Origin of the sequence: Streptosporangium album, assembly GCF_014203795.1 — a bacterium.
GTDB classification, from domain to species: Bacteria; Actinomycetota; Actinomycetes; order Streptosporangiales; family Streptosporangiaceae; genus Streptosporangium; species Streptosporangium album.
Window position 1 is genome coordinate 1,711,934 of sequence record NZ_JACHJU010000001.1, and the last position, 228,668, is coordinate 1,940,601.

A 228,668-nucleotide genomic window follows, 5' to 3' on the forward strand; every position below is an offset into this window, starting at 1 on the left:
CATCCCGGGCTACGACAGGGGCGACACCCCGTACGGGATCTACGTCGGCCACTCCCTCAACCTGCACGAGAGCTTCGTCGGCCGCGGCGACTACGACTACGACTACGCCTTCGTCAACGTGCACGACGGGTTCAAGTGGAAGCCGGGCAAGACCGTCGGCACCTACGAGATGGAGCCCGTGGGCAAGCTGGAGGACAACGTCGGCGGGCAGGGCCTGGCGGTCAACCGCGGCACCGACCAGTCCACCCTCGCCTTCGGCTACCCCGCCGCCCCCCAGATCGACGGCAGCAGGCCGTACGACGGCCAGAAGCTGAGGTCCTGCGTCGGACGCACCAAGAAGAGGACCGCCCCCACCTACCTGGTGGAGAAGGGCATCGCGCTCAGCTGCCAGTTCACCGGCGGGGCGAGCGGCGGCCCCTGGCTGGTCAACTACGACCCCGCCATCGGCCTGGGCTACCTCAACGGCGTCAACAGCTTCGCCTGGGACACCGACGTCGACCGGAAGTACGACCTGATCTCCTCGCCGTACTTCACCGCGTCCACCTACAACGTCTACAGGTGGGCGGACAGCCAGCACGCGCAATGACCTCGCGGAGACCACCCGGCCCCGGGACGAGGGGCCGTTCTTCCTTCTCTCACCCGTGGGACCCGGCAGCCGCCGGGTCCCACGCCTGTTTCCGGAGCCGTGACGGCGTGACAGCCCCTCTTGGGGACGTCGACCTCGTCCCGGAGCGCCCTGTGGGCTCCTGCCGTCCTCGGGTCCGAGGCCTTCACCCGGCCGTGCGGACCCGAATCTGGGTCCTTCCGGAGGCGCTCAGCCCCTGATTTCACGGCTTTCCTGGACTCCCGGCGCTCCGGCTCGGTCGCGTTAGACGTGACTTCGGCCGGATCGGTGCCATTGATCGCATGTGATCTGCGTCACATCGATGTCGTGACTGAACGTACCGGGGCACTCACGCCACATCGGTCACATTTACAACAGCCTTACGCCTATCTGCGGAAACACAGTGCTCCCCCCTCAACCACACCAAGGGTTCCGGCGCCACTTAAACATCACAGAACGATCACGGCCGGACGCATGGGGTCCTAATCCGCCAAAGCGGCTTCCGGTTCTCAAGATCCGCACTGTATGTTCTGGCTATCCCTTTACTGACGCATGGGACGCAAGAAGCGTTCCACATCAGACCAAGGAGTTACCTTGAAGCGCATCCTCCTCCCCGCCGGTGGTGCTGTCCTCGCCACCGGTCTGCTGGCCGCCGGTCTGGCCGGTACCGCTAGCGCCGCTCCCGACTGGGCGTCCGACACGATGGCCAAGGACGCTCCGTCCGCGGTCGAGGTCGCGAAGTTCTGGTTCGAGAACAACGGCAAGACCAACAACCTGGCCGCTGCCACGGCTTACAACATCGAGACCTCGGCTTCTTCCGGGCTGAAGGCTTCCGGCGGGTACACCCCCGACGGCAAGCCCGGCGTCGTCGCCCCCATCGGCGAGGAGAAGAAGACCACCTCCACGGTGAAGAACATCAACCTGCCGCGCACCATCGGCAAGGTGTTCTTCGAGGCTCCCGATGGCAGCCTGAAGTGGTGCTCCGCCACCTCGATCCAGTCGAAGTACCGCAACCTGGTCGCCACGGCCGGTCACTGCGTCTACGACGACAAGAAGAACGCCAGCGTCATGAACAAGTGGGTCTTCGTGCCCGCTTACTACCAGGCCAAGACGCCTTACGGCATCTACGTCGGCAAGACGGCCTACACCCACTATGACTACAGCGTCTTCAACGACCGCGACCGCGACTACGCGTTCGTGACCGTGTACAACGGCATCCAGCTTGGTGGCGGCAGCTCCAAGGAAGTCTCGAAGGCTGACTGGGACAAGTTCAGTGGCAAGAAGGGCCACAAGGACGTCGAGATCACCTTCGACGAGTACAAGAAGGGTCTGACCAACGACCCGACGGGTGCTTACTGGGCCGACGAGGCGACCGCGGACTCCGACCCCGCCCCGACCGGACCGGACTACCCCGGCGCCGTGATGGGCCGCAAGGAAGTCAGCCTGACCGACTACACCGCTGCGGGTATCGGCAAGGGCAACGGCAAGCGGCTGGGCGAGCCGGTCGTCACCCCGCTGACCAAGGCCGAGTATGACACGCTCAGCGCTGCCGAGGGTGACAAGAAGCCGAAGGGCACCCTGTCCAACACTGACGGCAACTACACCCTCACGCAGTACTACGTGCAGGAGTGGTACAAGCCGGGCACGAAGAAGAAGTACTACCACACCACGTACGTCGTCTTCGATGGCTTCATCAAGGACGTCGGCCGTCTCGGCGAGGCTGTCGGCGGCCAGGGCTTCACCTGGAACCAGAAGACCGGCCAGACCGTGTTCGTCTTCGGTTACCCGGCGGGCCCGCACCCCGACGGCAACAAGGCCTACACCGGCGTTACGCCGAAGTGGTGCTACGGCAAGACCTCCGGCAAGGTGTACGTCTCCGCGGCCGAGAAGGTCGAGGAGCACGTTGGCCTCAAGTGCTCGATGACCGAAGGCGCCGACGGCGCCCCGTGGCTCGTCAAGTACAACAACGGCAAGCGTCTCGGCTACGTCAACGGCGTCACCAGCCTGTTCGGCGACCAGGACAAGAACGGTCGCTACGACCTCAGCACCTCGGCCTACTTCGACGGCGAGACCGCTGCGGTTTACAACCAGGCTGCCGCTGTGTGGTCCGGCTCGATCGTCAAGTAGTCTTGATGATCAGCTGAGTCCGGGGGTCCAAACCTCGAACTCACCCTGCTTCACCCGAAGGGCCCGGCTCGCGCCGGGCCCTTCGGCCTTTGTCAGGGGCTTTCTCCCGTGTCTCCCGGAAGCGCCGGATCCCCCTGGGAAACGTCAGGCCCTCCCAGAGAACGCCAGGCCCTCCCGGAGCACCGGTCTTCCGCAGGAACCTCCCCCTGGAACGTCAGGCGATGCTGAGCTCCCGGCTCCGCGCCTTCAGCTCCACCACGGCCGGCTCACCCGCGAAGGGTTCCATCCGCCGCCGCAGGTCCGCCACGTACGACTGGGTGCGGACCGACTGCAGGCCCCCCGCCAGATCCAGCGCCTGGCCCGCCGCCACGCAGGCCCGCTCCAGCTCGCCGCATTCGAGCAGCCCCGCCGAGAGCAGCGACAGGTTGAACATCCGCCCCCGGACGTAGCGCCCGTCCATGTCCAGCGACCGCGTCGCATACCGTACGGTCCCCGGCCCGTCGCCCAGGTCGCGGAAGCAGTGCGCGAACTTGGCCGACAGGTAGGCCTCGTCGAAGTAGGCGATCCAGTCGGGCTCGTCACCGGTCCCGCGCCGGTCGAAGGCCAGCTCCGCCTCGTGCAGGGAGTCCGCGCAGGCGGCCCGGTCGTCCATCAGGGCGTGGGCGTGGGCTTCGAGCACGTGCGACTCGGACAACAGGGCGAAGACACCGGCCCGCCGGGCCGACAGCTGGGCGGCACGCGCCAGGTCGAGGGCGTGCGCGGGCTGCCCTATGTACAGGGCCTGGTGGCTCATCCCCGCGAGGATCTCCCCGCCGAACCCGTGGTCCCCCCCGCTCCTGGCCAGCCGGAGCGCCTGGATCAGGTAGCGCTGGGCCAGGCCGTGCTGCTCCAGGTCATAGGCCATCCAGCCGGCCAGCCGGGTCAGCTCGGCCGCGGCGGAGGCCAGCAGCCTGCCGGTGCTCCCGCTGTAGGAGCCGTCACTGAGCAGCGGCGCGACCGCCGAGTCCAGATATTTCACGACGGCCGAGCGGACCCTGCCGCCGCCGAACCGGTTGTCCAGCACGCCGAAGGACCGGGTCACCTCCCGAATGGCGGCGATGTCGGCCATGCCCACCCGACGGGACCCGCCCGCGACGGGACGCCCCTCCAGGGGAAGGGTCAGCCAGCGCAGGGCGCCGGTGGAACCCGCCCCGATCGCGAAGGTCGAGTCGATCAGGAACCTGCGCCTCTCAACGTCTCCCCGCCACAGTGCCGTCACGGTCGCGATCCCCTCCTGCCATGTGTGGGTGAACTCCTGTCCGAGGTCGAGAGATGTCGGGACGACCGGCAGGCCGAGGTCTTCCGAGCTGACCGGCCTGCCGAGCCGGAGTGCGAAAATCTCCGCGAGCAGCCCCGGGACCGGATCCCTCGGCCGTTGGCCGCCGATCCAGCGGAGAACGGAACTGTGGTCGTACTTCAGACCCGGGAGGCCCCGGGAGACACCGAGATCGTTGATCCTGCGGGACAGTCCCTTGTGGGTGAAACCCGCTTCGGCGATGAGTCGCTGAAGCAATCGGTTGGGCTCGCGTTTCATCGCTCTCCTCACCCGCTTTCGTCACGTGAGAACCGCCGGGGCTGCGGCAGTGAGCCGCGCCCCGTGCGACCGCATCCGCCCCTCGTTGCACACTCTTGCCCAGATAGGTGACGGAGCGCTTTGTTTATAGCACGATCCGTGACCGTTTTTTTGATTTTCCGAAACACAGAAAAGACGCCCCCCGCCCGGTCGGGCGAGGGGCGTCGTCACGGACGGACCCGGAGATCTTCGCGTGCGATCCCGGAAGCGGATACGGCGGGCCAGAGGTGGATACGGCGGGCTAGAGCCGGGCGACTCCGTCGGCGCGGGCCTGCGCGGCTACCGCGGCGACGACCGCCGGGGCGACGCGCTCGTCGAACGGGCTGGGGATCACGTAGTCGGCCGACAGGTCGTCGTCGCCGACCACGGCGGCCAGCGCATCTGCCGCGGCCACCTTCATGTTCTCGGTGATGGTGGTGGCGCGGACGTCGAGCGCCCCCCGGAAGACGCCGGGGAAGGCCAGCACGTTGTTGATCTGGTTGGGGAAGTCGGAGCGACCGGTCGCCACCACCCGGGCGTGCCTCCTGGCGATCTCCGGGTGCACCTCGGGGTCCGGGTTGGACAGCGCGAAGACGATGGAGCCGGGTGCCATCGAGGCGATGGCCCGCTCCGAGACCGTGGAGCCCGACAGGCCGACGAACACGTCGGCCCCGGCCAGCGCCTCCTCCGTGGACCCCCGCAGGCCGGCCCGGTTGGTGTCGCGCGCCAGGGCCTCCTTCACCGGGTTGAGCCCGTCGCGGCCCCGGTAGATCAGGCCCTTGGAGTCGGAGACCGCGATGTCGCCGATGCCGGCGTTGAGCAGGATGCGGCTGACCGCGACGCCGGACGCGCCCGCGCCCGCCACCACGGCCCGCAGATCGCCCAGCGTGCGGCCGGTCAGCCGGGCCGCGTTCCTGAGCGCCGCCAGCACGACGATCGCGGTGCCGTGCTGGTCGTCGTGGAAGACGGGGATGTCCAGGAGCTCGCGAAGCCGTTCCTCGACCTCGAAGCAGCGGGGCGCGCTGATGTCCTCCAGATTGATGCCGCCGAAGGAGGGCGCGAGCCGTACCACCGTCTCGACCAGCGCGTCCACGTCGGTGCAGTCGAGGCAGATCGGCACCGCGTCGACCCCGGCGAACTCCTTGAACAGCAGCGCCTTGCCCTCCATGACCGGCATGGCGGCGGCGGGCCCGATGTCGCCGAGCCCGAGCACGGCGGTGCCGTCGGAGACGACGGCGACCACGTTGGGCACCCAGGTGTAGTCGTTGACGAGCTCGGGCCGCTCGGCGATCGCGGTGCAGACCCGGGCCACCCCCGGGGTGTAGGCGAGCGCCAGGTCGGCGGCGTCGCGGACCGGGACGGTGGAGCGGACCTCCAGCTTGCCGCCGCGGTGCAGGGCGAAGGCCGGATCCAGATCGAGGACGTCGGGAGTGTCGGGAGAAACGGACGATGGCGTGACGGCCACAGCGACCCCTGTAGTTCAGTCAGACAGACGGACAGTTCCTTAGACGCCGTGGCGGGCGTGGCCCGGCTTCGGTAGCCGCTCGGGGCCCGCTCGCTGAGCACGGTCGTCTGGAGGGGGTACGGGGGTCACCCGTTGGTCGATTGTGCCACATGTTGAGACTCCGGCAGGTGGTGGAGCGATGACGGAGCGGCTTACTTTCGATGAGCGGCTCCTTCCAATGCGTGGTGGCGATCTCGCCACCCGTGTAATACTCAGGGCTTCATTCATCACTTACATCGACGGGTCGCCGTGGATCTGACCTCCTATGCCGAGCTGGCTGTGCTGCTCATCAACAGCCCCGACCGACTGACCGGCCTGGACGGGCTGCGCTCCCTCCTCGAGGAGGGTCGCCGCTACCGTCCCGGCTGCCGCATCACCCGGGGTGACCTCGACGCCCTGCGCGATCTGCGCGAGGAGCTCGTGACGGTGTTCGCGGCCGCGGCCGGCGGCGACGAGCAGGACGTGGTCGACCGGCTCAACTCGCTGCTGATCCAGCATCCGGTCCAGCCGCAGATCTCCGGTCACGACGGCGAGCGCTGGCACCTGCACCTCACCGAGGGCGGCCGGATGGCCGACCAGTACGCCGTGGGCGCGGTGATGGGCCTGGCCACGATCGTCACCGACCTCGGCGTGGACCGGCTCGGCCTCTGCCAGGCTCCGCCCTGCCGCCGGGCCTATCTCGACACCTCCTCCAACCGGTCCCGGCGCTACTGCTCGGAGCGGTGCGCCAGCCGTGCGAACGTGGCCGCCTACCGCGCCCGCAAGAAGGTCAACGGCCAGTAGCGCAGCACCACCCGGCCGACCAGGGCCGACGGCGGCAGAGCGCCGAAGTCCCAGCTGTCGCGGCGGCCGGGGGCCCGCTGGTTGTCGCTCTCCAGCCACCACTCGCCGTCCGCCTCCCATACGGCCCGTTTGACGATCAGCCGCGACGGGTCGGACGGGAGCCGGGCGACGACCAGATCCCCTGCTCGGATCGGTGCGCCGCGCCGTACCCAGAGCCAGTCCCCGGAGCGCAGCGCGGGCAGCATCGAGTTCCCCTCGACACGGACTCTCACAGGGCGCAGCCCCCTCCCACACGGGTTTTCGAAGACGGGTAAGGTCGATTACTGGACCAGCTGATCTCAGCATCAAGGAAGGATTTTCCGATGCTCGCACGACTTATGCGACCCAAGCACGTCGCGTCCGCGCACTGCGACCTGCCGTGTGGCGTGTACGACCCGGCCCAGGCTCGCATCGAGGCCGAGTCCGTGAAGGCCATCATGGAGAAGTACGCCGCGAACGAGGACCCGGTCTTCCGTTCTCGCGCGCTCACCATCAAGGAGGAGCGGTCGGAGCTGGTCAAGCACCACCTGTGGGTGCTGTGGACCGACTACTTCAAGCCTCCGCACCTGGAGACCTACCCGCAGCTGCACCAGCTCTTCTGGGACGCCACGAAGCTGGCCGGCGCCGCGGGCGGCAAGGGGACGGTCGACGTCGCCAAGGCCGACGAGCTCCTGGGCAAGATCGACGAGATTTCCAAGATTTTCTGGGCGACCAAGGCCGCCTGAGCGGGTTGTCGCCGAGGCACGCCGATGATCCCCGCTGAGAGGTGGAGGGACGCGGCGGGCGGACGGCAAGGCGGCGCGCGGAGGTGCGGTCGCCGTCACAGGCCCCGTGGGGAGTGCGACCACACGGGGCCTGACCTGTTGAGATGTCCCATTGAGGCGTCTTAGTGGGTTCTTGAGGTGTTCAAATCGTCCGGATCGCGAGTCCAATTGGGCCATCCACCCTCTCGGGGCTGTAGGTTGCAGTCAGCGACTCTGCGAGGAGGAACGTGACCGAACACACCGAGACGCCGGCGGTCGATATGGGCGGGATCCGCGACGTGGTGACCGTCCGGCTGCCGGCCGCGAGTGCCTATCTTTCCGTGCTGCGTACGGCGACCGCCGGACTGGCCGCACGGCTGGACTTCACGCTTGACGAGATCGAGGATCTGCGGATCGCGGTCGACGAGGCGTGCGCGATGCTGTTGACCCAAGCTGTTCCCGGGACCGACCTGTCGGCCGAGTTCGAGCTCACCGGTCAGCTGATGCAGGTCCGGGTCGAGGTCAGCACGGTGGGCAGCAGCGCGCCCAAACGCGACGACTTCGCGTGGATGGTGCTCACCGCCCTGGCCGACGATGTGGATGCCGTAACCGACTCCCCCGACCGCATGGCGATCGTGCTACGCAAGCGCCGAGGCGCGGCGAGGCCGGCGTGACGGAAAGGACTCGTGCCATGGCCGCCAGCGATCACGCGGTGCCCGACCGGGTGCGCGCGCGCCTGCTCTTCGCGGAACTGGCGGAGTTGACCCCCGACGACTCGCGGCGCCAGCGTATCCGTGACGAACTCGTCGAGCTCCATCTCCCCTTGGTGGAGTATCTCGCCCGACGGTTTCGCAACCGGGGCGAGTGGCTTGACGACCTCACCCAGGTCGCCACCATCGGCCTGATCAAATCGATCGACCGTTTCGATCTGGGGCGGGGGGTCGAGTTCTCCACCTACGCCACCCCGACGATCGTGGGCGAGATCAAGCGGCATTTCCGCGACAAGGGGTGGGCGGTCCGCGTGCCGCGCCGCCTGCAGGAGCTCAAGCTCTCGCTCACCAAGGCGATCAGCGAACTGTCGCAGCGCGAGGGGCGTGCGCCCACCGTCGGGGAGCTCGCCACGTTCCTCAAGATGACCGAGGAGGAGGTGCTCGAGGGGCTGGAGTCGGCCAACGCCTACTCGACGGTCTCCCTCGACGCGCCCGACTCCGGTGACGACGACGCGCCCGCGGTGGCCGACTCCCTGGGCATCGTGGACGACTCCCTGGAGGGCGTCGAATACCGCGAGTCGCTCAAGCCGCTGCTCGAACGGCTGCCGCCGCGCGAGAAGCGGATCCTGCTGCTGCGGTTCTTCGGCAACATGACCCAGTCGCAGATCGCCACCGAGCTGGGCATCTCGCAGATGCACGTCTCACGGCTGCTGGCCAGGACCCTCGCCCAGCTCCGTGAGGGGCTGACCGCGGAGGACTGACGCCCTTGCCGGGGTCTCAGTCTCGGTCGCCGTAGAGCTGGTCCCCGTAGAGGACATGGGTCGTCTGCGGGGACAGCAGCGCGACCACCCCGACCACCGCCGCGGCGATCAGCGGGATGCCGATGGCCTGCCGGCCGGACTGGATCAGCGTGATGGCGACCACGGCGGCGAAGATCTGCGCCAGCACGCCCGGACTCCGCGTCCACCGCTCGGTCCGCAGCATCCCCCAGGCCACCCAGAGCAGGCCCGCGCCGACGAGGATCCCGAATGCGGCGACGAAGAGCGAGCTCAGCACGTCGGAGGGCCGGCCGACCACCGTCTCGACGCCGACGTAGCCGCCGAGCAGCAGGCTGGTGACGCCTTCCAGCCCCAGGACGGCGGCGGCGACGGTGAGGGTCATCGGGCGATTCGACACATCCCAACTCTATCGCCGGGGCGCCTCGGTCGGATTTCCCCAGCCCGGACGGCCATATCGGCGGATACCCTGGCGTTATGCGCGCGATGCTCCTGGTGAACCCCAAGGCGACGACGACCAACCGGCGGACGCAGGACGTGCTCATCGGGGCTCTCAGCGCCACCATGAGTATCACGGTCGAGGAGACGGCCTATCGCGGGCACGCGGCTCTGCTCTCCCGTAAGGCCCACGCCTCGGGATACGACGTGGTGGCCGTGCTCGGTGGCGACGGCACGATCAACGAGGCCGCGAACGGCCTTCTCGACGCGGAGGACGGCCGGGACGGGGATGCGACGGACCGTCCGGCGTTGCTGGTGATCCCCGGCGGCAGCGCGAACGTCTTCGCCCGGGCGCTGGGGCTGCCGAACAGCACGGTCGAGGCGGTCGGCGCGGTGCTGGAGGCGATCCGTGACGGCCGGCGGCGCACCGTCGGGCTGGGACAGGCGCTCTGGAATGACGAAAGCCGATATTTCACGTTCTGTAGTGGCTTGGGGTATGACGCCGAAGTGATCCGGGCGGTGGAGGGCATGCGCGGCACCGGCCGCAAGGCCACCCCCACGCGCTATGTGAACACCGCGTTACACCACTATCTCTCGACCGACAAACGCCATGCCGCCATCACCATCGAGGGGCCGGACGTGCCCCGGGCCGGAAACGTCTTCATGGCGATCATCTCCAACACCTCGCCCTGGACCTACGTGGGCTCCCGGCCGATCTGCCCGACCCCGTGGGCGAGCTTCGAGACGGGTCTCGACCTGTTGGGACTCCAGCGCCTGGGCATGCCGTCGATGGTCCACCTCCTGCCCCAGATCACAGGTGCGCGCGACACCCTGCCCACCGGCCGCCACCTGGTGCAGCTCCATGACGAGAAGGAGTTCACGCTGACCGCCGAACGCCCGGTGGCCTTCCAGCTCGACGGCGACTACCTGGGCGAGGTCGAGCAGGTGACCTTCCGGTCCATCCCGAACGCGTTACAAGTCTTGGTCTAGCTCGTTACATGCGGTCATTGTGTGACGCATCCGACATGCATATCCGGCAAAACGTTCCCCCAAACCTCTTGCATGTACTGAGCGTGGCTGACAATCTCAACATTGACGTCGGAACGTAGGACCTTTGATCGACCACCTCGCTCCCAGGCCACCGACGATCAAGCGAACGTGTCCCGGACCGAACAAGGCTCGGGTAATCGTCCGCTCTGGTTAGTGAAAGTCTTCACAAAGTGAGCCGATGGAGCCGCAGCAAGGGCTCCTCTTACGAAGGAGTGGACGCATGGACTGGCGCCACCGCGCTGCCTGCCGTGACGTGGACCCCGAGCTGTTCTTCCCGATCGGCAACACCGGCCCTGCCCTGATGCAGATCGAAGAGGCCAAGCAGGTCTGCCGTACGTGCACCATAAGTGAAGCATGCCTCAAGTGGGCGCTGGAGTCCGGGCAGGACGCAGGCGTCTGGGGCGGCCTGAGCGAGGACGAGCGCCGCGCATACAAGCGCCGCACCGCCCGCGCCCGCACCCGCGCGAACGCCTGACCGGACTACGCCGGCCCCTCCCCGGCCGCGGCTCAGGCCGCGGGGAGGGGGATGCCGAGGGTGACCTCGGTGCCGCCGCCCTGCCGGGGCTCGATGGCCAGCCGGCCCGACAGCTCCCCGACGACCAGGGTACGCACGATCTGCAGCCCCAGGCTGGTGGACGACTCCAGGTCGAATCCCTCCGGCAGGCCGGTCCCGTCATCGGACACGATCACGTCGAGCCGGTCGGCCCCCCGCGAGACGATCACCTGAAGCCGGCCCGGCCGATGTGCCAGCCCGTGCTGGACGGCGTTCTGCAGAAGCTCGGTGAGGACCATCGCCAGCGGCGTCGCGATCTCCGAGCGCAGCACCCCGAACGACCCGATGCGACGCGGCACGACCTGCGCCTCCGGGGCGGCCACCTCACCCGTCATCGCGATCACACGGTCGGCGATGTCGTCGAAGTCCACCTGCTCGTCGGGAGTGTGCGACAGCGTCTCGTGCACGATCGCGATCGACCCGACCCTGCGCACCGCCTCCTCCAGCGCCTCGCGACCCTCCGGCTGCCTCAGTCGCCGGGCCTGCAGCCGGAGCAGCGCCGCCACCGTCTGCAGGTTGTTCTTCACCCGGTGGTGGATCTCCCTGATGGTCGCGTCCTTGGTCATCAGCTCCCGCTCGCGACGCCGCAGCTCGGTCACGTCCCGGATGAGCACCAGCGCGCCGATCCGCCCGCCCCCGACGACCAGCGGGATCGCCCGTAGCTGCACGACGGTGCCACCCGACTCGACCTCGGTCTCCCGGGGCTCCCTGCCGCTGGCCACGATCATCAGGTTCTCGTTGATGGGCTCGTCGGAGTAGCAGAGGGTGGCGGTCGTACGGCCCAGCTCGGCGCCGACCAGGTCCGCGTTGAGACCCAGCCGCCGGTAGGCCGACAGCGCGTTCGGCGAGGCATAGGTGACCCGGCCCGCACGGTCCAGCCGGAGCAGGCCGTCGCCCACCCGCGGCGAACGGACCAGGATCGGCTCCGCGCCGGAGAAGGGGAATCTCCCCTCGGCCACCATCTGGGCCAGGTCCGAGGCGCTCTGCAGATAGGTGAGCTCGAGCCGTGACGGGGTGCGCGCCGAGGAGAGGTTCGTCGAGCGCTGGATCACCCCCAGGAAGTGGTCGGCCCGCCGTACCGGAATGGTCTCCTCACGCACCGGGACCCCGCTCGACCAGTCGGGGTCGCCCTCCCGGCAGATCCGCCGCTCGTTCCAGGCGGTGTCGATGAGCACCCGCTCGCCCTTGGCCGCGGTCATCCCGACGATGTCGTCGTGATAGACGGTGGGCCCCGTGGTGGGCCGCATCTGCGCGACGGCGATCCATCCCGTGCCGTTCTTGAGCGGGACCCAGAGGACGAGATCGGCGAACGACAGGTCGGCCAGGAGCTGCCAGTCGGAGACCAGTGAGTGCGTCCATTCGAGGTCGGCGGCGTCGAGTGCGGTGTGGCGAATCGCCAGGTCACTTAGAGTCGGCACCCGTGCATCATGCGTTCTTTGCGGGCCCGAACGCGAATCGAGCGGGTCTGACTGGCAGGATGCCCGCTATGGAGCAGATTCCAGACCCGCTGGCCCGGTTCCGCGCGGCCACGGGCATGCGGGAGACCGCGGGGGTCAGGCGTGTCCTGCGCGCCCGGACACCGGACGACGACGGCCTGATCGACCTGGCCTCCAACGACTACCTCGGGCTGGCCAGAGACGGGAGGCTGGTCGCGGCGGCGACCGCGGCCACCCGGACCTGGGGCACCGGTTCCACCGGCTCCCGCCTGGTCACCGGCTCCACCGCGCTCCATGCCGAGCTGGAGGGGCGGCTGTGCGCCTTCACCGGGGCCCCCGGGGCTCTGGTGTTCTCCTCCGGGTACCTGGCCAACCTGGCTGCCGTGGCCACCCTGGGCAGGGGCGCGCTGGTGGTCTCCGACGCGGGCAACCACGCGTCCATCGTGGACGCCTGCCGGCTGTCCCGTTCCCGCGTGGTGGTCACCCCGCACAGGGACGTGACGGCGGTGGAGAAGGCGCTGGCCGGCCGGGACGAGGAGCACGCGGTCGTGGTCACCGACGCGGTCTTCTCCGTCGACGGGGACCTGGCGCCGCTGGAGGCCCTGCACGCGGCAGCCGTACGGCAGGGCGCGCTGCTGGTCGTGGACGAGGCCCACGCGATCGGCGTCGTCGGCCCCTCCGGGCAGGGCGCGGTGCACGCGGCGGGCCTGGCGGCCGAGCCGGACGTTGTGAGAACGATCACACTGTCCAAGTCCCTGGGCTCCCAGGGCGGGGCCGTGCTCGGGGCTCCGGAGGTGATCGAGACGCTGATAGACACGGGCCGGTCGTTCATCTTCGACACCGGCCTGGCTCCCGGCAGCGTGGCGGCGGCACTCGCTGCTGTGGATATCCTTCAAAACCAGCCCGAACTGCCCGGATACGTACGGACCAGAGCGAGGGAGCTGGCCTCGATGGCCCGTGAGCTCGGCCTGGAGACCAGCGATCCGGCGGGTGCGGTCGTCCCGATCGTGCTCGGCCCACCCGAGGCCGCACTACGGGCCGCCCTCATCTGTGCGGAACGCGGAGTGCGCGCCGGATGTTTCCGGCCGCCTTCGGTGCCGGAAGGCCGCTCTTGCCTGCGGTTGACCGCACGGGCCAATCTGAGTTCCGATGATCTAGCGGTGACCAGGGGTGCACTCACCGCCGTGGCCGAGATGAAGGTGACCAAGTGAGTGAGCGAAACGGGCGGGTCCAGAGGCGCGGCGCCTCCGGTCACGCCGTTCCCGAGCCGTCTGGCGAGGTGCCGACGTGACGGACGACTCTCCCAGGATTCCCAAGTACTACGACGTCAAACGGAGCCTGCTCGCGCTGACCAAGTCCCTGTCGGCGGGCAGCGCGCTGCCCCCCGAACGGGCGCTGGCGGTCCGTTTCGAGACCTCGCGCACCACCGTGCGCCAGGCCCTGTCGGAACTGGTGGTCGAGGGCCGCCTGGTGCGCATGCAGGGCAAGGGGACCTTCGTCGCGCAGCCCAAGGTCGCCCAGGTCCTCCAGCTGACGTCCTACACCGGCGATCTGCGGACCGTCGGCCTCGAACCCGACACCAAGATCCTCGATATCAGCTACATCACCGCCGACGAACCCCTGGCACGCAGGCTGGCGATCAACCCCGGCGGCCGGGTGCTCCGCATCCACCGGCTGCGTCTGGCCAACGGCGAGCCGATGTCGATCGACACCACCCACCTGTCGGCCCGGCGCTTCCCCCGGCTCCGGCGGGAGATGGAGGTGCACGCCTCGCTGTACGAGACGCTGCACAACGCCTACAACGTGCGGCTGACCGACGCCGAGGAGATCATCGAGACCGTGCTGGCGACGCCGTACGACGCGCAGGTGCTGAGCGTCGACGTCGGCCTGCCGATGCTGCTGCTCACCCGGCACGCCTTCGACGCCGACGGAAACCCGGTGGAGTGGGCCCAGTCCCTCTACCGCGGCGACCGGTACAAGTTCGTCACCCGGCTGCGCCGCCCCTGACGGTTCCCGAGATCACGAGAGCCCGCCGCCGCCTAAGGTGAGGTGGATGAGCATCCTCGTGGTCACCGGGACCGACACCGGCGTGGGCAAGACGGTCGTCACCGCGGCGGTGGCGTCACTCGCCAGGGAGCGGGGCGCCTCGGTCGCGGTGGTGAAGCCCGCCCAGACCGGGGTCGCCGAGACGGAGCCCGGAGACCTCGACGACGTCATCCGGCTCGCCGGGGTGACGTCCACGTTCGAGTTCGCCCGGTTCCCCGACCCGCTCTCCCCCGCGGCGGCGGCCCGCACCTCGGGCCTTCCTCCGCTCTCCCTCACCCGGGCGGCGGCCCGGATCGGGGAGCTGGCCGAGTCGCACCGGCTGGTGGTCGTCGAAGGGGCGGGCGGGCTGCTCGTCCGCTTCGACGAGGAGGGGGCGACCCTGTCCGACCTGGCCCGGATGCTCTCCGCGCCGGTGCTCCTGGTGACCCGCGCGGCGCTGGGCACGCTCAACCACACCGCGCTGACGCTGGAGGCGATGGCCCACCACGGGCTGGAACCGGCCGGCGTGGTGATCGGCTCCTGGCCGGCCGAGCCCGGCCTGGCCGAGCGGTGCAACGTGGCGGATCTGGAGATGCTGGCCGCCCGGCCGCTGGCGGGCGCGCTCCCCGCGGGGGCCGGGACTCTCGATCGGGAGTCCTTCGCCCGTACGGCCCGCGCCGGCCTGGCCCCCGTGCTGGGCGGTGCGTTCGACCCCGCCGCCTTCCGCGACAGCTTCCGGCTCTCGCCGTGACCGTCCCGGGCTTTCCCCGTGGGCAATCCCGGGCCGTCACCATAGATGTCCCCGGGTTTTTGTCGCGGACGACCCTGGGCTCGTGCCGGGGCCGACCCTAGGCTCTTGCTGTAGACGACGGCCGGAGAGCGGAGCAGCATGAGCGACATCCTGGAGATCGCCCGGACGCAGGTCCTGGAGGAGGGCCGGGGGCTCGACGCCGCGCAGGTCCTGCGCTGCCTGGAGCTACCCGATGACCGCCTCGCCGACCTGCTGGGGCTCGCCCACGAGGTGCGGATGAAGTGGTGCGGCCCCGAGGTGGAGGTCGAGGGGATCATCTCCCTCAAGACCGGCGGCTGCCCGGAGGACTGCCACTTCTGCTCCCAGTCGGGGCAGTTCTCCTCCCCGGTCCGCGCGGCCTGGCTGGACATCCCCTCCCTGGTCGAGGCGGCCAGGGAGACCGCGCAGACCGGGGCGACCGAGTTCTGCATCGTGGCCGCCGTGCGCGGGCCCGACCGGCGGCTGATGGACCAGGTCCGCGAGGGCGTCAAGGCGATCCGGGAGGCCGTGGACATCAACGTCGCCTGCTCGCTGGGCATGCTCACCCAGGCCCAGGTCGACGAACTGGCCGCCATCGGCGTGCACCGCTACAACCACAACCTGGAGACCGCCAGGTCGCACTTCGAATCCGTCGTCACCACCCACACGTGGCAGGAGCGCTGGGACACCTGCCTGATGGTGCGCGAGGCAGGGATGGAGCTCTGCTGCGGGGGCATCGTGGGCATGGGCGAGAGCCTCGCACAGCGGGCGGAGTTCGCCGGGCAGCTCGGCGAGCTGGAGCCCGACGAGGTCCCGCTGAACTTCCTCAACCCCCGTCCCGGCACGCCCTTCGAGTCGCTGCCGCTCCTTGAGGGCTCCGAGGCGCTCAAGACCATCGCCGCCTTCCGGCTCGCGCTGCCCCGCACGATCCTGCGCTACGCCGGGGGCCGCGAGCTGACCCTGGGCGACCTGGGCACCCGTGACGGCATGCTCGGCGGGATCAACGCGATCATCGTGGGCAACTACCTGACCACGCTGGGCCGTACCGCCGAACGGGACCTCGGCCTGCTGGTGGACCTGAAGATGCCGATCAAGGCGCTCTCCGAGACCCTCTGAGCCCCTGCCGTCACAGACCTGCGGTGACCTGGTGGGCGACCGCCATCCAGGCCGCGTGGACCATGAAGGGGATGACCGGCCGGGCGACGGCGCCGGCGTGGACACCGGGCCGCGTGAGACGTCGCCCGCGCCGATGACCTCCGTCGGCGGAGGAACCCGCCCACGGAGGTCATCGGCCATCGGGCGAGCACAATACGCGCCAAACGCGTTAGGCGGAACGAATCTGGGCAGGGTGAAGAACCCCTGTCCGGCTAAGTGACTGACTGGTAGGTTGCGCGATATGGAGTCCCCGAAGCACGCAGGTGACATCGCCGTCGCCGTCTCCAAGGCCTACGGCATCGAGACCATGTTCACCCTGTCCGGCGGGCACGTCTTCCCGCTCTACGACGGGGCGGTCCACGAGGGCATGCCCATCCTTGACGTGCGGCACGAGCAGAGCGCGGTCTTCGCCGCCGAGGCGACCGCCCGGCTGACCCGCAGACCCGGCCTGGCCGTGCTCACGGCCGGACCCGGCGTCACCAACGGGGTCAGCGGCGTGGCCACCGCGCACTTCAACGGCTCCCCGGTCGTGGTCCTGGGCGGCCGGGCGCCGCAGTCGCGCTGGGGCTCGGGCGCGCTGCAGGAGATCGACCACCCGCCGCTGTTCGCTCCCATCACCAAGCTGGCCTTCACCGGCTCCGGCCCCGACTCGGTCGCCGAGGACGTGGAGATGGCCTTCCGCACGGCCCTGGCCCCGCACCGCGGCCCGGTGTTCCTCGACTTCCACATGGACCACCTGTTCGCCGCCGCGCCCCCGCCCGACCACATCACCGAGACGCTGACCCCCTCACCGCTGGAGCCCGACTTCGACGCCCTCGCCGGGATCGCCCGCCTGCTCGCCGAGGCCGAGCGCCCGGTGCTGGTGCTGGGCTCGGACGTGTGGATGGACCGCGCCGAGGAGGTGGCGCGGGCCTTCGCCGAGGAGTTCCGCCTGCCGGTCATCCCCAACGGCCAGGGTCGCGGCATCCTGCCCGCCGGGCACGAGCTGCTGGTCACCCGGGCGCGCGGGCTCGCACTCACCCAGGCCGACCTGGTGATCGTCGCGGGCGCCCCGATGGACTTCCGCCTCGGCTACGGCTGGTTCGGCGGCAAGGACGGCGCCCCGCTCGCCAAGGTCGTCCACCTGGCCGACGCGCCGTCGCAGCTCACCACGCACATCGAGCCCTCCGGCGTCGCCGCCGGCGACCTGTCGCTGGTCTTCTGGGGGCTGGGTACGGCCTGCGAGCAGGCCGGCGTGTCGCCCGCGACCTACGCGCCGTGGCTGACGAAGCTGTCGGAGGCGGCGGCCTCGGCCATCGCCTCCGACGCCGAACTGCTAGCCTCCGACGCCGATCCGATCCACCCGATGCGGATCTACGGCGAGCTGGCCAAGATCCTCGCCGACGACGCCGTGGTGATCGGCGACGGCGGCGACTTCGTCTCCTACGCGGGCAAATACGTCGAGCCCCAGAAGCCCGGCAACTGGCTCGACCCGGGCCCGTACGGCTGCCTGGGCACCGGCCTGGGCTACGCCATCGCCGCCCGGGTGGCCCGGCCCTCCTCCCAGGTAGTGCTGCTGCTCGGCGACGGCGCGGCCGGCTTCTCGCTGATGGACGTGGACACGCTCGTACGGCACCGCCTGCCGGTGGTGATGATCTGCGGCAACAACGGCATGTGGGGGCTGGAGAAGCACCCCATGCAGATGCTCTACGGCTACGACGTGGCCGCCGAGCTCCAGCCGCAGTGCCGCTACGACCAGGTGGTGACCGCGCTCGGCGGCGGCGGCGAGCTCGTCACCGACCCGTCGCAGATCGGCCCGGCGCTGCGCCGCGCATTCGACTCCGGCGTGCCGTACATGGTCAACATCGCCACCGACCCGTCGATCGCCTACCCCCGCACCACCACCGGCGTCTAGCGGCCCCGGGCCGCTCCCGCGCCACCACCGCCGGCCAGGGGCCGCCGATGGTGGCGCGCCGCCGGGCTAGGAGCTGGGCGTCGGGGACGGGCTCGCGGTCGGGGGCGGCGAGGAGGGCACCGGGCACTTCTCGCTGCCGATGACGATCTCCACCGGCTTCCTGGGGTCCTGCATGGACCCGCCGACCGGGTGCTGCTCGACCACCTTCACGCACTGCGTGTAGTCGATGTCGGCGCTCTCGACGGTCTTCGCCTTCAGACCCGCCTTCTTGAGCTCGCTCTGGGCCGCATCCGGTGTCATGTCCATGACGTTCGGCACCCGCTTCTTCGGCACAGGCGTCGGGGTGGGAGTCGGCGTGGGCGTGGGCGTCGGGGTGGGGGTCGGCGTGGGCGTCGGAGTGGGGGTCGGTGTGCGGGTGACGCGCGACGGCCTGGCGGCCGTCGGGGTGACGATCGGCTTCGGCGTTCTCCGTGTCGCGGTCACGGTGGGCGTCGGCGACTCGCTCACGCTGGGAGAGGGGGAGGTCAACGGGGTTTCCTCCCCCGTGTTGGAGGCCGCCATCCCGTTGATCGCCACGGTGACGAGGCCGACGCACATCACCCCCACCACCGCGGCCGCCGCCAGCACCCCGCCCTTACGCCGCGGCTTCTTCGCGGCGCGACGGCCACGCCCCTGCGGGACCGCCTCGGTGGCCGGGCCGGGCGACGGAGACGTCGCGGGCGGCACGGCCCCCTGCCAACCGGTCTGCGACGGCACGGCCCCCTGCCAGCCGGTCTGCCCTGCGGCGTCGGCGGGCGAGGCGGGCGAGATCGGCGGCAGCGCCCTCGGACCGGTCTCCGGCCCGAGGTTCGCCGCCTGCCTCGCGGCGGTGCTCATCGCGGCGGCGCTGGGGAAACGGCGGGCCGGGTCCTTGGACAGGGCGCGCTCCACCAGCGCCCGGACCGCCGGCGGGATGCGCGGCGGCAGGGGCGGCGGTTCCTCGCGGATGTGCTTGAGCGCGATCGTGACCGGGGTGTCACCGTCGAAAGGCCGCTGCCCGGCCAGACACTCGTAGGCCACCACGCCCAGGGCGTAGATGTCCACGGCGAAGGTGACCGGCGCGCCCTCGGCCTGCTCGGGCGCGCAGTAGGCGGCGGTGCCGAGCACCATGCCCGCGTCGGTCAGTCTGCTGGCCGCGTCCGACCTGGCGATGCCGAAGTCGGTGAGCACGAGCGTGCCGTCGGCGCGCACCAGCAGGTTGCCGGGCTTGATGTCGCGGTGGACGATGCCCTGGTCATGCACCGCCTGCATGGCCGAGGCCGCCTGCGCGATGAGCTCCATCGCGGGACCGGGAGCGATGCTCCCCAGCCGTCCGAGCAGCCGGTCCAGCGGCTCCCCGTCGACGAACTTCATTACCAGGTATGCCGTCGCCCCCGCGCCGGGCACCTCGTGAATCCCGTAGTCGTAGACGTCGACGACCCCGGGATGGTTGATCGTGGCCATCGCCCGGGCCTCGCCCTGGAAGCGCACCAGGAAGCCCGGAGCGTCGGTACGGCCCGGAAGCAGCACCTTGACGGCGACGGTGCGGGCCAGGACGATGTCCTCACCTCGCCACACTTCGCCCATACCGCCGGCGCCGATGCGGGTATCCAAGCGATACCGCCCCGCCAGCGTCGTGCCTTGGGCCACCATGACTCCCCCGTAACCCTCTCCGTTCCCGCCCCAGGGCTCTCCAACAAAGCGGATTTGTATCGCATCGACGTCACGACGACGTAACGGACCCCTGCGAGCCGCATGCCCCACAAACAAGACGCGTGCCGTAGCATCGCACAAAACTCAGCACTTTTAGGTGCACTTGTATAGGTTGCATCCCTTTACGGCAGGGGCGTCGGTGATCACCGGTGATGTCGATTGGCGCCGGGCCACCACAACGGCGGCGACCACAGGTCCGCGACCAGACTCCGTCGTTCAAAGATCCCTAAAGGTAGGCATGCAAAGCCTAAATCTACTCACAGAAGAGCGGTGTTCCATCCGTCCGGGAGGGGCCGGCGGGCGAGGGCCTCAGCCGCTCACCGAACCGTGCTCCACGCAGCGCGCCGACCACCCGCCGGGGGTCACCTGGACCACCATCCGGCGGCGGCAGCGGGCGCAGTAGCGCGGCGGCTCCATCGTCCTCGCGGCGAGACAGCCCGCGTGGTCGCCCTCGGTGGCCGGACGGCCACAGTGATCGCAGTAGGAGGTCACGGGATCACCCTATGCTGACGGCCATGACGCTCACTCCCGGTCTGCGCGCCCAGCTCCTCATCATGGTCGAGAGGGGGGACACCGCGACGAAGATCGGCAGTGGAGACGTTCCCGTGCTGGCCACCCCTCGCGTGCTGGCCCTCGCCGAGCAGGCCACCGTCCAGGCGGTCACCGGTGCCCTGGACCCCGGCCAGACGTCCGTGGGCACCAAGGTCGCCCTGGAACACCTGGCGGCCAGCCCGGTGGGCACCCACGTCGAGGTCACCGCCGAGCTCACCGAGGTCGACGGCCGCCGCCTGGTCTTCGCCTTCACCGCCCGCGACCGGCACACCACCGTCGCGACCGGCACGATCGAGCGTGTGGTCGTCGACCGCGAACGCTTCCTCGCCAGGCTCTCCCGCTGACCGCCCAACCCGTCCACCGCCCTCATCCGTCCTCCCGGACACCGCCGGGCCGATCCGCGCACACGACGCTCTCCCGCCCCTTCCGGTATGGCGAGAGCCCGCGCGGCGGCACGGCGCCCGGCCGGACTACTCGATGACCGCGATGAGGTCGCCCTCCTGGATGACGTCACCCTCGGCGACCTTGAGCTCGGCGATCACACCGTCGTCCTCGGCGATGACAGGGATCTCCATCTTCATCGACTCAAGGATGACCAGGGTGTCGCCGTCCTCGACGGTGTCGCCCTGGGCGACCAGGACTTTCCAGACATTAGCCACCATCTCGGCGCGTACCTCAGCCACCGGACACTCCCATCAATCGCTGTGATCCAACTGTGCCAGACCGGCCTGCTCATGCCCTCATGCGAGCCACAAGTCCGGTGTCGTAGTTACCGCCGACGAACTCGGGGTGCTCCAGCAGCTCCACGCAGAACGGCAGGTTGCTCTTGGGGCCCGTGACCGTGAAGTCCGCCACGGCCCGCCGGGCGCGCTCCAGAGCCTCGGCCCGCGTCTCCCCGTACACGCACAGCTTGGCCATGAGCGGGTCGTAGAACGGCGTGACCGTGTTCCCGTCCGTGTAACCGGAATCCACCCGGACGCCCTCACCCGACGGCTCCACCCAGAAATCGATCTTCCCCGGTCCCGGGAAGAACCGCTTGGGGTCCTCGGCGTAGACCCGGAACTCGATCGCGTGACCGTGTGCGACCTGCGGGGGCACCGTCTCCTCGCCCGCGGCGATGCGCAGCTGCTGCTCGACGAGGTCCACGCCGGTGACCAGCTCGGTCACCGGATGCTCCACCTGGAGCCGGGTGTTCATCTCCAGGAACACGAAGTCCTGACGGTCGGCGTCCACCAGGCACTCCACGGTCCCGGCGCCGAGATACCCGACGGCCTCGCCCGCGCGCACGGCGGCGGCCAGCATGCGCTCCCGCAGCTCCGGGGTGATGCCGGGGGACGGCGTCTCCTCCACGATCTTCTGGTGGCGGCGCTGCACCGAGCAGTCACGCTCGCCCAGCGCGACCACCGTGCCGTCCGCGAGGCCGAGGATCTGCACCTCGACGTGACGAGCACGCTCGATATAGCGTTCCAGCAGGATCGCGGACGTCCCACCGAACCGCGAGGCGGCCCTGGACGCCTGCTCGAAGGCCTTGGCCAGCCCGGCCTCGTCACGGGCGACGCCCATCCCGATGCCGCCCCCGCCGCCCGCCGTCTTGACCATGACCGGATAGCCGATCCCGGCGGCGGCCACCACGGCCTCCTCCAGTCCGGTGACCGGCTCGCGGGTCCCGGCGGCCACGGGCACACCCGCCGCCTCCATCAGGTTCCGGGCGTTGATCTTGTCGCCCATCCGCTCGATCGCTTCGGGCGAGGGTCCGATCCAGGTCATGCCCGCGTCGATGACGGACCGGGCGAACCCGGCGTTCTCCGAGAAGAACCCGTAGCCCGGGTGAACGGCCTGAGCACCCGACTCGCGAGCGGCCTCAAGCACCTTGGCGGCGTCGAGGTAGCTCTGCGCCGGATTGGCCGGCCCCAGGAAGACCGCCTCGTCCGCCTCCCGGACGAACGGCAGGTCCGCGTCGGCCTCGGAATACACCGCGATGGCCCGTAGTCCCATGCGCTGGACCGTGCGGATGATTCGCCGTGCGATTTCGCCACGGTTCGCTATCAGAACAGACTCGAACACGTTGGTGGCCCCCTTTCGACCGCTCCACCTTATGACCGAGGTCCGGATCCAACCGTTCGCCCGAAACCACCGATCGCGGCGGGGCGATCTGTAGGAAACCCACAACTGTGCGCGATCGCCCCCTCCACGGGAGCCCAGCCGGAGCCGGAAGCCCTTCTCAGAGCCGGTAAGCCGGAGTCAGCCTGTCGATGACGCGGGTCATGGCCCCGACGACCGCCTGGTCATATTCCTCACCGGCGGAGAGGCAGAGCCGTTCGAGAGCGGCCCCCGCGCGGTCCCGGTCGGTAGAGCCGCCGATCAGGTCGTCGTAGGCGTTGGTCACCTTGATGATCCGGCTGGCCAGCGGCGGTGTCTCGGCACAGGAGTCGCACTGACGGCGGACGATCTCAGCCACCCGGTCCAGCACACCGGTCTGCCGGATGACCTCCGCGCCGAGCTCGGCGATACGGCGGGCCTGCTCGGGGTCGGTGAGCACCGTGGCACCGCCGGGGATCGGGTCGCGCAGCGAAAGCTGGCCGATGTCATGCATGAGCGCGGCGTACTCCAGCTCCAGCAGCTCGGGCTCGGCCAGGCCGAGCTCCCGCCCGACCGCGACCGCCAGACGGCTCACCCGGCGCGAGTGCCCCGGCTCGACGTAGCCGCCGACCTCCGTGACCCGGGACAGCGCCCGGACCGTCTGCAGGTAGGTCGCCCGGATCCCGGCGTACTTCCGGAACGCGACCTGGGTGACCAGCAGCGGCGCGGCGAAGACCAGCAGCGCCGCCATGCCCATGCTGTGCGAGGCGAGCGCGAGCAGGATGCCCGAGGCGGCGACGGCGGCCCAGAGCGGCGCCGCCATCCGCACCTCGTCGTGGATCGCCACGCCGAAGGCGGCGCGCACCTGCTCGGCCCGGAGCACGGCGGCCAGCACCACGTCCACCAGCGCCATGACCAGGATCAGCGCGGCCATCACACCGAGCGCGGGCCACCAGCTCCCCTCGGCCCCCTTCGTCAGGCCGGACAGCGGCCCCGCCAGCGGCCGGTAGGCCAGGGCCAGCAGCGCCCCGGTCAGCAGCCTGCGCGCCATCGCGTCCAGCCGGGGCGGGCGGCCCACCGCCAGGTGCGGCAGCGCACCGGCGGCCATGCCCACCGTCAACACCGCGACGACCTGGAACGCCGAATGCCGCACCGGCACGTCGCCCATGTCCAGCAGCAGGGTGTAGCCCAGCGCGGCGGCCGCGCCGATCGGCGCCACCTCCCGGTTGCCCGGCATCGTGAGCCTGGCCAGCTCCCCCGCCGCGATCAGCGCGCCGAAGCCGATGGCGATCTCCGGGTCGAGCAGTCCGACCGCGACGGTGTGGGCCACCCCCGCCACCGCCAGCAGCCCTGTCGCGCAGATCAGCAGGAGCTGTCCCGAGTCGAGCCGCTGGAACGCCCGCGTCGTGGCGACAGGACCGCTCACCGCTCCCTACCCATGGCCGTGCCCGCCTTCTCGCTCGCTCCGCCCGTCCGGCGGCTCACCGCTCCGACACCACCTGGATGGGCATGGTCGGGTCGTCGTGGTCCTTGGTGGCGGTCTCCGCCACGTCGGCCGGAGGGGTGACGACCTTGCGCGGGGGCTCCCATCCGTCGCGGTCGACGGCCTTGATGAACGCCATGACCATCACCGGGTCGAACTGGGTGCCGGCGCCCTTGCGGAGCTCGGCCATGGCCACCCCCACCGGGCGGGCGCCCCGGTAGGAACGGTCGGAGGTCATCGAGTCGAAGGCGTCGGCCACCGCGATGATCCGGGCGAACTCCGGCACCTCGTCCCCCGCCAGCCCCATCGGATAACCCTTGCCGTCCTGCCGCTCGTGATGATGCATGATCCCGGCGAACGCCTCGTCCAGGAAGTCGATGCCGCGCACGATCTCCAGCCCGCGCATCGGATGGAGCTGGATGGCGGCGAACTCCTCCTCGGTGAGCGGACCGTCCTTCTGCAACACCTTGGTCGGCACCCCCAGCTTGCCCACATCGTGCAACATCCCCGCGTAACGGATCGCCCGCAGCCGCTCGGGCCCCATGCCGATCTCCTGGGCGATCATGCCAGAGGCCATGGAGACGCGGGTGCAGTGGCCACGCGTGTAGTAGTCCTTGGTCTCCACAGCCTGGCAGAGCGCGGCGATGGTGGCGTCGTAGGAGCGCTGCTGGGCGAGATACTGACCGAAGGCCCAGCGGGCCACGAACAGCGGGAGCAGCACGAGCACCGCGGAGATCGAACTGACCGTCGCCCACAGCCCGGCGATCAGCAGCCCGAAGGTGGCGTAGCCCAGGTAGGAGACCATGAACTGGGCCAGCCCGCGCAACGGCACCTGATCGGCCTGACCGGTGAGCACGAGCACGATCGCGATCAGAAGGAAGTTGAGCGGGACGAAGAGCGCCGCCGCGCCCGCGAACGGCACGATCAGGTCGTCGAACCCGGCGATGGTCGGCAGACCGACCCTTCCCCCCAGCCATTCGTAGGCCTGCCCGGCGGCGTACCCGCAGATGGCGAACTGGGCGCCGTTGAACAGCCGCTTCACCGGCGGCAGGCCGGGTCGCACGCTGAAGACGGCCGTCATGCCGACCAGCGCCGCCCCCTCGGGGCCGACGAGCACCACCGCCGCGAGCACGGCTGAGAAGCTGACCGACACAGCGGCCTGCTTGACGTTGAGCAGAGTCGGCACCGACTCGCACACCAGGAACAGCAAGGCCAGTACGAGCAGGTTCGACCCGTCAAGCTGCCCAAGACGACCACTCACCACCACGCTGTGCCCGAGCAACGCGAACGCGGCCCCGATCACAGCGACAAGGTAGACCTTTGCAAACCACGGCAGTCCACGCAAAGCGGCCACCTTTGGGTCCTACGGGCGCGTGCTCAGGTCCAGGAGATCCCAGGACGTGCCGGGTTGACCGTTTCCATCAACATGCGCTGCCTCCATGTCCTCTTCGCGACTCAGGCTACAGAAACGAGGCCGCCCCCGAGGTAAGGACCGCGAATCGCAAGCAAAGCGTAACCAACCCATCACCACACGCCATCGCGGACCTGACGGTCAGCGGGCCGCCATCCGCGTCCTGGCCCAGTCGACGGTGGCCTTCAGCCCGGTGGCCAGATCCGTCTGGGGACGCCAGCCCAGTCCTTCGAACGCGGGGGCCGGGTCGACCGCCATCGCCGGGAGGTCCCCCGGACGCACCTCGGCGCCGTCCGGCTCGTCGGCCGCGCCGGCGGCCTCCGCCACCAGGGTGTGGAGCCCGCGGTCGGTGGTCTCCACCCCGGTCCCCAGGTTGAACCTGCGACCGCCGCCGGCGTCTCCGCAGGCGAGGGCGAAGCCGTCCACCACGTCGTCGACGAAGATGTAGTCGCGGGTCTGGGCGCCGTCGCCGTAGAGCACCGTGGGGGCGCCGTTGAGCAGGGCGTCGGTGAAGATGGCCACCACCCCCGCCTCGCCGTCGGGTGACTGGCGCGGGCCGTAGACGTTGGAGAGCACCAGCGTGGTGTAGTCGATGCCGTGGAGCGCCTTGAAGGCGGCCAGGTAGGTCTCCGCGCTGAGCTTGGAGGCCGCGTACGGCGAGCGCGGGTCGGCCGCCGCGTCACCGGGGACCGGGATGACCGCAGGCCTGCCGTACACGGCGACCGAGGAGGCGAAGACCACCTTGCGGGTGCCGCCGCTGTGGGCGGCGGTGAGGACGGAGGCGGTACCCTCGACGTTGAGCCGGGCGTCGTGGACGGGGTCGGCCACGCTTTTGCGCACGCTGATCTGCGCGGCGAGGTGACAGATGACCTCGGGCTTCCACTCGGCGACCAGGCCGATCAGCGCGGGCTCCCGGATGTCCATCTCGTGCAGCCTGAACCGCGGGCTCCGTGCCGCCGCGACGAGATTGTCGCGGTCTCCGCCGGACAGGTCGTCCACGGCCATGACCTCGTGACCGTCCGCCAGCAGCCGGTCGACCAGGTTGGATCCGATGAATCCCGCTCCACCGGTGACGAGTATGCGCATGCTGCCCCCCAGCTCGTATGGCCATGACCGTACGAGAGATCTTAGGAGGTCAGCCGGTCAGCTCGGAGCGGACCTGCTCGATCCGGCGGAGCACTTTGGCTCGCAGGTCGTCCGAGGCCCGGTCGCAGCCGCAGTGCTTGGCGACGAGCTGCTTGACGACCTGCTCCAGGCCGTACTCCTCCAGACATGGTCCGCACTCGTCCAGGTGCTCACGGATGTCGACGCAGTTGCTCGCGTCCAGCTCACCGTCAAGGTAGGTGTAAACCTTGTCCAAAACCTCGCGGCAGTCGGTGGAGTGAGGCTTTCCGCAGCTCATGCGGTCACCCCGTCTCGGGTCGCCGGGCCGGCCTGCCCGCGGTTGCCGTCGGCTCGCTCGCTCACTTCGCACCCTCCGCGGGAACCAGGCCACGCTCGCGGGCGTAGTCCTCAAGCTGCGTCCGCAACTGGCGGCGGCCACGGTGAAGCCGCGACATCACGGTCCCGATGGGGGTGCCCATGATGTCGGCGATCTCCTTGTACGGGAAACCCTCGACGTCAGCGAGGTAGACGGCGATGCGGAACTCCTCGGGGAGTGCGGCCAACGCCTGCTTCACGTCACTGTCGGGGAGGTGCTCAAGCGCCTCGATCTCCGCGGACTTCAGTCCGGCCGAGGTGTGCGACTCGGCCCTGGCGAGCTGCCAGTCCTCGATCTCCTCGGCACCCGACTGCTTGGGCTCCCGCTGCTTCTTGCGGTAGCTGTTGATGAAGGTGTTGGTCAGGATGCGGTACAGCCAGGCCTTGAGGTTCGTGCCCTCCTGGAACTGGTGGAAGGACGCGAAGGCCTTGGCGAAGGTCTCCTGAAGGAGGTCTTCCGCATCCGCGGGGTTCCGGGTCATCCGGAGCGCGGCGGAGTAAAGCTGGTCGAGATAGGGCATCACATCCCGCTCGAACCGCGTGCTCCGCTGCTCCAGAGTCTCCTCGTCTGTCGCAGGGACCGGACCCACCCCCTTAAGATCGCCGAAGCCCTGCTGTCGCGGGACTCCGTACTGAGCGGAGGATACCCGCTCATCAGGGAAGGTCCGATCACCGGGGCGGGTGATGGGTTCGATCAACGCGAGCATTGGCTTGCCAACCTCCGGAAAGGATCGTGCGTTGTCCGCTTGCAACACGCCCGGCCGACCGTCTGTTCCCACAAGATAGAAGGTGACGAAGGACCCGGTACGGGGAAAAACATACGTACCGGCAGGTAGCTGTAGACCACCGGATACCCCGATGCCAGGAGCCGCTTGTGCTGCCCATCCCGGCCGAAGAGCTGAACGGCGCAGGAACGCTCGGGCCGTACTGGACCTTTTACCGCGCGGTCGCGGCCGAGCAGCTGAGCCGATGGCTGCCGGAGAGCCCTTCCACCCTCCTCGACCTGTCCGGCGGCAGGGGCAGCTGGTCGGCCCAGGCCGCCGCAGCCGGGCACCGGGTGCTGGAGGTCGTCGACTTCCGCCGCACCGTGGAGGGACAGCCGCCGCTGCACGACGCCTCGAAGGTCTGTCAGGTCCGTGCCGACGATCTGCGTTTCCTCCCCGACCGCAGCGTGGACGCCGTGCTCGCCGAGGAACGCGCCATGTCGGTGGAGCTCATGGCCGAGTCCGCGATCGGCGACGTCGCCCGGGTGCTCCGTCCGGGCGGGCGGGCGCTGGTCTGCGTCGACTCCCTGGTGCTGGGAATGGCGATCCTCGCCGAGCAGAACTACTGGGCCCATCTGCGTCAGACCGGCGAGGTCATGCTCGTGCCCTGGCCGGACGGGAGCATCACCCGGTGTTACAGCAGCGGCCAGCTCCGCGACCTGCTCACCGAGGCCGGCCTGGAGGTCGAGTGGATACGGCCCCGCACGGTGCTGTCCCCCTCCACGGTCGACCACGTGCTGGCCTCCGACTCGCGCGCGCTCACCTGGCTGGTCAACACCGAGCTGGAGGCCCACCCGGACGACGACGACACCGTGGGCATCCACCTGGTCGCGAGCGCCCGCCGCCGGTGAGGCCGGCGGCGAGCCGTGGCGTCAGTGCCTGCGCTCGCGCTTCGACTGGCACTGCAGGCAGCGGGCGGCCTCGGGACGCGCTTCGAGCCTGTCCTCCGGCACGGAGCCGCCGCAGTCGGCGCAGAGGCCGTAGCGCCCGTCGTCCAGCCGCCTGAGCGCATCGAGCACGGAGCGGCGGTGCCGGGCGGCCGCCTCCAGCATGGCCCGGTTGCGATCCGCGTCCGTCAGGACCGATCCGGCGTCCGCCGGGGATCGGTCGTGCACGGCCGACGGATCTCCTCGCAGGACGCCGATGGACCGGTCGAGCTCGGCCAGCATGTTCTCCAGGCGCACACGCGCGGTCGTGAAGTTCACGGATCCGCACCTCCGCATGATGAGGGCGGCCTGTGAGGGGGTCCCCGGTTCTCCCGCCAGGCGCGAAGGGGATGAGTCTGTGAGGCGATCCCCATGCAGGGGTATCGCCTTTCTCAGCGGATGCCCATTTGGCGCTGGTTTTACACCGGTTACGGAGCTTTTCGGTTACGGAGCGCTCTCAGAAGAGGGCCCGTCCGTCACCTTCCTCCTCCTTCAAGGGCTCGACGAGCTCCGGGCCGTTGTTGCGCACCGAGTTCACCGCGGTGGAGACCGGATACGCCTTCAGCCCGGTGGCACCGGCGGGAATGAGGAAGTCGTGCGCGTCGGGCACCCCGGGGTCGAGCCACTCCGCCCAGCGGTCCCTCTCGATCAGCATCGGCATCCGGTCGTGGATCTTCCCGGCCTCGTCCAGGGCGGAGGTGGTGATGACCGCGCAGGTCACCAGCCACGCGAGCGGATCGTCGTCGGCCCGGCCGCGGTCGCGCCAGAATTCGTACAGCCCGGCCATGGCCATGACCCCGCCGTCGGCCGGCTGGATGAAGTAGGGCTGTTTCTTCGGCTTCTTGGCCGTCCCGGCCCCCTCCGACACGGCCCATTCGAAGTAGCCGTCCGCGGGCAGCAGGCACCTGCGCCCGGCGAACGCCTTACGGTAGGACGGCTTCTCGGCCACCGTCTCCACCCGCGCGTTGATCATTTTTGAGCCGATGGACGGATCCTTCGCCCAGGCGGGGACCAGGCCCCACCGGAGGATCTGGAGCTGCCGGACCGCCCGGCCTTCCGGATTGTTCTTCGGCACCCGGCTCATCACCGCGTAGACCGGTTTGGTGGGGGCGACGTTGTAGTCGGGCCCGAGCTCCTCCTCGGCGGCCCCGTCGACCTCGACCTCGAACTCCTCAAGCAACTCCTGCTTGTTCCGAGCAGACGCGTATCTCCCGCACATATCACCACCCTGCCATGTGTCCGGGGGCGCCGGGGCGCCACCCCGGTAGGCTTTTGCCCATGTCCGCTCCGCTGTGGCCCGCACCGACCGTGACCGAACCCGTCCGTGCGTCCGTTCACCTGCCCGGCTCGAAGTCCGTGACCAACCGCGCGCTGCTCCTCGCCGCGCTGGCCGACGGCCCGGGCGCCGTACGGCGGGCGCTGCGCAGCCGGGACGCCGACCTGATGGTGGAGGCGCTGCGGGCACTCGGCGCCACGATGACCCCCTCCAACGAGAGCGCCTCCGGCGTCGACTGGGCGATCACACCCGGCCCGGTCGCCGGCGGGGCGCGGATCGACGTGGGACTCGCGGGCACGGTGATGCGGTTCGTGCCGCCGATGGCGGCGCTGAGCGACGGCACGGTGTTCTTCGACGGCGACCCGCACGCGCGCAAGCGTCCGATGGGCACGATCCTGGGCGCGCTGCGCGACCTCGGCGCCGAGGTCGCGGGCGACGCGCTGCCGTTCACCGTCCGCGGCCCGCTGACCGGCGGGGAGGTCACGCTCGACGCGTCCGGGTCCTCCCAGTTCCTCTCCGGCCTGCTGCTGACCGCGGCCCGGTTCGAGAAGGGGCTGACGGTGCGGCACGTCGGCCCGCCGATCCCGTCGCAGCCGCACATCCGGATGACCGTCCAGATGCTGCGCGCGTTCGGCGTCCGGGTCGACGACACGGAGCCCGACGTCTGGCGGGTCGAGCCCGGCCCGATCAGCGCCGGGGACTTCACCGTGGAGCCCGACCTGTCCAACGCGGCGCCGTTCCTCTGCGCCGCGATGGTCGCCGGCGGCACGGTCACCATCCCCGGCTGGCCGGCGGAGACGACACAGCCGGGAGACCAGCTCCGGCACCTGCTGGCGGGCATGGGCGCCTCCGTCGAGAGCACGCCCGCCGGGCTGGCGCTCACCGGAACGGGACGCATCACCGGCATCGAGGCGGACCTGCGCGACGTCGCCGAGCTGACCCCGACGATCGCCGCCCTCGCCGCCCTGGCCGACTCCCCCAGCCGGATCGGCGGCGTCGCCCACATCCGCGGGCACGAGACCGACCGGCTGGCCGCGCTGGTCGCCGAGATCAACGGCCTCGGCGGCGACGCCAACGAGACCGAGGACGGCCTGGAGATCCGGCCGCGCCCGCTCACCGGCGGGGTGTTCCACACCTACGACGACCACCGGATGGCCACCGCCGGCGCGGTGATCGGCCTCGCCGTTCCCGGGGTCGAGGTGGAGAACATCGCCACCACGGGTAAGACTCTTCCCGAGTTCGCCTCCATGTGGGCGGACATGCTGGATGGCGCGCGGTGACGGGTTATCGGCCGGCGCACCTCGCGGACGCCCGATAGTGGCAGACGACCGTTCGGACAAGGGCAGATCGAGGCGGAGAAGCTGAGAAAGCGCGAATACGACGAGGACGACGTCAGGGTCAGGCCGGGGAAGGGTTCCCGGCCCCGGACCCGTATCCGTCCTGCGCACGAGAACGCGGTCCAGGGGTTCGTGGTGGCGGTCGACCGCGGCCGTTACACATGCCTGGTGGAGTCGACGGGCGAGAAGGGCCGCCGCCGTAAGAAGGACCAGCTGGAGGGTGCCGCGATGAGCGGCCGGGTCGTGGTGGCCATGAAGGCCCGCGAGCTCGGCCGCAAGGGGATCGTGGTGGGCGACCGGGTGGCCCTGGTGGGTGACGTGTCCGGCGCGTCCGACACGCTGGCCCGCGTCGTGCGTGTGGAACCCCGCACCTCGATGCTCCGCCGTTCCGCGGATGACACCGACAACACCGACGGCATCGAACGGCCCGTGGTCGCCAACGCCGACCAGCTCGTGATCGTGACGGCCCTGGCCGATCCGCCGCCCCGCCCCCGCATGATCGACCGGATGCTGGTGGCCGCCTTCGACGCCGACATCGAGCCGATGCTCTGCCTCACCAAGTCCGACCTCGCCTCACCCGAGGAACTGGTCTCCCTCTACCGGCCCCTCGGCGTGCCGTACGTCGTGCTCCAGAAGGGCGGCATCCTGGAGGAGGTCAGGGAGCGTCTGAGCGGCCGGATCAGCGTGCTGGTCGGTCACTCGGGCGTGGGCAAGTCCACCCTGGTCAACGCCCTGGTCCCGGACGCCAACCGGGCCGTCTCCCATGTCAACGCGGTGACCGGGCGGGGCCGTCACACCTCCACCTCGGCGGTGGCGCTGGAGCTCCCCGAGGGGGGCTGGATCATCGACACCCCGGGCGTGCGCAGTTTCGGCCTGGCCCACGTCTCGGTGGAGACCGTCCTGGCCGGCTTCCCCGACCTGATCGAGGGCACGGTCGGCTGCCCCAAGGGCTGCAGTCATCTCAGCGAGGAGTGCGCCCTGGACGCCTGGGTGGCGGCCGGCCACGCCGACCCCGTCAGGCTCGTCTCCCTGCGCCGCCTGCTCGCCAGCCGTGACGGCGCCCCCGAAGACAGCCGCGAGGGCGCTTCCGACGGCTGAGGCCGCGGGGCGGTCGGGCGGCGTTCACGCCGAGGCCGCCCCGGCCTCCGATCCAGGGCCGGGCAGCACGTCGACGTCGCCCGCGTGCATCGGCCGGTCGCACACCGAGCAGTGCAGCTCGACATGGCTGATCTCGCCGCAGGCATGGTGCCGGTAGAGCACCGGCGGGCCGGCCTCGCCCGCCGTCCAGCGGTCGCCCCAGCGCACCATCACCAGCAGCAGGTCGCACAGCTCCAGGCCCTTGGCGGTGAGCGTGTACTCGTGGCGCGGCGGCCGGCTCGAATACTCCCGTCGCTCCAGCACACCGTTCTCGACCAGCCACTTGAGCCGCTCGGTCAGCACTTTGCGCGAGATGCCCAGTCCCTGCTGGAGCTGTTCGAAGCGGGTGACGCCGACGTAGACGTTCCGCAGGATCAGTGGCGACCACGGCTCGCCGATGACATCCAGCGTGCGGGCGATCGAGCAGGCCATATCGCCGAACCGGGTTCGCTGCATGAGTCCAGCTTAGGGGAAAGGGTTCCTTGAGGAAACTGTCCCCTGTTACCGTCTCCCCAGTGAGTTTCTTAAGGGAACTATCGGGAGGGAGCACGCCATGAACCGCCCCCAGGTCGTCTCGGCGCAGGAGTGGCAGATCGCACGGGACGCGCTGCTGGTGAAGGAGAAGGAACACACCCGCGCGCTGGACGCGCTGGCCGCCGAGCGGCGCAGGTTGCCGATGGTCCGGCTGGACAAGGACTACCGGTTCACCGCACCGGACCGCACACCGGCCGGGCTCGCGGACCTGTTCCAGGGCCGCCGCCAGCTGGTCGTCTACCACTTCATGCTCGAACCGGGCCAGGACTGGCTCTGCGGCGGCTGCGCCTCGTTCACCGACAACATCGGCGACCAGTCGCATCTCAACGCCCGGGACACCACGCTGATCCTCATGGCCCGCGCGCCGCAGGAGGAGATCGACCAGGTCCGGCAGCGGATGGGCTGGACCGTGCCCTGGTACTCCTCCCACGGCAGCGACTTCAACGACGACCTCGGCCTGAGCGGCTTCGGACTGAGCGTGCTGCTGCGCGACGGCGACGAGTTCTTCCGCACCTACTTCACCGCCGGCCGCGGGGTGGACCGGCTCCGGCTGGACTTCAGCCTGCTGGACCTGACCCCGTACGGCCGGCAGGAGGAGTGGGAGGACTCACCGGAGGGCTGGCCGCAGGATCCGACGATGAGCTGGATCAAGGTGCGCGACCAGTACGGAACCTGATCGCGCCTCCACGGCGAGGCGGCGCGAGGTCCGGCCGGCACGCCCGGCGCCCTACCGGCGGTTGGGGCGCAGGGTCCAGGCGACGGTCATCTCGGATACCAGCGTGCCGTCGACGGTCCTGATGTCGACGGCGACCTCGAACTCGGGGCGCTCCCCGGCGTCCAGCTTGGCCACGACCTCCTCGCGGGAGCCCCGCAGACGGGCCTCGGCGACGACCTCGCCCATCGCGAGCTTCATGTAGCGGATCGCCGCGTTGGCGGCCAGCGGGGTCGCCCGGGACAGCTGGTCGCCGAAGGCGGACAGCATCGCGGCACCGGAGGCGGACTCGGCGAGGCTGAACAGGGCTCCCGCGTGCGGACCGCCCACATGGTTGTGCAGGTCGGCGCGGTCGGGCATGCGGGCCACCGCGAATCCCGGCTCCACCTTGTCGAAGGAGATGTCCAGCGTCCGCGCGAAGGGAACGCTCTGCAGCATGAAGGCACCCACGTCAAAGGTCATGCCCCGAATGCTACTCGCCGGTAACCCAATGTTTGCAGGGGATTTGCGCCCTATCCGATCGGCTGATGTGACGCGACACAATTCCCCGGCTTGTTCCCTGCTCTCCTGTAACCCACCTCTGAGGCGATAGCGTTACCTCCCGTGACGGGTTACAACGACGACCTGCGTCTCGCGCACATCATGGCCGACGCCGCCGACGATCTGACCATGCGCCGATTCAAGGCCGCAGACCTCCGGGTCGACACCAAACCGGACCTCACGCCGGTGAGCGACGCCGACCGGACGGTCGAGGAGGCGATCCGGGGCACCCTCAGCCGGGCCCGCCCCCGTGACGCGGTGATCGGGGAGGAGTTCGGCAAGACCGGCTACGGCGCGCGCTCGTGGGTGATCGACCCGATCGACGGCACCAAGAACTACGTGCGCGGCGTCCCCGTCTGGGCCACGCTCATCGCGCTGATGGACCAGGGCCGGGTCGTCGTCGGCCTGGTCTCGGCCCCGGCGCTCGGCCGCCGCTGGTGGGCCGCCCGCGGCACCGGCGCCTGGACCGGCAAGAGCCTGACCAAGGCCACCCGGTGCCAGGTCTCCTCCGTCAGCCGGCTGGAGGACGCCTCGTTCTCCTACTCCAGCTTCGGCGGGTGGGAGGAGGCCGGGAAGCTTGACGAGTTCCTCGACCTGAACCGGTCGGTCTGGCGCAGCCGCGCCTACGGCGACTTCTGGTCGCACATGATGGTCGCCGAGGGTTCGGTCGACCTGTCGGCCGAACCCGAACTCTCCCCCTGGGACATCGCGGCGTTGACCGTGATCGTCGAGGAGGCGGGCGGGATCTGGACCGACCTGTCCGGAGTGCCCGACCTCGACGGGGGCAGCCTGGTGTGCACCAACGGCTCCCTGCACGGCGAGGTCCTCAAGCGCCTCGGCGGCGGCCCCCTCACCCTTCCGGTGTAGAGCCTCCGCTCCCCGCCCCGTACGGACTCCCCGGCGGTGCGATCCGAAAAAGCTGATCAGTGTCGCACGGCCACCGGCGCGTGCTCGACGCGTTGCCGAGTCAGCCACTGGCCGGGAGTCATCCCCACCTCGTCACGGAATCGCCGGGAGAACGTACGGACACTCATCCGCGCGTGACCGGCCAGCTCGGACAGCGAGAGCGGCCGGTGGAGCTGCCCAAGCGCCCATGAGCAGGTCGCGGACGTACGAGGCCGTACAGATCGACATATCGGCAATCTGGCCACGTGTAGGACATCGGCCGAGGCGCATCCGGCGTCCAGAGCGCACGGGCTCGGCGCCCGGGGCAGGGTTCACGATCGTCGAACCCGGCCGCACCGGTCAGCTCATCACCGGGCCTCTCCTCGAGGGGCGGGTCCACCCACCCTCTGTCCTGCCCTCCCGAAGGAAGGAAGGAGTCCGGACCTAACGGGAGTTCCAAGTCTTGCCCAAGCGGACGCCACGATCGCGACCGAAGGCATTCATTTTCCGTTCACCTTCTCACCGATTTTGAGTCATCTCGTCTCCCTAATGTCGGGAACGTTGAAGGACTTAGTGGGAGGAACCCAACCGTGAAGTATGCAGGCCGGCTCGCCGCGGTCACCCTCGTCGGCGCGCTCTCGCTCGCTGCGTGCGGCACCGATAACAACAGCGCCACCACCGACGCCTCCTCGGCCTCGGCCGCGGCGCCTTCGGCCGGGTCGGACGCCGGCGTCAGCGGCACGATCAACGCCGCGGGCTCCTCGGCGCAGGCGAACGCCATCGACGAGTGGAAGAAGGGCTTCCAGCAGGCCAACTCAGGTGTGAGCGTCAATTACCAGCCCAGCGGTTCCGGTGCGGGTGTCCAGGCGTTCATCCAGGGCACGGTCGCCTTCGCGGGGTCCGACTCTGCGCTCAAGGACGACAAGGGCGAGCCCGCTCAGGCGGACGCCCGCTGCAAGACCGGCAAGGCCATCAACATCCCGATGGTGACCGGCCCCGTGGCCGTCGTCTACAACCTCCCCGGCGTCGAGGGGCTGCAGCTCTCCCCCAAGACCATCGGCGGCATCTTCGACAGCAAGATCACCAAGTGGGACGACGCGGCCATCAAGGCTGACAACCCCGACGCCAAGCTCCCCTCGACCCCGATCCAGGCGTTCCACCGCTCGGACGAGTCGGGCACCAGCGACAACTTCACCAAGTTCCTGTCCAAGACCGCCGACTGGGCGTACGAGCCCGCCAAGGCGTGGCCGGCCGAGGCCAAGGGGCAGGGCGCCAAGGGCTCGGACGGCATCGCGCAGTCCGTCAAGAGCATCCCCGGCGCGATCAGCTACGTCGAGCTCTCCTACGCCGAGAACTCCAGCCTGACCAAGGCCAAGGTCGCCAACGGCTCCGGCGAGTTCGTGGAGCTGACCCCGGAGAGCGCGGCCAAGACGGTCGAGGCCGCCGAGGTCGCAGGCCAGGGCAACGACCTCAAGCTGAACATCGACTACGCCACCAAGGCCGCCGGCGCCTACCCCATCGTCCTGGTGACCTACGAGATCACCTGCGAGAAGGGCCTGGCCCCCGCGGACGCCAAGCTGGTGAAGTCCTTCCTCACCTACACCGCCAGCGACGAGGGCCAGCAGGCGCTGACCGGTCTGGGCTACGCCCCGCTGCCGGCGACGGTGCTCGCCAAGGTCCGGACCGCCGTCGAAGCGATCTCCTGAATTCATGGTGACCCCAGTTCGTACCCGTGACGGCGGATCGGCTCTCAGCCGGTCCGCCTCTCGGCGCAGCCGAGGTGAAGTCCCCTTCCGCTACGCCTCCACAGCCGCTGGGATCTTCCTTCTGGCGATCATGGCGGCTATCGCCGTCTTCCTGGTCGTCGAAGCCATTCCGGCCCTGCAGGCCAACAAGGGGAGCTTCTTCACCACCCTCACGTGGGAGCCGAACGGCAGCCAGGCCTTCGGCATCGGGGCACTGGCATTCGGCACCGTGATCAGTGCACTCCTCGCGCTGATCATGGCAGTGCCGGTGGCCGTCGGCGTGGCGCTCTTCATCTCCCACTACGCGCCCCGGCGCCTGGCCGGAGTCCTGGGGTACGTCGTCGACCTGCTGGCCGCCGTCCCCAGCGTCGTCTACGGCCTCTGGGGCGTCGTCTTCCTCGTCCCGTTCATGCAGGGGCCTTCGGAGTTCCTCAACGAATACCTGGGCTTCATCCCCCTCTTCGGTGGGGACATCGTCACGGGCCGCTCGATGCTGACAGCCTCGATCGTGCTCGCGGTCATGATCCTGCCGATCGTCGCGGCGATCTCCCGCGAGGTGTTCCTCCAGGTGCCCAGGGCGCATGAGGAGGCGGCACTTGCCCTCGGCGCGACCCGCTGGGAAGTCATCAAGACGGCGGTCCTGCCGTTCGGCCGTCCCGGCGTCATCAGCGCGTCCATGCTCGGTCTCGGCCGGGCCATGGGAGAGACCATCGCCGTCGCGCTCATCTTCCCCGCGACGTTCGGCATCAGCTTCCAGATCCTCACCCCCCAGGGCAACAGCATCGCCGCCAACATCGCCAACGGATTCGGCGAGGCGACTCCCGTCGGGCGCGGCGCGCTGATCGCGTCGGGTCTCGTCCTGTTCATCATCACCTTGCTTGTGAACATGGGCGCCCGCCTCATCGTCGCCCGCCGCAAGGAGTTCTCCGGAGCCGCCGCATGACCGCGATCCAACGCATCTCGGCCGGCAGGCGGTTCAAGGACCGGCTCGTCCAGTCGCTCGTCTACCTGTCGTTCGCCATCGCCGTGGTGCCGCTGGTCGCGGTCCTCTGGATGGTGATCAAGAACGGTCTCGCGCGACTCGACCTGGAGTTCCTGACACACTCCATGCGCAACGTCGGCGCCAGGGACGCGGGCGGCGGCGCCTACCACGCCATCCTCGGCACCCTGGAACAGGTCCTGCTGGCCTCGCTCATCTCGATCCCCGTCGGCCTGCTCACCGCGATCTACCTCGTCGAGTACGGCCAGGGCAGCCGGCTGGGCAAGGCCATCAGCTTCTTCGTGGACGTCATGACCGGCATCCCCTCGGTCGTCGCCGGCCTGTTCGTCCTCGCCTTCTGGATCCTGGCGCTGGGCATGCCGTTCTCCGGCTTCGCCGGGGCCCTGGCCCTGTCGATCCTGATGATGCCGACGGTGGTCCGCTCCGCCGAGGAGATGCTCCGCCTGGTCCCCAACGACCTGAGGGAGGCCTCCTACGCGCTGGGCGTCCCGAAGTGGCGAACGATCACCAGGATCGTCCTGCCGACCTCCTTCACCGGTATCGCGACCGGCATCATGCTCGCCATCGCGCGTGTCGCCGGGGAGACCGCCCCGCTCCTGCTCACGGTCTTCTTCACCGACTCCATCAACAGCGACCCCTTCAACGGGCCGCAGATGGGGTTGCCGCTGTACGTCTTCGACCAGGCGGCCCGTCCGACCGGCACCGCCGTCGACCGCGCGTGGGCCGGCGCGCTCACGCTCATTCTGATCGTCATGCTGCTCAACCTGGCGGCCCGCCTCATCGGCTGGTGGCGCTCGCCTGCCAGGAACCGATAGGAGGAATGTCGAAATGAGCCAGCAGATCCAGGTCTCCGGCCTCGACGCGTACTACGGAAAACACAAGGCGATCGAGGACATCTCGATGACGATCGAGCCACAGTCGATCACCGCCTTCATCGGCCCCTCCGGATGCGGCAAGTCGACCTTCCTGCGGACCCTGAACCGCATGCACGAGGTCATCCCCGGCGCACGCGTGGAGGGAAAGGTCCTGCTCGATGGGGAGGACCTCTACGCCCCCGACGTCGAGCCGGTGTCGGTGCGCCGGATGATCGGCATGGTCTTCCAGCGCCCCAACCCGTTCCCCACGATGTCGATCTACGAGAACGTGGCGGCCGGCCTCCGCCTCAACGGCAGGCACTCCAAGTCCACGGTCGACGGCATCGTCGAGGAGTCGTTGAAGGGCTCCAACCTCTGGAACGAGGTCAAGGACCGCCTCAACAAGCCCGGCGCCGGCCTCTCCGGTGGTCAGCAGCAGCGCCTGTGCATCGCCCGGGCCATCGCGGTCAAGCCCGAGGTCCTCCTGATGGACGAGCCGTGCTCCGCCCTGGACCCGATCTCCACGCTGGCCATCGAAGACCTCATGGCCGAATTGAAAAACCGATTCACGATCATCATCGTGACGCACAACATGCAGCAGGCCGCGCGGGTGAGCGACCGCACCGCCTTCTTCAACCTGGCGGGGCAGGGCCAGCCGGGGCGCGTCATCGAGATGGACGACACCTCACGCATCTTCACCAACCCCAGCCAGCAGGCGACCGAGGACTACATCACCGGTCGTTTCGGATAAACCGATCGCATTGGAGGACCTGGGTGATCCAGCCGCTGTCAGCACCCGAGGTGAACGGGGACACCCGGACGGCGCCCCTGCTGCTGGTGGCCGATCCAGAATCGCCCCTGGTCCAGGGGCTGGCCGACGCCCTCGAACGCGAGGGGGTCATGGTCATGGGCGTCACCGACGGCGCCCAGGCCCTGTTGCAGGCCGGAGCGCTCCGGCCTGACGTCGTGCTCGTCAGCGCCTCGCTGCCGGTCATCGGCGCCGTCGAGTTCATCCGCGCCGTACGGCTCACACGGGCGGTCCCCGTCCTGCTCGGCGTGGGTGAGGACCACGCCGAGCAGGCCGTCCAGGCACTCGCCGCCGGGGCCACCGCATGTGTGGCCCGGCCGTACCGGGTGCCCGAACTCCTGCCGCTGGTACACGCCGCCTTCTCCGGCGAGACCGGAATCCACCGGACACTCGTGGTCGGCAAGGTCGAACTCGACCTGAACGCCTACCAGGTGAAGGTCGCGGGTCACACCGTCCACCTGCCGCTGCGCGAGTTCGAGCTGCTGCACTACCTGATGCGCAACGCCCACCGCACGGTCACCCGCGAGCAGATCATGCGGCATGTCTGGAACTCCACCGACACCACCTCCACCAACACGATCGCCGTGCACGTCAAGCGCCTGCGCGCCCGCCTCGGCGACAACGACGACCAACTGATCCAGACCGTACGCGGGGTGGGTTACCGGCTGGTCGACAAGTCGCCCTGATCCTCGCCGGCCACGCGTCCCGGCCTGCCCCGAGGGGCCGCAGGGCTCGCCCGGCCGGTCCCTTGTCTAGCGGGCGTCAGCGGTCAGCCGGGCGATGCTCTCATCGTCACAGGTCGCCCAGAACTCCCCGACCACGTCTTCCAGGTGCTCCAGCGATTCCGCCCTGAACAAGACATCCTGGTATTTCGTGATGTCGTAGTGGGTCGTTCCCATGGCGGTGAGGTCCAGTGGCCGGATGTCCATGTTCCGGAACTCCTCGACCTCCCCGTAGGAGGACAGAATGCCCGCGCCGTACGCCCGCAGCTCCTGCTGGTCGGTCATCACCCCGAACTCCAGCGTGAACCAGAAGACCTTCGAGACGAACTCCAGCGCACGGTCGCTCTCGACCCGCCGTGCCGCGCCTCCCGCCAGCCGGTAGAGCGCCGCGTACCGGTCGGAGGCCAGCGCGTTGGCGTGTCCGATCACCTCGTGGACCACGTCCGGTTCGGGCGTGTAGAGCGGCGTGGAGTGGTGACGGATGTACTGCGTGGAGTGGAAGAAGCCGTCCGCCAGCACACCGTAGAAGTCCCGGAGAGGCACCAGGCCCGCCGCCGGAAGATACTGGAACCCGGTCAGCGGCCGCAGCAGCTCACCGACCTCCTGAAGCTGGGGGATCCGGTCGTCCGGTAGCCCCAGCCGCTCAGTGGCGTCCAGATATTCCGCGGTCGCGTACTTACCGTGCTTGATCGCCAGTTCCCTGCTGATCAGCGCCCAGACCTCGTGTTCCTGGTCGGTGTACTCAGCTGTGGGGATCGGCGTGCCGGGCACGTGTCCCACCGCGAGCGTGGCGATGGCGTTGCGTCGACGCCGGTAGACCGGATCGGCGAAGCCGGGATGGCTCGTGGCCAACTCGACCTCCACCGTGCCGTCGTCATGGGTCGCCACTGGTGCGAAGTACTGTGCTTCCTCGAACATGTATGAAATGACAGCAATTCGTGGAATCGTTGACAAGAGCGAGCAGTTTGACTACGCGATCCGCGCATATCTGCACCGTCAGAGCTGCCAAAGACTGGTCATATCGCCTAATCTGATGAGATGCCCATCGACGACCTCGACAGCCGCCTCCTCGTGACCATGCGAGCTCACCCCCGCATCGGCCTCACCGAGCTCGCCCGGCTGCTCGGCGTGGCCCGCGGCACCGTGCAGGCACGCGTGGAGAAGCTCACCGCCCGCGGCGTCATCGCCGACTTCGGTCCCACGGTCACCCCCGAGGGCATCGGCTACCCGATCCTGGCTTTTGTGTCCCTGCAGATCGCTCAGGGCCGCCTGGCCGAAGCCGTACAGGCACTGCAGGCACTACCGGAGATCCTGGAGGTGTACGGCACCAGCGGCCAGGCCGATCTGCTCTGCCGTGTGGTCGCCCGCAGCACCCCGGATCTCCAGGAGATCATCGCCCGCATCCTGACCTCACCCGCGGTCCAGCGCACCGACACCACGGTCGCCCTGTCCGTCCAGGTCCCCTTCCGGATCGAACCTCTGCTGGGCGCTGCTCCAGACATCTGATCGACGTTGTTCTCGATCAGATGTCTGGAGCCGGCAGAAGGAAAGGTCCCGGGAAACAGAAAAGGCCACCCCGAAGGATGGCCTTTCCCAAAAGATTGTCCGGCGGCGACCTACTCTCCCACACCGTCCCCGGTGCAGTACCATCGGCGCTGAAGAGCTTAACTTCCGGGTTCGGAATGTAACCGGGTGTTTCCCCTTCGCCATAACCGCCGTAACACTATGAAACTATCAAACACACAACGGTGCCTGCTGTTTCAGAATTGCATAGTGGACGCGGGCAACAACCCTGGCTTCGCGCTGCTCCGGACCCGGCGAAGGGACAGAGCGCTGCAGAAACCAAGCTTATGCTTTGTGGTCAAGTCCTCGGCCTATTAGTACCGGTCAGCTCCACACGTTACCATGCTTCCACCTCCGGCCTATCAACCCAATCGTCTATTGGGAGCCTTACCCACTCTCATGGTGGGAGACCTCATCTCAAGGCGAGCTTCCCGCTTAGATGCTTTCAGCGGTTATCCCTTCCGAACGTAGCCAACCAGCCGTGCTCCTGGCGGAACAACTGGCACACCAGAGGTTCGTCCGTCCCGGTCCTCTCGTACTAGGGACAGCTCCTTTCAAGTCTCCTGCGCGCGCAGCGGATAGGGACCGAACTGTCTCGCGACGTTCTAAACCCAGCTCGCGTACCGCTTTAATGGGCGAACAGCCCAACCCTTGGGACCTACTCCAGCCCCAGGATGCGACGAGCCGACATCGAGGTGCCAAACCATCCCGTCGATATGGACTCTTGGGGAAGATCAGCCTGTTATCCCCGGGGTACCTTTTAGCCGTTGAGCGACGGCGCTTCCACAAGCCACCGCCGGATCACTAGTCCCAGCTTTCGCTCCTGCTCGACCCGTCGGTCTCACAGTCAAGCTCCCTTGTGCACTTACACTCGACACCTGATTGCCAACCAGGCTGAGGGAACCTTTGGGCGCCTCCGTTACTCTTTAGGAGGCAACCGCCCCAGTTAAACTACCCACCAGACACTGTCCCTGATCCGGATCACGGACCGAAGTTAGACGTTCAAAACGACCAGAGTGGTATTTCACCAATGACTCCACCACCACTAGCGTAGCGGCTTCACCGTCTCCCACCTATCCTACACAAGACGTTCCAAACGCCAATGTCAAGCTATAGTGAAGGTCCCGGGGTCTTTCCGTCCTGCTGCGCGTAACGAGCATCTTTACTCGTAGTGCAATTTCGCCGGGTCTGCGGTTGAGACAGCGGGGAAGTCGTTACGCCATTCGTGCAGGTCGGAACTTACCCGACAAGGAATTTCGCTACCTTAGGATGGTTATAGTTACCACCGCCGTTTACTGGCGCTTAAGTTCTCAGCTTCGCCACCCCGAAAGACAGCTAACCGGTCCCCTTAACGTTCCAGCACCGGGCAGGCGTCAGTCCGTATACATCGTCTTACGACTTCGCACGGACCTGTGTTTTTAGTAAACAGTCGCTTCCCCCTGGCCTCTGCGACCCCCACCAGCTCCGAGTGCAAGACTCATCACCAGCGAAGGCCCCCCTTCTCCCGAAGTTACGGGGGCAATTTGCCGAGTTCCTTAACCACAGTTCACCCGATCGCCTTGGTATTCTCTACCTGACCACCTGAGTCGGTTTCGGGTACGGGCCGCCACGACACTCACTAGAGGCTTTTCTCGGCAGCATAGGATCACCCACTTCGCCACAATCGGCTCGGCATCACATCTCAGGATACACAAGAGGCGGATTTACCTACCTCTCTCCCTACATGCTTACCCCAGGACTACCATCGCCTGGGCTGGGCTACCTTCCTGCGTCACCCCATCGCTTACCTACTACCAGATCAGGCCAGGCGTTCAGCCTCACCCACACCCCGAAGGGCGTCAGGGACTTAAGGACCCTTAGTATCACTGGATTCAGTATTGGCGCATCGCAGCGGGTACGGGAATATCAACCCGTTGTCCATCGACTACGCCTGTCGGCCTCGCCTTAGGTCCCGACTTACCCTGGGCGGATTAGCCTGGCCCAGGAACCCTTGGTCATCCGGCGCAGAAGTTTCTCACTTCTGATTCGCTACTCATGCCTGCATTCTCACTCGCACAGCCTCCACAACTAGATCACTCTGCTGCTTCGCCGGCTGCACGACGCTCCCCTACCCATCCACACACCTAGACAGACAAGCTGCCAAGCTAACATGTGAATGCCACGACTTCGGCGGTGTACTTGAGCCCCGCTACATTGTCGGCGCGGAATCACTTGACCAGTGAGCTATTACGCACTCTTTCAAGGATGGCTGCTTCTAAGCCAACCTCCTGGTTGTCACTGCGACTCCACATCCTTTCCCACTTAGCACACGCTTAGGGGCCTTAGTCGGTGGTCTGGGCTGTTTCCCTCTCGACTACGGAGCTTATCCCCCGCAGTCTCACTGCTGCGCTCTCACTTACCGGCATTCGGAGTTTGGCTGACGTCAGTAACCTTGTCGGGCCCATTAGCCATCCAGTGCTCTACCTCCGGCAAGAAACACGCAACGCTGCACCTAAATGCATTTCGGGGAGAACCAGCTATCACGGAGTTTGATTGGCCTTTCACCCCTAAACACAGGTCATCCCCCAGGTTTTCAACCCTGGTGGGTTCGGTCCTCCACGCGGTCTTACCCGCGCTTCAACCTGCCCATGCCTAGATCACTCCGCTTCGGGTCTACAGCATGCGACTCAAACGCCCTATTCAGACTCGCTTTCGCTACGGCTACCCCACACGGGTTAACCTCGCCACACACCATAACTCGCAGGCTCATTCTTCAAAAGGCACGCAGTCACATCACAGACGTCCGAAAACGTCTACGCTCCTACGGCTTGTAGGCACACGGTTTCAGGTACTATTTCACGACCCCTCACCGGGGCGCTTTTCACCTTTCCCTCACGGTACTTGTTCACTATCGGTCATCAGGGAGTATTTAGGCTTACCAGGTGGTCCTGGCAGATTCACACAGGATTTCTCGGGCCCCGTGCTACTTGGGATCCCCTCAAACAGTCGACAAGATTTCGCCTACCCGGCTCTCACGGTCTACGGCGCAACTTCCCAGAAGCTTCGACTATCCCATCGATTTCTCACTGTCTGGAGAAACGGCAGCTCCCCCCAGAGGGTCCCACAACCCCGCACACGCAACGCCTGCCGGCTATCACACGCATACGGTTTAGCCTGATCCGCTTTCGCTCACCACTACTCACGGAATCACTAAATTGTTTTCTCTTCCTACGGGTACTGAGATGTTTCACTTCCCCGCGTTACCACCAACCGCCCTATACATTCAGGCGGAGGCAACACCACATGACTGGTGCTAGGTTTCCCCATTCGGACATCCCCGGATCAAAGTCAGGTTGGCGACTCCCCGGGGCTTAACGCAGCCTCCCACGTCCTTCATCGGCTCCTGATGCCAAGGCATCCACCGTGTGCCCTAAAAAACTTGGCCACAAAGATGCTCGCGTCCACTATGCAAATCTCAAACAACAGACAGCAACCAAACCCACCCCACCACCAACACCCATCACCCGATGAGCTGGTCTGGCAGGAGGCCGGCCCCGCACGAGGTCAAACAGACAGCAAACCCGCCACAGCGGGCCCGCCTCAATGTCCGTTTCCTCAGGACCCAACAGTGTGTTCAACCAGCCCGAACCCCCGACACCCCGTTCCCACTCCCTCCACGAAGAGGGCGGTACTAGCGGCCCGGCGACCCGGTCCGGCTGACTAGCCAGTGCTCCACTAATGAGCGCGCCGAGCGTGGAACGTTCGCCCACGGACACGGCATGAACCACAGACCACCACGTGGCCTGCAGCCGATGCTCCTTAGAAAGGAGGTGATCCAGCCGCACCTTCCGGTACGGCTACCTTGTTACGACTTCGTCCCAATCGCCAGCCCCACCTTCGACCGCTCCCCCCAGCAAGCTGGTTGGGCCACGGGCTTCGGGTGTTGCCGACTTTCGTGACGTGACGGGCGGTGTGTACAAGGCCCGGGAACGTATTCACCGCAGCGTTGCTGATCTGCGATTACTAGCGACTCCGACTTCATGGGGTCGAGTTGCAGACCCCAATCCGAACTGAGACCGGCTTTTTGGGATTCGCTCCACCTCACGGTATCGCAACCCTCTGTACCGGCCATTGTAGCATGTTTGCAGCCCAAGACATAAGGGGCATGATGACTTGACGTCATCCCCACCTTCCTCCGAGTTGACCCCGGCAGTCTCCAATGAGTCCCCACCACCCCGAAGAGCGTGCTGGCAACATTGAACAAGGGTTGCGCTCGTTGCGGGACTTAACCCAACATCTCACGACACGAGCTGACGACAGCCATGCACCACCTGTCACCCGATCCGAAGAGGCACCCATCTCTGAGTGTTTCCGGGCGATGTCAAGCCTTGGTAAGGTTCTTCGCGTTGCGTCGAATTAAGCAACATGCTCCGCCGCTTGTGCGGGCCCCCGTCAATTCCTTTGAGTTTTAGCCTTGCGGCCGTACTCCCCAGGCGGGGCGCTTAATGCGTTAGCTACGGCGCGGAAACCGTGGAAGGTCCCCACACCTAGCGCCCAACGTTTACAGCGTGGACTACCAGGGTATCTAATCCTGTTCGCTCCCCACGCTTTCGCTCCTCAGCGTCAGGTAAGGCCCAGAGAACCGCCTTCGCCACCGGTGTTCCTCCTGATATCTGCGCATTTCACCGCTACACCAGGAATTCCGTTCTCCCCTACCTACCTCTAGCCAGCCCGTATCGAATGCAGACCTGGAGTTAAGCCCCAAGCTTTCACACCCGACGTGACAAGCCACCTACGAGCTCTTTACGCCCAATAATTCCGGACAACGCTTGCGCCCTACGTATTACCGCGGCTGCTGGCACGTAGTTAGCCGGCGCTTCTTCTGCAGGTACACGTCAACTTCGTCCCTGCTGAAAGAGGTTTACAACCCGAAGGCCGTCATCCCCCACGCGGCGTCGCTGCGTCAGGCTTTCGCCCATTGCGCAATATTCCCCACTGCTGCCTCCCGTAGGAGTCTGGGCCGTGTCTCAGTCCCAGTGTGGCCGGTCGCCCTCTCAGGCCGGCTACCCGTCGTCGCCTTGGTAGGCCGTTACCCCACCAACAAGCTGATAGGCCGCGAGTCCATCCCCAACCGAAAAAACTTTCCACCACCATCCCATGCGAGAAGTGGTCGTATCCGGTATTAGACCCAGTTTCCCGGGCTTATCCCAGAGTCAGGGGCAGGTTACTCACGTGTTACTCACCCGTTCGCCGCTCGAGTACCCCGAAGGGCCTTTCCGCTCGACTTGCATGTGTTAAGCACGCCGCCAGCGTTCGTCCTGAGCCAGGATCAAACTCTCCAAACAATGTTTGAGAAGTTTCTCCCGGCTGAAAGCACCCGCATCAACATGCGGATGTATCAACCAAAGGAATCCGTCCTCCCACCACAGGCGGGTCGGACGGGGTTGTGCTTCATGCACTGGCTTTTAACACACTGTTGAGTTCTCAAGAAACGGACGCGCTCTCCGTCACCGTTACCTTGCGGTCCCGGCTTCAGGGCGCTCCACTCCGTGTCTCCATCCTATCAGATCCGCCCGGTTCGTATCAACTTGTCGCTTTCGCTTGAGTTGATCCGAACCTGCCGGACCCGCGAGGATCTCGACCTGCCCCGTTTCCGGAGCAACCCTTCTAACTTACTCCAACATTCCGTTCGTGTCCAATCGTGCGGACATGCCCGAATTGCCGGGTTTAGGTAGAAGAGAGATGCTGAGCAGTTCGCCGACCTGGAGACCTTCTGGCTTCCGGGGCTCGTTGCCCTGCAGGAAGAACAGTATCAGGACTCTCGTGTCACAGAGACAACTTGCCAACCATTCCCGAGCCTCACGCGTCCCAAACCGGACGGCGCAAGCAGACATCAAGCCATCCGCAATCAGCTCTGGATACGAAGTAGGCACGAGGGTCAGGATCCTGACTCCACCGTGGAGGTGAGCAACCATGACCCGCTCGGAGTTCGACGACATCCGCGCGCACATCGACGCAGAGGCCGATCATCCCGGCGACCTGCTCAGGGTCGCCAGGTCTCTGTTGAGCGACCTTGAAGACGCACGGATGCGCGAGGCGACCCTCCGCTCCTACTATCTGCGCCTCCTTACCGCGGCCCGGGCGACGGTCGCCGCCGAGGCGGCCGGATACCCGGAGCCGCTTACCTTCCTCACTGACGAGCTCGCCAAGCGCGGCCAGCTCCCGGCGACCGAGGACGAGGTGAACCGGATCCTGGCCGACGCGCACACCGCGGCCGCGTTACTGGCCTGCCTGGAGCAGGCTCCGACCTCGCCCCCCGGAAACGGACCCCGCACCCGCAGGTGCGCAGGCACGAGTCGCAGCCTCCCCAGATAGGACACCCCATACCGAGTCCGAGGTCGCGACCTGACATCGCCGGTCCGGGGCCTGACCGTGGCAAACAGGTCAGGCCCCGGTCCGGAAGGAGCTCAGCTGGTCCGCGACCTGCTGGCATGGTGCACCGAGATCGAACTGGCTCAGGAGAAAGAGCGACTCACCGGTGTCGATCTCCAGAAGCCCGGTGCGCGAGGCGAAGCGGGTCCGCGTGTCCACCCGGATCCGCTCGACCTCGCGCCACGGCACCCGCTCGGAGCCGGCGAAGCCCTTCACCACGACCAGTCCTTCACCATCGGCGCTGAGCCGTACAGGGACGAGGAGGTCGCGCAGGGCCAATCCGGCCATCATCACCGTCGCCGCACCCGCCAGGATTGCCCCACGCAGGTCGCCGATGCTCACTAAGGTCGCCCCTGCGAAGACGAGCGCTGCCGCGATCTTCAGAACGAGGAGATCGCAGCGCACACGCCAGCGCAGGACGGGCCCGGACATGTCATCCACAGTGGCACGCTAACCGCTCAGCCCTTGGGTGTGTACGGCGGTGCCACGCCCCAGCCCCAGTGCGGCACGGGGCGCTGGTGACCGGATTCTCCATCGAACGTAATCATGTAATCGTCGGCCTGCGCAACGCTGGGCAGACAAACACAGAAGGCCCGGATCTCTTCGGAGAGATCCGGGCCTTCCATTTTGGTAGCGGGGACAGGATTTGAACCTGCGACCTCTGGGTTATGAGCCCAGCGAGCTACCGAACTGCTCCACCCCGCGTCGGTGTGTGTCTGAAGACTACCCGGCTTTGGCGGTGAAGAGCAAATTGATTGCGCGCCACAGAAAATCCGGGTCAACACAGAAGGCCCGGATCTCTTCGGAGAGATCCGGGCCTTCCATTTTGGTAGCGGGGACAGGATTTGAACCTGCGACCTCTGGGTTATGAGCCCAGCGAGCTACCGAACTGCTCCACCCCGCGTCGGTGTGTGTCTGAAGACTACCCGGCTTTGGCGGTGGACGCGAATCAAATGGCTCGCTGGGCCTGTGAGCTCCTTACGGAGTCGGTGACGAGCTCGGTGTCGCCGACGGGGTTGGGCTGCCCGAAGGGGCCGGAGTCGGCGACTCCGAAGGAGCTGGAGTGGCCGTGGTCGTCGGGACCGCGGCGCCCTTCAGCTTCTCCAACGCCTTCTGCAGCTCCTTCTGGGCTTCGCCGTACTCGGTCCAGTTGGGCGGGTTGGCGGTGAGTGCCTTCTGCGCCTTGTCGTAGGCCTGCTGCGCCTCGGTGATCGCCTGGTTCAGCGTGGTACTGGGCTGGGCGGGCGTGTTCGGCTTGGTGACATCCGGTTTCGCCTGCTGGGCGCCCTCCCCGAAGACCTGCTTCAGGGCGCCGTCCAGCGTGTCGGCGAAACCGACCTTGTCACCGTAGGAGACCAGGACCCGGCGGAGGATCGGATACGGCTCCTGACCGGAGGACGCGGCGGTCTCCACATAGACCGGCTCGATGTAGACCAGCCCGCCGGCGAACGGCAGGGTCAGCAGATTGCCGTAGCGGACCTTCGCCCCACCGATGCCGAGCAGGTTGAGCTCACCGGAGAACTTGTTCTGGAAGTTGTTCTGCACCTGGCCGGGGCCGGGGATGGTGGTGTTGGAGGGCATCCGCAGGATGCGCAGCTTTCCGTAGTCCGGCCCCGGGTTGGAGTCCACGGACATGAACGCGGCCAGGTTCGGACCCTGGCGCGGCACGAACGTGGTGGTCAGGGAGAACGTCGGCTCCGTCGTGTCGGGCATCTTGACCGACAGGTAGTACGGGGGCTGCTTGATGTCACGTCCGCCCGAGGACGGGTCGTTGGGGACGTTCCAGAAGTCCTGACCACTGTAGAAGGCGTTCGGGTCGTCGATGTGATAACGGGACAGCACGTCGCGCTGGACCTTGAACAACGCCTCCGGGTAGCGCAGGTGCTGCTTGAGACTGTCCGACATCGCGCTCTGCGGCTTGATGATGCCGGGGAAGGCCTTGCGCCAGGTCTGCAGGATCGGGTCCTTCTCATCCCAGGCGTACAGCGTGACCGTGCCGTCGTAGGCGTCCACCGTGGCCTTGACCGCGTTACGCATGTAGTTGATCTGGTCGCGCGGCTGCGGCACCACCAGGCGCGGATCGGTCACCAGGTCCCGCGTCATCGCCTCCAGGCTCCTGCTGTCGGAGTAGGGGTAGGCGTTGGAGGTGGTGTAGGCGTCGGCGATCCAGACCACCCTGCCGTCGACGATGGCGGGGTAGGGGTTGTCGTCCAGGCTCAGGAACGGCGCGACCTTGGCGATGCGCTGCTGTGGGTTGCGCTCATAGAGGATCTTGGACTTCTCGTTGATGTCGCTCGACAGCAGCAGGTTCTTCTCGCCGTACTTGGCGGCGTAGAGGACCCGGTTGATGAAGGAGCCGACGGGGACGCCACCCTTGCCGTCATAGGTGGTGTTCTGCTGGCCGGTGCCGCTGCTCAGCGGGTAGTCGAGCTCCTGCTTGCCGTCGCCGCCCACGACGACGTAATCGGTCGCGCCCGGGGACTCGCCGAAGTAGATCCGTGACTCCTTCAGCCCGGTCCGCTCGGCCAGTGGGCCGGTCACCGGCATGTCCTTGGCGTCGAAGTCGGGCAGGCCCTGCGAGTCGACCTCGTTGCCCGGAGCGGCCACGAAGCCGTAGCCGTGGGTGTAGACCAGGTGCTGGTTGATCCAGTTGTTCTGCTCGGCGGGCGGGCCGGTGAGCTCTCGCACCGCCACCACCGTGTCACGCATCTTGCCCGATTCGTCCGGGTAACGGTCGACGTCGAGCGGGTCGTGGAAGTCGTAGAACCCACGAATGCGCTGCTTCTGCTGGTAGGTCTTGGCCACCAGGTTGGGGTCGAGCAGTCGTACGCCGGAGATCGAACTGTCGGCCGTGACATTGACCTTGCTGGCGTCCCCCTGGGCCGCGTAGTCGATGACATCGGCCTTGTCGACGCCGTAGGCCTTTCTGGTGGCGTCGATGTTGCGCTTGATGTACGTCTGTTCCTTGTTCTGCTGGTTCGGCTTGACCTGGAACTGCTCGACCAGGGCCGGGTAGACCCCGCCGATCAGGATGGCCGAGAGCACCAGCAGGCCGAAGGAGACGCCCGGCAGCATGCCGCCGGGCCGTACGACCCCGGCGAAGAAGAGAGCGGCGCAGATCAGGGCGATGATCGCCAGGATGGTCTTGGCGGGCAGCACCGCGTTGACGTCGGTGTAGGACGCGCCGAACACGAATCCCCGGTCGGAGAAGACCAGGCCGTAACGGTCGATCCAGTAGGCGACCGCCTTGAGAAGCACGAACACGCCGAGCAACACCGACAGGTGGACGCGCGCTGCCCGGGAGGCGTGCACACCCGGTGACTGGAGGCGGAAACCGCCGTACAGGTAGTGCACGAGCGCCGCCATGATGGCCGACAGCACCACCGCGGTGAACAGGAAGTTCAGCACCATCCGGAGGAACGGGTAGGTGAACATGAAAAACGACACGTCCATGCCGAACAGCGCGTCGTTCTCCTTGAACGGCGTGGCGTTGACGAACTCCAGCCAGGTCTTCCACTGGCCGGAGAACGACGACCCCGCGAACAGCGCGAGCACGGCGACGCCGATCAGGAAGATCAGTTTGCGGTGCGGGTCGAGGGCCATCCGGTAGCGGTCGGCGCCGCTGGCTCCACTGAACATGCCCGGCCCGAACATCGGCCGTGTCCGGTAGGCGAGCAGCATGTTGCCGCCCACCAGGCCGACCATCAGCACGGCTCCCACGATGAAGAGCAGGACCTGTGTGACGATCACACCGGAGAAGACCGTCGTGTAGTCCACCGAGTCGTACCAGAGGTAGTCGGTGAAGATGCCGGCGAAGAGAAAGAACAGAACGACGATCGCGACGATGGCGATCGCGATGGGAAGTAGCAGTCGTGGCCGGCGGGGCAAGCGCATTGCCCTACCGGCTCCGGGGGTCCGGAAGCTCAAGGCCAACCCCTTGTCGTAAGAGCACGGTCCGTGTTTGGAAACCTACACCGGCGGAGGTTGGGGCGTGCTCAGCCACTTGGCCACGGTCCGGCCACAACCCCCACGGGTCTCGAATCCACCTCTGTCAACGCGCGAGACATCGGATCCGTGCCCGGCTCGCGATCCGGCCCCGGATCGCCGGTCGCCCGCCCCGTCAGCCGGCCGAACAGCTCGGCGCGGTGCCGGAACCGGTGCGGACCACGTCGACCGCCTGGGCGGCGTCGTGGAGGGTCTTCACCTTGATCAGCCTCAGACCGTCGGGGATCGCCCTGACCGCCTCGGCGCAGTTGTCGGCAGGGGTGAGGAAGACCGTGGCCCCGGACCTGCGGGCACCGACCATCTTCTGCTGGATGCCGCCGATCGGGCCGACCTCGCCCTCCGCCGTGATCGTCCCGGTCCCGGCGATCGCCTTGCCTCCGGTCATCGGACCCGGGGTGAGCTTGTCCATGATGCCGAGGGAGAACATCATCCCCGCGCTGGGCCCGCCGACGTCACCAACGTTGATCTTCACCTTGAACGGGAACCTGTATTTGATCTGCATGGTGATGCCCACGACGGGGGTGCCGTCGTCGGCCGCCACGGTCGGAACGGTCAGGGTGGTGCTCTGGCCGGCCCGTTTGACGACGAAGGTGACCTTCTGGCCGGCCTTGTGCTTGCGGACGGCGGTGGAGACGGTCTCGCGGTCGACCACACGCGTCCCGTCCACCGAGACGATCTCGTCGCCGGACGCGAACTTCCCGGCGGCCGGAAAGCCCTTCTGGACGGAGGCGACGCTCACGACGGCGGCGTAGGGGATCTTCAACTCGGAGAGCGCGGCCGCGGTCGCGTCATCCTGGGAGTTGGTCATCTCCTGGGTGTTCTGCTGCTCGACCTCCTCGGCCGTGCTCGTCGACGGGAAGATCGTCTCTTCCGGCACGACCGCGACGGTCGGGTCGACCCAGCCTCTGAGCGCGCTGAACAGATCGATCCTGTTGCCCGGCCCACCCTGATAGGCCACGGTGACGAGGCTGAGCTTGCCCGAGGTCGGATAGGTCTCATGCCCCTCGATGCTGATCACCGGCGTGCCCTTGACGTCTCCGATGGTGTTCTCGGTCGGTCCCGGGCTCAGGACGACGTAGGGCACGGGCAGCACGGCGCCGACAACGCCGAACAGGAGCGTGAGGAAGCCGGCCACCATCAGGGTCAGCGCTCGTCGGGACATGGAGGCAGCCTATGCCGTGTGGCCGGTCGAGGAGATGCACGTACACGGCGTCATATTCCGAATCGTACGGCTTGCACCTGATCTCACTCGCAGGCCCCAACCCATTCGACCGAACCATCCACGAAATGCTGGTTCTTCCAGATCGGTACCTCGCTCTTGAGGTCGTCGATCAGCCGGCGGGAGGCTGCGAACGCCTCACCTCGATGGGGACAGGCAACCGCCACGACGACCGCGATGTCGCCGAGTTCGAGGTCCCCGACCCGGTGCACCGCGGCCAGCGCCGTCACCGGGAAGTCGGCGGTGACCTTCTCGGCGACCCGGTGCAGCTCCTTCTCGGCGCTGGGGTGGGCAGAGTAGGACAGCCGGGTGACCGGCTTGCCGTGATCCTGGTCCCGCACGGTGCCAATGAAAATCGTCGTACCGCCCGCGGCGTGGTCGCCGACGGCGGAGAGCACCTCATCGACGGAGAGTGCGCTGTCGCGGATACCGAGCAACCGGATGACGTCCACGCCAGAAAGCGTACAGCCCCGGAAACCGGGCTTCCGGCCTCCCCGGGGGCCCTGTGCGGACCCCCCGGAATACGGGCCCCGGCCACGGCCGCGCCCGTCCCATCCGGTCCGTACTGCCTGCCCGGGAGAACGGCCCCCGGGGGCAGCGCGGTCCCGGAGTCTCACGCGCGCCGTTTCTTCCGGGCGACGCGGACGATCGCGGCGGTGCCGAGGACGGCCACGGTCGCGCCCGCCGCGGTGATCGTCGCCTCCTTGCTGGACAGGCGGCGGCCGACGACCGTGTGCCTGCCCGCGCGCAGCTCAAGGAGCTGCTTGAACGCGGCCTCGTTGCTCCACAGCGGCTTCCATCCGGCCTCGCGCAGCGCGGCGCAGTCGACCACCCACGGGTAGACGACGTAGTGCAGGTCGGTGGCCGGGGCCGGGGTGACGCCCAGCCGGTGCAGGCGCTGGGCGGTGCCGAAGGTCAGCCCGGCCGGCAGCTCGAACCGTCTCAGGCCGGAGAGCTCCTCCACCTGGTCCTGCTCCAGCCAGCCGTCGCCTCCGACGGCCACCACCCCGGAGACGGTGCCGAGCGCGGCCATCTCCAGCGCCGAGACCAGATCGTCCACATGGCAGAACTGCCAGCGGGGGCTGCATCCCTTGACGCTGAGCAGCCTGGGCGACTCGAAGTGGCGGGTGACCACGCTGTCCACGCCCGGACCGACCACGGCGGCGGGACGGACCACGGTCACCTCAAGGCCGGGATGGCTGCGCAGCGAGCGCCGGACCAGCGCCTCGATCTCGAGATGGTCACCGACCATGCCGGTGTCGGGTTCCGCGGCCACCGGAGAGTCCTCTGGCAGCGGAACGGCGTTGTCGGGCGCCGCGCCGTACACCATGGCACTGGTGACCAGCACGACACGGCGTACCCGGGCCGCGGCGCTGGCGGTGAGCACCGTCTGGGCCGCGCGCAGGTTGTAGGCGCGCCGCTCGGCGGGGTCGGCGTCGAGCGCGTAGTCACCCCCCAGGTGAACAAGAACATCGATGTCGGAGATCCGGTTCGCCAAGAGCGGATCTCGGACGTCGAGGACTCGCCAGGTGACGTCGGGCACATCGCCGCGCTGATCGTCGATGGCCACAACCCTGCGGAAAGCCGCAGACGAGGCGACTTTCACGAGGAATGCACGGCCGATACCCGAGGCCGCGCCGGTGACGGCGACGACCGGGGGCCGGAGGCGTTTCGAGGTAGGCACCATGTCCTCGCTTTGCACTGACCCGCCATGCGACGGATAACGTGGCGGATGTGGACTCCTCCATCCTGCACGAGGTAGAGCGGTGACTGACTTGCCAGGTCGGGAAAACGACCCCAACGAAAATCCGTTCGCCATGTTCGGCGACCCGGAGCAGATCGCAGCGGCGATGCGCCAGTTCGCCGACATGCTCTCCGCGCCACCGAGCTCCGGTCCCGTCAACTGGGACATGGCGAAGAACATCGCGCGGCACGTCGTGGCCGCAGAAGGCGATCCAAGTGTCATGGAAGGCGAGCGGCGTCAGATCGTGGACGCCCTCAATCTCGCCGATCTGTGGCTGAACGAGGCGACCTCGCTTCCGAGCGGGGTGGGCAGCCCGCAGGCGTGGAGCCGGTCGGAATGGATCGAGAAGACCATTCCCGTCTGGCAGAAGCTCTGCGACCCGATCGCGGCCCGCATGGTCGAGACCATGAGCGGCACCCTCGGCGCCGCCGGCCTGCCCGCCGAGGCCCAGGCCATGGCCGGGCCGCTGATGGGCATGATGAAGCAGATGGGCGGCATGATGGTCGGCCAGCAGATCGGCCAGGCCATCGGCTCGCTCGCCCGCGAGGTGATCGGCTCCTCCGACATCGGCCTTCCGCTGTCCGGCGACGCTGCCCTGCTGCCCGGCGGCATCGCCGCGTTCAGCCAGGGGCTGGAGACGCCCGCCGAGGAGATCCGGCTGTATCTCGCCCTCCGTGAGGCGGCTCACCACCGGCTGTTCCAGCACGTGCCGTGGCTGCGCGCGCATCTGCTCGGCGCCGTGGAGGAATACGCCCGGGGCATCACGGTGGACGTGTCCGCCCTGGAGGAGCAGCTACGCGGGCTGGACATCAACAATCCCGAGCAGCTCCAGCAGGCGCTGAGCGGCGGCAACCTGCTCAAGCCCGAGGAGACTGACCGGCAGAAGGCCGCCCTGAGCAGGCTGGAGACCATGCTCGCGCTGGTCGAGGGCTGGGTCGGCACGGTCGTGGACGGCGCCGCCGACGGCAAGCTGCCCTCGTCCACCGCGCTGGCGGAGACGGTACGGCGTCGCAGGGCGACCGGCGGTCCCGCCGAGCAGACCTTCGCCACGCTCGTCGGACTCGAACTGCGCCCCCGCCGCCTGCGTGAGGCAGCGGCTCTGTGGCAGGCGCTGGAGGCCGACCGCGGCGTCGACGGCCGGGACGCGGTCTGGGGTCACCCCGACCTGATGCCGACCGCCGACGACCTCGACAACCCCGACGGCTTCGTCCGGGGAGAGCCCCAGTTCGACCTGTCCGGTCTGGAGGCGTCCCTGCGGGAGGCCTCCGCCGAGGACGACGGCGGGGACAAGGACGGCGAGGACCGCGACGGCCAGGGAGGCAAGGGCGACAGGGGCGACTCCGCGTGAGCCTGCACGCGCACGCGCAGAGCGTGCTCGCCGCCTGGACCGCGCCGACGGCGCAGGAGGAGCTTCTGCGCGAGGAGTTCCTGAGACATGTGGAGGCTCACGAGGACGCGATGTGGCGCGCCTGTGTGCCGGGTCATCTGACGGCCACGACCGCGGTGCTCTCTCACGACGGCGAGCGGGTGCTGCTCACGCTGCACCCCAAGGCCGGGATGTGGCTGCCCATGGGGGGTCACTGCGAGCCCGGTGACGTCTCGCTCCAGGCCGTGGCACTGCGGGAGGCCACCGAGGAGTCCGGCATCTCCGGCCTGCGGCTGCTGCCCGGCCCACTCGCCCTTGACCGGCACCGGGTGTGGTGTCACCCGCCGCACAGCCATCATCTGGACGTGGAGTACGGCGCCGTCGCCCCGGCCGGTGTCGAGGCCGTGATCAGTGATGAGTCGCTCGACCTGAGGTGGTTCCCGGTGGAGGAGATTCCCGAGCTCTCCGACGAGGCGACCCGCCGTCTGGCGCGCCGCGCGCGAGACGTCATGCACTCTCTGTAACCGGGCTGTTTTATGCTCTTCTCATCTCCCTCTGGATATCGTCCCGATCACTGATGTACCGAGCGGAGCGGGGAAGCGTGGGCGTGGACATCACAGCCGACAGAGATGTGGGCGGTGCGATCGTGACACCGTCACGGCGGCTGCGGTTCCCCCGGCCCTCCGGGGCTCTCGTCTGGGCGGTGGTCACCCCGTTCGCCGCCTGGGCCGTGGCCAGGGTGGCCGGGCTGGAGCGGGGGTCGCTGGCCACCCAGCTCATGACCGGCACGCCGTACGTGGCGGCGGGCTCGCTCGTCCCCGTGCTCCTCGCCGCGCTGACCCGCAACCGCGCGGCCGCGGGGATCGCGCTGGTCACCACCGCGGCGCTCGGCTTCAGCGTCCTTCCGCGTGCCTTCGGCTCCGCGGAGGCCGCCTCCGGGACACCTCTGCGGGTGCTGACCCTCAACACGTTCTTCGGCAAGGCCGACCCCGAAGCGGTGATGGACCTGGTCAGGCGGCTGAAACCGGACGTCCTGAGCACCCAGGAGCTGACTCCGGGGCTGGTCGAGAAACTGGACGCGGCCGGGCTCCGGGAGCTGATGCCGCACCGGCTGCTGGCCGCGGAGTGGAGTGCGCGCGGCAGCGGCCTGTACGCCAAATATCCGCTGACCCCGCTGGAGAACCTGTTCCGGCCGGTCGGGCACAACATGCCCACCGCCCTGATCAACCTCCCCGGCGTCAAGCCCATCGAGTTCGTCGACGTGCATCCCTACCCCCCGCTGGGGGACCAGGTGCGCGAGTGGACGGCGGCGCTGGAGGCCTTTCCCCCTGCGGTGCCCGACAGGATCCGCATCCTCGCCGGTGACTACAACGCCAGCCTCGACCACGCCGCGATGCGCCGCTTCCTCAGCCGGGGATACGCCGACTCGGCTGATCTGGCCGGTCAGGGGCTCACGCCCACCTGGCCCGCCAACAAGCGCGTTCCACCGATCATCACCATCGATCACGTGGTGGTGGACCAGCGGGTGAAGGTCGCCGGGGTCAGCGTCCACACCGTCCCCGGCACCGACCACCGGGGACTCTTCGCCGACCTGCGTCTGCCCGGGGCCTGAGACTGCTCACCCCGATATCCGCCGACCGTGTCTGCCGGGGACGGGGACGGCTCACCCCGACAGCAGCGCCCGGGTGCCGTCCCAGCCTTCGAGGCCGGGATCCAGCCTGGCGATGTCGCCCGGCACGCGCAGGCGGTGCCAGCCCGGACCGGTGGCGACCGTGCGGGGAGCGGGAGCCGAGGCACGCAGTGCCCCAACCGGGTCGTGGTCGTCGAAACCCACCTCGGCCCAGTCGGGAAAGGGCAGATGGGCGGCTATCGCCACGGCTCCACCGTCGGCGGCCGGGCAGACGGCCAGCCGGGCCCTGCCGAGGGCGCGGAAGAGCTTGCCGATCAGCAGCGCAGGCAGGTCGGGCGCGTCGCCACTCAGCAGGACCGCCTGCTCGCCGTACGGCAGCGCCGCGAAGGCGGCCCGGACCAGGGCGGCTCCGGACAGGTCGGGGATCTCGACGACCGGGGTTCCCGGCCAGACGATCTCCTCCATCCCCGGCATGCTCGTCACCAGAACCGGCGTGACGGAGTCGAGGCCGGCGACGAGCTCGTAGGTGTCCTCGGCCATGGCGGCCAGGAACGCGTCGTCGTCGACTCCCGGTGGGGCCGCTCCCGCCATCGCGGACGTGACGACGACGGCCACCAGTCGTGCTTCCGTCAACATTCCTCCGCGTCGCCGTGGGCCGCCATGGAGAATCCCTCGAGGAACCCCCGCGCCCGCTCGGCCTTGGGATAGTGTTCCACCAGTGCCCAGAACCGGGGACCGTGGCTGGGCACCAGCAGGTGCACGAGCTCGTGCATGATCACATAGTCGACCACCCATGAGGGCATGCCGCGCAGCCTCGTGGAGATCCTGATGGTGCCGTGGTCAGGAGTGCACGAGCCCCAGCGGTGCTGCTGGTTGTCCACCCAGCGCACGCTGGACGGCGTGGCTCTGCCGCCGAGATAGCGCACCGACAGCTCGCTGGCCCGTTCCAGCAGGTCGTCGTCGGAGGGGCGTCTCCGTTGCTCCTTGGCCGCGAGCCGGTCGAGCATGCGCCGCACCCATTGCTCCTCATCGGTGCGGCTCAATCCTGCGGGGAGCAGCACGATCGTTTTCTCGCCGTCGCGGTACGCGGAAACCGTCCGCCGGCGACGAGAACTTCGACGGACCTCGACTGTCTCGGGGGGCACATATGAACGGTAGCCGAGAATGGCGAATTCACACCAGGGGCAGAACACGTTCTGGCTGGTCAATCCCCGTTCGCTGATTGTTCGGCAAGACCGATCCGCTATGGCTGCGGCATATCGAAATAACCTGGATATCTACCGTCTCAGGAGTTGCCGAATCGCGGGTCCCGCCGTTCTCTCTGCGCAGACAGTCCTTCGATCATGTCCTGTGAGGTCATGGTGACCGGCTGGGCCAGAGACTCCCAGCGCAAGGCGGCGTCGAGGTCCGCGTGCCCGCCACCGGCGAGGGCGACCTTGGTGAGCCGGGTGGCGATGGGCGCGTTGGCGGCGGTCCTGGAGGCGATCCCCAGCACCTCCGTCATCAGGGACTCGCCGGGAAACGCCCTGGTGACCAGCCCGGCCGTGGCCGCCTCGGCGCCCCGCATGGCCCGTCCGGTCAGCAGCATCTCCCGGGCCACCCCCACACCGGCGACCCGGGGCAGCAGATAGGTGGCGGCCATCCCGGGGTGCAGGCCGAGCGAGGTGAAGGGGACGAGGAGTTTGGCCTCCTCGGCGGCGTAGACCAGGTCGCAGGCGAGAGCGAGGCACAGGCCCGCTCCGACGGCGGCGCCGTTGACCGCGGCGATGGTCGGCACCTCCAGGTCCGCGATCGCCAGCCAGGTCCGGTAGAAGCCGAGCATCCGGTCACGTAGCTCGGGCACGCCCTCGGCCCCGCGTTCGGCGAGCCAGGACAGGTCCCCGCCGGAGCAGAACGCGCTCCCGGCCCCGGTGACCACCACGCACCGCACGTCACGGTCCCGGCGGAGACCGGCGATCGTCTGCCGCCATTGCTCGGTCATCCCGTCGGTCATCGAGTTGCGCCGGTCCGGGCGGTTCAGAGTGAGCACCACGACACCGTCGTCCCGCCGGTCAACCACGAGCTCGTTCATGCCGGGAGCGTAGTGCACGGAGGGTTGTCCACAGGGGACGCGAGGGTTGTCCACAGGCACAGGGAAACGCCCCCGGGGCCGTGCGGGGGCATGGCACGCTGGCACGCCTCCTCACAGTCACGCTGACGCCCCTTGCAGGAGAGGCGGCCGCGTTCTCTCCCCGCCCAAGGAGTCCCGATGAGACCACGTCTGAAGCCCGCGCTGCGCAGGGTCGCACGTGACGAGCGCACCCTGCAGTTCGGCCTGCACCCCCGGCACACGGTGGTGCTGGCCGATCTCGAACCCGAGGTCCGCCAATGGATCGAGGGGCTGGACGGCATGCGCCATCTTCCGGGAGTGCTGGCCGGCGCGGCCGACGCCGGGATCGGCGAAGAGCACGGCAAGGCCCTGCTCGACCTGCTGGTCAGCCGGGGTGTGGTGGACGACGCCGGGACATCGCCCGGCCCGCTGCGCGGGCTCACGATGGCCGAACAGGACCGTCTCCAACCGGATCTGGACGTGCTCTCCCTCTCCCCCGGCACGACAGACGGCGGCCTCGCGAAACTGGAGCGCAGGCGCGACGCCCAGGTGCGGGTGTATGGAGCGGGCCGGGTGGGCGCGCAGGTCGTCACGCTGCTCGCCGCCTCCGGGGTCGGCAGGCTCTGCGTCGTCGACCCCGGTGTGACCCGGCCCCGGGATGTCGTGCCCGGCGGGCTGAGCTGGGCGGACGTGGGGACGAGCAGGCAGGAGGGGGCGGTTGCGGCTGCCATGACCGTGGCACCTTCGGTCACCGCGTGGACCGGCGACCACGCCGCCCACCTCGCCGACGGCACCCGTAGGCCCGACCTGGCGATCCTCGCACCGGTGGAGCCGCTGGACGGCCTGCTGGTCGAGGAACTCATCGCCTGGAAGATCCCGCACCTGCTGGTGACCGCCTTCGAGGGATGCGGATCGGTCGGTCCGATGGTGCTGCCTGGGCGGAGCACCTGCCTGCAGTGTCTAGATTTGATTCGACGCGACCGCGACCCTGGCTGGCCGGTCGTCAGTGCCCGTCTTGGCGGCTTCCCTGCAGGCGAGATCGCCTGCGGGACGGTGATGTCATCGCTGGTGGCGGCGGCAGCGGCCGGTCATGCGCTTGCTCTGGTCGACGGATGCGCGACAAGTGTGACCAACGGCACAATAGATATTTTGCCTGACCTGAGATGGAGGAGACGATCTTGGAGTGTTCATCCTCAATGTCGTTGCTTCCGAAACGACACGGGTTCGCTAACAATGGTCGCGTCGGCTACCTGCCGCTGATAACCACCGCCCCGAAGGGAGGGAGCGGCGTCGCGCTGTACGGCGGGCACGCCGCAAACCAAAGGTGAGTGACCTTCCGCGCCGCGCCGTTGAGCGCTCCGCCAAACTGGCGGCCCTTCCGATCGGGTTCGCCGGCCGCACCGCCCTCGGGCTGGGGAAACGGATCGGAGGCAAGCCCGCAGAGATCGTCGCCCAGGAAATCCAGCAACGCACCGCCGAGCAGATCTTCAAGGTCCTGGGGGAGCTCAAGGGCGGGGCCATGAAGCTCGGCCAAGCCCTGTCCATCTTCGAGGCCGCCCTGCCCTCGGAGATCGCGGGCCCCTACCGCGCGACTCTGACCAAGCTGCAGGACGCCGCCCCACCGCTGCCGGCCACGACCGTGCACAAGGTCCTCGTCGAGCAGCTGGGAGGCGACTGGCGGGAAAACTTCCGGTCGTTCGAGGACAGACCGGCCGCCGCCGCGTCGATCGGTCAGGTGCACAAGGCCGTCTGGCACGACGGCCGGGCGGTCGCCGTCAAGATCCAGTATCCGGGCGCGGGCAAGGCGCTGCTGTCCGACTTCACCCAGCTGGCCAGGCTCGGCAAGCTCTTCTCGGTGCTGCTGCCCGGCCTCGACATCAAGGCCGTGCTGGGGGAGCTGCGCCAGCGCGTCTCCGAGGAGCTCGACTACCTCCGTGAGGCCGAGGCCCAGCACGCCTTCGCGCTGGAGTTCAAGGACGACCCCGACTTCCTGATCCCGGATGTCATCGCCGCCAACGAGCAGGTGCTCGTCTCCGAGTGGGTGGACGGCACCCCACTGTCGCGGATCATCAGCGACGGCACCAAGGAGGAGCGTGACCGCGCCGGACTGCTTTTCGTCCGGTTCCTGTTCTCCTCGCCCGCACGGGTGGGCATGCTCCACGCGGATCCCCACCCCGGAAATTTCCGGATCATGGAGGACGGACGGCTCTGCGTGCTCGACTTCGGCGCCGTCAACCGCCTGCCCGACGGCTACCCACCGGCCTTCGGACAGCTCACCCGCATCTTCAACAACGGCGACATGGCCAGTGTGGTCCAGGGCCTGCGCGACGAGGGTTTCATCCTCCCGCACATCGAGGTCGACATGGAGGCGCTGCGGGCCTTCCTCGCCCCCTACGTCGAGCCGACCTCGGTGGAGGAGTTCACCTTCAGCCGGGAGTGGCTGCAGCAGCAGGCGGCCCAGGTCACCGATCTGCGTCCCGGCAACGTGGTGCGCCAGCTCAACCTGCCGGCCTCCTATGTGCTCATCCACCGGGTGCACGCGGCGGGCATAGGGGTGCTCTGCCAACTCGGCGCCACCGCCCGCTTCCGTGAAGAGGTGGTCCGCTGGGTCCCCGGCTTCGCCGAAAAGGATCCCGAAGACAGCGAGGACAGCACGGAAATCGCGAGCTGAGCCCCGCCCCATCCCACCCCGTCTGTCTGCCCCGGACGATCGGGCAACCGCATACCGTCCCGCGAACACGGCCGGAACAGCCGGAAGGGGTGGCCCGTTCGGACGGGCCACCCCTCAATGAGCTGTTTCTCTATGCGCTGATCCTCACCGGACCCCCGCGCCGATCCTCACCGGATCAGACGAGGCGCAGGAGCGCATGGCGGAGACGCGAGGACGCGCGCTCCGCGTCCCGGCGAGCGCGACGCAGACGCAGGACGCCCGCGGCCATACGCTGCTCCTCCGCCTCGCGGTGGAGCGTCCGTATTCGGTCGCGTACCAATTCTTCTTGCATAGATGACATGTCCAGGCTCCGGGTGCCGAAGTGGGTCATGGGAAATGGTCCTTTCAAGAACGTTCAGGTTGTGATTGATCAGGCAGCGAGCGGAGTCTTGCGGGGACGTCCGCGCGGACGCTTCCGCGGTACGACGGCTCCCCGAAGGACGAGCTCTCCGCCCCAGACGCCCCAGGGCTCCTCGCGCTCGAGTGCGCGGGCCAGGCAGGCCTGCTGGATCGGGCAGCCTCCGCAGAGCGCCTTGGCGAACTCCACGTCCTCCGGAGACTCGGCGAACCAGAGGTCGGGGTCGGTACGACAGGGGATTGTGGCTTCGTCGATCAGGTCCATGACCGTCTGGGCCCCCATCTGCTTCACCTCTCTGTTAGGTATTGATCTTTGGTTACCTCTGGGTGGGGGTCAGGAATGACGCGGACAAACAAGAAGGCCGCGGATCCTGGTTGCGGATCCGCGGCCTGAAGGCTTTTTCTCTCGGTCAGGTTATGACCGGAGGTTGCCTCCAGGGATACGGACCACGCAGTCCACCGTTTAGGGCGTGCTTGGTCGGTGCGTAGCCTCCGGCATCCGGAGCCGGAACGGCCGGGGAGCCCATCGCCGCGAAAGCGGTGAGAGCGGCCACGCGGCCGACAGGAATCTGGATGCGGGCAGACTGCTCCTGCTGTAGCTGAGCGGCCGAGCCGACCGTGAGGAGGGCCTGACCGTCGCAGGACAGGAGGGTGTTACGGCGCGCGAAGACGAGCCCGGACTGGGCGGACATCAGGATGTTCTTCACAGCGGACTCACCTCCATCTTTGGATCGTCGGACAGGACCGTCCGACTTGCTTGACCATGACCCTAAACCCGGGCCGCAGGGACGGGCAACTTATTTTCTACCTGCAGTTTTACAACTAGCTCACACGGATCATGGCTTCCTGTACCACTGATACCGCCAGTTCGCCGGAACGGGTGAACATCTCGCCTCTGGCCAGCCCGCGCGCCGCACCCGACCAGGGCGACTCCTGGGCGTACAACATCCAGTCGTCCACCCGGAAGGGACGGTGGAACCACATCGCGTGGTCGAGTGAGGCCCCGGAGACGTTGGAGGCGCCCCAGGCGAGGCCGTGGGTCAGCAGCACGGTGTCCACCAGGGTGAAGTCCGAGGCGTAGGCGGCCAGCACCACGTGCAGCAGCGGATCGTCGGGCAACTCGGCGTCGTAGCGGAACCAGACGTTCGTCTTCGAGCCGCGCAGCGCCGGGTCGCGGTGGGCCTCCCATGTCAGGGGGGTCACATATCTGACGTCCACCGGACGCGGCCTGCTCAGCCACTCCCGCCAGGGTGAGTTCTCTCCCACGACCTCCAGGATCCGGTCCTGGAGCATGGGCAGACTCTCCGGCTCGACCACCTCCGGCATGACCGCGGCCTGGTGCCCGACACCCGTCTCCACGATGTGGAAGGAGGCTGACATGCTGAATATCACCTTGCCGTGCTGGATGGCCGAGATCCGCCGGGTGGCGAACGATCGGCCGTCGCGGACCCGCTCGACGTGGTAGACGATCGGGATCGCCGGGTCTCCTGGACGGATGAAATAGGCATGCAGCGAATGGACGTGACGTTCCGGCGGGACCGTACGGCCCGCCGCCACCAGTGCCTGGGCGGCCACCTGGCCGCCGAACACCCGCTGTATGCGCTCCTCGGGGCTGCGCCCCCGGAAAATGTCGAGCTCGATCTGCTCCAGGTCAAGCAGGTCCAGCAGCTCCTTGAGCGCCTCGTTCACGCGTCCTCCGTCTGATCTGCGGCAGCACGACAGAGGGCGAACACCGCCTCGCCGTACCGGTCCAGTTTGACGCGTCCTATTCCGGTAATCGCCAGCAGGTCCTGTTCGGAGACCGGGGCCCGCTCGGCGATCGCCTGCAGGGTGACGTCGGTGAAGATCACGTAGGTGGGGACCTTGGTCTCCTTGGCGACGCTCGTGCGCCATGCCTTCAGCCGCTCCAGCAGGGCTTCGTCGTAGTCGGCCGGGCAGCCGGCGCACCTGCCGAGCTTCTGCTCGGCGGCGGCGACGAGGGTCTTGGCGCAGATCCGGCAGCTCACCGGCACGGCGAACGTACGGCGGTCCTTGGGAGCGGGCGGCGCGGCCCTGCGCGGCGCGGCCAGACGGCCCGTGAGACCGTCGAGGAAGCGGGAGGGTCTCCTGGAGCGGCGCCCTCCCGGCGAGCGCGCCAGCGCCCACGACAGCGTCAGATGGGCGCGGGCCCGGGTGATGCCGACATAGAGGAGGCGGCGCTCCTCCTCGATCTGGTCGGGCGTCTCGGCATAGATGATCGGCAGCATGCCGTCCGTCACGCCGACCAGGAAGACCGCGTCCCATTCCAGGCCCTTGGCGGCGTGCAGTGAGGCCAATGTCACACCCTCGACCGGCGGCGCGTGTTGCTCGCTGGCCCGGCGCTCCAGCTCGGTCACGAAGGTGCGCAGGTCTCCGCCCTTGGCGGCGATGTCCTCGGCGAGGTCGGCCAGGGCCTTCAGTGACTCCCACTTCTCGCGGGCCTTACCGCCTCCGGGAGCCTGGGGGGTCAGGCCGATGCCGGCGAGGATGTGGTGGACGGTCGACGCCGGCTCGTCGTCGTCCGCGACGGAGCGGGCGGCGCCGCGCAGCAGCACGACGGCCTGACGGACCTCGGGACGCTCGAAGAACCGGTCCGCGCCGCGCAGCAGGTAGGGGATGCCCGCCTGGGCGAAGGCCTGCTCATAGGCCTCGGACTGGGCGTTGACCCGGAACAGCACGGCGATCTCGCGGGTCGGCACGCCGCCGTCGGCGAGCTTCCTCACCGCGCGTGCGACTCCCTCCGCCTCGGCGGACTCGTCGTCGTACTCGGCGAAGACGGGGTCGGGGCCGTCGGGACGCTGGGCGATCAGGGCGAGTTTGTGCGGTGTCCTCGCCGCGTCGAGCACCCGGTTGGCCAGGGAGACGACCTGGGGAGTGGACCGGTAGTCCCGGACCAGCTTGATCACGGCGGCGCCGGGATGCTCGACCGCGAAGCCGGTCAGGTAGCGGGGGGTGGCTCCGGTGAAGGAGTAGATCGTCTGATTCGGGTCGCCGACCACGCACAGGTCGTCGCGCCCGCCGAGCCAGGTGTCGAGCAGCAGCTTCTGCAGCGGGTTGACGTCCTGGTACTCGTCCACGACGAAGTAGCGGTACTGCTGGCGGATCTGGGCGGCCACCTCGCGGTGCTCGGTCATCACCGCGGCGGTGAGTTCGAGGATGGTCTCGAAGTCGACCAGGTGCCGGTCGCGGCGGAGCGTCTCGTAGGCGTCGTAGAGCCGGAAGACCTCTTCTGCGGGGACCGGCGGGGTCCGGCCGGCTTTCGCGGCGGCCTCGGCGTAGTCCTCGGGGCCGATCTGGGTGGCCTTGGCCCACTCGATCTCGGAGGCGATGTCGCGCAGCTCGGAGCGGTCCGCGTTCTTGCGGATGGCACGGCAGGCGTCGATCAGCAGGGGGAGCTTCGACTCGATCACCCTGGGCGGGTCACCGCCGATCACCCGCGGCCAGAAGTAGGTGAGCTGGCGCAGTGCGGCGGCGTGGAAGGTGCGTGCCTGCACTCCCGGCGTGCCGAGCTCCCGCAGCCGCTGCCGGAGCTCGCCCGCCGCGCGTGTGGTGAACGTCACGGCCAGCACGCTCTGGGCGTCGGCCACCCCGCTGCGCACGGCGTGCGCGATGCGATGGGTGATGGCCCGCGTCTTGCCGGTGCCGGCCCCCGCGAGCACGCAGACCGGACCGTGGAGGGCCTGTGTCACCTCGCGTTGTTCAGGATCCAGCCCCGCCAGGACGTCGTCGGGCTCCACGGAGACTCCTTACACGCTGTTCAACGATCATGCCTATCGGATCACCGGAAACGATGCGCCGAACAGGTGCGCAATGCCCGTGAGCGTCCATGAACGTCTTGGGTTGTCCTTCATCGTCGTCGCGCAGGTAGACGCATGGGATCACGTCTGCCGAACCCCTGTGGGCCCTGACCGGACGCTGCGCCCGGCAACCCATCATGCCAGGGCGCGTTCATGGTCGTACGACGCGTTCGGGCCTCGAAACCCGGCCTCGCCGAACACGACCTGACAGGAAGGTGGACGCTGAGCGCCCGGCCGGCTCCGCACCGCCGAGGCGGACCACGCGAGCCTGCCGCCAAGCCTGGGACAGAGACCCCCTAAACGCTGTTTAACGGGCCGTATGGAAACATACTCGCGCCAATCAGCCGAACATCGTCCGTTCTGCCGACATGCCGCCGTCAACCTATGTGGCCCATCGAGATGCGCAAACGTACTGGTTTACCCCACAATGGGGGCAAAATGTGGCTTGGGGGAAGGAAGATACTCGTGCGAACTGCGGTAACCGTGAGCGCGCTCGCCCTTGCGGCGCTGGTGATCGCCCCCACCGCGGTACACGCGTCCTCGGCGGCGAACGCGGCCTCCGCGTCATCTCAGGCCGGTGCCGGGGCAGCCGGGAAGTCCGCGTCAGCCACGGAGGCCTCCGGCAACGGGAAGAAGGGCGATCCGACGCCCACCCCCGCTCCCAGCCCGACGCCGACGGCGGCGACGGCGACCGACCCGCTGCTCCAGAGCGTCTCCGTCGACACCGTCGCGTACGGCCCGCACCTCCGGCAGCGGATGGACGTCTGGCACCAGACCGACGGCCTCGTGCGCCCGGGCGTGTTCCTGATCCACGGCGGCTGGTGGTCGTCCGGGGACAAGAAGCAGATGACCGCGGTCAGCCGGAGCTACGTCGAGCAGGGCTACACGGTCTTCACCATCAACTACCGTCTCTCCGGTGAGGCGGCCTGGCCCGCGCAGCGCACCGACACCCTCGACGCCATCGCGACGGCCCGCAAGCACGCCCTCCTGTGGGCCTTCGACCCGGACAACTACGTGGTCGTCGGCTTCTCCGCCGGAGGCCATCTGTCCACCGCCGTCGGCACCTACAAGGACGGCCTGCCCGGCCTGCGTGGCGTGGTCGGCATCTCTCCGGTGATCTCACCGATCACGGCCTACAACGAGGGCGCCGACACCCTCGACCTGAACAGCCGCAAGCTGCGCGAGTCGGCCATCCGTCTCGCCGGGGGCTGCGAGCCCGCCAAGTGCCCCAAAATCTGGAACAGCATGGAAGTGCCACTGCACGCGAGCCGCGGTGACGCGCCCGTCCTGACCTTCCACTCCGATGACGAGTTCGTGTCGGTGGAGCACAGCGCCCGGCTCCAGGAGCGCCTGGCCCGGGTCGGTGTGCACATGACGGTGCGGACCGAGCCGGGGACCGAGCACAGCTCGCCGATGTACCGGCTGCCCGGCGTGGCCGAGACGGTGCAAGCGTGGATAGCCGCCAAGCTCCGCTGACCGACGGGAAGATGAACGGCTCTCACTTTGTTGCCAATGAGCGCCGAACATCACATGAGGGGATTTCCACGAAATGGCGCTGACTGTTTACACCACCACCTGGTGCGGCCCCTGCAAGCGGCTGAAGTCCCAGCTCACCCGCGAGGGCATCTCCTACAAGGAGATCGACATCGAGCGGAACCCCGAGGCCGCGCAGTTCGTCATGAGCGTCAACAACGGCAACCAGACCGTCCCGACCGTGCTGTTCGAGGACGGCACGGCTGTCACCAACCCCTCGGTGATCGAGGTCAAGGCCCGCCTGCGGGTCTGATCACCAGTCTCCGGTCAGCGGCTCGCCGTACCAGGTCTCGATCAGCCTGCGAGCGATCGAGACCTCGGACGGCAGGCGCACCTCGCCGCTCTCCAGGGCGGCCAGCAGCTCGGCTCGGCTGAACCAGTGCGCCTCGGCGATCTCCTCGGGGTCGAGGACGAACTCCGTCGTGGTGGCCCGTGCGAAGAAGCCGAGCATCAGGCTGCGCGGAAACGGCCAGGGCTGGCTGCCCAGGTAACGGGGGTCGGCGATGTGCACGCCGACCTCCTCGGCCACCTCTCGGGCCACGGCGTGCTCCAGCGACTCACCCGGCTCGACGAACCCGGCGAGCACCGACAGCCGCCCCTCGGGCCACTGCGGGCCACGGGCCAGCAGGCACCGGTCCTCGTCGTCGTGGATCAGCATGATCACTGCAGGGTCGACCCGGGGGAAGTGCTGGCTGCCGTCCCTGGGGCAGACCCGCACGTGCCCGCCGGCCCGCACCTCGGTGAGGCTCCCGCAGCGCGGGCAGAACTCGTGGGTGGAGTGCCACGCCTCCAGCGCGACCGCGTAGACCAGGAGCCCGGCGTCCAGGTCTCCCAGCAGCGGGCCGACCTGGCGGAGCCCGGCGGCGACGGGCCGCCCCTCCCGCAGCTCCGAGGGGGCGAGCGGGGCGACGATCCGGTTGAGCGCGTCCTTGTGGGCGGCGCCCGCCAGCGACGCGGACACCGCGAAGTAGACGACGCCCTCGGTGTCGACGCCGAGCAGATAGCGCTCGCCCTCGGGCGCTTCGGCCGTGGACAGCAGGACCAGTGCGGCCTGCTCACCGTCCCGGTGGACCAGCGCCTGCCCGTCGTCGACGACCACGACCCTGCTCGTGCCGTCCGCCCATGCCCGCTTGAGCCACTCGGCGTCATTGCGGAGCAGCGCCGAACGGTCAATCGCGCTGCGTGCGAGCAGCAGCGGTCCCAGTAGTCCTTCTTGTGCCGTGATATCCACGCCGTCCCCGCTTCTCAGACCGACTGGACATCCTACGCCGCAGCACAGACCCGCTTTCCGGGGTACTCGCCATCCGTAGGATCCCCTGGTCCCGTGCGATGCCGCCGAATACGCGATCGCCCCACCGCGATGATCTCCGTCACGCTAGGATGGCCGAAGTTAGGTTAGCCTTACCTGATATCGGGGGTCCCTGCATTGCGGCTGTACCTCACCGCGCTCCGGCCGACCGACTCGGTCACGGACGGTTTCCTCCCGGCGGCGCACGCGCTGGGCTGCGACGTCACGATCCTGACCGACAGGCCGGAGCACCATGCGGCCACCGGGGCCGAGGTGCTCCACTGCGACGTCCGCGATGCGCGGGCAATGATCGACATCATCGCGCACCACCACACGCCGGATGCGGTTTTCTCCAACTCTGACCACATCCAGGCGGAGACCGCTCTCGCCGCCGCCTACTTCGGCCTGCCCGGCAAGGACTGGCGGGCCTGCGTCGCCACGAAGAACAAGGCGCTCACCCGGCGCCGGCTGTCGGCGGCCGGAGTCGAGACCGTCCGTTCCGTACGGCTGGCACCGGACGACCCGGTGCCGCCGGACCCGCCGTTCCCCGCGGTCGTCAAGCCGCGCGAGGGCGTGGCCAGCGAGGACGTCCTGCTGGTACGCGACGTCGGCGAGCTCGCGGCGGCCGTTCGGGACATCCGGGGCAGGCGGCCGGGCGAGACGCTGGTCGTGGAGGAGTATCTCGACGGCCCCCTGCACACGCTGGAGACCGTCGGCGACGGGGAGGAGGTCCGGGTGCTCGGCGGCTTCCGGACGACTCTGGGGCCGCTGCCGTACTTCGTGGAGGAGCGGCTCGACTGGGAGGGGACCCCGCCCGCGCGCGAGCACCTCCTACGGGCGCTGGACGCGCTGGGGGTGGGTTTCGGAGCCTGCCACACGGAGTACGTCATGACGCCCGCGGGACCGCGGATCATCGAGGTCAACTACCGGGTGATCGGCGACCACTGCGACTTCCTCCTCGGCGACCTGCTGGGAGTCCCGCTGTTCGAGCACATCCTCGGCGTCCACCTGGGGGCCGCGCTGCCCGAGCCGGGCCGGGCCGGAGGTCACGGGACCGCGCTGAGCCTGGTGGCGGACCGGCCCGGGACCGTGGCGGCCTCTCCGGGCACGGTCGTGCCGGCCGCCGGAGACCGGGTCCGGCTCTGGCACCGGCCGCTGCGTGCCGTGGGCGACCGCATCGACCTGAGCCACACCAACCGCGACTACCTGGGCGTCGTCCGTGCGATCGGCCCCGACCGGGCAGGCGTCGACGCGGCCGTCGACGCCTTCACCGCCCGGCACCCCTGGGTGATCGCATGACCGGCGGACGCGCGCCGAGCGGACAGGAGCCGGCCGGGCGGAGGCCCGGCGGACGCGAGCCGTACCTGGCCTCCCGTGTCCTGGACGCGCTCCTGCGCGAGGACTACGGCGGCCTGGCCCACCGGGTGACCCGGGGCAAGGACGGCGTCGCGCTGCTGCTGCCCGGCGGTCGCCGGATACGGCTGACGCCGGGCTCGCTGTTCCAGGACTTCGTGGTGGCCCCGGAGGAGGCGCTCCGCCTGGAGGAGGTCCTGCGCGCCCTGCGGGAGATCTCCGCCCCCGCCGACGCCGCCGGGGTCGAGGCGTTCACCCGCGAGTGCCACGAGGCGCTGCGCGCCCTCGACCTCCACGACGCCCACCGTGACGGGATACTCGCCCGGCTGGTCCGTGAGAGCTCTCCCACCCCGCCCGGCCACGACGTCCCCGCCTCCGCACTGCCCGCCTCCGCACTGCCCGCCTCCGCACTGCCCGCCTCCGCACTGCCCGGCGCCGCGCGGTACGAGACGCTCGCGGCCTCCGTCGACCATCCGGTCTATCCGACGGCCCGCTGCCGGGCCGGGCTGTCGGACGAGGAGCTGAGGGCCCACGCGCCGGAGTTCGCGCCCGTCTTCGAGCTGCGCTGGGCGGCCGTACCCCGGGATCGCGCGGCCGGGGCGGCCATGCCCTACGCGCCGGAGTTCCCGGCGGCCGGGCTGCCCCGGGAGCTCGCCGGGACGCACGTGCTGTTCCCGGTGCACCCGCTGACGGTCACGGAGGTCGGGAAGATCCCGTGGGCGGTCATCGGGCCGGAGCCGTACCTGGAGGTCAGGCCCACGCTGTCGATGCGCACGGTCATCGTCGACCGGGACACGCACCTGAAGCTACCGCTGGCCACCAGCACGCTCGGGCTGCGCAACCGGCGGTCGATCAGGCCGGACACGCTGGCCGACGGGGCGCGGGCCGAGCGCCTGCTGCGCGAGATGCCCGATCCCGGGATGCTCGTCGCCGACGAGCAGACGTACGGCCACGCGGGCCACGAGTATCTGGGCTGGCTCGTCCGCCGCCTCCCGGCGGGCGAGGTCGTGCCGGTGGCCGCGCTGCCTGCCCCGCTGCCGGGCGGCGGGCTGGTCGTGGAGGAGCTCGCCGGGCGGTGGTACGGCGGGGACGTGACACGGCTGCTCACCGAATACCTGCGGCTGCTGTTCGGTCTCCACGTGCGGCTCTTCGTCCGGTACGGCACGGCGCTGGAGGCCCACCAGCAGAACCTCTCGCTGGTGCTGGGGAACGGTCCCGCCAAACTGCTGACCAAGGACAACGACGGGCTGCTCACCTCGCCGGCCCGGTTGCGCGCGGCGGGACTGGCCGTGCCGGACTTCACCGACGGGCGGATGGTCACCGACGACCCGCACGCGCTCGCCGACGTGTTCGTGACCATCACCCTGCACCTGGCCGCCGCGGCGGTGACGTTCGGCGTGCTGCCGCCGCCGCAGGCCTCCCGGTTGGTCCGCGACGCGCTCGCCGAGGCGCTCGACGGGCACGGGGACGACCCGATGGCCAGGCTGCTGCGGGCCAGGACCCTCGACGCCGCCCGGCTCGTCGGCAAATCGATGATCACCGCCGGGACCCTGGTGGACAAGGCACGCACCGGGGCGCTCGATGTGAACAAGTTCTACGGCACCAGCGGCCCCAACTACCTGCGCCAGCCCCCTCAGGCCCTCCAGAACGTGATCATGCGAAGGACACCATGACCAGCCTCGCACTCGACTCCTCTCCAGCTGCCGTCGCCGAGGAGGCGTCGCTGGCGGCACTGCTGCGCTGCTGCGTCAGGGAGGTGGCCGGCCCGCGCGGGCAGGTCTGGCACGCCGAGCCGTACGTGCTGCTGCGCGTCGCCGGCACCCTGCTGCGGGTCCGGACGCACGGCGGGCTCGCGCTGCGGTTCGAGGGACCGCCGGAGTGGCTGGAGCGCGGCTGCTGGCAGCCGCTCTCCGCGGACCTGCTCGTCCGGCTCGTCGAGACCGAGCTCGGGGGGAGCAACGAGGAGTTCGCGGCGCAGGTGGACGCGAGCCGGAACGCCATGACGACGCTGCTCACGGTCCGGCGGGACGCCACGCCGCCGGCCGATCCGTGGCTGGCCTCCGAGCAGGGGCTGGTGTTCGGGCATCCGTTCCATCCCAGCCCGAAGGCGCGCGGCGGCGCCGACTGGCTGCGCTACGCCCCCGAGGCGCACGCCGGCTTCCGGCTCCGGCTGCTCGGGGTCCGCGACGACGTGCTGGCCGAGGCGGGCGACACCGGCCCGCTGGACGGGCTCGGCCCGGCTCCGCACGGCTACACGCCGCTGCCCGCACATCCATGGCAGCTCGACCTGCTCGCGGCGGAGCTCGCCGCCCCGCTGGCCGACGGGCGGTTGATCGACCTGGGGCAGGGCGCCCGGATGGCGGTCCCCACCTCGTCGGTCCGCACGGTCTACGAGCCGCGGATCGACCGGTGCCTGAAGTTCAGCCTGGACGTGCGGATCACCAACTGCGTCAGGAAGAACTCCTGGTACGAGCTGGCGGGCGCGGTCGAGCTGACCCGGCGCCTGGGACCGGTGTTCGAGGACCTGGCGGCCAGGTTTCCCGGCACCCGCTGGCTCCCCGAACCCGGCTACCGCTCCGCCGACCTGGGCACCCGGCTCCTGGAGGGACTGGGTGTGATCATCCGTGCGAGCCCGTGGTCGGTCTGCCGCCCGGGGGTGACCCCCCTGCTGAGCGGGGCGCTGGCCGTACCGGGTGATCCTCCGGCCGAGCCCGTGCGCTGGTGGCGCGCCTACGTGGAGCAGGTCGCGCTGCCGGTGCTCGACGCCTACCTGAGCCACGGCGTGGTGCTGGAGCCCCACCTGCAGAACGTCCTGATCGGCGTGGACGCGGCCGGGCTGCCGGTGGAGGCCGTCTTCCGCGACATGGAGGGCACCAAGCTCGTCGCCGGCCGCCACGACCTGTCCGGACTGCCGGAGCGGGTCGCCGAGGCCCTCACCTACGACGCGGCCGGTGGCTGGGATCGGGTGGTCTACTGCCTGATGGTCAACCACCTCGCCGAGATCGCCGCCTCCCTCGCCGGGCCCGGGTCCGCGCGGGAGCTGTGGGCGGCGGCCGGGGAGGTGCTGGCCGGATACGCCGACTCGATGGGATGGCCGCAGCCGCTGTCCGACCTGCTGGCCGGGGCGCCGCTGCCCGCCAAGGCCAACCTGTCGGTCCGGTGGGCACGCTCGGCCGACCGTTCGGCCGGATACGTGCCGGTGGCCAACCCCCTGGCGGTGCTCTCATGATCCCGGACACCCCGGTCCCGAGCGCCTCGGCCATGGGCGGCCTGACCCCGGACGACCTGCCCGCCTACGTCTACGACCTGGCCTCCCTCGACGGGCACGCGGCGGCCGTACGGGCCGCGCTGCCGGGGATCGAGCTGTACTACGCCGTGAAGGCCAACCCCGACCCGGAGCTGCTGCGGGTGCTCGCACGGCACCTGGACGGCTTCGAGGTCTCCTCGGGCGGGGAGCTGGCGCATGTGCGCGGCCTGTTCCCCGGCGCCCCCGTGTCCCTCGGCGGCCCGGGGAAGACCGATGCGGAGCTTTTCGGCGACGTCACCCGGCTGCACGTGGAGAGCCCCGGCGAGCTGCGCCGCCTGCTGGCGTCGGGACGCCCCGCCGACGTGCTGCTCCGGGTCAACCTCTACGTGCCCGTGGCCGGGGCGTCGCTGGCCATGGGCGGCGGCGCGACCCCGTTCGGCATGGACCCCGGCGGGATCGCCGAGTGCGTCGCGCTGCTGGCAGGTCAGGACACGGTACGGCTGCGCGGCATCCACGCCCACCTGGCCAGCGGGCTGGACGCCCCCGCGCTGCTGGAGCTGGCGGCGGCCGTACTGGAGTACGCCCGGACCCTCGGCCTGAGCGAGATCAACCTCGGTGGCGGCATGGCGGTTTCGTACGCCGACCCGGACGCGCGGTTCGACTGGCGCTGCTACGGCGAGGGCCTGGCGAGGCTGCGCCGCCCCGGCGAGGTGCTGCGGATCGAGCCGGGACGGGCGCTGACCGTCTACTGCGGGCGCTACGTGACCCGGGTGATCGACGTCAAGCGGGTGCACGGCGAGCTGTTCGCGGTGGTCGCCGGGGGCACCCACCACCTGCGCACCCCCGCCACCAAAGGCCACTCCCAGCCCCTGGCGGCGCTGCCACCGGGCGAGCCGGTCACGATCGTCGGCCAGCTCTGCACCCCCAAGGACGTCCTGGCCCACCGGGTGCCGGTGAGCCTGGCCGTCGGGGACGTCGTGCAGTTCACCATGGCCGGGGCCTACGCCTGGAACATCTCCCACCACGACTTCCTGATGCACCCGAAACCCGGCTTCCACTACCTGTCCCCCGAGGCCGCCGGTCAGGAGATCGGCGGTGTGGGCCGCCGGTAAGAAAGGTTGTGGGCCGGCGGTAACCGGTCGCCGCCTTGCTGGCCTACGAGAACGTCCAGGCGGTGTCGAAAACGAGATCCGCCGTATCCGGGGTTCTCACTCCCCGGAGGTGACGCGGCAGTTCCTCAGGAGTGCCCGAGGATCCGGTGCGGCCGATAGGGGGCCTCCAGGCGGGCCGTCTCCGCCTCGCTCAGACACACCTCCACCGCCGCGATCGCGTCGTCCAGATGACCCACCTTGGTCGCCCCGACTATCGGCGCGCTCACTCCGGGCCTGCCGAGCAACCACGCGAGGGCGATCTGTGCCGGGGGCAGATCACGCTCGGCGGCCACCGTGCACACCGCGTCGACGACGTCGAAGTCGGCGTCCTCGTACATGGTCTCGGCCAGCGGGTCGCTACCGGTCCGGACCGTGCGCCGCTCACCGCCGCGCGCCCGGCTCCCGGAGAGCAATCCGCGGGCCAGCGGGCTCCACGGGATGACGCCCACCCCCTGGTCCAGGCAGAGGGGGATCATCTCCCGCTCCTCCTCCCTGTACACCAGGTTGTAGTGATTCTGCATCGACACGAACCTCGTCCAGCCGTTGGCCTCGGCCACGTGCTGGGCCTTGGCGAACTGCCAGGCGTACATGCTGGAGGCCCCGATGTAACGCGCCTTGCCGGCCCGCACCACGTCGTGCAGGGCCTCCATGGTCTCCTCGATCGGTGTCTCGTGGTCCCAGCGGTGAATCTGGTAGAGGTCGACGTGGTCGGTGCCGAGCCGGGTCAGCGAGGCGCCGATACCCGCCAGCACGTGCTTGCGGGACAGCCCCCGGTCGTTCGGGCCGGGGCCTGTCGGGAAGTAGACCTTCGTGGCGAGAACGTAGTCGTCGCGGCGCGCGAAGAGCTTGGCGAGCAGCCGTCCGGTGATCTCCTCGCTCACGCCGTCCGAATACATGTCGGCGGTGTCGAAGAACGTCACACCCGCCTCGACCGCGCGCCGCACGATCGGCTCGGCCGCGTCCTCGCGCAGCATCCACTCCCGGGAGGCGGGATCGCCGTAACTCATCATGCCCAGGCAGATCCGGGAGACCTTCAGCCCCGACGAGCCCAGTTTCACGTACCGCATTCCGTCTTGCCTTCCTGTAGTGGTGTGACTGCCTCCTCATGAGGGGCAGCCCGAAGCTCGCGGTAAAGGGTGACCGCGAGCACGACGAGGCCGACTCCGATGAGTTCGGCGGGTGAGGGGAACTGCCGGAGCAACACGATGCCGATCACCGTGGCCGTGGCCGGAAGCAGTGCCACCAGCAGTGCGTACGTGGAGCGGGCCATGCGGACCATCGCGAGTTGGTCGCAGACGTACGGGATCACCGACGAGCAGAGCCCGACCCCGATCCCGGCGGCGAGCACGACCGGGTCGGCCAGCGCGGGAGCGGCCTGCCAGACACCCATCGGCGCGACGCACACGGAGGCGACGAGCATCGCGGCGGCCAGCCCGTCGATGCCGTCGATACCGCGCAGACGCCGGGCGGCACGGTGGGCCAGCACGATGTAGGCGGCGAACAGCACCGCGTTGGCGAAGGCGAACACGAAACCCAGCGGGGCTCCGGCCAGCCGGATGTCGGTCAGCGCGTAGACGCCTCCGACGGCGGCCACGAGTGCCACGATGTTGCGAGCCGTACGAGTGCCGAGCGCGGCCAGCGCGACAACGGGAAGAAACTCGATCGCGGCGACGGTCCCGAGGGGCACGCGGGCGATCGCCAGGTAGAAACAGACGTTCATGACCGCGAGCACCGCACCCCAGGCGATGATCGTACGACGGCCATCGGCGTCGATTCGGGCGAGGATCCGCCAGGGCCGGCGCCAGAGCGCGAGAACGAGCACGGCGCTCCAGATCCTCAGGGTCGCCACCCCGAGTGGCGCGAGCCTGGAGAACGGCAGCACGGCGAAGGCCGGACCGAGATAGTGGAAGACGGCGCTTCCGATGAAGTAGGACCAGGGAGGCGCCGCGGACAGAACGGCGCGAGGGCCGGTGAGCGACATGGCTCCATCGTCGAGCAGCCCGTAACTTGGGAGAATGGCGAATCGAAAGATCAGACCCGAGCGGGCATACGAACCCAAGGGAATCGATGCCCTTGACCTTCGTATCCTCGCCGAACTACAGGTCGACGCCAGAGTGAGCTTCGCCGAGCTGGGCCGCCGGGTCGCCCTGTCGGCGCCTGCGGTGGCCGACCGAGTGCAGCGGCTGGAGGAGGCGGGCGTGATCACCGGCTATCGCGCCGAGGTCGACCCGCGGGCCCTGGGCTTCCCCGTCACCGTGATGGTCCGGATCCGCCCGGCGATCCGGGAACTGCAACGCATCTCCGAGATCGCCCAAGAGGTCCCCCAGATCGTCGAGTGCTACCGGATGACCGGCGACGACTGCTTCTACTTCACGATGCACCTGCGGGCGGTCGACGAGCTCGAACCGATCCTCGACCTGTTCACCCCGTACGGTCACACGACCACGTCTCTCATCCACACCGCACCCGTGCCACGCCGTCCCCTGCCCCTGGAGTGAGGCCCAAGCCCGGGGTCCGGCCGGTCATCGCCTCCACCGAGGGCGCACCGGTGGCGTGCGTCATCCGGTGCGGGTGGACAGGTCGCACTGCATGAGCACGGTGTCGACCCAGCGGCCGTGCTTGTGGCCGACGCCGGCGAGCCTGCCCGCATGGGTGAATCCGAAGGCGCGGTGCAGGGCGGCGGAGGCGTCGCTCCCGGCGTCGGCGATGACCGCGACCACCTGCCGGACCCCGGCCTGCGCGCATCCGGCCAGCACCGCCTCCAGCAGCGCGCGCCCCCATCCCTTGCCCGTCCAGCCGGGCCCGAGGTAGATGGTGTCCTCCACCGTGTACCGGTAGGCCGGTTTCGGCCGCCACGGGCACGCGTAGGCGTATCCGGCCACCTCCCCGTCCACGTCGGCGACCAGGAACGGCAGGCCGCGTTCGGTCAGGTCGGCCAGCTTGCGTTCCCAGTCGGACATGGTGGGCGCGACCTCGTCGAAGGTGACGACGGTCTCGGTGACGTAGTGGGCGTAGACGGCGGCGACAGCTTCAAGATCGCCAGAGGCGGCGGGGCGGATGACCACGGACTCTCCGTTCTCTCCATGAGTTTTTCCATGGCGAACGTGATCATTACTTCGCCACCGACGATCCGTACAACTATCACGGCGTGTGAGGCTCTCATCCACCGCATCCTCGCCGTCGGCCGGAGGCGGGGACCGGCTCGATGAGCACGGCCTGGAGAGGACGGTCAGGCGTGGACACGGGAATGTGGGAGCGGGCCCGCGCAGTCGACGGTGCGGGGCGTGTCGGATCGCCCGCAGGGGAGCCGCCACGCGGCCCACACCGTTTTGCCGGCCTTGTCGCGGAGGGGGATGACGCCCCACTGGTCGGCGAGCGCTTCGACGATCGCGAGTCCCCGCCCGGAGGTCGCGTCCTGGCCGAGGTCGAGCCGGCAGGGCCGCCCGGGACCGTGGTCGGTGACCCGCACGCAGACCCCCTCGGGCATCGCCCACAGTGACAGCCGGATCGGCGGCTCGCCGTACACCGCCGCGTTCGTCACCAGCTCGCTGACGACCAGCACCGCGTCGTCGACGAGATCGAACGGCAGCCTCCACGTGGTGAAGGTCTCGCGTACCATCCTGCGGGCCTCATGGGTGATCGCCGGGTCACAGGGGAGCTCCCAGCCCACGGTCCGGAGGCCGTCCGGAGTGCTTGCGGTCATCGGGCCTCCACGACCTGCGGCTCCGAAGCCTGTGCGGTGGCGATGGCGTAGAACCGGCGCCCGCCCACGCCGTACATCACCGTCCAGCCCGCCTCGGCCTGATCGAGCCAGGCGGCCTGCGACCGCTGATCGCGATCCCACTCCCGGCGAGCCACCTGGACGGCGGGCGATCCCCTTCGGTGCCGCCCCTTCACACGGCCCTCAGGACATGGCGTTCGTGAGGGTACAGCTCGCGATATCTCACGGGAAGAGAGCCGCCCGGAGGACGGCCCCGCCCGTGTGATCCGGCAATCGCCGTCTCCTCGAACCGGGAGTGAAGACCCCGGCCAGACGCTCCCGTCGGGAAGGCATCGGAGGATGACATCCTCCCCTGCGGACCTACCGGCGCCGCCGAAGACATCCGCCGCGCGAAACCCAGCCGCCACCACTCCGCCAACCGCGCCCGGAACTGGGCATGGGTCGGCCGGTCGTAGTCGTGTCGCGGTCTGTGGGGAAGGCACCGGTCGTCGTGTGCGTACGGCGAATGGCCACACCAACGGCAGCCCAACGGGGTGGGCGGCCGGTCGGCATCGAAGCGTATCCGGACGAGCCGGACCGCCCTTGTAAAGTTGACCATGGGATCGGACCTCCAGAGTCCGGTTCAAGGAGTCCGTCAGGTGTTCGTAGCACCCGGCGGACTCCGCTGCTTTGAGGGTTGGTCATGCCAAAGACGAGTGGCTATGGCGATGAATCACCCAGCCCTGGAAACTATCTGTCATCATGCATGAGCAGAAAGTAACTTGCAATAGTGCATTCGAACGAATGCAGCTAGAGAGGAGTCGAACATGCCCGAGGCCCGCGATGGTGTCCATGACCTGAGCCCAACTCTGCGGGCCCGTCGTCTGGCTGTGGAGCTGACCAGTCGTCGCGAGGCCGCCGGGCTGACTCGCGAGGAAGCCTCCCGCCGCCTGGAATGGTCTCCCTCGACCATCTTCCGCATCGAGACCGGCCGTTCCCGGCCTCAGCCTCGCAGCGTGCGAGAACTACTTGCTCTCTACGGCGTCACAGGCACTGAGCGCGACGGCCTCATCCAACTCGCCCGCGAAGCTCGGCAGCCCGGCTGGTGGCACTCCTTCCGCGATGTGCTGCCGAACCCATACGAGGTCTACATCGGGCTCGAAGCCGCAGCCGCCTCGATACACAACTTTGAGTCCGTGGCCATACCTGGCTTGCTTCAGACGCCCGACTACGCCAGAGCCGTCATCAAAGGCGGCGCTCAGGAGCTCGGTCACGATGAAATCGAGCGGCTTGTGGAAGTCCGCCTCACCCGTCAGCAGATTCTCACCAAGCAAGATCGCCCTCGGCTATGGGTCGTGATCGACGAAGCAGTCATTCGCCGTGTCGTCGGCAGCCCGGTCGTCATGCGCGCCCAGTTGCGCCACCTGGTTTCCACCGCCGAAGAAAGCAAGACCACCTTGCAAGTCATACCGTTCAGCGCGGGTGCTCACGCGGGAACGAGTGGTTCGCTCGTCATTCTGGGATTCCCGGAGCCGACCGACCCTCATGTGGTGTACGTCGAGACCCTGACCGGGGACCTCTATCTGGAAAAGCACAGCGACGTTGCCGCCTATAACATTGCATTTGAACGGTTGTGCGCTACGGCTCTGTCGCCGGACGACTCCATAGGCCTGACGAGAAGAGCAGCCGACAGTCTGAGCTAGAGCCCAAAGCAGAGAAGGAGCCGAGGGATGGACCAACCCGATCCCTCCTGTCTGGTCTGGCACAAGAGCCCCTACAGCGGCCAGACCGGCAACTGCGTCGAGGTAGCGCACCTGCCCGAGGGCGGCCGGGCCGTACGGGACAGCAAGAACCCCGACGGGCCGATGCTGCGCTTCACCCCCGACGAGTGGCAGGCGTTCATCGGGGGTGTGAAGGACGGCGAGTTCGACTGACGGGACAGGGCTTTTCACCGAAGGCCTCCAGATCACTGCCATCGATCACCGGCGTCCTCGGATGTGGCGTGGTCATCGGGGCAGCCATCAACAGCTCCGCCTGCCGATCGTTGATCGTTTCCAGGTCACACACCGATCAAGTCCGGCCTGAGGCGGTCGAGGAGGTGTAGGCGATCGTCGAAGGCGACATGGAGAATCATGCGGCTACCTGGCGCGAGCCGTACCCCGAAGGGGCAGGACGGATCGAGGAGGAGGCTCGTAATGACCGCGCAGCCCCACGAACAGGGCACCATGCCGACGATCGACAAGAAGTTCGCGAGCGTCCGTAGAGCTCTGTTCCACCCTGACGACATCGCGGCGTTCGATGCCGGACTGGCCAAGCTCACGTCGACCAGCCCGATCGATCTGGCGTCCCTGGATGAGTTCCTGGAATCGTGGTGGCGCACCGCCGTCACCGCCAACCGTGACCGCGAGGACTGGCACCGGGTCCTGAATGTCGCTGAACGCATCCAGCGAGGAGAACCTCCACAAGGGCGCAACTTCGCCGAGGTCCTGGCCAAGCGTGGATATCAGGTGCCGTGACGGTGACCTACACGATCATTCTCAACCCACTGGCGTAGCACCTCTATGACATCGGGGAGCCGGTCCCCCGGCACCGCGTCGAGCAGGCGGTGTGCTTCCTCGCGCATGGTCATGAGCTCCATGTAGGGTCCGGGACCCCCTGGTCCCAGGAGATCGGTCGTGTGGAGAGACATCGGACAGGTGGGATCGGACCAGACGGTGGACGGCGGGAAAAGCTGAGACAGTGAGCGGATGTTCAGCGAGAGTCTCGTGGCCGTGTCGTCTCGGCCTGTCGTGGAATTGCTCGTCGCGCGCAGTCAGGGGCCTGCCGACCGCACGCTGCTGGTGATCCACGGTGGTCCCGACTGGGACCACACCTACCTGTGCGAGCCGCTCGCCGAGCTCGCCGGCCGGCACCGGGTGGTCCTGCCGGATCTGCGCGGCTGCGGGCGTTCCACCCGTGGGCTCGCCGATGACCGGTACACCCCCGCCGAGGCCACCGATGACCTCGTCGCCCTGCTGGACGCGCTCGGCACACCGCAGGCCGACGTCCTCGGGTTCTCCTACGGAGGCCTGATCGCCCAGCGTCTGGCCCTGGCCGCTCCCGAGCGCGTCCGGCGGCTGATCGTCGCCTCCAGCAGCGTTCTGCCGGTGCCCCCGGACGCCTTCGACGGCTGGCGTGAACGCGAGGAACGGCGCGCCCCGGAGGCCGCGGTGTGGTCGGATCCGGAGCTGTCCGGGCCGGAACTCACCCGCGCGGCGGCTATCGCCGGAGCCGGGGCGAACGTCTGGCGTCCGGAAGCGCTGCCCGCCTATCTGGACCGCCTCGCGGACGTTCGTTTCTCCGCCGAGTGGGCGCGTTCCTGGCAGGCCGGCACCATGCCCAGCGCCCGTCACCGGGACGCGGCCCAGCGGCTCGCCGCGCTCGGCATCCCTCTGCTCCTGCTCCACGGCCGACAAGACATGATCTTCCCCGCGTCCCTGGCTGAAGAGACCGCGGAGCTGATGCCCGCCGCCCGCGCCGTGGTGATCGAGGAAGCGGGCCACATGGCCCACGTCGATCAGCCTCGCGCATGGCTCGACGCCATCACCGGCTTCCTGTCCTGACGGTTCGGCCGCCTGCACCTCTTCTGGGTCAGCCGTGGGCGGGGATCGACTCGATGAGCCTGATCAGGCCCCGTTCGTCGAGGAGGTTGACCGGGCGGACCGTCTCGTTGAGGCGGACGAAGCGGAAGGCGGCGCTCACCTGGTCGACGACCTCGTAGCGGCCGTCCGAGAGTTCGAACACCGCGTCCATCCGGCCCCGGACCAGCCGGTCGGCGATCACCGTCTCGAACGGGACCTCGACGTCCAGCGGGGTGGGCTTCTCGGGCACCGGACGGCGGACCTGCCGGGCCAGGGTCTTGGGATCGGAGGCCAGGATGACCAGGGACGAGACGGTCAGATGGGTGGGCAGCTCCACCTGCCCGCCACCGCGCCGCCGGTTCACGGCCCGCTCCCTGAGCAGGAGCTCGGTGTCGCGCTCCCACGCCTTCGCCCGCTCCCTGTCCCAGCCGCGCAGGTCCGCGAGGGCACCGGCGCGCTCGTTCCCCAGTCCCTGCTCTTCCTCGGGCACGCGCCCGTTCCCCTGCCCCGGCTGCTCCTCCTCTGGCACGCGGCCGTAGGCGGCCAAGGTGCGGCTCCGTAATCGCGCTGACGGGGTCCTCAGAAGATCATTGGGAACTTGCCGGCGACCGGTAATGCTTCCGATATTCCGGACATGGACGGGTGACCGATGATTCATGTAAGGAGGCCGGATGGGATTCGATCCCCACGGCCGGTTCGTGCAGATATACGAACATGCCTATCCCCCCATACTCGGGTACGTCCTGCGGCGGTGCCAGGATCCTGACGACGCAGCCGACGTGGTGGCCGAGACGTTCGCCATCGCATGGCGGCGGATCAACGAGATCCCGCCGGGGGACGAGGCCAGGCTCTGGCTGTACGGCGTGGCCCGCAAGGCGCTCGCCAACCACCGCCGTGGCGAACGGCGGCATGAGCGGCGCACCGCCGCGCTGCGCGAGCAGATCGCCGCCTCCCCGGCGCTGGCTGGGCCGCCACCGGCCGAGTACACGCAGCTCGGCCGGGTCTTCAGGAGCCTGAACGACGACGACAGGGAGCTGCTGTCGCTGGTCGCCTGGGAGAAGCTCGACACCGAGCAGGTGGCGCGCACGCTCGGTATCACCCGCAACGCCGTACGTGTCCGGCTGCACCGCGCACGCAAGCGCTTCGCGCGTGCCCTGGCCGACGCGGGGATCGACCTTCCGCTCTTCGAGAGGATCGCACTGTGAACCTGGATGATCTCGCCAGAGTGCACGACGACGACCTGAGCGGCGAGCCGGCCGGGCAGGCGTCTGGAGCGGGGGCCCAGACGCTGCTGGCCTCGATCATGTCCGAGCCGCCGGGGCGGGGCGACAGGCCACGCGCCACGTGGCTGCGCGGGCCGGTGCCGTGGCTGGCATCGGCGGCGAGCGTGGCCGCCACGGTTCTGGTGGTCACCATGGTGGCGGCGCCGGATGAGCAGCGGCCGGCCCCTCCGCCGGCGGCCTCGCCCGGCGCGCAGCCGTCGGCGCGCCAGATGCTGCTGGCCGCCGCCACCGCCGTCACCGCCGTCACGAAGGCACCCGTGTCGGGCGAGTACTGGCGTACCACCACGACGTGGGGCATGGACGCGATCTCGCCGGATCGCGGCTACGTCATCAGACGGCTTTTCTCCAAGGACGAGTGGCTGGCGCGCCGGCCCGGGGCGCAGAGCTGGTGGGTCACGCAGTCCCTCGGCGCGAAGCCGCTCACCCCTGAGGACCAGACCGCCTGGCGGAAGGCGGGCTCGCCGACCCGGTGGAAATACCCGATGGACGTGACCGGATACGCCGGAGTCAACTCGTCGGAGGTGCTACGGGCCGATGCGGAGGAGAAGGTGGCCTCGCGGCTGCGCGGCAGGTGGAAGGGCTCGGGCGGGTCGCTGACCAAGGGGTTCCTCACCTGGGACGAGATCCGTCACATTCCGGGCGGCGAGCGGGAACTGCGCGCCTACCTCGAACAGCGCCTCACCGCCCAGGCCAAGGGCGGGTACGGGCAGGACCCGCGAGGGCGGGAGTCGGCCCTGGAGGAAGCCTGCATGACGATCGTCTTCGCTATGCCCGTCTCACCCGCCGTCCGCGCCTCCGCCTACCGCATCCTGGCCACCATGCCCAAGTTGAAGTCCCTGGGCAGGGTGAAGGATCCGTTGGGCCGCATGGGCGAGGCGTTCGGCTACCAGGTGGCCCCCGGCTCCGGGCGTGAGAACGCCTACGAGGCCGTGCGGGTGATCGACCCCACGACGGGCCTGCCGCTCGCACAGTCGTGGACGACCACGGTCAAGCTCGCCGACGGCCGTACCGCGAAGACCACCAGCTTCACGGCCTACCGGCGGATGGGTTGGACCGATGCCAAGCCGTCGCTGCCCGCCAAGCGCGATTGACCCTTCCGTCCCTGACCCAGGCCCGATGCGCAGCACCGGGCCTGGGCTCGCGCCCTGGCGATGGAAGGGTGATCACCCGCTGAGCCGCTGCCATCGCGCCCTGAACGGCCGCCGGCCCCGCACCCGCCCTCGCCGCCCTTTCACCCCGTACGGCGGCCCGTCCTCCCGTACGGCGGCCCGTCCTCTCCGGCCACGGGCCGGCCGATCAGATCCCGGTTCTCCCGGACGGCGATCCGCGCACGGTCCCGGGATTCCTCCTGGGAGATGAGAACGCGCGCCCACCTTTTCAGCGCTTCACTCCACGCGCGGCGCGCCGAATCCACTTGAGCCGGAAGACTTCTGCTCCGGCGAATACGGTCGTATTCCTTCGAGAGGGCCTCGACCCGCCGGTGTGCTTCATGAAGCGTAAGAGCCGAATGGCCGTCGCCGCGGGAAAGGACATCCGCCCCGGCATCCGCGGCGGGGTGACCTCCGTCAAGGACCTCTTCCCGGACGATCAGCGTTCTTACCCACTCCGTCAGCGCCCAGATCCATGCCTGCCGGGCCCGCGCCAATTCGGCAGGCGACCCATTCCCTCCGTCGAATGCCTGCTGCGTCCGGCCGTAGCGGTCCTTGGCCCAGCGCACCTCGCTCCCGGCCTCCCGGAATGCCAGCCGAGCCTCCTCGCGCCGCCCCCATTCATGTCTGCGCTCATCCCTCACAACGCGAGGCTACGAAAATAAATTCGGCTATTCAAGGATAGAACGGAGTTTCACCCTTGAAAGCGGTTGCATGGACCCGGAAAAAGGGTTCGGCCATTCGCAGGGACGAGAACCTCCCCTTGCGGTGTCCTTGTCGCCGTCAATGTCGCCCACCGGAATGCGGAGACGGGGAACCGTCTGCTACCGTTCCCGGCATGAAGCGCGCTGCCATGACGACGACGCCGGAGACCGTCCCGGCGCGCTGACATCTGATTCTGTCGAAGCCCCGGGGCGAGTGCCCCGGGGCTTCGCCGTGTGGTCACTCGCCTCACCCTTCACGAGGAGACCACGATGCACGATCATCGCAAACTCGGCCGCGAGCTGAACCTGTTCGACACCGATCCCCTGATAGGCGCCGGACTGCCGTACTGGCTGCCGGACGGCGCCGCCGTACGGCACGTCCTGGAGGAGTACATCCGCGACGTCGAGCGCCGGGCCGGTTACCGGCATGTGTACTCGCCCGTGCTGGGCAAGCGGGAGCTGTACGAGATCTCCGGGCACTGGGCCCATTACAGCGACGACATGTATCCCCCGATGGACGTGGGCGGGGAGCAGCTGGTCCTGCGCCCCAGCCTGTGCCCGCACCACGCGCTGATCTTCCGCTCCCGGGCGCACAGCTACCGGGAGCTGCCCCTGCGGGTGGCCGAGCTGGGTGGGATGTACCGCTCGGAGCTGTCCGGGGTGCTGGGCGGTCTGACCCGGGTGCGGGCGATCCAGCTCAACGACGCGCACATCTTCTGCACCCTGGAGCAGGTCGCCGGCGAGACCCGGGCCGCTCTGGAGCTGATCCGCCGGGCCTACGGCGCCCTCGGCATCCATCCGGCCCGCTACCGGCTCTCCCTGCCCGGGCCCGGCGGGAAGTACGTCGCCGATCCGGACATGTGGCGGCGGGCCGGAGAGCTGCTGACCGAGGTCCTCGACAGCGTGGGAGTGGAGTATGAGGCCGTGGAGGGGGAGGCGGCGTTCTACGGCCCGAAGATCGACGTGCAGATCGCCGACGGCGCCGGCCGGGAGGCGACCCTGTCCACCGTCCAGGTCGACTTCCACCAGCCCCGGCAGTTCGACCTGCGCTACACCGGCCCGGACGGGACCGGGCACCGGCCGGTCATGGTCCACCGCAGCATCATCGGGAGCGTCGAACGCGCCGTCGCCCACCTCATCGAGGTGCACGGCGGCGCCTTCCCCGCCTGGCTGGCCCCGGTTCAGCTGGTGGCGCTGCCGATCTCCGAAGCCGAGGTGCCCGCGGCCACCGCCCTGGTGCGGCAGTGCGTGGACCGGGGGCTGCGTGCGGAACTCGCCGGGCCGGAGGGCGGCACCCTGGGCGCCCGGATCCGTGACGCCCGGCTCGTGCCCTACCAGGCGGTCATCGGCTCCAGGGAGATGGCCGACGGCCGGGTCGCGCTCCGCCTGCGCGACGGCCGCCGGATCGACCCGCTGCCCGCCGCCGAGGTCCTGGCCCGCGTCCTGGCGCTCACCTCCGGCCACAGCCTCGACCTGTGGGACGCCGGCGCCTCGCCCGGCTGAGAGACCGCGCGGCGCGGCGACCCGGCATGACGCTCCCGGGGCCCGCCCGTCCGATCACGTGGTCGACGGCTGTCCCGTTCACTTCAGCGTGGGGACCGACTCCAGGAGGGCGATCAGGCCGCGTTCGTCGAGGGGGTTGACCGGTCTGACCGTCTCGTTGAGGCGGACGTAGTGGAAGGCGGCGCTCACCTGGCCGAGGGGGACGTCGGCCAGGTGGGACCAGGCCAGGCGGTAGGCGGCGAGCTGGACGGCCGCCGCCGCCTGAGCCTTCTTCCCCCTGGGGCGCTGGCCGGTCTTCCAGTCGACGACCTCGTAGTGGCCGTCCGAGGTCTCGAACACCGCGTCCATCCGGCCCCGGACCAGCCGGTCGGCGATCATGGTCTCGAATGGGACCTCGACGTCCAGCGGTTCGCGGCCGGCCCACTCGCTCTCCTCGAAGCGGTCGCGCAGCTCGTCGAGCTGGGCATCGGTCTCCTCGAAGTCGTCGGACGAGCCGGGCAGCTCGAACTCGTCGAGCAGCCGCTGCTGGCCCCAGCGGGACTCCAGCCAGCGGTGGAAGGAGGTGCCCCGGCGAGCCAGCGGGGTGGGCTTCTTGGGCACCGGACGGCGGACCTGCCTGGCCAGGGCCTTGGGGTCGGAGGCCAGGGTGACGAGGGAGGAGACGGTCAGGTGGGTGGGCAGCTCCACCCGGCCGCTGCCACGCCGCCGGTTCATCGCCCGTTCGCGCAGCAGCAGCTCGGTGTCGCGTTCCCACGCCTTCGCCCGCTCCCTGTCCCAGCCGCGCAGGTCCGCGAGGCCCGGGGCACGTTCGGCCGGCTGCGCGGGAGCCTCGCCTTGGGAGGTGAACAGGAGGACCGCCTCGTCCCGTCGGGCCGGAGGAAGGCCCGTGCTCTCGTGGAAGGTCGCGCCTGCGGAGAAATCCGCGCTCCCCCCGGACTCCTCATCCTCGGGGGCCTCCGGGAAGGGGACGTCCTCGTCCTCCGGCGGGACCTCGGGGAAGGGGACGTCGTCCGGCGGCGTCTCGGGAGAAGTCGGGCCGATGGCGGGGGCCGGGCCGGTTCCGGTGAGAGCGGCGATGGCGGCCTCGACCATGAACGCGCCATCCTGGACGGCCTGGTAACGGAGGCCGTCGGGGATGACGGGCCAGGTGGCCTCGGCGGGCTCGGCCAGAAGCGGGTTGGTGGCCCCCTGGTCGGCGGCGGGGACCCAGACGGCCGCGTGGCCGCAGGTCTCGCGGATCTCCACCAGGAAGTCGGAGGGCTCCAGAGGCTTGGTCGCGCTGCCCCAGCGGTAGCCGGAGGCGATCAGGAGGTAATGGGCGCGGGTGACGGCCACATAGGCCAGACGGCGCTCCTCCAGCAGGTCGCGCTCCCGGCAGCGCTCGTCGAACTCGGCCAGTTCCTCCTTGCCCAGCCCGCTCAGCCGGGGCAGGTCGGAGGCGTCGCCACGGAGCGGGTAGGGCAGCTTGCGCGGGTTGTCCGTCCACTTGGGACTGGTCGTCGGGCGGGCGGGGAACATGGTGCCGACGGTCAGGGTGCCGGCCTTGGACAGCGCCTGGGACATGCCGGGGATGACCACGACCGGCCACTCCAGGCCCTTGGAGGCGTGAACGGTCATCAGCTTGACGCTGTTGCTCTCCCCCACCCGACCGGCGTCCAGACCGTTCTCCTCCTCGTCGGCCGCCTTGAGGAACGCCAGGAACGCACCCAGCGTCGGATCCTCGGAGTCGCCCGCGAACCGGGCGGCGGCGTCCAGGAAGGCGTCCAGGTCGGCACGGGCGGCGAACGGGCCGATGGCCGTCCCACGCGCCGCCACCTCGATGTCCAGGCCGAGCCTGCGTTCGATCTCAGCGATCAGGTCGGGGAGCGGCTGGCCGGTGTGGGCGCGCAGGGTCCGCAGCTCCTGCGCCATGGCGAGCAGCCGTACCCGGGCCAGGGGGGAGAACAGCTCCTGCCACTCGGGGCGGTCGGGCAGCTCGTCGAGCGCGTCGACCAGGCTGCCGCGCTCCTCGGCCATGTCCGCCACGACCTGGTCCAGCGGGTCGTCCACGGAGGCGCCGCCCTCCCGGGTCTCGCGGTTCAGCTCGCGCGCCCGCTCGCCCAGCTCCTTCAGATCGGCCGGGCCGATCCGCCATCGGGGCCCGGACAGCAGCCGGACCAGCGCGTCGCCCGCGGTCGGGTCGTAGATCGCCCGCAGGGTGGAGACTATGTCGGAGACCTCCGGGACGGCCAGCAGGCCGCCCAGGCCGACCACCTCGACCGGGATCCCCCGCTCTTCCAGCGCCCGGCGCAGCGCGGGGAACTGCGACCGCTTGCGGGCCAGGATCGCCACGTCGTGCGGCTGCAGGCACTGCGGGCCGCCCCAGGCGCTCTGTTTGGCCTTCTTCCGCTCGCCCTCGCCCCACGGCATGCCGTCGGGTGCGCTCTCACTGCCCAGCAGGGTGGCGATCGCGCCGGCTGTCCACACCGCCTCGTCGTCCGCGGTCTCGTGGAAGGCGCACACCACCCGGCCGCGATCGACCCGGTTGCCGCCGGGCACCAGCACGGGCACCTCCCGCGCCTCCATGCGGAGCGGGAGCTGCACCCGGGCCGCGACGTCGAGCACGGCGTCGCCGTTGCGGAAGCTGACCGACAGGCGGCGGACCGGGGCAGGCTCCCCCGAGGCGGTTCTGAAGTCGCGGGGGAACCGGGTGAGGTTGCCCGCGGAGGCTCCGCGCCAGCCGTAGATGGACTGGCAGGGGTCTCCCACGGCGGTCACCGGATGGCCGCCGCCGAACAGCGAGCGGAGCAGCACCAGCTGGGCGTGGCTGGTGTCCTGGTACTCGTCGAGGAGGACGACGGCGAACCTGCCCCGCTCGATCTCACCGACCTCGGCGTGCTTGGCGGCGATCCGGGCGGCCAGCGCCATCTGGTCGCCGTGGTCGACGACCTCGCGGCTCCGCTTGAGCCGGTCGTAGGCCTCGACCAGTGGCAGCAGCTGCTCTCTGGCCCGCTGGGTGGCCAGCGGCCTGCGCTGCGGCAGGGTGGGCGAGCCGGGCAGCGCGGCGTACCGTTCGGCCAGCCAGGCGCCGACCTCCCGCACGTCCTGCGGGCCGCGCAGGTGCTCGGCCAGCTCCCCCGCCAGCTCCAGCACCGCCCGGGTGACGGTGGCCGGGCCCCACTCGACCTGCTCCATGGGCCCGTCGTAGGCGCTGACCACCCGCCCGGCGAGCTGCCAGGAGACGGCGGGGCTGACCAGGCGCATGGTCGGCTCCAGCGCCTCCCGCAGGGCGTGGTCGGTGACCAGCCTGGAGGCGTAGGCGTGGTAGGTCGAGATGGTCGGCTCGCCCTCCAGCAGCTCGGCGGGGACCTGTTCGGCCGCGACCAGGCCGTTGAGCCGCTCGCGGACACGGACGGACAGCTCGCCGGCGGCCTTCCTGGTGAAGGTCAGGCCGAGCACCTGCTCCGGGCGGACGAGGCCGTTGGCCACCAGCCAGACGACCCGTCCGGCCATGGTCTCGCTCTTGCCGGACCCGGCACCGGCGACCACCACCATCGGTTCGAGACCGGCCTCGATCACCTCGGCCTGTTCGGGGGTGGGGGGCAGGATGCCCAGCTTGGCGGCGAGCCGGCTCGGACTCAGCACGGGGCGACCCCGCAGGCCGTACGGCCCGGCGCGGAGCGCGCCGCGCATCCGGACACGGAGCGCGCCGCACGGTCCGGCACAGGGACGCCTCGGCAGGCGGTACGGCTCAGCACACCTGATCCCCGTTCTTGCTGACCGGGCAGCTCGCCCGCACGGCGCAGGTGCGGCAGCCGTCGTTGACCTTGGCCTGGAAGAACGGCCCGGACATGCCGAAGGCCACCGTGTCGACCATGTCGCGGGCCCAGCCGGGCTCGGCGTCCTCCGACAGGGCCTGCTGGCTCTGCTCCTTGGCGTCCTTCTTGCCCGCGGCGTCGCCCACCTGGACCAGCGCCGCGCCGCCGGGCTCGGTCATCCCGTGCCGCTGGAAGGCGCCCAGCAGGGCGGCGAGCTGGTAGACGCCGAGCTGGGGGTGGCGTTCGATCTCGGCGTCCTTGGGGCCGTTCTTCCCGGTCTTGATGTCGATGATCACGGCTCGGCCCTCGGCGTCGCGCTCGACGCGGTCGACCCGTCCCTTGATCTGCACGCCCTCCGACACCATGGCCGTGAACGCCTCCTCCAGGCCGACCAGCTCGCGCGGGTTCTCCCGGTGCCAGCGGACGAACTTGGAGATCATCTGCTCGGCGACCTTGCGCTGCTTGCGGTTGTACCAGAGACCGCCGAAGTCCAGCTCGTGCCAGATCTCGTCCAGGCGCTTGCCGAGGGTGTCCTCGGCGGGCATGCCGGTCGCGGCGAGCACGGCCAGCGCGTGGATGACGGTGCCCAGCCCCCGGGCCGCGTCGGTGCCGCTCGCCCCCACGGAGGTCTCCAGCAGCCAGCGCAGGCCGCACTTGGTGAAGTTCTCCACCGCCGAGGGTGAGACGCGCACGATGTCGTCGGGCCAGTTGAGCGGGCGGTCGTCGGAGATCGGCGTGAGGGCGTACCAGTCGTTGGGGTGGGCGCCGGGCACTCCGGCGGTGGCGAGCCTGGCCAGGTGCTCGGCGGCGGCCTTGCGGAGCGGCGCGGGCCGGGTCGGGTCGGAGACGGCCGAACGCAGGTCCGCCACCAGGGCGGACATGCTCAGCCAGCGGGAACGCTCGTCGACGACCGGCTCCCCGGTCGTGCCGGGCACCAGCTCGGTGAGGAACCGGGAGGGCCGCTCCTCGCTGTCGTCGCCCCCCACGGCGGTGACGATGAGCCTGCTCCTCGCCCTGGTCGCCGCCACGTAGAACAGGCGGCGCTCCTCGGCCAGGAGCTGGGAGGCCAGCGCCGCCGAGACCGCGGCCGGGTTCTCGTGCTCGGAGCCTCCCGCCCTGGCGACCATGTCGTCGGTGCTCAGGATGGACCCACGCAGCCGCAGGTCCGGCCAGGCCCCCTCCTGGACCCCGGCGGCGACGACGACGTCCCACTCCAGGCCCTTGGACCGGTGCGCGGTCAGGATCCGCACCGACTCGGTGTCGGGGGCGCGCTCGGCGAGGGAGTCGCCGGGGATCTCCTGGGCGACCAGGTCGTCGACGAACACCTCGACACCCGCGTGCGGCAGCCGGTCGACGAACCTGGCCGCGTGGTCGAACAGCGCCACCACCGCGTCGAGGTCACGGTCGGCCATGGTCCCCCTGACCCCGCCGCCGACGCTCGTCTCGGTCCACTTCGCGGCCAGCCCGGTCGCCTGCCAGACGGTCCAGAGCACGTCCTCGGCGGTGCCGCCCCGCCGTACGGCCTCGGCGGCGCCGGAGATGAGCCGGGCCAGCCGCTCGGCGGGCAGTGCCACGTGCGGCTCCACCCGGACCAGCTCCCGCGCGTCCTTCAGCGCCGCGACCAGCAGCTCGCCCGACGAGCGCGGCCCGGAGACGTCACGCTCACCGGAGTTGTCGACCATGTCGCGCTCGTCGGGGTGTGTCATCGCCTCGTGCTCGGCGATCCGCAGGGTCCTGCGCAGACGGCGCACACCGATCATGTCGGTGCCGCCGAGCGCGCCGGTCAGCAGCTCCTCGGCCATCGCCTCGTCGAGGGTCTCCGGATGGAGCGCGACCTGGATGAGCCTGATCAGCGGGCGCACGCCCGGCTCCTGGAAGAGCGGCAGCTCGCCCCCGCCCACCACGACCGGCACCCCTGCCGCGACCAGCGCCCGGCGCAGCAACGGCACCTGGCGGGTGGCCGAACGGACCAGCACCGCCATCCTCGACCAGGGGACCCCGTCCAGCAGGTGCGCCCGGCGCAGCGCGTCGGCCACCACCGCGGCCTCCTGCGTGGCCCCGTCGGTCACCACCACCCGGACCTCGCCGGGCTCGACGTCCGGCAGGGGGCGCAGGTCCCGGTGGGCGGCGCCGCCCGGGGTCGCGGGCAGGCGGGCCGCGACGCGGCGGGAGGCCTTCAGCAGCTCCGAACCGCTGCGGCGGCAGACGCGCAGGGCGATGACGGGCGCCTTCTCTCCGTCGGCCCTGGGGAAGCTCTCCGGGAACCGCATGATCCCGCGCACGTCGGCACCGCGGAAACCGTAGATCGACTGGTCGGGGTCGCCGACGGCGATGAGGTCGCGGCCCTCCCCGGCAAGCTGCTGGAGCAGGAACTCCTGGGCGGGGTCGGTGTCCTGGTATTCGTCGACGAACACGACGTCATAGGCGGACCGCTCGCGGAGCCGCACCTCGGGATCGGTGAGCAGCCCACCGGCCGCGCGGATCAGCTCCGCGTAGTCGAGCACCGGCTCCAGGTCCAGGTCGAACCTGGACTGGTAGCGGTCCGCGAACCGGCCGGCGGCCACCCAGTCGGCGCGGCCGTGCCGGCGGCCCAGCTCGACCAGCTCGTCACCGTCGAGGCCGCGTTCGGCGGCACGGGCCAGGAAGTCACGGAGCTCCTGGGCGAACCCGCGGGTCTTGAGCGCCTCGTGCATGCCGTCCGGCCACTGCGGGGCGCCGTCCTCCAGCTCGCCGTGGAGCAGGCGGCGGATCTCCAGGAGCTGCTCGGGCCCCGTCAGCAGGCGGGGCGGCACGCCCCCGGCGAGCACGGCCTCGCGGCGGAGCAGCGCGTAGGCGTAGCTGTGGAAGGTGAGCGCGAGGGGCGTCCGGGTGGTGCGGCGCATCCGGCCGGTGATACGTTCGCGCAGCTCCTCGGCCGCCTTGCGGCTGAAGGTGAGGACGAGCACCCGTTCGGGATCCACGCCGCGGCGCTCGATCCGGTCCACCACGGTCTCCACGATCGTGGTGGTCTTGCCGGTGCCGGGCCCGGCGAGCACGAGCAGCGGGCCGCTCTCGTGGGCCACCACCGCCCGCTGATGCTCGTCGAGCACAGGGGCAACAGCTCTCCCCGCATTCTCACGACGCACCAAACGCCAGCTCTGGCCACTCACAACTCGCCATTCCACCAGATCTCGGGTGATGATCGTGCCGAGTCCGCGAGTGTCGCACGGCATCCCACCGATCCGGCAGGCGGGATGATCCGTGGCCTTCGATCATCGATCGAAGGCCACGCCCAGCTCAGGCCGTACGGATGCCATCCGGCGCCGCGGTCACACCCCGGCGAGGGGGATCGCGCAGTGACATACGCCATGCCACGGCCGCTCCCCGAGGACGTCCGGCCGACGACAGGCGCGTTGGGAGGCCCCGGCGCGGTCCGGCCCGCCCCCATGCCCAGGGCACCTCACGAGGGACCGCGGGTGCGGGCTTCGGCCGCAGTCCGGGCACCGCCTCCGTGAGGCGGTGCCCGGACCCCACCGGAAACGCCCTGGGGACGCGTCAGACGATGCTGGACGGCTCAGGAGGTGAAGACGTGGTCGACCAGCCGGGAGGTCGCCTTGCCGTCGTCGCGGGGGGCGTAGAGGAGCCGGAACCGTTCGTAGCGCTCGGCGTGGGCGGCGGCCCCCTCGTCGATGTTCCGGATCGCCTCGATCACCTCGGCCCCCGTGGTCAGCAGCGGCCCGGGGGCCTCGGTGGTCAGGTCGAGGTAGAGGCCGCGCTTGGACGAGTAGCGCTGCAGGTCGTGGGTGAAGAACAGCATGGGACGGCCGGTGGCCGCGAAGTCGAACATGACGGAGGAGTAGTCGGTGATCAGCACGTCAGTGATCAACAACAGATCCGCCATATCTGGATATGTCGTGACGTCATGGCCGAGGTTCCGCGGCATGTTGGGCGCCGCCTGCATCGAGTGCGCCCTGACCAGGAACTCGTGGCCGGGGCCGAGCACCCGCTGCGCCTCGGCCAGGTTCAGCCGCAGCGAGGCGTTCTTGCGGTCGTAGTCGCGGAAGGTCGGCGCGTAGAGCACCACCTTGGCGTCCTCGGCGATCCCGAGCCTGTGGCGCACCCGGGCGGCCAGTTCGTCCCGGTCGGGGGCCGACAGCACGTCGTTGCGCGGGTAGCCGCTCTCCAGAACCTCGCCCTGGTAGCCGAACGCCTTGCGCAGGATCGGGGTCGCCCACGGGCTCTGCGAGACCAGCAGGTCCCAGCCGCGCACCTCGACCGCCTGCCGGTGCCAGGCCGCCGGCTTCGGGTCACGTGACATGTGCGGCAGGTCGTTGCCCAGGCGCTTGAGCGGGCTGCCGTGCCAGGTCTGCACGACCATCTGGTCTTCGCGCGCCCGGAACCACGGCGGGAGGAAGCCGTTCGTCACCACGTGGCGCGAGCGTGCGAGCACCGCGTAGTGCTCGCGGCTGCCCGCGCGGACCACGGTCGGCCGGATGTCGGAGCCGAATCCGAGCTCCGTCGACCCCGGCGGCACGAACGCCCCGTCCTTGACCACCCAGATGTGCTCGCGGTCGTCGCCGCGCCGTACGCGCTCCTCGTAGATCGCGCGGACGTTGCCCTCGTACTGCCGCCCGTCGTAGGCGACGTAGACGGTCGCGTCATTGAGCTCGCGTGCCCGCTCGGCCGGGTAGAACGTGCGCCGCAGGGCGAACAGCCCGCCGGCGCCCCTCTCGTCGTCGGGCAGGTCCTCGGCGACGGTGAGCACCGGCACGTCGAACCGGGTGGAGACCAGGCGGTATTTGCGACCGTCGCGGACCTTCGTCTCCTCGTCCAGCGAGTCGAGGATGGCGTGGTCGACCCGGAGCTGCACGATCTCCCCGGCGGACTCCCGGACCGCCATGCTCCAGCTCCCGCTGCTCAGCGGGACGGCCTCCCCGAAGCGGGGCATCGCCGCGGGCGCGAACCGCGCCGAGAAACGGTCGTCGGCACGCTCCACGGCCACGGTGTGGATCAGCCCCGTGCGGTGCCGCAGCGTCAGCTCGGCGGGCCCGGAGCCGGGGTAGGAGCCTTCGAGGGTGAGCGTGCCGTCCTCGCTCCAGATCGCCGAGGAGACGACCGGGCGGATCCGGTTCGCGGAGACGACCACCCGGTCGCGCCGGTCGCCCAGCACGGTGATCTCCCGCTCGCCGACGATCGAGCGGCTCTCCGCGGCCTGGCCGAGCATGACGGCGGCCGCGGGGTCGCCCTTGGGCTCGACCCAGAGCCTGCCGCCGTCGCGCTCCTGGAGCAGGGAGGGTACGGCGAGCGGCACGACGACCTCGGTGCCCCCCTCGACAGGGGTGAAGTCGGCGGACATCCGGTGGCCGTCCAGCCGGGCGTGCCCCTTGCTCTGCCCCCTGCCGGGCAGGAACACCTTCAGCTCCAGCCGGTCGCCGTCGAGCCGCACCTGCGTCAGCTCGGCCCTGGTGGGCTGCATCACGACCTGCAGGGCACGGTCGGAGGTCCAGACCGGACGGACCCACCAGCCACGGCCCAGGTCCAGTCCCCGGGGACGCTCGGTACGGCCGATGGACGGCCCGCGGAGCAGGCCGGTGGCACGGGCGCCCCGGCTCCAGATCACGATCTCGGCACGCCAGGTGGTGGTGTCCCGCACCACGGCCCGACGGCGCAGCAGCCGCTTGCCGCCGCGCACGGCGACCCGCACGGCGGAGCGCCAGCGCAGCGCCCACGGGCGCAGCTCCGCGGTGAACCCCGACCAGTCGTAGTTGCAGCCGGCCTCCTGGGCGCCGTAGGTGGCCTCGGGGTGGAAGACCCTGCGGGTGCGGAGCCGGACCGGCGGCAGCCAGCGGGGGCCGTGCAGCACGACGGCGGCCCGGTTGAAGCGGGGGCCACGGACCGAGAGCCCCGCCAGGTAGGCGTGGCCGCTGATCCGCAGCCGTCCGCCGGACCAGGAGATGTCCTCGACCTGGGTCATCGGGATCAGGTCGGCGGCACGGAGCCGGAACATGGCCTCCGGAAGCTCGTCCTGGAGCGGCAGGTCGGCATACCAGCGCAGCTTCCTGCGGACCCGCCTGGACGGCTCCGCGGCGGCTGTGGTGATCTTCTGCAGCGCGTCGCCGTCGGCGAGGTCGTCCACCTCACGGTGCTCGACCAGGTGGAAGGCGATCCTGCGGGCCACCGGCAGGTCGCGCTTGACCCGCGCGTCCACCCCGGCGAGGTAGGGCTGCAGGAGCGTCACGAACTCACGGCGGCGGGTCGCGCCGCGCTTGACCGCCAGGTCCAGCCGGGTGCCGAGTGGACCGGCCAGGGCATCCGCGTCGAATCGGCGACGCTCGGCCGGTGCCAGCCCCTCGGCCAGCACCGCCGCCATCATCGATTGGAGCGGTTCCCCCCGGTCACATAGATCTTGAACAGCCCGTAAACGGTCGGTGACGGGGTCGCCGGACCGCGCGGGAGTGACGCCGGTGGCCATGGGGAAGGCACCGCCTTTCGGACAGAAGCTGTCCCAGGCCATGTTAGTGCGCCGCGCGGAGCCGATTACTCCGTATTCGCTGGCAATCCGTCCCATCGCGCCACACGCATATCGGCGCGGGCCCCCCTCAACGGGGTCCGCTCCTCCTGCCATCTGATCATGCATCTGCGCTCGTGGCCGGGTGGCGGGGTCCCGTCCGCGTGCACCACACGCCACCAGGGCACGCCGCCGCCCCAGGTGGACATGACCTTGCCGACCTGGCGGGGACCTCCCTCGCCGAGATATTCGGCGATGTCGCCGTAGGACATCACCATGCCACGCGGGATGCGCTCGACCAGGTCGAGCACCCTCTCCGCGTACGGGGACGGATGGCCTACCGGCTCCATACGGCTGGCCCGGCCGTGAGGATCTCGTCGAGTTTTCCGAACTCGTAGGCCGCGGAGCCGTTCAGCTGCTCGACGAGGCCACCGCGGATCGCGTAGGACTCGCCGTCCTCGCCGACCAGGCGTGCGCCGAGCAGCGCGGACACCCGGGCGAGCTGGGCCACCTGCCAGTCGGATCCGGGCGTGCCGGACAGGCCGCCGTCCCAGACGGCTATGGCATGAAGACCATCGCCATGGCGGGCCAGGACCTCGCCCGCCTCCTGCGAACCGCGGAACTCGAATCCCGCCTGCCCCAGCACAGTCGCGAGCTCCGCGAAGGCGAGAGGCGCCGGGCGCTCCACACGCAACTCGTACCCCATGAGGGGCGACCCTAGCGAATATCCGGCGGTCCACAGGCCACCGGGACCGTCATCGGCCTCACCGCGTCCGAACAGTGTCCAAAACGCGTTCCAATCGCGTTCAAGTCAGCACGTGTCCGCCGCCGGGCTCACGGCCACGGTCTCCGGCCTTCCGCGTGCCGCGCCGGCGCCGGCGCGGTGAGCTCCGGGCGCCGGCTGAGCATCACCACGGCGCCGGTGAACGCGAGCAACCCACCGAGCAGGCCCGCGCCGTACAGCCAGAGCCGGACCGGATCGGGGCCGGGCCTGGCGGGCTCCTGATGCTGGAGGCCCGGGCCGAAGTGCTCGCCGGTCGGTGCCGGCACCTCCGCCGTACGGCTGATCAGCTCGCCCGCCCTGGCGAGTGCCGCGCCGGCGTCGACGACGCCGAACCCGATGTGGTCGTCGTATCCGGCGGCGGACGCGGATCTGGCGGTGGAGGTGAGGGCCTGTGACACCAGGTGCGGCGAGATATTCGGATATTTCGCTTTTATGAGTGCGGCGACCCCCGCCACCAGCGCGGTCGCCGCACTGGTCCCCTCCGAGGCGCCGTAGTCACCGCCCGGTGTCACCACCGGCACGTCCACACCCGGCGCGGAGACCAGGACCGACAGGTTGTCGCTGCTGAACAGAGCCGGTCTGTCCCCCGAGTCGACGGCGCCCACCCCGATGACCCCGGAATATCCGGCGGGGAAGTTCCAGAAGGAGGTGGCGTTGTCGAGGGCGTAGTCGGAACTGCCGTCGTTGCCGACGGCCGCGACCAGCACCACGCCCCGCGACAGCGCGTAGGAGACCGCCTCGCGCTCGGCCCTGTGCGGCCCGTAGGCGCCCAGGGACATGCTGACGACCTCGGCCCCGTGGTCGGCGGCGTAGCGGATCGCTCGGGCCAGCGGACTGTCGGCCCCCGTCCGCTGGTCCTCCTCCGGCAGGGTGCTCTGGTCCCCGTTACGCCGCAGCAGGACCACGGGCAGCGAGAGGATCCGGGCCTCCGGCGCGGTCCCGAGGAGGCCGCCGCCCCCCTTTCCCGCCCCGGCGATGAGCGAGGCCATCGCGGTGCCGTGCCAGGCCTCCGCGGGCCCGTTCTCCGACGTCACCGAGCCCATGCCGGGCCCGGAGACGACCCGGCCGCGCAACTCCGCGACATGGCCGTCCACCCTGCTGTCCACCAGGGCCACGGTGACGCCCGCTCCCTTGGTGACCTTCCATGCCTGCTCGACGTTCAGCGCCTTCAGCACCCAGTGCTGGTCCTCGCGCACGTCGGCGGCGCCCGCCGGAGCGGCGACCATGACGGAGAGCGCGACCAGGACACCCGCCGCCCACGGCCGCCGGCGCCTCAGCACACGTTCCCCTGGGTGCACTGCGGTACGGCGCTCGGCTCGTCTCCCAGAGCCCGGGCGATGCGCCCGGCGACCGCCTGCGCCGTCGGCCAGAGCTCGCTGTGCAGAATCTCCTCGCGGGGGATCGACTCCCTGGTACGGCCGTCGCTGTAACCGGCCGTGGAGAAGACGACGTAGGGGCCGACCGGGACCCAGCCGTTGCGCTGCCGCTGGGCGGCGCCGAACAGCTCGGTCGCCGTTCCGGGAAACGCCACGGGCCGCACCCCCACCCGGTCGTCCACGGGGAGCTGGGCGGTCGCGGCGATCCGCGCCTCCTCGTCCCGGAGCACCGCGATGCCCACGGTGATCACGAACGTGGACGACTGGTCCACGTAGGAGGCCCGCAGCAACGTGCGGCAGCCGTACTGGGCGAGGACGGAGCCTGTCGGGGCGTCGACGCCGGACCTGCAGGAGACCTCGGGGGCGAGGCCGACCCGCCGGGCGTACTGCTGGGTCCGGCCGAGGCCGATGTACTGCAACTCGACGGGGAAGACCAGGTCGGTGGACCAGGTGTGCCAGCGCCCGGCGATGTCGTCCTTGATGTAGCGGGCCTGTTCGGCGGAGGTCAGCGGCCGTGCGGCGGTCTCACGGAACAGCCCGGCCGCGCCGGCGAGCACGTCGCTCGCCCCGATCGCCAGGATGATGCCCATCAGGGTCAGGAAGATCGCACGGAACCGGATCCCCTGCTCCAGGGTCGCCAGCTCCACGCGCTCGACCGCCAGGCGGTCACGGCCGGCGGCGGGCCAGGCCCGGACCCGCCGGGTGCCGCCGGGAACGGGCGTGCGCCGTCCCGGCGCTCCCTTCGAGCGAGGCGGCGTCCGGGAACCGGGCGGCGGCCAGCCGTCACGGGCAGGAGGCGCCGAGGCTTGCGGGCGCCGTCCAGGCTCCTGCGGCCGCCCGGGCTTCGACATACTTCGATGCTACGTCGCAGGGCCTCGCCACCCCATCGTCGGAGTGTATTTGTGACGTCGCGTTCCGTGTGGGGCGGCCCCTCACGCTCCGCCCGGTCAGGGGGCCGGGGCCGGAGGCTCGGCCGTGTCATCCGCGGGCCCGCCCGCGGACCGTGCCCGGCCGGCGAGGACGACGATCACGGTCAGGGACGCGAGCGCGCCGAGTCCGGCGGCCACGGCCACCCCCACGTAAAGGGTGATCTTGCGCCGGTCCCGATGAATCACCTGCACCGGATCCGCCCCCCTGCCCAGCGGGCGCGTGGGATCGTGGCCGGCGGGCCCCTGGGCGGTGAGGGTGTGACGGGAGATCCTGGCCGCCTCGGCGAGGGCCCGGGGAGCGTTGACCACGCCGAAGCCCATACCGGTGTCGTAGCCTCCCACCGGCCGCCGGATCGCCCCGGTGGTGAGCGCCTGCGCGACCAGCACGGGCGACATATTTGGATATTTCGCTTTAATCAGCGCGGCGACTCCGGAGACGAGTGCGGTCGCCTGCGATGTCCCGCGGCCGACCCAGTACGCGTCGCCGGGCCCCGCACCGAGGATGTCCACCCCGGGCGCGGCCACCAGGACCGAGGGGTTCCAGTTGGAGAACGACGCTCTGCGCAGCCCGCGGTCCGCCGCGGCGACCGAGACCACCCCGGGGAAGGCCGCCGGGTAGGAGTAGGGGGCGTAGCCGGTGGAGTCGGGCTTGCCCGCCCCGTCGTTACCCGCCGCCGCGACGAGCACGACCCCCCGGGAGATCGCATACCGGATCGCCGCCCGCTCCTCCTTGGTCGCCAGCTCCTTGGAGATCGACATATTGATCACGCCCGCGCCCTGGTCCACGGCGTATCTGATGCCCTGGGCCACCACGTTCTCGAACCGCTCGGCGGTGTTGAACTCCCGGAACCCCGGTTCCTCGTCCTCCAGGATCACCCGGACCGACAGCACCCGCGCCCTGGGCGCGACGCCGACCACCCCGTCCGCCCTGCCGGGCCCATGCCCGTGCCCGGCGATGAGCGAGGCCATGTAGGTCCCGTGCAACCGCAGAGGGGTGACTCCCGGTGGGTTGGCCCCCGCGGTGAAGTCCTTGCCCACGGTCACCGAGCCCGCCAGGTCGCGGTGGCCCGGGTCCACCCCCGAGTCCAGCACCGCCACCGTCACGCCCCCGCCCTCGGAGATCCGCCAGGCACGGGGCAGGTCGAGGGTCCGCAGCACCTGGCGCTGGCTGCCCCTCACGTCGTCGGCGTGCGCGGCCGACGCCGGCCCCAACGCGATCAGGGCCAGCACCGCGGCGACGGCGGCCCGTCTCAGCACCGCCACTCCTCGGAGACGCAGTCGGGACTCATGGGCGTGGACAGGTCGGCGAGGATCCTGTCGGCGATGTCACCGGCGAACGCGAACATGGTCGGCCGCTGCTCCCCCACCGCCTTACCGGGGCGGCCGTCGGTCTGGCCGATCGTGGTCATCACCACGTACGGCCCGGCCTGCCGTACCAGACTGCTCTGCCGGCCCGCCGAGGTGAAGCGGTCGGCGACCGTGCCGGGGAAGGCCAGTGCCTTGAGGCCAGGGGAGGGACGACCTCCCCTGGGCAGCGCCGCCCTGGCCTTGGCCGCGCCCAACTCCCCCGCGAAGGCCGCCACACCGACGGTGACGACGACGCCCTGGAGCGCGTCGATGTAGGTGGCGCGCAGGATGCCCCGGCAGCCGGCCCGCCGCAGCGCCTTCGTCAACGTGCTGTCCACCCCTCTGTCACAGCGGGTCTCAGGTGAGATGCCCACGCGATGGGCACTCTCCTCGCCCCCCTGTTCGGCGGCATAGCTGATGGCGTCGGGAAAGATCCGCCCCGCGGGCCACACCTGCCAGCGCAGGGCCATCTCGTCGTCGGCGGCCTGTTCCAGCTCCGTCTGGCTGGGGCCGCGCGTGAACTCCGCTCCGGCGGTGCTCGAAGCCACCCACGCCACCACCGCGCAGATCAGCGTCAGTGCGGACGCCATGACCAGCGTCAGCCACGGAGGCCGCCGCCGACCTGGGGCTCCGTTCACGCCCCTGACCTTAATGCGGTGAGGAGGGTGTCATCTTCCGTTCCGTCTGAATCCGGCACATCGGAGACCGCCTGCCCGCAGAAGATGGCCGCTCTCCCCTCGATGCTCGGCTGCCGGGCCCGGAATGACACGGCGCCCCGCGGAGCGGTGCTCCGCGGGGCGCCGGCCACGGACGATCAGTAGGTCGGCAGGCTGGGGTCGACCGTCTTGACCCAGCTCAGCACGCCGCCACCCACATGGACCGCGTCGGAGAAGCCGGCGTTCTTGACGATCGCCAGCACCTCCGCCGACCGGGCACCGGACTTGCAGTGGAGAACGATGCGCTTGTCCTGCGGGAGCTTCTCCAGCGCGGAGCCGTTGAGGAACTCACCCTTGGGGATGAGCACGGCACCGGGAATGGAGACGATCTCATACTCGTTCGGCTCGCGGACGTCGATGACGTAGATGTTCTCGTCGGCGTCCTGCAGGGACTTGAGCTCGGCCGCGGTGATGGTGGAGCCGGAGGCCGCCTCCTGCGCCTCCTGGGAGACCGCGCCGCAGAACGCCTCGTAGTCCTCCAGGAGCTCGGTGACCGTCGGGTTCTTGCCGCAGAGCACGCACTCGGGGTCCTTGCGGACCTTGACCGTGCGGTAGTTCATCTCCAGGGCGTCGTAGATCATCAGACGGCCGACCAGGGGCTCGCCGATGCCGGCGAGGAGCTTGATGGCCTCGTTGACCTGGATGGAGCCGATGGACGCGCAGAGCACGCCGAGCACGCCGCCCTCGGCGCAGGAGGGGACCATGCCGGGGGGCGGGGGCTCGGGGTAGAGGCAGCGGTAGCAGGGACCGTGCTCGGCCCAGAACACGCTGGCCTGCCCGTCGAAGCGGTAGATGGAGCCCCAGACGTACGGCTTGCCGAGGAGGACGGCCGCGTCGTTCACCATGTAGCGGGTGGCGAAGTTGTCGGTGCCGTCCACGATCAGGTCGTACCGGGAGAAGATGTCCATGACGTTGTCGGTGGTGAGCGCCATGGTGTGGACGACCACGTCGACCAGCGGGTTGATCTCCCTGACACTGTCCGCGGCGCTCTCCGCCTTGAGGCGGCCGACGTCCGACTGGCCGTGGATGACCTGACGCTGCAGGTTGGACTCGTCGACCACGTCGAAGTCGATGACCCCGAGCGTGCCCACGCCCGCGGCCGCGAGATACAGCAGCGCGGGGGAGCCCAGGCCGCCGGCGCCCACGCAGAGCACCTTGGCGTTCTTCAGGCGCTTCTGTCCGGCCATGCCCACGTCGGGGATGATCAGGTGGCGCGAGTAACGGCGCACCTCGTCGACGGTCAGCTCGGCTGCCGGCTCTACCAGCGGTGGCAACGACACAGTTCTGCTCCCGTTTCAGGGGGTCTTGAGGGGGCGTGCTGAGCACAGCACGCACCATTCACAACCTAACGCGGTGCCTCAGTCATTCCCAATCGAGACGGAGGCAGTCTCACCTATCAGGCGCCGGGCCTCCCGGGCCACTCTCTCGGGCAGTTCCATCTGCGCCACGTGCCCGGCGTCGGGCAGGAGCACCAGCCGCACATCGGGGAACGTCCGCCCGGCCCGCGCGGCCATGCGCGGGTTGACGAGCCGGTCGTGGCGGCCGTGGATGACCAGCGTGGGGGCGGTCACCTCGGCCGCCTGCCGCCACAGATTCTCCTCGCCGCGCCGGAAGTACTCGGCGACGAGACCTCGCGCCGAGCCGACCAGCGCGGCCGCCGCGTACGGCAGGCCGTCCCTGCGGCGCAGCTCTTCGGCCGCCTCACGGAGCCGCTCCGGATGGACCCTGCCGAGGTCGGCGTAGCACATGCCGAGCGTGGCGTTGAGCCTGCGCTCGGCGGGCAGGGCACTCAACTGCGTCGCGGCCCACTCCCCCAGCCTCGGTACCGCCGACAGGGCCACCCGTGCCGGGCCGTACCTGGGGAGCAGGTCGGGCAGGGCCGGTGAGATGAGCGTGAGCGAGCGGACCAGCTCCGGACGGGTCGCGGCGACCCGTACGGATATCGCACCGCCCATGGAATTGCCGAACAGGTGGACGGGTCCGTCGGCGACCCGCTCGATCAGCGCACCGACGGTTCTGGAATAGGCGTCGACGGAGTAGTCACCGCCGGGGTCCTCCGGTGAGTGCCCCGCTCCCGGCAGGTCGAGCGCATGGCCGGTGACCACATCGGACAGCTCGCCCATCAGGTCGGTCCAGTTGGTCGCCGAGCCCGCGAGGCCGTGCACGTAGACGGCGGTCTCCCGAGGCCCGGGCGGGGTCGACCGCACGTGAATCCGCTGCTCTCCCAGGTCGACCAGCTCACCCGGCCAGTTCGAGATCGGCTCCATGCCCCCCACGTCCTTCCCTGCTCGCCTCCACTCCGACGATAGCCGCCCGCCGTCCACCCGCCTACCAAAAGCGACATTAAAGACATATAGCAGCAAAACAATTAATAAGAGTCTTATATTGTCGATAAAGAGATAAGCTAAGGGTAAAAGCCGCCAATCTCCGTTTGTCCCCCAACGTGGGCGGAAATCAAGACTGCGAGGGGTGGACCTTTATGGACCATCCAGGGCATTTTCCAATTACTCCGGAAAATGTCAGTGAGGGCAACCGATCCTTTCAAGGGGGAAACGCAATGCCCATGTTCAAGAGCGTCTTCGCAGGACTCGCCATCAGCACGGCGCTGGCCGGCGGGATCGTCAGCCTCGGCGCGGCGACCACCATGACCACCGCCAACGCCGCCGTGGCCCAGACCACCATCGGCGCCTTCCAGACCTGCGGCGGCTGCGGCGGCGGCTGCGGCGGCGGCTGCAACCGTGATCGCCGCTTCGAGCGCAGGCACTTCAGACTGAGGATCTTCACCAACAACCGCAACCACAACGACGTCCGGGGCGACAACGACCAGGCGCAGGCCCAGCGCGAGTTCCAGTGGAACCGCAGGAACGAGAACCGCAGGAACGAAAGGGATCAGCAGGGCCCCGCCGCGCCTCCCGCCGGCGGCCTCTAGTCGCTCAACCGGGGTCGCGGCGCGGCGCGTGGCCGGGTCATCTGACCACGCGCGGCCGGATCCACGGCCGTGATGAGTTCGGGCCCATGGCGGAGGGGCCGAGCGCCCGTATTCACCGAGATTGCCGTTACCCACGGAAAGGCAGCGGCCACGGAGAGAAGTCGGGCTCCTCGAAAGAGGCTCGGCAACCCGGCGCTCAGCCGGTGGTGACACCGGTCGCCCACGGCCTTCCAGGTGGGGGCTCCGCGATTTTCGAAACGCGGAGCCCCTAATTCACGGAAGTCGCGTTTCACCGGAGGAAAATCCACGCCGACCGCCCCATTCACAGGAGACCCCATCCTCTTCGGGGCGTTCTCTTCGGCACGCTCGGCCGGTGTCACACCTCCCCCCATGCCCTTTCAGTGCTTTTTCCTTACGGCTTCGAGATCGACAGGCGGCACGGCCACAAGATCGGCTGTCGCCCCCTTTCCCGTGAGGACGATCTCCATTGTCGATAAAAAGACAGTTGACATTAAAGGCCAACAATCTCCGTTTATCGACCAAGGCGGACGGAAATCAAGAATTCAGGGATGGCCCACTATGGACCGTCCAGGACATTTTCCGGTCACCCTGGAAAATGTCAGCGCGGGCAACACATCCTTTCAAGGGGGAAACGCAATGCCCATGTTCAAGAGCGTCTTCGCAGGACTCGCCATCAGCACGGCGCTGGCCGGCGGAATCGTCAGCCTCGGCGCGGCGACCACCATGACCACCGCCAACGCCGCCGTGGCCCAGACCACCGCCGCCGGCTTCCAGACCTGTGGCGGCTGCGGCGGCTGCGGCGGCGGCTGCCGCCGCGACCGCCGTCGCGAAAACCACCGTTTCAGGCTGCGGATCTTCACCAACAACGACAACCGCAACGACGTCCGGGGCGACAACGACCAGGCACAGGCCGAGCGCCAGTTCCAGTGGAACCGCAGGAACGAGAACGCGAACGACGACTAGTCAGAACGCGGCACGTGGTCGAGACGTCTGACCACGCGCGACCGATTCACGGTCGCGACGAGCTCCGGCCCAGGGCGGAAGGGCCGAGCGCCCGCGTTCACTGAGACCGCCGCCCTCGACATGAAGACGGCGACCGCACAGGGAACGCGGGCACCTCGAAACGGGCTCGAGAATCCGGAACTCAGCCGAGGATGACACTGATCGTCCACGGCAATCCGGGTGGGGCTCCGCGGCTTTCGAAGCGCGGAGCCCCTACTCCACGGAAAGCGCATTTCGCCACCGAGACACTCGTGCCGGACTGCACGCTTTTCCTTTATGGGAAGCCTTCTCATTCACCGGGACGACCTCCCTGAAAAACCTCGCCATCGACAAAAATATGACCGAGATTAAAATCTGCCAATCTCTGTTTATTGTCTGATATGGGAGGAAATAAAGTCTATGAGGGATGGGCCGCTATGGACCATCCAGGACATTTTCCAATCACTCTGGAAAATGCCAGTGCGGGCAACACATCCTTTCAAGGGGGAAACACAATGCCCATGTTCAAGAGCGTCTTCGCAGGACTCGCCATCAGCACGGCGCTGGCCGGCGGGATCGTCAGCCTTGGCGCGGCGACCACCATGACCACCGCCAACGCCGCCGTGGCCCAGACCACCGCCGTCGGCTTCCAGACCTGTGGCGGCTGCGGCGGCTGCGGCGGCGGCTGCCGCGAACGCCGCTTCGACCGGCGCCGCGAGCACTTCAGGCTGCGGATCGCCACCAACAACGACAACCAGAACATCGTCCGGGGCAGGAACGACCAGGCCCAGGCCGAGCGCCAGTTCCAGTGGGATCGGGAGCGCAGGAACAACAACAACGAGGAGTAGTCCGAGCGCGGTGCATGACCGAGACATCTGACCGCGCACGGCCGGATTCACGGCCGTGATGAGCTCCGGCCCGCGGTGGAAGGGCCGAGCGTCCGTGTTCGCCGTGGTCGCCGTCCTCCGCGGGAGGACGGCGACCACGTAGGGAACACGGGCACCTCGAAACGGGCCAAAAACTCAGGAAAAAGCCGAGGATGAAATTTATTGTCCACGGCGTTCCGGGCGGGGGCTCCGCGGCTTTCGAAGCGCGGAGCCCTCGCTCCATGACAAGCGCATTTCCAGCCGAGGCATTCACGCCGGACGGCGCGCTTCTCCTTTACGGGAAGCCCTCTCCCCTTCCGCGCCATTCTTTCCGGCATGCCCGGCCGGCGCTCTCTCCCTCCCCGCGCCCTTTCGCCGCGCACTTTCCTGGTGGTCTCCACACCGGCGCGCAACGCGGCCAGCCGATCGGCAGGCGCCCCCTCTCCGACGGGACACCTCACTATGGGCGATCTTCTCTCCGACGGGACACCTCACTAAGGGCGATCCTCGATGTCGATAAAAACCACAACCGAGATTAAAGGTCGCCAATCTCCGTTTATTGTCCGATATGGGAGGAAATCAAGTCTATGAGGGATGGGCCATCACGGACCATCCCGGACATTTTCCAATCACTCTGGAAAATGCCAGTGGGGGCAACACATCCTTTCAAGGGGGAAACGCAATGCCCACGTTCAAGAGCGTCTTCGCGGGACTCGCGATCAGCACTGCACTGGCCGGCGGAATCGTCAGCCTCGGCGCGGCGACCACCATGACCACCGCCAACGCGGCCGTGGCCCAGACCACCATCGGCGCCTTCCAGACCTGCGGCGGCTGCGGCGGCGGCTGCGGCTGGCGGCGCTGCGGCTGTGGCGGCGGCTGCCACCGGCGCTGCGACCGCGACCGCCGTCGCGAGCACATCAGGGTGCGGGTCATCACCAACAACCGCAACACCAACATCGTCAGGGGCGGCAACAGCCAGGCGCAGACTCAGCGGCAGTTCCAGTGGGACCGTGAGGACGCCGCCGAGCGTGCCGCGCTCGCCGAAGGCGGTCTCTGACCTTCCAGCCGGGTCGCACCTTGACCTGAGCACGGTAGGTGGTCGAGACGTCCGGCCACACGTGAGCGGACCACGGTCATGACGAGCTCCGGCCCATAGGCGGAAAAGGGCCGGGCGCCCGTATCCACCGGCAACCACCGCCCTCCACGAGAAGGCGACGGTCCAGCGGAAAACGCGGGCACCTCGGAACAAGCACACAACCCGCGCCTCAGCCAAGGCGACATCGGTTATCAACCGTATTACGGAGGGGGGCTCCACGGCTTTTCGAAGCGCGGAGCCCCTATTCCATGGCGGACCGACCCCTTCGACCGGCGCTCATGCCGGGCAGCGCGACTTTCTTCTGCGGGGAACGGCCTTCTCCACCGGCAAAGGCAGGGTGGCCGTCCAGTACCACACCGCCCGGTTCCGGCTCGTGCCCTCCCTCGCCAAGGCTCTCAACGTGCCGACCCCGCCGATCCGCAAACCCGGATCGGTGTGGATCGAAAGGATGTCGGCGGAGAGCACCGTGTCTGCGGCGGCGAGCTGCGAGTGCAGGTGGTCCAGCGTGCGGGGGCCGACGCCCGGCGCAACGAGAGGGCGCTGCTCGACGCCGCCGCAGCAGTCTTCGTGACCTCAGGCGTCGAAGCGCCGGTGCGCGACATCGCGGCCAGGGCGGGAGTCGGGGTGGCCACGATCTACCGCATCCGCGTACTTCTTCACCGACGACGCATCGCCGATCCCGAGCTGCTCGGCCAGGTAATCCACCGCCGGCCGCGGCACCGTCAACGGATCCTCCAGGAACAGGCCCTTGTACCGAACCGTCCCGATCCGGATCGCCACGCCCAACCGGTGTGAGTCGGCACACGACCGCGCGATCACATCCCGATCGAACGCGTCCAGGAAGAAGAACTTCTCCAAGTCCGACAGCGACGGCACCTCGGTGAACGACGCGTAAGCGGCCCTCCGCCCATCACTCAGAAACTCCGCAGCATGACCGGTGATCGTAGAGACCACACGTTTCCACCAGATGATCACCGGTATCGCCCCGATGACCAAAACCTCACCCACCCACAACTACCTCACCACGGGCCACAGACCATGACCATTCTCAGCGCTAACGGCTGTCCGCAGGTTCCTCGACCCCGTTCTCCTCGGTGTCCTGATCACCCACGGACTCGGCCGGCGCCTTCTCCCGGACCGGCGTCCTTCCGCCGCTCCCTTTCTTGGCCGCCTCGACACTGGCCCGCAGCGCGGCCATCAGATCAGCCGGCGGCCCCTCCTCGAGGGGAACCTCCGCGGGGACGACCTCCCTGCCCTCGACCTTCGCCTCGATGACCTCCTGGAGTGCCTCCCGGTAGGCGTCCCTGTGCGCGGAGGGGTCGAAATCCGCGACCATCGTCTCGATCAGCGACTCGGTCAGCCTCGCCTCCTGGAGGAGGACGTCGACGTCCTCCTCCAGGAACGGGAAGTCCGCGACACGCACCTCGTCCGGCCAGAGCATGGTCTCCAACAGGAACACCCCGTCCCGGACCCGGAGCACCGCGAGCGACTCGCGCTGCCGCAGCGCCACCTTGACGACCGCCACCAGGCCGGACCGCGCCAGCGCGTCGCGGAGCAGCACGTACGGTTTGATCCCGACGGCGTCCGGCTCCAGGTAGTAGGCCTTGTCGAGCATGATCGGATCGATCTGGTCGGCCGGGGTGAACTGAAGCACCTCGATCCTGCGCGAGGTGGACAACGGCAGGTCCTCGAAGTCGTCGTCGGCGAGCACGACCATGTCACCGGTGGGGAGTTCGTACCCCTTGGCCACGTCGGCGAACGGAACCTCCTCCCCGCACACCTGGCAGACCCGCCGGAACCGGATCCGGCCCGTGTCCTCCCCGTGCACGAGATGGAAGGCGACGTCGCGGCGCTCCGTCGCGCTGAACAACCTGACCGGGATGGTGACCAGCCCGAACGAGACCGCGCCTTTCCAGATGCTCCGCATGGCGTCTCCCTACCCTGGAGCTTCCCATTGATTTTCGCACACGGGTTCGGAAGTGTCGCCGGACGGGCACAGGCACTCACCAACGAGCCAGGTACCCGTCATGGCAGATCCGATGCCATGCCTTTCTCGGCAGGCGGGTACGGACGCCGTACGCTTGGCGGTGTCCAGTGTTCGCAGGAGAAGTGTTCGCAGGAGAACGGAGGCGGGGCGGATGCCAGAGATGGAAGTACGCGACGACAGCCCGCACGGCGAAGAGCCCGACGTTCCCTCCGAGGAGATCGGGATCGAGGCGCCGGAGGCCGACGCGGTCGAGCAGCATCGCCCCGTGCGCGAGGACACCCCCGATCAGCCCGAAGAGATCTCGCCCGAGATGCCGGAGGCCGACGTGGCAGAGCAGCACCGCCCCGTGCGCGAGGACGGCCCGGAATGGCCCGACCACATTCCACTCGAGGCCGATCCCGCGGACACCGCCGAGCAGAGCCGCACGGTGGAGACCGACGAGGACGATTATCGCTGACCCCGGTTACCCGCGCGTAGGATGATTCACGACAACAGGAGCACCCGCGAGGAGAACGCCGTGACCGCTACCCCGGACGCCAAGCCCCGGGGCACCCGGCTGCCCCGGCTGGCCCGTCGCCGCCAGCTGCTCAGCGCGGCGCAGGAAGTCTTCGTGGAGAACGGTTACCACGCGGCGGCGATGGACGACATCGCCGAGCGGGCCGGGGTGAGCAAGCCGGTGCTCTACCAGCACTTCCCGGGCAAGCAGGAGCTCTACCTCGCCCTGCTCGACCTGCACGTGGACGACATGATCGCCCGCTGCCGCGACGCCCTCGCCTCCACCACGGACAACAAACAGCGTGTCCAGGCCGCGATCGGCGCCTTCTTCGACTTCGTCTCCAACCAGGGCGAGGCGTTCCGCCTGGTCTTCGAGTCCGACCTGCGCAACGTCGCACCGGTCCGCCAGCGGATCGAGCGCAACCTCCGTGAGAGCGCCGAGATGATCAGCCAGGTCATCCAGGAGGACACCGGCTGCTCAAGCGACGAGGCCCGCCTGCTGGGCGTCGGCATGGTCGGCATGGCCGAGGTCAGCGCCCGATACTGGATAAGCAGCAACGGCTCCATTCCCAAGGACGCCGCCACCCAGCTCATCGCCCGCCTGTCCTGGCGCGGCATCTCGGGCTTCCCTCGCACGACGGCCGAGCACTGACAGATCCGACGCGTCTGTTCGCTTGGCGCGATCAACCGGCGCGCCGCGCGGCCGATGGGGCGACCATGGGACGAGCAGCCCTCGTCGAAAGGGAGCACGATGGAAATCAAAATCGGTGTGCGTTCCGTGCACCGTGAGCTCGTAGTGGAGACCGACCTCTCGGCCGAGCAGGTCGAGGAGGAGCTCAGCAAGGCGGTCGCCATGGACCGCGGCATCTTCAGCATCACCGACAACAAGGGCCGCAGGGTCCTCGTCCCCATCTCGTCCCTCGGCTTCATCGAGATCGGCGAGGAGGAGGCCCGGACCGTCGGTTTCGGCGGCACCCTCTAGAAAGATCCCGTACGGCCCGCGCCAGGTCGCCGCTCCCCCGTCGGCCGTGGCGCGGGCCCGCGGGACGGCTCAGCCGCCGGAGCACCCGTCTCGCGCACCCAGCCCGCAGCCGTACGGGCGGCGGGCCCGGTGAACGCGATGCCGCCCCAGGCTGATGGCCGGGCAGTCCGCTCCGCCCCTGCGTAACACGGCGCGTGAGCTCCAGGGGTTCGGTCCACATCTCGTCAAGGAACTGCCATAGCGGCGCGAGGCCCTCATGTCTCGCACGGTACAGCCGTTTGGTGCCTTCACGCTGCTCGATCTGCAGACCCGTCCCGCCACGTCTCTCGGAGGCGCCGCACGAGACGGCCGGGGCGCGCCTCAGGGCCCCGGGGTCAGCCCCATGGCCGCCATCCGCCTGCCGTGCGCCTCGGTCAGGCGGGCGAACATCCGGGTGACGTCCTCTCCCGCCGCCCCCACCAGCAGCCTCGCGAGCTCCGGCCGGGCCGCCGCCACGTGCTGGCCCTGACTCAGCGCCTCCCCCACCATCCGCCTGGCCCACAGCGCCAGCCGCCCGCCCTGTGCGGGGTCTTCCTTGAGGGCCGCGTTCACCCGCTCCACCGCGAACTGCGACCGTCCCTCGTCCTCGAGCACCTCCTCGACGAGCTGCCGCGTCGCGGCGTCCACGTGAGCGGCCGCCTCGCGGTAGAAGTCAAGAGCGATCCCGGTGCCGATGTACGCCTTGACCAGGGCCTCCAGCCAGTCTCGGGGCGTGGTCTGGGTGTGCCAGTCGTCCAGCGGGCCGACGAACGGGGCCATCGCCTCCTCCGGATCCACCCCGAGCGAGGAGATCCGGTCGTGGAGCAGCCGGAAATGGGCGTATTCGGCGGCGGCCAGGTCCCCGAGTGCGGCCCGGTCGCTCAGTGACGGGGCATGCCGGGTGGCATCCTCGGCGAGGCGCAGGAAGGCTGTCAGCTCGGCGTAGGCAAGGACACCGAGCAGGTCGGCGACGCCGGCAGGGGAATCACTCATACACGCAGCCTACGAGCTGGCTCATGTGGGCATCCCCCGAGTTGACTCACCCGGCAATTGAGCAGGAATATCAAGAAATCGGTTCCGCGTTGTGGTATCGAGTACACTGCTCTGAGAAAGTGCGACCGCACTGTGTTAATCCGGGGGATCTGCTCCCGGACGCCCCCGAAGTCGGCATGACGCCGCAGCGGTCGCTGATGACATGAGAGGGCTGGCCCTTCCGCGAGGACCCGGCACGGGGAAAATTTCTGCCCGTGGTCCCGGCAGGACTGCCTTCAACGGAGATTTAGGCAGGCCAAGCTGACGACGTTCCGAGACCTCGGAGTAACACCGGAGATCGCCGATGCCCTTGAAACCGAGGGCATCATCGCGCCGTTCCCGATTCAGGAGATGGCACTCCCCCTGGCCCTCAACGGCCAGGACATCATCGGCCAAGCGCGCACCGGCACCGGCAAGACCTACGCCTTCGGCGTGGCGATGCTTCAGCGTGTCGGCAAGCCCCGGAAGAACCGCAAGAAGCCTCGCGGGCTGGTTGTCGTGCCGACCCGCGAGCTGGCCGTACAGGTCACCGAAGACCTGGTGACGGCCGCCGGCAAGCTCGGCTCGCGGATTCTCACCGTGTACGGCGGGCGCGCCTACGAACCCCAGATCGAAGCGCTCAAGCAGGGCGTCGACGTGATCGTCGGCACCCCGGGCCGCCTGCTCGACCTGGTCAAGCAGAAGCACCTCGACCTCAGTCAGATCGACATGCTCGTCCTCGACGAGGCCGACCGCATGCTCGACCTGGGCTTCCTGCCCGACATCGAGCGCATCATCAAGCTCATCCCGGACGAGCGGCAGACGATGCTGTTCTCGGCGACCCTGCCGGGCGAGATCGTCGCCCTGTCCCGGCGTTACCTCACCCGTCCCACCCATGTGCGGGCCGAGAACAACGATGTCGAGGCCGAGGCGACACCGCAGACCACCCAGTTCGTCTGGCGTGTGCACCGGATGGACAAGATCGAGATCGTGGGCCGCCTGCTCCAGTGCGAGGGGCGCGGGCTCACCATGATCTTCTGTGAGACCAAGCGCGCCTGCGACATGGTCGTCGAGCAGCTCAAGGAGCGCGGCTTCGCCGCCGCGGCCGTCCACGGAGACCTGGGACAGGGCCAGCGCGAGCAGGCTCTGCGGGCCTTCCGCAACGGCAAGATCGACGTCCTCGTCGCGACCGACGTCGCGGCGCGCGGCATCGACGTCGACGACGTCACGCACGTGGTCAACTACGACTGTCCGCAGGACGAGAAGGCCTACGTGCACCGGATCGGCCGCACCGGCCGGGCGGGTAAGACCGGCGTCGCGGTGACCTTCGTGGAGTGGGAGGACCTCACTCGCTGGAAGGTCATCAACAACGCGTTGTCTCTCGACTTCGCCGAGCCGCTCGAGACCTACTCGACCTCCCCGCACGTCTTCAGCGATCTGGGCATCCCCGAGGGCACCAAGGGCGTGCTGCCACGCGCCAACCGGTCCCGGGCGGGCCTGGCGGCCGAAGAGGTCGAAGACCTCGGTGAGACCGGACGCATCCGCTCCCGCGGTCCCCGCAAGGGTCGCGAGGAGGAGCGGGACGAGCGCCGCGAGCGCCCCGCCCGCGCACCGCGCGAGCGCCGCCGCACCCGCGGAGGCCAGCAGAGTGTGGACGGAGCAGAGACGACCCAGCCGGCGGAGACCGTCCAGCCGGTGGAGACGGTGGCTGAGGCGGCGCCGGCGGAGGAACCCCGACGCCGTCGCGCCCGCCGTAAAGCCGAGGAGACCCCGCTCGCGACCGAGGGGATCCAGAGCCCGATCGTCGAGCTCGCCGAGGTGGAGGTGGACGTGACGTCCCGCAAGGACACCATTGCCGACCAGCCCGCCGAGACCGCGCCCCGCCGGGGCAGGACCCGGAAGGCCGGACTGAACCCCGAGGTGAGCATCACCGAGAACACCGGGGTCCAGGCGCAGAGGGAGCCCGTGGTGGAGCAGACCGACGCACCGCGCCGCAGGCGCGAGCCGGTGGCAGAGGTCCGGCAGTGGGAGGACGAGCCGATGACCGATCGCTGGGACGAAGAGCCCGCGGCCGACCCCGCACCCCGCCCGCAGCCGGAGAAGATCATTCCGCCGAGCCCGTTCTCGGTGATCTTCCAGTCGCCGGACCTGGCGACGGACGACGACGAGATCGCCCCGTCGGCGGCCTCGGAGCGGGCGCAGAGCCGCCGCCGTCCGCCGAACAGAGGTCAGCAGCAGCAGCAGCGGGGCGGACGTCGCCCGAGCTAGCCGTGAACAGTGGAAGGGGGCGCGACCCATGGGTGGCGCCCCCTTTCCGCGTCATGAGACGCACAGAGCCATGTCACCAAGAGAGGTATCGTGGGGCCACGTGAGTACGCCGCGATTTCTGACCCTGCCTCCTGGCGTCCGATCCCGTCAGGTCGACACGACGGTGGGGGCCTTCGCCGTGCTGGAGGCCCTGCCGATCAGTGGCATCGCCGAGCGCTGGCCTGCCCTGCTGGTCCCCGGCCTCACGGGCAGCAAGGAGGACTTCATCGCGATCCTGCAGACGCTCGCCCAGTCGGGGCGTCGGGTCATCGCCGTCGACATGCGCGGGCAGTTCGAGACGGACGGCCCCGAAGACGCCGGCGCCTACACCTGCGCGGCACTCGGCAACGACATCGACGTCCTCGCGCAGACGATCGGCGGGGGTGAGCCCCTCCATCTGGTCGGGCACTCCTTCGGCGGCCTGGTCACCCGGGAGGCGGTCATCGACGGCCTCACCAAGTTCGCCTCCTACACGCTGATGAGCTCGGGTCCCGCCGCGATCGTCGGCGTGCGCGAGCGCGCCGCCCGGACGATGCTCGCGGAGCTTCCCGAGTTCGGCCTGGACCACATATGGCATGACCGGATGGAGCCGGAGGCCCTGGCCACGGGAGTGCCGGACGACATCATCGCGTTCCTGCGCAAGCGGATGTTCGCCAACTCTCCCACGGGCATGATCACGATGACCGGGGAGGTGCTCTCCGCGCCGGACCGGTGCGACGAGCTCACCCAGGTCGAGGTCCCCACCCTGGTCCTGTACGGCGAGCACGACGACGGCTGGCCGCCGCGGACGCAGTCGGAGATGGCCGACCGGCTGAACGCCGAGTGCGTGGTGGTTCCCGGTGCCGCCCACTCCCCCGCGGTGGAGGCCCCCGAGACGACCGCCGCGGCGCTCACCCGGTTCTGGAACGCGGCCGAGACGCGGCAACCGGTCTGAGACCTTCCGGCGGCCCCGGCGCTCACCGCCGTCCTCGCCGTCAGTCGGCGAGGCCGTCCCACGGCCGGCGATCGCCCGAGGCGGCCTGGCCTTCCGGACAGTGCCTGCGGAAGTCGCACCAGGAGCAGAGCGGGCCTGTCTTGGGCGGAAAATACGCGTCGACCTCTTCGGGGACCCTCGGCGGGGTGCGGTCCGCGCTTCTGGTGCGTGCCGTGCCGGACCAGGCCCGGTAGCGGTCTTCGGCCTCGGAGGCCTCGGCCGCGATCTCCTCGGCCCGGCTCAGATGACGGGCCAGGGACTCGTCGGTGTGCTCCCACCCCACGATCGAGCCGGTCGGCAGGTGGTGGAGCTCGACCCGGTGACACGGGCGGTGCAGCACCCGGGAGGAGGCGACGGCGTAGACGGCCAGCGCGAGCGAGGAGCGGGCGTCGTCCGCGGTGAGGGCGCGGCGGCCGGTCTTGTAGTCGACCACGACCAGCTCCTCGCCCCGCCGGTCGAGCCGGTCGACACGGCCGGAGACGGCGATGACGGAGGTCCTGGTGGCCACGGTCCGCTCGACGCCGACGGGCTCGTCGGAGGGGTCGAGGCTCGCGACATATCCGGCGGTCATCTCCCGGGCCCTGTCACGCCAGGCCGCCGACTGCTCGGCGTCGCGGAACCCCTCGTTGATCCATCCAGCGGTGACCAGGGTGGCCGCCGTCACCGGTGTCCGCCGCCCGTAGGGCTCGCGCCACCAGCCGGCCAGGGCGTTGTGCACGCTGGCCCCGACGCTGTTGTGCGCCCAGGGCGGCCCCTTCTGCGGCGACGGCCGGTCGAGATAGGTGAACCGGTGACGCCGGGGACATTCCAGCCAGGTGTTCAGCCGCGACGGCGTGCAGGAGTAAAGCCGCCGCGGCATGCCCTCAAGGGGGAGTTGGTCCACGGAGGACTACTCGTCGAGGAGCTTCAAATTGATCTTGGCCGCCCGTGTCCCGTCGCTCAGCGGAGTCTCGGTCTTCTCGGTCACCTCGCCGCGGGTCAGCGAACCGGAGAGCCAGGCGTCGAACTGCGGCTCCAGGGCGCCGATGGTGCTCTCCTCACCGTGCGCGGGCAGCACCCGGGTGCTGTGGCGCAGAGTGAAAAGCCGGCCACCGATCGCGGTGAGCTGGTCGGCCAGCGCGGGGTACTCCCCGCCGACCCTGCCGGGCCCGTCGGCCTGCAGGGACTTGCCGGTGAAGACCGCGTCGAGGGCCTCGCAGTACAGCGAGACGCCGCCCTGGGAGATGCCGGGGGTGGACATGACCTCCAGCTCGACGTCGGCGACGCCGAACATGCCCTCGTCCTCCATATCGATGTCCGGCCAGGTGTCGGGCCAGGTCAGCCGCCACAGCGGCCGGTCCTTGGGGTGGAGGGCCACCACGGCCTCGTCGCGCGCCGCCACCTCGATGGCCGCGCCCACGTGGTCGGGCAGGCCGTGGGTGCAGATGACGGCCAGCACCTCTCTCTCGCCGACCTTCTCCAGGATCTTCTCCGCGTCACGCGCGGGATCGATGACGATGACCTCCTCATCGTCACCCACGATCCAGGTGTTGTTCTCGACTTTGTGCTCGGCGCCGTCGACATCGACGACGCCCTCGGTCACCACTCGTTCGATACGCGCTGTCACGCTTCTGAACTTTACTGCCTTGCTCCGCCCCGCGGCTCGGAGGCGGGTAACGGATAGCCTTCCTATTCGCCCTATTCGCCCACTTGTTGTCTTCTCATTGCCTGGCGCGGCCCAACTTGCCCGACGCGGCCCGACGGCGTCTCAGGCGTCCTCGCCGCCCAGACGCGGGGAGAACGCGCCGAAGGGCAGGTCGAGGGCCTGGTCCTGGTCCCGCAGGTCACGCAGGGAGAGGTCGGTCAGGGTGATCAGGTATCCCGCCTCGGCGGGCCAGACGACCACCCACAGCCAGTTGCCCAGCGCCTCACCGACGTAGACCGCCCGGTCGGGAGCGGCGTCGACGCACCACAGTGCGGCCGGATGCCCCTTGACGTCGATCTTGGCGTGGTACGGGCCCTCGTCGAATCCGGCACCCGGGTCGGTGCCCTCCAGACCGGCGAAGCCCGCCCCCAGACCCACACCGGGCTCCTCGGCGATGATCAGCATGTCGGCCGGCCCATGGGTCAGCGAGGGGCCGGAGACCGCGACCACGGTGGCTCTGATGCCGCTGCGTCCGTCACCCGCCTCGGCCAGCCCCGTGACCAGCCACCCCTGGGGCAGGGGCCACGGCAGCCAGACGGGAACGAGGGCGTTGCGACTGATCGCCTCCACGGCGGCGGAGGAGGGGTGTCTCGGCGGCTGCAGTGGCAGGACGTCACCGTGCGGGCCACATCGCCAGGCGCTTGACCAAGCGCTCGGCGGACGGAGCGGGCCGAAACACCGCGGGCAGATAGGCGCGGCTCTCACGCCTACCTACGGTGCTTCGTCAACGGCCGGTACGTCAAGAGTGCACCGCGTTATCAGGCCGTAATCTTACCGACATGCGCGTCAATTGTGTGGGGGCGATCATCAGTGACGGCTCCGGCCGGCTGCTCCTCATCCGCCGTGGTCGCCCGCCCGGCAAGGGCCTCTGGACGGTCCCCGGCGGCCGGGTCGAGCCGGGCGAGTCGGACGCCGACGCGGTGGCCCGCGAGGTGCTGGAGGAGACCGGCCTGACGGTCACGGCGGGCCGTCTGGCCGGCGCCGTCGAGCGTCCGGGACCGGCCGGCGTCCTCTACGTGATCCGCGACTACCTGGCCGGCGTCTCCGGTGGCACGCTCGCCGCCGGGGACGACGCCGCGGATGCCCGGTGGTTCACCGTCGACGAACTCGTACGGCTGCCGCTCTCCCCCGGCCTGCTGGACGCCCTCGTCGAATGGGCGGTCATCGAGCCGCGGTCAGGGTCGAGCGCCACAGCGTGAGGTGGTCGGCGCTGTAGGTGGTGGACCTGCCCAGGGCCACCACCTGGCCGCCGGAGATCGCGACCGCGCCGAGCCACTGGGCGCCGTCGCCTCCCTGGGCGGGGGTGTGGGGCTGCCAGGACAGCCCGTCCTCGGAGGTCCATGCCACGCTGTCGCCCTCGCCCGGGCGCCCCTGCCAGCCGACCGCCACCACGCCCTCCGCGGTCGCGGCCAGGTCCTGTACGGCGGCCGCGCCGTCCGCGGGGAACCAGGAGAACTCCCAGGTCGAGCCGTTGTCGTCCGACACCGCGCTGAAGGCTCGGAGCCCGTCCCCGGTCTGCGCGGTGCCGGCGGCGACGATGTGCCCGCCGTACAGGACCGCATGCCGTAGTCCGGCCGACGTCGCCCCCGGTGGCAGGACCGGCTTCCGCGCGCTCCATTCGACCCCGTCGGCCGAGACCCAGACCACGCCGGTCTCCTGTTGCGCGCCGCCGGTCCCGCCGACGGCCACGTAGCCGGACGAGGTGGCCGAGACGTCGTGCAGCCGCACCCCGGCACCGGCGGGGAGCTTCCGGGCCTTGGTGTAGCGCTTCAGATCGGACGAGAACCACAGGACGGGGACGGTTCCGGCCGGCCCGCGGTCCTCACCGGCGATGACATAGCCGGACGGGCCCGCGGCGACCGCGTGGGGAGCGAGGAAGTAGTGCTCGGCGGCCGGGGCGAGCTGGTCCGGGGCCGGCACGTCGCGCCAGGTGGCGCCGTCCTGTGAGGTGACGAGCAGAGGTGAGGTGGAGGAGGCGTTGAGCATGGTGCTGCCCACGGCCAGCCAGCCCGCCCTGCCCTGCGCGACGTCGCCGAGCGACTGCCTCCACGGACCGCCGAGAATGCGCGCCGGGCCACCGGCCTTCCAGTTCTCACCGTCCGCGCTGGTCCAGATCCCCGCGTCGCCGGACGCCGCGCCCACGGCGACGAACATGCCTCCCCCCGCGCCCACCCTGGCCGTCTCACGGGCGGCTCTGGTGAGGCCGTCGATCCCGTTCAGGGGGACCGGCCGGGCCTGTCCTCCCTTGGGCGCGGTGATGAGAACCAGACGGTTGTCCACGTCGGCGGCGCGCTCGTCACCGCCGACGACGAGCGTTCCCCCGTCCGAGACCGCCAGCGCCCGAAGCGAGCCGGGCACCTGCCCGAGATCGGTCGTCATGCTCCAGTCGTGGCCGTCCTCGCTGGTGTAGACGGAGTAGCGCTCGAAGCCCGACTCGGTGACGGCGGCCACGCCGTCCGGAGAGGAGGCCAGACGCCTGACACCCGAGCCGTCGGGGGCCAGGCCGCCGATGGTGCCGCACCGGGACCAGTCGTCGCCCTGGGGCGAGCAGTAGACGGCGACGTCGCCCTTGTCGCTGCGCTGCTGGGTCGGGACGAGCACGAACCCGCCGGCCACCGCCGCCAGTGCGCCCGATTCGGGGCTGACGCCCGCCAGCACCGCGTCGGTCCGCAGCCAGGTCCTGCCTCCGTCGGCCGAACGCAGGACCACCGAGGAGGACCCGCCCTTGACCGGATCACCCAGCGCGACCACGGCGTCCCCCTTGGCGACCACCGCCTTGAGGCCCCGGATCCTGTCCGGCGGATTGATCTCCCCGCTGTTCACCCTTTTCCAGTCCCGCCCGTCGGATGAGATCCACGCGACGGCTCCGGTGGCGCCGTCCGGGAGCATGGTCGTGCCCACCATCACGAAGCCCGAGGAGGTCCTGGCCAGATCCATGATCTTGTCTCCGGCCGAGAACGCGTCCAGCCCGCCGGAGTCCACCGCGTTCCAGCTGTAGCCGTCGGCGCTGGTCCACAGACCGTGTCCGGCGCCGAGGGGGTCGTTTCCCGCGGCCGACCAGCGGCCGTCACCGCCCGCCACCAGGCCCACGGTGGTCGGTCCCGCCTCGTAGCCCACCGGGCCCGCCACCTTGCCCAGTTGCCAGGTCGCGCCCCCGTCCGGAGAGAACAGGAACAGCGGCCGGGGGACGGGGCTGGTGGTGTCGCTGCCGACGGCGACCATGGCGGAGCCCGCCGAGGCCACGGCGTTGAGCACCTGGCTCGACCCGTCTCCGCCGGCGTCGGGCCGTGGGACGAAGTTCGCGTCCCCGGAGCGCACCTCGTCGCCGACCAGCCGGAGGCCGGTGGTGAACGGCCCGCTCACCCACTCCCACAGCACCAGTCCGCCACCGACCGCGACGGTCAGGACCAGGACCATCAGGAACGGGATCACCAGGCCGCGGCCGCGTCTGCGCCTGGTCGGGCTGGAGCGGCGCACGGCCGAGGGCGCGGGGGCCGTCCGGTGGTGCCGTCCGCCGTTCGGCCCCCGCCGGCCGGGCGGGCCCTGGGCGACCAGCAGGTCCGGCCGGGTGGGCCGGCCCTCGGGTGGGCGCCCCACGCGGCGCACCGGCTCGAAGCCGTCCTGAGCAGGTGCGGCCGGCTCGGGCGCCGGTTCCGGCGTGGCGGGAGCCTGAGGTCCGGCCCGGGTCCCGTCGCCGGGCTCACGCGGCGGTCCGGGGGTGGCAGGGGCATCGGGCCGCCGCTCCTCCCGGGGCTCAGCCGGCTCCCCGGACCCACGTGCGTCCCGAGATCCGCCCGGCTCCTCGAACTCAACCGGCTCCCGGGACCCGCGCGGCGGCCCGGAGGCGACGAGCAGATCCGGCCGGTCGGCCGTCCGCCGGCGCGGCGGGGCGTTACCGTCTCCGGGCTCGGGGGGCCGTCCATGCGCGGGCGGATGGGTGGGCGGGTCGGCGGGAGAAGAAGCGTAGGGCTGCGTGTGGGAGCGGCGTCGTTCGCCGCCCAGACCTTCGGGACGGGCCTGAGGGGGTTCGCTCCCGTCCGGGGTGGGTGAGGCGAACGGAGGGAGCATCCACGGGGAGGCCAGCGGGAGCCCCCGGAGGCCGTCGTCGGAGGGTCCGGGAGGGGCGTGCTGGATCGTGGGAGGCTCCTGGGGCTCGGCTGCGGGTGCAGCGTCGCCGCGGACACCGCCGTCGTCCGCCGGCCACTCTCGCGAGCGCGGGTCGTGAGGGCCCGGGGCCACGCTCAGCACCTCCTGTAGGAAGCCCGGTTTGCGCCCGGGGCCACCACCCCGGATCGTTCCAGTCATCTCCGTGACACTCTGCCGCAACCCCCTATGGGAGCGGCAAATCGCACGTGACCCTACTCCTACCCTGTTCCGTCGAAACGATCACCTCCGGCGGCCGGGCGACCGAAGCCCGGCCATACACAGTCCAGAGCAACACGTCGGAGCTTCGATGACGAGACCTCTCTAGTCAGATTTATTAATGCCACGCCGGAATTATCACTATTTGCCCTCATAATTCCGGTACTGCCGGCCAGATCGACGGCCCACTCGCCGCTGGGCCGCTCCTCTACGGTGTGCTCACCGCGAAGGCGCCGGCGCTGCCCCGGCAGGGGCTGCCCGGCTGGGGCCCGCCGGTGCTCGGCGGGCTGACCTTCACCGCACCGGCCGGGCTCTGGCCCACCTCGGCGCTGTGGTTCTCCACCGCGATCGGGGTCACGCCGTGGGCGGGGTGAAGGCGGTGGTGCGCCCGAGTCCCGCCGCCCTGCCCTTGGCCGCCACCACCAGCGCCATCTTCCTGGACGCCTCGTCGATCATCTCGTCGCCGAGCATGACCGCGCCGCGCTTCTCGACCGTCGTGGAGTAGTCGTACGCGTCGAGGATCAGCTCGGCGTGGTCGTAGTCCTCCTGAGAGGGCGAGAACACCTCGTTGGCGGCCTCCACCTGACTCGGGTGGAGCACCCACTTGCCGTCGAAGCCGAGCGCCGCGGCCCGCCGGGCCACCCGGCGGTAGCCGTCCAGGTCCTTGATCGCCAGGTACGGGCCGTCGATGGCCTGCAGACCGTGCATGCGGGCGGCCATCAGGATGCGCATCAGGATGTAGTGGTAGGCGTCGCCCTCGGTGTAGCCGGGGGGCTGCTCGCCGACCACCAGGGTCCGCATGTTGATCGAGGCCATGAAGTCGGCGGGACCGAAGACCAGCGCCTCCAGCCGCCGGGACGAGCCGCCGATGGCGTCCACGTTGACCAGGCCCCGGGCGCTCTCGATCTGGGCCTCGACGCCGATCCTGCCGACCGGGAGGCCGTTGGCCTTCTCGATCTGGGTGAGCAGCGTGTCGAGCCAGATCACCTGGGCCGGGTCCTCCACCTTGGGCAGCATCAGGCAGTCGAGGAACTCCCCGGCGCCCTCCACGACCTCGATGACGTCCCGGTAGGTCCACTGCGTGCTCAGGTCGTTGACCCGCACGACCCTCGTCCTGCCCGACCAGTCGCCCTCGCGCAGGGCCGCCACGATGTTCTTGCGCGCCCCCTCCTTGGCGAGCGGGGCGACGGAGTCCTCCAGGTCGAGGAAGACCTCGTCGGCGGGCAGGCCCTGAGCCTTCTCCAGGAAGCGGGGGTTGCTGCCGGGCACCGCCAGGCACGAACGTCGCGAGCGCATGGGCCCACGCTAGCGGCCGCCGCGCCCCGCGTGATGGGCCGGGCCGTTCTATGGCCCCTATACAAAGAGCACGGCCTGTTCTTGGCACCGATCTCGTACGACTCTTGTCTCAGGCATCCCAACAATAGAGAGTACGCATTGGTAAGGGAGATTTTTACGATGGCAAACGCTTCCTCGGTGGCCCGGCCCGCCGTCCTGTCCGACCTCATCCCCGGTTCCCGCGTCCGCGACGTCGCGCTCGTCGTCGGCGGCGCCGCCCTGACCGGCCTGGCCGCGCAGCTCACCTTCCCCATGTGGCCCGTCCCGGTCACCGGCCAGACCTTCGCGGTCGTGCTGGTGGGCGCGGCGCTGGGGATGAACCGCGCGGTGCTGAGCATGGCGCTCTACATGCTCGTCGGCATCGCGGGCGTCCCGTGGTTCCAGGGCGGCACCTCGGGCTTCGGCGGTGCCACCTTCGGCTACGTCATCGGCTTCATCGCCGCCGCCGCCATCGTCGGCAAGCTCGCCGAGCGCGGCGGCGACCGCACCGTCCTGCGCACGGTCGGCACGATGGTCCTCGGCAACCTGACGATCTACGCCTTCGGCCTGCCGGTCCTCATGGCCGTCACCGGGCTGGACCTCGGCAAGGCGCTCGCCGCAGGGGTGATCCCCTTCCTGGCCGGCGACGCCCTCAAGATCGCGGTCGCGGCCGGTCTGCTGCCGGCGGCGTGGAAGCTCTCCCGCCGCTGACCCCTCACGTCACGTACGGCCCGCGCTTTCCGGCCGATCGGAGGCGCAGGCCGTACATTCGTCTCATGGGTGTGATCGAAGAGGGCGCCAAGAAGTCGGGGGTCCTGTGGCTGTCGCTGGACCGGCCCCGGCTGGCCTGGCACGCGTGGCACGACGGGGCGATCTACGTGGTCACCGGCGGCGGCGAGCAGCCGTTGCCCGGTCTGGCGGAGCGCGGCGAGGTCCAGGTGACGCTGCGGAGCAAGGACAACGGGGGGCGGCTGATCGCCTTCGACGCCACCGTCGAGGTGGTCGACCAGGCGGAGTCCGCCGACGCGGTGGCCGCGCTGGCCAAGGAGCGGCTCAACGCCGTCGACAGCGCGGGCCTGGTGGAACGCTGGGCCGCCCGGTCGCAGGTGGTACGGCTCACGCCACGGGAATCGGCTCCATGACCTCCGCCACGGCGTGCGGCAGGCCCGCCGTGGCCCGCTGGGCCAGGTAGGCGCCGGACAGGACGACGAGGCCGCCGACGATCTGGAAGGGGCCGAGCCCCTCCCCCACCAGGAGCCAGGCGATCACCGCTCCGGCGATGACCTCCAGCGAGGCCACCGTGGAGCCGATCGCGGCCGACAGGCGGCGGACCGCGGTGACGCCGAGGATGTAGGCCACGACGGTGGCGATCACGATCATCCAGGCCGCGGCCACGAGCGCCGGCAGCGCGTGGCCGCCTTCGGGGGCCACGGTCTCGGTGAACGCCTCCCACGGGATGTCCCAGGGCCGGGAGATCGGGGTGAGCACCACGGCCGCGCCCAGCAGGCCCCAGGCGATCAGGCCCAGCGGGTCGACGTCTTCGCCGAATCCGTCGCTGAGCAGGAAGTATCCGGCGCAGCAGACCGCGGCTCCGAAGGCGAGCAGCAGACCCACCGGATCCAGGGCCAGGCCCGACCAGACCTCGACCACGATGCCGAGCCCGAGCACCGCGACCACGGCGCCGGCGAAGGCCGCGCGCGGCAGCCGTACTCGCCGGACGAACCGCACCCAGAGCACGACCAGCACCGGCGAGGTGAACTCGATCAGCAGGGTGACGCCCACCGGCAGCCGGGTGATCGCCGCGAAGTACAGCGCCTGCACGCCCGCCACCGCGACCACGGCGTAGGCCAGGAAGAAGGGCAGCCGCGAGCGCGGGATGCGCAGCGCCCGGGGCCTGACGGCCGCGAGGACGCCGACGAGCAGCAGCCCGGCGCCCGCCATCCGCACCCAGACGGCCTCCAGCGGAGCGAGCCCCGCGACGGCCAGGTATTTGGCCATCGGACCGGAGAAAGCGAAACACCAGGACGACGCGAACGCGATCAGCAGACCGGCACGCCTCATGAGACACCACCCTGTAATTACCGTTTAAGCATTTTGATGCTGTCATGACAGGGCAGATCAGGGCAAGAGGGCGTCCGAAATGTGAGAGTGCCTTGAACCGGCGATCCCGTGACGCCGCCTACTCTTCAAGAGTGAAGATCTTCATCGCCCGGCTCGCCGGGACTCCGGTCTTCGACCCGGCCGGTGACCGGATCGGGCGCGTGCGCGACGTCGTGGTGGCCATCGCCGGCACCGCGCCGCCACGCGTGCACGGGCTGGTCGTCGAGGTCCAGCCGCGGCGCCGGATCTTCCTGCCCATCACCCGGGTCCGGGGCATCGAGATCGGGGCGGTCGTCTTCAGCGGCCAGATCAACGTGCGCCGGTTCGAGCAGCGGGCGACGGAGAACCTGGCCATCGGCGAGATGCTCGATCTCGTGGTGGAGGTCGACGGCGAGCGGATGACGGTCCTGGACCTGGCCATGGAGGAGAACGCCCGCGCCGAGTGGATGATCACCAAGGTGGCGGTGACCAAGGGCGGTCCACGTCTGGGACTGCGGCGGCGCGGGCCGACCAAGATCGTGGACTGGTCCGAGGTCAAGGGCTTCGGCGCGGTGCAGAAGGACCAGGGAGCGGCCAACCTGCTGGTCGCCTTCGAGACGATGCGCGCCGCCGACCTGGCCAGCGCACTGCACGAACTGCCGGACAAGCGGCGCGCCGAGGTGGCCGCGGCCCTCGACGACGTACGGCTGGCCGACGTGCTCGAAGAACTGCCCGAACGCGACCAGATCGGCATCATGAGCCGGCTGTCACCGGGCAGGGCCGCCGACGTGCTGGAGGAGATGAACCCCGACGACGCGGCCGACCTGCTCCAGGACCTGCCGGCCGAGCAGGCCGAGGCGCTGATGGCGCTGATGGAGCCGGAGGAGGCCGCGTCGGTGCGGCGGCTGCTGGTCTATCCGGAGAACACCGCGGGCGGCATCATGACGAGCGAGCCCGTGGTGCTCCCCCCCAACGCCACGGTCGCCGAGGCCCTGGCGCACATCCGCCAGCGGGACGTCACCCCGACGGTGGCCGCGCAGGTCTACGTGGCGCGACAGCCCATCGAGACGCCCACCGGCCGCTACCTCGGCCTCGCCCACTTCCAGCGGCTGCTGCGCGAGCCGCCGTCCGCCCTGCTCGGCGGCATCATGGACATCTCCATCGACCCGATCAAGCCCGATTTCACCCTGCACCAGGTGACCTACTACCTGGCCACCTACAACCTGATGGCGGCCCCCGTGGTGGACGAGGTCGGCCGGCTGGTCGGCGCCGTCACCGTGGACGACGTGCTCGACCACCTCCTCCCCGACGACTGGCGGGAACAGGACCACGGGGCGGGACCCGGCCATGACTGAACGGCTCGACCAGCCCAGGCAGCAGGGGCTGCGGCTGCGCCCGCACTACGATCCGGAGGCCTTCGGGCGGCTGTCGGAACAGATCGCCCGGTTCCTCGGTACGGCCAGGTTCCTGGTCTACATGACCGTCTTCGTGGCGGTCTGGGGTCTGTGGAACGCCTTCGGCCCGGAGAGCCTGCGCTTCGACCCCTACCCGTTCATCTTCCTCACGCTGATCCTGTCGCTCCAGGCGTCCTACGCCGCGCCGCTGATCCTGCTGGCCCAGAACCGGCAGGACGACCGGGACCGGATCCAGAACGAGCTCGACCGCGGCGCGGCCGACCGGAACCAGGCCGACGTCGAGTATCTGACCCGGGAGATCGCATCCCTGCGCATCGCGCTCGGCGAGGTGGCCACCCGTGACTACATCCGCTCGGAGTTCCAGCGCCTGCAGGAGGATCTCCGGGAGGAGGCATGCCCGCCCCGTCAGGGGGAGAGCTGTTAGGGCGTCCGCTCGGGGGAGAGCGCGTTCAGCATCGCGGCGCACCGGCGCAGCTCGTCGGTGTCGAGGATGTCCGGGAACTGGGCGCGGACACCGCGCAGATAGGTGGGGGTGGCCTCGGCCAGCCGTACGGCGCCGTCGTCGGTGAGGACCGCGAACAGGCCACGCGCGTCGCTGGGGCAGGCCTCCCGTCCGACCAGGCCCTCACGCTGGAGGCGGTCGACGAGACGGGTCAGGCCGCTGCGCGACAGGAACACCCGGTCGGCGAGGTCGTTCATCCGCAGCCGCCGGTCAGGCGACTCCGACAGCTGTGTGAGCACGTCGTAGGAGGCCAGCGCCAGGTCGTGCTCGACCAGCAGGTCGGCCTCCAGCGCACGGGTGATGCGCACCTGGGCCCGCTGGAGCATCCGCCAGACCGCCAGCTCCTCCGAACCGACGGCCTCTCTTGGCTCGCCCGCCATCAGAGTCACGGAGTAACCTTAGAACGTTGCACGCGCATCTACACAGCGAATTGTCCGAATCCTGCTACCACAGCAGGATCCCGGAATTCCTCGCGGGGCCTCGGGGTTCTTACCATGGGCCCGTGACTCCTCCGCTCTCCTGTGGGAGCGGTTTCTCGCTCAGCCACATGGGCGCTGCGACGGACACGCCCTGCCCGTAGAACGCCTGGACACATAGACAAGGAGGGACGGCATCCTCCCGTCGCCTCAAGGGTGACGGCTGTTGCCGACACTTCGATGGCACCTACACCGGAACTGGTGACGGCCGCCCTGGCGACCGTCAACGACCCTGAGATCCGTCGGCCGATCACCGAGCTCGACATGGTCAAGAGCGTCGACATCTCCCCCGACGGGATGGTCCGCGTCGGGATCTTCCTCACGGTGTCGGGCTGCCCCATGAAGGACACCATCACCCGTGACGTCACCGCCGCGGTCTCCAGGATCGACGGAGTCAGTGGCGTCCAGGTCGAGATGGACGTGATGAGCGCCGAGCAGCGCAAGACGCTGCAGACCAAGCTGCGCGGCGCCAAGGGCCCCGAGAAGGAGATCCCCTTCGCCCAGGCGGGCTCGCTGACCCGCGTCTTCGCGGTCGCGTCCGGCAAGGGCGGCGTGGGCAAGTCCTCCGTCACCGTCAACCTGGCGGCCACGATGGCCGCGAGCGGCCTCAAGGTCGGCGTCGTGGACGCCGACATCTACGGCCACAGCATCCCCCGCATGCTCGGCGTCTCCGAACGCCCCACCAAGGTCGAGGACATGATCATGCCGCCGGTGGCGCATGACATCAAGGTCATCTCGGTCGGCATGTTCAAGCCGGAGGGCAACACCCCGGTCGTGTGGCGGGGCCCGATGCTGGACCGCGCGCTGCACCAGTTCCTCGCCGACGTCTACTGGGGCGACCTCGACATCCTGCTGATGGACCTGCCCCCCGGCACCGGCGACATCGCGATCTCGGTGGCGCAGCGGATGCCGTCGGCGGAGATCCTCGTGGTGACCACCCCGCAGCAGGCCGCCGCCGAGGTGGCCGAGCGCGCCGGGTCGATCGCCGTGCAGACCCACCAGCAGATCGCGGGCGTCATCGAGAACATGTCCTGGCTGCCCTGCCCGCACTGCGACGAGCGGATCTCCGTCTTCGGCGAGGGCGGCGGCCAGACCGTGGCCGACGCGCTCACCCGCACCCTCGGCGCCCGCGTGCCGCTCCTCGGCCAGGTGCCGATCGACACGCGGCTGCGTGAGGGCGGCGACGAGGGCAAGCCCCTCGTGCTCACCGACCCCGACGCCCCGGCCGCGGCCGAGCTGAGCCGTATCGCCGCCGGGCTGAGCAAGAAGTCGGGCAGCCTCAAGGGCATGCAGCTCGGCATCTCCCCCACCAGGGGCCGCTAGACCCTCCCGCCGTTCGGGACAACCGACGACAGGCGCCCTCCTGTGCGGAGGGCGCCTGTCGTCGTACGGTGCCCAAGGCCGCTTCCGCAGCCCTACGATGGAGCCTCGCCGGCCTCAGGTCGCTTCGGAGTCATACGGCGGGAGCTCGCCGTATCCCAGCTCACCGGCCGCCTCAGCCGCGTAGGAGTCGACATGGGTCGGAGCGGCGGACGCCGTGGAGGTCGAGGAGCGGTTCCAGTCGTCCTCCAGCTCTCCGGTGAGATGCTTGCGGACGAAGTTCTTCGGGTTGAGGTCGGCCGGGTCGAAGTCGGCGAACTCTGGACCCAGCCCGGCCTGCAGGTCGCTCTTGGCGTTGTTGGCCATCTGACGGAGGTTGCGCAGCGTCTTGCCCGCCTGAGCAGCGGCCTGCGGAAGCTTCTCCGGGCCGAAGACGAGCAGGGCGATGACCACCAGCGCCACGATCTCAGGCCAGCCGAGTCCGAACACGGTGATCTCCTACCGGGACAACGCTAGGGAAGCTCTCCGGGCACACGCCCGGACAGCTTCCAGACTAATGCCCTCAACCTCAAGCATGCACCTGCGCATCGTCGCTCAGGAGGGCTGGGGTGTGGGCCGCACGGCCGCGGCGCCGACGATCACGGTGGCCGTCTTCTCCTGCCCGCCCCGCTGGAACTTGACCGTCAGCTTCTCACCGGGAGCCTTGTTCCGGATCAGCGCGATCAGCTCGGTGCTGTCCTGCACCACCGTCCCGTCGATCTCCAGGATGACGTCGCCGGGCTTCAGACCCGCCTTGTCTGCGGGGCCGTCCGGCTCGACCGGGCGGGTGCCGCCCTTGGCCTCGCTGTCGATGCGGACCCCGGTGCCCCGGTAGGTCTGGTCGAGGGTGACGCCGATCCGTGACTTCTTGGCGACACCGTTGGCGACCAGTTCCTCGGCGATCCGGCGCGCGTGGTTCACCGGGATGGCGAAGCCGAGGCCGATGCTGCCGCTCTGCCCGCCGGCCGACCTGCCGAGCGTGGCGATCGCCGAGTTGACCCCGATGACCTCGCCGCTGGCGTTGACCAGCGGACCTCCGGAGTTTCCGGGGTTGATGGCCGCGTCGGTCTGGATGGCGCTGAGCCAGGTGGTGTCGGAACTGTTCTCCTCACCTGCCTGGACCGGACGGTTGAGCGAGCTGACGATGCCGGAGGTGACGGTGCCGACGAGGCCGAGCGGGGAGCCGATGGCGACGACCGGGTCGCCCACGACCACGTTGTCGGAGTTTCCGAGGCTGATCTCCGGGGCGCCGAAGGTCTCGTCGGGTTTGACCACCGCGAGGTCGGACTCGGGGTCACGGCCGATGATCCGGGCCGAGGTGGACTTGCGGTTGCTGAACTGGATCTGGATCTCACCGCCCGGCGCGGCGGCGGCGACCACGTGGTTGTTGGTCACCACATAGCCTCCCTTGATCAGGAAGCCGGAGCCGGTGGCCGCGCTGGTGCCGCCGTCGACGGCCAGCGAGACCACGCTGGGCAGAACCTTGGCCGCCACTCCCGCGATGGAGTCCGGGGGCCGGGAGTTGGAGCCGCTCGGCGCCTTCCCCAGCGTGAAGGACGGATCGCGGCCCGAGACGTCGGGCCGGGTGAGCAGATAGGTGCCGACACTCCCCAACGTCGAGGCCAGCAGTGCGACCAGCACGGCGAGGATGACCATCGTGCTGGTACGCGGCGCGGGACGGGGGGAAACGGCCGCGCCCGGGAATCCACCGGGAGGGGGCGCCCAGCCGGCGCCCATGCCGAACGCCTGGGAGGGCGGAGGAGGCGGACCGACCGGCGGACCGAAGACCGCCGTGTCCTGCCGCACCCTGCCCGACGGATCGCCCCAGCCGCCCTCGCCGGGCCGCCCGATGTCGTCCGGCTGCCCGGCCTGGCTCCAGCGCCCCTGGCCCGGCGGCTCGCCGAGCTGGCTCCAGCCGTCGTTTCCGGGCTGCTCGCCGGGGGAGGGCGACGCCTCGCCGGCGGGCAGGAAGTGCGGGCGGGAGGCCGGTGGGGACTGGCCCGCGTCGTCGGTGAAGTCCGACGGCGTACGCCCCTGCGCGTCCTGCGCGTCGTGGGTACGGGTCTCGTCGGTCATCGAATATTCACCACTCCCTGCCTCATACGAGGCCGCTCACTGGGATGCCCCGGCAATCATCCTCCGAACGGGATACGAGAGGTGTAAAGCGCGCCTTATCCGAAGGGATTGACCCAGGACAGAAGGCGGCTCGCCCCTCGGCCGAGCCGCGCCCACAGGTTGGGCACAGGCTCGTGCGGCAGGATCGCGACCGCGGCGTCGACCATGTCGGCCGGCGCGTCCGCGAAGACGGTGTAGACATGACCTCCACTCGCCCAGATCATCTCCTGCTCGGCTGAGTCCCGAATCCAGATCGTATGCCCGTTACGCCGTTGAGCATGCCAGCCCCGGAGATGCTCTTCATCAAGCACACCAGACTGGACGAAAACCGACATAACCGACAGGCCATCCGAATACCCTAGATACAAGTATCCAGGAGAGGTGTCGTGGGCGGCGAACAGTTCGAGGCGGCCGGGCAGCACCTCGGGGAAACGCCAGCCCCGGGCGCGCAGCCCGGGTAGCTCACCGAGGTCGAACCCGCCGGGATCGGGCACGGAAGCGGAGGCCCTCCGCACCGGGCCAAGGGTCAGATCGACGAAGGCGCCCGCGTGGACGACCTTGCCCTGGCCGTCGAGGAGCTCCCGGCGGAGCACCGGTCCCCCCGCCGCGTCGAGCCAGTAACGGGCGGCGACCGTGCCGTCCGCGCGCACGACGTCCACCAGGCGGGCCCGCCGCCCGCAGGCGCGCCCCTCACCGGCGGTCACGACCCGGTAGTTACGGGCCATCACCGCGAGCATGACCTCGGACGGGGCCGACATGCCGCCGGCGGGACTGGCGGGATCCACCAGCTGGACCAGGCCCGACGGCTGGGCGCGCACTGCCAGCCCCTCACCGGGGACGTTGCGGACCTCCAGCACCGAGGAGACAGCGCCGAAACGGCCCCACGTGGTGACGTACTGCGTGCCGGAGTATCCCCGGGCACGGCTTGCGGCCGCCGCCTCGCGCAGCAGGTGCAGGCCGGTGTCCTCGCTCTCGGCCTCGTCCGGCGGGGCGGCGTGTGCCGGGCCGGCGTGTGCCGGGCCGCCCATCACCAGCCCCAGCAGCATGAAAGCGACAAGAAGGACGGTGGCGGGCAGCCGGATCACGGAGTGGGGGAGAAGGTCGGCGTCGCCGGCCCCCCGTAAGGCGCGGTGTTCCTGTGCTGGTTGGCGAACATGTCGACCGGCGGGACACGCGGGCTGGGGTTGGAACCGCCCGCGACGAACAGGGTGCCGATCGCCACGGCCGCCGAGGCGACGCCTACCGCGACGTAGCCCGCCCTTCTGGCCCTGCGGGGTCTTCCGGCGCGGCCGCGGGGCCGGTTGTCCGGTGGCGCCACGCTGTGCATGCCCGGGATCGGCGCCCCGCCGAACGTGCGTCCGGCCGGAAAGGGGCGCTCACGCGGCGGCAGCGGGCCTCCCGGCTCGGACATCCGCAGCAGCGACATGGTCAGGTCGGCGGGCATCGCGGGCCCGTCCAGCGATCGCAGCCGGCTCTTCAGAGCCCGCATGGCGTCGACCTCGGACCGGCAGCCGGCGCAGAAGGCCAGATGAGACAGGGCCCGGTCGCGCTCGTGGTGGTTCAGCTCACCGTCGACCAGTGCGGAAACGCGCTCTCCAAGATGACTCATGCCCACTCCTTGCCAAGCGGCTCGTCGTGACATTCGTCATGACTGTGGTTTCTCATGCGAGTCCCTCCCCGCGGGTGATGGTCGGGGGGAGTTGGTCGCCACGTGGCGCCCGGTGCTCCAGCGCCTCACGCAACTGGGCCCGGCCGCGGTGGATGCGGCTGCGGACCGTGCCGAGCTTCACGCCCAATGTGGCGGCGATCTCCTCGTAGGACAGTCCCTCGATGTCGCACAGCACGACGGCCGCGCGGAACTCCGGCGCGAGCGCGTCGAGCGCCGCCTGGATGTCCGGCTCCAGATGGGCGTCGTCGTACACCTGGGCGGGAGAGGGCTCGCGTCCGCGCAGCCGCTCGGCGGCGTCGTCGGCGAGTCCCTCGAACCTGATGCGCTGCTTGCGCCGCGCCATGTCGAGGAACAGGTTGGTGGTGATGCGATGCAGCCAGCCTTCGAAGGTGCCCGGCGTGTAGTTCGACAGGGACCTGAAGACCCGGACGAAGACCTCCTGCGTGAGATCCTCGGCGTCGTGAACGTTGCCGGTCAGCCGGTAGGCCAGCCGGTATACGCGCGCCGAGTGATTCCTGACAACCTCCTCCCAGGTGGGAGGCGTCCAGTCAGGCATGGGAGTTCCTATCTGGTGGTCGGACTCCTCCACCAGCACCCCTCTCTCCGGGACCACCGCTATCGCCATAGTGCCTGGTTTCGTCCCTTCGTGCGCACTCACTGTCTTCAGGACCGGCAAAGGCCGCTTAAACCGTGCAACGCACCGGGCGCGACATGAGTTCCCGATCGGGCCTGCCTCCCTTAGGCTGCGACCCAGTGCCTATATGACTGTGTACGGAGAAAGCGGGAGGAGAGGCCGATGGCAGAGACGCCGACAAGTCCGTTGGAGGCCACTCTGGCCTATGCCGAGGAATTCCACACGGAGGACGAGATTCTGCTCACCGCGCGTCAGCGCGGCGCGGAGGTGGGAGCGCCCCCGATCCTGCCCGGCGGTGGCGCCGCCCTCTGTTTCCTCGCCACGGCCGTCAATGCCCGTGCGGTCGTGGAGATCGGCACCGGCTGCGGAGTGTCAGGGCTGTGGCTGCTACGCGGCATGCGCCAGGACGGCACGCTGACCAGCGTGGACGTGGAGCCGGAGCACCAGCGCCTGGCACGGCAGAGCTTCGCCCAGGCCGGTTTCTCCGGTGGCCGGATCAGGCTGATCACCGGCCGTGCCCTGGACGTTCTGCCCCGCCTGTCCGACGGTGGTTACGACCTGGTCTTCTGTGGCGGGACCAAGCAGGAGTACGGCGACTATCTGGCCGAGGCCGTCCGCCTGCTCCGCCCCGGCGGCATCGTGGTCTTCGACAACGCCCTGTGGAACAACAGGGTCGCCGACCCCGCGCAGCGCGACCCGGACACCGTCGCCGTGCGGGAGCTGGGCAAGCTGGTCCGTTCCGACGAACGGCTCCGGCCGCTGATGATGCCCCTGGGCGACGGCATCCTGGCCGCCGTCAAACTCACCGACTAGTGCTGCGTTCCTGAATGGAGTCAAAGATCCCTGCTGACCTGGGGTGATGATGGTCTCAGGGGGGATTGTCATGCCGAAACTGCTGCATGCGCGTCCACCGATGGACGCCGAAGAGAAACGACAGATCTGCAAGCTGGCCGGGGCCCGTCATGCCCCGGCCGACTGGATCATGAGAGCGCAGATCATCGTGTTCAGCTGGCAGGGGCTGCGCACCAGCGCCATTGCCGCCAAGCTGGGCTGTCACATGCAGACCGTACGCGAGCGGATCGAGCGCTTCAACGCCGAAGGCCTGGCCGGCCTGGGCGACCGACCCGGGGCAGGCCGCAAACCACGCATCACCGAGCTCGAACGCGGACAGCTCATCGCGCTAGCGCGCTCGACTCCGCCCGGACGGCTGGTCCGCGACGAGGCCGGGGACCTGGCCGCGGCCGATGAGGGCGGCCCGCCGCAGTGGACGCTGGACAGCCTGACCGCCGCCGCCCGCGCGCAGGGCATCGTCATCGCGCGCAGCCAGGTCCGCCGGATCCTGCTCAAAGAGAAGGTCCGCTGGCGCCATCCCCGCTCTTGGACCACCTCGACCGATCCGGACTTCGCCCCAAAAGGGCCGAGGTCATCGGCTGCTACACCGACCCGCCGCCCGGTACCACGGTCATCTGCGCCGACGAGCTGGGACCGGTGACCCCGCGCACCTTCCCGCCCGCGCCCGGCTGGTCGGTCGACGGACACCGGATTAAAGCGCCGCTGACCTACTCCCGCGGCACCGACAAGAGCTGGGTATACGGCGGCCTGCGCATCCGCGATGGCATCGAGCTCACCTTCTGCGCGCCCTCACGCGACAGCGACGGCTGGATCGGGCTGCTTCAGCAGATCGCCAGGGCCAACCGACGCGGCCCGATCGTGGTCATCACCGACAACCTGTCCAGCCATTCCAGCTGGAAGGTCCGCCAGTGGTTGCTGCGGCATCCACGTATTCGCCAGGTGTTCATCCCGGTCAAGGCCTGCTGGCTGAACCTGGCCGAGGGTTGGTGGCGGCTGCTGCGCCGGGCCGCGTTCGCCGGGCAGACCTTCGCCGACGCCACCGAGATCGCCCACGCGGTCACCCTCGCTACCGCCCAGCTCAACGCCCACGCCCATCCCTGGATCTGGGGACGACCGCCCCCGCAGCCCCGAGCCCTGCGCCGCAAGTTCGTCTATTTGCTATGAGGAACGAAGCACTAGACAGCCAGTCGAGCAGCAGGCGCACGCCGTAGCCGGTGGCGCCCTTGCTGAAGACGCCCTCGTCCACGGTGCTGCGGCCGACCCCGGCGATGTCCAGGTGGGCCCACGGCCGCTTGCCGGTGAACTCGCGCAGGAACAGCGCCGCGGTGATGGAGCCCGCGCCGTAGGTCGACCCGGTCTCGATGTTGGCCAGGTCGGCCACGGTGGACTCGAGCGCCGGCACGTAGTCGTCGATCAACGGCATCCGCCAGAGCCGCTCACCGGTGCTCTCCCCCGCCTCGGCCAGCTCCGCGGCCAGGTCGTCGTCGGAGGCGAAGACGGCGCCGAGGTGCTTGCTCAGGGCGATGCTGATCGCTCCGGTCAGCGTGGCGATGTCGACCATGACGTCCGGGTCGAGCTCGGCGTCGGCGTAGGCCAGCGCGTCGGCCATCACCAGGCGGCCTTCGGCGTCGGTGTTGAGGACCTCGACGGTCCGCCCGCCGTACTGTGTGATCACGTCGGAGGGGCGCTGGGCCGTACCGGAGAAGGAGTTCTCCGCGGCGGCGATCAGACCGGTGACCCGGACCCGCACGCCGAGCGAGGCCAGCGCGCCGAGGACCGCGATGACGACCGCGCCGCCGGCCATGTCGGTCTTCATGAACTTCATGCCCTCGGTCGGCTTGAGGGACAGACCACCGGTGTCGTAGGTGATGCCCTTACCGACCAGGACGACGTGCCCGGTCGCGCCCTCGGGCTCGTAGGAGAGCTGGATCAGGCGCGGCGGGTGCGGCGAGCCCTGGCCGACGGCCAGGATGCCGCCGAACCTTCCGGACCGCAGCTCCTCCTCGTCCCACACCCTCGTGGTGACACCCTGCTCGGCGGCGCGCTCGGCGAGCCAGGCGGGGGTCTTCACCGAGGAGGGCGTGTTGGCCAGGTCCCTGGCCAAGGTGACGGCCCCGGCGACCACCTCGCCCTTGGCGACCTCGGCCTCGGCACCGTCGCCGACGAACTCGATCACCGCCGCCGGCGTGGACTTCGGCTCGCCGATCCGGAACGTGTAGGTGGCCAGCAGCGCGCCCTCCACGAACGCGGCGACCGGCCCCTCGGGCAGCACGACCCTGATCGCGTCCTTGCCCTTGCCCCGCCTGGCCACGGCCGCGCCGGCCTTGCGCAGGGCCGTGGCCGAGCCGTCTCCGACCCCGTAGAGCAGCACCCTGCCCACGGCGTCGCCGTTCGCGACGGGAACCTCGACGATCTCTCCGGCCTCGCCCTTGGCCTCGTAGTGGGCCAGCAGCGCGGCGGCGGGCAGCGGCAGGTCGATCTCGGGGGCGAGGTCCGCCCCGAAGGGGACCGCGAGCAGGTGGGCGTCCGGGGCTGCGGGTGAGCCCGCGGCCCCTCCACCGCCCGGCCCGTCGACGGCTCCCGGGGGCGTCACGGCGGACAGGCCCTGCCCGTAGGCCGCGCGAGGCAGCAGCAGATAAGGAGATATAGGCATGTGAACTCCAGTCATCGTTCGGGGAGAACACCGCGGCCCTGGCGCGAGCCGCCGTCAGGCGGTCCGGCGGCCAGGGCCGTGTTCATCGGTCGCGGTCGCGGCAGCCGCAACAGGTGTCGTGATCCTCAACACGATCAGACAGGGCCCGGCTCCACCGCTGGATCTCAGATCAGGATCAGACGACGACCTTCTTCAATTCCTCGCCAAGGGCGCTTGCCTCGTCCGCCGAGAGCTCGACGACGAGCCGGCCGCCACCCTCCAAGGGAACCCGCATGACGATTCCCCTGCCTTCTTTGACGACCTCCAGCGGACCATCACCGGTCCTCGGCTTCATAGCCGCCATGCGTGTATCCCTTCCTGCTTCGGGCTCCGGATCTCCGACTGACCCGAGGGTGGCCGACGCATTCACGTCTTCTGTGATGTCCTATTATCCCGTCTCCGCGCTCGGAATGGGAACGATCAGCCCCAGCATCGACTCATCGGGCAATCAAGACCGTTGTCCGAGACCCTTCAGACGACCAAACTTGTCCTCGTGAACGCCCGTGCCGCTCTCTTCGATCTGTATGGAGACCATCTGCGGTCTCGAGGCGGTCGCGCGTCCGTAGCCGCCCTGGTCCGCCTGCTCGCGCCGTTGGACATCGCCGCTCCCGCGGTCCGCACCGCCGTCTCGCGGATGGTGCGGCAGGGCTGGCTGGCCCCCGCCCGACTCCCCCGGGGCCCGGGATACGAGGTCACCCCCAAGTGCGTACGCCGTCTCGACGAGACGGCTCTGAGAATTTACCGAGTTGGGACGATCACCTGGACGGGCCGATGGCATGTGCTCGTGGTCGAGCCGGTGCGTGAGCGGTCCCGGCGGGAACGGCTCAGGGCCGACCTCGCCTTCCTCGGATACGCCCCCCTGTCGGAGACGACCTGGATAGGTCCGCGGGCCTCCCCCGAGCTCGGCGGACTCCTGGCCGGCGAGGGCATCCACGCCGACCGGTTCGACGCGGTGCTCGACGGCGACCCCCAGGCCCTGGCCGCCCGGACCTGGGACCTGGACGGCATCGGCTCGGCGTACGAGGACTGGCTGGCCCGGGCGGTCGACCTGATCGGCGGGCTGCCCCGTGACGCCGCCGCCGACCGGGTGTTCGCCGTCCGGAGCAGGTTGCTGCACGGCTGGCGCAACTTCCTGTTCCGCGACCCGGGGCTCCCCGCCGAGCTGCTGCCGCCGGGCTGGCCGGGGGAGAAGGCCAGAGCCTACTTCGAGCAGGAGGCCGCCCGCCTGCTCCCCGCCGCCGCCGCGTTCGTCGACCGCCACCTCGCCGAGCCGTAGAAATCCGGCCGTGAAGCCCTACCGTGGAACCGTGGTGGAGCCGGGCTGTGAGACCCCGCCGGGACCGCCGTGAACCGAGCCGCAGAAGGAGCCCTTCCGTTGAACGACGTTCTCTACTCCGTCGACGACGCCGTCGCCACCGTCGTCCTGAACCGGCCCGAGGCGATGAACTCGCTGACGGTGCGGATGAAGGTCGACCTGCTTGAGGCGCTGACCAGGGCCTCGCAGGCCCACGACGTACGGGCGGTGCTGCTGACCGGGTCGGGCCGGGCGTTCTGCGCGGGCCAGGACCTGAACGAGCACGCCGCGGCCCTGGAGGCGGGCCGCGGGCTGGACGACACCGTACGCACGCACTACAACCCGATCATCCGCACGATCACCGAGATGGGGAAACCGGTCGTCGCGGCGGTGAACGGCGTCGCGGCGGGTGCGGGCGCCTCCCTGGCGTTCGCCTGTGACCTGCGGATCGCCGCCGACAGGGCGAAGTTCGCGATGGCCTTCACCGGCATCGGCCTGGCCCCCGACTCCGGTGCGTCCTGGACGCTCCAGCGCCTGGTCGGCCCGGCCCGCGCGGCCGAGCTCCTGCTGCTCGGCGAGCCCCTCGGCGCGGCCCGCGCGCTGGAGCTCGGAATCGTCTCCGCGGTCGTCCCTGCCGACGAGCTGGACGTCGCGGCCCGCGCGCTGGCCGTACGGCTGGCGCAGGGGCCCACGAGCGCCTACGCGGCCACCAAGCGCGCTCTGGAGGCCGCCGCGAGCAGTTCCCTGGCCGACGCCCTGGCTCTGGAGGCCGACCTTCAGGACGCCTGCGCCAAGACCGCCGACCACCTGAACGCCACCCGCGCCTTCCTCGGCAAGCAGCGCCCCGTCTTCGAGGGCCGGTAGGTCCTAGCGCTCCGCCGGGCCGACTGCGGAACGCACCCAGCAGTCGTTCAGGTGGTCGTTGACCAGGCCGATGGCCTGCATCAGCGCGTAGGCGGTGGTGGGGCCGACGAACCGGAAGCCGTGCGACCGGAGCTCTTTGGCGAGTGCCCGGGAGCCGGAGGTCTGGGCGGGCACGTCCGACAGGGTCTTCGGGACGGGAGAGGCCGGGTCGGCGTGGCGCCAGACGAGGTCGGAGAGGTCCACGTCGAGGGCGGCCCGGGCGTTGGCGACGGCGGCCTCGATCTTGGCCCGGTTGCGGACGATGCCCGCGTCGGCCAGCAGGCGGTCCACGTCCGCCTGGTCGAACGCCGCGACGGCCGGGATCGAGAACCCGGCGAAGGCGGCCCGGAAGTTCTCCCGCTTGCGCAGGATCGTGATCCAGGACAGGCCGGACTGGAAGGCCTCCAGGGTGAGCCGCTCGAACACGCGGTCGTCGCCCTCGACCCTGCGGCCCCACTCCTCGTCGTGGTAGGCGACGTAGTCGGGGGCAGAGCTCACCCAGCCGCAGCGGATCGGCTGCGCGGCCTCGCTCATCGGGTCTGCTCCGTGTCCGATACGGCCGGCTGGTCGCTCTGCGGCCCGTCCTCGCCGTGACCGTTGCCTGCGGCGAGGGACGCGGGCGACGCCTCGGACAGCTCGGGGAGCTCCGCCGGCATTTCGGGCTCGTGTTCGGTGCGCGGGCCGCTCAGGGGGCCCGCGTGAATCTCGTGACGGGCCTGGAGCCTACTGGCCAGCAGCTCCGACACCCGCTGCTCCAGGACCGCGATCCTGGTGTCCCGCTCACTCAGCGCGTTCATCACCCGGTTCAGCGTCTCGTCCACGTTGTGCGTGTGATAGCCGACAAGGCTCACCGGGAGGTGCAGCGTCATGAAGTCGGCGGCGCCGAGCTGCCCGGACTCGGGCAGGTTCAGCGGGGGAACGTCGGGGGCGAACTCCTTCAGTTCGCCGCCCCAGCCCATGGCGACGACCACCACACCTGCGAGGATGGCCACGGCAGCGAGAACGAGTACGACCAGCACATACGAATCGTGCCACAACTCCCCTGATCTAGGATCGCACCATGGCAGCTCTCGTGGTGATCGGCCCCGACGATCCCGGGGAACCCGGCTGGGCGGAGGCCCGCTCGATCGCCGAGGTCGAGGACCTCGTCCGTGCCGGGCGCACCGTCGCGGTCACGCCCGCCGCGCTCGCCGGGGACGGCGAGGAGGCCGCGGAGCTCGCCGCGGCCTCCGTCTGCGCCTGGGCCGGCGCCCGGGTCTTCCGCACCGGCCGCCCCGATCAGGTACGGCTGGCGGTCGAGATGACCGAGTCCCTGGCCGGGCGGCGGCCGCCCGCGCTAACCCGCCGTGGCCTCGCCTAGCTCCTCGGCACTGGGCACCATGTGCGGGGTCGTCTTCTCCAGGCGCCGGAACGCGTCCTCGACCGTGCTGGTCCAGGAGATCGCGTCGAAGACGTTCGGCCGGGTGAAACCGGCCTCGTGCATGTTCTCGACCAGGGTCTGCAGCGGCGTGTAGACACCCCACGGATCCAGGATCACCAGCGGCTTGTCATGCAGGCCGAGCGTGCGCGCCGTCCAGATCTCGAACAGCTCCTCCAGCGTCCCGATGCCACCGGGCAGGACCAGGAAGGCGTCGGAGCGGGCGTCCATGAGGCCCTTGCGCTCACGCATGTCGGCGGCGACCACCAGCTCGTCGGAATCGGTGTCGGCGACCTCGATGTCCACCAGGGCCTGCGGGATCACCCCGATGGTCCGCCCGCCGCCCGCGCGTGTCGCCCGGGCCACCGCACCCATGCAGGAGACCTTGGCCCCGCCGCTGACCAGCGTGTGTCCGCGCCTTGCCAGCTCGGTGCCGACCTCCTCGGCCAGCGTCAGATACTTCTGGTCGATCTTCTGACTCGATGCCAGGAATACACATATGAACACGGGCAAACCCTATTGCGCGCCAATCACCGTGTCGCGGACCGCCTGCTGCTCCCCCCTGATCCGTTCCACCCGGTCCCGGTCGGCGTCGGTGATGATGCGCACGGCCTCGTCCACGTCGTCGGTGACATGGATGAGGTTCAGGTCCGTCGGAGAGATCTTGCCGCCGGCCACGAGGGTGCTCCGGATCCAGTCGAGCAGCCCTCCCCAGAACTCCGTCCCCAGCAGCACGACGGGGAAGGAGGTGACCTTGCGGGTCTGGACCAGGGTCAACGCCTCGAACAGCTCGTCCATCGTGCCGAAGCCGCCCGGCAGCGCGACGAACCCGCAGGCGTACTTCACGAACATGGTCTTGCGGACGAAGAAGTAGCGGAACTCGATGCCGAGATCCACGTACTCGTTCATGTGCTGCTCGAAGGGGAGCTCGATGCCCAGGCCGACGGAGACCCCACCCGCCTCACGTGCCCCCCTGTTGGCCGCCTCCATGCAGCCGGGTCCGCCACCGGTGATCACGGCGTAGCCCGCTTCGGAGAGTTTCCGGCCAAGCTGAATGCCCATCTCATATTCGGGCGCGCCCTCGGGTGTCCGCGCGGATCCGAAAACGGTCACCGCCTCGGGCAGTTCGGCGAGCTGGCCGAAGCCCTCCACGAACTCCGCCTGGATGCGCATCACCCGCCACGGGTCCATGTGCAGCCAGTCGGCGGGGCCCCTGCGATCGAGGAGTCGCTGGTCATGGGTGGATTCGGAGACGAGGTCGCCGCGGACCACGGCGCCTCCCTGACGGCGTTCCGGACGTGTCTTCTTCATGCCGGTCACGCTAGCGCCGTCTTTGGAAAAATCTTGGAAAATCTCCCGCAAAACACGGAACCGGATTTCGAGGAGGCTGCGTCTAACTGCCGAGGGTGCTGCTCGGGACTGAAAGTGGCTTTCCCCGCCAAATGGCCGGCGAGGAAAGCCACTTTCATTTGCGTCCCCATCCTTCGGGACGTCGTCCCAGGTCAGCCCAGCCAGTCCAGCATTCCGCGCTCGCAGTCGGCGATCTTCTCCAGTGACACATACTCCCCCCGCTGATGGGCGAGGTTGGGGTCACCGGGACCGTAGTTCACGGCCGGAACCCCAAGGCTGGAAAACAGCGACACATCGGTCCAGCCGAGCTTCGCCCTGGGCGTGCCGCCGACGGCCTCGAGGAAGGCCGCCGCCACCGGATGGGTCAGCCCGGGCCGGGCCGCGGCGGCCCCGTCGGTGAAGCGGACCTCGAACCCGTCGAACACCTCGCTCACGTGCGCCTGGGCGGCCTCCAGCGACAGGTCGGGGGCGAAGCGGTAGTTGACGGTCACCACGCACTCGTCGGGGATCACATTGCCCGCCACGCCGCCGGTGATCGCCACCGCGTTCAGCCCCTCGTGATACTCCAGGCCGTCCACCACGGGCTGCCTGGCCTGGTAGGCGTTGAGGATCGCGAGCACCGGCTGGGCGGCGTGGACGGCGTTGATCCCGAGCCAGGACCTGGCGCTGTGCGCGCGCCTGCCCCGGGTGGTGATCTCGGCGCGGAGCGTGCCCTGGCAGCCGCCTTCGATGACGCCGCCGGTGGGCTCCATGAGCACCGCGAAGTCACCGGCGAGCAACGCGGGGTGCCTGCGGCTGAGCCGGAGCAGGCCGTTCCGCTCGACCTCGATCTCCTCGCAGTCGTAGAAGACGTAGGTCACGTCCCGGCTCGGCGCGCGGAGCGCGGCGGCCAGCTTCAGCGCGACCGCCACGCCCGCCTTCATGTCCGAGGTGCCGCAGCCGTACAGCAGGCCGTCCTCGACCCGGCTGGGCAGGTTGCCGGCCACCGGGACGGTGTCGATGTGACCGGCGATCACCACGCGCTCACCGCGTCCGAGCTCGGTGCGGGCGACGATCGCCTCACCGTCGCGGTGCACGCTCAGATGCGCCAGAGGCCGCAACGCCTCCTCCACCGCGTCGGCCAGGGCCTTCTCACCGCCGCTGACCGACTCGACGTCCACGATCCGCGCGGTGAGCGCCCCGACGTCCTGTGTGAGATCCAGACGCGTACTCATGCCCGTGACCCTATCCCCGGCCGCGGGCCGCACCCGCTCCGTCCCGCCTCTTGGGCGTCCGTACGTCGACCGCGGAATCGGGGCGGCCCCGGCTCGCGGGACGACAGCCAGGTGAGGCCGGCGGCTCCGCTTCACGATTCCTCCGAGAATCCCGGACGGTCCCAGCCCTGCCCAGGACCGGTAGGTTCTTCAGCGTGCGACGGCGTTTCTCCAAAGGGACCATCGCGATCCTCGTGATCGTGACCGTGCTCGCGGTAGCCATCACCGTGGGTGTCTTCACCCTGCTCAACCGGGTCACGCCGTTCACGGGGACAGCGGAGGGCTGCAAGATCACCATCCCGACGGATACCCTGGAGCTGGAGATCGAGCAGGCCCAGGTGGCCTCGGCCATCGCGGCGGTGGCCGCCCGCAGGAAGCTGCCCGAGCGGGCCGTCGTGATCGCCTACGCCACCGGCATCCAGGAGTCCAAGCTGCTCAACCTGCCCTTCGGCGACCGTGACTCGGTCGGGGTTTTCCAGCAGCGGCCCTCCCAGGGGTGGGGCACTCCCGAGCAGCTGATCGATCCGGCCTACGCCGCGGGGAAGTTCTTCTCCGCACTGGTGAAGGTGAAGCACTACCGGAAGCTGCCGCTCCACGAGGCGGCCCAGCGGGTGCAGCGCTCAGCCGACGGATCGGCCTACGCCCAGCACGAGGACGAGGCGAAGACCCTGGCCGCGGCCTTCACCGGGCGGGTGCCCAAGGCCGTGCACTGCTGGTTCCCGGCGCCTACCGGCAAGACGCCCCTGCCCGCCTCGACCGCCGAGGCCAGGCATGAGCTGGCCCGCGCGCTCGGCTCCGGGACCACGCTCAACGTCACCTCCCAGAAGCAGGGCTGGCTGATGTCATACTGGTCGGTCACCCACGCCCGGGAGTTCGGGCTGCGCCGGGTCCGCTACGGCGGCCAAGCCTGGACCTCGGCGGACGGCGAGAACGGATGGCAGGCCGACCCTCAGGCCTCGGCGAACCGCGTCGAGATCTCCTAGCCCTTCTTCTCGATCCTGATGGAGCCCGGGGGCAGCGGCTGGGCGTAGGAGGAGCTCCAGGGCTGGCCCTGGAGTCGCTCGAAGGAGAGCAGACGGCCGTCTGCGGCCCGGTAGTCGGCGAAGTCGAGCAGGCCCCGCTCGGGCATCGAGGTGACGCCCTCCCCGCGGAAGGCCGCCGTGCCGCGATCCACCGGGAAGAACTCGACCCCTTCGACGCTCAGCGTGGTCTTGGCCGGGATCATGCCCTGCGCGGGCACCGGCGTCCAGAGGAGCACCTCGAGGTGGGACGGATCGCCGGGATTCAGACCCTCGCGCGCCTCGATCGACAGCCACTGGTAGCGGCGGGTGCCGTCGTCGAGGAGGTACTCCGTCCAGTGGTTGCCCTGCCACGACAGGTACATGGCCCCCAGGACGCGGGTCCGCACGCCCTGGCAGTCGATCGTGTCGCCCACCTTGATCGTGCGAGGGTCGGGGTAGTCGATGCCGACATGGCCCGTGCTCGGTTGAGGCGGCTGCGCCACCTCGGCCGGGTGGAGGGGGATATCGCCGGGCCGTTCGGGCTCACGCTGCTTCCTGTCCTGGCGCGTGGTCGCGTAGAACGCGCCAAGCAGCAGGACGAGGGTCACTACGCCCAGTCCGAGTATCGCGGCGACCGCAGGGGTCATGGCGCGCGATCTTACTGGAGGCGGCGGACCGCCGCACTGATGCGTTCGTCGCTCGCGGTCATGGCGATCCGGATATATGCCCCACCGGCTTTTCCGTAGAACTCGCCCGGCGCGACCAGAATGCCCCGGCGGGCCAGCCCCTGCACCTGCGTCCAGCAGTCCGTGCCGTCGGTGGCCCACAGGTACAGGCCCGCGGTGGAGTGCTCGATCTCCCAGCCGGCCGCCTCCAGGGCGGGGCGCAGCGCGGCCCTGCGGGCGGCGTAACGGGCGCGTTGCTCCTCGGCGTGCTCGTCGTCGTCGAGGGCCACGGCCATCGCCGCCTGGACGGGCGCCGGCATGATCATGCCCGCGTGCTTACGGATCTCCAGCAGCCGCTGGATCAGCACCGGGTCGCCCGCGACGAACCCGGCCCGGTAACCCGCGAGGTTGGAGCGCTTGGACAGCGAGTGCACGGCGAGCAGGCCCTCGTGCGAACCGTCGCACACGTCCGGGTGCAGGATCGAGACCGGCTGCTCCTCCCAGCCCAGCTCGATGTAGCACTCGTCGGAGGCCACGACCGCGCCGTGCTCGCGCGCCCACGAGACGACCTTGCGCAGGTGCTCGGCGGGCAGGACCTTGCCGGTCGGGTTGGACGGGGAGTTCACCCAGACCAGCGGCACCTGCTCGGGCCCGAGCGCCAGCAGCCCGTCCGCGGGGTACGGCTGGGCGCCCGCGAGACGGGCTCCGATGTCGTAGGTGGGGTAGGCGAGCTCGGGGAAGATCACCCGCTGTCCGGAGCCGACGCCGAGGAGCGTCGGCAGCCAGGCCACGAACTCCTTGGAGCCGATCAGCGGCAGCACGTTCGCCTGGTCCAGCTCCACCCTGTGCCTGCGCCGCAGCCACCCCGCCGCCGCGACACGGAGGCGCTCGGTGCCGTAGGTGAGCGGGTAGCCGGGACTGTCGGAGGCGTCCGCCAGCGCCTGCCGCACGATGGGCGGCACCGGGTCGACGGGGGTGCCGACGGAGAGGTCGACGATCCCGTCGGGATGCGACTGGGCCAACTCCTTGTGCGGTGTGAGCCGATCCCATGGAAAGTCCGGCAGGCCGATCACAGCTCTCCCCGCTGGGCAGGTCCCCACCCGGATCGAGAGGGGAAGACGACTTCTGGGTGAATCCGCGTCGGGCAGGGGCGGCTGACTGCGCTCCGCCCCCGCCCGGCGTGCGGTCCTAGTGGCTCTCGGCCTGCGGAGGCAGGGCCGAGACGACCGGGTGGTCCTTGTGGATCTTGCCGACCTTGGAGGCGCCGCCGGGCGACCCCAGGTCCTCGAAGAACTCCACATTGGCCTTGTAGAAGTCCTTCCACTGCTCGGGAAGGTCATCTTCGTAGAAGATCGCTTCAACGGGGCAGACAGGTTCGCACGCACCGCAGTCCACGCACTCGTCGGGGTGGATGTAGAGCATGCGCTCGCCCTCGTAGATGCAATCGACAGGGCACTCCTCGATGCACGCCTTGTCCAGGACGTCCACGCAAGGCTGCGCGATGACGTAGGTCACCTCGGGCTCCTTCTTCTTTACGCACCTAGGGCACGACTTCGACCGCGGGTTGCTACGCCCTAGTATTGCCGTGCCCGCCAAATGTCTGAAACGGGAGGGGGCAAAAGACGGTGACCCCAGGCCTCGGTGCTCGCCTCAATGTCACCATAACCCCTTCTGACGTGGGCAAAAGAGTAACCACACGACGACGGGTCCCCGAAGGGTTCCGCGACGCCGTGGGCGAGCTCGAATTCTGGCGGGACGGCCTGCTCGGCGTGCGCAAGCGCGACGGCACCCTGGTCGAGATCCCCCAGGACACGCTCGTGGCCGCGAAGGTCGTCCGGGGCTGACGGCGGCACACGCCACCGCCCTGGCGTAAGCCGTTCACCAAGAAAGGCCGCGCCTCCTCGACCCGTCTAATCGTCACCTAGAGTATTGAACTCGTGACCGTACGCATCAGTGCCGCCGCCACCGTGATTCTCACCGCCACGATCGCCGGATGTGGCGCACCGGCTACCGAGAACAGACAACTTCCGCCGGTCAAGCCCGGGGCCGCCTCCCTGCAGGAGGGGTTCTCGACGATGGAACGCCTCGTCGAGGCGGCCCGCAAGGAGGGCACGCTCACCGTGATCGCGCTGCCGCGCGACTGGGTGAACTACGGCGAGATCATCGACACTTTCTCCGAGGAATACGGGATCAAGGTCGAGCAGCTCGAACCGGACGCGAGCAGCCGGCAGGAGATCGAGTCCGCGGCCCGGCTCAAGCCCGACGTGTTCGATCTGAGCCTTGAGGTCGCGGTGGCCAACGCCGCCTCCTTCGCCCCGTACAAGGTGCAGAACTGGCAGGACATCCCCGACAACCTCAAGGACTACCCCGGGCGCTGGTACGCCGGGTACGGGGGCTACATGTCCATCGGCTACGACCCGCGCAAGGTCGCGGCCCCGACCTCCTACGGCGACCTGCTCAAGCCCGGCTACAGCGTCTCGCTGCCCGGCGACCCGCGGCAGACCGCCGCGGCCTTCAACGGCGTGATGGCGGCCTCGTTCAGCGGCGGCAAGGCCGAGGCGAAGCGGGGCGTGGAGTTCTTCGACCGCCTGAAGAAGGCGGGCAACCTCGCGGCGTCGGAGCAGTCGGCCTCGGTCGTCCTCGACTGGGACTACCAGAACGCCGAGCGGACGGGCTGGAAGGTCGCCATCCCGGGCAGGACCGTGCTGAGTTCCTACTACGTCCAGGCCATCAACAAGAACGCGCCGCACCCCGCCGCCGCCCGGCTGTGGCAGGAGTTCCTGTTCTCCGACAAGGGCCAGAACCTGTTCCTCAAGGGCCACGCCCGCCCGGCCCGGATGGAGGCCCTCCAGATGCGCAGCACGCTGGACAAGGAACTCGCCGCCAAGCTGCCCGTCACGGACGCGAGGCCGGTGATGCTGACCATCCCGGAGACCGACGCCGCCAAGGCGTACCTCCAACGGGAATGGAACAAGAAGGTCGGATAGAACTGAGGCTGCTGGGACTGATATGTCACGACATGTCGGAGGCTCTAAAGTGTCTGGAGAGCACCGATAAGAGGCCGTGGCGTCTCAGAATGTGAGCTGATCGTCATGCGATACGACGCCCCCGGCGTGACGAGGTGGAACGCTCGCGCCTATGACAGCGGCTTCGGATACGTTTCGGCGCACGGAGCCCCCCTGGTGGACCTGCTCGACCCCCAGCCAGGGGAGCGCGTCGTGGACCTCGGCTGCGGCACCGGTGTGCTGACCGCCGAGATCACCTCCAGGGGAGCCCGCGTCCTGGGAATCGACGGGTCCCCCGCCATGATCGAGAAAGCCCTGGCACACCATCCGGGACTGGACTTCATCGTCGGAGACGGCCATGACTTCACGGTCGCCCAGCCGTACGACGCGGTCTTCTCCAACGCGGCCCTGCACTGGATGGGCCGCGAGCCGGACGCGGTGATAGCCAGTGTGCGTGAGGCGCTGACACCCGGCGGACGGTTCGTGGCCGAGATGGGTGGCTCGGGCAACTGCGCCGCGCTCACGGCGGCGCTGTCCACCGCGTGGCGGGAACACGGGCTACGCGAGCCTGATCTGCCGTGGTACTTCCCAACTCCAGCCGAATATGCCACGCGGCTGGAGAAAGGCGGGTTCGTCGTCCGGCTGCTGGAATACTTCGACCGGCCGACTCCCCTTGACGAATGCCCCAACGGAGCGGCGGACTGGGTGAGGCTGTTCGCCGGATCACTCCTCCGGGAAGTGCCCTCAGACCTGGTCGAACCCCTGCTGAGACGGGTGAACGAACTGGCCGCGCCCGCACTGCGCCGGGAGACCGGATGGATGGCCGACTACGTGCGGCTCCGGTTCGCGGCCGTACGCCGCTGAACAGACCCGATGCGCCGGGGCGATTTGCCAGACTAGGGTCTGTTCCATGAGTCTCGTTCCCCGGCGACGTGGAGTGACTCGGGCGGCTTGAGGGGCTGGTGAAGGGAACGGATGAACTTCTGTCTGAGTGACCTCGTGCCGCCGCTGCGCTGGAGCGACGCGGCCACGATCCCACTCCTGCGCGACCGGCCCGGCCTTCCGGACGCCTGGTGGCGCAGCCTGCCGATGGCCCGGCTGCTCATCGTGCTGAGCCCGGAGGATCTGGCCGAGATCCTCGCCCGGATCGCCATGGAACACTGGCCGGCCGCCGCCGTGGGTGACGTGCTCCCCGCCCTGTACGTCCTGGACCCCGACGAGGCCGACGAACCCTGCACGGCCATCGCCCTCGACCGCACCGGCTCCTGGGCCGGCCTGCTCTCCCTCACCGGTCACGAGCTGCGTGATCAGCCCTTCATTCAGCCGTTCCCCGTGCTGACCGTCCTGTTCGCCGCGGTCTTCCACCGCGTCGCCCACCTCTCCCCCGGCTCCGGTTCCCCCGCGGCCGCCTCCCCCTCCCCCTCCGAGGTCCCGGAGGCCGGCGGGCAGAAAGCGCGGGAGGCGGCCCTCAAGGTCACGCCCGCGACCCCTGCCCCGGAAGCCGGACCCGTCTCCCCTGCCGACCCCGAGGCCGGCCCGGGACCGGAAGCCGGAGCGGAAGCCGGAGCGGAAGCCGGAGCGGAAGCCGGAGCGGAAACCGGCCGGGACGCCGGAGCCCCGTCCGCCCCGTCCGTGCCGGAGGACGGGCGCATGGCGGTGCCCACCACCGAGGAGGTGGAGCACGTCCCGGACGGCGACGAGGAGCGGCAACCCGCGGCGAGCCTCCACACACTGGCGGACGGCGCTTTCGCCGACTTGGAGGACAAGAGCTGGGCCGTCGCGCAGAACAGGCTGTTCAGTGACGAACCGGCGACCGTGGAGGCGCTGGCCAAGCTTTTCGCGGTGCCCCCCGGCGTGATCCAGGACCTGGAGAGCGACCTCCGCCGGCAGTTCAAAGCGTGGCTCGCCTCGGAGAACGCGGCCCCGTACCGGGAGCACCTCGCCGAGATCAAGAAGGTCCTCGGCAAGGCGGCGCCCAAGACGCGGCTGATCACGGCGGCCGACTGGCACAGCCGCGAACTCCACTCCCTCGATGTGCCCGCCTGGCAGTTCGTGATGGCCAGCCTCCCCGAATACCACCTGGTCGACGAGTGGCTGGTGGAGGGCGACATCACCGAACTGCGCCACCACACCCGTGACGTGATCAGCGGCGCCAAGCCTCCGTTGACCATGACCAAGGCCCTCGCCCTGGTCACCTCCCTGGGCATCCACCCCGAGGTCTCGAAGGAGTGGTTGGAGAACGTGCCCCAGCTCCGCATCCTGGGCGCCGGCCAGCGGTCGAACGGCGCGGCGACCAAGGCCAGGCCCAAGCCGAAGGCCGCCGACAGGACCGAGAGGGCGGAGAGACCCGCGGCCGACGCCTCCGGAGAGGGACCGGACGACGGACCGGGCAAGGCCCCGTACCGGCCCCTCAAAGACGTCTCACTGACCCGGCGCTGCTTCCGGCAGCCGGACGGCCGGTGGTGGCTGAGGATCGACATCACGTCCGAGCACATCGAGGGCTCGGAGTGCCCGCTGCCCAGCGGGTTCGCCGCCTACCTCGGCATGGCGCCCGGCGACAGCCGTACGGTCAACAGCGCGGTGGGCGAGCTCACCCTGAACTGGCGGGACCGGCCCGCCGTGGAGTCGCTCCGGACACTCCTTTCCGATGTGGGCGCCAAGCAGGGGAGCTACCTGTTCCTGACGCTGTCCGACGAGGGGGTTCTCCGTGCCAGACACCTGCCGGCTGCGGGCGAGGAGGTCGAACCGACCGCGCAGGCACTGCGGCTGGTCGGCTACACCGCGCCGGGCGGCACTCCCGAGCAGGCCGCCCGGGTCATCGCCACCCGGGTCGGCATGAGCGGCCCGGTGAGCGTGCCCGACCTCCTCGTCCGGCTGCGAGAACGCGGGGACCGCGACCTGCTGTCCCTGCTGGCCTAGCCGATGCCACGGCTCGCGATCTCCCCGGAGTTCCCCAGGGAACTCGGCGCCCTGGACCAACCGGTGCGCCGCGACGTCGTCGTCTCGGTACGCCGGTTCATGCAGAACGTGGCGGGCGCACCGCACCCGGAGCGGGTCAGGGGGTCCAGGGACCCCCGGATCGCCACTCTCCGGCTGGCCGACCGCCACCGCGGCGTCGTGGTCAAGCAGCGGGACGTCTACTGGCTGCTGACCGTGCTGCCGGACGCGGAGGCGTGGGCCTACGCGCAGCGGTACCGGTTCAGCGTCAACACGGCGCTGGGCGTCGTCGAGATGTGGGACGCCGCCGCGCTCGACCAGGTGGAGCCCTCGGTGCGCAGGGCGGCCGAGGCCTCCCCGGCGCGGCTGTTCTTCAACACCTGCGACACCGACATGATGGAGCTGGGCATCGGCAGGAGGTTCCTGCCCCTCGTCCGGCAGATCACCGACAGGATGATGCTGGAGGCGCTGGAGCCACTGCTGCCCCCGACGCAGTACGCACCGCTGGCCGCGCTGGCCAGGGGCGAGTCGATGGCCGGGGCATGGCGGGAGCTGGATTCCTGCCGCGCGGTCGCCCCCACCCGGGATCCGGTCGATCCCGAGGACTTCGCCGCCGCGCTCCTGCGCAGCCCGGATCGCGCCTTCTTCGTCGGCAGCCCGCGTGAGCTGAACCACGTGCTCGACGCGCCCGGCTGGTGCCTGTTCCTGCACCCGGCGCAGCACCGGCTGTCCCGCTGGGAGTCCTACGAGCAGCCGATCCTGGTCACCGGCGGCGCGGGCACCGGCAAGACCCTCATCGCCCTTCACCGGTCGGCCTTCCTGGCGAAGCACGCGGGAGGCCGTATCCTGCTCGTCACCTTCTCCCAGGGGTTGAGCGCCGACCTCTCCATCCGGCTGGATCTGCTGATCGAGGACGAGACGGCACGCAAACGGGTCGAGGTCGGCAACGTCGACCGGCTGGCCCAGCGGATCGTCGCCGAGGCCGAGGGGCGCCCTCCCAGGCTGGTCGGCGCCGCCGAGCTGACCGCGCTCTGGCGGGAGACCGAGAGCGACCACAGCCCGGCGTTCCTGCTGCGCGAGTGGGAACAGGTGGTGCTCGCGCAGAACCTCCAGACCCTTGAGGAGTATCTCGGCGCGCCGCGTCCCGGCCGTGGCGTCGAGCTCACCGGCCCGGAGAGGACCGAGATCTGGCGGGCCGTCGAGCACGTCACCGGGCAGCTGCGGGAGCGCGGCAAGCGCACCCTGCTCCAGCTGGCCGCCGAGGCGGCCGCGCTGCTGAGCCAGACGACCGGGGACCTGCTGGAGGAGACGGCGCCCAGGCGGGAGCCGTACCGGCACATCGTGGTGGACGAGGCGCAGGACCTGCACCCCACCCAGTGGCGGCTGCTGCGTGCGGCCGTGCCGCACGCCCACGACGACCTGTTCATCGTGGGCGACCCGCACCAGCGCATCTTCGACGCGCGGGTGGCACTGTGCTCCGTCGGGATCGAGGCGATCCAGCGGCGTCTCCAGGTGTCCTACCGGCTCCCGCAGGAGATCCTCGCCTGGGGCGTACGGCTGCGCGGCGGCGGACCCGCGGACGGGCTGGTCGACGGGGCCGAGGAGTTGTACGGCTTCCACGCCACCCGGCACGGGCACCGGCCGGTGGTCCGAGCTTACGATTCACCGGAAGAAGAACTGACCGGTCTGGTCACACAAGTGGGACAGTGGGTGGAGGAAGGCGTGCCGCCGCGGGAGATCGGGGTGGCCGCCAGGACCGCCGGCCTCGTGCGCGACGCCCGGTCCGCCCTGCGCGAGCTGGGGGTGAGAGTGACGACGTTTCACGGTATGAAGGGGTTGGAGCTCCGGCGGGTCGCCGTGATCGGCGTGGCCGACGGCATCGTGCCGCCCCTGGACTCCCTCACCCCCGCCGGCGAGGATCCCTCGGCCCGGGCACACGACCTCCAGCGCGAGCGCGGCCTGCTCTACGTGGCCTGCACCCGTGCCGGCGAGCTTCTTTACGTCTCCTACTCCGGGCGAGCCAGTCCGTTCCTTCCCACCTGATCACATACTCTGAACTGCGGATATATTCCCCTTTGCCGGTTGGACCTCAATGAACCTCAGCCTGAGCGACATCGTGCCACCCCTGCGCTGGACCTCTCCCGGGCAGGTGGCGCCGATCGCAGCCGACCCCCGTCTCTCCGAGGCATGGTGGCAGGCGCTTCCGCTCGACCGGGCCTGCTCCACCATCGGGACCCCGGAGGTCGCCGGACGTCTCGCCGATCTCGCCCTGGCGTGCTGGGGGCATCTGATGCTCGGCGACATCCTGCCCCTGCTCAGGTTCGCCGATCCGGCTTCGAGCGTCCGCACGCCTGAGGGACTCGGCCGCGAAGGGGTGCACAAGCTGTTCACCGGCGTGCTGGAACGGCTGCTCGAACCCGTCACCGCGGAGAGCGTCGCCCAGGTCCGTCCCTCCCTGCCGGACCGGCCGCTGCCGGAGCTGATCGACGAGGTCTTCGCCGCCATGGACGAGCGGCAGCGCGCCATCGCCAGGGACCGTCTCTACGCCTCACAGCGGGCCACGCTCGACGACCTGGCGCAGCGGTTCTCGGTGACCAGGGAGCGCATCCGGCAGATCGAGCGCGACCTGCGCGACCATGTCGAGGCCTGGCTGGCGAGCGAGGAGGCCGCGTCGCTGATCGCTCACGTGTCCTGGCTGCGGGGCAGGCTGGGCTCCGCCGTACCGGCCGACGACCTGGCCGCCGCGGTGCCCTGGCACCGGACCGACATGGCCACGCTGGGCATCCCGGCCTGGCGGTTCGTGCGGACTCTGCTGACCGGGTACGACCAGGTGGACGGCTGGCTGGTCGCGGGCGGCGCCGACGAGCTGCGGGAGAAGACCCGGCAGCTCTTCACCGACGGGCCGCGTCCGCTGGAGGAGGCGGTCACGCTGGTCAGCCAGCTCGGCATCCGCGAGGACGTGGCCGAGCGGTGGCTCATCGCGGTGCCGCAGCTCCGGGTCCTCGAGGGTCACGTGGTGCCGTGGCCGCGCAGTGTCAACGACAAGACCGAGGCCGTGCTCGCGGTGGCCGGCCAGGCGCTGACGCCGGAGGAGATCCAGGAACGCATCGGCGAGGACTACAGCCTCGTCGGCATCCGCAACCAGCTCACGGCCGACGACCGGTTCCTGCGGCTGGACCGGAACAAGTACGGCCTGTCCCGCTGGGGCGGCGAGCAGTACCTGGGCATCAGGGAGATGATCGCCCGGGAGATCGAGCGGTCCAACGGCGAGGCGTCGGTCAACACGATCGTGACGAATCTGACCGCGCGCTACGACGTGAGCGAGAGCTCGGTCCGCGCCTATGCCGGCGGGCCCGGCTTCGAGCGGACCCAGCGCGGGTGGATCCGGGTGGCCGGGACCGAGCAGGCCGACTACCAGCCACGCCGCGACGTGTCGGCGACACGCCGCTGCTTCCGCAGCCGCGACGGACGCTGGTGGCACCGGGTGGACATCAACGCCGAGCACCTGCGCGGCTCGGGCTCTCCCCTGCCGACCGGCTTCGCCGCGCACCTGGGCATGGCCCCCGGCGGCCAGCTGACCGCCTCCACTCCGTCGGGCGACGTGGTGATCAGCTGGCACAACCAGCCGACCATGGGCTCCATCCGCCCGATCCTGGTGGCGGCCAACGCCTCCGAGGGCGACCACGTCTTCCTGACGGTCTCCGACGGCGGCGAGCTCCTGACCCGCTACCTGCCCACCTCGTCCCCGGGCCTTCCGGCGCTGAACCGGGCCCTCTACCTGATCGGCTACACAGCCCCGGTCGCCTCCGAGGCCGAGGGGATCCGCCTGATCGGCGCCCGGATCGGGCTGGCCGACGGCTGCACCCGCGAGGAGGTCATCGCCCGCCTGCGCGACCGCGGCGACCGCGAGATCCTCGCCTTCCTGGAGGGTGCCGGCGGCTGAGAATAGGCTCGGGGCATGTTGCGGCTGTATGACACGCGGAATCGCCAGGTCGGACCGGTCCTGCCCGAGGGGGCCCGGTCGATGCGGATGTACACCTGCGGGCCCACCGTCTATCGCCATGCCCATGTTGGCAATTTCAGGACATATGTCCTTTCAGACCTGATCAGGCGGGTCAGCGAGCGCCAGCGGATCCGGGTGATCGCCTGCCGGAACATCACCGACGTCGGGCACCTGGTGGACGCCGCCGACATCGACCCGGAGGGCGAGGACAAGGTCCTGGCCCAGGCCAGGGCCGAGGGGCGGACCGGGCTGGAGATCGCGCGGTTCTACGAGGCGGCCTTCCTGTCCGACGCGGCCACACTGAACATCCGGCCGCCCGAGCACTCCCCCCGTGCGACCGAGACGATCGATCTGATGATCGAGATGATCGCGAAGCTGCTGGAGAAAGGGCACGCCTACACGGCTCCCGACGGATCCGTCTTCTTCGACGCGGCCTCCTTCCCGACCTACGGTGAGATCTCCGGCAACCGGCTCGACCGGCTGCGGCCCGGCCATCGCCTGGAGGGCGCCGATCCCCGCAAGCGGTTCCACGCGGACTGGGCCCTGTGGAAGCCCGCGGACCGCGAGATGACCTGGGACTCCCCCTGGGGCCGCGGCTTCCCCGGCTGGCACGTCGAGTGCTCGGCCATGTCGCTGCGGTTCCTCGGCGAGCACATCGACCTGCACACCGGCGGGATCGACCTGCGCTTCCCGCACCACGAGGACGAGCGGGCCCAGTCCGACTCCGCCGCCGGGCACGAGGTGGTCAGACACTGGGTCCACGGCGAGCACCTGCTCTTCGACGGGCGCAAGATGGCAAAGTCCACCGGCAACATCGTCCTGCTCAGCGACGTGGTGGACGCGGCCCTGGACCCGCTGGCCGTACGGCTGGCACTGCTGGAGCACCGCTACCGCCAGCAGATGAACCTCACCTGGGACACGCTCCGGGCCGCCGACAAGACCCTGCGGCGCTGGCGCTCCCGCGTCGCCGGATGGTCGGAGTCGCCGAGCCGCGCGATGCCCGCCGAACGGGTCTCGGCGATCGAGGCCGCCTTCGACGACGACCTCGACACCCCGCTGGCCCTGCGCCTGTTGCGCGAGCTGGAGCGCGACGACGCGATCGCCCCCGGTTCCCGGTTCGAGGCCTTCCTGCACCTGGACCAGATCCTCGGCCTGGACCTGTCGATCGACATCGGCAGGGCCCCAAGCCTGCCGCCGGGCGCAGCCGAGCTGCTCCGGCAGCGGGAGCGGGCCCGCGAGGCCAGGGACTGGGCCGCCTCCGACCGCCTCCGCGACGAGCTGGCCGGCCTGGGGGTGAAGGTCGCCGACACCTCCGAGGGCCAGACCTGGTCTGCCCCCGGCGGTGGTGGCGCGGTCGATGTCCCTCGCTGACGCGCCTGGAGGCGTTCGGCGAGGGACGGGGTGCCCGAGCTCAGCAGTGGCCCACGAACGGACTCGTGAAAGCCTGGTGTACGTACGGATCTCCCGGCATGACGACCTCACCGGAGGCCGCCACGCACTTGCCGACGCCGTTGACCCTCACCGGCCCGGCGTAGTACTTGAAGGTGCCGCTGTCGCCGTCGAAGGCGATGGCGTTACACCCGTTCTGCCCCTTGCTGCTCAGCGGGCACGATTGGATGGAGACGCCCATTTTTTTGCTCGTCCCCCACGTTGCCCCGGAGGACTGTACTTCGGCGCAGTTGTAGGTGCCGTCCCAATAGACGTTGAGCCAGGCCAGCGTGGTGCCGGAATTGTTCTTCACCGCCCGGGACTCGACCCGCGAGCCCGAGCAGCCCGAGGCGGCGGAGGCCTGGGGGCTCAGCGTCACGGCGGATGCGGATATCAGGCCGAGACTCATGGCGAGGGCGGTCACGGGCCGGGCGATCGTGCGTATGGCAAGCATGGGGGAGCCTTCTATGTGATCATCCAGTGTTCGAGATCACCTTAGACGCAGCCGCTCGCGACCACCATGCACAGTGCGGAGCACCCGTCCTCCACGCGGCCCGCGGTGGGTCGCCGGCCGGTCCGGACGCCCACGACCCGACCTCGACGGTCACGGCGAGCTCCGAACGACTCCGAACGGCGACGCCGCAATGGAACCGCCGCCGAATACGACGTCTCCAGCATGGAATGGTCATGTTTCCGCAGGTCGTGGTAGCAGATCGCGTCTAATGTCGGTGGCGGCCGGTAGCGTCCTGATCATGAGTGAGACTGTCGTTGTCGTACGGCCTGCCACGGTTGCGGACCTTGAAGGAGTCGTGGCCTGCAGTTCCGCGCTGTTCGCCGAGGACGCCGGAGCCCGCGACCTCACCGTGAACGTCAACTGGCCGACGGAGCGCGGCCTGGCACAGTTCAGGGACGCCCTGAGCGACCCGCACCGCCTGGTGATGGTCGCCGCGGACGACGGCGAGATCATCGGCCACCTGACCGGCAGGCTGTCCGGGCCCACCCCGATGCGACCGGTCGTGGTGGCGACGCTGGGCAGCATCTACGTGCGGCCCGCCCATCGGGGGCAGAAGACCGGCGCCGCTCTGGTGGAGGAGTTCAGGGCCTGGGCCCGCCATCACGGGGCGGAGTACGCCGGGGTGACGGCGTACGCGAGCAACGAGGCCGCGGTGCGTTTCTACGAGCGCAACGGCTTCGCCATTCGGTCGGTGGTCCTGGAGACCGCCCTGTAGCCCCGGGCGGCCGCTAGGGGAGGACAACGGGCCCCGCCCGCCCTGGCGATCCCATGCCCTCAGAGGAGGGCGTGAGGGCTGACGACGATGCCGTCCTCGTCGCTGTAGAGCCATGCTCCGGGGACGAAGGTGACCTCTCCGAAGGTGACGGGGACGTCGAGGTCACCGGCACCCTCTTTGGCGCTCTTGCGAGGGTTGGACCCGAGAGCCTTGATGCCCAGGCTCAGCCCGCCGAGGGCGGCGGTGTCGAGGACGTCGCCGTGGGCGTCGACAAGATCGGCGGTTGTGAACTCCATGCGTCGCATTCTGGCCGAGCGGAAGCGGTGTTTCCTCTCCGAGGTGCTGCCAAACTTGTTCGAGCATGTCGCATAGGAGGTCTTTGTGAGGTTCCGGCCGTATGCCTGGATGCCCAGGCCGCTCAAGTGGCTCGCACGAGTGTTCACCGTCCTCGTGGTGCTCGCGGTGGTCCTCGCCGGGGTCGGCGTGTGGACCGTACGCGCCTCCTTCCCGCAGCTCTCGGGCGAGCTCAAAGTGGACGGCCTGACAGGAAAAGTCACCGTATACCGCGATAAGACGGGTATTCCACACATCTATGCGGACTCCGCCGGCGACCTGTTCCTCGCCCAGGGCTACGTGCACGCACAGGACCGGTTCTTCGAGATGGACTTCCGCCGTCACGTGACGGCCGGGCGGCTGTCGGAGATGTTCGGTTCGGCGACGCTCACCGAGGACAAGGTCATCCGGACCATGGGGTGGCGCAAGGTGGCCGAGGCGGAGCTGCCGCTGCTCAGCGAGCAGACCCGGCGCTACATGGACGCCTACGCCAAGGGCGTGAACTCCTGGATGGACCAGCACAAGGGCTTCACGGCCAAGAGCCTGGAGTACGCGGTCCTCAAGCTCACCAACTTCGGCTACACCCCCGAGGCGTGGACCCCGGTGGACTCGCTCGCCTGGCTCAAGGCCATGGCCTGGGACCTGCGCTCCAACATGTCGGACGAGATCGGCCGGGCGCTCGCGGCGAGCAGACTGCCCCGCGAGCGGGTCGAGCAGCTCTGGCCCGGCTATCCCTTCGACACCCACCAGCCGATCGTCACCAAGGGCTCGGTCACCGGCAACCGGTTCGACCAGGACACCGAACCGGGCGGCGACACCGGGCCGGGCACCGGCACCAGGCGGCCGGACACGGCCGCGCTGACCCGGGCGTCCGAGGCCATGCGGGCGGTGCCGAGCCTGATGGGCGACCCCAAGGGGGGCAACGGCATCGGCTCGAACTCCTGGGTGGTCGGCGGCAAGCACACCACGTCGGGCAAGCCGCTGCTCTCCAACGACCCGCACCTGTCGGCCGGCATGCCCTCGGTCTGGTACCAGGCAGGGCTGCACTGCCGTACCAAGAGCGCCCAGTGCCCGTTCGACGTCACCGGGTTCACCTTCTCCGGCGTGCCCGGCGTGATCATCGGTCACAACGACGCGATCGCCTGGGGCTTCACCAACCTCGGCCCCGACGTCGCGGACCTGTATCTGGAGCGGGTGAAGGACGACTCCTACTCCTTCATGGGCGGCTGGAAGCCGCTCACCGTCAGGACCGAGACGATCAAGGTGGCCGGCGGTGACCCGGTCAGCCTCAAGGTCCGGGAGACCATGCACGGTCCGATCCTCTCCGATGTCATGAAGGACGCGAAGGACACGCTGCCCGGTACGGCCACGGCCTTCCAGGAGCAGGCCGACGCGGTCGCGCTGAAGTGGACGGCGCTGGAGCCCGGCAGGACCGCCGACGCGATCTTCGCGCTCGACGCCGCGCAGGACTGGCAGCAGTTCCGGCTGGCGGCGAGCAAGTTCGACGTGCCCGCGCAGAACCTGATCTACGCCGACACCAGGGGCAACATCGGCTACCAGGCGCCGGGCCGGATCCCGGTGCGGGCCCGGGGCGACGGCACCTGGCCGGTGCCCGGCTGGACCGGGGAGTACTCCTGGAAGTCCATCATCCCCTTCGACGAGCTGCCCAGCGTCTACAACCCGCCAGAGGGCTACATCGTGACCGCCAACAACGCGGTCATCGACCCCGAGCGCTACCCGCACATGCTCACCAAGGACTGGGCGTACGGCTACCGCTCCCAGCGCATCCTGGGGCGTGTCCAGAGCGCGCTGAAGGACGGCAAGGTGAACGCCGCGGCGATGAGCGAGATCCAGCAGGACACCCAGAACGGCTTCGCCCGTTACCTGGTGCCCAAGTTGATGGACCTGAACGTGGCCGGGCCCGCCCGGGACGCCCGTGAGCTGCTGCGCGGCTGGGACTACTCGCAGGGGGCGGGGTCGAGCCCCGCGACGTACTTCAACGCCGTCTGGCGGCACCTGCTCATCGAGACCTTCAACGACGACCTGCCGGAGGGCGCCTGGCCGACCGGTGGCGACCGCTGGTTCGAGGTGGTCCGCATCATGCTCGACAGCGCCGACGACCCGTTCTGGGACGACGCGCAGACCCAGGCGAAGGAGACCCGTGACGACATGCTCAGGCGGGCCATGGCCCTGGCCTACGACGAGCTGAGCACCCGCCTCGGCACCGACCCCAAGTCCTGGCACTGGGGGGACCTGCACTCGCTGACGCTCACCAACCAGACCTTCGGCACCTCCGGGATCGCCCCGATCGAGCGGCTGTTCAACCGCGGCCCGTTCCCGGTGAGCGGCAGCGACGACGCGGTCAACGCCGCGGGCTGGGACGTCCAGAAGGACTACACGGTGGGCTGGCTGCCGTCGATGCGGATGGTCGTCGACCTGGCGGACCTGGACAGATCCCAGTGGATCAACCTGACCGGCGCGTCGGGGCACGCCTTCCACGACAACTACGCCGACCAGGCCCCGCTCTGGGTGGACGGCAGGACCACTCCCATGCTCGCCCGGGAGGAGTCGGTCAAGAAGGCGGCCAGGAACACCCTGACCCTCACGCCCTGAGGACGCGGGACTCGCCGACGGCGAGATCCCACAGGTCCGCGCGGTCCCGGCCGGCTCCCGTCCAGGCCGCGCGGGCCTGTTCCACCGGCGCGAGCAGCCGCTCGCCCGACAGCACGAACGTGCCCCAGTGCATGGTCGCCATCCGCCGGGCCCCGACGTCGCCGCAGGCCCGTACGGCCTCCTCCGGATCGACGTGCGAGACCTTCGTGAACCAGCGGGGATCGAACCCCCCGACCGGCATCAGCGCCAGGTCGATGCCGCCCGGATAGCGCGCCCCGATCTGGGCGAAGCGCTCGCCGTACCCGCTGTCCCCGGCGAAGTAGATCGTCTGCTCGGTGTCCCTGATCACCCAGCCGCCCCAAAGGGACCTGCAGGTGTCCCAGGCCGAGCGGCGGCTCCAGTGATGGGCGGGTACGAAGTCGAAATCGACCTCGCCGATCCCGGCGCTCTCCCACCAGTCGAGCTCGGTGACGTCGCGGAACCGCCTGCGGGTGAACCAGGGCTTCAGCCCGGCGGGGACGAAGATCGGGGTCGTCCTGGGCAGTCGCCGTATCGTCGGCGCGTCCAGGTGGTCGTAGTGGTTGTGGCTGATCACCACGGCGTCCACCCGGGGCAGGTCCGTCCACGCGACGCCGGGTGGGGTGAGCCGCTGCCGGACGCCCGGGATCCTTCTCGCCCAGACCGGGTCGGTGAGGATCGTCAGCCCGCCGACCTGCAGGACATAGGTCGCGTGGCCCACCCAGGTGACGACCGCCTCGGTCCCGGCGGGGAGGGGCAGCCCGTCCCGATGGACCGGGATCCGGTCGGCGTCCCCGATGTCGGGCCGGAACCCACCGTGCCATGCCACCGACACGAGTTCATGGAACATGGGGAGCGGGGAGGTCAGCCGATCTCTGAAATCGCGTGGCCAGGTCCGCTCGGGCACGCGTGGCGGTGTCGTGGGCCGGACTGTCTGCGCCATGAACGGTCCCCCTTCGGTAATGATCCGCTCTTCCCTGGAGGTCGCTCTTTAAGCGGATTCATTCCTTCGGTGTCACTCTGCGGAACCTGTGGTGTCCTTCCGGTGCCACCAGGGCGATTTATAGGGATAATTCCCGTCTTCCAGGTCCGCCAGTCGTTCGAAGACATTCCATGAGGCCTGATGGCCGCAGATCAGGATGGAGACGACCACCGCGACGACGTACAGCGGGAGCATCGGCAGGCCCAGCGGCGTCGACAGGTTCACGTAGTTGAGCGTCCGCCGTACTCGATGCAAGCGCCGCATACCCGGATTGTGCACCACCGGGCGGGCCAGGGTAGTGGGCGGCGTTGGCGCGATCGCCAATGTATTCGCGGATTTATCGAATACCCATGCGAATAACCATAGGTCAGATGGCACAATACTCAAGCCATACAGACGCCGGAGCGGGCATGGCTCGGCGAGGTGTCAACGCGGCGATCGACATTCTCGCCGCCGGACGGGCTAGGAGGGCGGCGACGAGGACGGGCCCGGCTGGGCCGGGTGGGAGCCGTACGGGCGCTGTGCGAGCAGCCATGCCCCGCCGCCGGAGGGGGAGAACAGGACGCCCACCAGGATGGCGGCCAGGCCACCGTAGAGGTAGACGTAGCCCGACAGGTCGTTGGCGATGACCACGTCACCCTCCGCACGACCGCCCAGCCAGATCATCGTGATCGCCAGCCAGCCCAGTCCGGGGACCAGGGCGGGCAGCTTGCCTCCCATCCCCCGCCCGGCGCCGTAACAGACCGCGGCCAGCAGGACGACCCAGCCGACGGCCGAGATCGGGACGGACCCGAGATACCACGCGTGCTGGAACCCCCCGAGCACCCCGGCGATCAGGCCGAACAGAAAAAGCACGACATACGCCGCAGCGGTAACCGCCGCCACCGAGGGCTTCTCTGCCACTGGGGCCTGCTCCGTCACAACCATCGAGGTTAGTGGATCCCGGCGAAGAGGTCGGCTTCACGCTTGTACGGCTCGCCGAGCCCCCCGGCCTCGGCCGGCGCCCCGGGTCCCGCGGGCCCGGGCATCCCGGAGTCCAGGATGAAGTGCTCCACCGCGAGCACCTCCTGGCCGATGTCGTTGGACAGGGCGAACCAGGGCGGGTCCACGCTGATCTGGGTGGCGTGCGCCCGCATCGCGTCGATCTTCCGGTCGAGGTGGGCCCGGCCGTCGATCTCGGTGGTGATGTCCTCGTCGGCGCAGCCGAAGGGCACGTCCTCGGTGTCCTCGGCGAGGAACCGCACGCCGGCCTCACCGATCGCCTCGGCCGTCCGGCGCATCGTGGACCTGGCCGTCGCGGTGAGGTAGAACTTGGCGACCTGCCACGGCTCCCCCTCCCCGAACACCGGGTCGGCGGCCAGCTCGAAGGCCCGCCGGGAGACGCGATGGGCCTGGATGTGGTCGGGGTGGCCGTAGAAACCGTTCTCGTCGTAGGTGACGAGGACCTGGGGACGCACCTCGCGGATCACCTTGACCAGCTCGCCGGCCGCCTCGTCCAGGTCGGCCTGCCAGAAGGCGTTGCCGCGGTGGTTGGAGACGACGCCCATCATGCCGGAGTCGCGCCAGCGGCCCGGACCGCCGAGGAAGCGGTGGTCGGTGACGCCGAGAGCCGCGCAGGCCGCGGCCAGCTCGCCGATGCGATGCCCGCCCAGGGTGTCGTCGCGGTCGGCGGCCAGATGGGCCAGCTCCGGCGGGATGACCTCGCCCTCCTCGCCGAGCGTGCAGGTCACCAGCGTGACGTGGGCGCCCTCCGCGGCGTATTTGGCCATGGTCGCCCCGCTACCGATCGTCTCGTCGTCGGGGTGGGCGTGCACGAGCAGCAGGCGACGGTCAGTCATGTTTCGAGGGTATCCGGGCCCCTGAGCCGAAGGCGATGAGGAAGGTATCGGACCCCTGGGTCCGGCTCTGGGCATTCCCGGAGGCCGGGCACGTGCCGGGCGCCCCCGTTTCTCCTGCCCGAGCCGTCGGCCGGGGCCGCGGGGCGCGGCGGGGAACTGGCAAGATGGCTGACATGAGTGAGAGTTTCCCTCGTCTGCACGCCAGGACCCGCCGTTTCACCCTCGGGGTGCCGCGCGGCTTCACCATCGCGCCGGGCGGCGATCGCGTCGTCTTCCTGCGGACGAAGGGCGGTTCCGACCCGGTCACCTGCCTGTGGGAGTACGACGTCGCCGGCGGCAGGGAGCGGCTGATCGCCGACCCGCGCGCGCTGGCCGTGGACGAGGACGACCTGCCGCCCGAGGAGCGGGCACGCCGTGAGCGCAGCCGGGAGCAGGCGGGCGGCATCGTCGGCTACAGCACCGACTCCGCGGTGACCACGGCGGCCTTCGCGCTCTCCGGCGGTCTCTACCTCGCCGATCTGAAGACCCGGAGCGTGCGGAAGCTGAAGACGGCCGGTCCGGTGATCGACCCGCGGATCTCCCCGACCGGTGAACACGTCGGCTACGTGACCGGCGGCGCGCTCCACGTCCACGATCTCGAGGACGAGGTCGACCATGTGCTGGCCCGCCCCGAGTCGCCCGAGGTCACGTACGGCCTGGCCGAGTTCATCGCCGCCGAGGAGATGGACCGCATGCGGGGCTACTGGTGGTCTCCGTCCGGTGACGCGGTGCTGGCCGAGCGGGCCGACGTGTCGCCGGTCGGCAGGTGGCACATCGCCGACCCGGCCAACCCCTCCCGGCCCGCCGTCGAGCAGCGCTACCCCGCCGCGGGCACCGCGAACGCCGGGGTCGAGCTCTTCATCCTGGCCCTGGACGGCTCCCGCGTCCCCGTCCCCTTTCAGGACGAATACCTGGTCACCGCCTCCTGGGACGCCCACGCCCTGCTGATCGTCACCATGGCGCGCGACCAGCGGACCATGCGCCTGCTGCGGGTCGACCCCGCCACGGGGAGCTCCACGCTCGTCCGCGAGGACACCGACCCCGCCTGGGTGGACATCGTCACCGGCGTGCCCGGCCACCTGTCCGACGGCACCCTGGTCTGGGCCGCGAGCCTCGACGGGGGACACCGCCTGATCATCGGCGACGAGCCCGTCACGCCGGCCACGCTCCAGGTCCGGCAGATCCTCGACATCGACGGCGACGCGGTGCTCTTCCGGGCCAGCGGCGAGCCCACCGAGATCGCCCTGTGGGCCTACAAGGACGGCCGGATCACCCTGGTCAGCCCGGCCGAGAGCGGCGTCTACAGCGGCCACACGGCAGGCGGAACACTGGTGGTCACCGGCCAGACCCTCGGCGACGAGGGGTCGGTGACCCGCGTGATCCATCACGGCAAGGCGCGCGGCCACATCGCCTCCCACGCCGAGCGGCACGGTCTGGACCTGCGGGTCTCACTGATCCGCGCGGGCGGGCGCGACCTGTCCACCGCCGTGCTGTTCCCGTCGGGCCACGTGCCCGGCTCGGTGCGGCTGCCGGTCCTCATGGACCCCTACGGCGGACCGCACGCCCAGCGCGTGCTGGCCGCCTCCGGCGCCTACCTGACCAGCCAGTGGTTCGCCGATCAGGGCTTCGCGGTGATCGTGGCCGACGGCCGCGGCACCCCGGGCCGCGGACCGGAGTTCGAGCGGGCCGTCCTGCACGACCTGGCCAGCCCGCCCCTGGAGGATCAGGTGGACGCCCTGCAGGGTGCCGCCGCGCAGTTCCCCGACGACCTGGACCTCTCCCGGGTCGGCATCCGCGGCTGGTCCTTCGGCGGGTTCCTGGCCGCCCTGGCCGTGCTCCGCCGCCCGGACGTCTTCCACGCGGCGATCGCCGGAGCGCCGGTGACCGACTGGCGCCTCTACGACACCTGCTACACCGAGCGCTATCTCGGCCTGCCCGGCGACGGGCACTATGACTCCTCGTCCCTGTTCGCCGACGCCGAGAAGCTGGACCGCCCGCTGCTGCTGATCCACGGCCTGGCCGACGACAACGTGGTGGCCGCCCACACCCTCCGCCTGTCCTCGGCCCTGCTGGCCGCCGGCCGGCCGCACAACGTCCTGCCGCTGTCCGGCGTCACCCACATGACCCCGCAGGAGGTCGTGGCCGAGAACCTGCTCCTGCTCCAGGTCGACTTCCTCAAGAAGTCGCTGGGAGCGTCCTCGATCTGACCTCGATCAACGAAGTGAGAGGATCCGACGTGTTCACGACCAGACCCGAGCTGACAGGTGATTTCGGGATGGTGGCCAGCACCCACTGGCTCGCGTCGGCCACCGGGATGAGCGTGCTGGAACGCGGCGGCAACGCCTTCGACGCGGCGGTGGCCGCCGGTTTCGTCCTGCAGGTGGCCGAGCCGCATCTCAACGGGCCCGGCGGTGAGGTGCCGATCCTGCTGTGGAGCGAGGCGGAGCAGAAGGTCTCGGTGGTCTCCGGTCAGGGAGTGGCGCCGGCCGCGGCCACGATCGACCACTTCACCGGCCTCGGACTGGACCTTGTCCCGGGCACCGGGTTGCTTCCCGCGACGGTGCCCGGCGCGTTCGGTGGCTGGATGCTCATGCTCGAACGCTGGGGCACCTGGCCGCTGGCCGATGTCCTGGAGGCGGCCATCGGATACGCGGAGCGGGGAATCCCGGTCCTGGACCGCATCGCCGGCACGATCGGAGCCGTGGCGGAGATGTTCACCCGGGACTGGCCCACCTCCGCCGAGACCTGGCTGCCGGACGGCCGCGTTCCCGAGGCCGGATCCCGGCTGGCCAACCCCGTGCTGGCCGCCACCTACCGGCGGCTGGTCGCCGAGGCCGAGGCGGCCTCCGACACTCGGGAGGGCCAGATCGCCGCCGCCCGAGACATCTGGTACCGCGGCTTCGTCGCCGAGACGATCGTGAAGTTCTGCGCCGGCACCGCCTGGCGCGACACCTCGGGCGAGGTCCACGGTGGCCTGCTCTCCGCCGAGGACCTCGCGGGCTGGGAGGCCACCGTCGAGGACCCCCTGACCTTCGACTACCACGGGTACACCGTGTGCAAGACCGGGCCGTGGGGGCAGGGGCCCGCCTTCCTGCAGCAGCTCGCGCTGCTGTCCGGGTTCGACCTGTCCGGCATGGGATATCTCAGCGCCGACTACCTCCACACGGTCATCGAGTGCGCGAAACTCGCGTTCGCCGACCGCGAGGCCCAGCCCGGCGTGATGCTGATCGAGGACCGGGCGGACCCCGCCGTCGTCGAGGAGCTGCGACGGCGGGGGCACCAGGTGGAGGTCCAGGACTCCTGGTCGCTCGGCCGCCTCAGCGCGGTCGCCAGGGATCCCGGATCTCCCGGCTTCCTGCGCGCGGCGGCCAACCCGCGAGGGGCCCAGGGCTACGCGGCAGGCCGGTAACCGGCAGCGAGGGGCCCAGGGCTACGCGGGCCGTAACCGGTGGCCCGAGGGCCCCTCTTTCACTTCGCGGTGCCGTGCCAGCTGCTCCACAGCGCCGCGTAGGAGCCCTCGGTGGCGACGAGTTCGTCGTGGGAGCCGAGCTCGCTGATCCGGCCGTCCTCGACCACCGCGACCCGGTCGGCGTCGTGCGCCGTGTAGAGGCGGTGGGCGATGGCGATCACGGTGCGGCCGTCGAGGACGGCGGCCAGCGACCGCTCCAGGTTGCGCGCGGCCCGAGGGTCGATGAGCGAGGTCGCCTCGTCCAGGACCAGGGTGTGCGGGTCGGCCAGGACCAGCCGGGCCAGGGCGAGCTGCTGCGCCTGGGCGGCCGAGACCGGCTCGCCGCCGGAGCCGACCGACGTGTCCAGGCCGCCGGGCAGCACCTCCACCCACTCCCAGGCGTCCACGGCCGAGAGCGCCGCACGGACCTGGGAGTCGTCGGCCTCCGGGCGGGCGATCAGCACGTTGTCGCGCAGGGTGCCCCGGAACACGTGGTGCTCCTGGGTCACCAGGGCGACATGGCCGCGCAGGTCGTCCAGCGGGAGCTCGACGAGCGGGATGTCGCCGACCGTGACCGCGCCGGTGCGCGGGCCGTGGATGCCCGCGAGCAGGCGGCCCAGCGTGGACTTGCCCGCGCCGGACGGGCCGACCATGGCCAGCCGCTCCCCCGGCTTGATCACCAGGTCGATGCCGTGCAGCACGTCATGGCCCTCGCGGTAGGCGTAGCGGACGTCGGCGGCCCGCAGTTCCTCCCCGTCGGGGATCTCCGAGCCGGCCTCGCGGTCGTCGGGCACCTCGGCGACCCCCAGCAGGCGGGCCATGGAGGCCCCGCCGACCTGGAGCTCGTCGACCCACATGAGCAGCCGGTCGAGCGGGTCGATGAGCTGCTGCACGTACAGCGTGGCCGCGGTCACCTGGGCCAGCGAGACCCAGTCCTGGATGTAGAACGCGCCGCCGATGACCAGCGTGGCCACGATCGGGATCACGTAGCCGAGCTCGACCGCCGGGAACCAGACCGTGCGCAGCCCGAGGGTGTAGCGCTCGGCCGCCCACGACCGGGCGATGTCGTCGTCGGTACGGCGGTGCCGCCGATCCTGCAGGCCCAGCGCCTCCACGGCGCGGGCGCCGGAGACCGTCTCGGCCAGGCCGTCGGTCATGTCCGCGTAGGCGGCGCTCTCGCGCAGGTAGCCGTCGCGGGCCCGCTTGAGGTACCACCGGGTGGAGATCAGGAGGACCGGCACGGCCAGCAGCGACGGCAGCACGAGCAGCGGCCCCACGAGCAGCAGCGCGCCGACGGTGATCACGCAGGTGACCAGCGCGATCATCGTCTCGGGGACGGCACGCCGCACGGTGCGCGACAGCGAGTCCACGTCGCGCGAGGTCCGGGTGATCAGGTCTCCCGATCCGGCGCGCTCCACCGTGGACAGCGGCAGGTCGAGCACGCGGGTGACGAACTCCTCGCGCAGCTCGGCGAGGACCTTCTCACCGAGTGTGGAGGAGGCGTAGACGGCGAACCTGACCAGCACCGCCTGCGCGGCCAGGAAGCCGCCGATGCCCAGCGCGACCGCCGTGACGGCGACCCCGGTGCCGTCCTGGACGCCCTGGACCAGCCGGCCCAGCAGCCAGGGCACCGCCAGGCCCGCCACGGCGGCGAGGCCGTGCAGGGTGAGCGCGGCCGTCAGATCCCGGGGATACTTCAGCGTGAGCCTGCGGGCATACGCCCGGACCTGCGCCTCGTCGGCGACAGGAAGTATCTGCCTGCTCACGTGCTCCCCTCCTCTCGGCGTTCCATGCCGGCCTTCCCACGCCCACGACGCCCTGCGGCTCGCTCGCTCACAAGTCTTCCCCTCTGGTGACCACGGCGGTGTAGGCCGGCGTGGTGGCCAGCAGCTCCCGGTGCGTTCCCTGGGCGCGCACGAGACCCTCCTCGACGTAGATCACCCGGTCGGCGCGGTCGAGGACCAGCGGGCTGGTCGTGCAGACCAGCGTGGTCCTGCCCGCGCGCGCCTTGGCCAGCCGGTCGGCGATGCGCGCCTCGCTGTGGGCGTCCACCGCGCTGGTGGGCTCGATGAGGATGAGCACCTCCGGGTCGGCGATCAGCGCCCGGGCGAGCCGGAGCCGCTGCTGCTGGCCGCCGGAGAACTCCCGGCCCGACTCGGCGACATGCCCGTCGAGGCCGTCGGGCAGCGCCTCGACGATGTCCTGCGCGCACGCGACGTACAGCGCGTCGGCGATGTCCTCGGCGGAGGCCTCTCCGGAGACGTCCAGCTCGTCTCTGAGCACGCCGGCGAACAGCGTCGCGCCGTTGTCGGCCACCAGGATCCGCCGGCGGACCTCGGCGATCGGCAGGGTGTCCAGCGGCACGTCGCCGAAGTCCACGTCGCCGTCGCCGTAGCGGCCGAGCCGGTCGGCGATCGTGACGGCCTCCTCGGGCGCGGCCGCCGCGATGGCGGTGAACACGCCGGGGTGGACCGCGACTCCGGAGGCGATGTCGCGCAGCAGTCCTCCGGCGGAGTGCGCGGCGCCGCCGCGGACCTCCGGTTCCAGGGTGAGGATCCGGACCACCCGGCGGGCGGCGACATGTCCCTTGGTCAGCTTGTCGGCCGCCTCGATGAGCGTCCGCAGGGGGGCGACCAGGAAGACCGCGTAGCCGTAGAAGGCGACGAGCTGGCCGACGGTGATCTCACCCCGGGTCGCGAAGGTCGCGCCCAGCCAGGTCACACCGGCGATCAGCAGGCCGGGCAGCAGGATCTGCGCGCCCTCCAGCATCGACTCGACCGAGGCGACGCGCACGCCCGCGTGCCGTACCTGCTGGGACTCCTCGGTGTAACGGTCGGCGAAGACCTGCTCGCCGCCGATGCCGCGCAGCACTCGCAGGCCGGCGACGATGTCGGCACCGCGGGTGGACAGGTCACCCTGGAGGTCGCGGTGGGCGTGCTGGCGCCGGTGCAGCGGCCGGAGCAGGGGGACGACGGCGAGAGCCATGACCGGCACGCCGATGAGCACCGTGAGGCCGAGCGGCAGCGAGGTCCCGATCAGGATGACGGTCACGGTGACGATGGCGACGACCGCGCCGCTGCCGCGGAGCAGGATGTCCATCGCGTTGCCGATGTGGGCGATGTCGGAGTTGCCGACGCTGACCACCTCGCCGGTGGACATGCGCTTGGGCAGCGTCGCACCCAGCCGGGTGGCGTGCCTGACGGTGACCTGGACGGTCCGGTAGGCGCCGCTCAGCCAGTTGTAGACGGCCATCCGGTGCCGGAGGATGCCGGCGGTGGCCTGCACGATCCCCAGGCCGAGCAGCACCGCGCCCCAGGTGGCGAGACCGGGCATGTCCTTGGCCGTGATGGCGTCGATGCCCTTTCCCATCGCCGCGGGCACGAGCGCCATCGCGAGCCACCAGAGGGTGGCGTAGGCGGCGCCGAGAAGAAGGGAGCCCGCCTGCATGCGGGCGACCCAGCGCAGGTATCGGACCGGGCTGCGGGCATCGGGAACGCCGGGATCGGCGACAGGTAGGGAGCGCATGGCCTCTACAGGCTGGCAAACTCCCCCCTCACCAGGCAAACCATTTTCCGACCGGCGATCGCGTCAATCAAGGTTGACACGGTTGCGATGTCAACCTAAATTGACATGCATGAGCGATACGGCGCAGCTGGCCTCCGACGCCGGCAGCCGCGATCCGGCCGTGGGCCTACGGGCCGTACGGGCGCTGCGGATGCTGGTGGATCGGCTGGAGGCCCTACAGGTGGAGAACGCCAGGGACCAGGGCTGGTCCTGGCAGGAGATCGCGCACTGCCTGGAAGTCACCCGGCAGGCGGTGCACAAGAAGTACGCGGGCGGCCGAGGTTTGCTGAGACGGGAGAAATAATCATGTTCGAACGGTTCACGGACGAAGCCCGGCAGGTGGTGAAGCTCGCCCAGGAGAGCGCCCGCCGGCTGAACCACCGCTTCATCGGCACCGAGCACATCCTGCTGGGCCTGCTCGACCAGCCGCAGAGCCTCTCGGCCGGCGCCCTCGGGCGGCACGGCCTGGACCATGAGCGGGCCTACCGGGCCGTGGCGGACCTCATCCCGCGCACATCGAAGGACGCGCTCGACGCGGACGCGCTGGAGACGATCGGCATCGACCTGTCCGTCATCAGGGAGAAGGTCGAGGCCGCCTTCGGCCCCGGCGCCCTGGACCGGCCGCCGCTGCGCGACCACCGGGGCGGGCTGGTCAGCGGACGGCATCTCTCCTTCTCCTCCCGGGCGAAGAAGGTCCTGGAACTCTCCCTGCGGGAGGCCCTCGCCCTCAAACACAAATACATCGGGGACGGCCACATCCTGCTGGGACTGCTCCGCGAAGGGGAGGGGCTGGCCTCGCGCGTCCTCGCCGACGCGGGCGTCGACTCCGCGGTCCTGCGCCAGGAGGTCGTCCGGGAACTCGGCACGCGGCGGACCCCCGGATAGGGCGCACGCCACCGGACCCCTCGGAACGCGGTGGGCGCCCCGGGGAGAGCACACGCCTCCGGAGGCGGGCGGACCTCGAGAAGGCGTCCGCCCCGATGCCGGGCCGCTGTGGCCGGGCACCGGGGCGGTCAGCGCCTGTGCGGGACTACCGGGGACCTACTTGGAGGCCTTGAGGTAGTCGCGGTTCATCTGGGCGATGGTGTCCAGCGGGATGCCCTTGGGGCAGACCGCGGTGCACTCGCCGGTGTTGGTGCAGCCGCCGAAGCCCTCGGCGTCCATCTGCTCGACCATGGCCCTGGCGCGGGAGTCGCGCTCGGGCTGGCCCTGCGGGAGGAGGCTGAGGTGGGTGATCTTGGCCGCGGTGAAGAGGGAGGCCGACCCGTTCGGGCAGGCGGCGACGCACGCGCCGCAGCCGATGCAGGTGGCCGCGTCGAACGCCGCGTCGGCGTCGACCTTCTTGACCGGGAGGCTGTGCGCGTCGGGGGCCGATCCGGCCGGGACGGAGACGAAACCGCCCGCCTGGATGATCCGGTCGAACGCCGAGCGGTCCACGACCAGGTCCTTCACCACCGGGAAGGGCGCGGCGCGCCACGGCTCGATGGTGATGACCGCGTTGTCCTCGAAGTGCCGCATGTGGAGCTGGCAGGTGGTGGTGGCCACCTGCTCGCCGTGCGCGACACCGTTGATGACCATGCCGCACATGCCGCAGATGCCCTCGCGGCAGTCGTGGTCGAAGGCGACCGGGTCGTCGCCCTCCAGGATGAGACGCTCGTTGAGCACGTCGAGCATCTCCAGGAAGGACATGTCGGGAGACACGTCCTCGACGCGGTAGGTGACCATCCGGCCCTTGTCCTCGGGGCTCTTCTGGCGCCAGACCCTGAGAGTGAGATTCACTTGTAGCTCCGCTGGCTCATCTTGACGTACTCGTAGTCGAGGTCTTCCTTGTGCAGGACCGGGCCCTGCTCTCCGTACTCCCAGGCCGCGACGTAGGCGAAGTGCTCGTCGTCGCGGAGGGCCTCGCCGTCGGCGTCCTGCGACTCGGCGCGGAAGTGGCCGCCGCACGACTCGGTGCGGTGCAGCGCGTCGATGCACATGAGCTCGGCCAGGTCGAAGAAGTCGGCCACCCGGCCGGCCCGCTCCAGTGCCTGGTTGAGCTCGTCGGCCTCGCCGGACACCTTCACGTTCTTCCAGAACTCCTCGCGGAGCTCCGGGATCCGCTCCAGCGCCTTGCGCAGCGACTCCTCGGTGCGCTCCATGCCGCAGTACTCCCACATGAGCTTGCCCAGCTCACGGTGGTAGGAGTCGGCGGTGCGGGTGCCGTTGTTCGACAGCAGCCTGTTGATCTTCTCGCGGACCGCGACCTCGGCCTCGGCCACGGCCTCCTCGTCGACCTCCCCGTAGGGGCCGTTCGCGAGGTAGTCGCCGATCGTGGTCGGCAGCACGAAGTAGCCGTCGGCCAGGCCCTGCATCAGCGCGGACGCGCCCAGACGGTTGGCGCCGTGGTCGGAGAAGTTGGCCTCACCGATCACGAACAGACCGGGGATCGTGGACTGCAGGTCGTAGTCCACCCACAGGCCGCCCATCGTGTAGTGCACGGCGGGGTAGATCCGCATCGGCTGGGTGTAGGGGTCCTCACCGGTGATGCGCTCGTACATCTCGAAGAGGTTGCCGTACTTCTTCTCCACCGCGTCGCGGCCGAGCCGCTTGATCGCGTCGGCGAAGTCGAGGTAGACGCCCAGACCGCCGGGGCCGACGCCACGGCCCTCGTCACAGACGTTCTTGGCGGCGCGGGAGGCGATGTCACGCGGGACCAGGTTGCCGAACGCCGGGTAGATGCGCTCCAGGTAGTAGTCGCGCTCGTCCTCGGGGATCTGCGAGACGGGACGGTCGTCGCCTCCCTTGACCGGCACCCACACGCGGCCGTCGTTGCGCAGCGACTCCGACATCAGGGTCAGCTTGGACTGGTACTCGCCGCTGACCGGGATGCAGGTCGGGTGGATCTGGGTGTAGCAGGGATTGGCGAACATCGCGCCGCGCCGGTGCGCCCGCCAGATCGCCGTGGTGTTGCAGCCCTTGGCGTTGGTGGACAGGAAGAACACGTTGCCGTATCCGCCGCTGGCCAGCACGACCGCGTCGGCGAGATGCCGCTCGATCTCGCCGGTGACCATGTCACGGACGATGACGCCGCGCGCCCGGCCGTCTGCGACGATCAGGTCGAGCATCTCGTGGCGGGTGTGCATCTTCACGGTCCCGGCCGCGATCTGACGCTCCAGGGCCTGGTAGGCGCCGAGCAGGAGCTGCTGACCCGTCTGGCCCCGGGCGTAGAAGGTGCGGGAGACCTGCGCGCCGCCGAAGGAGCGGGTGTCGAGCAGGCCGCCGTACTCGCGGGCGAACGGCACGCCCTGGGCCACCGCCTGGTCGATGATGTTCACGCTGACCTGGGCGAGCCGGTAGACGTTCGACTCACGGGCGCGGAAGTCGCCGCCCTTGACGGTGTCGTAGAACAGCCGGTAGATCGAGTCGCCGTCGCCGCGGTAGTTCTTCGCGGCGTTGATGCCGCCCTGGGCCGCGATGGAGTGGGCGCGCCGGGGCGAGTCCTGGTAGCAGAACGACGTGACGTTGTAGCCCAGCTCGCCGAGCGTCGCGGCGGCCGAGCCGCCCGCGAGGCCGGTGCCGATGACGATGACGTTGAGTTTGCGCTTGTTGGCCGGGTTGACCAGCTTGGCGCCGAACTTCCGCTTCTCCCAGCGGTCCTCGATCGGACCCTCCGGAGCCTTGGTGTCGCGGATCGGCTCGCCTTCGGTGTAACGCATCATCACTTGACCACTCCGATCATGACCGCGACGGGAACCGCGAGGAAGCCGAGGACCAGCACCGCGGAGACGACGGCGGCGGCGGCCCGGAGCGGGCGGTAGCTGCGGCCGCTCGCCAGGCCCAGCGTCTGGAACGCGCTCCACAGGCCGTGCCGCAGATGCAGGCCGACCAGGATGACCGCGACCACGTAGAAGATCGTGACCCACCAGCGGGACGGGTCGAAGCCCTGCACCAGCCTCTCGTACGGCGTGCCGTCCCAGCCCGCCGGGTTGACCACGCCGAACGTGAGGTCCAGCAGGTGCCAGATGACGAACAGGAGGATGGTGATGCCGCCGAAGCGCATGATGTGCACGACGTAGCCGCCTGCCTGGGACTTGCGCTTGGCCGCGTACTTCACCGGGCGGGCCTTGTGGGCCTGGCGGCTCAGGGAGATCGCCGACCACATGTGCAGCCCGACCGAAACGGCCAGCACGACCTCGATGAGGCTCAGCAGGACGCGCCGCGGCAGGATCGGCTCGCCCATGGTCCGCAGGAACTCGGCGTAGGCGTTGAAGGTCTCGGCGCCGAAGAAGCTCTTGAGGTTCCCGGCCATGTGGCCGATGAGAAAGAGCACCAGGATGGCGCCCGTGACGGCCATCACCGCCTTTTTCCCATTGGAGGAACCCAGCACTCCGCGGGGCCTCCTGGATTTCGTCGTCTTCGCGGTGGCGTCCGCGGGGGGGTTGACCCGCGCGGTGGCGGATCCGCGCTCAATCGTGGCAGTCACATACGTGACGCTAGGTAGCGGGCTTTCCCTCCGTCCAAGTCATCACGGATGTGGTTTCCATAGCTCTGGGCTATCACCTCTGCTTCCGGGTGTCTTCCGCGCCGACGTCCGCGGAAGCGGTGCGAGCAATCTCACATCGTCCGCTACGACGGGGCCGCCCCGAATCCGCCACCGGCACCGCCGTACGCTAGGGAAACGTGCAGCTCCAGCAACTCGCCTCCTTCGTGGCGGTCGCCGAGGCCCGGCACTTCACGCAGGCCGCCGAACGGATGCGCGTCGCCCAGCCGTCGCTCAGCAAGCAGATCAAGGCCCTGGAGGCCGACCTCGGCGCGCCGCTGTTCAGCCGTGCCCGCGGCAACGTCACCCTCACCCCCGCCGGGGAGGCCCTGCTCCCGCTGGCCCGGCGGATCCTGGCCGACGCCGAGACCGCGCGGCGCGAGGTCGGCGAACTGGCCGGGCTGCGCCGCGGCCGGGTACGGCTGGGCGCCACCCCCTCGGTCTGCGCCGGGCTGATGGCCGACGCGCTGGCCCGGTTCCACCGGGGCTATCCCGGCATCGAACTGCTCGTCGAGGAAGGGGGCTCCCGCGACCTGGTCCGCGCCCTCGCCCGCGGCCAGCTCGACCTGGCACTGATCATCATGCCCCTGCAGAACGACGACCCCGCCCTGGTCACCAGGGAGATCCTGCGGGAGAACCTGGTCGTCGTCTCCCCCTCCCTCTCCCGGGCGCACAAGCGCTACATACGGATACAGGAGCTGCGGGGACAGCCGATGGTGATGTTCCGGCGCGGTTACGACCTGCGGGAGGCCACCCTCAACGCCTGCCGCCAGGCCGGGTTCGAGCCGAAGCTGGCGGTGGAGGGCGGGGAGATGGACGCCGTGCTCCGGTTCGTGGAGGCGGGGCTGGGCATCGCCCTGGTCCCCTCGATGGTCCTGGACGGCCGCCCCGGCCTGACCGGAACGCCGCTCGCCCCTCCCGGGCTCCAGCGCACCATCGCCATCGCCCGCCGTAAGGACGTCGAGCCCACCCGCGCCGCCCAGGCCTTCCACGACACGCTGCTGTCCTTCCTGTCCGAGGCCGCCCATGACGGGAGCCTTCCCGAAGGCCTGGAATTGATCAGCGGGATTTGAGTGACCCATTCCCCGGTCGGCCTACCCGGGAGGGCTCGGGCCGTACAAGATATTCAGAACCCTCGAGGGCCGACCTGCCGCTGCGGGCCGCGCTGAACAACCTCGCCGTGGTCGAATACCACGGCGGCCGGGTTGACCGTGGATCTCCCCGGAGACCGGTTCAGTCCAGCGGACGTGACAGGTCTGTGACCTCTTCCTGGCCAACGTGACAGGAATCACATCCCAGCAGTGAAATTGTGAGTGACGCTCCTCACACAACCCCCGGGCTCCGGCGTAACGTGTCTCCACCAACATGCGCGCGCACGTGTGAGCCGGCGCGACCATGGCCCAGCGCGCGGCACGACTGAAACGACCCGGACCCCCCGGCGAGCAGGGTCCGCGGGAGGTGGAGAGGTCTCCGATGACCCAGACAACGGCCGACAGCCCGGCCAGAAGACAGCGTGCGCAGATCAAGGAACGCACTCTGCGGACCGACCCGTGGTGGCGGTATCCACTGATCACGTTCATCATCTTTATGGCGTTCCTCGTCTACGCCACGTGGGCGATCTTCGATAAGAGCTACTTCGCATCTCCGTATCACGCCCCGTTCGCGTCCCCGTGCCTGGCGACGAGCTGCCCGGAGGAGGCGCGCCTGTTCGGCTTCGCGCCGTTCGGCGACTGGTACACCCTGCCGCCGGGCCTGCTCATCCTGGGCCTTCCCGCCGGCTTCCGCTTCACCTGTTACTACTACCGCAAGGCCTACTACCGCGGCTTCTGGCTGTCGCCCCCGGCCTGCGCGGTGAACGAGCCGCACAGCAAGTACACCGGTGAGTCCCGCTTCCCGCTGATCCTGCAGAACGTCCACCGCTACTTCTTCTACGCGGCGATCGTGGTCGGACTCATCCTCGCCATCGACGCGGTGAAGGCCCTCATCGGCAACCCGGCGGGGCTCGGGACGTGGATCCTCATCGTCAACGCCGTCCTCATCAACCTGTACACGCTGTCGTGCCACTCCTGCCGCCACATCACGGCCGGGCGCCTGAACCACTTCTCCAAGCACCCGGTCCGCTACCGGGCGTGGGGCTTCGTCTCGAAGCTCAACGCCAAGCACCAGGAGCTGGCGCTGATCTCGATGTTCTCCGTCATGGGTGCCGACCTCTACGTACGGCTGGTCGCCAAGGGCATCGTCAACTTCCCGTTCGCATAAGGATCAGCTGTGGAAATCGAGCGTCACGAATACGACGTCGTCGTCATCGGCGCCGGCGGGGCAGGACTGCGGGCGGCCATCGAGGCCCGCCAGCAGGGCAAGCGGACGGCCATCGTCTGCAAATCGCTGTTCGGCAAGGCGCACACGGTCATGGCCGAGGGCGGCGCGGCCGCCGCCATGGGCAACGTCAACAGCGACGACAACTGGATGGTGCACTTCCGCGACACCATGCGCGGCGGCAAGTTCCTCAACAACTGGCGGATGGCCGAGCTGCACGCCAAGGAGGCCCCGGATCGGGTCTGGGAGCTGGAGGCGTGGGGCGCGCTGTTCGACCGCACCAAGGACGGCAAGATCAGCCAGCGTAACTTCGGCGGGCACGAGTACCCCCGGCTGGCCCACGTCGGCGACCGTACCGGCCTGGAGCTGATCCGCACCCTGCAGCAGCGTGTGGTCGCCCTCCAGCAGGAGGACGAGAAGCTGCACGGCGACGCCGAGGCATACATCAAGGTCTTCCAGGAATGTACGGTGACCCGCCTGCTGAAGGACGAGGACGCGATCTCCGGCGCCTTCGGCTACTGGCGGGAGAACGGCAAGCTGATCCTGTTCGACGCCCCCGCGATCGTGCTGGCCACCGGCGGCATCGGCAAGTCCTACGTGGTGACCTCCAACTCCTGGGAGTACACCGGCGACGGCCACGCGCTGGCGCTGCTGGCCGGGGCGAAGCTGATCAACATGGAGTTCATCCAGTTCCATCCCACCGGGATGGTCTGGCCCCCGTCGGTCCGCGGCATCCTCGTCACCGAGTCCGTCCGCGGCGACGGCGGGGTGCTGAAGAACTCCGAGGGCAAGCGCTTCATGTTCGACTACATCCCCGAGGTGTTCAAGGACAAGTACGCCACCACCGAGGAGGAGGGCGACCGCTGGTACACCGACCAGGCCAACAACCGCCGCCCCCCGGAGCTTCTCCCCCGTGACGAGGTGGCGCGGGCCATCAACTCCGAGGTGAAGGCCGGCCGCGGATCCCCGCAGGGCGGCGTCTACCTGGACGTCTCCTCCCGGCTCCCGGCCGCCGAGATCGTCCGGCGGCTGCCGTCGATGCACCACCAGTTCAAGGAGCTGGCCGACGTCGACATCACCTCCGAGCCCATGCAGGTCGGCCCGACCTGTCACTACATCATGGGCGGCGTCGAGGTGGACGCCGACACCGGCGCGGCGGACATCCCCGGTCTGTTCGCCGCCGGCGAGGTCTCCGGCGGGATGCACGGCTCCAACCGGCTCGGCGGCAACTCGCTGTCGGACCTGCTGGTGTTCGGCCGCCGGGCGGGCGCCGGAGCGGCCTCGTACGTGGACGGTCTCGCGGCCCGCCCGAAGATCTCCGAGGAGTCGGTGGAACGCGCGCGGGCCGAGGCGCTCTCCCCGCTGGACCGGCCGGGTGAGAACCCCTACGAGGTCCACCACGAGCTGCAGCGGACGATGAACGAGCTGGTCGGCATCATCCGCAAGGCCGAGGAGGTCACCGAGGCGCTGGAGGCGGTGGAGAAGCTCAAGGAGCGGGCTCAGGGAGTCGGCGCGGCCGGCAGCCGGATCTACAACCCCGGCTGGCACCTCGCGCTCGACCTGCGCAACATGCTCCTGGTCTCCGAGTGCGTGGCCAAGGCGGCCCTGCTCCGCCAGGAGAGCCGCGGCGGTCACACCCGTGACGACTTCCCGGGCATGTCGCCCCAGTGGCGGCGCAGGATCCTGCTCTGCGCCCTGTCTCCGGACGGCTCCGGCGTCACCGTCGAGGAGAAGATCCAGCCCCCCATGCGGGAGGACCTGATCACGCTGTTCGAGCGGGACGAGCTGAAGAAGTACATCACCGAGGAAGAGCTGGCCGACTTCGACGCGTTGGTCAAGGAGTAGCCCATGAGTTACAAGGCGAAGTTCCGCGTGTGGCGGGGCGAGGGCGGCGAGGGCAAGCTTGAGGACTTCACCGTCGAGGTGAACGAGGGCGAGGTCGTCCTCGACATCATCCACAGGCTTCAGGCCACCCAGGCCCCCGACCTCGCGGTGCGGTGGAACTGCAAGGCCGGCAAGTGCGGCTCCTGTTCCATGGAGATCAACGGCAGGCCCAAGCTCGGCTGCATGACCCGGATGTCCACCTTCACGGAGGACGAGACGATCACGGTGACGCCCATGCGGACGTTCCCAGTGATCAAGGACCTGGTCACGGACGTGTCGTTCAACTACAAGAAGGCCCGGGAGATCCCGTCCTTCACCCCTCCGGCGGACGTCAAACCGGGTGAGTACCGCATGCAGCAGATCGACGTCGAGCGGTCCCAGGAGTTCCGCAAGTGCATCGAGTGCTTCATGTGCAACAACGTCTGTCACGTGATCCGTGACCACGAGGAGAACAAGACCAACTTCGCCGGTCCGCGCTTCCTCATGCGGATCGCCGAGCTGGACATGCATCCCTACGACGTGACCGACCGCAAGGACGCGGCCCAGGAGGAGCACGGCCTGGGCTACTGCAACATCACCAAGTGCTGCACCGAGGTCTGCCCCGAGCACATCAAGATCACTGACAACGCGCTGATCCCGATGAAGGAACGCGTGGTCGACCGCAGGTACGACCCGCTGGTCTGGCTCGGCAACAAGATCTTCAAGCGTTCCAGCTCGAAGAGCTGACCTCCGCCGACAGCGCCGGCCCGCGTCCACGCGGCCGGCGCTGTCGCATGTCCGCCCCGGCCCTTTCCGCAGCTCTCAGCGGGGGCGCAGCGGCTAGGAGGAGCGGCGGAAGAAGCCGCGCTTTTTCCTGCCCGCGTCCCGGCTGCCCGCTTCCTGGCCGCCCGTGTCCTGACTGTCCGCTTCCTGGCCCGGAAGCGGCTGGATCACCGTGCTGGTGAGCTCCTCAGGCGCGGACGGCAGGGCGGTGGAAGGACCCTGTCCGTGGCCACCGGCGTGCGGCGGCTCCTGCGGGAACGGCGCGCCGGGAAACTCACCGGGGCCTTGCGGGAGGACGCCCTCGGGACCGGGAGCCGGAGCGTCAGCGTCGTGGAACGAGGCCGGTGTGCCCTCCGGTCCCACCTGCCCGTGCTCCTCGGCGTACCCGTACATCGGGCCCTCCTGCCCGTACTGCTCGCCGTACCCGTACGCCTGTGTGCCCTCCGGTCCCACCTGCCCGTGCTCCTCGGCGTACCCGTACGTCGGGCCCTCCTGCCCGTACTGCTCGCCGTACTCGTAGGGGGCCTGCCCGTAGCCCGGTTGTCCGTACATCTGGGGGTACTGCTCGGTCGGGTAGCCCTCCGGATAGACGGTGGGATACATCTGCATGGGGACGAGGCTGATGATCGGGGCGTACGCCGTACCACCCGGGTAGGAGCCGTGCGGGAAGCCCGGTGCGGGCCCGTAGCCGGGGCCGGCGGGGTAGCCCATCGCACCCATGGCGTCGCCACGCTGCTGGGCCATGGCGCGGGGGCCGGCGCGGCGGACGGCCGCGGCGTGGGCCAGGCGTCGCAGCCTGCCCTCGAAGATCAGCACGGCGAACAGCACCAGCAGCACCAGGATCAACGCCGGGATCGCGAGCTGGTTGCTCAGGGTGGCCCTGTCGAACTCGGAGCCCGCGTTGCGGATCTCGTAGGGCACCGCCGCGGGGGTGACGTCCTCGAACGTCGGGGTGCCGGTCGGCTGGGGCGTAGCGGTGGGGAGCTCCGTCGGAGTCTGCTCGGTGCTGGGGAACACCGGATCCGATTCCTCGGATGCCGGATCCGTCGTGACCGGGGCGGGCTGGTCGACGGGGGTCGAGGGCGACGTCGTCGGGATCGGCGGGGCGGTGGTCTCCGGCGGGGCGGTGGTCTCCGGCGGAGCCGTGGTCTTGGGGGTTTTCGGGGGTTTCGGCGGCGGGGGGACGGTGACCGTGGCGGTCACCGTCTTCTGCGGAGCCGTGGGCGCGGGCTCCTCGGGATTCTGAGGATTGTCCGGGTCCGCGGTGACCGTGACGGTGACGACCGGGTCGGGCTCCTCACATGGACCTGCCGGGTCGGCGTCACAGCCCGGAATCTCGGAAGGATCGGCGGCGACCAGCCGGGTGGCCGCGTCCGCCGGCGCGGAGGTGGTGAGTGGCGCGACGGCGAGCAGCACCACACCACTCAACCCCAGGGAAATGACAACGGCGGAGATGGCCGCCGTACGCCGTGATCGCGTCACCGGTGCCCTCCGAGGATTCTCCATGCAGATCAAGTCAAGGAAAATACTAGTTGGGCAAAAGTAACAGCAAAGCCCTTTTTACAACACAGGTCACGTCCCAGTCTCACGGCGGCGCTTGACCCTCACCTGAAGCCAGAGCACCCCCAGCAGACCTCCGACCGCGACTCCCACCACCGGAAAGCCCCGAATGCCGGCCAGCAGCGGACCCGAGTCGGCGACCGGGGTGATCTTCTGACTCGCTCCGTCCAGGTCACGGGGCAGTGGCGCGCCCAGCGGCTGTGGGTCCGTCATGGGGGGCACGGCCGGCGCGGGCGCGGCCTGCGGCATCTGAAGGCTGGGGTCGTTCCACACCGGAGGAATCTGCCCCGGCGCCTGCGGCATCTGTGGCGGCATCTGAGCCTGCGGCATCTGCGGTGGCATCTGGGCCTGCGGCATCTGCGGTGGCATCTGCGGTGGCATCTGCGGTGGCATCTGCTGCGGCATCTGCTGCGGCATCTGCTGCGGCATCTGAGCCTGAGGGAACTGCGCCATCTGCGGCGGAAGCTGGGGCGCCTGTCCCGTCAGCCGGGGCATCCGCCCGGTCTCGGCCAGCGACCTGCCACGCGAGAACGGCGGTCTCGCCACGACGGCCCGCACCCCTCTGCCCTGCGACGCCGGGATCGCCCCCCTCGGCCCGCCCCGGTTCACCGACGGCGGCTCGGCGGATGTCCCGTTCACCCTGGCCCCGCCGGGCAGGCTCCCTGCCTGCTCGGGCACGACACCCGGCCTGCCGCCCATGCCGTACGGCGCAGCGCCCGGATCCGCACCCTCCGGGACGCCGGGAGGCTCCGACTCCGCCTGCGGGTCCACGTATATGGAGGCACTCCCCTCAGGTGTCGAGGGCTCCTCCAGGATCATCGGTATGCCCCTCTCCTTGGAGAGGTCCTTCGGTCGCGGGCCCGGCGGCACGGCCGGCGCCCCCGGTCTCTCCACAGCCTGCGGCGCCCGGAGCCCCGGCGGGTTCAGCGGGGCCCTCTCCGGATCCGCGGGCTCCTGGGCGGGTGGCCTGCCAGGGGCCGCCTGCCCTATCGCCCCGGCCGCCGCGCCCATCGCCGCCCTCACGCCCTCCGGAGCGGCACCCGGGCCCCACGGAGGCACACCTGGGGCGGGCCGGGGCACGACGGAGTCAGCCACCTCGACGACCTCGGCCACCTTGGCGGCCGGATTGCCGACCGTGGTCCGCGCCGTGTGGGTGACCCACACCCCCTCGGGGTTACGCATCCGGGCCACCGCGGTCAACTCGACGCCACCGGCCTTCTCCGGCACGGCGAGCAGCACATCCACGGAGCTACGTGTGACGACATCTCCCAGGGAACACATCTGCGCCCCACCGCTGACCGGCATCTGGGCGCCCTCCTCCCGAGGACATTCGACGCCCTTGAGCGCCTCGGCGGGCGTGGTCACGACCGCCAGTCGCGCATCGGTGCCGGATCCCTCCAGCCACACCCGGAAACGGACCACGTCACTGGTCCGGACCCACTGCGACCAGAAGTTGAGATCGTCGGCTCCGGCCACCCCGGCGGGAGGCGCGACGGAACCATCCGTCCCGGCCGCGTACGCGGCCGGCCCTCCGCCCAGAACGAGCGCTCCTGTCCCCACGGCCGACACGACCTGGGCACACCGCCACCATCCGGCCACCGCACTTCTCCGATCCCCCGATACGGACGCACGTCAACAACACATCCAGTAATTGTTATGTTACACCGAGTTACTGTTCAACCTCACCCAGGTGCACTTGTACGGCCCGCACGATCGGCAGGTCAGCGGGCAGCCATCGGACGCCGTACAGCTCGTCCATGGTCAGCCACCGTAGTTCCAGGTGCTCCTTGGCCTCTGGTTCTCCATCGACGATCTTCGCCAGCCAGACCCGGAGCACGTATCCGGCCGTCAGCGGCCAGTCGCCGCCGACCTGCTCCCCGACCTCGACCAGAACGCCCAGCTCCTCCTGGCACTCCCTGATCAGCGCGGTGCGATCGTCCTCCCCCGGATCGACCTTCCCGCCGGGAAACTCCCAGCCACCGGCGAGTTCGGGCGGCTCGGCGCGCTGGGCGGCGAGCAGTCTGCCACCGCCGTCGACGACGGCGGCTCCCACAACGACTTTGTCCATGGGATCCGATTGTGTCAGCCCTGCTGCCTCAATCTGAGTTGCGCGAGAACGTCGGGATTTTGCAACGGCCGGGTGAACCCCACGATGCCGAGGCGGCCCTTGTACGAGGTGACCTTGATCGGCCCGCACAGGCGGCACCGCGCCTCGACCATCTTGCCGGGCGAGACCACCATGCCCACGTGTCCGGGCCGGTCGACACCGGTGCCCGGACCGGCGTTGAAGAAGACCAGATCCCCCGCCTGCTCCTCCCCCGGCGCCACCTTCACCCCGAAGGGCCACTGGCCGAAGGTCGTGCGCGGGATGGTCAGGCCGACGCTCCGGTAGGCCATGTAGATGATCCCCGAACAGTCGAAGGCGTCCGGCCCGGTGCCGCCCCACAGGTAGGGCTTGCCACGCTGGGCCAGCGCGTACTCCAGGATCCCCGCGACCGTCTCGGTGGGCGCCGCCTCCACCAGAGGCTCGTCGCAGGTGTCCTCCGCCTCCGGCGGGACGCTGACCGCGCCGTCCTTGGCGTACTCCTTGGCGATCTCCATGACCTGGTCGACGTACCACCAGGCCCGGTTGTAGACGAACAGCGACCGCCGTACGTCCTCCGGTGCGCCGTTGCGCTTGAGCATCTTCGCCGCGCCCAGGATGGCGTCCGCCGGGTTGTAGACGTCTCCCCAGCCGTCACCGTCGCCGTCGGAGGCGTAGCCGCTGAACTGCGACGGAATCTTGATCTTCGCCTTGCCGCCCCAGGTGCTGATCAGGAACTGCATGGGCCCGGCGGCTCCCGCGTAGTTGGTGCCGCTGCGCACCCCGGGGAGTGTGGAGCGCCCGTGGTCGGTCTCCCGCTTGCCCACTCCGGCGAGCACGTTCCACTGCACGCCGACCTTCTCGGCGTTCTTGCGGTACAGCTTGAGATAGTCGGCGGGGATGTCCGACGCCGCCGTCTCGGACTGCTCCCCCGCGGCCGTGACCGCGTCCTCGCAGTCGGGCAGCTCGCCGCCGGTGAAGGAGGGGAAGGTGCTCACCATCATCATCGGCGCCATCATCAGCGTGAAGAGACCCAGGGCCGCGACGGCGATGATCAGGCCGAGGTAGACCTTCCTGTTGCCCGTCATCCGGCACCACCTGCCTGTGTGGACGAGTCGTCTCCGTCCTGGCCCTCGTCCGCCGGCTGCAGGTCGTGGACCCGCCAGTCGGCGCCGACCTCCACGAGCGTGACGGCGTAGTCCTCGACCCGCTCCTTGGACCCGCTCTTGGCGGTGACGTCCTGGGTACCGGTGACCACGAACACGACCGACGTCTTCTGGACCTGCCGGATCTCCTTCACCCGCGCCGTGCCGACGGAGACGACCTCGTCCGCGCGGTTGGCCTCGACGCTGCCCGGGGAGGTGACCGTGCGGAGCAGCACGGCGGCGAACTCGTTGGTGGTGTATCCCCGGAGCCGGTCCCCGTAGGTCGCCGGATCCTCGTCGTAGCTGAAGGTGCCGTACTCGGCGGTGAACCGCTGGGCGTAGTCGGCGGCCGCCGCCAGCTCCTTCTTGGTCATCGGCAGGTAGGAGTAGACGTCGAAGGGGGCGTTGCTGGCCGTCGCCGACGGCCGGGGCGGCTCGACGCTCACCGGCGCCTGCGATCCACGCACCGTACGGTCCACCCCGACCTGATCGGCCGGGGCCTGCCGTCCGTCGCCGGAGTCCGGCCGCATGGTCAGGTAGATGCCGACCAGGGCCAGCACGACGACCAGCACCGCGAAGACGCCCCCCCGGCGGCTTCCCCCTTCGACCATCGTCAGTCCTTGTCGGGGTTGGACGCGCGGAGCCAGAAGGGCGCGGCCGCGTCATCGGCCCGCCTCCCCTGCTCCGACCTGCTGGGCAGCCAGAGCGGAGGCGCCTCGGACGACCTGTCCGCGCCTCCACCGGTGTTCCTCGACCCGCCCGAGGAGCCGCCGAACAGGCTGCCCCCCGATCCCGAGGCGCTCCGGGAGCCGCCGAACAGGCTGCCCCCCGATCCGGAGGAACCGCGGGAGCCGCCACCGCCACCGCCACCGCTCCGCGAGCCGGAACCCGAACCGGAGCCGCTCCGCGAGCCCGAGCCGCCGCGTGAACCCGAACTTGAACCCCGCGAGCCGGAGTCCCAGCGCCGTGAGCCGCCACCGGGACCGAAGACGCTCCCGCCCGACCGGCCGCCGCCTCCTGACGAGGACGCCGGCGACCTGCCGCCTGAGGAGGGAGCCGGGGACGATCCGCTCGCCGGGCTCGAACCTCCCTGGGGAGCCCAGCCGCCGGAGCGGCCACCGAACCAGCCGCCGCCACCGCGACCGGGGCTGCCGGAGCGAGTCGGAGACGCGCCGGCCGCCGTGCCGCCGCTGGAGAGGTTGAGCGGTGGCGCCGCGCCGGCGCGGGCCGCGGTGACCGGTCGACCCGTCCCCTTGCGCCGCGCACCCGCCTGGGCGTCGGTGTCCAGCGGCGCCGGCTGCGCGCCGGTCGGGACCCGGGCGCCCGAGGGCGTCCCCGCCGCTCCCGGAGCGCCCTCCTCGGCACCGCCGCGGACCTTGCCTTGCGCGACCGCGGCGGCCGCCGTCGCGACGGAGGCGCCGCCGGCGAGCGCCGCCGCCTGCAGCACGGGCTCCGCCTTGCGCATCCCCCAGCGGCCCACCCGCGCCGCCGCGACCGGCGGCAGCACTCCCGCCGCACGCTGCAGGGTCGGCGCGGTGGTCGCGTCGCCCAGCATGCGGGTGGCGAGGGTGTGGCCGTCCATGGAGGCGAACAGGTGCTGGAACGGCCGCCGGTAGAAGAACACCGAGATCGTCAGCAGGGCCATGAACATGACCTGCATGCCCCAGGGCATCGCCGTGGAGATGATCAGCGCGTAGCCGTACACCAGGACGCTCAGGACCAGTGCCAGCACCGCCTGTCTGAGCAGGGTGCCGATCAGCATCTCCACCCAGCGCATCGCGATGATCCGGCCGGTCCCCGGATGCACGCCGATCAGCAGGAAGACCGGCCCCAGGATCAGCAGCAGCAGGAAACCGACCTTGAGCACCAGCAGCGAGACCGCCACCAGGAAGATCAGCAGCCCCGCGACCATCGCGGCCATCAGCGCCCCGATCGCGATGCCCAGCCGGTTTGTCCAATCCTTTCCCTGAAAGAGGAAGAAGACAGGCGTGTTCTCCAGCGGGTTGGCGACCTCCTCCTCATACCGTGCCTGATGGGCGTTGGTGTTGAGGACCTGGGCGGACCGCAGCTCGGACGCGTCGGTCGCCTGGATGTCCAGCAGCTTGGAAGCGTACTTCTGCACGACCGGCGCGGTGGCGTCGGCGGTACCGAACTCACCCATCAGCCAGGGCTTGCACACCAGGGTGGACCAGAGCGCGTCGGCGTTCTGATCCACGCCCGGGACGCCGCTCTGGCCGTAACCGCCAGGCTTGGCCTGGGGATTGGCGTCACCCTTGGCCGGCAGGCAGGACACCCCACCCGCGCCCGGCAGCCCGGAGAAGGCCGAGTTGACCACTTCGCCGGTCTTATCCGTCACGAGCTTCCCCAGCCCGGTGAAGTCGCCGGGACGGCTGAAGAACCAGACCGCGACGGTGACCGCGAGGACCATCCAGATGACACCCTCGGCCGTCGTGGTCGCGCGCTTGCGGATGAGGCCGTACCAGGCCAGCCAGATGGCTCCGAGGATCACGATCGGCCGCAGGAAGGGCCAGTACATCGCGTTGGACAGGCTGATCACGATGTCGTCGACGACGTTCTTGATCGAGTCCAGCGGGCCCTCGGTCGCCGCGGCCTGGTAGGTCGTGATGGTCAGCCGGTCCAGGGCCTTGGCCCAGGAGAAGACCGTGTTGGCCATCATGTTGCCCATCACCGCGGCGACGTCGTCACAGCCGAGCTGGTGGGTGTGCCAGAACTGGCCGCTCATGCCGTAGGTGGCGTAGTTGCCCTGCGGTTGCGCGTCCGGGGCCGGCGCGGCCGGCGTCCCCGCCGCGGGCGGGGCCGGCGGCGGCGGCTTCAACAGGCCGTCCACACCCGAGTCGACGATCTCGGGGGTCAGGTCCGGTGAGAGGTCGCAGGGCGCCGCCGCGGCGGCCGTGGGTGTGCCCGTCGGCAACAGCATCGGCAGGGCGAGGAAGGCGGCCAGCGCCACCAGCGCGACGGCGATCCGCCTGCGTAGTCGTCCCTTGCGGGAACCCTTCATGACCGTACCTCCAGCGCCGCGGCCCCGGGCCTACTGACTCTGTCGCCCTCGGAAGGATCATGCACGTTCTCGTCCGGCCTGTCATGGGTCGGATTCGTGTCGAGCCAGCGCAGCAGTTCGTCGGAGATGAGGTCCACCCCGATCCGGCCGGCCCGGCCCTCCAGATCCCGGAAGACGCACTCGCCGTTGCCCAGTGAGCGCAGTATCGCCTTGTGCTCCTCGGAGGGCTCGACCCCGAGCAGCGCCATCACGTGCTCCACCTCGACCCGCTCGGTGGAGCGGAACGCGAACACCGACGACAGGCAGTTCGTCACCTGCTCGTTCAGCAGGTCACCGGCGTTCTGTGAGACCAGCACCAGGGCGGTGTTGCGGGAACGCCCCATCCGGCTGACCTCGGGCACCAGCTTGGCGCCCTCCGGCGTCGAGGTGATCGCCCAGGCCTCGTCCAGGAAGATCGCCTTGGGCGTCCGCCGGTCCAGGCCGTTCATCAGGCCCCGGGCGAACTGAGCGACCAGGTAGAGCAGCGCCACGGACAGCCGCTGCTCGTAGGAGTAGTCGTCGCGGGCGGTGGAGGCGTCGGGAAGGGTCAGCCCGCCGAGGGTGAAGACCGTCGTCCACCCCTCGGTGTCGATCTGGTCGCCGCCGGAGGGGTCGAAGCAGAGCCGGGCCAGATGCATGTCCGACATCGAGCGGAGCACCGCGCCCAGGTTTCTGGAGGCGGCGTCCTCGGTCCGTTCCAGGAAGTCGACGACCTTGCCCAGCGAGGGGTTCTCCCCGTTGGAGACCGCCGCGACCGCCTGGATCATCGCCGACTCCCGCTCCTCCGACATGCGCGGGAGCAGCAGCCGCAGCGTCTCGCTGGCCATCGTCTTCTTGGCGGCGATGTCTTCTCCGAAGGAGAAGGGGTCGAGCAGGCCCGGCGCGGCCGAGCCGAGCGGGATGATCCGGGCCTTCCTGCCACGCCTCTGCAGCAGCTGGACCAGGGAGTCGGCGTCGCCCTTGGGGTCGATGACCGCGACCGTCACGCCGCGCAACGCCATCTGGTAGATCATCAGCAGTGCCAGCGTGGTCTTGCCGCCGCCGGGCTCACCCGTGATCGCGATGGCCGTCGGCCGGTTGCGCGTGGCGGCCACCAGCGGGTCGAAGTGCACGATGCTCCGGGCCCGGCCCAGGGTCTCCCCGACGTACGGTCCCATCCAGCCGGACTTGCCCTCGTCCATCCGGTCGCCCAGATCCACGGTGGCGGTCGCCATGCCGCCCGCGATGGTGCGCAGCGGCTGCCGCTGGGCGTAGGCGTTGACCCGGACCCGCTCGCCCGGCAACGCCTCGCAGAACAGCGAGAACTGGTCACCGGTGGAGTTGACGATGTCGATGCCCATGTCGCGGTAGTGCTCCACGACCGCCTCGACCCGCTGCACGCAGATCTCCTCGGTCGGGGCGGACACGATCAGCCGGTGCCAGCCGTACACGAAGGGCAGGCGCTCCTTGGTGATGCCGTGCTCCAGCATCCGGGCCGCGTCGATCTGCTCGGCCAGCGCCAGCGGCGCCTCCGCGCCCGCCTCCCGGATGTGGATGTCCATGTCACGGGCGTGGGCGAGCTTGCGCGCCACGTCCTTGCTGGCCTTGACCGGCGAGATCAGCCGCATCCTCGAACTGACCTCCACGGGGAAGGGCAGCTGGTCGGCGAAGTGCATCCACGGCTCGCCGTCGGGGAAGGGCATCATGTCCGGGAACCGGGCGAAGGACAGGTTCGCGACATAGGAGTCGCCGTGTGGCTGCTCGATCCGGAGCAGCGACCTGCCGTTGTGGATCTGCCCCTCGACCAGGGACTCGATCTCGCCCTGCCCCCACCGCCGCTTGGGGCTGGCCGAGGCCGGCGGATCGCCGAGGGAGCCGGTCGCGGCGTGCTGGAAGAGCCAGGCGATCTCGGTGGAGGTGGCGTGCCGGGCGTACAGGGCACTCGCCGACAGCGCCCGGCCCAGCCGTTCGGCCTGCTCGGACCACTTGGTGATCTCCGCCTTGGGGACATGGTCGTCCTCGATGCCCAGGGCCTTCTCGCTGCGCTGGTAGAAGCCGAAGAGCTGGGACAGCACCCCGGCGCCGAGCTGCCTGCCGCGCGCGCCGAGCCGTACGCCCAGGTAGACCTCCTTGCTCCAGAAGTCCTTCGCCCAGACGTGCCGGTACATCTCCTCCAGGTAGTCGCGCCAGCCGGGGCCCTCGTCGGAGGTGGCGTTCAGCGCCATCGCCCACTCGGCCGCCGGGTAGGTGCGATGCGCCACCCGCAGGTGCACCTCCGCGTCCGGCATCCGGATCGTCGCCAGCGCGATCGTGATGTTGGTGGCGAGCGCCTCCCGCTCCTCGGACGTGATGAACTCGTAGCTCACGGTCGGCAACCGGAAGTAGGCCCAGACCGACGAGTCGGTCAGCAGGATCCGATCGTCGAAGTAACGGACGGCGAGGCGGCTGCGTGCCCGCGAGGCCCGGCTCACACGACCTCCCTCTCCGGCCGGGTGACCGGACCGCCGCGCACGGCGGTCCGCGCGCCCATCTCGTTACGCCCGTTCACCACGTCTTCTCGCGCCCGGGGGATCACTGGGCCAATTCCTCCTCGCTGGATCGAACCGCCTGCGCCGCTCCGAAACCCGCCACCACGACTCCTGCCAGGGCGAGATACGCCCGCCGACCGGCTGCCCGCAGGTGGGACGGCTCCACCCGCTCGGACCTGTCGGGGGCCAGCTCGTCCTCCCAGGGAACCCGCACGATCGCCCGGCACCTGCCCCGGGCCACCGCCTCGGCCTGTTCCACATCGCCCATGCTGCGGCGGCTCACCCCGTTGACGACCATGATCGCGCGTCGCCGGAGGTCCGCGCAGCCGTGTCCGTCAAGCCACTCGTAGGTCATCGCCACCGCGTCCGGCCCGTCCTGGCTGGCCGGGACCACCAGGACGAGCTGGTCGGCGTAGGGCAGCACCCGCGCGGCCAGTGCCGCCGCCGGGTCCATGACGATCAGTTTGTAGTGCCGGTCCAGCATGTCCATGGTCTGGCTGAGCCGCCGGTCGGAGAAGAGCGTGCGGTCCGACAGCCGCTGCTCGGCACCGGAGTCGCTGTCACCGGCGATGACCTCGAGGCCCGAGGCGCAGCGGCTGGTGTAGGCGCGCATGCCCAGGTAGCCGTGGACGTTGTCGAGTCCGGCCAGCAGAGAGGTCAGGGTCTCGGGTGATTCGCCCTGGATCCGGCTGGACAGGGCGTGGATGCCGACGCCGGCGTCGACCGCGAGCACCCGGTCCTCCCGGTAGCGGGCGAGGGTGTGCCCGAGCATGAGCGCGGTCGTGGTCTGCCCGGCGCCGCCGGTGCACCCCAGCACCACCACCCGGCGGCTGCCGTTGAACACCGCCCTGGCCCGTGCCTCGTCGACCTCCGCTCCGTCCATACGGCCCGTGCCCCCGGGTCCGATGACCACCTGGGCCAGCCGCCGCCAGCCGCCCGAGGAGTCACGGCCGACGACCGACTCCACCCGGCGCACCCTGGCCTCACCCTGGGGAGCCTTGGGCAGCGCCACAGCGGGCGTCACCGGGTCGGCCTTGTCTTCGGCCCCCGAGGGAACCGCCCGGATCGAGATGCCGGGCGGCGTCCCCGCGGGCCGCTCCTGTGGTCGCGCCCGCCGCGTCTCGGCGGCCTGTGCCCCCGGCTGATCCTCGCGGTAGCGGGCCCACGGGTCCTCGTCCCTCCCGGTCTCCGGCTCCGCTGGACTCTCGTCCGCCTTCACCCGGGGTGTGGCGGGACGCCTCCCGGTCGGAGCCGGCCCGACGAATCGCGGTGTGGCGGGAGACTGCTCGGCGTGTTCGGCGGCTGCCGGGGAACGGTCGGTGGGCGCGGACCGCTCGGCGGGAAGGGGCCGGTCAACGGACGGCGGGGCGGCCGACACAAGCCGGTCGGCGGACACGGACCGGCCAGCGGACACAGGCCGGTCAGCGGGAACGGACCGCTCAGCGGACACGGGCCGCTCGGGCTGTGCCGGAGGCGGAGCCGTGGCGCGTTCGGCCTCGGCTGAGGCGGCGAGCCTGCGCAGCCGTCGCAACGCCTCGGTGTCGATCGGGGCCGCCGGTGCGGCGGGAGCCCGCTCGGAACCGGTCGCGGAGACCGGTGCGGGCGGCATGGCGGGAGCGGGATCGGCCTGGGCCTTGACCCGCGCGCCGGAGGTCATGGGCGGCGGGGCGAGGAAGACCCGTTCGACCGGTGTCTCGGGAACGGACACGGCGGGCGTGCCACCGCCGGGCGTCTCGGCTGTGGCCTGCCCGAGAGCCGGGGCGGTGCCCCGGCGAGGGGCGGGAGCCGTACCCCAGGCGACCTGCTCGCGGGCGGCAGGCCCCGCGGCCGCCGCGGCCGCGGCGGCGGCCACGGCGGGGCGGACCTGCCGGGAGGACGCGGCGCGCTTCGCCTGGGCGTGCCTGGCCCTGCGTGAGGACTTGACGCGGACCGGTGCCGCCCGCTGGGGTGCCGCCCGCCAGACCCGGCCGGTCAGACTGATCTCCGAGGGTTCGGAGGTGGGAGCCATCCGGCACCAGGTGCGGGGCTCGCCGACGTAACGGAGCTGCGACTGGAGGAGCTCGGTCAGCCTCTTGCTCTCGATCACCGGCCGGGTGGAGAGCCAGGTGACGATCCCCGGCGGCACGAGGTAGACCACGTGCCAGGGCGCCTCGAGAGGCAGGCCCAGCAGGTAGAGCAGCAGCGACCAGGGCACCACCACACCCACGAAGACGCCGATCCAGACAATCGGAAGCGGCATGGGCAGCCGTAGGTCGTACAGCTTGTAGAGCCGCTTCTCGATCCGCCAGATGTTGGTATAGGTGGGCAGGTCCACGCGCTCCTCCTCTCCGCCTCTCGTTCTCTGACCGCTATGGGCGGACTCAACCCCCCGTGATGCCCAGCGCGCCCGCGATCGCCTTGGCCGTCACCTCGATGATGTTGGGCACATAGAAGATCACTCCGATGGCCACCGCGAGGATGATGAACTGCACGAACCTGGTGATCTCACGGGTGAAGAGGAAGAAGAGCGCGACGACGGAGACGACGACGAGGAAGAGCGGGGCGAAGAACTTACGGAGGAAGTCGGCCAGTCCCTCGGTGTTCACGCCCGCCGGAGGAGCGGTTGGCTGGGCAAGATCGATCATGCTCAGCAGGATGGTCTTCAGGGTCACTTCACGTCCTCCGTGCTCATGATCGCGCTCGGCGGCCGGGCACCGGCCCGACACGCGCATACCCGGACCCGCCCACCGCCGCCTCGCTGATCAGGGGGGTTCTGTTCACTGTCGGCCGGCACCGTTCGATCATGCGCTACCCCACAGACCGTTGCGCGCCGCGGATGTCCTTGACGAACCACTTGTCGCCCTGCTTGACCACCGTCAGCAGGTAGGCCTGCTCCAGCTTCCCGCTCATGTCTCCGGGGTCGGAGGGCGTGGAACCCGGGGACGGGGTCGCGCCCGAGGGCACGCCCCACACGACCGTGGCGGTGACGTCGCGGGTGGCCCCGCCGACGAGCGGGACGGAAAGGCTCTTGAGCTGCACGAAGGTGAACGCGCCGCCGAACCCCTCCAGGGTGACGCCGGCGGCGGCGTAGCGCTGCAGGGACGCGGTGTCACTCGCGGCGTAGGCTTTGAAGAAGTCGGCCAGCGGCGTGCGGAGCTCGGCCTCGGCGGCCTCGTCCCTCTCGCCCGCGGACACCGGGGGCAGGTTCGCGGGCGTCGGCGCCGGCAGGATGCCCGGCCGTCCGGAGACCACGAACCGGTCCGTCTGGCTGTCGTGGAACACCGGCACCGACAGGAGCTGGCGGCGGTTTCCCGACTGGAACGCGAGGGTCACCACGGCGTTGTCCCTGTCGACGATCTCGGTGCCGTACGGCTGGACCGCGCCGGCGGCCATCCGGCCGAGCCCGTCCCAGCCGAACTGCGCTTCGGCGCCGTCGGGCAGGTAGGGCGCGAGCCTCGCCGCCCTTTCCTGGGAACGGATGGCCTCGAAATTCAGATAGACGGCGGCGAACTGGCTGGCGAAAGAGGTCGCCCGGCTGAGGGGGAATTCGGTGTCGGCGGAAACGGAAGGCGACCCACCAGCGGCGCCCTGCCGGGTAAAACGTTCAAAAGGCGCACGGACCCCGTTCACTACGATGACTACTATTAGCGCCCAGAGCACAGCACGGCCGGCCCAAACCAGCCAGCGACCGCCTCCGCCGGACCAGCGGCCCCGGGACGCCGCACCCCGCCCGCGCGCCAGAGGGCCGTCGAAGCCGGAGTCATAGGACATGTCCGGGTATACCGACAGCTCAGGGTCGCCAGCGATCCGAGGATCACGCTGGACCGTTGCCCTTCGAGCCATCATGCCTCCGCTCGCGCCCATCCCCCGGCCGGAGCGGTGTCGTATTACTTCCGCCCCCGTTAACCATGGTCAAGCACTTACTCTAACCGCCCCGGCGATTGTTCCAGGAAAGCCACGCCTATGCTGCAGGCAACCTCCTGACTGAGCAAACCCGGTCTGGAACCCCCAGCGAACCCGTTACCTGGTCACATCACCAAGAAAGCACGTTATGCCTGGTCGGCGGGTAACCCGATTACCGAAACGCCACGCATTGCTGTCCAAACGGCACCGACACTGTCGCGACCTGCGCATTTACCAGTAATACGTCACTCAGCGTCACCGCGAGAGGGAGCGCGAGGACACGGGGCTCCCCCATGCCCTTGCGGGCGGAACCGATCACCAGGTATGCGGCGGGCAGTACCAGCAGAATCCGTGGGGACGGGACGGCCGGGTCGATCCAGTTGTCGAAAGTCATGAGGAGGGCGAGCCACGGCGGCCACCGGATGACAACGGGCGGCGGCTTCGAGCAGCTCCATGCGCCCCTGCGGGCCGAAAAGGCCGCCGGACCTTTTCTCATAGGTCAGGCGGCCGTTCTCGTCGTCTCTAGACGTTGAAGCGGAACTCCACGACGTCGCCGTCGCGCATCACGTAGTCCTTGCCCTCGATGCGGGCCTTGCCGGCCTGACGGGCGGCGGCGATGGAGCCGGCCTCGACCAGCTCGTCGAAGGAGACGATCTCGGCCTTGATGAAGCCGCGCTGGAAGTCGGTGTGGATGACCCCGGCCGCCTCGGGTGCGGTGGCCCCCTTGCGGATCGTCCAGGCCCGGGTCTCCTTGGGACCGGCGGTCAGGTAGGTCTGCAGACCGAGGGTCTCGAATCCGACATGGGCGAGCTGGGACAGACCGGACTGCTCCTGGCCGACGGACTGCAGGAGCTCCAGCGCCTCGTCGTCGGGGAGCTCGACGAGCTCGGACTCGATCTTGGCGTCCAGGAAGACCGCCTCGGCCGGCGCGACGATCGCCGCCAGCCGGGCTCGCAGATCCTCGTCCGTCAGCTCGTCGGCGTCGAGATTGAACGCGTAGAGGAACGGCTTGGTGGTCAGCAGGTGCAGCTCGCGCAGGTCGGCCACGTCGATCCCGGCGCCCTTGGCCCCGGCGTACAGCGTGGTGCCGCCGTCGAGGAGCTTGACCGCCGCCTCCGCCGCCTCCATCGTGGACCTGCGGTCCTTGTTGGTCCTGGACTCCTTCTGGAGGCGGGGGATCGCCTTCTCCAGGGTCTGCAGGTCGGCGAGGATCAGCTCGGTGTTGATCGTCTCGATGTCGCGCTCGGGGGCGACGTCACCGTCCACGTGGGTCACGTCCGGGTCGGTGAAGACCCGGATGACCTGGCAGATGGCGTCGGTCTCGCGGATGTTGGCGAGAAACTGGTTACCCCGCCCCTGCCCTTCGGAGGCACCGCGGACCAGCCCGGCGATGTCGACGAACTCGACCTTCGCCGGCAGGATCTTCGCTGAGCCGAAGATCTCGGCCAGCTTCTCCAGACGTGGGTCGGGAACGCCGACGATGCCCACGTTGGGCTCGATGGTGGCGAACGGGTAGTTCGCCGCCAGGGCGTTCGCGGTCTTCGTCAGCGCGTTGAAAAGCGTTGACTTACCGACGTTGGGCAATCCGACGATGCCGATGCTCAGGCTCACGTCAGCCGAGTTTACGGGGAATCACGCAGTGCTACCCGCCGCGGGCATGTCACAGGCCGGTAGAAATCACGTTCCACCACCCTCCCCATCGCGGGGCAACTCCCGGTAACAGGAAGGCGATGCGGGGGCGGGGCCCAAGGCGTGTCGGGAGGCCGGGAGCCGCCGGGCCTGCGATCATTCCGAGGTGGACGTCATGGCACTCGTTTTCCAGCTCGCCGTGGGACTCGCCGCGGGACTCGCGATCGGATTCCTGATGGGCCGGGCTCGTGCCTCTGAGGGAGCGACGGACATGGGGGCACGCCTGGCCGAGGCCGAGGCCCGGGCGAAGGTCGCCGAGGAGAAGGTCGCCTACGTCGAGGGGCAGCTCGCCGAACGGTTCCAGGCCCTGTCGGCTCGCGCGCTCGATGTCAACAACCTGCGTTTCCTGGAGCTGGCCGAGACCCGGCTGGCCGCCGGCCGTACCGAGGCCGCCGGAGAGCTGGAGCAGCGCAGACAGGCGGTCGAGCACATGATCGAGCCGTTGAAGGACACCCTGGCCCGCGTCGAGACGCAGTTGCGCGACACCCAGTCGGGCCAGCGGGCCGCCCACGCCGAGCTGGCCAAGCACATCGACGTCGTCCGCGAGAGCAACGACCAGCTCCGCGGCCAGACGACCGCGCTGGTGCGCGCCCTGCAGCGCCCGGAGGCCAGGGGCCGGTGGGGGGAGCTCCAGCTCCGCAGGGTCGCCGAGATCGCCGGGATGCAGCGCTACTGCGACTTCGACGAGCAGGCGAGCGCCACCACCGCCGACGGCGTTCTCCGGCCCGACATGGTCGTACGGCTGGCCGGCGGCAAGAACGTCGTGGTCGACTCCAAGGTCTCCCTGGCCGCCTACCTGGAGGCCGCCGAGTCCGGCGACCCCGACTACCAGTCGGCCCGGCTCGACTCCCACGCCCGGCACGTGCGCGAGCACGTGGACCGGCTCGCCGCCAAGGCCTACTGGCAGGCGTTCAGCCCGGCGCCGGAGTTCGTGGTGCTGTTCATCCCGGGCGAGGCGTTCCTGGCCCCGGCTCTGGAGCGCGATCCCGCCCTGCTGGAGTACGCCATGCGGCGGCGGGTCCACATTGCCACACCCACCACGCTGATCACCATGCTCCGCACGACCCAGTACGCCTGGCAGCAGGCCGCGCTCAGCGAGAACGCGCGAGCGGTCTTCGAGCTGGGCAAGGAGCTCTACGAACGGCTGGGCACCATGGGACGGAACATGGAGTCGATGGGCCGGTCGCTGAGCAGAGCCGTGGAGGCCTACAACCGCACGGTCGGCTCCCTGGAGACCCGGGTGCTGGTGAGCGCGCGCAAGCTGAACGACCTGGGACTGGTCGAGGCCGAACTGGACGGACCCGGAACGGTCGAGGACCTGCCACGCGCGCTGACCTCGCCCGAACTGCTGGAAGAGGAGAGGTCAAGCTCCCCTCTGATGTCCCGGCTGAACGGTAAATTGACGAACGACCTGCCCTAGAAGCTGTTCTCTTGGGACGCCGACAGCCGGACACTGGAGGCGGAACGGAGCGGGTTGGCGATGAGGGGCCAAGGTCGAGGGGGGTGTCTGGTGGACGAGCGAGGCGACGGGCAGCCGCTTGGCGAGGTGATCGCGTGAGCGAGCGGAAGCGCGGTGGCGGCATCCGGCTGACCGCCCGGGGCGCGATGACGTCGGTGCTGGCGTCCACACTGGTGGGCGGTGTCCTGCAGGCGTTATTCGTGCTGCCCGCGCTGGCCGGGGTGGCGTTCGTGGCCGGCTGCACGGCCGCGGTGTCGCTGGTGAACCGGCGGGACCTGCTCTCGCTGGTGGTGTCCCCACCGCTGATCTTCCTGGTGGCCACGCTGATCGTCGAGGTGGTCCGGGCGCTGGGCACGGCCTCGCCGATCCAGGCGTTCAGCCTTGGCATGCTCACCGTGCTGTCGGCCGGTGCTCCATGGCTGTTCGGCGGCTCGATCGTGGTCCTGCTCGTCGCATGGCGCCGCGGGCTCGCCCAGTGTGTCCGCGATCTGCGCGAGGAGCTGCGGGCGGCAGGACCGGACATCCCCCGTCCGAGGAGCGGCAGCGACTACGCCCCCGAGCCCGAGGGCTATTTCGAACCCAAGGTGTACGGCACGCCCCGCGAAGGTCAGTGAGGCCGTGCGGCGGCGCCCGGCGCCGCCGCACGGACGGGGGATCGGGTCAGACGGTGGCTCGCAGGTCCTTGCGGAGCTCGTGCGGGAGGGCGAAGCGGACGCTCTCCTCGACGGACTCGACCTCCTCGACGTCGTTGAACCCGTGCGCGGCGAGGCGGGCCAGGACCTCGGCGACGAGCTCCTCGGGGACCGAGGCGCCACTCGTCACACCGACCGTGGTGACGCCGTCGAGCCACTCGTCCTTGATGAGTGAGGCGTCGTCGACCAGGTAGGACGCGTCGGCGCCGTGGTCGAGGGCGACCTCTACCAGGCGCTTGGAGTTGGAGGAGTTCTCTGAGCCGACGACGATGACGAGCTGGGCCTGGGCGGCGATCTCCTTCACCGCGACCTGGCGGTTCTGGGTGGCGTAGCAGATGTCGTCGCTCGGCGGGTCGATGAGGTTCGGGAAACGCTCCTTGAGCCGGGAGACCGTCTCGACGGTCTCGTCCACCGACAAGGTGGTCTGCGACAGCCACACCAGCCGGTCGGGGTCCTTCACCTGGACGGCGCCGACCGCGTCGAGGCCGTCGACGAGCCGGATGTGGTCGGGGGCCTCGCCCGCGGTGCCCTCGACCTCCTCGTGGCCCTCATGACCGATGAGCAGGATGTCGTAGTCCTGGGACGCGAAGCGCCTGGCCTCGTTGTGCACCTTCGTCACCAGCGGGCAGGTGGCGTCGATCGTCCTGAGGCTGCGCTGGGCGGCTTCCCGGTGGACCGCCGGAGAGACTCCGTGGGCGGAGAAGACCACGATCGCGCCCTCGGGCACCTGCTCGGTCTCCTCTACGAAGATCGCTCCGCGCGCCTCCAGCGTCTTGACCACATGGGTGTTGTGGACGATCTGCTTGCGGACGTAGATCGGCGCGCCGTACTGCTCAAGGGCCTTCTCGACGGCCTGGACCGCTCGATCGACCCCCGCGCAGTAACCACGGGGCTTGGCCACAAGTACGCGTCGGGTCGCGGGGGTCGTTGAAGTCATGTTCTTATGCTACGTGGAGTGTCCGCTGGGCCGCCCACGCGTCCTATGACCTCATACGGCACAGTCTTACCAGACTAGGTGCCCAATACAGACTCTCAGGGAGACGACATGGCAGTCCCCGACATCCTCCGCAATGTCACCAGAAACATTAAAGAAGCGCTCTCCAGTCGCGAGGGGTTCAAAGAGAAGGCCAAGGATCTGCCGCTGTACGTGCTGCAGTCCGCGCTGAGCGGGATGGGCCAGGCTCTGCGGATCGGCGACCGCATGCGGACCTCGATCAAGCACCTCGCCGACCAGGAGGAGAACGCCGAGGAGTCCCGCCGGGAGGCCGCGGGGAGCGAGAAGGCCACGGAGAGCGTGGAGACCGAGGAGAAGCCGGCCCGCCGCGAGCCGGTCATCTTCGCCCCGCGTCCGGAGAGCACCCCCGTCAAGGAGACGGCTCCCGAGGTCAACGGCTCCTCCTCCCGTCCGGAACCGGTCATCTTCGCCCCCACCAAGCCCAAGGCGACCGGCCCCGAGCCCACCGCGGCCGAGGCTCCCGACGCCACCGCGACCTCCAAGGCCGCCGAGGCCGGCGACTCCGCCGAGGCCGCAAAGGCCAAGCCCGCCGAGGCCGTCGAGACCGCACAGACCGAGCCCGCCGAGGCCGTCGAGACCGCACAGACCGAGCCCGCCGAGGCCGCCGAGGCCGAGGCGGGGATTCCCTCGCCCGCGGCCGTGCAGGTCGAGGTCGCCGAGGTGGAGATCGTCGAGTCCGCGGCGGCCGAACCGGTCGCCGTGCCCGCCGAACCGATGCCCGGCTACGGCCAGCTGACGGTCGCGTCCCTGCGCGCCCGGATGCGCGGCAAGTCCGCCGAGCAGATCCAGGAGCTCCTCGACTACGAGCAGGCAACCACCGCCCGTCCGGAGGTCGTGCGAATGTACGGGAACCGGCTGGCCAAGCTGGGGTCGGCGGAATAGCCACCACCGGCGCGTAGGCTCCGCCCATGAGCTCGAAGACCACTCCGGAACAGCCACTCCCGGTCCGCACGGTGCTGCAGATGGTCGGCGGCTGGATCGGCAAACTCGGCACCGTCTGGGTGGAGGGGCAGATCACCGAGTTGACCGCCCGCGGCGGCACGGTGTTCCTGACGTTGCGTGACCCCGTGGCCAACGTGTCGGCCCGGGTCACCTGCCCCCGTGGCGTCTACGAGGCGACCGTCCCCCGGCCGGTGGACGGCGTCCGGGTCGTCATGCACCTTAAACCGGACTTTTGGGTAAATAAGGGGTCTTTCGCGTTCACCGCGCTGGAGATGCGGCCGGTCGGCGTCGGCGAACTGCTGGCCCGGCTGGAGCGGCTACGCCAGGTGCTCGCCGCCGAGGGACTCTTCGGCGTCGACCGCAAGCGGCGGCTGCCGTTCCTGCCCGGCACCGTCGGACTCATCTGCGGCCGTGACTCGGCCGCCGAACGCGACGTGCTGGAAAACTCGCGACGCCGCTGGCCGGCGGTGCGGTTCAAGGTCGAGCCCGTGGCCGTGCAGGGACCGTACGCGGTCGGCGAGGTCACCGAGGCCCTGCGGAAGTTCGACGCGGACGGCGAGGTCGACGTCATCGTGATCGCACGGGGCGGCGGGTCCATGGAGGACCTGCTGCCCTTCTCCGACGAGGCGCTGGTCCGGGCGGTCGCCGCGTGCCGGACCCCGGTGGTCAGCGCGATCGGCCACGAGCAGGACAACCCGCTGCTCGACCTGGTCGCCGACGTGCGGGCGTCCACCCCCACGGACGCCGCCAAGAAGGTCGTGCCGGACGTCGGCGAGCAGCTCACGCTGGTGCGCCAGCTCCGTGACCGGGGCCGCCGGGTGGCCGGTGGCTGGCTGGACCGTGAGACGGCATGGTTGGCGGCGGTCCGCACCCGTCCCTCGCTGGCCGACCCGGTCCGGGAGATCGAGCGCAGGGCCGAGCAGGCCGAACAGCTCAGGGACCGGGCGAGGCGGTCGCTCACCGGCTCCCTGGACCGCGCCCAGGATTCCCTGGGACACCTGCGGGCACGACTGGTCTCCCTCTCCCCCGCCGCCACCCTGGAACGCGGCTACGCGATCGTGCAGCGCCCCTCGGGCGACGTCGTACGGCTGGCGGGCGACGTCGCACCCGGTGACGAGCTGACGATCCGCTTCCCCGACGACAGGGTGACGGTCAGGAGGGATGCCGCCACGTGAGCGACGGATAGCCGTCGTCGACGAAGCCGAGCTCCCGGTAGAGCGGCTCCGCATCCGAGGTGGCGTGCAGGTCCACCCTCTGGACCTCGCCGTCCCGGTACCAGTCCAGGAGCGCGGACATGATGGCCCGGCCGTGCCCCCGGCGCCGGTGCGCGGGGTCGGTCGCCATGCCCTGGATGTAGCCGCAACGGCCGTCGGGGAGGGTGGGGCCGGGGAAGCGGTCGAAGATGAGGCCGATCCCGCAGGCGGCCAGGCCGCCTGCGGGGGCGTCCACCACGTAGACGGCCGTGTCGTCGCTGCCCAGCCGCTCCTCGAGACTGTCGGCGTAGTCCTCCTGCCAGCGCTCGCCGATCGGGTAGCTGCCGTCCTGGGCCATCCGGTCGGCCAGGATCACGCGGAGGCGGACCAGCTCGGGGATATCCTCGGGGGTCGCGGGGCGGACGCTCATAGACGCAGTCTCCCAGTCCTGCGGTGCGGGGCCTCTGCCAGGGCGAGTGCCCCTAGGGTGGTGGACGTGGCCGATGAGAAGACACCGTCGTACGAGCAGGCACGCGAGGAGCTGACCGAGGTGGTCCGCCGCCTGGAGGCGGGCGGGCTCACGCTGGAGCAGTCGATCGAGCTCTGGGAGCGTGGCGAGAAGCTGGCGTCGGTGTGCGAGGAGTGGCTCCAGGGCGCCCGGGTGAAGCTCGCCGCCGCCATGGCGCAGCGCAGGCAGCCCGATCCCTCCGGCGACGCGCCCTTCTAGCGTGCCGGGACCGTACGGCGTGCCGGGACCATGCGGAGGCGCCCGCTAGGAGGTGATCTTGACCTGCTGCTTGAGCGATCCGGCCAGCGCCGACAGCTCGTCCCACTGAGCGGTCCCGGTGACGACGACCGTGACGTCGGGCAGGAGCCGGACCAGGGAGCGCTGGTTCTTGTCCTTGCGGAGGCGCTGCTCCCAGGTCACGCCGCCGATCTGGACGTTGCCGACGACCTCTCCGGTGTTGGCCATCCGGTTGGCGAACTCGGCCGCCGGCTTCTCGTCGCTCTGGGCGAGCATCACGTGGGAGCGGGTGGCGGCCTCGGGGCGCTTGGCGGTGGCGAAGCCGAGCCTCCAGCTCACCACGCCCTTCTGGTCGGTCATCTGGGAGCTCGTCGGAATCCAGCCGGCGGGCACCGGGTCGGGCGGCCACACCTGGTAGGGGGCGGCACGCCGCATGTTGGCCACGTCGATGGAGTAGTCGACCTTGGGGATGTGCTCAGTCCTGCTCTGCGGTGTGACCAGCAGGAAGACGCCGACACCGGCAAGGCAGACCAGCATCGCGACCACGTAGCCGTAGAAACCCTGAGTGAACCGTTCCACGTCTGTCGACCCTAGCCGCTCGGAAGGGCGGTCTCGGCCTCAGGGGCGGTGAATCTGCCCGATGATGGCCAGCACGCCCTCGGCGAGCTCGCGGGAGGCGGCCTCGTCCTCGGACAGGGCGACCTCGGAGACCGCGGCGGCGAGCGCGCCGGTGAGGACCACGACCAGCGCGCCCTGGTCTCCCTCGAACAGGGTGGCATTGCGCTTGGCCCACTGGCGGAGCCGGTCGCGCATGATGACCTCGAAACCGGGCGGGCCGTCACCGCGCAGGAACAGCGCGGAGATCTCGCGCTCGGCGAGGCACCCTTCCAGGTAGGCGCGGGCGCCGGCGACGAACAGCCGCATCGGGTCGGTCTCGCCTTCGGCGCGGACCTCCTGGACCGCCTGCTTGCTCCGTTGGGTCTGCCGGCTCTGGAACTCGTCGAAGAGCGTCAGATAGAGATCGGCCTTACCGGAGAAGTGGTGGTAGAGGCTGCCGACGCTCGCTCCGGCCCGGGCGACCACGTCGGTGACCCCGGCCTCCGCGAAACCACTCGTGACGAAGACCTCTCTCGCCGCGGTGAGAAGTGCGACGCGCGTGGCGGCGCCCCGCTCGGAGGTCCGTGCGGTCACACCTGCCACCTGCCAATCCGTGTCGCTGCTCATAGTGGGCACATTATCCCTCGACACCCGGTAAGAGGGTGGCAACTACGATCGTTGCAGTAATCCACGAGAGGGGCTCCTCGTCATGTCCGATCAGTCATCCGTACCCGCCGCGCTGGCCACGGGCGCACACGCCCCCGACCGCAACCTCGCTCTCGAACTTGTCAGGGTGACCGAGGCCGCCGCGATGGCGGCGGCCCGCTGGGTCGGGCGCGGCGACAAGAACGGCGCCGACGGTGCCGCGGTGAACGCGATGCGCCAGTTGATCAACACGGTGTCGATGAGCGGCGTGGTGGTGATCGGCGAGGGGGAGAAGGACAACGCGCCGATGCTCTACAACGGCGAGCAGGTCGGCGACGGCAGCGGTGCCGCCTGCGACGTGGCCGTGGACCCGATTGACGGCACCCGGCTGACGGCGCTCGGCATGCCCAACGGCATCTCGGTCATCGCGGTCAGCGAGCGCGGCTCGATGTACGACCCGTCGGCGGTCTTCTACATGGACAAGCTGGTCACCGGCCCCGAGGCCGCCGGATCGGTGGACATCAACGCGCCGGTGGCCGACAACATCGCCGCGGTGGCCCGTGCCAAGGGGGGCGAGCCCTCGGACGTGACCGTGGTCGTCCTCGACCGGCCGCGCCATGAGAAGCTCATCAGGGAGATCCGGGACACCGGCGCGCGGATCAGGCTCATCACCGACGGCGACGTGGCCGGAGCGATCATGGCCGCCCGCGCGGGAACCGGCGTGGACCTGATGCTCGGCGTCGGCGGCACGCCGGAGGGCATCATCGCGGCGTGCGCGCTCAAGTGCCTGGGCGGTGTGATCCAGGGCAGGCTCTGGCCGCAGGACGACGCCGAGCGCCGCCGGGCGCTGGACGCCGGTCTCGACCTGGACGCCACGCTGAGCACCGACGACCTGGTCAGGTCCGACGACGTGTTCTTCGCGGCCACCGGGATCACCGACGGCGAGCTCATGCAGGGTGTCCGCTACCGGGGCGGCCACGCCGTCACCAGCTCCCTGGTCATGCGCGGCCGTTCCGGCACGATCCGCAAGATCGAGAGCGAGCACCAGCTCTGGAAGCTGCGCGCCTACAGCGCGATCAACTTCGACAGCGCGAGCTGACCCGCCCGCCGCCGGCCGCCCGTGTCCCCGTTCAGCGGCGGAACCACGGGCGGCGGGGACGCTTGGGCGACTTGGCGACGATGCTGCCCATGGTGACGAGTCCGGTGATCTCGATGACCGGGCCGTCGGACGAGGGCGGCACCCGGTTCTTCTTTCCGGCCATGAAGCCGGAGGCGGGCATCTCGATCCGGACGCCCTCGGGGACGATGAGCGTGAGGGTCCCGGCCATCACGGTGACCTGGAGGGTCACGTGGCCGGACTGGAGGACCGCCTCGCGCAGGTCGAGCGTGACGTTGGCGCAGATCGCGGTGGCGGAGAAGCGGGTGGGCACCACCCAGCGGCCCGAGCGCTTGTCCGAGCCGAAGAAGGCCACGACCGGGCGGACGTCGGTCCGCAGCGGCTGGGCCTCGGGCGGGAGCAGGTCGGTGGTGAGCGCGGCGATCTCGCCCAGCGTGCGGGCGCGGTACAGCGCTTCGAGCCGTTCCTCGTGCTCCTCGTGGTTCAGCCGGCCGTCGGCGAGCGCGTCGCTCAGCACGGCGGCCACCCGTTCCCGGTCGGCGTTTCCCGCCCGCAGATCGCCGGGGGCCGGCGGGGGTGCGGAGTGGCGGGGCGAGGGCGGGAAACTGTCCACCCCTCGACGATAATCGCTGCGGGGGTCGTGGCGGCGCGGCCCGCCCCTCCCGCGGCGCGACGACGCGGGTGATCGGCCATTGACCACTGGGGACGGCACCCCTAATCTGGCGGAAACTTGAACCCCCCTCATGTTCCATGGAGACCGTGGTGCCGACCCCCCGCGACAGGCAGGCACGAGTGGCGACCTGGGCCGCCTTCTTCGTCCAAGGCCTCTGTTTCGCCACCCTGCTCACCCACGTGATCGACCTGCAGCACAGGTTCGGGCTGAGCGACGGTGACCTCACCCTCGTCCTGCTGCTCGTGCCGGTGATCGCCGGCGTCGGGAGCGTCGTGGCCGGCCCGCTGGCCGCGAGGTACGGCAGCGGGCCGGTCCTGCGGATCTCCCAGGTGGGGGTCTGCGCCGTCGTGGCCCTCTCCGGGTGGAACGACGGGCTCGCCGGGCTGTACGTGCTCAGCGCCGTGTTCGGGCTCTTCGTCGGGGCGGTGGACGCGGCGATGAACATGCAGGCCGTCGCCGTCGAGCGCCGCTACGGCATGAGCGTGCTGACCGGATTCCACGCCGTGTGGAGTGTCGGCTCGATGCTGGGCGCCGGCTTCAACTCCGCCTTCAGCGCCCTCGGGATAGGCCTGGGCTGGTCGTTCACCGTCCCGGTGGCGATCGGCGCCGCGACCTCGATCGTCATGCTCCCCCGGCTCTACGGCCGGGACGAGGAGAAGGCGACGGCGCACGCCGCGGCGGCGGCGGTCAGGGTGCCGTGGCGGCCGATCATCCCGCTCTGCCTGGCGATGGCCTTCCTCTACGTCGGCGACGCGGCGGTCTCCAACTACGGCACCGTCTACATGGAGAAGGCGCTGGAGGCGAGCGGCTGGCTGGTGCCCTTCGCCTATCTCGTCTACCAGGCGGCCATGCTCGTCGCGCGGGTCCCCGGTGACCTCGCCGTGCGCAGGTACGGTCCGGCCCCGGTCGTCCGGGTGGGCGCGGTGGTCGCGGCCGCCGGCACGCTGGGCGTCGTCGTCGCCCCCGCTGCCCCGGTGGCGGTCCTGTCGTTCGGCCTGGTCGGCATCGGCCTGTCCGTCATCGCGCCGCAGTCGTTCTCCGCGGCAGGCCGTCTCGGCGCCGGGGCCGAGACGGCGATCGCGCGGGTCAACGTGTTCAACTACGTGGGCTTCCTCGTCGGCGCCGCCGTGGTCGGCACCGTCAACGACACCGTGGACGTGCGGACGGCGTTCGTGCCGGCCGCCGTCATGGTGGCCCTGATCGTGCCGCTGGCCGGGGGCTTCCAGCCGAAGCCGGAGATCGCGGCCCGGGGATAGCGGCGCCCGCCCCGGCCGCTCCCGGCGCCCCTGGCCGCTCAGAGGTAGGGGTGCTGGGCCCGTTTGGCCTGTTCGTAGCCGAGACGGGCCTGCCGCGCCTCCGGCAGGTCCGACACCTCGGCGACGGGGACGTCCCACCAGGCGGTGGTGTCCGGTCCCGGCCCGGGGACGGTCTCGACGTGGACGACGGTGGTCCGGGCGGACTCGCGCGCCTTGGTCAGGGCCACCCGCAGCGACTCGGGGCCGTCGGCGCGCAGGACGTCGGCGCCCAGGCTGGCCGCGTTGGCCGCCAGGTCCACCGGCAGGAGCGCGCCGTCCAGCTCGCCCGAGGGACCGCGCATCCGGTAGGCCGTCCCCAGGCGGCGGGCCCCGACCGATTCCGACAGGCCGCCGATGGAGGCGAAGCCGTGGTTGTCGACCAGGACCACGACGAGCTTGACGCCCTCCTGAACGGCGGTGACGATCTCCTGGGCCATCATCAGGTAGGACCCGTCGCCGACCAGCACGAAGACCTCGCGTTCCGGGTCGGCCAGCTTCACGCCGAGTCCTCCGGCGATCTCGTAGCCCATGCAGGAGTAGCCGTACTCCACGTGGTAGGTCCCCGGGCCGGTGGCACGCCAGAGCTTGTGCAGGTCGCCGGGGATCGACCCGGCCGCGTTGACCACCACGTCCGCCGGCCGGGCCACCTCGTTGAGCATGCCGAGCACCACCGGCTGGGTCAGCGTGTCTCCCGTGGTGAGCAGGGAGACCTGCTCCTGCCAGTCGTGGGTCAGCTCCGCCGCCCTGGCGGTCCAGCCGGGGTCGGCGCTCCAGTCCCCGGGATCCAGCGCCCGCAGCGCCTCACGGGCGTCGGCGACGAGCGTCTCACCGGAGTGCTTGGCCGCGTCGAAGGCGGTGACGTTCACGTTCAGGAAGGCGGCCGGGCCGAACAGGGTCCGGGAGGCGGTGGTGAAGTCGCTGTAGCGGGTGCCGACGCCGATGACCAGGTCGGCCTCGCGCGCCAGGGCGTTGGCGGCGGCGGTGCCGGTGTGCCCGACGCCGCCGACCGCGCGGGGGTGGTCGTAGGGCACCGCCCCCTTGCCCGCCTGGGTCTCGGCCACCGGGATGCCGTGTCCGGCGGCGAAGGCCGCGAGCGACTCCGACGCCTCGCTGTAGATCACCCCGCCCCCGGCCACGATGAGGGGGCGCCGCGATCCCCGCAGCAGCTCGACCGCCCGTGCCAGCGCGGCCGGTTCGGGCACCGGGCGGGCCACGTGCCACACCCGCCTGCGGAACAGCTCCACCGGCCAGTCGTAGGCCTCGGCCTGCACGTCTTGGGGCAGCGCCAGGGTGACCGCGCCCGTCTCGGCCGGGTCGGTCAGCACCCGCATCGCGGCCAGCAGCGCCGAGGGGAGCTGCTCGGGGCGGTTGATCCGGTCGAAGAACCTGCAGACCGGCCGCAGGGCGTCGTTGACGGTCACGTCGTAGGAGCGGGGGTCCTCCAGCTCCTGCAGCACCGGGGTGGCGACCCGGGTGGCGAAGACGTCGCCGGGCAGCAGCAGCACCGGGATCCGGTTGATCGTCGCCAGCGCCGCCCCGGTGACCAGGTTGGTGGCCCCCGGCCCGATCGAGGTGGTGCAGGCGAAGGTGGACAGGCGGTTACGCGCCCGCGCGTAACCGACCGCGGTGTGCACCATGGCCTGCTCGTTACGGGCCAGATAGTACGGCAGGGCGCCTGCCGTACCGGCTCCCTGCTCGGCCAGTGCCTGTCCGATCCCGGCCACGTTGCCGTGGCCGAAGATGCCCAGGCATCCGGCCACCAGCCGTTGCTCGACGCCGTCGCGCTCGGTCCACTGGTTGGCGAGGAACCGCACGAGCGCCTGTGCCACCGTGAGTCTCATCGCAGCGCCTTCGTCATGGGGAGGCGGGGGTCGACCGCCTGCTCCGCCCAGGAGGAGCGGACCCAGGCGTGCCGGGGGTCGTCGCAGAAGGCCATGGACCGCGTCGGAGCGGGCCCGGCCAGCACGTTGAGGTAGTAGAGGTCGTAGCCGGGGGCCGCCATCGAGGGGCCGTGGTAGCCGTGCGGGACGAGCACCACGTCGCCGCCCGACACCTCGGCCAGCGTGTCGTGTGTGCCGTAGACCCGCTGGTAGCCGGGACCGCCCTCGAAGTAGTAGATCTCCTCCAGCACGGCCTCGCGCTCGGAGGCGGTGTCGTGCTTGTGCGGCGGGTAGGACGACCAGTTGCCGCCGGGGGTCAGCACCTCGACCGCGACGAGCTTGTCGCAGTCGAAGGCGTCCGGGGCGCAGAAGTTGTTCACCTGACGGCTGGCCTGGCCCGCGCCGCGCACCTCGACCGGGACCTCGCGTGCCGGGCCGTACCGGACGGGGAAGCTCCTGCTCGCCCGGGCCGCGGGGAACGCGAACCGGCCCGTGCCGGTGATCCGGGCGGTCGCGCCGACGGGCAGGTAGGCGAAGTCGCTGACCGCCTGGAAGACCGAGGTCCGGCCGTGGAGCGTGAGCCGTACACCCTCGCACTCGACCGCGCACGAGCCCGACAGGGGCAGGACCAGCATCTCCTCGTCACCTGTGGTGAACTCCACGCTCTCGCCGGACAGGCAGAGCAGGCGGAGTCCGGCGTAGGTCCACCCGGCCGACTCCGGGGTGATCAGCAGTGTCCAGGGGGACAGTGCCGTGCTTCCCGCGGGGATGAAGGTCATGCCCGCCCCTCCTCTGCCGGTCCGTCGAAGCGTGACGTCTCAGCGCCGTGCCTGCCCGATCGCTCGCTCACTGTCACCTCCAGCATCGCCGCGGCGGTGTCGACGGCCGCGGCCACGTCGTCATCGGAGGGGTACAGCAATGCGCGGCCCACCACAAGACCCCGCACGCCGGGGAGCCTGAGCGCGTCGCGCCAGGCGGCGTAGGTCTGCTGGGGATCGCCTCCCGGGTCACCCCCCAGGAGCAGGGTCGGCAGCGTCGTGGCGCGCATCACCCGCTCCATGTCGGCGACCACCGGGAGCTTCAGCCAGGTGTGCGCGGAGGTCGCGCCCAGCCCCTGTCCGACGTGCATGGAGCGGATGACCCCCTCGGGGGACAGGTCGTGGGCGACCGCCCCGTTCACCCGTCGCGACCAGAACGGCTCGACCATCGCGACCAGGCCGTGCGAGGCCAGCTCGGTGATCGTCCGAGCGCAGGACTCCAGGGTGGTGGCGGTGCCGGGGTCGTCCAGGCCGATCCGGCAGAGCATCTTGCCGCCGTCCAGGCCCATCCGGACGATCGCGGGGGTGTCGTAGGCGGTGAAACGGTCGTCGAACTCGAACACCGCGCCGTGCACGCCGCCCCGGTTCATCGACCCGATGACGAGCTTGCCCTCCAGCGCGCCGAGCAGCAGCAGGTCCTCGACGATGTCGGGGGTGGCCAGCAGCCCGTCCACGCCGGGCCGGGCCAGCGCCACGCACAGGCGTTGCAGCAGGTCGACGCGGCTGCCCATGGCGAAGGGCCGGCCCCCGGCGCCGAGCACGCCCCGGGCGGAGTGGTCGGCCGCGATGACGAGGATTTGGTCGCGCTCCTCCAGCGGTCTCCCGCGCCGCCGTGCCGCGGCCGCCTCCACGATCCGCCAGGGGGCGTGCGCGCGGGTGTCGAGCAGGCCGCGGTAGTCGTCCTCGCTCATGCCTCCGGCGGCACTCGTCCGGACGGGTCCGGTGCCGGCCCGGACGGACCCGGAGTTCTCCGGGGCGGCCCGGGGACCCTCTCCGGCGGTGCCGGAACCCGTCCCGGCCGGCAGGGGACTGACCTCGCTCAACGCTCACTCCCTTGCGTCCGGACCGGTTGCTCGGTGCCGAGCACCGCTCTCACCTCGTCGGGGGTGGGCATCGCGGGCGCGCAGGCCAGCCGTCCCGCGACGATCGCGCCCGCCGCGTTGGCGAAGCGCAGCGTGTCCTCCAGCGGCCAGCCGCCGAGCAGCCCGTGGCAGAGCGCCCCGCCGAAGGCGTCCCCCGCGCCGATCCCGTTGACCACCTCGACCGGCACCGGCGGCACCTCCACCGTCTCCTCCGCGGTCATGCCGAGAACCCCGTCGCCGCCCTGTTTGACGATCGCCAGCTCGACGCCGGCCTCCAGCAGCGCCCTGGCCGCCTCGTGCGGTTCGCGGGTGCCGGTGGCGACCTCGACCTCGTCGAGGTTGCCGACCGCCACGGTGACCTGTCCGAGCGCCCTGCGCGCCTGGACGCGGGCCGCCTCCGTGTTCGGCCAGAACATCGGGCGGTAGTCGAGGTCCAGCACCGTGTACGGCCTGCGTCCCCGCACCCTCCAGGCCGCGAAGTGCGCGCTCCTGGAGGGCTCCTGGGACAGGCCGGTGACGGTGGCCCAGAACAGCCGGGTCTCGGCGATGGCGGGGAGATCGAGCTCGCCGGGGAGGATCTCCAGATCGGGGGCCTTGGGAGAGCGGTAGAAGTAGAGAGGGAAGTCCTCCGGGGGCCGGATCTCGCAGAACGTCACCGGGGTGGGCAGGTGCGGCACGGCGGTGACGTAGCGGTCGTCGACGCCGTACGAGCGCAGCGCGTCGTGAACGAACAGGCCGAACGGATCGGCCCCGGTACGGGTGATCACCGCGCTGGAGTGGCCGAGGCGGGAGGCGGCCACGGCGACGTTGGTGGGGCTGCCGCCCAGATACTTGCCGAAGGTCTCCACCTCCCGCAGGGACAGCCCCACCTGCAGCGGGTAGATGTCCACCCCGACCCGTCCCATGGTCAGGACCTCGATCATCGCGCACCTCCAGTGTGGAGACCTCGGGCTTCGGCCGTGGAGAGGACGTCAGGCAGGTCTCTCCAGCGGTGGCGCACCGGCGAGCCCCTTCAGGTAGGACAGGCTCGCGCGGACGTTCTCCTTGGGGTCGGCGTCGTCCTCGGCGCCGAGGACGACGTCCTGCTCCATGACGTACCAGCCGTCGTACCCGGCGGCGGTCAGGCCCGTGACGATGCCGGAGACGTCCACGTCGCCCTGGCCGAGCGGGCGGTAGAGGCCCTTCTTGACCGCCTTGGTGTAGGTCAGCTCACCCGACCCGACCAGGGCGGCGAGTTCGGCGTCGACGTCCTTGAGGTGAACGTGCGCGATCCGCTCCGCGGCGCGGGCGACCAGATCGCCGGGGTCCGTGCCGCCGATGAGCAGGTGGCCGGTGTCCAGGCAGAGCGGGACCGCGCTGCCGTCGAGCACCCGCTCCACCTCCCCGGGGTTCTCCACCATGGTCCCCACATGCGGGTGCAGGGTGACCATGAGGCCGAACTCCTTGGCGTTCTTGAGGATCCGGGCCAGGTTGGCCATCAGGGTCTTCCAGCCGCCCGCCTCCAGGGCGGGCTTGGTGTCGTAGCTCTCGCCCCCGGTGGAGGCGGCCAGCACGATCACCTCCAGACCGCCGTCCCGGAAGGCGCCCATCGCGGCGCGGACCTCCGGGAGCGGGTCGTGGTGGGGGTCGTGCAGCACCACGGGGACGAACCCGCCGACCGCGCGCAGGCCGTACTCGGCGAGCATGGAGCGGCAGCGTGACGGCGAGGGCGGCAGGAATCCCGGGGGCCCCAGCTCGGTGGCCGTGAGCCCCAGCTCCCGCATTTCGGCGAGGACCTGGTCGCGTTCGAGCTGGACCCCCCAGCCGGGGACCTCGCAGACGCCCCAGGAGATCGGTGCACCGGCCGTTTTCAACGGACCACCTCCATTACGTGAACGGGACGCCCTTCGTGCCTGGAGAGTTCGGCGGCCTCCGCGAGATAGAGCGCGGCCAGGGCGTCCTCGACTGTGCAGGGACTCTCCGTCTCCCCGCTCGCCACGCCGAGAAACGCGCCGAGCTCGGCGACGTAGGCGGCCTCGAACCTGCTGACGAAGTCCGGCCACGGCTCGCCCGGCGGCTGCAGACCCTCGGTGCTGGTCAGCGGCGTGCGCGGGTCGAGGCCGACCGCCCGGGTCCCGCGGGTGCCGGCCAGCTCCATCCGTACGTCGTATCCGGCTCCGTTGTAGCGGGAGCCCTGCAGGGTGACCAGCGTGCCGTCGTCCAGCGTGAGCAGCGCGGCGCTGTTGTCGACGTCGCCGGCGTCGGCGAAGAAGCTCTCGCCCCGGTTGGAACCGGTCGCGTAGACGGTGTCGGCCTCGCGGCCGGTGACCCAGCGCAGGATGTCGAAGTCGTGGATGTGGCAGTCACGGTAGATGCCGCCGGACGTCGGGATGTAGCCCGGAGCGGGCGGCCGGGGGTCGGCGGTGATCATGTGCACCCGGTGCAGCGTGCCCAGGTCGCCGTTGCGCAGCGCCTCCCTGGCGCGGGCGTAGCCCGGGTCGAAGCGGCGCTGGAAGCCGATCTGCACGACCGTCCCGCTCTGCCTGGCCGCCTTGAGCACCCGGAGCGTGTCCTCCACCCCCGTCGCGACCGGCTTCTCGCAGAACACCGGCACCCCCTGAGCGCAGGCGCGCATCAGGAGCTCGGCGTGGGTGGCCGTGGGGGTGGCGATGATCACGGCGTCGGTGTCGAAGGCGTCGCCCACCCTGATGTTCGGCCCGGTGGCGACCTCGGCCGCCCGCGCGCCGTCCGCGTCGGCCACCACCAGTTCGTCGACGCGGGGGTGTGCCGCCAGCGTCGCGGCGTGGAACGCCCCGATCCGGCCGAGCCCCAGCAGACCAACACGCATGACGCCTCCGAAGGAGATTGCGGCTGACCTTCAGTTCTAACAGTTCTAAGCGAAGGAATCGAAGAGCGTCAAGAGTTTGTCAGGACATAAAGACGAGCTGTCAGCATGTGAGGGCGATCGATGATCTCGTTCTTCCCGATGGGAGAAGATCCCGGTCGATGACATCCCCGCGATCGCCGTCATCCCCTCAGCGCGGCCGCGAAAGCGCGGATGGCCGGGTCGGCGCGGTGGACGGGGACGCGGGCGAAGCCCATGACCAGGGCGGGCGGCCCCGGGGAGCTGCGCATCGGACCCACCGCCTCGGCGGCGAGACCGCACGCCTGGGCCGTCTCGGCCGCCGACGGCTCGTCCCAGCCGCCGGGCAGCTCGGCGAACAGGTGCAGTCCGGCGGAGACCCCGAGCACCGTGATCTCGGGGAGGTGGTCGGCCAGCGCCCGCACGAAGGCGTCGCGGCGGGCGCGATAGTCCCGCCGCATCCTCCTCAGGTGCCGGTCGTAGCCGCCGGTCCCGATGAGGTGCGCCAGCGCGTACTGCTCCAGAACCGGTGAGCCCAGGTCCAGTTCGCCCCGGGCCAGCCGTACCGACTCGGCGATCCCGGGCGGGGCCACCACCCAGCCCAACCGGAGTCCCGGGGCCAGGGACTTGCTCACGCTCCCCGCCATGACCACCCGGTCGGGGGCGAGTCCCTGCAGGCAGCCCACCGGATCGCGGTCGAACCGGAACTCCGCGTCGTAGTCGTCCTCAAGGATCGTCGCGCCGGTCTCGGCGGCCCACCCGATGAGCTCGGCGCGGCGACGGGGGGAGAGGACCACACCGGTGGGGTACTGGTGGGCCGGGGTGAGCAGCACCGCCCTCGCCCCGGTCGCGGCCAGGGCCCCGACGTCGACGCCCTCCCCGTCCACCGGGACCGCGACCAGGTCGGCCCCCGCCGCGTGGAGCAGTGGGAGCTGGCGCAGGCCGGCCGGGTCCTCGACGGCCAGCCGGATCCGGCCGGAGGGGGGCGCGGGATGGGCGATCCGGTCGACGAACCAGTTCAGATCGTGGCTGGCCCGGCCCTCGGGGAGCTGCCCGGCGAGCGCCTGGACCGTCAGGTTCAGTCCCTGGGCCACCCCGCCCACGATCACCAGGTTGTCGGGGCCGACCTCCGCCGCGCGGACCCTCCTCAGGTAGGCGGCCAGTTCCTCGCGCAGGACGGGGACCCCGCCGGGGTCCCCGTAGTCCAGCGCATCGGCGGGCAGGGTGGCGAGCGCGTTCCTGATCGAGGCGAGCCAGCGCTCGCGGGGGAAGGCTCCCAGGTCGGGGGATGTGGAGCGACGCCCGTAGTAGGGCTTGCCCGCGGACACCAGGGGATCGCGGGTGACCGCCGCCGAGAGCCGGCTCGCCGCCGGGGCCACGCTGGTGCCCGCACCGACCCGCGAGATCAGGAATCCCTCCGCGACGAGCTGTTCGTAGGCCTCCACGACCACGCCGCGCGACAGCCCGAGATCCCTGGCCAGCTCCCGGCTCGCGGGCAGCCGCTCGCCCGCCGCCAGCCTGCCCCGCCGTACGGCCTCCCGCAGCTCGCGGGCGATCTGCCCGGCGATCCCGCCCGCCACCCGGTCGACGCTCAGATGCAGATCGGCCAATTGGTCCTCTTTTTAGCGCTTCATTTGACCCTATTGGAGAGCCATTGTCTTCCTAGCATTGCCGACATGAGCGCAGATGTCAGCACTGCCGCCTCCCGGTCGGCACCATCGCCACCGGAGCGCTCCTCGGCCTGGGCGCGCCGTCCGCGCCCGACCTGCTCGGGGCCGGGCTGGTCGTCGCCGGGATCGCGATCGGTCTCAGTGGTGCCGGTTCACCCCCGAGCGCGGCAGGCTCGCCCGCTGGCGGGGGACGTCGGCCTTCTTCGGAGCGGCGTCCTGCGGAGCGGCCTCCTGCGAGGAGACGTCAAGCTGCTGCTGGGGTAGGTTCACCGGAGGTTCCGGCCAGCTCACCGGCCACTGGGGAGTCCGCCCACCGCTCTCGCTGATGTTCCTGAGCGTGATGGCGATCAATGACACGGCGAGGCCGACGACCACGAGAACCGCCATGATCACAAGCATGACGATATTGCTGCTCATAACGGTGTTTCCAATGTTCATGACACCCTCCGGATCCCACCGGACACTCGACCCGGTCTATTTCCAGCTTCCTCTGTGTCTTCGGACACATAGGGACAGAAGACGCCACAAGCAGCTAATGCTTACCCCAAATAGTCATTTTTCATCTCATATCACCCCAATATTCGCATCGTGAAGTGAGACAGGGCCGCCCCTCCGACCTCGGCGGCTTCTCGTGAGCGGCAGGCCGTACCCTCTAGGAGGACCGAAGGCCCCCGCACGGAGGATCGAAGACGATGCCCGAGTTCGACTACACCGACCTGCTCCCCATGGGACCGGATGAGACGCGATACCGCCTGGTCAGCGCCGAGGGGGTGCGGGTGGTCGAGGCCGCGGGCCGCAGGTTCCTGGAGGTCGGGCCCGAGGCGCTCCGGCTGCTGACCGAGACGGCGATCCACGACATCTCCCACTATCTCCGGTCCTCCCACCTCGCCCAGCTCCGCAAGATCATCGACGACCCCGAGTCCAGCGGGAACGACCGCTTCGTCGCCCTCGACCTGCTGAAGAACGCCTCGATCTCAGCCGGCGGCGTGCTCCCGATGTGCCAGGACACCGGCACCGCGATCGTGATGGGCAAGCGCGGCCGCCACGTGCTCACCGACGGCGCCGACGCCGAGCACATCTCACGCGGTGTCTACGACGCCTACACCCGGCTCAACCTGCGCTACTCCCAGATGGCCCCGATCACCATGTGGGAGGAGAAGAACACCGGCTCCAACCTCCCCGCGCAGGTCGAGCTCTACGCCGAAGACCCTCACGGCCACGCGGACGAGTACAAGCTGCTGTTCATGGCCAAGGGCGGCGGCAGCGCCAACAAGTCGTTCCTGTACCAGGAGACCAAGGCGGTCCTCAACGAGAAGCGGATGCTCCAGTTCCTGGAGGAGAAGATCCGCTCCCTCGGCACCGCCGCGTGCCCGCCGTACCACCTGGCGATCGTCGTCGGCGGCACCTCCGCCGAGTTCGCCCTGAAGACGGCCAAGTACGCCAGCGCCCGCTACCTGGACGCCATCCCCACCTCCGGCTCGCCCAGCGGCCACGGCTTCCGCGACACCGAACTGGAGGCCAAGGTCTTCGAGCTCACCCAGAAGCTCGGCATCGGCGCGCAGTTCGGCGGCAAGTATTTCTGTCACGACGTCCGCGTCATCCGCCTCCCCCGCCACGGCGCCTCCTGCCCGGTCGCCATCGCGGTCTCCTGCAGCGCCGACCGCCAGGCCCTGGCCAAGATCACCCCCGAGGGGATCTTCCTGGAGCAGTTGGAGACCGACCCCGCGCGGTTCCTCCCGGAGACCACCGGCGAGCACCTGTCGGACGACGTGGTGAGCATCGACCTCAACCGCCCGATGCCGGAGATCCTCGCCGAGCTCACCAAGTATCCGGTCAAGACCCGCCTGTCCCTGACCGGTCCCCTCGTCGTCGCCCGCGACATCGCCCACGCCAAGATCGGCGAGCTCCTCGACGCCGGCGGCGAGATGCCGCAGTACCTCAAGGACCACGCGGTCTACTACGCCGGCCCCGCCAAGACCCCCGAGGGCTACGCCTCCGGCTCCTTCGGCCCCACCACGGCCGGACGCATGGACTCCTACGTCGAGCGCTTCCAGGCCGCGGGCGGCTCCATGGTCATGCTCGCCAAGGGCAACCGTTCCAAGCAGGTCACCGACGCCTGCGAGGCCCACGGCGGCTTCTACCTCGGCTCCATCGGCGGCCCCGCCGCCCGCCTCGCCCAGGACTGCATCAGGAAGGTCGAGGTCCTGGAGTATCCCGAACTCGGGATGGAGGCCGTCTGGAAGATCGAGGTCGAGGACTTTCCCGCCTTCATCGTCGTGGACGACAAGGGCGACGACTTCTTCGACCAACGGCAACATGACGGCGGAGCCACCTTCGTGGGTATCCCGACACGTTCAACCAGGTAAAGCAGCCTTCGGCGAGAGCTCGAAGCCCCCGCTCGCGGCGCACGTCGCGGGTTGGGGCTTCTTGTTGTTCCCGATCATTCGGGGCTGTTGCCGGTACCGGTGCCGACGTTGCACCGATCCTCAACCCGCCTACCCTGCGACGCCGGCGGAGGCCGGAGACATCCTCGGCGGGGAGGCGTTCGTGGAGGCTCCCAAGGAGTTGTTCAAGTTCCTAGGGTGATCAGCATGCGTCTTGTGTCCGGCGATGACTTCGTGAAGCTGTTCTCCTCGTTCGATGTGTCCGCGTTCCGCACCTCGATCGAGTGGAGGCCGAACGGCTGGGTCTCCCCCGGTCGGATTGGTGGCTGTTCGACGATGAACGTCTGGCGCTGCTCCACCTGGACGTCGATGACGTTCTTCTGGGTGCGGAGATCATCACGGACCAGGCCACGGTCGAACAGCATCGCAAGTGGCGTGATCTCGCATGGGAGCACGCGATTCCCCTTGAGGAGTTCGTGACCTCCGGTGCGTGACATCACCCGCGCCCGTCAGCAGATGGGAGCAAGGCTCAAGGAACTACGCCTGGACGCCAAGATGACCGGGCGGCAACTGGCCGCCCGGTACGGCTGGCAGGCATCCAAGGTCAGCAAGCTGGAGAACGGCCGCCAGACGCCCTCAGCGGATGACATCCGTTCCTGGTGCGATGCCGTTCAGGACTATTCGGGGTAGCCGCAGACACGGGTTGGCAAATGCCGCCAGACACCTGCTAACTTTTGTTTGCATGTATGGGGATGCGTCATGAGCACCCCGGTGCCGACCGGGGACGAGTTGCTGAAGGTGATGGCCACCCTGGCCAATCCGCACCGGCTGCGCGTCCTCGCGGCGCTGGCGGGAGAGCCCGACTACGTGAGTCGGCTCGCCCGCGAGCTGGGCATCAGCCGTCCCCTCCTGCAGGTCCACCTGCGCAAGCTGGAGGCGGCGGGGCTGGTGACGAGCCGGTCGGAACTTTCGGAGGACGGCAAGACGATGAAGTTCTACGAGGTGAAACCGTTCGCCATCGAGCTGACCCCACAGGCCATCCAGGCCGCGGTGAGCACGCTGACCGTGCCCGGGGCCGACGCGGAGGGATCGGAGTGATGGACGGACACAGCCTGGCGGAGGTGGTCGGCGCTCTCGGCATCTTCGCCTTCGTCACCACGGTGATCACGGTGATCGTCGTTCAGGTCGGCGCGACGGTCCGGGCCCGTGCGGCACTTGCCCGCGAGGACGAATACCGCAGGCTCGCCTCAAGCGGCGCGGACACGCAGCGGGACATCGAGCGGCAACTCGGTGAGATCTGCGAGCGGCTGACCAGGATCGAGAAGATCCTCAAGACGGTCGAATAGCCCACGAGCATGTCCTGGGCCGCCGAGCGGCAACTCGACGACCCAGGTGGATGAAGAAGTACGCACCAGCTCAGAGGAACGCTCCTTCATGGAAAGGACAGCAGTTCATGCTGCCTGAAAGCAAATCACGCGGCCCGCTGACGGAACGGATCGCCGGTTGGTCGGTCCGCCACCGCATGGTCACGATCGTCGGGTGGTTCACCCTGGTGATCGTTTCCGTGCTCGCCAGCACGGTCCTGGGCCTGGGTTCGACGAACAGCACCGATCCGGGAGAGTCCGGCCGCGCCGACCGGGTCCTGGACGCTCAGATCGGCTACGTCCCGCTGCAGGAGAACGTCCTGGTCCAGCCGCTCAAGGACGGGCCCCTCCTCGCCGCCGACCCGGAGGTCAGGGGCGCCATCGGGGATCTGACCACGAGCATGCGCCGGGCACCGGGCGCGGTCGCCGCGCTGCGTTCACCGCTGGAGCCGGGCGGGGCCGATCTGGTCTCCGAGGACGGACGCTCCGGCCTGGTCAACATCCAGATCGCCGGACCCGGCGAGCGGTTCCGCGACCACTACGCCGCGATCGAGTCGGTGGTCGAGGAGGTGTCGGCCAGGCATCCCGGCGTGCGGCTGGCGCAGGCCGGAGACGTGAGCCTGTCGGACGCGGTGAACGACGGCATCAAGGACGACATGAAGCGGGCCGAATTCTTCTCGTTGCCGCTTACCGTGGTGATCCTGCTGGTGGTGTTCGGCTCGCTGATCGCCGCGGGGATTCCGCTGCTGCTGGCCGCCACCACCGTGCTCGCCGCGTTCGGCCTGCTTCAGGTGGCCGCGCACTGGGTCCCGGTCAACAGCGCCACCTCCTCCGTCGTGCTGCTGATCGGCCTCGCCGTCGGCATCGACTACTCGCTGTTCTACCTGCGCCGAGAACGTGAGGAACGGGCCGCTGGACACGGCGTGACCGAGGCACTCGAGATCACCGCGCGGACCTCGGGCCACGTGGTGGTCGTCTCCGGTCTCACCGTGATGCTGTGCCTGACCGGCCTGCTGTTCACCGGCCTGGACAACTTCCGGGGCCTGACCGTGGGAACGATCCTGGTCGTCGGTCTCGCCATGATCGGTTCGGTCACGGTGCTGCCCGCTCTGCTGGCCCTGCTCGGCCACCACGTCGACAAGGCTCGCATTCCCTGGCTCGGCCGCCGCCGCACCGCGGCCGGCGAGTCCCGCTTCTGGACAGCCGTGGCGCGCGCAGTCGTGCGGCGTCCGCTGCTATGGGGAGGCCTGGCCACGATCACCCTGGTCGTGCTGACTCTGCCCGCGTTCGGAATGCGGCTCCAGGACGCGGCGGTCACCGACAGCCTGCCCCGTGAGGTCCCGGCGGTGGACTCCGCGATCCGCATGCAGGAGGCGTTCCCCGGCAGCCCGCTGCCCGCGTGGGTGGTCATCTGGGAGAAGCGCGCCGCCGCGCTGGACGCCCCCGGGGTGCGGCAGGCGGTGAAGGCGCTGCACCCGGTCTCCACCGCGCGGGTCGACCGGATCATGGTCGCTCGCGTCCCGCTGGCCGACTCCGGCACGGGCGAGGTGGCCAACCGTTCCCTGGAGGAGTTGCGTGCCGTGAAGGCTCCGGCCGCGCTCGGCTCACTGGACGGCCTGGACTACGCGGTGGCGGGCAAGACCGCGTTCGCCTACGACTTCACCAAGCAGATCACCGAGCGCTCGCCGCTGGTGATCGGGTTCGTGCTCACGCTCGCGCTCATACTGCTGGCGATCTCGTTTCGATCCCTGGCGGTGTCCCTGGTGTCGATCCTGCTCAACCTGCTGTCGCTCGGTGCCGCCTACGGGGTGCTGACCTGGGTGTTCCAAGACAGCCGGCTGGGCACGGTGCTCGGCTTCACCTCCTATGGCGGAGTGATCGGCTGGTTGCCGCTGTTCATGTTCGTGATCTTGTTCGGGCTGAGCATGGACTACCACATCTTCGTCCTCAGCAGGATCCGGGAACGCCGCGCCGCCGGCGCCCCGGTGCGCCAGGCCGTCGTCGCCGGGATCGGCACCAGTTCCGGCGTCGTCACCAGCGCCGCCGTGATCATGACTGCCGCGTTCAGCGTCTTCGTGGTCCTGTCGGCGATCGAGTACAAGATGATGGGCATCGGGCTCTCGGTCGCCATCCTGATCGACGCGACCCTTGTCCGGGGTGTGTTGCTGCCGGCCGCGATCACTCTGCTCGGCGAGCGGTTCATGACTCCCACAACAGGGCGGGGAGGCACGGATGCAGCCACAGGTTGATCCCGCGAAAAACGACTTGATTGAATGACGGGATGGACGAGTTCCAGGCCCGCGCGAGGTTCCAGGCCGCCCGGGTCGCCCGGCTGGCCACGGCGGACGCCCGGGGCACGCCCCATCTGGTCCCCGTCGCCTTCGATCTGGACGGCGACACGGTCGCCTTCGCGATCGATCACAAGCCCAAGCGCACGACGGACCTCCGGCGCCTGCGCAACATCGCGGTCAACGACCGGGTGTGCCTGCTGGCGGACCACTACGACGACGACTGGCTGCGGCTGTGGTGGGTCCGCGCCGACGGAAGAGCCCGGATCGCCGAGGACGGCGCGGCCCGGGAGCGGGCGCTCGGGCGTCTCGCGGAGCGCTACCCGCAGTACCGCGACCGCCCTCCCCGGGGCCCGGTGGTCCTGATCGAGGTGGAGACCTGGACGGGCTGGTCCTACGAGGGCGGATAGTCCCGTCCGGCGCGTTCGGCGGAGAACCCGTGGCCGTACGGAGATCCGGCGGGCGCCGGGACACGGAAGGTCAGCCGGTCGGCGGACGCGTCGATCCGGTCGGGGGCCCCATGCCATGGCGGCGGTGCGAACGCCGCCATGTGGGCCGGCCTTGAACACTGTGGCGGTCGGCACCGCGCCGGACGTCGGCCCGACGGTCACGAGACCCCCTTGGACCAAACCAACACCTGCCAGCATGCCGTAGTTGCAAGTTATTCGCAATAGAGGGAGGACCTAGGTCGCGGATCTGATGCAGATGCAAACCTCTTGCAATAGTCTCCGGAAGAAGCACTGATCAACGAGGAGGTAGACCCGTGGGCGAGTACACCCTTCCGGACATGCCCTACGACTACGCGGCGCTGGAGCCCGCGATCACCGGCGAGATCCTGGAGCTGCACCACTCCAAGCACCACGCCGCCTACGTCAAGGGAGCCAACGACACGCTGGAGCGGCTGGCCGAGGCCCGGGACAAGGGCGAGTTCGGCGGGCTGGTCGGACTGGAGAAGACCTTCGCCTTCAACCTGTCCGGGCACGTGCTGCACTCGATCTTCTGGCAGAACCTCTCCCCCGACGGCGGCGACCGCCCCGACGGCGAGCTCGCCGCGGCCATCGACGAGCACTTCGGCTCGTTCGAGGCCTTCAGCAAGCAGCTCACCACCGCGACCGCGGGCGTGCAGGGCTCCGGCTGGGGCATCCTGGCCTGGGAGCCGCTCTCCCGGCGTCTCGTGGTCGAGCAGGTCTACGACCACCACGGCAACGTCGGCATGAACACCACGCCGCTGCTGGTCTTCGACGCCTGGGAGCACGCCTACTATCTGCAGTACCGCAACGTGCGCCCCGACTACGTCGAGAAGCTCTGGAGCCTCGTCAACTGGGCGGATGTCACGGAGCGTTTCTCAACAGTTACGAGCGCGAAAATCTGACCGAAGAACGCAAGAAGATTCGGCCCGGTCTCTACTGGTCGCATTACGCAAATCGGTAAGCTGCCTACCATGCGTGCGCCGTCCGGATACCTTCTTGCAGCGCGCTACCGGCTGTCAGAACCGGTTGGGCGCGGCGGCATGGGCACCGTCTGGCGGGCATACGACGAGCTGCTGGGCCGCGAGGTGGCCGTCAAGGAGGTGCGGCTGCCCCTCGTCCTCGACGAGGACCTGAGGGCGGAGCTGTGCGCCAGGACCGAGCGTGAGGGGCGGGCGACCGCGATGGTCGCCCATCCCTCGGTGATCACCGTCTTCGACGTCGTCACCGAGGACGAGCGCCCCTGGATCGTGATGGAGCTGCTCCGGGCCAGGTCCCTGGAGCAGCTCCTCCAGGAGAGGGGCCCGTTGCCGCCGCGCCAGGTGGCGGAGATCGGGCGACAGGTCCTGGGCGCGCTGCGGGCCGTGCACGCCAAGGGCATCCTGCACCGCGACGTCAAGCCCAGCAACGTCCTGGTGACCGACGACCGGGCGGTGCTCACCGACTTCGGCCTGGCCGCCCTCGAAGGCGACGTGTCGATCACCCAGGCGGGCATCGTGCTCGGCTCGGCCGGATACATCGCCCCCGAGCGCGTGCTGGGCGCCAAGGCCCACCCCTCCGGCGACCTGTGGTCACTCGGCGCGACCCTCTACACCGCCGTCGAGGGCCGCGGCCTGCACGGACGCCGTACGGCCGCCGCCGCGCTGGCGGCGCTGACCAGCGGCGAGCCCATCCCGATGGACAAGGCCGGCCCGTTGACCCCGGTGCTGCAGGGCCTGCTCAAGATCGACCCGAACGGCCGGCTCGACGCGGTGCGCGCCTCCCTGATGCTGGCCCGGGTGGCTGCCGGCGGATCAGCCGAGGAGCCGTTCGCCCGCACCTCGGGCAAGGCCGTCAGGAACACCGCGACGATCACCGTCCCCTCGTTCAGCCGCCGGCCGCCCCACCGGGGGACACACCGGGTCGGTTCCGCGCCGATCCCCGATCCGCCCCCCATTCCCACTCCGGTGCCGCACCCTCGGGGGCACCGGCGTCCGGCCGAGGGGACGCACCGCAAATCGGCGGAACACCCCCCGACTCAACGCCCGTTCGTCCGAATCATGACGCCTTTCATCAGGTTGATGCTCCCGCGCCTTCTCTGGCCGAGAGAGCTTCGTAAGCGTGGATAAAGCGTTATTCAAGGAAGGGTCGTTATCTTCTTCTCATGCCGGAACAGCACACGCGCGTGCTCGCTGACCGCTACGAGCTGATCACACCGCTCGGCAGGGGCACCATGGGCACTGTTTGGCGTGCCTTCGATCGTGCCCTGGGCCGCGAGGTCGCGATCAAGGAAATCCGCCAGGAGTCCGGGCTCAGCGAGGCACAGCGCACCGAACTCCGCGAGCGCATGATCCGTGAGGGTCGTACGGCTGCCCGCATCAGCCATCCGTCCGTGGCCACCGTCCACGATGCGATCATCGAGAACGGCAGTCCGTGGATCATCATGGAGCTCGTGCAGGCGCGCTCCCTCGAGCAGGTGGTCGAGGAGGAGGGGCCGCTGCCACCCCGGCTGGTCGCCGAGATCGGCGTGGATCTCCTCGGGGCGCTGCGCGCCGCCCACGCCCAGGGTGTGCTGCACCGTGACGTCAAGCCCGGCAACGTGCTGATCACCGAGAACGGCCGGGTGGTGCTCACCGACTTCGGCATCGCCAAGGCCGAGGGGGACACCAACCTCACCAAGACCGGCATGGTGATCGGCTCCCCGGGGTACACGGCGCCCGAGCGGGCTCGCGGGGAGCACACCGGACCGGAGTCGGACCTCTGGTCGCTCGGGGCCACCCTGTACTTCGCGGTGGAGGGCCGGCCGGCCTACGAGCGATCCTCGGTGGCGGAGACCCTCGCCGCGCTGATGACCGACAGGGCCGATCCGCCGGTCCAGGCCGGGCTGCTCCGCCCTGTCCTGGAGCAACTCCTGGAGCGGGACCACACGGTACGGCTCGCGCCCGCCCAGGCGGCGGCGATGCTCCGGGCCGTGGCCGAAACCCCTTCGGCCTCGGCGGGATCGGCACCGGCTCCCGCGCCCCCCGCACCGGCTCCCGCGAACGCGGAGGCGAACGTACGCGCGGACGCACCCCCGGCGGACGAGGAGTTCGACGCCGACCGCACCATGATGGTCATCCGTCCCAAGAACGCTCTCCGCCTCCCCCCCAGGGCCGCCGCGACTCCGCCCTTCCCCGAGGGAACCGGGCCGGGACCGGGGACACCGGCCGCCAGATGGCCCGGCACCGCGCCTCAGCCCCCCTACACGGGCTCACGGCAGGGGCCGCCCGCCGTACCCCCGCAGGGGCCTCCCGGCGCGGTGAGACCGGATACGCAGGACGGGCCGGGGCGCGGATTCCCCGGGCCGTCCGGGGCTCCCGGCGCGGACCCCGTGTGGCCGGCGGGGCCGGCGGCTCCCAACCGGGGCCACTCGCAGTATCCGGGCCTGGGGACCGACCTGTTCGCGATCGCGGGACAGGGCGGCAAGGGCGAGCAGACGACCACACCGGCCAGGACCCGGGTCGGCCTGATCGTCCTCATGAGCGTGGCGGCCGTCGCCCTGGTGGCCATCGTGATCCTGGCGTTCGCGCTCTGGCGTTGAATCCCCGCTTTATCTCCCACGACGCAGACTGGACTCATGAGCGACTATCGGATCGAGCATGACTCGATGGGTGAGGTGCGGGTCCCGGCGGACGCGAAGTGGCGGGCACAGACCCAGCGCGCGGTGGAGAACTTTCCCATCTCCGGGCGCGGGCTGGAGAGCCCCCACATCGCCGCCCTCGGCCTGATCAAGGCGATCGCCGCCGAGGTCAACGCCGGGCTGGGGGTGCTGGACAAGAAGTTGGCCCAGGCCATCGCCGAGGCCGCCACCGACGTCGCGGAGAACGAGTGGGACGACGAGTTCCCCGTCGACCTCTTCCAGACCGGTTCGGGGACCTCCTCCAACATGAACGCCAACGAGGTGATCGCCACACTCGCGGAGGAGCGGCTGGGTCGTCCCGTCCACCCCAACGACCACGTCAACGCCTCGCAGTCCTCCAACGACGTCTTCCCCACCTCCATCCACGTCGCCGCCACGACCGAGGTGACCTACCACCTCATCCCGTCCCTGAGGCACCTGGCCACCGCGTTGCGGGAGAAGTCACTCGAGTTCGACCAGGTGGTCAAGGCGGGCAGGACCCACCTGATGGACGCCACCCCGGTCACGCTCGGCCAGGAGTTCGGCGGCTACGCCACCCAGATCGACAACGCCATCGCCCGGGTCCGCAGCTCGATCCCGCACCTCGCCCAGCTCCCCCTGGGCGGCACGGCCGTGGGGACCGGCGTCAACACGCCGCCCGGCTTCGCCTCCCAGGTCATCGAGAAGCTCCGCGAGGCCACCGGACTCCCGTTCTCCGAGGCTCCCGACCACTTCGAGGCCCAGGGCGCCAGGGACGCCATCGTGGAACTGTCGGGCCAGCTCCGGACGGTCGCGGTCTCGCTCAACAAGATCGCCAACGATCTCCGCTGGATGGGATCGGGCCCGCGCACCGGACTCGGCGAGATCAACCTGCCCGACCTCCAGCCCGGTTCGTCGATCATGCCCGGCAAGGTGAACCCGGTGATCCCCGAGGCCGTGTGCATGGTCGCCGCCCAGGTCATCGGGAACGACACGACGATCACCTTCGCCGGAGCCTCGGGCAACTTCGAGCTCAACGTGATGCTGCCGGTCATCGCCCGCAACGTGCTGGAGTCCATCCGGCTGCTCGCCAACGCCTCCCGGCTGCTCGCCGACCGCTGCGTCCACGACATCACGGCCAACGCCGACCGCCTGCGCGAGTACGCCGAGTCGTCCCCGTCGATCGTCACGCCGCTCAACCGGTACGTCGGCTACGAGGAGGCCGCCAAGATAGCCAAGCAGGCCCTGGCCGAGCGCAGGACCATCCGCGAGGTCGTCATCGAGCGCGGCCACGTCGCCAAGGGCACCGTCACCGAGGAGCAACTCGACGCCCTCCTCGACGTGCTGGCCATGACCCGGCCACCGTCGTAGCCCGGAGCGCTGAAAAGGTCGGTCCATTCTCCGGCCGGCAGACTGGGCTCTCCCACGCGGGGAGCCGGAGACCCGCCTCATACACATAGGTAGCCTCAGGACTATGGGGGTTGGCGACATGGGCCGGGATTCGGCTGATTGCCTAGATTCGGCAGCATGATTGACCTAACGGGGCGGCAGGCCGTGGTGACCGGGGCCGGTAGCGGGATCGGGCGTGCCTGCGCGCAGCGGCTGGCCGCGGCCGGAGCACATGTAGTGGTGGTCGACATCGACGCCGAAGCGACCGCGAAGGTGGCCGCGGAGGTCTCCGGGACACCGGTGGTCGCTGATCTTTCCAAGCCCGACTTCGTGAACGCGCTGCCCGCCGACGTGGACATCGTGGTGAACAACGCCGGGTTCCAGCACGTGGCGCCGGTCGAGCAGTTCCCGCCGGCGGTGTTCTCGAAGATCCTCAAGGTCATGGTGGAGGCGCCGTTCCTGCTGGTCCGGGCCGCTCTGCCGGGCATGTACGAGCGAGGCTGGGGACGGATCGTCAACATCTCGTCGGTCCACGGTCTCCGTGCCTCGCCGTACAAATCGGCATACGTCACGGCCAAGCACGCACTCGAAGGACTGTCGAAGGTCATCGCCCTGGAAGGCGCGCCGCACGGCGTCACCTCCAACTGCGTGAACCCCGCCTACGTCCGCACCCCGCTGGTGGAGGACCAGGTAGAGGCCCAGGCCGAGTCCCACGGCATCGGCAGGGATGAGGTCGTCGAGCAGATCATGCTGGCCCCCGCCGCGATCAAACGCCTGATCGAGCCCGAGGAGGTGGCCGAGATGGTCGTATACCTGTGCGGCCCGCACAGCTCGTTCATCACGGGGACGTCCCTGCCCGTGGACGGCGGCTGGACGGCCCGCTGAACCCCGCCCGGGCCGCGACGCGCAGCGTTGCCATCAGACCGCGAGGGTGCGCCGGTGATCTGGACTGAGGAGCGAGGGAGCGGAGCGGACGAGGGACGAGGGAAGACACCGGTTACCAGCACCCGGGCCGCGACGCGCAGCGTTGCCATCAGAGTTGCCATCAGAATGGAAGACATGGGTACAGGCGTCTTTCTTGAGCTGCTGGCCAGAGAGGCGTCGGCGGTCGAGTTCGAGGGGCCCATCCTGGCGGCCCGGGCCGGCGGGGCCGACGCGGCGACGCTGGCCGAGCTTGAGGACGCCAAGCTCGCCGCGCTGAAGGTGCGGGCGATGCTACGGCGCAGGGCCAAGCGCGAGGCCGAGCTGTCGGCGCTGTTCGACACCGCCGGCGACCTGGCCGGGCTACGCGACCTCGACGCCGTGCTGGAGGCCATCGTGCACCGGGCCAGGCAGTTGCTGGGCACCGACGCCGCCTACATGACGCTGCACGACCCCGAGCGCGGCGACACCCGGATGCGCGTCACGGACGGGTCGGTCTCGGCCAAGTTCCGCAACGTCCGGCTGCCCATGGGTGCCGGTCTGGGCGGGCTGGTGGCCCAGACCGCCACGCCGTACGCGACGGCCGACTACTTCGCCGACGAGCGCTTCCGCCGCAAGTTCGACATCGACGACGCGGTGCACGAGGAGGGTTTGGTCGCCATCCTGGGCGTGCCCCTCAAGCTGGGCGCGCGGGTCATCGGGGTGCTGTTCGCGTCCAACCGGAGCGTGCGGCCGTTCACCCAGGACGAGGTGGTGCTGCTCAGCTCACTGGCCGCGCACGCGGCGGTGGCGATCGACAACGCCCGGCTGCTGCAGGAGACCAGAAACGCCCTGGAGGAGCTCAGCGAGGCCAACCGGCAGGTGAACGCGCACAGCGAGGCGGTGGAGCGGGCCGCGCTCGCGCACGACCGGATGGCCGGGCTGGTGCTGCGCGGCGGCGGAATCGAGGACGTCGCCGCCGTGGTCACCGAGGTGCTCGG

215 protein-coding genes, 2 tRNA genes, 3 rRNA genes and 3 pseudogenes (2 of these 223 running past the window's edge) are annotated in these 228,668 nt (G+C 69.8%); 107 read left to right on the top strand and 116 right to left on the bottom strand.

Translation table 11 applies throughout. The features are described 5' to 3' along the window. Both FHR32_RS07965 and FHR32_RS07970 read left to right on the top strand, forming a co-directional pair. On the top strand, positions 1–586 hold the end of the coding sequence (locus tag FHR32_RS07965; protein WP_184753704.1) for a trypsin-like serine peptidase. Its footprint begins 602 nt before the window's first position; 586 of the gene's 1,188 nt are visible here — the last part of the coding sequence; the start codon falls outside the window, past its left edge; the stop codon is at positions 584–586. 612 nt (positions 587–1,198) lie between these two features. Beyond that, positions 1,199–2,731: a trypsin-like serine peptidase gene (locus tag FHR32_RS07970; protein ID WP_184753705.1), complete on the top strand. Its 1,533-nt coding sequence runs from the start codon at positions 1,199–1,201 to the stop codon at positions 2,729–2,731. 214 nt (positions 2,732–2,945) lie between these two features. On the opposite strand, the gene FHR32_RS07975 is transcribed toward FHR32_RS07970, so the two are convergent. Both FHR32_RS07975 and FHR32_RS07980 read right to left on the bottom strand, forming a co-directional pair. Further along, positions 2,946–4,304: an NsdA family TPR-like regulatory protein gene (locus FHR32_RS07975; protein ID WP_184753706.1), complete on the bottom strand. Its 1,359-nt coding sequence runs from the start codon at positions 4,302–4,304 to the stop codon at positions 2,946–2,948. Positions 4,305–4,584: 280 nt separating this feature from the next. Then, positions 4,585–5,787 carry an NAD(P)-dependent malic enzyme gene (locus FHR32_RS07980; RefSeq protein ID WP_312882151.1) on the bottom strand — a complete coding sequence of 401 codons (1,203 nt, stop codon included), beginning with the start codon at positions 5,785–5,787 and terminating at the stop codon, positions 4,585–4,587. A gap of 288 nt (positions 5,788–6,075) precedes the next feature. On the opposite strand from FHR32_RS07980, the gene FHR32_RS07985 reads away from it, so the two are divergent. Beyond that, positions 6,076–6,609 (top strand): CGNR zinc finger domain-containing protein, encoded by a 534-nt coding sequence (locus FHR32_RS07985; RefSeq protein WP_184753707.1) that lies wholly within the window; start codon positions 6,076–6,078, stop codon positions 6,607–6,609. Here the strand turns inward: FHR32_RS07985 and FHR32_RS07990 are convergent. Further along, positions 6,576–6,881, bottom strand: coding sequence for a S24 family peptidase (locus FHR32_RS07990; protein WP_184753708.1), 306 nt, complete (start codon positions 6,879–6,881; stop codon positions 6,576–6,578). The genes FHR32_RS07985 and FHR32_RS07990 overlap by 34 nt on opposite strands. A 90-nt stretch (positions 6,882–6,971) precedes the next feature. On the opposite strand from FHR32_RS07990, the gene sodN reads away from it, so the two are divergent. From sodN to FHR32_RS08005, 3 genes are all read left to right on the top strand, one after another. Beyond that, the gene (gene sodN, locus FHR32_RS07995; protein ID WP_184753709.1) at positions 6,972–7,373 is read left to right on the top strand and encodes a superoxide dismutase, Ni; all 402 of its coding nucleotides are present in this window, start codon (positions 6,972–6,974) and stop codon (positions 7,371–7,373) included. A gap of 266 nt (positions 7,374–7,639) precedes the next feature. Continuing rightward, positions 7,640–8,065 carry an anti-sigma factor gene (locus tag FHR32_RS08000; RefSeq protein WP_376773282.1) on the top strand — a complete coding sequence of 142 codons (426 nt, stop codon included), beginning with the start codon at positions 7,640–7,642 and terminating at the stop codon, positions 8,063–8,065. 17 nt (positions 8,066–8,082) lie between these two features. After that, on the top strand, positions 8,083–8,862 hold the full coding sequence (locus FHR32_RS08005) for an RNA polymerase sigma factor SigF (protein ID WP_221465310.1): 780 nt from the start codon (positions 8,083–8,085) through the stop codon (positions 8,860–8,862). A 16-nt stretch (positions 8,863–8,878) separates the two neighbouring features. Here the strand turns inward: FHR32_RS08005 and FHR32_RS08010 are convergent, their stop codons facing one another. Beyond that, entirely contained in the window at positions 8,879–9,262 is a 384-nt protein-coding gene (locus FHR32_RS08010) for a hypothetical protein (RefSeq protein ID WP_184753711.1), read from the bottom strand. Positions 9,263–9,354: 92 nt separating this feature from the next. Between FHR32_RS08010 and FHR32_RS08015 the strand changes: the two genes are divergently transcribed. After that, the gene (locus tag FHR32_RS08015; protein ID WP_184753712.1) at positions 9,355–10,305 is read left to right on the top strand and encodes a diacylglycerol/lipid kinase family protein; all 951 of its coding nucleotides are present in this window, start codon (positions 9,355–9,357) and stop codon (positions 10,303–10,305) included. A gap of 280 nt (positions 10,306–10,585) precedes the next feature. Beyond that, entirely contained in the window at positions 10,586–10,840 is a 255-nt protein-coding gene (locus FHR32_RS08020; RefSeq protein WP_184753713.1) for a WhiB family transcriptional regulator, read from the top strand. Positions 10,841–10,872: 32 nt separating this feature from the next. Here the strand turns inward: FHR32_RS08020 and FHR32_RS08025 are convergent, their stop codons facing one another. Further along, positions 10,873–12,336 (bottom strand): PAS domain-containing sensor histidine kinase, encoded by a 1,464-nt coding sequence (locus tag FHR32_RS08025; RefSeq protein WP_184753714.1) that lies wholly within the window; start codon positions 12,334–12,336, stop codon positions 10,873–10,875. Between the two features lie 68 nt (positions 12,337–12,404). On the opposite strand from FHR32_RS08025, the gene FHR32_RS08030 reads away from it, so the two are divergent. The 5 genes from FHR32_RS08030 (at position 12,405) to FHR32_RS08050 (ending at position 18,197) form a co-directional block, all read left to right on the top strand. After that, a complete protein-coding gene (locus FHR32_RS08030; RefSeq protein ID WP_246466041.1) occupies positions 12,405–13,565 on the top strand; it encodes an 8-amino-7-oxononanoate synthase in 1,161 nt (386 codons plus the stop codon). 76 nt (positions 13,566–13,641) lie between these two features. Then, positions 13,642–14,361 carry a GntR family transcriptional regulator gene (locus tag FHR32_RS08035; protein ID WP_184753716.1) on the top strand — a complete coding sequence of 240 codons (720 nt, stop codon included), beginning with the start codon at positions 13,642–13,644 and terminating at the stop codon, positions 14,359–14,361. Positions 14,362–14,407: 46 nt separating this feature from the next. Further along, positions 14,408–15,130 (top strand): dethiobiotin synthase, encoded by a 723-nt coding sequence (gene bioD / locus FHR32_RS08040; RefSeq protein WP_184753717.1) that lies wholly within the window; start codon positions 14,408–14,410, stop codon positions 15,128–15,130. 138 nt (positions 15,131–15,268) lie between these two features. Then, positions 15,269–16,264, top strand: coding sequence for a biotin synthase BioB (gene bioB, locus FHR32_RS08045; protein WP_184753718.1), 996 nt, complete (start codon positions 15,269–15,271; stop codon positions 16,262–16,264). Between the two features lie 280 nt (positions 16,265–16,544). Beyond that, entirely contained in the window at positions 16,545–18,197 is a 1,653-nt protein-coding gene (locus FHR32_RS08050) for an acetolactate synthase (RefSeq protein ID WP_184753719.1), read from the top strand. A 66-nt stretch (positions 18,198–18,263) separates the two neighbouring features. Here the strand turns inward: FHR32_RS08050 and FHR32_RS08055 are convergent, their stop codons facing one another. Next, the gene (locus FHR32_RS08055; protein ID WP_246466043.1) at positions 18,264–19,829 is read right to left on the bottom strand and encodes a serine/threonine protein kinase; all 1,566 of its coding nucleotides are present in this window, start codon (positions 19,827–19,829) and stop codon (positions 18,264–18,266) included. Between the two features lie 408 nt (positions 19,830–20,237). After that, a complete protein-coding gene (bsaP, locus tag FHR32_RS08060) occupies positions 20,238–20,420 on the bottom strand; it encodes a biotin synthase auxiliary protein BsaP (RefSeq protein ID WP_184753721.1) in 183 nt (60 codons plus the stop codon). Between the two features lie 23 nt (positions 20,421–20,443). Between bsaP and FHR32_RS08065 the strand changes: the two genes are divergently transcribed. Beyond that, positions 20,444–20,824 (top strand): thioesterase family protein, encoded by a 381-nt coding sequence (locus FHR32_RS08065; protein WP_246466045.1) that lies wholly within the window; start codon positions 20,444–20,446, stop codon positions 20,822–20,824. A gap of 126 nt (positions 20,825–20,950) precedes the next feature. Here FHR32_RS08065 and FHR32_RS08070 read toward each other — a convergent pair whose 3' ends face one another. The 7 genes from FHR32_RS08070 to FHR32_RS08100 form a co-directional block, all read right to left on the bottom strand. After that, positions 20,951–21,163 (bottom strand): biotin/lipoyl-binding carrier protein, encoded by a 213-nt coding sequence (locus tag FHR32_RS08070; protein ID WP_184753723.1) that lies wholly within the window; start codon positions 21,161–21,163, stop codon positions 20,951–20,953. Between the two features lie 49 nt (positions 21,164–21,212). Continuing rightward, the gene (locus tag FHR32_RS08075) at positions 21,213–22,544 is read right to left on the bottom strand and encodes an acetyl-CoA carboxylase biotin carboxylase subunit (RefSeq protein ID WP_184753724.1); all 1,332 of its coding nucleotides are present in this window, start codon (positions 22,542–22,544) and stop codon (positions 21,213–21,215) included. 157 nt (positions 22,545–22,701) lie between these two features. Beyond that, positions 22,702–23,985: an HD-GYP domain-containing protein gene (locus tag FHR32_RS08080; RefSeq protein ID WP_184753725.1), complete on the bottom strand. Its 1,284-nt coding sequence runs from the start codon at positions 23,983–23,985 to the stop codon at positions 22,702–22,704. A 55-nt stretch (positions 23,986–24,040) separates the two neighbouring features. After that, a complete protein-coding gene (locus FHR32_RS08085; RefSeq protein ID WP_184753726.1) occupies positions 24,041–25,387 on the bottom strand; it encodes an HD-GYP domain-containing protein in 1,347 nt (448 codons plus the stop codon). Between the two features lie 207 nt (positions 25,388–25,594). Then, on the bottom strand, positions 25,595–26,539 hold the full coding sequence (locus tag FHR32_RS08090; protein WP_184753727.1) for an NAD-dependent epimerase/dehydratase family protein: 945 nt from the start codon (positions 26,537–26,539) through the stop codon (positions 25,595–25,597). A gap of 49 nt (positions 26,540–26,588) precedes the next feature. Beyond that, positions 26,589–26,855 carry a mycothiol system anti-sigma-R factor gene (gene rsrA / locus FHR32_RS08095; protein WP_184753728.1) on the bottom strand — a complete coding sequence of 89 codons (267 nt, stop codon included), beginning with the start codon at positions 26,853–26,855 and terminating at the stop codon, positions 26,589–26,591. A gap of 61 nt (positions 26,856–26,916) precedes the next feature. Then, positions 26,917–27,453, bottom strand: coding sequence for a sigma-70 family RNA polymerase sigma factor (locus FHR32_RS08100; protein WP_231509598.1), 537 nt, complete (start codon positions 27,451–27,453; stop codon positions 26,917–26,919). 353 nt (positions 27,454–27,806) lie between these two features. Here FHR32_RS08100 and FHR32_RS08105 point away from each other — a divergent pair, with 353 nt between their 5' ends. Continuing rightward, on the top strand, positions 27,807–28,547 hold the full coding sequence (locus FHR32_RS08105; protein WP_184753729.1) for a class I SAM-dependent methyltransferase: 741 nt from the start codon (positions 27,807–27,809) through the stop codon (positions 28,545–28,547). Between the two features lie 21 nt (positions 28,548–28,568). Here the strand turns inward: FHR32_RS08105 and FHR32_RS08110 are convergent, their stop codons facing one another. Next, on the bottom strand, positions 28,569–28,901 hold the full coding sequence (locus tag FHR32_RS08110; RefSeq protein ID WP_184753730.1) for a TraR/DksA family transcriptional regulator: 333 nt from the start codon (positions 28,899–28,901) through the stop codon (positions 28,569–28,571). A 178-nt stretch (positions 28,902–29,079) separates the two neighbouring features. Continuing rightward, a complete protein-coding gene (locus FHR32_RS08115; RefSeq protein WP_184753731.1) occupies positions 29,080–29,841 on the bottom strand; it encodes an SOS response-associated peptidase in 762 nt (253 codons plus the stop codon). A 59-nt stretch (positions 29,842–29,900) separates the two neighbouring features. Here FHR32_RS08115 and aroA point away from each other — a divergent pair, with 59 nt between their 5' ends. After that, the gene (gene aroA / locus FHR32_RS08120) at positions 29,901–31,178 is read left to right on the top strand and encodes a 3-phosphoshikimate 1-carboxyvinyltransferase (RefSeq protein ID WP_184753732.1); all 1,278 of its coding nucleotides are present in this window, start codon (positions 29,901–29,903) and stop codon (positions 31,176–31,178) included. Between the two features lie 81 nt (positions 31,179–31,259). Then, entirely contained in the window at positions 31,260–32,333 is a 1,074-nt protein-coding gene (rsgA, locus tag FHR32_RS08125; RefSeq protein WP_184756418.1) for a ribosome small subunit-dependent GTPase A, read from the top strand. A gap of 24 nt (positions 32,334–32,357) precedes the next feature. Here the strand turns inward: rsgA and FHR32_RS08130 are convergent, their stop codons facing one another. Next, entirely contained in the window at positions 32,358–32,828 is a 471-nt protein-coding gene (locus tag FHR32_RS08130; protein WP_184753733.1) for a winged helix-turn-helix transcriptional regulator, read from the bottom strand. A 97-nt stretch (positions 32,829–32,925) separates the two neighbouring features. Between FHR32_RS08130 and FHR32_RS08135 the strand changes: the two genes are divergently transcribed. Next, a complete protein-coding gene (locus FHR32_RS08135; RefSeq protein WP_184753734.1) occupies positions 32,926–33,582 on the top strand; it encodes a DUF899 domain-containing protein in 657 nt (218 codons plus the stop codon). A gap of 51 nt (positions 33,583–33,633) precedes the next feature. Here the strand turns inward: FHR32_RS08135 and FHR32_RS08140 are convergent, their stop codons facing one another. After that, positions 33,634–34,080, bottom strand: coding sequence for a DUF4442 domain-containing protein (locus tag FHR32_RS08140; protein WP_184753735.1), 447 nt, complete (start codon positions 34,078–34,080; stop codon positions 33,634–33,636). Between the two features lie 141 nt (positions 34,081–34,221). Here FHR32_RS08140 and hisN point away from each other — a divergent pair, with 141 nt between their 5' ends. Beyond that, positions 34,222–35,025, top strand: a complete 804-nt coding sequence (gene hisN / locus FHR32_RS08145; protein WP_184753736.1) for a histidinol-phosphatase — start codon at positions 34,222–34,224, stop codon at positions 35,023–35,025. A 56-nt stretch (positions 35,026–35,081) separates the two neighbouring features. Here the strand turns inward: hisN and FHR32_RS44145 are convergent, their stop codons facing one another. After that, the gene (locus tag FHR32_RS44145) at positions 35,082–35,309 is read right to left on the bottom strand and encodes an AraC family transcriptional regulator (protein WP_376773286.1); all 228 of its coding nucleotides are present in this window, start codon (positions 35,307–35,309) and stop codon (positions 35,082–35,084) included. A 324-nt stretch (positions 35,310–35,633) separates the two neighbouring features. Between FHR32_RS44145 and pstS the strand changes: the two genes are divergently transcribed. Genes pstS through FHR32_RS08175 form a run of 5 tightly spaced genes read left to right on the top strand, consistent with a single transcriptional unit; the run spans position 35,634 to position 40,136 of the window. Beyond that, on the top strand, positions 35,634–36,749 hold the full coding sequence (gene pstS / locus FHR32_RS08155) for a phosphate ABC transporter substrate-binding protein PstS (protein ID WP_184753737.1): 1,116 nt from the start codon (positions 35,634–35,636) through the stop codon (positions 36,747–36,749). Positions 36,750–36,753: 4 nt separating this feature from the next. Beyond that, positions 36,754–37,731, top strand: a complete 978-nt coding sequence (gene pstC / locus FHR32_RS08160) for a phosphate ABC transporter permease subunit PstC (protein WP_184753738.1) — start codon at positions 36,754–36,756, stop codon at positions 37,729–37,731. Continuing rightward, on the top strand, positions 37,728–38,603 hold the full coding sequence (gene pstA, locus FHR32_RS08165; RefSeq protein ID WP_184753739.1) for a phosphate ABC transporter permease PstA: 876 nt from the start codon (positions 37,728–37,730) through the stop codon (positions 38,601–38,603). The genes pstC and pstA overlap by 4 nt, the downstream gene beginning before the upstream one ends. A gap of 13 nt (positions 38,604–38,616) precedes the next feature. Further along, positions 38,617–39,393 carry a phosphate ABC transporter ATP-binding protein PstB gene (pstB, locus tag FHR32_RS08170; protein WP_184753740.1) on the top strand — a complete coding sequence of 259 codons (777 nt, stop codon included), beginning with the start codon at positions 38,617–38,619 and terminating at the stop codon, positions 39,391–39,393. A gap of 23 nt (positions 39,394–39,416) precedes the next feature. Continuing rightward, entirely contained in the window at positions 39,417–40,136 is a 720-nt protein-coding gene (locus tag FHR32_RS08175; protein WP_184753741.1) for a response regulator transcription factor, read from the top strand. Positions 40,137–40,202: 66 nt separating this feature from the next. Here FHR32_RS08175 and FHR32_RS08180 read toward each other — a convergent pair whose 3' ends face one another. Further along, a complete protein-coding gene (locus FHR32_RS08180) occupies positions 40,203–41,090 on the bottom strand; it encodes a phenylalanine 4-monooxygenase (protein ID WP_184753742.1) in 888 nt (295 codons plus the stop codon). A 120-nt stretch (positions 41,091–41,210) separates the two neighbouring features. On the opposite strand from FHR32_RS08180, the gene FHR32_RS08185 reads away from it, so the two are divergent. Further along, positions 41,211–41,678 carry an Lrp/AsnC family transcriptional regulator gene (locus FHR32_RS08185; RefSeq protein WP_184753743.1) on the top strand — a complete coding sequence of 156 codons (468 nt, stop codon included), beginning with the start codon at positions 41,211–41,213 and terminating at the stop codon, positions 41,676–41,678. 97 nt (positions 41,679–41,775) lie between these two features. Here FHR32_RS08185 and rrf read toward each other — a convergent pair. The 3 genes from rrf to FHR32_RS08200 form a co-directional block, all read right to left on the bottom strand. Continuing rightward, positions 41,776–41,892 (bottom strand): 5S ribosomal RNA (rrf, locus tag FHR32_RS08190). Positions 41,893–42,029: 137 nt separating this feature from the next. Beyond that, positions 42,030–45,159: ribosomal RNA gene (locus FHR32_RS08195) — 23S ribosomal RNA — on the bottom strand. Positions 45,160–45,537: 378 nt separating this feature from the next. After that, positions 45,538–47,059 (bottom strand): 16S ribosomal RNA (locus FHR32_RS08200). The 16S, 23S and 5S rRNA genes sit together here, the layout of an rRNA operon. Before the next feature lie 628 nt (positions 47,060–47,687). Here FHR32_RS08200 and FHR32_RS08205 point away from each other — a divergent pair. Further along, the gene (locus FHR32_RS08205) at positions 47,688–48,089 is read left to right on the top strand and encodes a hypothetical protein (protein ID WP_184753744.1); all 402 of its coding nucleotides are present in this window, start codon (positions 47,688–47,690) and stop codon (positions 48,087–48,089) included. Between the two features lie 69 nt (positions 48,090–48,158). Here the strand turns inward: FHR32_RS08205 and FHR32_RS08210 are convergent, their stop codons facing one another. The 7 genes from FHR32_RS08210 to FHR32_RS08240 form a co-directional block, all read right to left on the bottom strand. After that, complete coding sequence (locus FHR32_RS08210) at positions 48,159–48,578, bottom strand: PH domain-containing protein (RefSeq protein WP_184756419.1); 420 nt, start codon at positions 48,576–48,578, stop codon at positions 48,159–48,161. Between the two features lie 196 nt (positions 48,579–48,774). Further along, a tRNA-Met gene (locus tag FHR32_RS08215) sits at positions 48,775–48,851 on the bottom strand. Positions 48,852–48,973: 122 nt separating this feature from the next. Next, positions 48,974–49,050, bottom strand: a tRNA-Met gene (locus FHR32_RS08220). Between the two features lie 74 nt (positions 49,051–49,124). Continuing rightward, the gene (locus tag FHR32_RS08225) at positions 49,125–52,040 is read right to left on the bottom strand and encodes a UPF0182 family membrane protein (RefSeq protein WP_184753745.1); all 2,916 of its coding nucleotides are present in this window, start codon (positions 52,038–52,040) and stop codon (positions 49,125–49,127) included. Between the two features lie 226 nt (positions 52,041–52,266). Beyond that, the gene (locus FHR32_RS08230) at positions 52,267–53,313 is read right to left on the bottom strand and encodes a YlbL family protein (RefSeq protein ID WP_184753746.1); all 1,047 of its coding nucleotides are present in this window, start codon (positions 53,311–53,313) and stop codon (positions 52,267–52,269) included. An 83-nt stretch (positions 53,314–53,396) separates the two neighbouring features. Next, positions 53,397–53,822 carry a molybdenum cofactor biosynthesis protein MoaE gene (locus tag FHR32_RS08235; protein WP_184753747.1) on the bottom strand — a complete coding sequence of 142 codons (426 nt, stop codon included), beginning with the start codon at positions 53,820–53,822 and terminating at the stop codon, positions 53,397–53,399. Between the two features lie 161 nt (positions 53,823–53,983). Further along, positions 53,984–55,057: an NAD-dependent epimerase/dehydratase family protein gene (locus tag FHR32_RS08240; RefSeq protein WP_184753748.1), complete on the bottom strand. Its 1,074-nt coding sequence runs from the start codon at positions 55,055–55,057 to the stop codon at positions 53,984–53,986. Positions 55,058–55,136: 79 nt separating this feature from the next. On the opposite strand from FHR32_RS08240, the gene FHR32_RS08245 reads away from it, so the two are divergent. The 3 genes from FHR32_RS08245 to FHR32_RS08255 all read left to right on the top strand — a co-directional run bounded on the left by FHR32_RS08245 (position 55,137) and on the right by FHR32_RS08255 (position 58,092). After that, a complete protein-coding gene (locus tag FHR32_RS08245; protein WP_184753749.1) occupies positions 55,137–56,462 on the top strand; it encodes a zinc-dependent metalloprotease in 1,326 nt (441 codons plus the stop codon). After that, positions 56,459–57,004 (top strand): NUDIX hydrolase, encoded by a 546-nt coding sequence (locus FHR32_RS08250; protein WP_184753750.1) that lies wholly within the window; start codon positions 56,459–56,461, stop codon positions 57,002–57,004. The genes FHR32_RS08245 and FHR32_RS08250 overlap by 4 nt, the downstream gene beginning before the upstream one ends. An 83-nt stretch (positions 57,005–57,087) precedes the next feature. Next, positions 57,088–58,092, top strand: coding sequence for an endonuclease/exonuclease/phosphatase family protein (locus FHR32_RS08255; protein WP_312882156.1), 1,005 nt, complete (start codon positions 57,088–57,090; stop codon positions 58,090–58,092). A 51-nt stretch (positions 58,093–58,143) separates the two neighbouring features. Here FHR32_RS08255 and FHR32_RS08260 read toward each other — a convergent pair whose 3' ends face one another. The 3 genes from FHR32_RS08260 to FHR32_RS08270 form a co-directional block, all read right to left on the bottom strand. Then, entirely contained in the window at positions 58,144–58,746 is a 603-nt protein-coding gene (locus FHR32_RS08260; RefSeq protein ID WP_246466047.1) for a DUF2064 domain-containing protein, read from the bottom strand. Further along, the gene (locus FHR32_RS08265) at positions 58,740–59,255 is read right to left on the bottom strand and encodes a M48 metallopeptidase family protein (RefSeq protein ID WP_184753752.1); all 516 of its coding nucleotides are present in this window, start codon (positions 59,253–59,255) and stop codon (positions 58,740–58,742) included. The genes FHR32_RS08260 and FHR32_RS08265 overlap by 7 nt, the downstream gene beginning before the upstream one ends. Before the next feature lie 140 nt (positions 59,256–59,395). Next, positions 59,396–60,181 (bottom strand): enoyl-CoA hydratase/isomerase family protein, encoded by a 786-nt coding sequence (locus FHR32_RS08270; RefSeq protein ID WP_184753753.1) that lies wholly within the window; start codon positions 60,179–60,181, stop codon positions 59,396–59,398. A 177-nt stretch (positions 60,182–60,358) separates the two neighbouring features. On the opposite strand from FHR32_RS08270, the gene FHR32_RS08275 reads away from it, so the two are divergent. Next, complete coding sequence (locus FHR32_RS08275; RefSeq protein ID WP_184753754.1) at positions 60,359–61,459, top strand: ThiF family adenylyltransferase; 1,101 nt, start codon at positions 60,359–60,361, stop codon at positions 61,457–61,459. 64 nt (positions 61,460–61,523) lie between these two features. Continuing rightward, on the top strand, positions 61,524–62,870 hold the full coding sequence (locus FHR32_RS08280; protein ID WP_184753755.1) for an ABC1 kinase family protein: 1,347 nt from the start codon (positions 61,524–61,526) through the stop codon (positions 62,868–62,870). Between the two features lie 409 nt (positions 62,871–63,279). Here FHR32_RS08280 and FHR32_RS08285 read toward each other — a convergent pair whose 3' ends face one another. The 4 genes from FHR32_RS08285 to FHR32_RS08300 all read right to left on the bottom strand — a co-directional run bounded on the left by FHR32_RS08285 (position 63,280) and on the right by FHR32_RS08300 (position 67,021). Further along, positions 63,280–63,549, bottom strand: a complete 270-nt coding sequence (locus FHR32_RS08285) for a WhiB family transcriptional regulator (RefSeq protein WP_184753756.1) — start codon at positions 63,547–63,549, stop codon at positions 63,280–63,282. Positions 63,550–63,676: 127 nt separating this feature from the next. After that, positions 63,677–63,973 carry a hypothetical protein gene (locus tag FHR32_RS08290; protein ID WP_184753757.1) on the bottom strand — a complete coding sequence of 99 codons (297 nt, stop codon included), beginning with the start codon at positions 63,971–63,973 and terminating at the stop codon, positions 63,677–63,679. A 115-nt stretch (positions 63,974–64,088) separates the two neighbouring features. Next, positions 64,089–64,955: an acyl-CoA thioesterase gene (locus FHR32_RS08295; RefSeq protein WP_184753758.1), complete on the bottom strand. Its 867-nt coding sequence runs from the start codon at positions 64,953–64,955 to the stop codon at positions 64,089–64,091. After that, entirely contained in the window at positions 64,952–67,021 is a 2,070-nt protein-coding gene (locus tag FHR32_RS08300; protein ID WP_184753759.1) for an ATP-dependent DNA helicase UvrD2, read from the bottom strand. The genes FHR32_RS08295 and FHR32_RS08300 overlap by 4 nt, the downstream gene beginning before the upstream one ends. Before the next feature lie 525 nt (positions 67,022–67,546). On the opposite strand from FHR32_RS08300, the gene FHR32_RS08305 reads away from it, so the two are divergent. Together FHR32_RS08305 and FHR32_RS08310 are read left to right on the top strand one after the other, a co-directional pair. Further along, a complete protein-coding gene (locus tag FHR32_RS08305) occupies positions 67,547–68,557 on the top strand; it encodes an alpha/beta hydrolase (protein WP_184753760.1) in 1,011 nt (336 codons plus the stop codon). Between the two features lie 73 nt (positions 68,558–68,630). Next, entirely contained in the window at positions 68,631–68,867 is a 237-nt protein-coding gene (locus FHR32_RS08310) for a mycoredoxin (protein ID WP_184753761.1), read from the top strand. On the opposite strand, the gene nudC is transcribed toward FHR32_RS08310, so the two are convergent. Then, a complete protein-coding gene (gene nudC / locus FHR32_RS08315) occupies positions 68,868–69,845 on the bottom strand; it encodes an NAD(+) diphosphatase (protein WP_184753762.1) in 978 nt (325 codons plus the stop codon). Positions 69,846–70,040: 195 nt separating this feature from the next. On the opposite strand from nudC, the gene FHR32_RS08320 reads away from it, so the two are divergent. Genes FHR32_RS08320 through FHR32_RS08335 form a run of 4 tightly spaced genes read left to right on the top strand, consistent with a single transcriptional unit; the run spans position 70,041 to position 75,614 of the window. Beyond that, a complete protein-coding gene (locus FHR32_RS08320; protein ID WP_184753763.1) occupies positions 70,041–71,201 on the top strand; it encodes an ATP-grasp domain-containing protein in 1,161 nt (386 codons plus the stop codon). Continuing rightward, positions 71,198–72,928 carry an IucA/IucC family protein gene (locus FHR32_RS08325; protein WP_184753764.1) on the top strand — a complete coding sequence of 577 codons (1,731 nt, stop codon included), beginning with the start codon at positions 71,198–71,200 and terminating at the stop codon, positions 72,926–72,928. Before FHR32_RS08320 ends, FHR32_RS08325 begins: the two co-directional genes overlap by 4 nt. Beyond that, entirely contained in the window at positions 72,925–74,484 is a 1,560-nt protein-coding gene (locus FHR32_RS08330) for an IucA/IucC family protein (protein WP_184753765.1), read from the top strand. Before FHR32_RS08325 ends, FHR32_RS08330 begins: the two co-directional genes overlap by 4 nt. Further along, positions 74,481–75,614, top strand: coding sequence for a type III PLP-dependent enzyme domain-containing protein (locus FHR32_RS08335; protein WP_184753766.1), 1,134 nt, complete (start codon positions 74,481–74,483; stop codon positions 75,612–75,614). The genes FHR32_RS08330 and FHR32_RS08335 overlap by 4 nt, the downstream gene beginning before the upstream one ends. A 125-nt stretch (positions 75,615–75,739) precedes the next feature. On the opposite strand, the gene FHR32_RS08340 is transcribed toward FHR32_RS08335, so the two are convergent. Continuing rightward, entirely contained in the window at positions 75,740–76,720 is a 981-nt protein-coding gene (locus FHR32_RS08340; protein WP_184753767.1) for an aldo/keto reductase, read from the bottom strand. Then, positions 76,708–77,634 carry an EamA family transporter gene (locus tag FHR32_RS08345; RefSeq protein WP_184753768.1) on the bottom strand — a complete coding sequence of 309 codons (927 nt, stop codon included), beginning with the start codon at positions 77,632–77,634 and terminating at the stop codon, positions 76,708–76,710. The genes FHR32_RS08340 and FHR32_RS08345 overlap by 13 nt, the downstream gene beginning before the upstream one ends. A 34-nt stretch (positions 77,635–77,668) precedes the next feature. On the opposite strand from FHR32_RS08345, the gene FHR32_RS08350 reads away from it, so the two are divergent. Then, complete coding sequence (locus tag FHR32_RS08350; protein WP_184753769.1) at positions 77,669–78,151, top strand: Lrp/AsnC family transcriptional regulator; 483 nt, start codon at positions 77,669–77,671, stop codon at positions 78,149–78,151. A 60-nt stretch (positions 78,152–78,211) separates the two neighbouring features. Here FHR32_RS08350 and FHR32_RS08355 read toward each other — a convergent pair whose 3' ends face one another. From FHR32_RS08355 to FHR32_RS08365, 3 genes are all read right to left on the bottom strand, one after another. Beyond that, on the bottom strand, positions 78,212–78,718 hold the full coding sequence (locus FHR32_RS08355; protein ID WP_184753770.1) for a GNAT family N-acetyltransferase: 507 nt from the start codon (positions 78,716–78,718) through the stop codon (positions 78,212–78,214). 164 nt (positions 78,719–78,882) lie between these two features. After that, positions 78,883–79,356 carry an ATP-binding protein gene (locus FHR32_RS08360; protein WP_184753771.1) on the bottom strand — a complete coding sequence of 158 codons (474 nt, stop codon included), beginning with the start codon at positions 79,354–79,356 and terminating at the stop codon, positions 78,883–78,885. After that, positions 79,353–79,511: a hypothetical protein gene (locus tag FHR32_RS08365; RefSeq protein ID WP_184753772.1), complete on the bottom strand. Its 159-nt coding sequence runs from the start codon at positions 79,509–79,511 to the stop codon at positions 79,353–79,355. Before FHR32_RS08365 ends, FHR32_RS08360 begins: the two co-directional genes overlap by 4 nt. A 669-nt stretch (positions 79,512–80,180) precedes the next feature. On the opposite strand from FHR32_RS08365, the gene FHR32_RS08370 reads away from it, so the two are divergent. From FHR32_RS08370 to FHR32_RS08385, 4 genes are all read left to right on the top strand, one after another. Beyond that, complete coding sequence (locus FHR32_RS08370) at positions 80,181–81,056, top strand: helix-turn-helix domain-containing protein (protein ID WP_184753773.1); 876 nt, start codon at positions 80,181–80,183, stop codon at positions 81,054–81,056. Between the two features lie 27 nt (positions 81,057–81,083). Continuing rightward, positions 81,084–81,287 carry a DUF397 domain-containing protein gene (locus tag FHR32_RS08375; RefSeq protein ID WP_184753774.1) on the top strand — a complete coding sequence of 68 codons (204 nt, stop codon included), beginning with the start codon at positions 81,084–81,086 and terminating at the stop codon, positions 81,285–81,287. A gap of 261 nt (positions 81,288–81,548) precedes the next feature. Next, positions 81,549–81,869, top strand: coding sequence for a DUF6247 family protein (locus tag FHR32_RS08380; protein ID WP_184753775.1), 321 nt, complete (start codon positions 81,549–81,551; stop codon positions 81,867–81,869). Between the two features lie 231 nt (positions 81,870–82,100). Further along, positions 82,101–82,955: an alpha/beta fold hydrolase gene (locus FHR32_RS08385; RefSeq protein ID WP_184753776.1), complete on the top strand. Its 855-nt coding sequence runs from the start codon at positions 82,101–82,103 to the stop codon at positions 82,953–82,955. A 28-nt stretch (positions 82,956–82,983) separates the two neighbouring features. Here the strand turns inward: FHR32_RS08385 and FHR32_RS08390 are convergent, their stop codons facing one another. Continuing rightward, a complete protein-coding gene (locus FHR32_RS08390; protein ID WP_184753777.1) occupies positions 82,984–83,520 on the bottom strand; it encodes a hypothetical protein in 537 nt (178 codons plus the stop codon). A gap of 124 nt (positions 83,521–83,644) precedes the next feature. Here FHR32_RS08390 and FHR32_RS08395 point away from each other — a divergent pair, with 124 nt between their 5' ends. Next, positions 83,645–84,178, top strand: a complete 534-nt coding sequence (locus tag FHR32_RS08395; RefSeq protein ID WP_184753778.1) for an RNA polymerase sigma factor — start codon at positions 83,645–83,647, stop codon at positions 84,176–84,178. Next, on the top strand, positions 84,175–85,347 hold the full coding sequence (locus FHR32_RS08400; protein ID WP_184753779.1) for a CU044_5270 family protein: 1,173 nt from the start codon (positions 84,175–84,177) through the stop codon (positions 85,345–85,347). Before FHR32_RS08395 ends, FHR32_RS08400 begins: the two co-directional genes overlap by 4 nt. Before the next feature lie 140 nt (positions 85,348–85,487). Here the strand turns inward: FHR32_RS08400 and FHR32_RS08405 are convergent, their stop codons facing one another. After that, positions 85,488–86,048 (bottom strand): hypothetical protein, encoded by a 561-nt coding sequence (locus FHR32_RS08405; protein ID WP_184753780.1) that lies wholly within the window; start codon positions 86,046–86,048, stop codon positions 85,488–85,490. A 294-nt stretch (positions 86,049–86,342) separates the two neighbouring features. On the opposite strand from FHR32_RS08405, the gene thrS reads away from it, so the two are divergent. After that, entirely contained in the window at positions 86,343–87,611 is a 1,269-nt protein-coding gene (gene thrS, locus FHR32_RS08410) for a threonine--tRNA ligase (RefSeq protein ID WP_312882165.1), read from the top strand. A 78-nt stretch (positions 87,612–87,689) separates the two neighbouring features. Here the strand turns inward: thrS and FHR32_RS08415 are convergent, their stop codons facing one another. The 11 genes from FHR32_RS08415 to FHR32_RS08465 form a co-directional block, all read right to left on the bottom strand. After that, on the bottom strand, positions 87,690–91,283 hold the full coding sequence (locus tag FHR32_RS08415) for an ATP-dependent helicase (protein WP_221465316.1): 3,594 nt from the start codon (positions 91,281–91,283) through the stop codon (positions 87,690–87,692). A 58-nt stretch (positions 91,284–91,341) separates the two neighbouring features. After that, on the bottom strand, positions 91,342–94,497 hold the full coding sequence (locus tag FHR32_RS08420; RefSeq protein WP_184753782.1) for an ATP-dependent helicase: 3,156 nt from the start codon (positions 94,495–94,497) through the stop codon (positions 91,342–91,344). Positions 94,498–94,961: 464 nt separating this feature from the next. Further along, positions 94,962–97,760 carry a CDP-glycerol glycerophosphotransferase family protein gene (locus FHR32_RS08425; protein ID WP_246466050.1) on the bottom strand — a complete coding sequence of 933 codons (2,799 nt, stop codon included), beginning with the start codon at positions 97,758–97,760 and terminating at the stop codon, positions 94,962–94,964. Between the two features lie 164 nt (positions 97,761–97,924). Beyond that, positions 97,925–98,245 carry an MGMT family protein gene (locus FHR32_RS08430; RefSeq protein ID WP_184753783.1) on the bottom strand — a complete coding sequence of 107 codons (321 nt, stop codon included), beginning with the start codon at positions 98,243–98,245 and terminating at the stop codon, positions 97,925–97,927. Beyond that, a complete protein-coding gene (locus tag FHR32_RS08435; RefSeq protein WP_184753784.1) occupies positions 98,233–98,601 on the bottom strand; it encodes a hypothetical protein in 369 nt (122 codons plus the stop codon). The genes FHR32_RS08430 and FHR32_RS08435 overlap by 13 nt, the downstream gene beginning before the upstream one ends. Before the next feature lie 128 nt (positions 98,602–98,729). Then, positions 98,730–99,959: a S8 family peptidase gene (locus tag FHR32_RS08440; RefSeq protein ID WP_312882169.1), complete on the bottom strand. Its 1,230-nt coding sequence runs from the start codon at positions 99,957–99,959 to the stop codon at positions 98,730–98,732. Further along, positions 99,953–100,906, bottom strand: a complete 954-nt coding sequence (locus FHR32_RS08445; protein ID WP_184753785.1) for a hypothetical protein — start codon at positions 100,904–100,906, stop codon at positions 99,953–99,955. Before FHR32_RS08445 ends, FHR32_RS08440 begins: the two co-directional genes overlap by 7 nt. 96 nt (positions 100,907–101,002) lie before the next feature. Beyond that, the gene (locus FHR32_RS08450) at positions 101,003–102,241 is read right to left on the bottom strand and encodes a S8 family serine peptidase (protein WP_184753786.1); all 1,239 of its coding nucleotides are present in this window, start codon (positions 102,239–102,241) and stop codon (positions 101,003–101,005) included. Next, positions 102,235–102,969, bottom strand: coding sequence for a hypothetical protein (locus FHR32_RS08455; RefSeq protein WP_312882170.1), 735 nt, complete (start codon positions 102,967–102,969; stop codon positions 102,235–102,237). Before FHR32_RS08455 ends, FHR32_RS08450 begins: the two co-directional genes overlap by 7 nt. Positions 102,970–103,145: 176 nt before the next feature. After that, the gene (moeZ, locus tag FHR32_RS08460) at positions 103,146–104,327 is read right to left on the bottom strand and encodes an adenylyltransferase/sulfurtransferase MoeZ (RefSeq protein ID WP_184753787.1); all 1,182 of its coding nucleotides are present in this window, start codon (positions 104,325–104,327) and stop codon (positions 103,146–103,148) included. Between the two features lie 78 nt (positions 104,328–104,405). Next, entirely contained in the window at positions 104,406–105,314 is a 909-nt protein-coding gene (locus tag FHR32_RS08465; protein ID WP_184753788.1) for an alpha/beta fold hydrolase, read from the bottom strand. A 290-nt stretch (positions 105,315–105,604) separates the two neighbouring features. Here FHR32_RS08465 and FHR32_RS08470 point away from each other — a divergent pair, with 290 nt between their 5' ends. From FHR32_RS08470 to FHR32_RS08490, 5 genes and pseudogenes are all read left to right on the top strand, one after another. Further along, on the top strand, positions 105,605–105,976 hold the full coding sequence (locus FHR32_RS08470) for a hypothetical protein (RefSeq protein WP_184753789.1): 372 nt from the start codon (positions 105,605–105,607) through the stop codon (positions 105,974–105,976). 657 nt (positions 105,977–106,633) lie between these two features. Beyond that, positions 106,634–106,960 carry a hypothetical protein gene (locus FHR32_RS08475; protein ID WP_184753790.1) on the top strand — a complete coding sequence of 109 codons (327 nt, stop codon included), beginning with the start codon at positions 106,634–106,636 and terminating at the stop codon, positions 106,958–106,960. Between the two features lie 533 nt (positions 106,961–107,493). After that, entirely contained in the window at positions 107,494–107,826 is a 333-nt protein-coding gene (locus FHR32_RS08480; RefSeq protein WP_184753791.1) for a hypothetical protein, read from the top strand. A gap of 700 nt (positions 107,827–108,526) precedes the next feature. Continuing rightward, positions 108,527–108,901 carry a hypothetical protein gene (locus tag FHR32_RS08485; RefSeq protein ID WP_184753792.1) on the top strand — a complete coding sequence of 125 codons (375 nt, stop codon included), beginning with the start codon at positions 108,527–108,529 and terminating at the stop codon, positions 108,899–108,901. A gap of 528 nt (positions 108,902–109,429) precedes the next feature. Next, positions 109,430–109,582, top strand: a pseudogene (locus tag FHR32_RS08490) (TetR family transcriptional regulator); the annotation flags it as partial. Here the strand turns inward: FHR32_RS08490 and FHR32_RS08495 are convergent. Together FHR32_RS08495 and ku are read right to left on the bottom strand one after the other, a co-directional pair. Then, entirely contained in the window at positions 109,514–109,948 is a 435-nt protein-coding gene (locus tag FHR32_RS08495) for a DUF4158 domain-containing protein (protein WP_312882172.1), read from the bottom strand. The pseudogene FHR32_RS08490 and the gene FHR32_RS08495 overlap by 69 nt on opposite strands. A 46-nt stretch (positions 109,949–109,994) precedes the next feature. Then, positions 109,995–110,867: a non-homologous end joining protein Ku gene (ku, locus tag FHR32_RS08500; RefSeq protein ID WP_184753793.1), complete on the bottom strand. Its 873-nt coding sequence runs from the start codon at positions 110,865–110,867 to the stop codon at positions 109,995–109,997. 220 nt (positions 110,868–111,087) lie between these two features. Here ku and FHR32_RS42915 point away from each other — a divergent pair, with 220 nt between their 5' ends. From FHR32_RS42915 to FHR32_RS08515, 3 genes are all read left to right on the top strand, one after another. Further along, positions 111,088–111,384, top strand: coding sequence for an Rv3202a family protein (locus FHR32_RS42915; RefSeq protein ID WP_221465318.1), 297 nt, complete (start codon positions 111,088–111,090; stop codon positions 111,382–111,384). 60 nt (positions 111,385–111,444) lie between these two features. Then, the gene (locus FHR32_RS08510) at positions 111,445–112,074 is read left to right on the top strand and encodes a TetR/AcrR family transcriptional regulator (RefSeq protein ID WP_184753794.1); all 630 of its coding nucleotides are present in this window, start codon (positions 111,445–111,447) and stop codon (positions 112,072–112,074) included. 99 nt (positions 112,075–112,173) lie between these two features. Further along, positions 112,174–112,404 (top strand): DUF3107 domain-containing protein, encoded by a 231-nt coding sequence (locus FHR32_RS08515; RefSeq protein ID WP_184753795.1) that lies wholly within the window; start codon positions 112,174–112,176, stop codon positions 112,402–112,404. Between the two features lie 360 nt (positions 112,405–112,764). Here FHR32_RS08515 and FHR32_RS08520 read toward each other — a convergent pair whose 3' ends face one another. Then, positions 112,765–113,415, bottom strand: a complete 651-nt coding sequence (locus FHR32_RS08520; RefSeq protein WP_184753796.1) for a ferritin-like fold-containing protein — start codon at positions 113,413–113,415, stop codon at positions 112,765–112,767. A gap of 390 nt (positions 113,416–113,805) precedes the next feature. On the opposite strand from FHR32_RS08520, the gene FHR32_RS08525 reads away from it, so the two are divergent. Then, positions 113,806–115,701, top strand: a complete 1,896-nt coding sequence (locus FHR32_RS08525) for a DEAD/DEAH box helicase (RefSeq protein WP_184753797.1) — start codon at positions 113,806–113,808, stop codon at positions 115,699–115,701. A gap of 100 nt (positions 115,702–115,801) precedes the next feature. Next, on the top strand, positions 115,802–116,674 hold the full coding sequence (locus FHR32_RS08530) for an alpha/beta fold hydrolase (protein WP_184753798.1): 873 nt from the start codon (positions 115,802–115,804) through the stop codon (positions 116,672–116,674). Positions 116,675–116,714: 40 nt separating this feature from the next. On the opposite strand, the gene FHR32_RS08535 is transcribed toward FHR32_RS08530, so the two are convergent. From FHR32_RS08535 to FHR32_RS08545, 3 genes are all read right to left on the bottom strand, one after another. After that, positions 116,715–117,572 carry a RecB family exonuclease gene (locus FHR32_RS08535; RefSeq protein WP_221465321.1) on the bottom strand — a complete coding sequence of 286 codons (858 nt, stop codon included), beginning with the start codon at positions 117,570–117,572 and terminating at the stop codon, positions 116,715–116,717. A 30-nt stretch (positions 117,573–117,602) separates the two neighbouring features. Beyond that, positions 117,603–118,319, bottom strand: a complete 717-nt coding sequence (locus FHR32_RS08540) for an MBL fold metallo-hydrolase (RefSeq protein ID WP_184753800.1) — start codon at positions 118,317–118,319, stop codon at positions 117,603–117,605. Between the two features lie 141 nt (positions 118,320–118,460). After that, positions 118,461–119,102, bottom strand: coding sequence for a DUF6758 family protein (locus FHR32_RS08545; RefSeq protein WP_184753801.1), 642 nt, complete (start codon positions 119,100–119,102; stop codon positions 118,461–118,463). A 74-nt stretch (positions 119,103–119,176) separates the two neighbouring features. Between FHR32_RS08545 and FHR32_RS08550 the strand changes: the two genes are divergently transcribed. Next, on the top strand, positions 119,177–119,596 hold the full coding sequence (locus FHR32_RS08550; RefSeq protein WP_184753802.1) for an NUDIX hydrolase: 420 nt from the start codon (positions 119,177–119,179) through the stop codon (positions 119,594–119,596). On the opposite strand, the gene FHR32_RS08555 is transcribed toward FHR32_RS08550, so the two are convergent. After that, entirely contained in the window at positions 119,559–122,702 is a 3,144-nt protein-coding gene (locus tag FHR32_RS08555) for a sialidase family protein (RefSeq protein ID WP_184753803.1), read from the bottom strand. The two genes, FHR32_RS08550 and FHR32_RS08555, sit on opposite strands and share 38 nt — an antisense overlap. Positions 122,703–122,974: 272 nt before the next feature. Here FHR32_RS08555 and FHR32_RS44150 point away from each other — a divergent pair, with 272 nt between their 5' ends. Next, entirely contained in the window at positions 122,975–123,133 is a 159-nt protein-coding gene (locus FHR32_RS44150) for a DUF6529 family protein (RefSeq protein ID WP_184753804.1), read from the top strand. Here FHR32_RS44150 and FHR32_RS08565 read toward each other — a convergent pair. Further along, positions 123,114–124,055: an HpcH/HpaI aldolase/citrate lyase family protein gene (locus tag FHR32_RS08565; RefSeq protein ID WP_184753805.1), complete on the bottom strand. Its 942-nt coding sequence runs from the start codon at positions 124,053–124,055 to the stop codon at positions 123,114–123,116. The genes FHR32_RS44150 and FHR32_RS08565 overlap by 20 nt on opposite strands. Positions 124,056–124,214: 159 nt before the next feature. Here FHR32_RS08565 and FHR32_RS08570 point away from each other — a divergent pair, with 159 nt between their 5' ends. After that, a complete protein-coding gene (locus FHR32_RS08570) occupies positions 124,215–124,784 on the top strand; it encodes a biotin transporter BioY (protein WP_184753806.1) in 570 nt (189 codons plus the stop codon). A gap of 65 nt (positions 124,785–124,849) precedes the next feature. Continuing rightward, positions 124,850–125,215: a hypothetical protein gene (locus FHR32_RS08575; protein WP_184753807.1), complete on the top strand. Its 366-nt coding sequence runs from the start codon at positions 124,850–124,852 to the stop codon at positions 125,213–125,215. Here the strand turns inward: FHR32_RS08575 and FHR32_RS08580 are convergent. Next, positions 125,190–126,134 (bottom strand): EamA family transporter, encoded by a 945-nt coding sequence (locus FHR32_RS08580; RefSeq protein ID WP_184753808.1) that lies wholly within the window; start codon positions 126,132–126,134, stop codon positions 125,190–125,192. The genes FHR32_RS08575 and FHR32_RS08580 overlap by 26 nt on opposite strands. 131 nt (positions 126,135–126,265) lie before the next feature. Between FHR32_RS08580 and FHR32_RS08585 the strand changes: the two genes are divergently transcribed. Beyond that, on the top strand, positions 126,266–127,507 hold the full coding sequence (locus FHR32_RS08585) for a magnesium transporter MgtE N-terminal domain-containing protein (protein WP_425584223.1): 1,242 nt from the start codon (positions 126,266–126,268) through the stop codon (positions 127,505–127,507). Then, positions 127,500–127,991 carry a DUF1003 domain-containing protein gene (locus FHR32_RS08590; protein WP_184753810.1) on the top strand — a complete coding sequence of 164 codons (492 nt, stop codon included), beginning with the start codon at positions 127,500–127,502 and terminating at the stop codon, positions 127,989–127,991. Before FHR32_RS08585 ends, FHR32_RS08590 begins: the two co-directional genes overlap by 8 nt. Here the strand turns inward: FHR32_RS08590 and FHR32_RS08595 are convergent. Then, positions 127,988–128,449 carry a MarR family winged helix-turn-helix transcriptional regulator gene (locus FHR32_RS08595; RefSeq protein WP_184756426.1) on the bottom strand — a complete coding sequence of 154 codons (462 nt, stop codon included), beginning with the start codon at positions 128,447–128,449 and terminating at the stop codon, positions 127,988–127,990. The genes FHR32_RS08590 and FHR32_RS08595 overlap by 4 nt on opposite strands. A gap of 276 nt (positions 128,450–128,725) precedes the next feature. On the opposite strand from FHR32_RS08595, the gene FHR32_RS08600 reads away from it, so the two are divergent. Continuing rightward, a complete protein-coding gene (locus FHR32_RS08600) occupies positions 128,726–129,868 on the top strand; it encodes an Mrp/NBP35 family ATP-binding protein (RefSeq protein ID WP_184753811.1) in 1,143 nt (380 codons plus the stop codon). A 114-nt stretch (positions 129,869–129,982) separates the two neighbouring features. Here FHR32_RS08600 and FHR32_RS08605 read toward each other — a convergent pair whose 3' ends face one another. From FHR32_RS08605 to sigE, 5 genes are all read right to left on the bottom strand, one after another. After that, complete coding sequence (locus FHR32_RS08605; protein WP_184753812.1) at positions 129,983–130,354, bottom strand: sec-independent translocase; 372 nt, start codon at positions 130,352–130,354, stop codon at positions 129,983–129,985. Positions 130,355–130,459: 105 nt separating this feature from the next. Then, positions 130,460–131,980 carry a S1C family serine protease gene (locus FHR32_RS08610; protein ID WP_184753813.1) on the bottom strand — a complete coding sequence of 507 codons (1,521 nt, stop codon included), beginning with the start codon at positions 131,978–131,980 and terminating at the stop codon, positions 130,460–130,462. Between the two features lie 95 nt (positions 131,981–132,075). Next, positions 132,076–133,065, bottom strand: coding sequence for a sigma-E factor regulatory protein RseB domain-containing protein (locus FHR32_RS08615; RefSeq protein WP_184753814.1), 990 nt, complete (start codon positions 133,063–133,065; stop codon positions 132,076–132,078). Between the two features lie 35 nt (positions 133,066–133,100). Then, positions 133,101–133,628, bottom strand: coding sequence for an anti-sigma factor family protein (locus tag FHR32_RS08620; protein ID WP_184753815.1), 528 nt, complete (start codon positions 133,626–133,628; stop codon positions 133,101–133,103). Positions 133,629–133,680: 52 nt separating this feature from the next. Then, entirely contained in the window at positions 133,681–134,244 is a 564-nt protein-coding gene (gene sigE / locus FHR32_RS08625) for an RNA polymerase sigma factor SigE (RefSeq protein WP_246466054.1), read from the bottom strand. 240 nt (positions 134,245–134,484) lie between these two features. Here sigE and FHR32_RS08630 point away from each other — a divergent pair, with 240 nt between their 5' ends. The 3 genes from FHR32_RS08630 to FHR32_RS08640 all read left to right on the top strand — a co-directional run bounded on the left by FHR32_RS08630 (position 134,485) and on the right by FHR32_RS08640 (position 136,338). Beyond that, complete coding sequence (locus FHR32_RS08630) at positions 134,485–135,135, top strand: O-methyltransferase (RefSeq protein ID WP_184753817.1); 651 nt, start codon at positions 134,485–134,487, stop codon at positions 135,133–135,135. Positions 135,136–135,205: 70 nt separating this feature from the next. Next, a complete protein-coding gene (locus tag FHR32_RS08635; protein ID WP_184753818.1) occupies positions 135,206–135,814 on the top strand; it encodes a helix-turn-helix domain-containing protein in 609 nt (202 codons plus the stop codon). Continuing rightward, positions 135,787–136,338, top strand: coding sequence for a transposase (locus tag FHR32_RS08640; protein ID WP_184756427.1), 552 nt, complete (start codon positions 135,787–135,789; stop codon positions 136,336–136,338). Before FHR32_RS08635 ends, FHR32_RS08640 begins: the two co-directional genes overlap by 28 nt. Here FHR32_RS08640 and FHR32_RS08645 read toward each other — a convergent pair. Both FHR32_RS08645 and FHR32_RS08650 read right to left on the bottom strand, forming a co-directional pair. Continuing rightward, complete coding sequence (locus FHR32_RS08645; protein WP_184753819.1) at positions 136,253–137,827, bottom strand: leucyl aminopeptidase family protein; 1,575 nt, start codon at positions 137,825–137,827, stop codon at positions 136,253–136,255. The genes FHR32_RS08640 and FHR32_RS08645 overlap by 86 nt on opposite strands. Positions 137,828–138,002: 175 nt before the next feature. Beyond that, positions 138,003–138,170 (bottom strand): DUF3117 domain-containing protein, encoded by a 168-nt coding sequence (locus FHR32_RS08650; RefSeq protein WP_012894793.1) that lies wholly within the window; start codon positions 138,168–138,170, stop codon positions 138,003–138,005. 189 nt (positions 138,171–138,359) lie between these two features. Here FHR32_RS08650 and FHR32_RS47190 point away from each other — a divergent pair, with 189 nt between their 5' ends. Both FHR32_RS47190 and FHR32_RS08660 read left to right on the top strand, forming a co-directional pair. Then, positions 138,360–139,142 (top strand): PaaX family transcriptional regulator C-terminal domain-containing protein, encoded by a 783-nt coding sequence (locus FHR32_RS47190; protein ID WP_184753820.1) that lies wholly within the window; start codon positions 138,360–138,362, stop codon positions 139,140–139,142. A gap of 99 nt (positions 139,143–139,241) precedes the next feature. After that, complete coding sequence (locus tag FHR32_RS08660; protein ID WP_184753821.1) at positions 139,242–140,024, top strand: enoyl-CoA hydratase-related protein; 783 nt, start codon at positions 139,242–139,244, stop codon at positions 140,022–140,024. 3 nt (positions 140,025–140,027) lie between these two features. Here FHR32_RS08660 and FHR32_RS08665 read toward each other — a convergent pair whose 3' ends face one another. Continuing rightward, positions 140,028–140,597, bottom strand: a complete 570-nt coding sequence (locus FHR32_RS08665) for a DNA-3-methyladenine glycosylase I (RefSeq protein ID WP_184753822.1) — start codon at positions 140,595–140,597, stop codon at positions 140,028–140,030. After that, positions 140,594–141,082, bottom strand: a complete 489-nt coding sequence (locus FHR32_RS08670; RefSeq protein ID WP_184753823.1) for a hypothetical protein — start codon at positions 141,080–141,082, stop codon at positions 140,594–140,596. The genes FHR32_RS08665 and FHR32_RS08670 overlap by 4 nt, the downstream gene beginning before the upstream one ends. A 41-nt stretch (positions 141,083–141,123) precedes the next feature. Between FHR32_RS08670 and FHR32_RS08675 the strand changes: the two genes are divergently transcribed. Continuing rightward, positions 141,124–141,423, top strand: coding sequence for a hypothetical protein (locus FHR32_RS08675; protein ID WP_184753824.1), 300 nt, complete (start codon positions 141,124–141,126; stop codon positions 141,421–141,423). On the opposite strand, the gene FHR32_RS08680 is transcribed toward FHR32_RS08675, so the two are convergent. From FHR32_RS08680 to dapE, 3 genes are all read right to left on the bottom strand, one after another. Further along, positions 141,400–141,987, bottom strand: coding sequence for an LOG family protein (locus tag FHR32_RS08680; RefSeq protein ID WP_184753825.1), 588 nt, complete (start codon positions 141,985–141,987; stop codon positions 141,400–141,402). The genes FHR32_RS08675 and FHR32_RS08680 overlap by 24 nt on opposite strands. A 9-nt stretch (positions 141,988–141,996) precedes the next feature. Further along, positions 141,997–142,791: an LOG family protein gene (locus FHR32_RS08685; protein WP_184753826.1), complete on the bottom strand. Its 795-nt coding sequence runs from the start codon at positions 142,789–142,791 to the stop codon at positions 141,997–141,999. A gap of 191 nt (positions 142,792–142,982) precedes the next feature. Continuing rightward, the gene (gene dapE, locus FHR32_RS08690) at positions 142,983–144,044 is read right to left on the bottom strand and encodes a succinyl-diaminopimelate desuccinylase (protein ID WP_184753827.1); all 1,062 of its coding nucleotides are present in this window, start codon (positions 144,042–144,044) and stop codon (positions 142,983–142,985) included. Positions 144,045–144,238: 194 nt separating this feature from the next. Here dapE and FHR32_RS08695 point away from each other — a divergent pair, with 194 nt between their 5' ends. After that, positions 144,239–145,066 (top strand): hypothetical protein, encoded by an 828-nt coding sequence (locus tag FHR32_RS08695; protein ID WP_184753828.1) that lies wholly within the window; start codon positions 144,239–144,241, stop codon positions 145,064–145,066. On the opposite strand, the gene FHR32_RS08700 is transcribed toward FHR32_RS08695, so the two are convergent. The 3 genes from FHR32_RS08700 to fdxA form a co-directional block, all read right to left on the bottom strand. Then, the gene (locus FHR32_RS08700) at positions 145,063–145,731 is read right to left on the bottom strand and encodes a DUF4178 domain-containing protein (RefSeq protein ID WP_184753829.1); all 669 of its coding nucleotides are present in this window, start codon (positions 145,729–145,731) and stop codon (positions 145,063–145,065) included. The genes FHR32_RS08695 and FHR32_RS08700 overlap by 4 nt on opposite strands. 11 nt (positions 145,732–145,742) lie before the next feature. Then, entirely contained in the window at positions 145,743–146,822 is a 1,080-nt protein-coding gene (gene dapC, locus FHR32_RS08705) for a succinyldiaminopimelate transaminase (protein ID WP_184753830.1), read from the bottom strand. Between the two features lie 115 nt (positions 146,823–146,937). Further along, complete coding sequence (gene fdxA, locus FHR32_RS08710) at positions 146,938–147,264, bottom strand: ferredoxin (protein ID WP_184753831.1); 327 nt, start codon at positions 147,262–147,264, stop codon at positions 146,938–146,940. Positions 147,265–147,425: 161 nt separating this feature from the next. Here fdxA and FHR32_RS47640 point away from each other — a divergent pair, with 161 nt between their 5' ends. The 7 genes from FHR32_RS47640 to cysS all read left to right on the top strand — a co-directional run bounded on the left by FHR32_RS47640 (position 147,426) and on the right by cysS (position 157,065). Next, positions 147,426–147,593, top strand: a complete 168-nt coding sequence (locus tag FHR32_RS47640; RefSeq protein ID WP_425584205.1) for a putative acetyltransferase — start codon at positions 147,426–147,428, stop codon at positions 147,591–147,593. 93 nt (positions 147,594–147,686) lie between these two features. After that, positions 147,687–148,736 (top strand): ABC transporter substrate-binding protein, encoded by a 1,050-nt coding sequence (locus tag FHR32_RS08720; RefSeq protein ID WP_184753833.1) that lies wholly within the window; start codon positions 147,687–147,689, stop codon positions 148,734–148,736. 105 nt (positions 148,737–148,841) lie between these two features. Then, a complete protein-coding gene (locus FHR32_RS08725) occupies positions 148,842–149,618 on the top strand; it encodes a class I SAM-dependent methyltransferase (protein WP_184753834.1) in 777 nt (258 codons plus the stop codon). 111 nt (positions 149,619–149,729) lie between these two features. Next, positions 149,730–151,673 carry a hypothetical protein gene (locus FHR32_RS08730; protein WP_184753835.1) on the top strand — a complete coding sequence of 648 codons (1,944 nt, stop codon included), beginning with the start codon at positions 149,730–149,732 and terminating at the stop codon, positions 151,671–151,673. 3 nt (positions 151,674–151,676) lie between these two features. Next, the gene (locus tag FHR32_RS08735; protein WP_184753836.1) at positions 151,677–153,734 is read left to right on the top strand and encodes a UvrD-helicase domain-containing protein; all 2,058 of its coding nucleotides are present in this window, start codon (positions 151,677–151,679) and stop codon (positions 153,732–153,734) included. 49 nt (positions 153,735–153,783) lie between these two features. After that, positions 153,784–155,634: a sigma factor-like helix-turn-helix DNA-binding protein gene (locus FHR32_RS08740; protein WP_184753837.1), complete on the top strand. Its 1,851-nt coding sequence runs from the start codon at positions 153,784–153,786 to the stop codon at positions 155,632–155,634. Positions 155,635–155,649: 15 nt separating this feature from the next. Further along, the gene (cysS, locus tag FHR32_RS08745) at positions 155,650–157,065 is read left to right on the top strand and encodes a cysteine--tRNA ligase (RefSeq protein ID WP_184753838.1); all 1,416 of its coding nucleotides are present in this window, start codon (positions 155,650–155,652) and stop codon (positions 157,063–157,065) included. Between the two features lie 40 nt (positions 157,066–157,105). Here cysS and FHR32_RS08750 read toward each other — a convergent pair whose 3' ends face one another. Further along, positions 157,106–157,576 (bottom strand): hypothetical protein, encoded by a 471-nt coding sequence (locus FHR32_RS08750; protein WP_184753839.1) that lies wholly within the window; start codon positions 157,574–157,576, stop codon positions 157,106–157,108. A 298-nt stretch (positions 157,577–157,874) separates the two neighbouring features. Between FHR32_RS08750 and FHR32_RS08755 the strand changes: the two genes are divergently transcribed. Further along, entirely contained in the window at positions 157,875–158,351 is a 477-nt protein-coding gene (locus FHR32_RS08755; RefSeq protein WP_184753840.1) for a GNAT family N-acetyltransferase, read from the top strand. A gap of 59 nt (positions 158,352–158,410) precedes the next feature. Here the strand turns inward: FHR32_RS08755 and FHR32_RS08760 are convergent. Then, positions 158,411–158,611 (bottom strand): annotated as a pseudogene (locus FHR32_RS08760) (RraA family protein); the annotation flags it as partial. 145 nt (positions 158,612–158,756) lie between these two features. On the opposite strand from FHR32_RS08760, the gene FHR32_RS08765 reads away from it, so the two are divergent. Further along, positions 158,757–161,297 carry a penicillin acylase family protein gene (locus FHR32_RS08765; protein ID WP_221465773.1) on the top strand — a complete coding sequence of 847 codons (2,541 nt, stop codon included), beginning with the start codon at positions 158,757–158,759 and terminating at the stop codon, positions 161,295–161,297. Here the strand turns inward: FHR32_RS08765 and FHR32_RS08770 are convergent. The 4 genes from FHR32_RS08770 to mshB all read right to left on the bottom strand — a co-directional run bounded on the left by FHR32_RS08770 (position 161,287) and on the right by mshB (position 164,135). Then, a complete protein-coding gene (locus FHR32_RS08770) occupies positions 161,287–162,258 on the bottom strand; it encodes an MBL fold metallo-hydrolase (RefSeq protein WP_184753843.1) in 972 nt (323 codons plus the stop codon). The genes FHR32_RS08765 and FHR32_RS08770 overlap by 11 nt on opposite strands. A 72-nt stretch (positions 162,259–162,330) precedes the next feature. Beyond that, complete coding sequence (locus FHR32_RS08775; protein ID WP_184753844.1) at positions 162,331–162,561, bottom strand: hypothetical protein; 231 nt, start codon at positions 162,559–162,561, stop codon at positions 162,331–162,333. A 198-nt stretch (positions 162,562–162,759) separates the two neighbouring features. After that, a complete protein-coding gene (locus FHR32_RS08780) occupies positions 162,760–163,200 on the bottom strand; it encodes a DUF6113 family protein (protein WP_184753845.1) in 441 nt (146 codons plus the stop codon). 29 nt (positions 163,201–163,229) lie between these two features. Continuing rightward, complete coding sequence (mshB, locus tag FHR32_RS08785) at positions 163,230–164,135, bottom strand: N-acetyl-1-D-myo-inositol-2-amino-2-deoxy-alpha-D-glucopyranoside deacetylase (protein WP_184753846.1); 906 nt, start codon at positions 164,133–164,135, stop codon at positions 163,230–163,232. 173 nt (positions 164,136–164,308) lie between these two features. Between mshB and FHR32_RS08790 the strand changes: the two genes are divergently transcribed. Both FHR32_RS08790 and FHR32_RS08795 read left to right on the top strand, forming a co-directional pair. Beyond that, complete coding sequence (locus FHR32_RS08790; RefSeq protein WP_184753847.1) at positions 164,309–166,381, top strand: S9 family peptidase; 2,073 nt, start codon at positions 164,309–164,311, stop codon at positions 166,379–166,381. Between the two features lie 29 nt (positions 166,382–166,410). Next, positions 166,411–167,583 (top strand): gamma-glutamyltransferase family protein, encoded by a 1,173-nt coding sequence (locus FHR32_RS08795; protein WP_312882180.1) that lies wholly within the window; start codon positions 166,411–166,413, stop codon positions 167,581–167,583. 59 nt (positions 167,584–167,642) lie between these two features. Here the strand turns inward: FHR32_RS08795 and FHR32_RS08800 are convergent, their stop codons facing one another. Continuing rightward, complete coding sequence (locus FHR32_RS08800) at positions 167,643–169,388, bottom strand: ABC transporter ATP-binding protein (protein WP_184753848.1); 1,746 nt, start codon at positions 169,386–169,388, stop codon at positions 167,643–167,645. A gap of 67 nt (positions 169,389–169,455) precedes the next feature. Next, positions 169,456–171,147 (bottom strand): ABC transporter transmembrane domain-containing protein, encoded by a 1,692-nt coding sequence (locus FHR32_RS08805; RefSeq protein WP_184753849.1) that lies wholly within the window; start codon positions 171,145–171,147, stop codon positions 169,456–169,458. A 109-nt stretch (positions 171,148–171,256) separates the two neighbouring features. Here FHR32_RS08805 and FHR32_RS08810 point away from each other — a divergent pair, with 109 nt between their 5' ends. The 3 genes and pseudogenes from FHR32_RS08810 (at position 171,257) to FHR32_RS08815 (ending at position 172,071) form a co-directional block, all read left to right on the top strand. Continuing rightward, entirely contained in the window at positions 171,257–171,490 is a 234-nt protein-coding gene (locus FHR32_RS08810; protein ID WP_184753850.1) for an RNA polymerase subunit sigma-70, read from the top strand. A gap of 2 nt (positions 171,491–171,492) precedes the next feature. Beyond that, positions 171,493–171,654, top strand: a pseudogene (locus tag FHR32_RS47645) (Clp protease N-terminal domain-containing protein); the annotation flags it as partial. Between the two features lie 24 nt (positions 171,655–171,678). After that, on the top strand, positions 171,679–172,071 hold the full coding sequence (locus tag FHR32_RS08815) for a Clp protease N-terminal domain-containing protein (RefSeq protein WP_446696837.1): 393 nt from the start codon (positions 171,679–171,681) through the stop codon (positions 172,069–172,071). A 156-nt stretch (positions 172,072–172,227) separates the two neighbouring features. Here the strand turns inward: FHR32_RS08815 and FHR32_RS08820 are convergent, their stop codons facing one another. From FHR32_RS08820 to FHR32_RS08830, 3 genes are read right to left on the bottom strand one after another with little or no spacing between them, the layout of a single operon-like run. After that, a complete protein-coding gene (locus tag FHR32_RS08820) occupies positions 172,228–172,965 on the bottom strand; it encodes a succinate dehydrogenase/fumarate reductase iron-sulfur subunit (protein WP_184753852.1) in 738 nt (245 codons plus the stop codon). Then, positions 172,962–174,884, bottom strand: coding sequence for a fumarate reductase/succinate dehydrogenase flavoprotein subunit (locus tag FHR32_RS08825; protein ID WP_184756428.1), 1,923 nt, complete (start codon positions 174,882–174,884; stop codon positions 172,962–172,964). The genes FHR32_RS08820 and FHR32_RS08825 overlap by 4 nt, the downstream gene beginning before the upstream one ends. A gap of 2 nt (positions 174,885–174,886) precedes the next feature. Next, the gene (locus FHR32_RS08830; RefSeq protein WP_184753853.1) at positions 174,887–175,651 is read right to left on the bottom strand and encodes a succinate dehydrogenase cytochrome b subunit; all 765 of its coding nucleotides are present in this window, start codon (positions 175,649–175,651) and stop codon (positions 174,887–174,889) included. A gap of 197 nt (positions 175,652–175,848) precedes the next feature. On the opposite strand from FHR32_RS08830, the gene FHR32_RS08835 reads away from it, so the two are divergent. The 4 genes from FHR32_RS08835 (at position 175,849) to FHR32_RS08850 (ending at position 180,634) form a co-directional block, all read left to right on the top strand. Beyond that, positions 175,849–176,781 carry a LysR family transcriptional regulator gene (locus tag FHR32_RS08835; protein WP_184753854.1) on the top strand — a complete coding sequence of 311 codons (933 nt, stop codon included), beginning with the start codon at positions 175,849–175,851 and terminating at the stop codon, positions 176,779–176,781. A gap of 400 nt (positions 176,782–177,181) precedes the next feature. Then, a complete protein-coding gene (gene sdhC, locus FHR32_RS08840; protein WP_184753855.1) occupies positions 177,182–177,967 on the top strand; it encodes a succinate dehydrogenase subunit SdhC in 786 nt (261 codons plus the stop codon). Positions 177,968–177,976: 9 nt separating this feature from the next. Next, a complete protein-coding gene (locus FHR32_RS08845; RefSeq protein ID WP_184753856.1) occupies positions 177,977–179,869 on the top strand; it encodes a fumarate reductase/succinate dehydrogenase flavoprotein subunit in 1,893 nt (630 codons plus the stop codon). Between the two features lie 3 nt (positions 179,870–179,872). Further along, entirely contained in the window at positions 179,873–180,634 is a 762-nt protein-coding gene (locus FHR32_RS08850) for a succinate dehydrogenase/fumarate reductase iron-sulfur subunit (protein ID WP_184753857.1), read from the top strand. Between the two features lie 93 nt (positions 180,635–180,727). Here FHR32_RS08850 and FHR32_RS08855 read toward each other — a convergent pair whose 3' ends face one another. From FHR32_RS08855 to ychF, 11 genes are all read right to left on the bottom strand, one after another. After that, entirely contained in the window at positions 180,728–182,152 is a 1,425-nt protein-coding gene (locus tag FHR32_RS08855) for a hypothetical protein (protein ID WP_184753858.1), read from the bottom strand. A gap of 90 nt (positions 182,153–182,242) precedes the next feature. After that, a complete protein-coding gene (locus FHR32_RS08860) occupies positions 182,243–183,829 on the bottom strand; it encodes a hypothetical protein (protein ID WP_184753859.1) in 1,587 nt (528 codons plus the stop codon). Between the two features lie 70 nt (positions 183,830–183,899). Then, a complete protein-coding gene (locus FHR32_RS08865; RefSeq protein WP_184753860.1) occupies positions 183,900–184,298 on the bottom strand; it encodes a (deoxy)nucleoside triphosphate pyrophosphohydrolase in 399 nt (132 codons plus the stop codon). 14 nt (positions 184,299–184,312) lie between these two features. Continuing rightward, positions 184,313–185,401, bottom strand: a complete 1,089-nt coding sequence (locus FHR32_RS08870) for a C40 family peptidase (protein ID WP_184753861.1) — start codon at positions 185,399–185,401, stop codon at positions 184,313–184,315. Then, on the bottom strand, positions 185,398–186,069 hold the full coding sequence (locus FHR32_RS08875; RefSeq protein WP_184753862.1) for a hypothetical protein: 672 nt from the start codon (positions 186,067–186,069) through the stop codon (positions 185,398–185,400). Before FHR32_RS08875 ends, FHR32_RS08870 begins: the two co-directional genes overlap by 4 nt. Positions 186,070–186,071: 2 nt before the next feature. Next, complete coding sequence (locus FHR32_RS45810; protein WP_184753863.1) at positions 186,072–188,477, bottom strand: type IV secretion system protein; 2,406 nt, start codon at positions 188,475–188,477, stop codon at positions 186,072–186,074. Then, entirely contained in the window at positions 188,474–190,966 is a 2,493-nt protein-coding gene (locus FHR32_RS08885; RefSeq protein ID WP_184753864.1) for an ATP-binding protein, read from the bottom strand. The genes FHR32_RS45810 and FHR32_RS08885 overlap by 4 nt, the downstream gene beginning before the upstream one ends. Before the next feature lie 100 nt (positions 190,967–191,066). Beyond that, positions 191,067–193,337 (bottom strand): TcpE family conjugal transfer membrane protein, encoded by a 2,271-nt coding sequence (locus FHR32_RS08890; protein WP_184753865.1) that lies wholly within the window; start codon positions 193,335–193,337, stop codon positions 191,067–191,069. A 46-nt stretch (positions 193,338–193,383) separates the two neighbouring features. Then, positions 193,384–193,647, bottom strand: coding sequence for a hypothetical protein (locus FHR32_RS08895; RefSeq protein WP_221465778.1), 264 nt, complete (start codon positions 193,645–193,647; stop codon positions 193,384–193,386). 163 nt (positions 193,648–193,810) lie between these two features. Then, positions 193,811–194,632, bottom strand: a complete 822-nt coding sequence (locus FHR32_RS08900; protein ID WP_312882182.1) for a conjugal transfer protein — start codon at positions 194,630–194,632, stop codon at positions 193,811–193,813. Between the two features lie 795 nt (positions 194,633–195,427). Then, positions 195,428–196,516 (bottom strand): redox-regulated ATPase YchF, encoded by a 1,089-nt coding sequence (gene ychF, locus FHR32_RS08905; protein WP_184753867.1) that lies wholly within the window; start codon positions 196,514–196,516, stop codon positions 195,428–195,430. A 193-nt stretch (positions 196,517–196,709) separates the two neighbouring features. On the opposite strand from ychF, the gene FHR32_RS08910 reads away from it, so the two are divergent. Next, positions 196,710–198,014 (top strand): DNA recombination protein RmuC, encoded by a 1,305-nt coding sequence (locus FHR32_RS08910; RefSeq protein ID WP_184753868.1) that lies wholly within the window; start codon positions 196,710–196,712, stop codon positions 198,012–198,014. Between the two features lie 134 nt (positions 198,015–198,148). After that, on the top strand, positions 198,149–198,667 hold the full coding sequence (locus tag FHR32_RS08915; protein ID WP_184753869.1) for a DUF6542 domain-containing protein: 519 nt from the start codon (positions 198,149–198,151) through the stop codon (positions 198,665–198,667). A 46-nt stretch (positions 198,668–198,713) separates the two neighbouring features. Here the strand turns inward: FHR32_RS08915 and FHR32_RS08920 are convergent, their stop codons facing one another. Next, positions 198,714–199,682 carry a 4-hydroxy-3-methylbut-2-enyl diphosphate reductase gene (locus tag FHR32_RS08920; RefSeq protein WP_184753870.1) on the bottom strand — a complete coding sequence of 323 codons (969 nt, stop codon included), beginning with the start codon at positions 199,680–199,682 and terminating at the stop codon, positions 198,714–198,716. A gap of 108 nt (positions 199,683–199,790) precedes the next feature. Between FHR32_RS08920 and FHR32_RS08925 the strand changes: the two genes are divergently transcribed. Continuing rightward, positions 199,791–200,642, top strand: a complete 852-nt coding sequence (locus FHR32_RS08925; protein ID WP_184753871.1) for a hypothetical protein — start codon at positions 199,791–199,793, stop codon at positions 200,640–200,642. A gap of 26 nt (positions 200,643–200,668) precedes the next feature. After that, a complete protein-coding gene (xseA, locus tag FHR32_RS08930) occupies positions 200,669–201,877 on the top strand; it encodes an exodeoxyribonuclease VII large subunit (protein WP_184753872.1) in 1,209 nt (402 codons plus the stop codon). On the opposite strand, the gene FHR32_RS08935 is transcribed toward xseA, so the two are convergent. Then, complete coding sequence (locus FHR32_RS08935; protein ID WP_184753873.1) at positions 201,855–202,325, bottom strand: GNAT family N-acetyltransferase; 471 nt, start codon at positions 202,323–202,325, stop codon at positions 201,855–201,857. The genes xseA and FHR32_RS08935 overlap by 23 nt on opposite strands. A 57-nt stretch (positions 202,326–202,382) precedes the next feature. Here FHR32_RS08935 and FHR32_RS08940 point away from each other — a divergent pair, with 57 nt between their 5' ends. Further along, complete coding sequence (locus FHR32_RS08940; protein WP_376773300.1) at positions 202,383–202,622, top strand: exodeoxyribonuclease VII small subunit; 240 nt, start codon at positions 202,383–202,385, stop codon at positions 202,620–202,622. Between the two features lie 45 nt (positions 202,623–202,667). Here FHR32_RS08940 and FHR32_RS08945 read toward each other — a convergent pair whose 3' ends face one another. Continuing rightward, positions 202,668–203,219 (bottom strand): DUF4245 domain-containing protein, encoded by a 552-nt coding sequence (locus tag FHR32_RS08945; protein ID WP_184753875.1) that lies wholly within the window; start codon positions 203,217–203,219, stop codon positions 202,668–202,670. Positions 203,220–203,258: 39 nt separating this feature from the next. Beyond that, positions 203,259–203,864, bottom strand: coding sequence for a TetR/AcrR family transcriptional regulator (locus FHR32_RS08950; protein WP_184753876.1), 606 nt, complete (start codon positions 203,862–203,864; stop codon positions 203,259–203,261). An 82-nt stretch (positions 203,865–203,946) separates the two neighbouring features. On the opposite strand from FHR32_RS08950, the gene glpX reads away from it, so the two are divergent. Beyond that, on the top strand, positions 203,947–204,981 hold the full coding sequence (gene glpX / locus FHR32_RS08955) for a class II fructose-bisphosphatase (protein ID WP_184753877.1): 1,035 nt from the start codon (positions 203,947–203,949) through the stop codon (positions 204,979–204,981). Between the two features lie 31 nt (positions 204,982–205,012). On the opposite strand, the gene FHR32_RS08960 is transcribed toward glpX, so the two are convergent. Beyond that, positions 205,013–205,612 (bottom strand): DUF1707 SHOCT-like domain-containing protein, encoded by a 600-nt coding sequence (locus tag FHR32_RS08960; protein ID WP_184753878.1) that lies wholly within the window; start codon positions 205,610–205,612, stop codon positions 205,013–205,015. 149 nt (positions 205,613–205,761) lie between these two features. On the opposite strand from FHR32_RS08960, the gene FHR32_RS08965 reads away from it, so the two are divergent. Beyond that, positions 205,762–206,928: an MFS transporter gene (locus tag FHR32_RS08965; protein ID WP_184753879.1), complete on the top strand. Its 1,167-nt coding sequence runs from the start codon at positions 205,762–205,764 to the stop codon at positions 206,926–206,928. Between the two features lie 38 nt (positions 206,929–206,966). Here FHR32_RS08965 and iolD read toward each other — a convergent pair whose 3' ends face one another. From iolD to FHR32_RS09005, 8 genes are all read right to left on the bottom strand, one after another. After that, complete coding sequence (gene iolD, locus FHR32_RS08970; protein WP_184753880.1) at positions 206,967–208,808, bottom strand: 3D-(3,5/4)-trihydroxycyclohexane-1,2-dione acylhydrolase (decyclizing); 1,842 nt, start codon at positions 208,806–208,808, stop codon at positions 206,967–206,969. Next, positions 208,805–209,626, bottom strand: a complete 822-nt coding sequence (gene iolB, locus FHR32_RS08975) for a 5-deoxy-glucuronate isomerase (RefSeq protein WP_184753881.1) — start codon at positions 209,624–209,626, stop codon at positions 208,805–208,807. The genes iolD and iolB overlap by 4 nt, the downstream gene beginning before the upstream one ends. After that, complete coding sequence (locus FHR32_RS08980; protein ID WP_246466704.1) at positions 209,623–210,576, bottom strand: Cgl0159 family (beta/alpha)8-fold protein; 954 nt, start codon at positions 210,574–210,576, stop codon at positions 209,623–209,625. Before FHR32_RS08980 ends, iolB begins: the two co-directional genes overlap by 4 nt. A gap of 128 nt (positions 210,577–210,704) precedes the next feature. Then, entirely contained in the window at positions 210,705–211,670 is a 966-nt protein-coding gene (gene iolC, locus FHR32_RS08985; protein ID WP_184753882.1) for a 5-dehydro-2-deoxygluconokinase, read from the bottom strand. 48 nt (positions 211,671–211,718) lie between these two features. Then, positions 211,719–212,600, bottom strand: coding sequence for a TIM barrel protein (locus tag FHR32_RS08990; protein ID WP_184753883.1), 882 nt, complete (start codon positions 212,598–212,600; stop codon positions 211,719–211,721). Further along, complete coding sequence (locus FHR32_RS08995) at positions 212,597–213,574, bottom strand: Gfo/Idh/MocA family protein (protein WP_184753884.1); 978 nt, start codon at positions 213,572–213,574, stop codon at positions 212,597–212,599. Before FHR32_RS08995 ends, FHR32_RS08990 begins: the two co-directional genes overlap by 4 nt. Before the next feature lie 179 nt (positions 213,575–213,753). After that, entirely contained in the window at positions 213,754–215,199 is a 1,446-nt protein-coding gene (pdxR, locus tag FHR32_RS09000; RefSeq protein WP_184753885.1) for a MocR-like pyridoxine biosynthesis transcription factor PdxR, read from the bottom strand. Between the two features lie 198 nt (positions 215,200–215,397). Then, positions 215,398–215,676: a hypothetical protein gene (locus tag FHR32_RS09005; protein ID WP_184753886.1), complete on the bottom strand. Its 279-nt coding sequence runs from the start codon at positions 215,674–215,676 to the stop codon at positions 215,398–215,400. Positions 215,677–215,951: 275 nt separating this feature from the next. Between FHR32_RS09005 and FHR32_RS09010 the strand changes: the two genes are divergently transcribed. The 13 genes from FHR32_RS09010 to FHR32_RS09070 form a co-directional block, all read left to right on the top strand. Beyond that, the gene (locus FHR32_RS09010) at positions 215,952–217,625 is read left to right on the top strand and encodes a fumarate hydratase (protein WP_184753887.1); all 1,674 of its coding nucleotides are present in this window, start codon (positions 215,952–215,954) and stop codon (positions 217,623–217,625) included. 302 nt (positions 217,626–217,927) lie between these two features. After that, positions 217,928–218,137: a DUF6879 family protein gene (locus FHR32_RS09015; RefSeq protein ID WP_184753888.1), complete on the top strand. Its 210-nt coding sequence runs from the start codon at positions 217,928–217,930 to the stop codon at positions 218,135–218,137. Continuing rightward, on the top strand, positions 218,130–218,333 hold the full coding sequence (locus FHR32_RS09020; RefSeq protein ID WP_312882187.1) for a helix-turn-helix domain-containing protein: 204 nt from the start codon (positions 218,130–218,132) through the stop codon (positions 218,331–218,333). Before FHR32_RS09015 ends, FHR32_RS09020 begins: the two co-directional genes overlap by 8 nt. A 69-nt stretch (positions 218,334–218,402) precedes the next feature. Continuing rightward, a complete protein-coding gene (locus FHR32_RS09025) occupies positions 218,403–218,741 on the top strand; it encodes an ArsR/SmtB family transcription factor (RefSeq protein WP_184753889.1) in 339 nt (112 codons plus the stop codon). Further along, entirely contained in the window at positions 218,741–218,989 is a 249-nt protein-coding gene (locus FHR32_RS09030; protein ID WP_184753890.1) for a hypothetical protein, read from the top strand. Before FHR32_RS09025 ends, FHR32_RS09030 begins: the two co-directional genes overlap by 1 nt. Positions 218,990–219,096: 107 nt before the next feature. Beyond that, complete coding sequence (locus FHR32_RS09035; protein ID WP_184753891.1) at positions 219,097–221,256, top strand: MMPL family transporter; 2,160 nt, start codon at positions 219,097–219,099, stop codon at positions 221,254–221,256. Positions 221,257–221,288: 32 nt separating this feature from the next. After that, entirely contained in the window at positions 221,289–221,705 is a 417-nt protein-coding gene (locus FHR32_RS09040; RefSeq protein WP_184753892.1) for a TIGR03668 family PPOX class F420-dependent oxidoreductase, read from the top strand. A gap of 353 nt (positions 221,706–222,058) precedes the next feature. After that, positions 222,059–222,667 (top strand): superoxide dismutase, encoded by a 609-nt coding sequence (locus FHR32_RS09045; RefSeq protein ID WP_184753893.1) that lies wholly within the window; start codon positions 222,059–222,061, stop codon positions 222,665–222,667. A 69-nt stretch (positions 222,668–222,736) separates the two neighbouring features. Then, on the top strand, positions 222,737–223,870 hold the full coding sequence (locus FHR32_RS09050; protein WP_184753894.1) for a serine/threonine-protein kinase: 1,134 nt from the start codon (positions 222,737–222,739) through the stop codon (positions 223,868–223,870). Positions 223,871–223,905: 35 nt separating this feature from the next. Continuing rightward, a complete protein-coding gene (locus FHR32_RS09055) occupies positions 223,906–225,321 on the top strand; it encodes a serine/threonine-protein kinase (protein WP_184753895.1) in 1,416 nt (471 codons plus the stop codon). A 36-nt stretch (positions 225,322–225,357) separates the two neighbouring features. Beyond that, complete coding sequence (locus tag FHR32_RS09060; protein WP_184753896.1) at positions 225,358–226,749, top strand: class II fumarate hydratase; 1,392 nt, start codon at positions 225,358–225,360, stop codon at positions 226,747–226,749. A gap of 156 nt (positions 226,750–226,905) precedes the next feature. Beyond that, positions 226,906–227,652: a 3-hydroxybutyrate dehydrogenase gene (locus FHR32_RS09065; protein WP_184753897.1), complete on the top strand. Its 747-nt coding sequence runs from the start codon at positions 226,906–226,908 to the stop codon at positions 227,650–227,652. Positions 227,653–227,826: 174 nt separating this feature from the next. Continuing rightward, positions 227,827–228,668, top strand: the beginning of a protein-coding gene (locus FHR32_RS09070; protein ID WP_246466060.1) for a helix-turn-helix domain-containing protein. 1,072 nt of this gene lie beyond the right edge of the window; 842 of the gene's 1,914 nt are visible here — the first part of the coding sequence; it begins with the start codon at positions 227,827–227,829; the stop codon falls past the right edge of the window.

Excerpts from the sequence above, each read along its gene's own strand:
- FHR32_RS07975 (WP_184753706.1), bottom strand. The coding sequence starts at position 4,304 with ATGAAACGCGAGCCCAACCGATTGCTTCAGCGACTCATCGCCGAAGCG.
- sodN (WP_184753709.1), top strand. The coding sequence starts at position 6,972 with ATGCTCGCACGACTTATGCGACCCAAGCACGTCGCGTCCGCGCACTGC.
- FHR32_RS08005 (WP_221465310.1), top strand. The coding sequence starts at position 8,083 with ATGGCCGCCAGCGATCACGCGGTGCCCGACCGGGTGCGCGCGCGCCTG.
- FHR32_RS08010 (WP_184753711.1), bottom strand. The coding sequence starts at position 9,262 with ATGACCCTCACCGTCGCCGCCGCCGTCCTGGGGCTGGAAGGCGTCACC.
- FHR32_RS08015 (WP_184753712.1), top strand. The coding sequence starts at position 9,355 with ATGCGCGCGATGCTCCTGGTGAACCCCAAGGCGACGACGACCAACCGG.
- FHR32_RS08020 (WP_184753713.1), top strand. The coding sequence starts at position 10,586 with ATGGACTGGCGCCACCGCGCTGCCTGCCGTGACGTGGACCCCGAGCTG.
- FHR32_RS08030 (WP_246466041.1), top strand. The coding sequence starts at position 12,405 with ATGGAGCAGATTCCAGACCCGCTGGCCCGGTTCCGCGCGGCCACGGGC.
- bioD (WP_184753717.1), top strand. The coding sequence starts at position 14,408 with ATGAGCATCCTCGTGGTCACCGGGACCGACACCGGCGTGGGCAAGACG.
- bioB (WP_184753718.1), top strand. The coding sequence starts at position 15,269 with ATGAGCGACATCCTGGAGATCGCCCGGACGCAGGTCCTGGAGGAGGGC.
- FHR32_RS08050 (WP_184753719.1), top strand. The coding sequence starts at position 16,545 with ATGGAGTCCCCGAAGCACGCAGGTGACATCGCCGTCGCCGTCTCCAAG.
- FHR32_RS08065 (WP_246466045.1), top strand. The coding sequence starts at position 20,444 with ATGACGCTCACTCCCGGTCTGCGCGCCCAGCTCCTCATCATGGTCGAG.
- FHR32_RS08090 (WP_184753727.1), bottom strand. The coding sequence starts at position 26,539 with ATGCGCATACTCGTCACCGGTGGAGCGGGATTCATCGGATCCAACCTG.
- rsrA (WP_184753728.1), bottom strand. The coding sequence starts at position 26,855 with ATGAGCTGCGGAAAGCCTCACTCCACCGACTGCCGCGAGGTTTTGGAC.
- FHR32_RS08100 (WP_231509598.1), bottom strand. The coding sequence starts at position 27,453 with ATGCCCTATCTCGACCAGCTTTACTCCGCCGCGCTCCGGATGACCCGG.
- FHR32_RS08115 (WP_184753731.1), bottom strand. The coding sequence starts at position 29,841 with ATGTGCGGGAGATACGCGTCTGCTCGGAACAAGCAGGAGTTGCTTGAG.
- aroA (WP_184753732.1), top strand. The coding sequence starts at position 29,901 with ATGTCCGCTCCGCTGTGGCCCGCACCGACCGTGACCGAACCCGTCCGT.
- FHR32_RS08130 (WP_184753733.1), bottom strand. The coding sequence starts at position 32,828 with ATGCAGCGAACCCGGTTCGGCGATATGGCCTGCTCGATCGCCCGCACG.
- FHR32_RS08135 (WP_184753734.1), top strand. The coding sequence starts at position 32,926 with ATGAACCGCCCCCAGGTCGTCTCGGCGCAGGAGTGGCAGATCGCACGG.
- FHR32_RS08140 (WP_184753735.1), bottom strand. The coding sequence starts at position 34,080 with ATGACCTTTGACGTGGGTGCCTTCATGCTGCAGAGCGTTCCCTTCGCG.
- pstC (WP_184753738.1), top strand. The coding sequence starts at position 36,754 with ATGGTGACCCCAGTTCGTACCCGTGACGGCGGATCGGCTCTCAGCCGG.
- pstA (WP_184753739.1), top strand. The coding sequence starts at position 37,728 with ATGACCGCGATCCAACGCATCTCGGCCGGCAGGCGGTTCAAGGACCGG.
- pstB (WP_184753740.1), top strand. The coding sequence starts at position 38,617 with ATGAGCCAGCAGATCCAGGTCTCCGGCCTCGACGCGTACTACGGAAAA.
- FHR32_RS08180 (WP_184753742.1), bottom strand. The coding sequence starts at position 41,090 with ATGTTCGAGGAAGCACAGTACTTCGCACCAGTGGCGACCCATGACGAC.
- FHR32_RS08185 (WP_184753743.1), top strand. The coding sequence starts at position 41,211 with ATGCCCATCGACGACCTCGACAGCCGCCTCCTCGTGACCATGCGAGCT.
- FHR32_RS08205 (WP_184753744.1), top strand. The coding sequence starts at position 47,688 with ATGACCCGCTCGGAGTTCGACGACATCCGCGCGCACATCGACGCAGAG.
- FHR32_RS08210 (WP_184756419.1), bottom strand. The coding sequence starts at position 48,578 with ATGTCCGGGCCCGTCCTGCGCTGGCGTGTGCGCTGCGATCTCCTCGTT.
- FHR32_RS08225 (WP_184753745.1), bottom strand. The coding sequence starts at position 52,040 with ATGCGCTTGCCCCGCCGGCCACGACTGCTACTTCCCATCGCGATCGCC.
- FHR32_RS08230 (WP_184753746.1), bottom strand. The coding sequence starts at position 53,313 with ATGTCCCGACGAGCGCTGACCCTGATGGTGGCCGGCTTCCTCACGCTC.
- FHR32_RS08240 (WP_184753748.1), bottom strand. The coding sequence starts at position 55,057 with ATGGTGCCTACCTCGAAACGCCTCCGGCCCCCGGTCGTCGCCGTCACC.
- FHR32_RS08260 (WP_246466047.1), bottom strand. The coding sequence starts at position 58,746 with ATGTTGACGGAAGCACGACTGGTGGCCGTCGTCGTCACGTCCGCGATG.
- FHR32_RS08270 (WP_184753753.1), bottom strand. The coding sequence starts at position 60,181 with ATGAACGAGCTCGTGGTTGACCGGCGGGACGACGGTGTCGTGGTGCTC.
- FHR32_RS08275 (WP_184753754.1), top strand. The coding sequence starts at position 60,359 with ATGAGACCACGTCTGAAGCCCGCGCTGCGCAGGGTCGCACGTGACGAG.
- FHR32_RS08285 (WP_184753756.1), bottom strand. The coding sequence starts at position 63,549 with ATGGGGGCCCAGACGGTCATGGACCTGATCGACGAAGCCACAATCCCC.
- FHR32_RS08310 (WP_184753761.1), top strand. The coding sequence starts at position 68,631 with ATGGCGCTGACTGTTTACACCACCACCTGGTGCGGCCCCTGCAAGCGG.
- FHR32_RS08325 (WP_184753764.1), top strand. The coding sequence starts at position 71,198 with ATGACCGGCGGACGCGCGCCGAGCGGACAGGAGCCGGCCGGGCGGAGG.
- FHR32_RS08330 (WP_184753765.1), top strand. The coding sequence starts at position 72,925 with ATGACCAGCCTCGCACTCGACTCCTCTCCAGCTGCCGTCGCCGAGGAG.
- FHR32_RS08335 (WP_184753766.1), top strand. The coding sequence starts at position 74,481 with ATGATCCCGGACACCCCGGTCCCGAGCGCCTCGGCCATGGGCGGCCTG.
- FHR32_RS08340 (WP_184753767.1), bottom strand. The coding sequence starts at position 76,720 with ATGCGGTACGTGAAACTGGGCTCGTCGGGGCTGAAGGTCTCCCGGATC.
- FHR32_RS08345 (WP_184753768.1), bottom strand. The coding sequence starts at position 77,634 with ATGTCGCTCACCGGCCCTCGCGCCGTTCTGTCCGCGGCGCCTCCCTGG.
- FHR32_RS08350 (WP_184753769.1), top strand. The coding sequence starts at position 77,669 with ATGGCGAATCGAAAGATCAGACCCGAGCGGGCATACGAACCCAAGGGA.
- FHR32_RS08360 (WP_184753771.1), bottom strand. The coding sequence starts at position 79,356 with ATGACCGCAAGCACTCCGGACGGCCTCCGGACCGTGGGCTGGGAGCTC.
- FHR32_RS08370 (WP_184753773.1), top strand. The coding sequence starts at position 80,181 with ATGCCCGAGGCCCGCGATGGTGTCCATGACCTGAGCCCAACTCTGCGG.
- FHR32_RS08375 (WP_184753774.1), top strand. The coding sequence starts at position 81,084 with ATGGACCAACCCGATCCCTCCTGTCTGGTCTGGCACAAGAGCCCCTAC.
- FHR32_RS08380 (WP_184753775.1), top strand. The coding sequence starts at position 81,549 with ATGACCGCGCAGCCCCACGAACAGGGCACCATGCCGACGATCGACAAG.
- FHR32_RS08385 (WP_184753776.1), top strand. The coding sequence starts at position 82,101 with ATGTTCAGCGAGAGTCTCGTGGCCGTGTCGTCTCGGCCTGTCGTGGAA.
- FHR32_RS08395 (WP_184753778.1), top strand. The coding sequence starts at position 83,645 with ATGGGATTCGATCCCCACGGCCGGTTCGTGCAGATATACGAACATGCC.
- FHR32_RS08415 (WP_221465316.1), bottom strand. The coding sequence starts at position 91,283 with ATGCGCGGCGCGCTCCGCGCCGGGCCGTACGGCCTGCGGGGTCGCCCC.
- FHR32_RS08425 (WP_246466050.1), bottom strand. The coding sequence starts at position 97,760 with ATGATGGCGGCGGTGCTGGCCGAGGGGCTGGCACCGGCCGAGCGTCGC.
- FHR32_RS08430 (WP_184753783.1), bottom strand. The coding sequence starts at position 98,245 with ATGGAGCCGGTAGGCCATCCGTCCCCGTACGCGGAGAGGGTGCTCGAC.
- FHR32_RS08435 (WP_184753784.1), bottom strand. The coding sequence starts at position 98,601 with ATGGGGTACGAGTTGCGTGTGGAGCGCCCGGCGCCTCTCGCCTTCGCG.
- FHR32_RS08445 (WP_184753785.1), bottom strand. The coding sequence starts at position 100,906 with ATGTCGAAGCCCGGGCGGCCGCAGGAGCCTGGACGGCGCCCGCAAGCC.
- FHR32_RS08465 (WP_184753788.1), bottom strand. The coding sequence starts at position 105,314 with ATGGAGCCGATCTCGAACTGGCCGGGTGAGCTGGTCGACCTGGGAGAG.
- FHR32_RS08470 (WP_184753789.1), top strand. The coding sequence starts at position 105,605 with ATGCCCATGTTCAAGAGCGTCTTCGCAGGACTCGCCATCAGCACGGCG.
- FHR32_RS08475 (WP_184753790.1), top strand. The coding sequence starts at position 106,634 with ATGCCCATGTTCAAGAGCGTCTTCGCAGGACTCGCCATCAGCACGGCG.
- FHR32_RS08480 (WP_184753791.1), top strand. The coding sequence starts at position 107,494 with ATGCCCATGTTCAAGAGCGTCTTCGCAGGACTCGCCATCAGCACGGCG.
- FHR32_RS08485 (WP_184753792.1), top strand. The coding sequence starts at position 108,527 with ATGCCCACGTTCAAGAGCGTCTTCGCGGGACTCGCGATCAGCACTGCA.
- ku (WP_184753793.1), bottom strand. The coding sequence starts at position 110,867 with ATGCGGAGCATCTGGAAAGGCGCGGTCTCGTTCGGGCTGGTCACCATC.
- FHR32_RS42915 (WP_221465318.1), top strand. The coding sequence starts at position 111,088 with ATGGAAGTACGCGACGACAGCCCGCACGGCGAAGAGCCCGACGTTCCC.
- FHR32_RS08515 (WP_184753795.1), top strand. The coding sequence starts at position 112,174 with ATGGAAATCAAAATCGGTGTGCGTTCCGTGCACCGTGAGCTCGTAGTG.
- FHR32_RS08520 (WP_184753796.1), bottom strand. The coding sequence starts at position 113,415 with ATGAGTGATTCCCCTGCCGGCGTCGCCGACCTGCTCGGTGTCCTTGCC.
- FHR32_RS08525 (WP_184753797.1), top strand. The coding sequence starts at position 113,806 with ATGGCACTCCCCCTGGCCCTCAACGGCCAGGACATCATCGGCCAAGCG.
- FHR32_RS08535 (WP_221465321.1), bottom strand. The coding sequence starts at position 117,572 with ATGCCGCGGCGGCTTTACTCCTGCACGCCGTCGCGGCTGAACACCTGG.
- FHR32_RS08550 (WP_184753802.1), top strand. The coding sequence starts at position 119,177 with ATGCGCGTCAATTGTGTGGGGGCGATCATCAGTGACGGCTCCGGCCGG.
- FHR32_RS08555 (WP_184753803.1), bottom strand. The coding sequence starts at position 122,702 with ATGACTGGAACGATCCGGGGTGGTGGCCCCGGGCGCAAACCGGGCTTC.
- FHR32_RS08565 (WP_184753805.1), bottom strand. The coding sequence starts at position 124,055 with ATGCGCTCGCGACGTTCGTGCCTGGCGGTGCCCGGCAGCAACCCCCGC.
- FHR32_RS08570 (WP_184753806.1), top strand. The coding sequence starts at position 124,215 with ATGGCAAACGCTTCCTCGGTGGCCCGGCCCGCCGTCCTGTCCGACCTC.
- FHR32_RS08575 (WP_184753807.1), top strand. The coding sequence starts at position 124,850 with ATGGGTGTGATCGAAGAGGGCGCCAAGAAGTCGGGGGTCCTGTGGCTG.
- FHR32_RS08580 (WP_184753808.1), bottom strand. The coding sequence starts at position 126,134 with ATGAGGCGTGCCGGTCTGCTGATCGCGTTCGCGTCGTCCTGGTGTTTC.
- FHR32_RS08590 (WP_184753810.1), top strand. The coding sequence starts at position 127,500 with ATGACTGAACGGCTCGACCAGCCCAGGCAGCAGGGGCTGCGGCTGCGC.
- FHR32_RS08595 (WP_184756426.1), bottom strand. The coding sequence starts at position 128,449 with ATGGCGGGCGAGCCAAGAGAGGCCGTCGGTTCGGAGGAGCTGGCGGTC.
- FHR32_RS08600 (WP_184753811.1), top strand. The coding sequence starts at position 128,726 with ATGGCACCTACACCGGAACTGGTGACGGCCGCCCTGGCGACCGTCAAC.
- FHR32_RS08610 (WP_184753813.1), bottom strand. The coding sequence starts at position 131,980 with ATGACCGACGAGACCCGTACCCACGACGCGCAGGACGCGCAGGGGCGT.
- FHR32_RS08615 (WP_184753814.1), bottom strand. The coding sequence starts at position 133,065 with ATGCTGCTGGGGCTGGTGATGGGCGGCCCGGCACACGCCGGCCCGGCA.
- FHR32_RS08620 (WP_184753815.1), bottom strand. The coding sequence starts at position 133,628 with ATGAGTCATCTTGGAGAGCGCGTTTCCGCACTGGTCGACGGTGAGCTG.
- sigE (WP_246466054.1), bottom strand. The coding sequence starts at position 134,244 with ATGCCTGACTGGACGCCTCCCACCTGGGAGGAGGTTGTCAGGAATCAC.
- FHR32_RS08630 (WP_184753817.1), top strand. The coding sequence starts at position 134,485 with ATGGCAGAGACGCCGACAAGTCCGTTGGAGGCCACTCTGGCCTATGCC.
- FHR32_RS08635 (WP_184753818.1), top strand. The coding sequence starts at position 135,206 with ATGCCGAAACTGCTGCATGCGCGTCCACCGATGGACGCCGAAGAGAAA.
- FHR32_RS08645 (WP_184753819.1), bottom strand. The coding sequence starts at position 137,827 with ATGCCTATATCTCCTTATCTGCTGCTGCCTCGCGCGGCCTACGGGCAG.
- FHR32_RS08650 (WP_012894793.1), bottom strand. The coding sequence starts at position 138,170 with ATGGCGGCTATGAAGCCGAGGACCGGTGATGGTCCGCTGGAGGTCGTC.
- FHR32_RS08665 (WP_184753822.1), bottom strand. The coding sequence starts at position 140,597 with ATGAGCGAGGCCGCGCAGCCGATCCGCTGCGGCTGGGTGAGCTCTGCC.
- FHR32_RS08675 (WP_184753824.1), top strand. The coding sequence starts at position 141,124 with ATGGCAGCTCTCGTGGTGATCGGCCCCGACGATCCCGGGGAACCCGGC.
- FHR32_RS08685 (WP_184753826.1), bottom strand. The coding sequence starts at position 142,791 with ATGAAGAAGACACGTCCGGAACGCCGTCAGGGAGGCGCCGTGGTCCGC.
- dapE (WP_184753827.1), bottom strand. The coding sequence starts at position 144,044 with ATGAGTACGCGTCTGGATCTCACACAGGACGTCGGGGCGCTCACCGCG.
- FHR32_RS08700 (WP_184753829.1), bottom strand. The coding sequence starts at position 145,731 with ATGACCCCTGCGGTCGCCGCGATACTCGGACTGGGCGTAGTGACCCTC.
- FHR32_RS08725 (WP_184753834.1), top strand. The coding sequence starts at position 148,842 with ATGCGATACGACGCCCCCGGCGTGACGAGGTGGAACGCTCGCGCCTAT.
- FHR32_RS08730 (WP_184753835.1), top strand. The coding sequence starts at position 149,730 with ATGAACTTCTGTCTGAGTGACCTCGTGCCGCCGCTGCGCTGGAGCGAC.
- FHR32_RS08735 (WP_184753836.1), top strand. The coding sequence starts at position 151,677 with ATGCCACGGCTCGCGATCTCCCCGGAGTTCCCCAGGGAACTCGGCGCC.
- FHR32_RS08740 (WP_184753837.1), top strand. The coding sequence starts at position 153,784 with ATGAACCTCAGCCTGAGCGACATCGTGCCACCCCTGCGCTGGACCTCT.
- cysS (WP_184753838.1), top strand. The coding sequence starts at position 155,650 with ATGTTGCGGCTGTATGACACGCGGAATCGCCAGGTCGGACCGGTCCTG.
- FHR32_RS08750 (WP_184753839.1), bottom strand. The coding sequence starts at position 157,576 with ATGCTTGCCATACGCACGATCGCCCGGCCCGTGACCGCCCTCGCCATG.
- FHR32_RS08755 (WP_184753840.1), top strand. The coding sequence starts at position 157,875 with ATGAGTGAGACTGTCGTTGTCGTACGGCCTGCCACGGTTGCGGACCTT.
- FHR32_RS08765 (WP_221465773.1), top strand. The coding sequence starts at position 158,757 with ATGCCCAGGCCGCTCAAGTGGCTCGCACGAGTGTTCACCGTCCTCGTG.
- FHR32_RS08770 (WP_184753843.1), bottom strand. The coding sequence starts at position 162,258 with ATGGCGCAGACAGTCCGGCCCACGACACCGCCACGCGTGCCCGAGCGG.
- FHR32_RS08775 (WP_184753844.1), bottom strand. The coding sequence starts at position 162,561 with ATGCGGCGCTTGCATCGAGTACGGCGGACGCTCAACTACGTGAACCTG.
- mshB (WP_184753846.1), bottom strand. The coding sequence starts at position 164,135 with ATGACTGACCGTCGCCTGCTGCTCGTGCACGCCCACCCCGACGACGAG.
- FHR32_RS08790 (WP_184753847.1), top strand. The coding sequence starts at position 164,309 with ATGAGTGAGAGTTTCCCTCGTCTGCACGCCAGGACCCGCCGTTTCACC.
- FHR32_RS08805 (WP_184753849.1), bottom strand. The coding sequence starts at position 171,147 with ATGCGCTCCCTACCTGTCGCCGATCCCGGCGTTCCCGATGCCCGCAGC.
- FHR32_RS08810 (WP_184753850.1), top strand. The coding sequence starts at position 171,257 with ATGAGCGATACGGCGCAGCTGGCCTCCGACGCCGGCAGCCGCGATCCG.
- FHR32_RS08825 (WP_184756428.1), bottom strand. The coding sequence starts at position 174,884 with ATGCGTTACACCGAAGGCGAGCCGATCCGCGACACCAAGGCTCCGGAG.
- sdhC (WP_184753855.1), top strand. The coding sequence starts at position 177,182 with ATGACCCAGACAACGGCCGACAGCCCGGCCAGAAGACAGCGTGCGCAG.
- FHR32_RS08850 (WP_184753857.1), top strand. The coding sequence starts at position 179,873 with ATGAGTTACAAGGCGAAGTTCCGCGTGTGGCGGGGCGAGGGCGGCGAG.
- FHR32_RS08865 (WP_184753860.1), bottom strand. The coding sequence starts at position 184,298 with ATGGACAAAGTCGTTGTGGGAGCCGCCGTCGTCGACGGCGGTGGCAGA.
- FHR32_RS08870 (WP_184753861.1), bottom strand. The coding sequence starts at position 185,401 with ATGACGGGCAACAGGAAGGTCTACCTCGGCCTGATCATCGCCGTCGCG.
- FHR32_RS08875 (WP_184753862.1), bottom strand. The coding sequence starts at position 186,069 with ATGGTCGAAGGGGGAAGCCGCCGGGGGGGCGTCTTCGCGGTGCTGGTC.
- FHR32_RS45810 (WP_184753863.1), bottom strand. The coding sequence starts at position 188,477 with ATGAAGGGTTCCCGCAAGGGACGACTACGCAGGCGGATCGCCGTCGCG.
- FHR32_RS08895 (WP_221465778.1), bottom strand. The coding sequence starts at position 193,647 with ATGATCGATCTTGCCCAGCCAACCGCTCCTCCGGCGGGCGTGAACACC.
- FHR32_RS08910 (WP_184753868.1), top strand. The coding sequence starts at position 196,710 with ATGGCACTCGTTTTCCAGCTCGCCGTGGGACTCGCCGCGGGACTCGCG.
- FHR32_RS08920 (WP_184753870.1), bottom strand. The coding sequence starts at position 199,682 with ATGACTTCAACGACCCCCGCGACCCGACGCGTACTTGTGGCCAAGCCC.
- FHR32_RS08925 (WP_184753871.1), top strand. The coding sequence starts at position 199,791 with ATGGCAGTCCCCGACATCCTCCGCAATGTCACCAGAAACATTAAAGAA.
- xseA (WP_184753872.1), top strand. The coding sequence starts at position 200,669 with ATGAGCTCGAAGACCACTCCGGAACAGCCACTCCCGGTCCGCACGGTG.
- FHR32_RS08935 (WP_184753873.1), bottom strand. The coding sequence starts at position 202,325 with ATGAGCGTCCGCCCCGCGACCCCCGAGGATATCCCCGAGCTGGTCCGC.
- FHR32_RS08950 (WP_184753876.1), bottom strand. The coding sequence starts at position 203,864 with ATGAGCAGCGACACGGATTGGCAGGTGGCAGGTGTGACCGCACGGACC.
- glpX (WP_184753877.1), top strand. The coding sequence starts at position 203,947 with ATGTCCGATCAGTCATCCGTACCCGCCGCGCTGGCCACGGGCGCACAC.
- iolD (WP_184753880.1), bottom strand. The coding sequence starts at position 208,808 with ATGAGACTCACGGTGGCACAGGCGCTCGTGCGGTTCCTCGCCAACCAG.
- iolB (WP_184753881.1), bottom strand. The coding sequence starts at position 209,626 with ATGACCTTCATCCCCGCGGGAAGCACGGCACTGTCCCCCTGGACACTG.
- FHR32_RS08980 (WP_246466704.1), bottom strand. The coding sequence starts at position 210,576 with ATGAGCGAGGACGACTACCGCGGCCTGCTCGACACCCGCGCGCACGCC.
- iolC (WP_184753882.1), bottom strand. The coding sequence starts at position 211,670 with ATGATCGAGGTCCTGACCATGGGACGGGTCGGGGTGGACATCTACCCG.
- FHR32_RS08995 (WP_184753884.1), bottom strand. The coding sequence starts at position 213,574 with ATGCGTGTTGGTCTGCTGGGGCTCGGCCGGATCGGGGCGTTCCACGCC.
- FHR32_RS09005 (WP_184753886.1), bottom strand. The coding sequence starts at position 215,676 with ATGAGCAGCAATATCGTCATGCTTGTGATCATGGCGGTTCTCGTGGTC.
- FHR32_RS09010 (WP_184753887.1), top strand. The coding sequence starts at position 215,952 with ATGCCCGAGTTCGACTACACCGACCTGCTCCCCATGGGACCGGATGAG.
- FHR32_RS09025 (WP_184753889.1), top strand. The coding sequence starts at position 218,403 with ATGAGCACCCCGGTGCCGACCGGGGACGAGTTGCTGAAGGTGATGGCC.
- FHR32_RS09030 (WP_184753890.1), top strand. The coding sequence starts at position 218,741 with ATGGACGGACACAGCCTGGCGGAGGTGGTCGGCGCTCTCGGCATCTTC.
- FHR32_RS09035 (WP_184753891.1), top strand. The coding sequence starts at position 219,097 with ATGCTGCCTGAAAGCAAATCACGCGGCCCGCTGACGGAACGGATCGCC.
- FHR32_RS09040 (WP_184753892.1), top strand. The coding sequence starts at position 221,289 with ATGGACGAGTTCCAGGCCCGCGCGAGGTTCCAGGCCGCCCGGGTCGCC.
- FHR32_RS09050 (WP_184753894.1), top strand. The coding sequence starts at position 222,737 with ATGCGTGCGCCGTCCGGATACCTTCTTGCAGCGCGCTACCGGCTGTCA.
- FHR32_RS09055 (WP_184753895.1), top strand. The coding sequence starts at position 223,906 with ATGCCGGAACAGCACACGCGCGTGCTCGCTGACCGCTACGAGCTGATC.
- FHR32_RS09060 (WP_184753896.1), top strand. The coding sequence starts at position 225,358 with ATGAGCGACTATCGGATCGAGCATGACTCGATGGGTGAGGTGCGGGTC.
- FHR32_RS09065 (WP_184753897.1), top strand. The coding sequence starts at position 226,906 with ATGATTGACCTAACGGGGCGGCAGGCCGTGGTGACCGGGGCCGGTAGC.